Here is a 230,686-nt window from a genome sequence, read left to right as displayed (position 1 = left end):
TTTTGGTTCCTTGCCACCCGGTCAACGTCCATGTTCCACCAGCCCGTAAAACGGTAGGATACATCCGTGGAAAAAACCAGAATATTGGAACTGAAGTTACTGTACCCGGCCTTGCGGCATGCTTCCTCCCCCGCCCTCTGCAATTGTTGCGAGGCCGTGGAAGACAAAACGTTGGGAACGCCTTCTATGTTCACAGGGCTTTCCTGGGTAATGGAGCAGGAGGAAAGAAGCAGCAGGCAGCTTCCCGCCAGAAGAACAGGTTTCATGATTTTGAGAGAGAATATTAAATTAGCCCGGGTTTTCCGGAACGGATAAGCCGTCCGCCTGAAGACGGGGTTCTCCAGGATAGCTTCAAGATTCACGAAGACGCCGGCAACGGCGGCAGGTTTCACAGGGGCGTTTCCTTGTAAAGGAAAAGCGGACGCTTATCAACCAGATAAGCGTCCGCCGGAAGGAATATGTTTTTTATTTTTAAGCCTTGCAGAAGGTGTCTTCATCCGCGCAGGCGGCCTGGACCCACTTGACGGAGGAGTCACTGGAGGCGATGTGCACCAGGCAGTGGTACACGGCTTCCTGGTCCGCATCCAGGCGGGCCGCCAACTGGGCGGCGGTTTCCGGGGTGGAGCCAAGGGCCGCCCTCACCTTGCCCAGCAGGGCCAGGAAGGTGCCCGCGGCCTTCTTGCCTGCTTCCACGCCGGGCTGGTGGTAGGCGTTGATGTTCACCAGGGAGGCATAGAAGGAGACGGCGCGCTCAAACAGGGCGACCAGCATGCCGAGCGTTTTGGCGTTCACTTCCGGGATGGAGATGGTGATGGAGGAACGGCCGGATTCCGCCAGAGCCTGGCGGGTGCCGCGCAGGAAGCCCTGGAGGAAGTCTCCGCAGGTGGCGCCCGCTTCCACTTCCACCGCATCCGCGGAACATTCCCGCACTTCAATGAAGGTGGCGAAGAAGTTGTTCACGCCGTCGCGGAGCTGCTGCACATAGGCGTGCTGGTCCGTGGAGCCCTTGTTGCCGTATACGGAGATTCCCTGGCAGACTTCATTGCCGTCCAGGTCCAGCCTTTTGCCGAGGGATTCCATAATGAGCTGCTGAAGGTATTTGGAGAAGAGCACCAGGGCGTCCTTGTAGGGAAGAACCACCATGTCCTTTTCTCCCTTGCCGTTGGTGGCCTTGTACCAGGCCAGCGCCAGCTTCATGGCGGCGTTGCACTTCACGCAGTCCCGGCGGGTCTTTTCATCCATCAGGCGCGCGCCTTCCAGCAGTTCATCCACGTCCACGCCCTGAAGCACGGCGGGCACCAGGCCCACCACGGACATGACGGAGGTGCGACCGCCTACCCAGTCTTCCATCGGGAAGCGCTTGAGCCAGCCTTCCGCTTCAGCCGTCTTGTCCAGTTTGGAGCCCACGCCCGTGACGGCAACCGCCTGGGGCGCGAATTCCACGCCGTTCTTTTTGAAGAAGTCCTGGGCCACCAGCATGCCGTTGCGGGTTTCCGGCGTGCCGCCGGACTTGGAGATGACCACGACGAGCGTTTCTTCCAGCGGCAGGGTTTCCAGCACCTTGTACATGCCGTCCGGGTCCGTGTTGTCCAGGAAGAACATGTCCAGCCCCGCGGCAGGGATGGCGTCCGCCACCAGTTCAGGACCAAGGGCGGAACCGCCGATGCCGATGACGAGGGCGGCGGAGTACTGTTCCGCGCGGGGCGGCGTGATTTTGCCTTCCAGAATGTCCTGGCCGAAGGCCTTGACATCCGCCAGGGGAGCGTCAATGGCGGCTTTCAGTTCCGGCGTGGGAGCCAGTGCGGAGTTGCGCAGCCAGTAGTGGCCCACCATGCGTTTTTCATCAGGGTTGGCAATGGCGCCGGATTCCAGCGCCTTCATATCGGCGAACGCCCTGTCTATGCGCCCCTGCATGGAGGACAGGAAGGCGTCGTCCAGCGGGAGTTTGGAGAAGTCAAGGGAGATGCCCAGTTCAGGGTAGCGAACGAGTTGTTGTGCGTATAGGCTCATGATAGTAATGGATTGGGAAAAGAGTTACTGGAGTTTTTTCAGGATGCTTTTGGCCTGCACGTCATCCTGGTCCGCCGCCTTCTGGAACCATTCACGGGCCTTGGCAGGGTCCTTGGGCACACCAAACCCGGTGTGGTACATGATGCCCATGTTGTATTGTTCCGAGGCATAACCTTCCGCGGCCGCCCGCTGGCGCATACGGAGCTGTTCCCTGGCTGCGGCGGCGGAGAGGCCCAGGGCCCGCGCGGCATCCGGCCACGTGGCGCCGAATTTGGAGGCGGAGGCTGCATAACCCGCGGCGGCGGCCTTGCGGTTCATTTCATCCGCTTTTTTCTTGTCCCGCTTCACGCCGTATTTGCCCAGCTCAGACAGGAACGCCATGCCCCAGTAGCCGCGGGGGCTTCCCAGTTCCGCCGCCTGCTGGAAGCATTCAAAGGCGTCTTCATATTTTTTGGTGCCCATGGCGCGCACGGCATCGGAGATGTGGAGCTCCGCCTCTTTCAATCCGGGAAATTCCGGGATGGCGGCCCATTCCCTTTTCAGTTCCTCCCGGTCCCTTTTGGAGGCGGGAGGCATGCCGGACGGTCCGGAAAAGCGGAAAAGGGGGAAGTACCCTTCCATGGCTCCCATGTTGCCCAGGCCGGACATCAGGAAGACGCCGGGAGATACCCTCCACATGTGCATGTACTGGATGCGGCCTTCCTGAAGGGATTCCTTGGCCACCCATTCCGGCATGTTGGCCGGCTCTCCGAATTTTTCCGTCAGGCCCACCAGAAGCGCCTTGTAGGCGGATTTCAATTTGGTTTCATACTCGGAACCGCGGCATTTGCTGCGGGAGTAGAAGACAACGGCCCTCAAGCCGCCGGAGGGGTCATAGTCAAAGTTCAGGGAAAAGGTCTGCCCGCCTATGGACTGTTTGGTTTTAAACACGCCGTTAAGGCCGGTACGTGAGAGAAGGGCATCCGTGGGCGGCCCTTCAAGCTGCTTGCTCTGCCTCAGGGCTTTCAGCACCTGGTCCTTGTCCATTCCCACTTCCAGGTTTTCATAGAGGGCGGCAAGCAGAGGAACGCACGTAAGCGCGAAGAGGCCCGCAACATAGGCTAGTTTTTTCATAGAAAAAGTAATTGGGCGGTTTCCTACCAGACCGGGACGGTTTTCAAAAGGATAAAATGCGTCAGCGGAAGTGAGGAAAATTTTTCATAAAATATTTATTTCCAATCTATCCACAATCTTTTCAGATAATCCTCCCCGGTGAAGTCAGGGGGCATGGAATCATGGGTCAGCCGGAAGCCCGGAACGGCCTCCGCCACCATCCTGCGGAAGTCCGCGTGGCTCAGCTTGCGGCAGTTGCTGGTGCACAGCATCCAGCCGCCGGGTTCCAAGCATTCGCGCGCCTGGGCCACCAGTTCCCCGTAGTGGGATTCCACCCGGAATACCTTTCCCCGGTCGTCACGGGAAAACGTGGGCGGGTCCAGAATAATGCCGTGGAAAGTACGGCCCTGCCGGGCAAACCGTTCCAGCCAGCGGCGCACGTCTCCCTTGCAGAAGTACTGGGCGGCGGGGTCAATGCCGTTCAGGCTGAAGTTTTCCCTGGCCCAGTCCAGGCACGGCTGCGCCAGGTCCAGCGTGGTCGTCTGCGCCCCTCCCAGAGCGGCATATATGGAAAAGGCCCCGGTATAGGCAAAGGTGTTCAGCACCCTCATGCCGGGTCTGCTCCGCTCCCTGACCTGGCGGCGGTGGTTGCGCTGGTCCAGAAAGATGCCCTGGGAATAACCGGTGGACATGTCTATCTTGAAACGCACGCCCTGCTCCGTCACCGTGAATTGCAGGGGGAGTTCCGGCCCGGCAATCTGCACGGGAGCCTCCTTCTGATTCTGTTCCAGCCTTTTGTGGAACACGGGAATATTCAGTTCCCGGAGTTCGCGTTCCAAATCCGCAGGGATGGGGCAGTCCCGCGTGGAGACCAGAACGCGGTCTCCCATCTTGTCGGCAAATACGTCCGGGCGCCCGTCCCCCACCCCGTCAATCACGCGGAAAATATCGGTATCGGCAGGAATCAATCCCTTTTTATAATCCAGGCAATGACGGTAGGAGCGGCTCACGGCTGGACGAGACTACGGAATTTGACCGCAAGGGGCAATGCAAAAGCAATAAAAGGAGAGCATCCTTCCGGGACGCAGGGGCATTCCCTTACCGCAGGAACGGAATTCATGAACAGGATGGACAAAGTAAAAATCCGAGTTCACTCCGGCCGCCACCCCAGCCCATCGCCATTCCGGATAAAAGCCCCTGGGAAAAGACGTTTTCCCTTGCAACGTAAATGGTTTCATGAGATGCAGAGAGTCAACCCATCCTATCCTGATATGAAAACATTATTATTTGCAGCAGTATTACTGGCGCCCTTCCCTTTCCATCCTTCCATGGCCGCAGAGGGAGATTTTACCGAACAGGGCTTGACCGTTTCAAAGAACAAGGACACAGCAGCATGGAACGTGTCAGACGGCACCCATTCATTTGAATTCCAGTCCCCGGTCAAGGGAACGGTCTGCACGGCGGTGGATGTTCCGGAATGGAACACCATCTTCATTGGCGTGCAGACAAGCCCTTCCCGCTTTGATATTCTGGCCGTTTCCAAAAAGAACGGAAAAGTTTCCCTGGTAGAATTGGACCGCCATTATTATTCGGACGGCCACGCTTTCCCGCTTGCCCCGGGAGATACCATTACCCTGAAGTCCCTGAAGATGAAAACGACGCCCAACGGCAGGTCCCTTTTTGCCTACCCGGTCATCAGGTATGAAGGGAAGCATGATTCTCAAACCGGACTGAGCATTCATCCGCTGGAAGACGGAACCTTCGAGGGCTGGGTCAACCGGTAAGATGCCATGGCTTCCGGGATGATCCGTCCGGAGCGCCGCAAGCCCCTGCGGCAGCCAGAGACAACGTGAGGGCGGCGGCAAACACGCTTAACATTAAAAGGATGCCCCGGGACAGCTTTGGATTCAACTGCCGCAGATGTCCGGCGCTCCCGGATGAATACGGGAGCCGAGCCTGGGTTCCAGACCAAAGCGGAACTTATCAAAAGGGAGCCGGATCCCATGATCCGGCTCCCTCTGTGGATTGAGGCTGTTTTCCGAACAGCGGGCCTTAGTCGGCGTACTGTTCGTTGAGGGCCTCCATGATTTCCTTGGAGGCTTCCGGGATGTTGGTGCCGGGACCGAAGATGGCCACTGCGCCGTGTTCCCTCAGGAAGTCATAGTCCTGGGCGGGAATAACGCCGCCGCAGAAGACCAGGATGTCCGGGCGCCCCTGCTTGGCAAGTTCTTCCACCAGGGCCGGGAGCAGCACCTTGTGGCCGGCGGCCAGGGAGCTCATGCCGATCATGTGCACGTCGTTTTCAATCGCCATCTTGGCGGTTTCCTCCGGCGTCTGGAAGAGCGGGCCTACGTCCACGTCAAAGCCGAGGTCGGCATAGGCGGAGGAGACCACCTTGGCGCCGCGGTCGTGGCCGTCCTGGCCCATCTTGGCGACGAGGATGCGGGGACGGCGCCCCGTGCGTTCGGCGAAGTCATCCGTCATTTTGCGGACTTCCTCCACCAGCGGATCTTGACCATAGGTTTGAGCGTACACGCCGGTAATGAGTTTGATTGGTGCTTTGTGGCGCCCGAAGTGTTTTTCCAGGGCGGAGGAGATTTCACCCAGGGAGGCGCGGGCCTTGGCCGCCTTGATGGCAAGGTCAAGGAGGTTGCCTTCACCCGTGCGGGCGCATTCGGACAGGGCTTCCAGCGCGGCTTCGCACGCGGCGGAGTCACGTTCCGCGCGCAGCTTCTGCAGGCGGGCGATCTGGGCGTCCCGGACGGTGGTGTTGTCCACTTCCAGAATGTCCATCTTGGCTTCCTGTTCCAGACGGTATTTGTTGACGCCGATGATGGGCTCCTTGCCGGAGTCAATGGCGGCCTGGCGGCGCGCCGCGGCTTCTTCAATGCGCATCTTGGGCAGCCCGGTTTCAATGGCCTTGGCCATGCCGCCGAGTTTTTCCACTTCCTGAAGGTGGGCCCAGCCCTTGCGGATGAGCTCATTGGTCAGGTATTCCACATAGTAGGAGCCGCCCCAGGGGTCGATCACCTTGCAGATGGTGGTTTCATCCTGAAGATGGAGCTGGGTGTTGCGGGCAATGCGGGCGGAGAAGTCCGTCGGCAGGGCGATCGCTTCGTCCAGGGAGTTCGTGTGCAGGGACTGCGTGTGGCCGCAGGCCGCGGCCAGGGCTTCAATGCAGGTGCGGGTCACGTTGTTGAACGGGTCCTGCTCCGTGAGGGACCAGCCGGAAGTCTGGGAGTGCGTGCGCAGGGCCAGGGACTTCGGGTTTTTGGGGTTGAACTGCTTGATAAGCTTGGCCCACAGCACGCGCGCGGCGCGCATTTTGGCCACTTCCATGAAGTAGTTCTTGCCCTGGGCCCAGAAGAAGGAGAGGCGCGGGGCAAAGGCGTCAATGTCAATGCCGGCCTTGATCCCGGTGCGCACGTATTCCAGGCCGTCCGCGAGCGTGTAAGCCATTTCCAGGTCCGCCGTGGCGCCGGCTTCCTGCATGTGGTAGCCGGAGATGGAAATGGAGTTGAACTTGGGCATGTACTTGGAGGTGAACTCAAAGATGTCCGCAATGATTTTCATGGAGGGATCAGGCGGATAGATGTAGGTGTTGCGCACCATGTATTCCTTGAGAATGTCGTTCTGGATCGTGCCGGAGAGCTGGTCCAGCGTGCAGCCCTGTTCCTGGGCGGCCACGATGTAGAAGGCCAGCACGGGCAGCACGGCACCGTTCATGGTCATGGAGACGGACATCTTGTCCAGCGGAATGCCCTTGAAGAGGATTTCCATGTCCAGGATGGAGTCCACGGCCACGCCGGCCTTGCCCACGTCACCCACCACGCGGGGGTGGTCGGAGTCATAGCCGCGGTGCGTCGCCAGGTCAAAGGCGATGGAGAGGCCCTTCTGCCCGGCCGCCAGGTTGCGGCGGTAGAAGGCGTTGGATTCCTCCGCCGTGGAGAAGCCGGCGTATTGGCGCACGGTCCAGGGGCGGGCCACGTACATGGTGGCGTACGGTCCGCGGAGGTTGGGGGCCACACCGGCGGTAAAGTCCAGGTGCAGGCAGTCGTCATACACGCTTTCCGAGTAGGTGGGCGGAACGGGAATCTGTTCATTGGTCATCCACGTTTCCGTTTCGGAAGCCGTGGCCGGGGCACCAGCCTTGATTTCAGGATAGGAGGCGGATGCAAAATCAGGAATATTGCTCATTGAATGAAATAGGTTGGTGGTTTTTAGAGGCCGATCTTGTTCTGGATGGCTTCAACGGTGTCGTAGCAGTTGGCCTTGACATGGATGAAGATATCCACGCCGGCTTCCTTGAACGCTTCCACATGGTCCGCCGGGTACCCGGCGAGGGCCACCATCATGTCCGGCTTGATTTGCTTGAGCGCCTTGCAGAAGGCGGGAACGATTTCCGGATAGGTGTCGTCCGTGGAGCAGATCACGCACACGGCGCAGCCGCTTTCCGCAGCCGCCCTGGCCGCGTCTTCCGGGGTCTGGAAGCCGGACGGGTAAACCACGTCCAGGCCGCCGGCGCGCAGGAAGTCGCGGGAGAAGTCCGCACGGGCCTTGTGCTGGCGCAGCGGCCCCATGTTGGCGAAGAACACCATCGGGCGGGAGCCCTTTTCCTCCACCCAGGCGTCAGCCTTGGCAAGCAGGGATTCAAAGCGTTCCGCCAGGCGGCGCTTCGGCAGGGCTTCCATTTCCAGCGGTTCGCCGCACTTGCAGTCCGCGCCGGCCGCCAGGGCCTTGTTGATGAGGCAGGTGGAGAAGCCTTCGCTGGCTGCCTTGCAGGCGGAGTCCACGCTCATTTCCACGTCCGGAAGCTGCACGTCCGCATTCTTGCAGCAGCCGTGGCCCTTGGGGGCGGAACAGCCGGAGCCTTCCGGCGTTTCCAGTTTTTTCTCAGCCAGGTTGACGTACTGGTTGACGCCCACGATGGACTGGCGGCGCTGGTCGGCCAGCTGGTAGCGCTTGGCGGCGGTGGCGTTTACACTCTTCTGGATGGAACCGGCCTTGAGGGCCTTGATGATGCCGCCTTCCTTTTCAATTCCCTGGAAGACGTCCCAGATTTTCCGGGAGACTTCGTCCGTCAGGTTTTCCAGGTACCAGGAACCGCCGGCGGGGTCCACCACCTTGTCCAGATTGCATTCGCCCAGCAGGATCAGCGGGCAGTTGCGGGCAATGCGGCGGGAGAATTCGTCCGGCATGCGCACGGCGGCGTCAAAGGGGAGCACGTCAATGCTGTCCACGCCGCCCATGATGGCGGAGAAGGCCTGCGCGGAGCCGCGCAGCAGGTTGACCCAGGGGTCCACTTTGGAGAGGGTCCAGAAGGAGGTGCGGGCATGAAGCCTGATCTTGGCGGCTTCTTCACTGCCGCCGCATTCCTTCACGATGATGGCCCAGAGTTCGCGCAGGGCGCGGATCTTGGCGACTTCCAGGAACAGGTTGGCGCCGATGGAAACCGTAAAGCGCATGTGCGCGGCGGCTTCATCCACGGAGATGCCGCGTTCCTCCATGGCGCGCAGGTAGGCCACGGCGGTCGCCAGCATGGCACCCACTTCTTCAAAGGCGGAAGCGCCGGAGTCCGCATAAGGCAGTCCGCTGACGCCGATGGTCTGGAAGGCGGGAGCGTTGGCAACGGCCCATTTGGTCATTACGGCCATCTGGTCATAGTAGGCGCAGATGCCCTTCCCCCCGCAGAGGGAGCCCTTCATCACGGCCTTGCCCACCGGATCGTACAGAACGCCGCCCTTCAGATCCGCCGTATTGAAGCCGGCGGCCTTGTACGTGTTCAGGAACATGGAGAGCGTGCCCAGGCCGCAGGAGCCGGGGGTGATGTAGACGGGCTGCTTGTCAAGCTGGACGCCCTTGAGGGCGGTATCCCAGTCGGCCTGCTTGCGCAGCTTCAGGCCGCACTTGCAGTTAAGCTGGACGTTCACGGCAGTCAGGCCGCGGGCCAGGTCATGGAGCAGCTTGCTGTTGAAATCTTCCGGGGTGGAGGCGGGAATGCTCTGGGCAATCTCGCAGGGCTTTTCCATGTACCCCAGCGCACGCGTGCCGCGGCGGTACGGGAACTGCCCGGCAGGCATCACCGGAGCGTGTTCATCCCACTTGTTATAGATGGGGTGCAGGGTAATTCCCTCCACAAGCTTGGTGAAAAGCTTTTTATCAAAGTCAGCCCCTTTCAAGGCAGCGACGGCTGCCTCACGCCATTCGGCGTATGTGGCTGGTGCGAATTCTCCGAAGTCAACCTCCGGAGCCGTTGTTTCGTTTCCCTGTTGCATGGCGAAGTCAATGGGTAAGGCCTAATATGTTGGTTTTTAGTCATGCGCAAACCAGGCCAGATTTAAAGCGCAGCGTTATTTTAGGAAATCAAACTATAAAGTCCAGCGAGAAAAACACTTCAAGCCCCATGAATGCGAATTTGCTCCATCACGCGCGACGAGCTTGCAAAAACGATGTAATTAGCGTAGATACCGGGATTAAGCATGCCCTCCTCAACTACCGTCAAACTCCCTGACCAGCTGGTCAGGCAGCTTCACTCCTTCCGGCGCCGCCTCAGAACGGTTAAGATGCTGGAAGCCGTATGCCTTGCAGGCATTGCCGTGATTCTCTCCTATATTTTCCTGTACCTCTCCGACAGGTTGTGGGAAACGCCCTCCGCCGTGGGCTGGATTCTTTTTTTCACCGCCGTGGCCGGCCTGGCGGTTTTCATCCCGCTGTGGAGTTTCCGGTGGGTATGGCAGCGGCGCAAGGAGGCCCAGCTGGCGCGCCTGATTTCCCGGACGGATCCGGCCCTGGGGGACCGGCTCCTGGGCGTCATTGAACTGGATTCCGAAAAGTACGGCCGCCAGTACAGTTCTGAAAAGCTGAAGGCGGCCGCCATGGAACAGGTGGCCCGTGAAGTTTCCGCGCGGGACCTGACGGTGAACATCCCCCGGCCCAGCCATAAAAAGCTGTTTATCCTGCTGGCCGTTCTGGCTTTATGCACGGCAGGCGTATGCCTGGTTACTCCGGAAGCGGCGGGGAACGCCCTGGAACGCTGGCTGCGCCCGTTCAATCCTCCGGAACGCTACACGTTCACCCAGCTGGACCCCACGCCGGATTCCCTGGTCATCCCCCTGGGGGAGAGCAGCCTGTATGAACTCCGGCTGGCGGAAACCACCAAATCCCGCCCGCAGACGGGAGAATATTTCTTCCATAACAGGGTGCGCCAGCAAGCCCCCCTGGCGGATGGCGCTTATAAAATCCATATTCCGCCCATGCAGCAGCCGGACAGGCTGGAGTTTTTCGCGGGGGACATCGCCCGCCGCCTGAAAATCATCCCGAAGGCGCGCCCCTCCCTGCTGGGCGCCACGGCCACGGTGGCCTACCCCGCCTATATGGCGCGCCCCGACGGGCACGAGGCCATGCGCGCCGGGGTCATTTCCGCCCCGGCAGGCTCCACGCTGACGCTGGAGGTAACCGCCTCCCAGAATCTGCTGTCCGCGGCCACCGCGCAAGGAAAACCGCTCCGCGTGAAGGGGAGCAGCGTCATCATCCCGGATATCCGCCTGGAGAAGGATCCGCAGGAAATAGAGCTGACCTGGACGGACCGCGACGGCCTGGCGGCGTCACAGCCCGTCCGGATACGCCTGGAACCCATTGAGGACAAGCAGCCGTCCATTTACTTGCGAGGCGGGGAGAATGACCGCTATGTGCTGGAAGACACCAGCATTGAACTGGAAGTGGAAGCGGCGGACGACTTCGGCCTCCGGGAAATGGGGGTAGAATGGCAGGGGGAAAAGTCCTTTTACGATGACGAGGAGGAAAACGGTTCCGCAGCACCGGACCCGGCGAAGGCGGGCAAGCCCGTCCCCGGCCTGCGCGGGGAAAAGGTGCTGGCGGACGGCCATCCCACGCAGACCAGCCTGAAAGGCACGTACCTGTTCCAGGCCCGGGCGCTGAAACTGTCCCCCCAGCGCGTCGTCGTGCGCGGCTTTACGCAGGACTACAAGCCGGGAGGCAACCGCGTTTATTCGGAGCCCATGATCATCTTCGTCCTTTCCAAGTCGGAGCATGCCCAGATGATCCGCAATGAACTGGAGCGCATCACCAGCGAGCTTGAAGGCATGATCCGGCGCATGGACGCCATGACGGACGAGGCCAGGCGCATGAAGGGAATGGAGGGCAGTGAATTGAAGAATTCGGAGACCCAGGAGCGCCTGCACGCCCTGGCTGACGAGGAACAGGCCAACAGGCGCGAATTGGGCGACCTGCTCAACCGCTCGGAAGACCTGTTCAAGGAGGCCTCCCGCAATTCCCAGATAGACCCCTCCGGCATGAAGGAGTTCATGAAGGGCATCTCCATGCTGAAACCCATCCCCAACGGCCCCATGAAGAAGGCGCAGAACCAGTTCCGGTCCTCCGCGTCCGAGAACCGCTCCGCGCAGGACAGCCGGAAGGACCTGGACGACGGGGAGAGCTCCCATTCCGACGCCACCCAGGCCCTGAAAGACGCCATGAACCAGCTTTCCAAGTCCGCTCAGGACATGGAGGCCAGCACCTTTGTGGCACGGCTCAAGCAGGCCGCGGCCAAGGAGGATTCCATCGCGAACGCCCTGGTTGGCCAGATCAACATCATTGTGGGCATGACCATGGATGAGCTGGACCCCTCCACCAAGCGGGAGATGGAAACCATCGCCACCCTTCAAAACGCCTCCACCCAGGACATAAGCTGGATTCTGGAAGACCTCAGTTACTATAAGTCCCGCACGGAGGAACGCATTTACAGTGACCTGTACAACCAGATGAACGCCTTCTCCCTCCGGGAAAAGCTGGACCTGGTGCACGGCAACATCCTGAACGCGATCACGGCGCGCTCCATTGACGAGTCCCGCCTGTACGCCTCCACCCTGCGCCACTGGGCCAAGCTGATAGACGACTATAAGAAGAACCGCGGCGGCGGTGGTGGCGGAGGAGGAGACCAGAATTCCATTTCCGACGCCGAGTTTGAGTTCATGCTGAAGGTCATCCGCATGATTCAGCAGGAACAGGACATCCGCATGCGCACCCGCGCCGCCGAACAGGAACACCGCAAAGCCCCCACCCCTCCCACCGCATGAATACCATCAACCTTCCAGCCATGATTCTGGCGCTTTCCCTGCCCTGCGCCGCCGCGGATTCCACTCCGGAATATTCCGCCAAGCACAAGGAAACGGCCTCCAAGCTGGCCGGACAACAGGATGAGCTCCAGGCGGACACGTCCGACCTTATCATGGGAGAAACCAACGAGGAAGTGGTGGAGCTGCTGAAAAAGTGCCGCCACGCCATGAATGACGCCGTGGATCTGCTGGAGGTTTACCATACTGGGGGCCAGACGCTGGCTGCCCAGTCGGAAGTGATTGAGCTGATTTACCAGGCCGCCAAGGCCAAGATGACCAACGCCGGGGGCGAACCCAAGCCGGGCGGCGAGGCGCTGATGGACATGCTGCGCCAGCTCCTGGGCATGGACAGCGATTCCCAGTCCATGGCACAGCAGGAGGGCGAGGGGGAAGGACAGGGTGAAGGAGAGGGCGGCTCCCAGAAGGGCAAAGGGACCACCCCCGGACATGGCGCGGACGGGAAATCCAACATGCCCTCCGCCCAGGAAAAGGGCGTCTCCAACCCGGACATGGCTGCGGAATCGCGCTCCGTCCCCAAATCCACCGGCATGTCCGCGGAGGATATGCCCGCCGAATTCCGCAAGGCGCTGGACGCCTACAACAAGACCCTTCAAAAATAGCCGCCGTGAACATGGCGCGCCCCTGCCGGGCGCTCCGCCCATGAAAAACCATTAATCCATTTCCCCGATGAAAAAAATCTCCATCCTCCTGATCCCCCTCCTCGCCTGCTGCATGGCGGCTGTCCCGCAGAACGCCGCCGCCCAGTCCCCCGTGAGGATGTCCTCCCCCGTGCCGCCCCAGGTGGAGCTGATGTACGTGAAAGGGCTCCGGTACCTCCAGAACGCCCAGAAAACGGACGGAACCTATGAAGGCACCTACGGCCAGGAACCCGGAATCATCGGCTTCTGCCTCATGTCCGTGCTGGCCCACGGGGATGACCCGAACACAGGCCCGTACGCCACCATGGTGCGCCGCTGCGTGAATTACATCCTGTCCAAGCAGAACAAGGGGTCCGGCTACATCGGGGATTCCATGTACAACCACGGCTTCGCCACCCTGGCGCTGTCCGAAGCTTACGGCATGGTGCGGGACGACCGCATCGGCCCCGCCCTGCGGAAAGCCGTGGCCCTGACGCTGACCGCCCAGAAGAAGAACAAGACGGGCGGCTGGCGTTATTCCCCGGAATCCACGGATGCGGACAGCACGGTGACCGGCTGCCAGATCGTCTCCCTGTTTGCCGCGCGCAACGCGGGCATTCCCGTTCCGGACGAGGCCTTTGAACGCGGCCTCAAGTACATGGCTTCCTGCCGTGACAAGAAGGGAGCCTACGGGTACACCAGCCCGGCGGGCCCCCGCGTCACCCTCACGGCCATCGGCTCCCTGACGCTGTCCCTGGCGCGCCGCAAGGCGGACCCCTCTTTCAAGGATTCCCTGGCCTACCTGAAAAAGAACCTGAATTACCGGGATTCTTCCTACCCGTTCTACTTTGAATATTACATGTCCCAGGCCCTGTTCCATGCGGACCAGGAGGTATGGAAGGAATGGAATTATAAAAACATGCGCTACCTGGGAGCCTCCCAGACCCCTAACGGTTCCTGGCTTTCCGACCATTCCGCGGCCTATTCCACCTCCGCGGCCCTGCTCTCCCTGGCGCTCAATTACAGATTTCTACCCATTTATGAACAATAGCATCCGCCTTTCCCTCCTGCTGGCTCCGGCGTTCCTGCTGACCGCCTGGGGCAATTCCGTCGTGGATGTGGTCACGGAGAGCAACTACCGCCTCCGCGGGGAGATTGTCTCCTACGGCAAACAGGGCATCGTCATCAGGCACCCGGCCATGCGCCAGAACGCGGTCATCCTCCCGTCGGAAATCCGGGCGCTTTATTTCACCGGAACCTCCTCTCCGGACCTCCGTTCCAGAGACAAGATTTTCATGGCTACCGGGCACCGGGACATCATCCCCTGCAATATCATCTCCATCACGCCGGACAAGGTGCAGTACCGGGACATGCTGGGCACGGAACGCTCCATCCCCCGCAGCCAGGTGGCCGGATTCCGGCTGGACACCATCCAGGAAAAAGGCTTCTGGCAGGAACCCCTGATTTTTGACAACAGCTGGGTTTATTCCAGCAGCAGGGGGGATGATGATTACCGCACCCAGGCCGGAAGAAAACTGATGAACGCCCTGAAACCGAAAATCCAGGGTGACAAGTACCAGTACCGGCTGGGCAACAGCGACTACCCCACCTGGACGCCCCTGTACAAGAACATCGGCCTGGACCCCTCTTCCTTCACCTTCCGCACCACCATGACGATGGACGGCAACAATGACCGCGCCGGCATTGTCTTCTGCTTCGGGGGGAATGAGAACATCGCCTTCCGGTCCAATTCCGGCAGCAGCCTGAACAGGCTCATGCTGAGCATCGCCCCCGGCAAATGCACCCTGCTCCGGGAACAGAAATCCGGCATTATTGTCCTGGGGGAAGTGGACATCCCCACGCCCACCCTGACGGAAGGCGTGGACATCAGGCTGACGGCCTCCCGGCAGGGAGACCATGAACAGGTTTACGAGCTGCTGGTGGGAGACCTGCCCCCCAAGCTGATGACGGACCCCAGCCCTCCGGAACAGCCGCTGCAGGGGGGCGCCTTCGGCCTTCAGATGGAGGGGCACGTCTCCCTGACCATCAGCAGGCTGGCCCTTTCCTCCATCACCCTGAGCGCCAAGTCCGTCACCAAGAACGGGAACATGGATACGGACCTTGTCCTGACCAGGGAGGAGGACGCCATTCCCGGCTCCGTCAGCAGCTACAACAGCAGGAACAAGGTACTGACGCTTTCCACGGACAAGGAGTATCCGGACATCCCCCGGGAGCTCTCCATCCCGGCCAGGTATCTGGATACGGTCTTTTTTGCGGAACCCAAAAAGAAGGATGATTCCCGCACTCCCGTGGGCCACAGCATCCTGATGAAGGACGGCTCCCGCCTGCATGGCGACATCCTGAGCATGGACTCCGGAAAAATCATCCTGAGGCATTCCCAGCTCGGCCAGATTTCACTGCCCCTGAAAAATATCACCCGCGTGGAATTCCTGAATTCCGCACAACCCACCCGTTCCACCCCCTGATGCCCTCCACCATATGAAACAAGCAACAACGCTTTTCCTGGGCGCCTGCGCCCTGCTGGCCGCCGCCCACCTGCCCGGCGTACGGGCGGAAGGGGTCATTACGCTTAAATCCGGGGAAAAACTGCCGGGCAGCCTGGACACGCTGGACAGCCCGTACCTGAAAGTCCGGTCCAGCATTCTTTCCAAACCCGTGGACGTAAAGGTGGAGGAACTGGACGAGCTGGTTTCTTCCCGCCCGCTGGACATTCCGGCGCAGTTTTCCGTCATCCGCCTTGCCAACGGGGATGAATTTTACGGCACCCTGAAGGCGCTGGATACGGAAAGCCTTCAACTGCAAACCGCGTGGGGAGGCCTGATTCCCGTCAACAGGAAGTACGTGCAGCACATCGGATTCGATTCCCAGAAAGCCTACATCCGCAACGCCACGGAATCCCTTCAGGGCTGGAAGTCCTCCTCCAACAACATGCTGCCGGAATGCCGCAACGGCTACTGGATCATGCGGGGCTCCAACAATACGGACCTGCAAACCACCTTCCCCACGCCGTCCCGGCTTCATGTGCAGTTTTCCCTTTACCATACCAATACGTTCCGGATCGCTCTCTCCCTCTGGCAGGACACTGATTCCGGAAGCAGCATTGACCTGGCCCTCTCCCTGGAAAAGGCGGAACTTGCCAAGAACAGCTCCGGCCAGTACCGGACGCTCGGCAGGGTCAAGCGGGATACGGCGCGGAACTGGTATGCGGACAAGACCATCAAACGTTCCGACGTTCATTTTTACGCGGATCCGGAAAAGGGAAATTACTACCTGTACATCAACGGCGAGCAGGTGGCCCGGTGGGAAGAGGTCAAGGATATGGACAATATCTTTGAGAATGAAAACGGGGACGAGGAAGAAGAGAAGGAGGCCTCCAAAAAACATGAATTCAAACCGGGCAACACGTTTGTGGTGAGCGGATATGACGGCTTGAACATGGCCATGTTCAACCTGAACGTGTTTGACTGGAACGGCGCCCTCCCCCACCTGGCGGACGAACAGGACATCATTTCCAAATATGACGGGGACGCCCCCGGGGACAAGGCCCTGCTGGTGAACGGGGACGTGCTCAGAGGCGCCATCTCCCTCCAGGAAAACGGCACCATCCGCATTAAGTCGGACCACTATGACGTTACCTTACCCACCGTCAAGGTGCGTGCCCTGGACCAGAAAAACCAGGAGGAGAAGAAGCTGCCGGAAGAGGCATCGGATACCCGCGTTTTCCTGACGGACCAGAGCATCCTTTCCCTGAATCTGGAGACCCTCAAGGACGGCTTTATGGAGGGGCATGCCGCCGCAATCGGAAAGGTCAGAATCCCTCTGCAATCCATCAGAAAGGTCCAGTTCAACCTGCAAAATCCGGAACTCCGGAAGCAGAGGGAAACGCCGTTCCGGAGCAAATAGAGGCAGGTTTTCCCTTCCTTCCCGGGAAAACCGTCCACAGGGGCACGTCAGTGTTCCTCCATCTCCTCCGCCCGCCGCACGGCGCTTTTCACAGCCTGTATCCAGGCATTGCGGAAGCCGCATTCATCCAGCGCGTTCAGGGCGGCGATGGTGGTGCCGCCGGGTGAGGTGACCTCATCCCGCAGCGCCATGGGATGCTTCCCCGTCTGCTCCAGCATGCGGGCGGAACCCAGCATGGTTCCCACGGCCAGTTCCAGGGCGGTTTTCCGGGGCAGCCCCATGGCTACGCCCGCGTCTGAAAGGGCATCCAGCACTGTGAACATGTAGGCGGGGCCACAGCCGGAAATGGCGGAAACGGCGTTCATCCGGGATTCCTGCACCTTGTAAACGGAGCCGCAGCCGGAAAGCAGCCGCCGGGCGGCGTCCTCATCTTCATCCGTCACGCCGGCTCCCGTACTGTAGGCGATGACGCCGGCCAGCACCATGCACGGGGTATTGGGCATGGCGCGTACAATGCGCGTTCCATCGCTGGCGCAGGCTTCCATATCATCCAGGGAAACGGCGGCGGCTATGGAGATCAGGAGCGGCAGCTCTGCGCCGCGCTCGGAGAGGGAGGAGACAAGAGGCAGAATTCCATGCGGTTTCACGGCCAGAATAAGAACTTCCACCGCATCCGCCACGGCTGCCTCCGTGGGCGCTTCATGCACGCCGGGGTATTCTTCCTGAAGGGCCTGCACGTTTTCATGGTGGTGGTCGTACACCCAGACTTCTTCCGGAACCACCGCTCCGGCTTTCAGCATGCCCCTCAGCAGGGCTCCGCCCATTTTTCCCAGCCCAATGATACCTGTTTTCATAATTGAAGATTTTTTGAGGTCAAAAACACAAGAGATTTATAGAAAATAAAAATACTAGTTACGATCGTGAAAATGAAAGGTAATGATGATTAATTCTCTCTGCAGAAACAGCCTTCCATATGGTCATTCACAAAGCCCGCCGCCTGGAAAAAAGCGTAGCACATCGTTGAACCGAAGAATTTGAACCCCCGTTTTTTCATGTCCCTGCTCATGGCATCCGACTCGGGAGATGTGGCGGGGATTTGGCCCAGGGTCTTGAAATTGTTAACAACAGGCTGCCGGCCGGGGAAGAATGACAAGGCATACTCGTAGAAACTGCCGAACTCTTTCTGGATAGCCATAAACAGTTTGGCATTATTAATGGTGCTATTGATTTTCAGCCGGTTTCTGACGATTCCGTCAAATTGCATCAACCGGTCGACGTCTTCTGGCGTCATCTGCGCTACTTTCTCCACATCAAAGCCGTGAAAGGCTTCGCGGTATCCTTCGCGTTTCCGGAGGATGGTAATCCAGGCTAACCCCGCCTGGGCGCTTTCAAGTACCAGAAACTCAAACAGGGTCTTGTCATCCGTAACGGGTTTCCCCCATTCTTCATCATGGTATTTTATATATAGCGGGTCTGTTCCGGCCCAGCCGCAACGTGCATTGATGATATCTTCCATACTAAAATTCCTTTTTCCTGAACAGCCACGCGGCCAGCGTCATGTGAAAGACAAAATACCCCAGCGTCATCAACGCCAGCGTGCCGAACAGGGAAAGGGGGATCATCTGCCCGTTCAAGGCGGAATCCGTTACGGAATAAATCTGGAAGTTCGGGAAAACCAGGGAGAAGAGCCGGCTGCCCGCCAGCTCCCACCAGGAGAAGCCCCCGGTTCCGGAGCCCACCCACAGGGAAAGCGCCTGCGTCTGGAACAGCCCGGCCAGATAAACCATGAACGTCAGCAGCGCGCTGATGATGGTTCCGTTGGTAATGCAGGACATCAGCAAGGTCAGGGAGGAAAGCACCACGAACTCGCACATCATCACCCCCAGCCCCGTCTGCACGTTCCAGGTAGCTCCCTGGAGGCGTATCCGGTCCAGGTACGGCTGCATTTCCTCCACGGTATAACGCCCTTTCAGGGAGGCGATCTGCTCCGCCACCACCGTATCCGTCCGCAGCCACAGCACCAGCGTCATCACGGCGTCCATCAGCAGCACGGCGATCAGGGTGAGGGCCAGCACTCCCAGCACCTTCCCCATCAGGTAGTCGATGCGGGGCACGGGTTTGCACAGGATGGTGTACAGGATGCGGTCCTCCGCATCCTTCGGGATAATCAGGGCCGTGGCCGCCACGCAGAAAAACAGGCCGAACACCCGCATGGCGCCGTAAGCGGAGTTCTTCAGCAGCACCAGTTCATTGATTCCCCCGGTCTCCGGCCCCAGCACCGCGCTCAGGCGGAAGGAACTCAGGGCCAGCAGCGCTACGGCAAAGAGGCCCAGAAAAAGAAACACCTTCATGCGCACCAGCTGCGTGAAGGTGGTACCGGCGATTACGGCCATGCGCCTGGGCGAAGGTATATAACCGGAGGTAATCCATGCCATGCGGACCATCTTGCCGTATTCCGGAACAAATAAAAGAGCTTTTTATTTCATGTGCTGAACTCCTTCCGCCTTGAAGAAGCCCCCCTCGCGTGTTCTCATGTGGCGCGTATGAGTTTAAGATCCCAACTGGAAGAATTGCTCCCGGAACTTTTGCCTTCCGATCCGGCCCAGGCCATCAAGGGGACCGAACTCATCCGCCTGGTGCGCCTGAGGCTGGGGGAGGAATATTCAGACGCCTCCCTGCGCTACCATTTCTCCTTCATGGCGTCCGAGCCGGACTCTGAAATCGCCAAGGTGGAGCGCGGCCAGGGTTATTACAAGCGCGTGCGGGACCGGGAGGGCAAGCCGGCGGCCAGGGGGCTGTTGCCCCTGTTCCTGGGGGAAAACGAACCGGACGGCCTGAACTGCCGCGCCAAGGCGCTGGCCCTGGCGGTACGCCAGTATGACACCACGGGCCGCGGCGTCTTCGTATTCAGCACCAGTGAAACGGGAGCCTCCTGGGTAAAGCCGGACCTGGCCGTGGTGGAATGGCCGGAAGGGGAATGGGAGGGAAACGCGCTGGTGTTTGACCAAAGCGCGCTGCAGCGCCGCCGCATGATCGGCGCGCCCATGATGGGCATCCGCGGCGTCTGCGTGGCCCGCATGCCGGGCGGCGAAGACGGCAGGCGGGAATTTTTCCGGACCCTGGCCACGTCCCGCTGGGCGCAGTGCGGGGAGCTCGTCATCGTGGGGGAACTCCCGGATGATTCCGAATGCGCCGCCCTGCGCGGCCTGGCCGCGGAATTCGGCGTAGGAGTCCTCTGCCTGGAAATTGCGGATGAACGGCTGTGCGAACTGCCGGGAGCGGAGGAGATTTTCAAGGCCGGGGACGAGGAATGCGCCGCCCTGCTGGCGGAGCTCACGCCCGTGCGCCTGGCTTCCGGCCGGGTGAAGGCGCTGGAAGCGGATACCGGGGAAACCCTGGGCGGGGAATTCGGCGCCCTGTTTGACTGGCTGGCCGCCTGCCTGGAACGCGGCAGCGTGGAGGAATACGAATTCCGGGTTTCCTGTTATTGACCGCCAATGGACAGATTCTTGACAGAACCTGCGTATTGAATTAAAGATTTCCCCGGCCCCAACCTGCCCCCAACCCTGACATGGAACAAGAAACCCTGGTTTACCCGCTTGCGAACAATACCGTTCTGCAAGACAAGTATACAATATTAAACGTCCTGAACGCCGGAGGCTTCGGCATCACTTACCTGGCTCTGGACAATCCCAACTCCCGGTACGTCGTCATCAAGGAATGCATGCCTGACGCCTATGCCTACCGGGACATGGAAACCGGGTTCGTCCACCCGCGGGACGAGCAGACCGCCGTCAACTTCGCCCAGAGCATTTCCAACTCCCGGCAGGAGGCATCCGTGCTGGCCCAGCTCAGCCACCCCGGCGTGGTGCAGGTGTTTGACATGTTTGACGCCAACGGCACCTGCTACTACGTCATGGAAAACATCCAGGGGCAGACCCTGTTTGACCTGATGACCACCATGCACGCCACCGGGCAGAGCATGGAGCCGGCCCGGGCCACGGACCTGCTGTTCCGCCTGCTGGACATCCTGCATTACCTTCATGCCATGGGGGTGTACCATTGCGACATCAAGCCGGGCAACATCTTCATCCAGCCGGACGGCACGCCCAAGCTGATCGACTTCGGCGCCGTGCGCACCAAGACCCTCCAGCACCAGGGCCTTGTCCAGATCACTCCCGGCTACACTCCGCCGGAATTCTATCCGGGCCGCCGCAGTGAAATCGGCCCCTGGTGCGACATGTATGAGCTGGGAGCCACGTTCTACGAACTGCTCACCGGCCAAGTTCCCCAGCCCGCGGACCAGCGTTCCGTGGTGGACCGCAACCCGAAGGTGACCAGTTACGCCGCCCTCCGGCAGACGTACCCCATGAACTTCCTTTCCGGGATTGACAAGGCCCTGTCTCCGGATGAACGCAACCGCTTCCATTCCGCCAAAGCCTGGAACGACTACATCAACGCCATGGCGGCTGCGGGCACCCTGCAGGCCGGAGGAGTAGCGCGGAAGGCGCTGCCCAAGGCCAGGAAAAAGTCCTCCGCCGGCACCGCCTTCTTCATCATCCTTCTCATTGCGGCGGCAGCCGCGTGGATATGCTGGAAGCAGGGCCTGATCAACTTCTGATCCCGGCTCCCGCCCATGATTGACCTGACGGAAGAACTGAAGGCCATGGCCGCGCCGGGGATGCAGTTGCCGCCCCTGCGCGTGGACCCGGCGGCCATCCGGACCGTGATGATCAATGAGGTGGTTCCGGAATGCCCGGAGAATGACTTTTACGGGAACGCGCCCGCGCCGCTGTACCTGTCCACCGCCCTGCCCCTGTTCCGCCAGGCCGGGTTTCCGGCCTCTTCCATCCATGACGTGACGGATGCCGGCATTTACATCACCAACGCCGTCAAGACGCCCAAAAGGGAAACCACGGTTCCGCAGGCCATGATAGAAGAGAGCCTCCCGGTGCTGGAACGGGAATTGTCCCTTTTCCCGAATCTCCGCGCCGTCATGCTGATGGGTGACGTAGCCAAAAAGGCATTCAACATGATCGCCCGCGGAAGGACCGGGAAAAACGCCATTCCCTCCGGCTCCACCTATAAGCTCCGCAGGACTCCCTTCCATGCCATGGGACTCCGCATCTTTCCCTCTTATATCATGACGGGCCGCAATATCCTGATTGAAAAGTCAAAGATGACCATGGCCGCGGAGGACATCCGCGCCATGCTTGAGTTCATCCGCGGCCAGGCGCAGCCCGCTGCTTCCTCCGGCAAAGGGCAGTAGTAAAACAGGATGAACCTTTGACATTTCAGCAGGCCCCTGCTCCAATGATTCTTGCCGCAGACGGGAGAGAACATGAACATCATTAAGATTGAAGACAGAACCCCCATACTGGTGGAACAGCTGGTGAAGGTCTGGAAAAGCTCCGTGACAGAAACCCATACGTTCCTGTCAGATGAGGAGATAAGCCATATTCAGGAATATGTTCCACGGGCGTTGACGGATATTGCCCATCTGATCATCGCAGAGAACGGGAACGGCATTCCGCAGGCCTTCATGGGCATTGATGAACAAAAACTTGAAATGCTGTTCATCGCGCCTGAAGAACGCGGACGCGGCCTGGGAAAAAAGTTAATTGAATACGGCATGAAGGAATATTCCATTAACGAATTGGTGGTAAATGAACAGAATCCCCAGGCCAAAGGATTTTACGAGCACATGGGCTTTCAGGTTTACAAAAGAACGGAGACTGATGAACAAGGCAGACCATACCCTGTGCTGTACATGAGATTATCACCATCCGTCCCATCCTAGCCGGGATTAAAAGGAGCGCCTCACCCTTGCGGTTAACGGTCCGCAGAGTCCCGCAAGGCGTCAGCGCAACAAGGGCTGAACCGGAACGGCCCAGCCCTTGAACATGCGGTTGTGCCCGGGAATCCGCGCTTTACAGGCTTTCCCCGAAGTCCTGGCGGTACTTGGCAGCCAGTTTTTCAGGCCAGTCGCTCTTGGCGCGGAGCTTGCCCATGAAGAAGCGCAGGACGGGCGGTTCCTCCACGAATTCCAGGCCGCCGATCAAGTCCCGGTTGTCGTAGAGCCACTTCATGCGGTCCGCCACGTATTTGACCTGGGAGAGCGTGAAGACGCGGCGCGGGAAGGCCAGGCGGAGCAGTTCCACATCCGCCAGAATGTCGTTGCCGTTTTCATCCCGGACGCTGGAGAGCGTGCCGCGTTCCATGCCGCGCACGCCGGAGGCGATGAAGAAGGCCGCCGCCAGAGCCCCGGCGGGATAGTCCTCCTGCGGAATGTGGGGCAGGAAGCGCCCGGCGTCAATGTGGGCGCCCAGGCCGCCGGCGGGCGTCACGCAGGGAATGCCCATGTCCACCATCTGGCCGATGAAGTATTCAATGAAGGAGGGGCTCTGGGAAATGACGGTCAGGTCCGTGGTTTCATACAGGCCCACGGCCATGGCTTCAATTTCGCGCACGGAAATGCCGCCATAGGTCAGGAAGCCTTCAAACAGGGGCACGAGGTGCTCCATCTTCTTGGCGATGGCCCGGTCATTCGTGCAGATGCCGCCGCCGCGGGAGGAGGAGACCTTGCGGGCGGAGAAGTACACCAGGTCCGCCAGGCCGCACATGGTTTTCAGGATGTCCGCACAGGTGGAGTCCTTGAACTCGTCTTCACGCATCTTGATGAAGTACGCGTTTTCGCCGATCAGGGAGGCGTCCAGCACCAGCATGATGCCGAATTCGTCGCAAATGCCGCGGATTTCCCGCATGTTGGCAATGGAGAAGGGCTGTCCGCCGATGAGATTGGTGGAGGCCTCCATGCGGACGAAGGGGATCTTGTCCGCGCCGTGCCGCGCGATGCAGTCCCGCAGTTTGGCCGGGTCCAGGTTTCCCTTGAACGGGTTGGTGCTGACCGGGTTGATGGCTTCATCCGCCACCAGTTCCTCAATCTTGCCGCCATTCAGGTCAATGTGGGCGTGCGTGGTGGTGAAATGGTAGTTCATGGGCACCACGTCCCCGGGCTTCACAAAAGTGCGGGCGATGATGTTTTCACAGGCGCGGCCCTGGTGGGCTGGAAGCAGGTATTCCTTGCCGAAGACGTCCTGCACGGCCTGCTTCAAACGGTCAAAGCTCTGGGAACCGGCATAGGCGTCATCCGCCCGGAACATGGCGGCAATCTGGTTGTCGCTCATGGCGTTGACGCCGGAATCCGTCAGCATGTCCAGATAAACGTCATTCGTGCTCAACTGGAAGGTGTTGAACCCGGCTTCCTGCGCGGCTTCCAGGCGGCGTTCCACGGGAACGAGGTGCAGTTTCTGCACCACGCGGACTTTGTGCAGTTCCAGGGGAATCTGCTCCCCATTGTAAAATTTGACAACGTTGGATGGTTCTGAATTCATAAAATAAAAGATGAGGGAAAGTGTAGCAGAATGAGCCCTTTCCGCAACATAAAAGGAATGCCCGCGTCTTTTTGCGCCCTCCGGAAAGGCAGGTATGCCGCTGAAAGGAAAAATGTGGAACTTCCCGGCGGAAGCCCCTAGCGTGAACCCCTATGAGAGAACACTGGAAACTGATTCAGCAGCATCTGGGGCTGGATGCGGACGGCATCCCCGGCCCCCGGACAGCCCGGGCACTGATGGAAAAACTGGAGATCCGCCAGCCGGAGCATTCCTGGCCCAGCCAGGAGGAAGTGCGTTCCGGGAAATCCATCTTCGGACGGGCGGGGGATGAAAGCAACCTGACCAGCGTCAGGCTGCCCTACATCATGAGACTGGCGTGGGATACGGACACCACCGTTTCCACCATGCGCTGCCACAAGCTGGTGGCGGAACCGCTCACCCGCATTTTCCAGGCCACCCTGGACCATTACGGCATGGAGAAGATCAGGGAACTGGGCCTGGACCTGTACGGAGGCTGCTTCAACAACCGCTCCATCATCGGCGGAAAGGCCACGTCCATGCATGCCTGGGGCATCGCCGTGGATATGGACCCGGACAGGAACGGCCTGAACATCCCGGCACCAAAGGCGGTGCTGTCCGGACCGGAGTATGCGGCCTTCTGGCAGTTCGTGGAGGCGGAGGGGGCCGTGTCCCTGGGACGCGCACGGGATTACGACTGGATGCACTTCCAGTTCGCTACTCTTTAACCGGGGCGGACGCGTCCGTGCGCCAGCCCTCCTCCCACCGGCGGCGGAGGGCTGCCCAGTCCGTCCCGTTCCCGCCATGCCCCAGAAAGGAGCGCTTTTTCAATTCCCGGAAATTTTCTCCGGGCAGATGAAGCAGCTCGCCCCGGTCATAGGCGTCCTGGTCGCACATGCCGTTAAAGAGGGGCGTCCACTGCCAGCGGCGCACGCCCAGATAATCCTTGAAGGTATCCACCAGCTCCGTCGTGCAGTTGGCGGTGACGGTGTTGTAATAGCGCGGGCGTTCGTGGAGGCTGTTGATTTTCTCCGCAAAACCCAGGAAGGCTTTTTTCAGGTTCTCCCTGCCGATGTTGATGCGGTACAGGTACATGTCCTCCTTCCGGTAGGTGGTGCGCAGGCCGAAGAGGTCTTCCTCGTCCGCCAGAATGTAAATCACATTGAATTGCTTGTAGAGGCCCGGAATGGTCCCCTGCTCCACCCTTTCCGGCAGACGCGTTTCCACGGAGAGCGCCAGATGCTTTCCATCCTCAAAGCCGAAGGAAAGCATGGTATGGGCCACAGATTCCATCCCATCCCAGTGGCTTACGGCAAAGTCCAGCGTGGCCAGCTTGTCCAGGTCAAAGCGGCGCGTGACGTAGCGGACGTCAAAGTCATGCTCCGTCCGGTAAACAAAGCTGCGCACGTCCTTCACCACGATTTCATTCCCGTCAATTTCCACGACGGGCAAGCGGCTCCAGGAAGGCTGCCATTCCTTGCCGTTCGTCGCGGGAATGCACAGATAATAAACCAGAAGCAGGGCGAGCACGCCCCAGGAGGCGCGCCAGAATACGGGCCGCTTTCCGCGGAAAACGAAGGCGCAGACCATGGCTGCCGCGTAAAGCCACACCAGCACGGCGCCGCCCCATACATTGTAAAACACCACCCCGGCCGCCCAGAGGGAGAGGCCGAACCATGCCGCAAACATCAGGACCCGGGCGGTTATCAGGCCCGCATGGCGCAGGGAAGGCAGGTGCATGGGAGATTAAAAAGAGGCCGCGCGTTCCGGTTTGGTGAAACGCGCGGCCCGTTGACGGGGAATTATCTGAAGGAAAGGCCCTTTACCTTGTCTGTCAGGGCTTTCAGCACGCGCTGGTGCGCGGCGTCCACCTCCGCGGCCGTGAGGGTCTTGGCCGGGTCCCTGTACAGGAAGGTGTAGGCGATGGATTTGCGGTCCGCCGGGAGCTTTTCACCGGAGGGGTCCGTAAACACGTCAAAGCAGGAGTAGCTGGCGAGCAGTTTTTCCCGGGCGGCTTCAATGGCCTTCACGATGTCCGCATTGGGCGTGGAAAGGGGCAGTTCCATGGCCGCGTCACGGGAGGAGCCGGGGAACTGGGGCAGTTCCGCAGCCTTCACGGGAGCGGTGAGGACTTCCTGCATTTTGCGCAGGTCCAGTTCCACCACATACACGGGCTGGTCCAGGCCCAGCTCCCGGCAGCGCGCCAGGGACAGGCGGGCGAAGTAGCCGCAGGCCTTCCCGTCCAGCTGCACGTCCGCCCCCAGGGCGGCCTGTTCGCGCGGTTTCGCGGGCGTCAGCGTAAAGCGGTGGCCCGGAGCCAGCGCTTCCATCACGGCCAGCAGGTCTTCAAAGGAGGACTGTTCCGGCCTGGGGTCCGCCCAGGAGCGCGCCGTGCGGTCCCCGGAAAGCAGGATGCCCAGCGTATCCGTTTCAATGTCCTTGCCCTTGCCGCCGCCCGTATTGCGGAAGACGCGGCCAAGTTCAAAGAAGCGCAGGCCGGAGACTCCCTGGTTGCTGTTGCGCACGGCGGCGGCAATCAGGCCGGGAGTGTGCGCGGGGCGCAGCACGGAGTGATCCTCGCTGAGCGGCAGGGACACGCGGATGAGGTCGCCTTCCTGAAGGGGGCGCAGGGGCAGCGCGTCCTTCACCTGGGCGATGGCGGCGTCTGCGGACTCGGAGGCGATGAGCTTGATGGTCTGGGTTTCATAGAATCCCAGAGCCGCCAGCTTGCGGCGCAATTCCATCTGGAAGTTATAGGCCACGTCCACCGGGGATTCCGTGACGAATGGGCCGGAAAAGCGGGACGGAATGCCGTCCAGGCCGAAGACGCGGACGATTTCCTCCAGCAGGTCGCAGGGGCGCGTGAGGTCCAGGCGGTGGGGGGGGATCAGCCAGCATTCCGGGGAATCCGGAACCTGCACCAGGCCCAGCGCCGTCAGGATGCGCGCGCCTTCCTCATGGGAAATGGAACCGCCGGACATCTGGTCCAAGGCCTTCCAGGGAAGGTTCACGAAGCCCAGTTCATTGACCACCGTGGCGCCCTTCCCCTGTTTGAGGGAAGCGAACGCGGAAACGGGAGCATCCGGATTTCCGCAGAAAGGCATGGAAACATGCGCCGGATTGGGCACGGGAGCCCCGGCCACATACGTTTTGGAGGCCGTGCCGCCCGCCAGCTGGAGGATCAGCTCCACGGCGCGCACGGAACCGCGCAGAACGTTCCAGGCGGACGTGCCGCGTTCAAAGCGGTAGGAGGAGTCGGAAGACAGGGCCAGCCTGCGGGACGTGGCGCGCACGGAGGAGGGCTTGAACCAGGCGGATTCCAGAATAATGTCCGTAGTGGCGTCCGTTACGCCGCTTTCCTCCCCGCCCATCACGCCGCCGATGGCGAGCGCCTTGCCGGACTGGTCCGCGACGACCAGGTCCGTGCAGTTGAGCGTGTATTCCTGGCCGTCCAGGGCCTTGAAGGCTTCCCCCTCATAGGCGGTGCGGGTGACGATGCCGCCCTGCACCTTTGCCGCGTCAAACGCGTGGAGGGGCGTGCCCAGTTCATGCAGGACAAAGTTGGTGACGTCCACAATGTTGTTAATGGGGCGCAGGCCAATGGCTACCAGGCGTTCCTTCAGCCATTCCGGGCTTTCCTGCACCTTCACGCCGCTGATTTTCACGGCGGTGTAGTACGGGTTCAGGTCCGGCTGGTCCAGGCGCACGAAGTCTCCGGCAGGTTCCAGCTCCACCCCGGCGTCATCAATGGACACAGGCCTGTACTCCCGTCCGGAGATGGCGGCCAGTTCATACGCCATGCCGTTGTGGGAAAGCAGGTCCGGACGGTTGGGCGTCACTTCCACTTCCACCATGGTATCCGCCTTCACGACCTGGGAGATGGGCGTGCCGATTTCCAGTTCCTGCGGAAGAATCCAGAGGCCGTGCTCCTTGTCCGGCAGGCCCAGCTCGGAGGCGGAACAGAGCATGCCGCGGGATTCCACGCCGCGCAGCTTGCCCACCTTGATTTCAAAGTTGCCGGGCAGCACCGCTCCCGGCAGGGCGCAGGGCACCTTGTCCCCCACCTTGTAGTTCTGCGCGCCGCATACGATCTGGTGCAGCGCGCCGTCTCCCACGTCCACCTGGCAGACCTTCAAGCGGTCCGCCTGGGGGTGTTGTTCCGCGGAGGCCACGCGGGCCACTACCACGTACGGGGAGTCCACGCCCTGCTGGCGGATGTCTTCCACTTCAATGCCGGCAAAGGTCAGCATATCCGACATTTCATCCACGCTCAGGCCGGCCAGGTCAATATATTGGGAAAGCCAGTTAAGGGAAATTTTCATATCTGGGTAAAGTAAGAATTATTGGAATTGGGCAAGGAAGCGCACGTCGTTCTCAATCAGGGCGCGGATATCCCGGATGCCCCAGCGGATCATGGCCAGGCGGTCCAGGCCGATGCCGAAGGCAAAGCCGGTCAGCCCCGTGTAGCGGGCCTGCACGCCGGGTTCCAGCCCCAGCTCGCGGTCCACGGCTTCAAAGACATTCGGGTCCACCATGCCGCATCCGGCAATCTCCACCCAGCGCGGTTCCTGGCCGTCCACCTTCAGCTTCACGTCAATTTCAAAGCTGGGCTCCGTGAACGGGAAGAAATGGGGGCGGAAGCGCACCTCCGTATCAGAGCCGAAGAGGGCGCGCAGGAAGTACTCCAGCGTCCCTTTCAGGTCGCCCACGGAAACGTCCGTATCCACATACAGGCCTTCCAGCTGGTTGAAGGCGGAAAGGTGCGTGGCGTCAATCTCGTCCCGGCGGTAGGCGGAACCGGGGGAAATCACGCGGACGGGGGGCGTCTGCTTCTCCATGGAGCGGATCTGCACGGTGGAGGTGTGCGTGCGCAGCAGCTTGCCGGAATCAAAGTAAAACGTATCCTTCTCATTGCGGGCCGGATGGTCCTCCGGCGTATTCAGCGCGTCAAAGCAGTGGAACTCGTCCTCAATCTCCGGGCCGTCCGCCAGGGCAAACCCCATGTGGCGCAGAATGCGGATGGCTTCATCCCGCACGATCGTGAGGGGATGCAGGCCGCCCTGCGGCAGGGAGCGGGCCGGAAGCGTCAGATCAACGCCGGCCACGGCGGCCTTGTCCGCCTGGGCCTGCACTTCCTCCAGCTTGGCGTCCAGGGCCTCCGTGATGGCCTTGCGGGCCTCGTTGAGCAACTGGCCGACGGCAGGCTTTTCCTCCCTGGGAACGTCCTTCATGCCCGTCTGGGCCATGGTCAGTTCCCCTTTTTTGCCGAGGATGGCTACGCGCGCGTCTTCCACGCCGCGCCTGTCAGACACCTGGGCAATGCGCGCCAGAGCGTCCCGTTGAATGCGTACAATCTCTTCCTTCATAAAATTTGACGGGCAAGAGCTTACCCGTCCCCCCCGCCAGCGTCAAGCCCTTCGGGCGATGCGGACTTTCTGTAAAAGCAAATAAAACAGGCGGAAAAGTTTCTGAAACAGAAACCGCCTCCACAATTAACCGCTAACCCTTAATCATTATCACCTTCCCCCCAGGTCACACATATCCCGGCTGAGCGGACATGCGGCCGGAAATCATGCCGAGCACGCAGAAAAAGGTGTATACCAGGCCGAAAGTCAGGAAGGAGCCGCCCGGGTGCAGGAAGGAGGTGAACAGCAGGCTCAGGGCGGCGCCCATGGTAAAGCCAATGCCCTGGGCCATGCCGGAAAGCCTGATGGATTCCGAAGGGGTCCGGGCGCGTTCCACCATCAGCGCCATCCCGCGGCTGAACACGGTTCCCGTCGCCAGGCCGAACAAAATGGCCATCCAGAGGGCCCAGTCCAGCGGAAGGTACAGGATGCCCCAGCAGGAAAGCGCCGCCAGCGCCATGGCCATCACGATGAGCAGGCCCCTGCCCCCCGTGGCTTTTTCCAGGGCATGCGCGGCGAGCGTGGCGGGAAGCTGGGCGAACATGGCTACGGACAGGATGAAGCCGGCGTCCACGTAGCTCATGCCGCGCTGCCTCAGGAAGATGGGAATCCAGGTATAAAAGAAGTAAGCGGCTCCCACGCGGCTTAAATAAAAGATGGTGACCTGCCATGCCTTGCTGCTGTGCAGCAGATTGTTTCCGGAAGCCGACGGATCGCGCTGAAGCACGCCGACGGGATGCTTGAGAAAGTAGGCGCCCCATACCAGCATGCCCAGCAGGATGGGAATAATCCAAATCCCCAGGCCAAAGCGCCAGCCGCCCAGCATGTTGGAGATGGGAACGGAAAGACCGGAAGCCACCGCGCTGCCTACCCCGATCATGGCGCTGTAAACGCCCATCATGGCGGAGGCGTGGTCCGGGAACTGGTGCTTGATCAGTCCGGGAATGGCCGCTCCGGCAATCCCCATGCCCAGCCCCATCAGAACCATGCCGCCGTACAAGCCGGCCACGCCGTCCCAGCTACGCCAGAAAATGCCGGCCACGGCCAGAAGCTGGAACCAGAAAATGATCTTCCACGGCGTCATCCAGCGAGCCACGCGCGGGGAAATGGGAGCCGCCACGCCCAGCACAAACACGGGCAGCAGGGCGAACAGCCCTGAATTTTCCAGGGAAAGGCCCATATCCTTTTCAATCGTCCCCAACAACGGATCCGGAGAATCAAACCCGGTGCGCAGATTGAAACAAACGATTAAAAAGGCCACGAACAGCAGCATCTTTCCCTTCATGCTTCCGGAAATTCCTGCCTTATCCATCCCATGTTATACAGTCCCGCACCCGCGCCCGTTCAAAAGTAAACCACTTTTCCGGGAAACAGCTTGTCACGTTGAAGGGAGAGCGGACATAAAACCGCCAGGCAGGGAACACCCCTGGTTTTCTTACAAGGGCCGGGAAACCGCGTTGCGGCTGGACGGAATGCGGACATGAACCGCGCATGGAGAAGGAGCCCGCAAGCTTCCTTCCAGTCTCCGCAAAGACTTTCCGCATTCCTTCCTGTTCAAGACAAGGATCAGTCATGAAAGTAAAAACGGGAGGCGCCAGTCCATTTTTCTCCCTTCTTTTCCATTTTCCCTCATTCATAGCGAAAAAACACCATCAGTCTAAAAAAGAATATCTTACGCCTTTTTTGCTTTTTATATCCCTATAGGAATAAAAGGAATTAAACTAAATTCCCTTGACGGTGAATCCTTTCAGTATTACAAGCGGATATGTTTACCACATGCTCGTCCCCTGAAAAATGCCTTCAGTATGCCGATAAACTCCAACGCTTCGGCATCAATTTTCTGAGGGTAGCCGTCTTCATCGTCTTCGCCTGGATTGGCGGCCTCAAGGCCTTCCAGTATGAAGCGGACGGCATCGTTCCCTTTGTGGCCAACAGTCCGATGATGAGTTTCTTCTACAACAAGGAGGCTCCAGAATACAAGCAGCACATGAACAAGGAGGGGGCTGTGGTTCCGGCCAACATTGCCTGGCATAAGGAAAACAACACCTACGGTTTCTCCTACGGCCTGGGAACCCTGATCGTCACCATCGGAACGCTTGTACTGCTGGGCATCTTTTTCCCGAAGGTGGGCGTCATCGGCAATTGCCTGCTCATCATCATGACCGCAGGCACCCTGTCCTTCCTGATTACCACGCCGGAGACGTGGGTGCCTGACCTGGGAGGCCCCAACCACGGCTTCCCCTACCTGTCCGGAGCGGGCCGCCTGGTCATCAAGGACATTGCGATGATGGCCGGAGGCGTCATCCTGCTGGGCACGGACTTCAAGCGCATCCTGAAAGCGCGCCTTGGCCGGGCCAGGACCGGGGAATCCTGCTGCAACAAATAACAGTTCTTTCCGCCCATAATCTCGTCCCTCACCGCCCCTGCCGAAAGCAGGGGCGGTTTTTTACGCAGTAAAGATTCCCCCCGGCAATGATAGCCGGGCCGGTTTTTCCGGAAAGAGGCACATGCTGAAAAGATCATCCTTCAAGCCGCCGTGCACAATTTTACGGTGAACCGGAAATACACGGTGTCTTGATTACGTACCATCCCGACGGGAGCGGAAGGTTGATTCGCGCCTCTCTGCGGTTAACCCACCCTGCGGGCTTCATTGCTGAATCCAACCCCGGGGAAGCGGAGGGACTATTCTTTACAAGGGCCGGGAAACCACCCGGGGGAGGACGGAAAGCTCAACTTGAAACCCGGAGGTGAAGAAGCCTGAAAGACGGATGAATCAACCCCTTGTTCCCAAGCAGCGCGGCCATGAAAAATACACCGGAGCGGAACATGCCGCGCGGCCTGCGAAGCCTCCCATGAAAAAGCGCCGCCGTTCCGGAGAACGGCGGCGCCCGAACACGCTAACCTCTTAAGTTGTTATTTGGCGGGACGCTTGCCGTATGCCAGCGTACGCTTGCCATCCCAGGAAACGGCTTCAATCCGCGTGGAGCCCTCCGGATAGGGAACCGTGGTGGAGGAATTATCCTTGGAATCCGTTCCCACCATGGTGATGCGGACCATTTCCTTATCCTTGTAGGTTTCAAAGACGGCGGCGTTTTTCCACACGTCATGGGAGATGATGCGCCGGTCTCCCTTTTCCGTGATGCCCTGGTTGTAAGCGCCCCGGACGGGAAGGCGGTTTTTGTATGCTTCCACGCTGTTGACGGAAATGTAGTAAATGACGGGGCTTTCCGGCTTCTTGTATTTCCTGGCGTAGGCAACCAGGTTCTTGCAGTCGGATTCCGTGATGGTCATGCGGGCGCAGGTATAGTCGTCCAGCTCCTGGTCAATGGGCTTGAGCATGCCGGTTTTCTGGAAGAAGTCCGTCAGGTCCTGCCTGGAGACGTCACAGGCGTTCTTCATGAAAGCGAGCTGAAGCTCTCCATCTTTCTTGCCCTTGGTATCCATCTTGATGGCTTTGTAGAAAATGTCCGGATAAAAGTCCGGGTTGCCCTTTCCGGCTACCTTGAAATACAGCTCAAGCTGCCACAGCGGAGCCAGCTTGACAAAGTGGTCATGCACCATGGGGCGGTTGTCCCCGCCGGAACGCTTGTCCGGGCCGGCCTGGATGAGCCAGTTTTCCCCCTTCAGGACGCCGTTGTTCAGGTAGGCGTTGAAGCGGCCGCCGATCATGTTGCCGTCTCCGCCGTTGATGCGTTCATGCTCCAGGCGCATGCTGCCGGGGTTCAGCATGTAGTTCACGTAGGCGGAGTAAATGTTGTTGGTCACTTCCCCGGTGGATACCCATTTCATGGCGGGGCGCACCTGGTTCACGTGGCCGAATTCATGGGCAATGCCCCAGGCGCTGCCGGGAATCTTGTCCGGGTTGCCCACTTCCCCCATGGTGCCGTTGTGGAAGGCGGCGCCCGTGCCGTCCGCGTGCATGAAGCCGTTCCAGATCACGCGGCCGAACATCCGGTTTTTAGGCAGCATTTTGTACTTGTACAGCCCCATGATCTGCTGCTCCATGCCGATAATCTTGTCGTACAGGGCGATGAGTTCCTCTCCTTTGTCCGGGCAGAATTTTTTGAGTTCCTCCACCGGGTACACCAGATGGACGCGGCTGCCCACGATGTCCACGACTTCCGTGGGGGAATTTTCCAGCATCTTCTTCCAGTCGCTGTTCTTGCTCACGCCGCCCACGAACACGCCGTTCACCTTGCCGGACGGAATGGACAGGTGCACCTTGGGTGCCTTTTTGTAGTTGGGCGTGAAGTACTCAATGTAGCCCAGTCCCTTGTTCTTCGCCTTGATGATATTGATTCCCTCCTTCAGGGGATAGGAGCTGCGCCCCCCGTCGCGCCCGAAGTTATGGATGACCAGGTTCAGCTTTTCGCCCTTGGGGTCTCCCATTATCAGCAGCACGTCCTCCCCTTCCTCAAAAAAGATGCCGGTGGGGTTTTCAAACTTGCTGTACTGGCTGGTGCGCAGACGGTCCGCCAGGTCCTTCACCGGTTCATACGGTTCCGCCGTGATGGCGCGCGCCTTGCGGTCATATTTTTTATCCGCCATCTGCTGCGCGAGCCCGCGCACGAAGGGATCCTTGATTTTGGCAATGCGGTCACGCGTGACATTGGGCTTCAACGCCAGCATGAAGTCATTGGTGAAGACGTTGGAATCCAGCGCCTTCAGGCCCGCTTCCGTAATCGGAACGGGCCCGGTTTCCTGGGCGGAAAGCACGCCGCCGCCCAGCATGCCGCAGAGGGCCAGTAAAAGGGCCCCCTTTTTCAAAAAGGGTGAAAGGATCATGTTTATAAAACTATACTGATTAGTTTCCAGAATTGTTTCAAGGAAAAATCCTCCGGCGTGAACATGGCCGGAAAAAGACCGTTTTTGTGACATGGGGTATTCCTGCCACCGCTTAAAAACTGTCCATCCCCTTGACGAGGTCCCTATAATGGCACCCGCAACACATTTTTCCACATGAATACAGAAACACATCCATTTCAGGCGGAAGTCCGGCAGTTGCTGGACATTGTCATCAACGCCCTTTACAGCGACCGTGAAATCTTCGTCCGGGAACTCGTTTCCAACGCTTCCGACGCCTTGGAGAAGCTGCGCTTGAAACAACTGACGGATTCCAACATCTACCAGCCGGACAAGCCCCTGGAAATCACCATCACCACGGACAAGGAGAACAAGACCATCACCATCGCGGATACCGGGATCGGCATGACGGAGGCGGACCTGGTGGAAAACCTGGGGACCATCGCCCATTCCGGCACCAAGAAATTCATGGAGGCCCTCAAGCAGAAGCAGGAAGGCGGCGCGGACCTGATCGGCCAGTTCGGCGTGGGGTTCTACAGCTCCTTCATGGTGGCGGACCAGGTGGAGGTTTTCACCCATTCCTATGAACCGGAGGCGGCCTCCCTGCGCTGGACCTCCAACGGGAGGGAAGGCTACAGCATTGAAACGCTGGACGAACCGCTGGACCGCGGCACCCGCATCGTCATCCACCTGAAGGATGAATATGAGGAGTTCTCCCAGGAATACCGCGTGAAGGAACTTCTGCGCCGTTATTCCAACTTCGTGGGCTTCCCGATCAATTTCAACGGGGAGCACATCAACACCGTCCAGGCCATCTGGTCCAAGTCCAAGTCCGATGTAAAGCCGGAGGAATATGACGAGTTCTACCAGTTCATCTCCCACACGGATGAAAAGCCCATGTCCTACATGCATTTCAGCGCGGACGCTCCCATTGTGCTGAATGCCCTGCTCTTCATCCCCAGAAGGAACCCGGAGATGTTCGGCTTCGGCCGCGTGGACGCCAACGTGTCCCTGTACTGCAAGCGCGTGCTGATTGACGCCAAGCCGGAAGGCCTGCTGCCGGAATGGCTGCGCTTCCTGAACGGCGTGGTGGACAGCGAGGACCTTCCCCTGAACATTTCCCGTGAAATGCTCCAGGACAATTCCCTGGTGCGCAAGATCAGCGATATCATCACCAAGCGCTTCATCAAGCACCTGGACAAACTTGCCAAAGACGAGAAGGAGACGTACAAGGAATTCTACGGTCAGTTTTCCCGCTACCTGAAGGAAGGGGTGGTCACCTCCTGGCCGAACAAGGAATCCCTGGGCAAGCTGCTCCGGTTTGAGTCCACCGCTACGGATGCGGGGGAAACGACCTCCTTTGAGGAATACATCACCCGCATGAAGGAAGGGCAGACCGCCATTTACGCGCTCACCGGCCCCTCCCGCTCCCACCTGGAGAACAGCCCGTATCTGGAAGCCTTCAAGGCCCGCGGATATGAGGTGGCCTTTTTCACGGACCACGGGGATGAGTTCGTGCTGGATTCCCTGTCCAGCGTGGACGGCAAGCCCGTCACGATGATTGACCGCGCGGACGTGGAACTTCCGGAACTGGAAGAAGAGCGGAAGGACGCCCTTCCACAGGAAGAGGCCACCGCCCTGGAAGAATGGATGAAGGAACTGTATCCGGAAAAATTCTCCAAGGTGACGCTGGGCAAGCGCCTGGTCAGCGGTCCCGCCGTGGCCCTCCAGACCGGCAATGACATGGGCCCGGAAATGAGGGCGTACATGAAAGCCATGGGGCAGGAAATTCCTGAAAGCCATCCCCAGCTGGAACTGAACCCCTCCAACCCGCTGGTGAAAAAACTCTCCGTCCTGAGGACGGAAAATCCGGAACTGGCCCAGATGGTGGCGGACCAGATCGCGAATACCGCCCTGCTCCGCGCCGGCATGCTGGATGATCCCGCCGTGCTGGCCCAGTCCTCCCAGGCCCTGATGGAGCAGCTTCTGCTGAAGTAGGCTCCGGCAGAAAACGGCCTCCTTTTAAAAGCCGCTCCCTGCCGGGGGCGGCTTTTCCTTTTACCTCCCCCATCATGAACGCATTCCACCGCACGCCCCGGCATTTCCTCTTCCTGAAACTGGCCTACCAGTCCGGCATGTGCCTGCTGGCCCTGGTGGCCGTAACGCTGGCCGCCATTGACCTGACTTCCGAGGCCGCCGAATGGGAAGTCACGGCGGACCGGGTGATTTACTGGATTTTCGTTCTGGATTACGCCGTCCGTTTCTCCTTCAGCCCGCATAAATGGACCTTCATGAAGGAGCACGTGTGGGACCTGCTGGCCATCATCCCCTTTGACGTCCTGTTCCGGCTGTTCCGGTTCGCCTCGCTTGGGGAAATCCTGCGGCTCGCCCGGTATCTGGACCTGTTCTCCTACGCCATGAGGTTCACCACGCGCATCAGGCGTTTTTTCAACACGAACGGGTTCAAGTATATCTGCATCGCCGCCCTGGTCATCATCCTGCTGGGCGCCGTGGGCATCCACCTGGCGGAGGGAATGAGCCTGCCCAACGGCATCTGGTGGTCCTTCGTCACGGCCACCACCGTGGGCTACGGGGACACTTACCCGGTCACCACCCCCGGAAAGTTCCTGGCCGTATTCCTGATGCTCACGGGCATCGGCTTCGTGGGGACGCTCACCAGCACCATCACCTCCTTCTTCCTGCATCCCCATGCAGGAGAACCGCTGCCGTACAGGGAGGAGGAGATTGAAGCCATCAAGAAGAAGCTGGACGGCCTGTCCTCCATGACGGACGAGGACATAGACACCATGGCGGCCCTGCTGAAAACCCTGCGGGACGCCCCGCACGCACCTTCCCCTCCAGGGCAGGAGCCTCCCGCTGCCAGTCCCGGCGCCGTAGCGCAAAAACCGGAATGACCCGGATGCCGGACGGAGTCCGCACGCCTCCTGCGGCCATCCCTTCTTTTTGCCGCAAGACTGACAAAAATCCGTCTGGCATTGCACGGGCAAAGGCGGACAATCCCTCCGTACCGGGGCCGCATGCCGTCCCTCTCCTTTTCCAACCTCTCCGCCTTTCTCCACCATGCCAGTTACCAGCCCCCCCCGCGCCTGGGCCGAAATCGACCTCGGGGCCATCCGCCATAACCTGAACGTCGTCAAGCAGGCGGCCAAAGGCGAGTTTTACATGCCCATAGTAAAGGCCGGGGCCTACGGCCACGGGCTGGAACAGGTCTGCCGCGCGCTGGATTCGGAAGGCATCGCCTTCTTCGGAGTGGCCAATGTGGGAGAGGCGCGGCGCATCAGCCAGGCGGGGTGCCGTACCAGGCCCTACATCCTGGGCCCCTCCTTTCCAGAGGAACGGGAGGAAATCGTGCTGAACGGCTGGCGTTCCTTCATCTCTACCATGGAGGAGGCCGTGCATTACAATTCCCTGGCAAGGCTGTACGGAAAGACGCTCCCCATCCATATTTCCGTGGATACGGGCATGGGCCGCGGCGGCTTCCTGCCGGACCAGCTTGAGGAACTGCTCTCCCGCCTGGGGGAACTGGACAGCCTGTACATGGAAGGGCTGGGCGCGCACCTGCCCTGCGCGGACGAGGACCGGGAGCTGACGCTGAAGCAGATCGCCCGCTTTGAACGGATGGCCGCCCGCATCCGGGAAAAACTGCCCCTGAAGTACTGCCACCTGGCCAACAGCGCCGCTTCCCTGGATTATGAGATTCCCTCCAACAACCTGTGCCGTCCCGGCCTGGTGCTGTACGGCTTTTCCCCCATTCCCTCCCCATGGGCCGCGCAGTTGAAGCCGGCCATGGCCCTGTTCTCCCGCCTGACGGTGGCGCGCACGCTGCCGGAAGGGCACGGCATTTCCTACGGAGGCACCTTTATAACGGATCATCCCACCCAGGTGGCTACCGTGGGCATAGGCTATGCGGACGGCTACCTGCGCTCCCTGGCCCACAAGGGCGCCCGCGTGATGGTGGACGGCGTCTCCTGCCCGCTGCTGGGGCGCGTGACGATGGACCAGATCATGGTGGACGTAAGCGGCGTTCCCCATCCGGAACCGGGCATGGCCGTGGAGATCATGGGACCGAACATTCCCGTGACGGAACTGGCGGAAAAAGCCGGCACCATTTCCTGGGAAATCTTCACCGGAATAGGCCCCCGCGTGCCGCGCCATTACAGCTGATGGGGCGCCTGGCGGAGAAGCGGTTCACGCTGTCCGTTTATTCCGCGCGGTGCCTTCATTCCCGATTGACGCGCAGCCTGAAATATCGTTTAGTTAGCACGTATGATGAAGGTTTCCACCAGAGGACGTTACGCACTGCGCCTGATGATCGACCTTGCCCGGCACCGCGACGACGGCTACGTCTCCCTGAAGGAGATTTCCTCCAGGCAGGACATCACCGTGCGGTATCTGGAACAAATTATCGCCATCCTGCTGAAAGCGGGCTTCGTCCAGAGCTTCCGGGGCAAGTCCGGCGGCTACCGCCTGTCCCGGCATCCGCGGGAATACACCACGGAAGAGATTCTGAAACTGACGGAAGGCTCCCTTCTCCCCATCTCCTGCACGGCGACTCCGGAAAGCCCGTGCCCGCGTGCGGCAGGCTGCGCCACACTGCCCTTCTGGCGGGGGCTCCAGCAGGTCATTGAGAATTACCTTCACCGCGTCACGCTGGAAGACCTGATGGAACAGCAGAAGGAGATAGGCTGCGATTACGGCGCAGGCATTTAACCCGCGCCCGGCGGGCCGGAACGCTTTTTCAACTCACCCGGTTTCAGCCGCATGTCCCACTTTCCCCACCCGGCGCTTGACATCTTCCCCTCCTTTAACTATCTATTCCCTACTTTCCCGATAGGAATATAGAAAATATGAATAAGAATTATCGTTTTGAAACGCGCCAGATCCACGTGGGCCAGGAAAATCCGGACCCGGCCACGGATGCACGCGCCGTGCCTATTTACGCCACCGCTTCCTATGTCTTCAAGGATTCCGAACAGGCGGCAGCCCGTTTTGCCCTGGCGGAACCGGGAAACATCTACAACCGCCTGATGAACCCCACGGCAGACGTGCTTGAAAAGCGCATCGCCGCCCTGGAAGGGGGCATAGGCGCGCTGGCCGTAGCCACCGGAGCGGCCGCCGTCACTTACGCCGTCCAGAACATCGCGCGCGCCGGGGACCACATCGTTTCCGCCGCCAACGTGTACGGAGGCACCTATAACCTGTTTGCCCATACGCTTGCCGAATCCGGCATTGAAACCACCTTCGTGGACGGCAGCGACCCGGACAACTTTGCCAGGGCCATCCGGGAAAACACCAAGCTCCTGTATGTGGAGAGCCTGGACAACCCGAATTCCAACGTCGCGGACATTGAGGCTCTGGCGGAAGTGGCGCACGCCCACGGAATCCCGCTCCTTGTGGACAACACCTTCGCCTCCCCCTTCCTGTTCCGCCCGCTGGAACACGGCGCGGACGTGGTGGTGCATTCCGCCACCAAATTCATCGGCGGCCATGGTACGGCCATGGGCGGCGTGATTGTGGACGGCGGCAAGTTCGACTGGACGCAGAACGATAAATTCCCGGGCATCACCCAGCCCAACCCGAACTGCCACGGAGCCGTGCTGGCGGACATCTGCGGCCCTGCGGCCTACATCACGAAAATCCGCATCACCCTGCTGCGGGATACGGGAGCCACCATCAGCCCGTTCAACTCCTTCCTGCTGCTCCAGGGACTGGAAACCCTCTCACTGCGGGTGGAACGCCATGTACAGAACGCCCTGCGCGTGGTGGATTACCTGGCCGCGCATCCCCAGGTGGAGAAGGTGAACCACCCCTCCCTCCCGGACCATCCAAACCACGAACTTTACCGGAAATACTACCCGAACGGCGGCGGCTCCATCTTCACCGTGGAAATCAAGGGCGGCGCGGAAAAAGCTCGCCAGTTCTGCGAAAGCCTGGAATTATTTTCCCTGCTCGCGAACGTGGCGGACGTGAAGTCCCTGGTGATCCACCCGGCCTCCACCACCCACTCCCAGATGACGGAAGAGGAGCTCAGGGGAGCCGGCATCACGCCCTCCACGGTGCGGCTTTCCATCGGCACGGAACATATTGACGACATCCTTGAGGATCTGGAACACGGGTTCCGCTCCATTCTCTAACACTTTAACGGCAACAACGCTCTTATTTTTAAAAGTCATGAAAATTTACGGCAACATTACGGAACTGATCGGCGGCACTCCGCTGCTTGAACTGGCCAATTACGAACGCAAAAACGGCCTGAACGCCACCATCCTGGCCAAGCTGGAATACTTCAATCCCGCCGGCAGCGTGAAAGACCGCATTGCCCGGGCCATGATTGACGCCGCGGAAGCTTCCGGAGCCCTGAAGCCGGATTCCGTCATCATTGAGCCCACCAGCGGGAACACGGGCATCGGCCTGGCGGCGGTGGCCGCCTCCCGCGGGTACCGCATCATCCTGACCATGCCGGAAACGATGAGCGTGGAACGCCGCAACCTGCTGAAGGCCTATGGAGCGGAACTGGTGCTGACGGACGGCGCGCTGGGCATGAAAGGCGCCATCGCCAAGGCGGAGGAACTGGCCGCAGAACTGCCCGGCAGTTTCATCCCCGGCCAGTTCGTCAACCCGGCCAACCCGGAAGTCCATTTCCGCACCACCGGACCGGAAATCTGGAACGACACGGACGGCAAGGTGGACATCTTCGTGGCGGGCATCGGCACCGGAGGTACAATCACGGGCGTGGGCAAGTACCTCAAATCCCGCAATCCGGAAATCCGGATCGTGGCCGTGGAGCCGTCCGCATCCCCCGTGCTGACCCAGGGAACCGCCGGCCCCCACAAAATCCAGGGCATCGGCGCGGGCTTCGTGCCGGACACGCTGGACACCTCCGTGTATGATGAAGTCATCACCGTCACGAATGAAGACGCCTTTGCCACCGGCAAGGAGCTGGCGCGCACGGACGGCGTGCTGACGGGCATTTCCTCCGGAGCGGCGCTCTGGGCCGCCACGAAGCTGGCGGAACGCCCGGAAAACGCGGGCAAGACCATTGTGGTCCTGCTGCCGGACACGGGGGACCGCTACCTCTCCACCCCCCTGTTCACAGACTGACCCCTCCCATTCCGTTACCATGAAAGAATTCAACCTCCATCTCTACCTGGTCACTGATGAAGCGGCCAAATGCCGCCACAGCCTTCTGGAAACCGTCCAAAGGGCGGTGGACGGCGGCGTCACCATCGTGCAATACCGCTCCACCAATCCGGACGCGGGCACCTGCTACCGGGAAGCCCTGCCCATCCGGGACTTCCTGGCGTCCCGCGGCGTTCCCTTCATCGTTAACAACCGCGTTGACCTGGCGCTGGCGCTGGACGCGGACGGCATCCACATCGGCCAGCGGGACCTGCCGGTGCCGTCCGTCCGGGCCATGATCGGGCCGGATAAAATCCTGGGGCTTTCCGTCTCCAACGCGGACCAGCTCCGCGCGGTGGACGCCGCCCTGGTGGACTACCTGGGCATGGGGCCCGTATTCCCCACCATCTCCAAGCTGAACGCCCCGCCCGTGCTGGGCGTGGAGGGCTTCGCCGCGCTGGCGTCACAGTCTCCCCTGCCCGTCGTAGCCATCGGCGGACTGGATGCGGAACGCGCCCGGCAGGTGCGCGCCACGGGAACCGCCGCGGGAATTGCCGTGGTCTCCGCCATTTGCGGAGTGGAAGACCCGGAAGCCGCCGCACGGACGCTGGCCTGATTGGCGCACTTCCGGAAATACGGGGACAACAAGCACTCCTTCCAGCTCCATGCCTTCATCAACCGATCTTGTCAGCGCCGTCTCCTCCGATCTGGAAAAGATCAGGGAAACGGCCCCGCTGGTCCTCTCTCTGACCAACTCCGTGGTACAGCCCCTGACCGCCAACCTGCTGCTGGCCGCGGGAGCCGTTCCCGCCATGCTTAATGACGCGGAGGAAACGGTGGAAATGCTCCGTGGCGGAACTGCCGCCCTGCTGGTCAACCTGGGCACCGTCACGCGCGGACAGGGCGCCGTCATGCAGACGGCGGTGCAGGAAGCCAACCGGCTGAACATCCCCTGGGTCCTGGACCCGGTGGCCGTGGGCGCTCTCTCCCTGCGCACGCGCCTGGCGGAGCAATTGAAAGAACAGACTCCCCGCATCATCCGCGGGAACGCCTCTGAAATCATGGCCCTGGCTGGCTATTCCGCCGTCACGAAAGGGCCGGAAAGCACCAGCTCCAGCGCGGACGCCCTGCAAGCGGCCAGAGAACTGGCCCTGCACACGGGGGCGGCTGTCCTCGTCACGGGCCGCACGGACTATTCCACGGACGGCCGCCAGGTCATTGCCACGGAAAACGGTCATGCCATGATGTCCCGCGTCACGGGCGTGGGCTGTTCCATGGGGGCGCTGGCCGCCGCCTGCGCCGCCGTCTCCCCTTCCCCGCTTCAGGCGGCCGTATCCACCGCCGTATTAATGGGCATAGCGGGGGAAATGGCCTTTGAACAAAGCCCCGTTCCGGGGTCTTTTGCCGTCTCCCTGCTGGACAGCCTGTACACCCTTTCTCCGGAAGAAATTGCCCGGAGAGCGCGCATCCTGTCTCTTTAACCCCTTACGCCTTCTTCCCATAACCGGGAGGAACAGCAGCGCGCCGCACTCCTTCCGGAATGCGGCGCGCTGAATTCACAGGCCCTTTTTATTCATTCCGCGGAGCGGAACAGCGCAGGAACACCATTCCCAGCGCCGCCATCAACAGCATGCAGGAGGAAGGTTCCGGGACGGGAACAGGCGCCGTTGCCGTTAACGCCGCTGTCATTGAAGCTTCCGGCGCCGCATTCGGCGTCCATACCATGCTCATATCCTTGGAATCCTCACTCTTCTGGAGGCTCCACTGCCCGTAAGAGGCGTAATCCCCCGCCGCGGACGTATCCAATGTAAAATTGCCCGTCAGCGTTGCGTCCGCCCCGCCCTCAATGAAGTTCAGGATATGGGAAGTCCCCCAGAAATCAGAGGAATAGTCGATGGACACCCCCGCCAGCTTCAACATGGCCCCTGCGTCAATCTGGAAAACTCCGGACTGGAGCATCAGGCTGTTGCATGCCAGCTCATTCCCGGCGGAACCGCCCATGGAAAACGTCAGTTCAAAGATAGCTCCGGATTCCAGCGTCACATTGCCGGACAGGGTGGCGGAACCGGAGAGGATGCCTCCATCCTTCACCAGAATATTGTTTCCCAGGCTGACTGGAGCGGCATCCGCATCCAGGCCGCCCAGAAGAAGGCAGCCGCCGGAATTGACCGTCGCGCGTCCCGTCCCGAGAGCCTGGCTGGAAGCCGCAACCAGCGTTCCTCCGTCAATATACGTACCTCCCGAATAGGTATTTCTGCCGGAAAGAACCATGATCCCGGCTCCTTCCTTGCGGAAAGAGCCCTTCACGTTGCCGGAGTTGACAATGTTGGAAGAGACATTCAAATCAGACGCCGCCGTTCCACGCTCTACCGTGAACACAGTGGGACTGGCGCTCCGCAACTGGACGTTTACGTTGTTGATTTCAGAGGCTTTGCCGGAGGCATTTACATGAAAGGAGGCATTCGTCCAGATATCCATGCGGCCTCCGGAAACGCCGTCCACCGTGGCCCCTGTCAGATTGAACACCGTATTCTGGAAGGTCTGGTTGACTTTATCCCCAAAATAGAGGGTTCCACCTGTGATATTCACTTCCCAGACGGAAGTATTCCCTCCGGAGTAACCGAAGCTGTCTCCCCCTTTCAGCGTCACCTGTGCTCCCTCCCGGATGGCCAGGGGACCGCGGATGATGCCGTTGGCGCCCCCGGCGCCCAGGAGCAATGTTCCTTCATTAACCGTAGTTCCACCCGTATAGGAAAGGCGCTTCTGGATGGTGAGGGTGCCGGAACCGTTTTTCACGAGAGCTCCGCGGCCGGATACATCAATATTCACGGCAAAGGCATCAGAGCGGTTGAAGACCAGTACGCCGTTGTTGACGACAGCCCCGGTTCCCAGCGAACCGCTGGTGCCGCCGTCGCCCACGGTGAGTGTTCCCGCGGCAATCGTCGTGCCTCCGCTATAGGAATTATTTCCCGCCAGCACCAGATTGCCGCTTCCATTCTGGATCAACGCCCCCGTTCCGGAAATGGCGTTTTCCGCCGTCACACGGTCCGTCCTGTTGAATGCCAGCGTGCCGTCATTGGCAACGGCTCCCGTTCCCAGGGTGCCGGACGTTCCTCCATTGCCAACCGTCAGGGAAACTCCGGACAGGATGCGCGTTTCACCTGAATAAGTATTGTCCGCGGCCAGGATGACGCCGCCGGACGTTCCCATTCCCTGCGTATCCACCGTCAGGGCATGAGCCCCGCCCAGGGAAGAGGCCACGGTCAGCGTTCCGCCACCGCCGAACAGGTATCCCTGCGTTCCGGCCGTTACGGAGCCGGACAGGACAGCCTGCCCGTCGGCGCCGATATAAGCGGAATCCAGCCCCATGCCGCCCAGGTCCAGGTTCCCCGCATGATTTCCCGTCAGCAGCAGCACGCCACTGGAAGCACGGGATACATGCGCCAGCGCCGCGTCCGCTTCCGTTCCCAAAATGAAGGACGTTCCGTATTTGACCAGGAGATTTCCGGTTTCAGTCCCGAAGGAACGTATATCCGTATAAGCAAGGCGAACTCCCCCATTCAGTTCAATGGCTCCGGAGAAGGCGGCTCCCCCTTCCGAATCACTGTTATGCGCGTTGGCGAGCACTACAGTACCCGTATTGGAACCGTTGCCGATGGACAAGGTGCCGGAACCGCTGAGTTTCAAATTCACCGTCAGCGTTCCGCCCCCGCCCCCTAGGGCCCAGCCGCCGTCCGCGGTCCACCCGGATAAAAGTTCCGTGGTTCCGTGCGTTCCCAAATTCACTTCTCCCACCGCGCCGAGGGACAAGTTTCTGAATCCTTCCAGCCCGGAAATTGACGCCCGGTCTTCCAGCAGCGCGAACGTGCCGGAAGACGCCCGGTCCAGCTTTCCGGCAATGGAGGAAAAACCAGATCCGTCCACGGCCACGGCGCCTCCCGCATCCAGCGTCCAGACAGTTTTTCCAAGAGACCCTGCGGAAGAAGCATGCACCAGGCCGCCTTCCACACGGGCAGTTCCGGAAAAATCGTTATTCCCGTTTTTCAGAAGCAGGGCACCGTCCCCGGACTTGATCAGAGAACCGCTGCCGGATATTTTTCCGGATTCTACGGCCGTGCCGCTATCCACCTCCGCCCGCATCATGGAGCCGGGGCCGGACAGCGTAACATCCCCTCTGTGGCTGCCGCCGGAGAGGATGCCGTACGTCCCGCCGTTTGCCACAATGACGGAAGAAGCAACTTCCGCATGCCCTCCGGTGGAGAACCGGGCGCCCTTATTCACATTCACCACCCCGGTGGAAAAGACGGCCGTCTGCCAGTCGTTCTCATCCACATAGCCGCCCGCGTGCAGGGTGTGCACCCCGGCTACTTTCACTTCACCTCCCTGCAATGTCCACGTTCCGGAATTAATAATGGCTCCGGACAGGTTCCAGACGGACCCTTCCCCCGTGCCGGGCGCGTACACCACATGAAGCTGGCCGTTTCGCATGGACCCGCTGTCCATGAAGCCTCCAAGGTAGTCCTGAGCCCCGCTCCCCGTAAAAGTGAATGTCACGGCGGTATTGGAGCGGAAATTGCCAAAGCAGGCTCCGTAATCCAGATGCGTGATGGCGGACAGGGACAGGTTGTGCCCATACAGGTCAACGGTGCCCCCGCGATGGCCGAAGATGAACTCCCCGGACAGCTGGTTTTCCCCCGCCAGGCGCACCATGGCCCCTCCCCCGTTCAGCTTTACGTTACGGGCCGCATAACCGTCCCGGTCCAGGATCAGCAGGCCGCCTCCGCCCACGTTGATGTCCGCCGCGTTGTTCCCGTGGCCGCTGACCACCAGAGTTCCCTCACCTATCTTTCGCCACTCGTCCCCGGAAGCTCCGGTCAGCAGGGTAGTCACGGTTGCATTCTTTGCAACCACAAAACCGGCCGTATTCAGGCGGTAGGAGGCATTGCCCCCGTCGCTCAGCACGTAATCACGATTGAAGGTCAGGGAACCCGCCCCGGTATCCACGGAACCCTGAAGCACGATGGTTCCGCCGGAGCCGTCAAAAATCAGGTTGGAACACGCGCCTATCTGCGCGTCCGTGGCCCGCTTCCCTTGCGTGGAGGTATCCCCGCGCACTCCGGAAGCCAAACCGATGTAATCCGTGCTGATGCCTCCCTGGACGAACGTTCCGTTTCCGTCGGCATCCGTCACGTTCCAGAGCACGTCCCCACTCGCCGCAACGCTGATGGTACGGTTGAAGCTGTCCACATAATCGCTGGCCCACTGGTTGCCGGAACGCATCTGGCTGTACGTGCCGTAACCGCCCCCGCCATGGGACTGCGTGGCGCCCACCCACTCCCACTTGCCGGAATTCTCATTGAATACATAACAGGGACTTCCGCTGTCCCCGGACTGAGAACCGGACGGCAGGGGACTGGATTCCGAAGGCTTACTGAAATTGTACCAGAAACGGTAGGCCGGGTAGGTCTTGGCATTCTCCGGATCCGGCTCTCCCGTTCCGGGAACGCTGGCCTGACCCTCAAAAACCACCGTCCCTCCGGTCAGGTAACTATAGGCCCGTCCTACTATTTCCTGCCTTCCCTCCCCGGTGGCAATAGCCTGCGTTCCGGCCCCCACCCGCACCGCCAGGCGTCCTTTCATGTTGTCCAGGTATTCCGGATCCGTCAGGTAGGGAGCGTATTCCGCCTCCGTCACGATCTTGCTCAGACGCTGCACGCGGTAATCATAAGCGTAATTCTGCGTATCCCCCCACGCATTCTTCGCAAGCACACACCGGTAGGAATCATAAAACGGCGTCCCCTGGGTGGCGCCGAAGCGTTTGGTGAACGTAATGGACTGTTTATCATAATCATGAGACACGGTGGCAATGAAGCCGGGGCCGCCCACCAGCGCTGCTTCTCCATGATGGGCATCCGCCACTCCGTCAAAATTCATCATTTTGGGGATGGTTCCCACATAATCGCCATTCTTGTCATAGATGGCGACGTCCCTGGCATTGACGTCGAAAATGCCGCGGTTTTCCGCGAAATCACGGTAAGTCTGGAGATCAATGGAATCAGCCATGAGGCCGCCATAGGAGGGGGTAAGGAAGCAGGCTGCACCCAGCAGCCCGGAATAATAGTGAACATTCATGATGAATTAAAGTGAAGTATGATTGGATGAGGAAACAGGAAAAGATGCCGCACTTCCCGCCTCCCGGACCGGGACCGTTTTTAAGAATATCCGGAAGGTCCTCAGGAAGTGCGGCAGGCTCTTCATCAGGCGCGCCGTACACGGCGGCGGAAAATACATGTTCCCAGGCCCGCCAGCACCAGCAGTGCGGAGGAGGGTTCCGGAACCGGCGCAGGAGACGGGGCCGCCAGTAGTGCGGCGGTTTCCGTATGAGCCACCGCAGCCTCGGCATTGGGCGTCCAGACCATGTTCACGGTCTTGGAATCCTCATCGCTCTGGAGGGTCCATGAACCATAGGAGCCGTAATTCCCGGCGCCGGACAGGTCCAGCGTGAACGTTCCCGCCAGGCTGGCGTTTGCGCCGCCTTCTATCAGGTTCAGGATATGGGAGGTCCCCCAGAAGTCCGTGGAATAATCCAGGGACACCGCCGCCAGCTTCAGCTTGGCCCCCGCGTCAATCTGGAAGACTCCGGACTGGAGCATCAGGCTGTTGTACGCCAGTTCATTACCCGCGGAACCGCCCATGGACAAGGTGAACTCCAGTATGGACCCGGCATTCAGGGTAGTGTTCCCGGACAGGGTGGCGGAACCGGAAAGAATGCCGCCGCTCTTCACCAGAATATCATTTCCAAGAGAAACGGAAGCCAGGTCCGTTCCCAGGCCCCCAAGCGCCAGGCGCGCGCCGGAGTTGACGGCCGCCGCGCCGGTTCCCAGAGCCTGGTTGGAGGCCGCTACCAGCGTCCCCCAGTTGACCGTGGTCCCTCCGGAATAGGTATTTCTGCCGGAAAGCACCATGATTCCAGCCCCTTTCTTGATGAAGGACCCCTTCACCCCGGAGGAGTTGACAATGTTGGAGGATACGTTCAGGTCCGTTGCCCCGGTGCCGCGTTCCACCATGAACACCGTCGGGTTGGCGTCCCGCAACTGCACGTTGACGTGTCTGATTTCCGAGGCCTTGTTCGCGGCTTTCACGTTAACCACAGCCTTCGTCCAGATATCCATGCGGCCTCCCGTGACGCCATCCACTACAGCGCCCGTCAGGTTGAACACCGTATTCTGGAATGTCTGGTTGCCATTGTCCCCAAAATACAGGGTACCTCCAGTGATGTTCACGTTCTTCACGGAGGCGTTCCCCCCGGAGTAACCGAAGCTGTCGCCGCCTTTCAGCGTCACCTGAGCGCCCTCCCGGATGGCAAGGTCACCGCGGATCATTCCGTTGGCTCCGCCGTAGCCCAGCACAAGCGTGCCTTCATTCACGGTGGTTCCTCCCGTATAGGAAAGCATCTTCTGGATGGTGAGCGTGCCGGAGCCGTTCTTCACCAGGGAACCTGTTCCGGACATGGCCGCATTAAAGGCCACGGCGTCAGAGCGGTTGAAGGCAAGGACGCCGTTGTTGACCACAGCCCCGGTTCCCAGGGAACCGCTGGTGCCGCCGTCCCCAACGGTGAGCGTTCCCGCGGCAATCGTAGTAGTTCCTGTATAGGAATTATTGCCCGTCAGCACCAGTTCCCCGGAGCCTTTCTGAATCAGCGTCCCCGTTCCGGAAATAGCATTCCCCGCCGTCACTTTGTCCGTCCTGTTGAACGCCAGCGCGCCTTCATTGGCAACGGCTCCCGTTCCCAGGGTGCCGGACGTTCCTCCATTGCCAACCGTCAGGGAAACTCCGGACAGGATGCGCGTTTCACCTGAATAAGTATTGTCCGCGGCCAGGATGACGCCGCCGGACGTTCCCATTCCCTGCGTATCCACCGTCAGGGCATGAGCCCCGCCCAGGGAAGAGGCCACGGTCAGCGTTCCGCCACCGCCGAACAGGTATCCCTGCGTTCCGGCCGTTACGGAGCCGGACAGGACAGCCTGCCCGTCGGCGCCGATATAAGCGGAATTCAGCCCCATGCCCGCCATATCCAAATCCGCCGTACGGTCGCCGGACAGCAGCAGCACGCCGCCGGAAGCGCTGGACACGTGCGCCAGGGCTGCATCCTCTTCCACACCAAGGGCAAACGAGGCTCCGTATTTGACAAGCACATTCTTGTTTTCCAGGCCGAGGGAGCGCACGTCCGTATAAATGAGGTTGACTCCCCCATTCAGCTCAATGGCGCCGGAGAAGGCGGCTCCCTCTTCCGAATCACTGTTATGCGCGTTGGCAAGCACTACGGTACCCGCATTGGAACCGTTGCCGACGGACAAGGTGCCGGAACCGCTGAGTTTCAAATTCACCGTCAGCGTTCCGCCCCCGCCCCCCAGGGCCCAGCCGCCGTCCGCGGTCCAGCCGGATAAAAGTTCCGTGGTTCCGTGCGTTCCCAAATTCACCTCTCCCAGCGCGCCGATGGACAAGTTCCTGAACCCGTTCAGCCCGGAAATTGACGCCTGGTCTTCCAGCAGAACGAACGTGCCGGAGGACGCCTGGTCCAGTTTTCCGGCAATAGCGGAAAAACCGGCGCCTTCCACAGAGAGGGCTCCGGCGGCATCCAGCGTCCAGACGGCCTGCCCGAAGGCTCCGGCGGAAGAAGCGCGCACCATCCCGCCTTCTACCCTGGCAGTTCCGGAAAAACTGTTCTTTCCGTTTTTCAAAAGCAGGGTTCCTTCCCCGGTTTTCACGAGGGAACCGGAGCCTGAAATCACGCCGGACTCCGTTGCGGAACCGGAATCCACCTCCGCACGCAGCATGGATGCGGCACCGGACAACACGACGTCTCCGCTGTGGTTCCCCCCGGCCAGCACGCCATACGTGCCCCCGTCATCCACCTGCACGGCGGAAACTACCAGGGAATGTCCGCCGGTGGTAAACCGGGCCCCGCTGTTCACCTTCACTGTTCCGGTGGAGAAGGCGGCCGTCTGCCAGTCGTTCTCATCCACATAACCGCCCGCGTGCAGGGTGTGCACTCCCGCCACCTTCACTTCCCCTCCCTGCACCGTCCAGGTTCCGGAGTTGAGAATGGCTCCGGACAGGTTCCACACGGAACCTTCTCCCGCGCCGGGGACATACACCACATTCAGCAATCCGTTCTTCAGGGAACCTCCATCCAGCAGGGATCCCAGGAACTTCTGTTCTCCGGAACCGGTAAAGGTGAGCGTTACGTTGGAACCGCCAAGGTAATTGGCAAAAAAAGCCCCGGAATCCAGGTGGGTGATGGCGTTCAGCGTCAAGTCATGGCCGTACATATCCACCACGCCGCCCCGGTGGCCGAAGATGAACTCCCCGGACAACTGGTTTTCTCCCGCCAAACGAACTATCACTCCGCCGCCGTTCAATTTAACGTTATGCGCGGCATAGCCGTCACGGTCCAGAACCACCAGGCCACTTCCCCCCACGTTGATGTCCGCCGCGTTGTTTCCGTGGCCGCTTACGATCAAGTCCCCTTCGCCGATCTTCCGCCACTCGTCCCCGGAGGTTCCGGTCAGCAACGTGGTGACCGTAGCTCCCTTGTTGACCACAAAACCCGCCGTGTTCAGACGCCGGGAAGAATCGCCCCCGTCGCTCAGCACGTAATCACGGTTGAAGGTTAAAGAACCCGCTCCCGTATCCACGGAACCCTGGAGCACAATCGTGCCGCCGGAGCCGTCAAAAATCAGGTTGGAACATGCGCCTATCTGCGCGTCCGTGGCCCGCGTTCCCTGCGTGGAGGTATCCCCCCGCACTCCGGATGCCAGCCCGATGTAATCTGTAGTCACGTCTCCCTGCACGAACGTTCCGTTGCCTTCGGCATCCGTCACGTTCCAGAGCATGTCCCCGCTCGCCGCAACACTGATGGTGCGGTTGAAGCTGTCCACGTAATCGCTGGCCCACTGGTTGCCGGAACGCATCTGGCTGAACTCTCCGTAACCGCTCCCACCCTGGGATTGGCCAGCCCCCACCCATTCCCATTTGCCGGAATTTTCATTGAATACATAGCTGGGGCTTCCGCTGTCCCCGGCCAGGACGCCGATAGGCAACGGATTGGATTCCGAAGGCTTCTTGAAATTGTACCAGAAACGGTAGGCCGGGTAAGTCTTGGCATTCTCCGGGTCCGGTTCTCCCGTTCCCGGAACGCTGGCCTGGCCCTCAAAAACCAGGGTACCCCCGGTCAAATAGGAATAGCCTCCGCTGACCGTGTCCTGTTTGCCGTTGCCCGTGGCAATAGCCTGGGTTCCGGAGCCGGCCCGCAGCACCAGGCGCCCCTGCATATTATCCAGGTATTCCGGGTCCGTCAGGTAGGGGGCGTATTCCGCCTCCGTCACGATCTTGCTCAGACGCTGCACGCGGTAATCATACGTGTAATTCGTCTGGTTTCCCCAGGCGTTCTTGATCACTACGCTCCGGTATTCGTCATAAAATGGCGTCCCCTGCGTAGCGCCGAAGCGCTTGGTGAACGTGATGGTCTGGTTATTGTAATCATGTGATACGGTGGCAATGAAACCGGGACCGCCCACCAGGGCGGCTTCCCCGGCATGGGCATCCGCCAACCCGTCAAAATTCATCATTTTGGGGATGGTTCCCACATAATTGCCCTCCTTGTCATAGATGGCTATATCCTTGGCATTAATTCCAAAGATGCCCCGGTTTTCCGCGAAATCGCGGTAGGTCTGAACATCAAAGGAGTCAGACATCAGGCCGCCATAGGCGGGAGTGAGGAGGCAAGCCGCCCCCAACAGGCTGGAATGATATAAATAATGCAGATGCATGGCAGAACGAGCTTGAGGTTTGAATAATTCAAATCACAAAAAACACAGGTATTCAAAATGTATTTTAAAAGCTCCTCCCGGAATTTAAAAAGGAAGCACATTCTTAAAAATTTTAATTATTCTTTATTTTGTTAGAGTTCCAAAACACTCTTTGTTTTCAACAAACAACTTTACATTCCATTTACAAGAAGATTGGGAAAGATTCCTCTTTTTGTATGACACAGAATATTTCTTCTTTTTCCTTGCTTCAAATCAACAAACCTGAAATTCCCGTCTTTTCACCCTTCCGGTTCAGCCCTTTTCCATACCGCGGAACATGAAATCCGTTTAGTATTGTGAAATACCCCCGCCCCTTTATAATTAAAGGCAACCCATTTCAATATGGCAAACCACACTACCACTCAAAAACTCTGCAACTGGTTCATTCAGCAGTCAAATGCAAAAGGGCGCCCGCTCACGCCCGTCAAACTGAACCACCTGGTGATTCTGGCGGACTGGTGGCACCTGCACCGGAACGGCGGCTTCCTGATCAATGAAAGGGCGGAGGCATGGGCATCAGGCCCCGTGCTCCCCTCCATTTATCACGAATACAAGGACCAGCCGCCCTGCTCCGCCATTGAACATCCCAGCCGCCGCCAGCCTCCCCTGGATGAGGAAACGGACGTCATCCCCTTCCTGGAACACATCTGGAACGTGTACGGCAAATACACGGCCCAGCAGCTTGGCCGCATCAACACCGCGCCGGACTCTCCCTGGCATCAGGCGCAGGGCAGGCACGGCGAAGCGGAACACCAGCAGATCACCAGGGAACATGTGGAAGCCTACTTCCAGACCCTGACCGACTGACCCGGCGGAAAAGGCGCACGAATCCTTTTCCTTCCGCATTATTTTTTTCCGGTCAACCACACATTTGAGTGAAAAAAAACTTGCAAAGAATGGCCGCTTCCGCTTTAATTCGCCCGCACCGGAAAGGTGCCCGTTACATAGCCCTATAGTGTAATCGGTAACACAGCGGATTCTGGTTCCGTATTTTGGGGTTCGAGTCCTCATAGGGCTACCATTTTAATAAAAATCCCGTCTCCAAGGAGGCGGGATTTTTTCTTCTCCTGCCCCTGGCGGGAGCTCGGTTGGAGGGCTTGTATCAGACTCCGGCAATAGTCGCAATAAATGCGCAAATGGCATCCTGCCCATCAGTTACGATGAGCCGCAGCAAGGAATCCTCCTCCGTCCCGGAGGGGGCAAGATGCACCTTAGTAGTACCCGGCAACCCGCTGGCGGGAGTAACCGTAAATCCCGGCATGGCACCCGTTAATAGATGCCACTCATGGTCACACTTGACCTCCAGCTCACACTCTCCGCCTTCCGCAGGTACGTTGATCACAGCCGGGTTGATGGAGCCATTGGCCTCCTTCCCGTGCTGATGCCAGGTGACTTTGCCCAGGCTGAAGTACTGTTCCGCTTCCGGCTCACAGGCATAGAGTTCAAAATTAAGCCCAATCCGTTTAATGGAGGGATTGGGCTCCACGTAAAAAACAAGGCGGTCCGGTTTTTCTTCAACGAGAGCGGCATGGGGAGGAATACAGGCGCCTGTGGGATCAGAGCCTTCCCTCACAAGCCTGCGGCCGGATAAGGGAATGTTGGTATCAATGGCAAATTCCACCCTGCCGCCCTCAGCCGGAATTTCCACAGTCTCCGGAGAAATGCGTTTGATCACGACGCCTGCATCATACAGTCTTTTGTCAACGACGGCTTGAACTTTACCTTCCGCCAGCTCCCCGGACGGGCCGCCCCGGCCCGGCATTCCATCGTTCACGTTCCTCCTGTGTAATATGCTCCGTCGCATTCCCGCTGTGCCCGGTCAATTCATTCCGGGATGCCAGAAGAGCTCCATTGATGATATTAATTTTACTCATGGTTTTTAAACCATGCGGCCGCCCGGGAAAAAAATCATTCATTCCGGGACGTTAAAACCGCGTTCTTTTCATCGGTAATTCCCGGAAAACCGGAAATGCGGCCCGGCATGAACGGGAACAGGCGATATTTCTTGACAGATTTTCACCCGTAATGGCGTTATATTAAACCATGACAAGGCTCTTTTCCCTATTGGCCGGAGTACTTCTGGCTCCCTCCCTTGCTGTGGCGGCTGCGGACAAATACAGCATCATCCCGGAACCCGCCGGGACCGACCTCACCCAGGGAACGGCCAAGACGCTCAAGCTCCTTTCCGACAAGGCCACCCCCTCCCTGGGCAGGGATGCCTACCAGCTCACCGTAACCCCGCAGGGCGCGCACCTCTCTTCCGGCGGCAGGGAGGGCCGGATTTACGGACTCGTCACGCTCCAGCAGCTCCGGGACCAGCTTGCCGCACACCCGGAGGGCATCCCCTGCGGCGTCATCAGGGACAAGCCCCGCTACCCGTGGCGCGGCCTGATGGTGGACCCGGCCCGCCACTTCATCCCCATGAAGGACCTGAAGAAATTCGTGGACCTGATGGCCTACTATAAATTCAACAAGCTGCACGTGCACCTGACAGACAACCAGGGCTGGCGGCTGCCCGTGCCCGGCTACCCCAAGTTGCAGAGCATTGCCTCCAAGCGGGCGGAAAGCTTTGGAGACGGCACGCCCCACGAAGGGATGTACACCAAGCAGGAACTGAAAGACCTGGTGGCCTACTGCGCGGCGCGCGGCATTGAAGTCTTTCCTGAAATAGACGTGCCGGGACACAACCAGGCGCTGGCCGCCGCCTACCCTGAATTGTTCTGCTTCCCCCAGAAAGACATGAAAGTGCGGACCATCGCCGGCAACACCAAGGAGCTGGTCTGTCCGCAAAAGCCGGAAGTCTGGAAATTCTATGCCGCCGTCTTCAAGGAGGTCAAGGACATCTTTCCGTCCAACACCGTTCATCTGGGCGGTGACGAAGCCCCCACGGAACTATGGAAAAAATGCCCCCTGTGCCGGGAAGCCCGCGCCAAGGCAGGCCTGAAGGACGAGCAGGAACAAATGAAGGCCTTCTTTGCCAAAATGACCTCCCTTCTCGCCAAAAACGGACAGACGCCGCAATTCTGGTATGAGGGCAACGCCGGCATCTACCACCCCGGGGAAACGGTGTATGCATGGAGGGCGGACCAGGCGCGCAGCGCCGTGGAAAAGACGAAACAGGCCGGGCTGAAGCTGGTCATGGCTTCCAATGAATACTGCTACTTGGACTTCCCGCAGTTGCAGGGCCAGTACAACTGGGGCTGGATGAGGACAACCACGCTGGAAAAAAGCTATGAACTGGACCCCGCCTTCGGCAAAACCGGACGGGAAGCGGACCACATCCAGGGCGTGCACGGGGCGATATGGGGGGAACACCTCCCCAGCCTGAACCACATCCTTTACCGCACTTACCCGCGCGCGATGGCCCTTGCGGAAGCGGGCTGGTCACCCATGGAGGCCCGCTCCTGGGGAAACTTCCAGCGGAAGGTGAAGGACCACGGCGTCTTTGTCCTCAAACGCTTCAACTACGATCTGGAGCGCACGAAGGAAAACGAACCTTCCTTCCCCTGGGAAAACAAAAAGTAATTCCGCTATTTTTCCTTACCACAGGAACCTTGCCATGATAAGCTATTTTTCGAAAAAGACGCCCCCGATGCTTAAACTGCTCAACATTCTGGCCTGCGCGGCGCTCTCCGTACACCTGGCAGCCGCCCGGCAGGCGGCATACAGCGTGATTCCGGAACCCGCCGGGACCGACCTCGCCCAGGGAACGGCCAGGACGCTCAAGCTCCTTTCCGACAAGGCCGCCCCCTCCCTGGGCAGGGACGCCTACCAGCTCACCGTCACCCCGCAGGGCGCGCACCTCTCTTCCGGCGGCAGGGAGGGCCGGATTTACGGACTCGTCACACTCCAGCAGCTCCGGGACCAGCTTGCCGCACACCCGGAGGGCATCCCCTGCGGCGTCATCAGGGACAAGCCCCGCTACCCGTGGCGCGGCCTGATGGTGGACCCGGCCCGCCATTTCATTCCCATAAAGGACCTGAAGAAATTCGTGGACCTGATGGCCTACTACAAATTCAACAAGCTCCAGCTCCACCTGACGGATGACCAGGGCTGGCGGCTGCCCGTGCCCGGCTACCCCAAGCTGAAAAGTATCTCCTCCAAGCGGGCGGAAAGCTTCGGCAACGGCACTCCCCATGAAGGGATGTACACCAAGCAGGAGCTGAAAGACCTGGTGGCCTACTGCGCGGCACGCGGCATTGAAGTGATTCCTGAAATAGACATGCCGGGACACAACCAGGCGCTGGCCGCCGCGTATCCGGAATTCTTCTGCTTCCCGGACCCGGACACCAAGGTCCGCACCACGGGAGGGGTTACCCTGTACCTGGTGTGCCCTCATAAACCGGAAATCTGGAAATTCTACGCCGCCGTCTTTGACGAGCTCAAGGACATCTTCCCCTCCCCCATCGTCCACCTGGGCGGCGATGAAGCCCCTCTGGAAAAAACCTGGGAAAAATGCCCCCTCAGCGTCAAATACCGCCAGCAGAAGGGAATGAAGGACGTCCACGAGGAACTGAAGGAATTTGAAGCGAAAATGGCCTCCATGCTGGCCGCCAGGGGCAAACGCGTGCAGCTATGGTATGAAAAGCCGTGGGCGCAGGCCAACATCTACCGCAAGGGAGACACCGTCTTCACCTGGCGCATGGGCCTGACCCCCTCCACCATTACGGAAACGAAGAAGCAGGGCCTTCCCCTCATCATCGCCGCCGGGGAGCACTGCTACCTGGACTATCCGCAAATTCCCGGTCAGGACAACCGGGGGTGGATGCCCACCACCACGCTGGAACAAAGCTACAAGCTGGACCCCGCCTACGGCAGGCCGGAAAAGGAAGTGGACCACGTCATCGGCGTTCAGGCCACCATGTGGGCGGAGCAGCTCCCCACCCTGAACCACCTGCTTTACCGCACCTACCCGCGCGCCTGCGCCATTGCGGAAGCGGGCTGGTCACCGATGAACGTGCGGTCCTGGGAAAACTTCCAGCGCAAGCTGGAGGACCACCGCCAGTTCATCCTCAAACGCTTCAACTACGACATGGAGCGCACGAAGGAAAACGAACCCCCTTTCAAATAATCCGCATTCTCTATTCATGAGCAGCACTAAATTGATACGTCCGCACCGCCCCTCTGTAGAAGAACTGGCCCAGGGAGTCCTGGCCGGAAACCGCGCCCTGCTGGGGAGGGCCATCACCCTGATAGAAAGCAATGCAGCCCGGGACCAGGAAGCGTCCCGGCAGCTCATCTCCAAACTGCTGCCCCACTCCGGCAAAGCCGTCCGCATCGGCATCACGGGCGTTCCGGGCGCGGGCAAATCCTCCTTCATTGAAGCCTTCGGCACCTACCTGTGCAAAAAAGGCTTCAAGGTGGCCGTGCTGGCCATTGACCCGTCCTCTTCCGTCTCCCGGGGCTCCATTATGGGGGACAAAACCCGCATGGAGGAACTCTCCGGGGAGGAAAACGCCTTCATCCGCCCTTCCCCCTCCGGCGGCTCCCTGGGCGGCGTAGCCCGGAAAACGCGTGAAACCATGATCGCGTGCGAGGCCGCGGGCTTTGACATCATCCTCATTGAAACCGTCGGCGTCGGACAGTCGGAAACCACGGTGCGCTCCATGGTTGACATCTTCATGCTCCTGCTCATCACCGGCGCCGGAGACGACCTGCAGGGCATCAAGCGCGGCATCATGGAGCTGGCGGACATCCTGGTGGTCACCAAGGATGACGGCGACAACCGCCAGCGGGCGGCCGCCCACTGCCAGGAACTGAAAATGGTGCTCCACTACCTGCAAAGCCCCACCCCCGGCTGGACGCCCTCCGTCCTCACCTGCTCCTCCCTGGAAGGGCGCGGACTGGATACCATTGAAGAAACGCTCTTCCGCTTCCGGGACAGCATGAAGGAATCCGGATTCTGGTACAACCGCCGCCGGAACCAGTCCCTCTCATGGGTTCAGGCCCTGGTGCATGAAGCCCTGCTCACCGCCTTTGAACAGCATCCTGCCGTGGCGTCACGCATGCCCGTGCTGGAAAACATGGTGGCGGGAGACAAGATGGACCCCGTCTCCGCCGCGCACGACCTGTTGAGCCACTTCACCTATCCTGTGCCCGGACATTGAAGAAATCCGCCAGCACCCTGGCGTACACCTCCTTCTTGAACTCCGGCAGCCACTCCAGCTTGAACTCGGCGGGAGCTATCCACCTGTAAGCGCAAAACTCGCGGTGGTCCAGGCTGGGCTCCGGAGCGTCCGCATGCAGACGGCACAGGAAATACTCCTGCTCCTGGCCCACAAAAGGCTGCTGCCGCTTCTCGCGGACGTAATCCAGCACCTCCGGCGGATAATCGTAACGATACCCTCCCCGGGACTCTGCAATATCATACTGGGACGGCAGAAACCCCACCTCCTCCCGTACTTCCCTCTTTACGGCCTCCAAGGCAGTTTCCCCCGGATCAATTCCCCCCTGCGGAAACTGCCAGGCCCCTTTCTGCCTGGACCGTTCGCAAACCAGCAGCTTTCCGTCCTTCCGGACCATCAACCCCGCCACATTGGGACGATACAATCTTTCCATGGCTTCTTACCTAGCACAACTTCCCCGGCATTTCCAGCCATGTTCCCCCATCAATTTGCATGCAGGGATGTAAAAAGCCACGAATGCAGACACTTTATTCTCTCCTCCTAATGGCTCCGGGTGTAAATCCCGACCCGTCAGGAGGATAAAACAAAAACTGCCCCACGAATGGTGGCATTTCCTGTTATCCACCCGGAAAACTCTGGTAGTCAAAATAGTAACATACTGCCATTTTCCGAACACTGCTCTTTAGCATCAAGTCTATTGTTCTCACAAAGTGTGAATCAGCGGACTCGCCGCTTTTTTACTTTTCACGTCCCGTTAATAAAATCTGATCATGAAAACAACAATAAATTATTTTCCGTCCATATTGCTGGCAATGCTTGTATGGGGAGGTCCGGGCGCCAATGGCGCAGAGGAGCCCAAAAAGGCGACAAGCCACACTATTGAATATAACAAGAACTTTCTCCGCGCCCATGGCCTGGATGAACATGACCAACAGGACTTTCAGAATGCGGAAAAGGGATTTATAGCAACCCTCAAGGATCCGGAAATTAAAAACAAGGAAGGGAGGACGGTCTTTGACATCTCTTCCTTTGACTTTACCAAGGATAAACCGGCCCCTGACACGGTGAACCCGAGTTTATGGCGCGTCTCCCAGCTCAATGCCAAAAGCGGGCTGTTCAAGGTCATGGACGGCGTATACCAGATTCGCGGGTTCGATCTTTCAAACATGACTATTATTGAAGGGAAGGAAGGCCTCATTATCATTGATCCTCTCATTTCAGAAGAAACCGCAAAAGCGGGACTTGACCTCTACTATCAGGAAGTGGAGCAGCCGAAGGCAGGAAAACGCCCGGTCAAGGCAGTTGTATATTCGCACTCCCATGTGGACCACTTTGGAGGAGTCAAGGGAGTGGCATCCGAGCAGGACGTCAAATCCGGTAAAACGCAGATACTGGCGCCGGAAGGATTCCTGAAAGAAGCCGTTTCCGAAAACGTTTATGCGGGCAACGCCATGGGGAGGCGCTCTACGTACATGTATGCGGCGCCCTTTAATAAAGGGCCGGAAGGTACCGTAGGCTCCGGCCTGGGAACCGCCAGCTCCAGCGGAACCGTTACAGTCATTCCGCCCACTGATACCATCACCAAAACAGGTGAAACACGCACCATAGACGGAGTGGAAATGGAATTCATGATGGCTCCCGGGACGGAAGCTCCCTCTGAAATGCTGATGTACCTCCCTCAATTCAAGGCGCTTTGCAGCGCGGAGGACGCTACCCATACCATGCATAACCTTTACACTCTGAGAGGAGCCAAGGTGCGGGACGCAAGCAACTGGTGGAAGGCGCTTGATGAAGCCATTCAGCGTTACGGAGACAAAACGGAAGTTTTGTTTGCGCAGCACCACTGGCCCAGATGGGGAAAAGAACGCATCAACCAGTTCCTGGCCAAGGAACGCAACGGCTACAAATACATGCACGACCAGACGTTGAATCTGATTAATAAAGGGTACACGCCTGTAGAAATTGCGGAAATGATCAAGCTGCCGCCGGAAATAGACAAGCAATGGTACTTCCGGGGCTATTACGGCACGCTGAACCACAACGCCAAAGCCATCTACCAACGGTACATGGGCTGGTATGACGGCAATCCGGCAAACCTGTATGCCCTGCCGCCCGTGGAAGCGGCCAGGCGCTATGTGGAACTGGCGGGAGGGGCCGACAAGATGATAGACAACGCCCAAAAAGCCTTTGACAAGGGAGACTACCGCTGGACGGCCGAGGTGTTAAAGCACGTGGTTTTTGCCGATCCGCAAAACAGCAAGGCAAGAAATCTGGCGGCGGACGCTCTTGAACAGCTTGGCTATCAGGCTGAATCGGGGCCCTGGCGCAATGAATTTCTCGTAGGTGCCTACGAACTGAGAAACGGACTGCTTAAAAACCCCCTGAACCTGGTATCGACGGACATTCTGTCCAACCTGACGCCGGAAATGCTGTTTGACTACATGGGCATCAGCATGAACAGCGAGAAATCCAAAGGGAAGAAACTGGCATTCAACTGGATAGATCAAAACGGAAAACCATACGGCTTCTGGCTTGAGGATGAAGTATTAATGTACCGCGAAGGAAAACCGGTGGAGCACCCTGACGCAGTGATTACCGGAGACAAGCTCAACTTCACCCTCGTTGCCATGCAGGCCGTGCCCTTGAAGGAAGCCCTGGACAAAGGCATGATCAAGATCGAAGGCAATGCGGACAAATTCCAGGAGCTGATCGGATGCATGGACAAGTTCAATGGGAACTTCAACATCATAGAACCGTAACCTTCCACTATCTTTTTTAATGAAACCGCTTTTCCCGGCATTTGGAAAAAGCGGTTTTCTTATGTCTCAACAATGCTCTTCTAAGTTTTAGTGCCAGCTCCCATGATTGCAGCTTTAGTAAATATACTTCAATCGTTACATCTCTATCCCATGATTATTACCCTTTAAGTACATCAATGGATGAATCATTATTCAAAAAATTCATTAAAGGAATACTATTTTTTCCTTTTCTTTAATCTGGAAATTAAAGAAATTCTCTAACATTCCTATCACATATTTCCTTCTTGAATTTCAGCAGCCAATCCAGTTTAAAATTGCCAGGAAACTATCCACCTATAAGTACAAACTCCGGTGCTCCAGACTGGATTCTAGATGGTCCGTATCGTACTGGGGCAGCCAAAAACCGATTTCCTCCTCATACAGCTCCAAACCCTTTTCTCTGGATTATCCTCCCACTACATTAGAACGATACATATTTTTTATAATTCTCATATCATCTATCTCTGATCTTTGCTTTCAAACCTAGCCATATTTCTATACCATTATAGAAAATATTAGAAATGGTAAAAATTAGATATGGGCAACTTCCACTATCTTTGAATATATAATAGCGACTACATAAATTTTTGAAATATATTAATATTTATTTTCAAATATTTCACCTTCATTTAATCTATTTTAAGTATTGGGGTACCTAAATTAGGTAGAGAATTCCATTTCCTTATTCTTGAACAAATTCTTTCCATCTCGTCAAACCAATCAAAACGACCTGACATATTATCTTGACTCATTAATTCAATAACTTTTTCTGCAAGATCAATTTTATCAAAATCATTTTTTTCAGCAAACCCTTTCACATGCTTTTGCAAATAACCTATAACTCTGTTTCGTGATGTCTTAACTTTTGAAAACGGTTCATTTTTACTTGGGCTCGGAAGACCATCTTTTCTAAAAATTTTAGAGAGAATTGAACCAGGAATATAATTTTCAATTTCTTTCGCCTCTGTAACCCAAACTATACCTCCCATAGATTCCAATTCTTCCTTAGCTTTCAACAATCTATTTTTAATAATTTGGGGACCACCTTTAAATCTATCGCCATCTCCTACCAGAATGGCATTATAATTTATTTTTAACATTTTTACTCTTTCATCATCTTTTATATTAGGATCATTAAAATTACTATGAGATAAAAGAGCTCCTCCATAAAATGCACATTGATAATGTCTCGATTCTTTAAGTTCTCCATCACTCATTAATTCTATCCATTTATTAATATAAATTCTATCAGATGGTCCTTCCAACCATATAATACCATTTGCTTGTAATAAATCTGATGGCTTTGCTCCTAAATTATTAATGACTTCAATATTATCCATATATTTAGAAACCGTTCGTACTGTAGATTGTTTACCGTCATTCCAAACATGGATAATTTGAGCTGAATCGTTTCCATTAAAAATATCTAAAACAATACTAGAATGAGTAGTTAAGAAAAAAGTAGCGTTTTTAGATAAAGCCATCTTCTCTATGTATACCAACAAACTTCTTAATAAAGTAGGATGTAAATTATTTTCCAATTCTTCAAAAGCAAATGTATACGAAGAAAGATCTTTCTCTAAATTTTGTTCTAAACAAGGAATTGCAATTAAATTTAATAAAACCAATAAAATAGTTTTAATTCCACTTCCAGAATCGGATAAAGGAATTAAATTTTTATCTTTTTGGCCAAGGTAAATTTCCCAATAATTGTCTTTGTCGAGCTGAGGATAAATTTCTGTAAACTGCAACCCTGTAGGTCGAAATATTTCATTTACAGCATCTAATAAGTAATCTGTTATTATAAATCTTGGATACTTTTCATCCGAAAGATGCAAAAATCTATGAATTATATCAGTAGCCCCGGTTCCATTACTTAACAACTTGGGAGGAATTATTGAGCCATCTTCACAAATACCCGACCTTTCTCTTTTTATATCTCTCTCAGCATCTATCCTTTTAAAAAAATTATCACTGGGCCATAAATCTCTTCGATTTGGAAAAAAATCGGAAGATTCACTCAATTTTTTTTTCACTTCTAAAACAGCTTTATCTATTTCCTCTTCTTTCCAAGAATATCTTCTGGCCAGAGTATCCTTTATTAATTCTTCTGTTCCATCAAAACTTATTATTCTCCCTTCATGTGAATAAATTGCCTCATAAGTCTGAGGTAAAAGTTGTCTACAATAATCTACCCATCCTCCGGACCAACCAGGAAAAAGATGGTCTATATCATTTTTCCCCCTATAAAATTTCCTATAAATTTTCAAATTTTTTAATTTTTTATCACTGCCATTTTTATGTAGAGATTCAATGAAATCTATAAGTCTAGATTTTCCTGAATTATTCGCTCCAATAATAATATTGATAGATTTTATAATTTCAAATCCTTCTGCATATCCATCATCACCTGAAAAACACTTGTATCCATTAAATTTTAAATACGTATTCATATTAAAGCGTGTTTACATTAATATTAAAAAATCTTCTCTAGAAAGTTTATATTTGTTATTCTGGTAGAGAATAGCCAACTATATTTTGCAGCTTATAAAGCATGAAAAAATTGTCCAGTTTTTTCTTCCCACAGGTTGACGATTAATATTAAATAGAACCATGAAACGTTTTTTACTTTCCGCTTTAGCGCTCTGCGTTTGTGCTACGGCTCCGCTTTCCGCCCAGTCCAAGACGGGGGGCCCTACTCAATCTACGGATGATTACAACCAGAGCCAGTTCTGGATTGGCAATTTTCCAGAAGGGCAATTTGTGGTACATCTCAGCCGGATTGTAGCGGTGGCCCAGCACAAGTATATTCTGGACAACGCTTGCATGGTGTATGAAGTGACGTTGATTACCCTGGGGAATACGCCCACCAAGTTTTATTATCTGGAGACGCTGGGGCAGAATTCAGGCATCAATGCCATCAAGAATGTGACCGACCGGGCGAAGGAGCTCGGTTCCGGCGCCGTCAACAGGGCGACGGGAGGAAGTATCGACCCGGATACCACCGTCGCGAAGGCTTACCCGAATACGAATACCGTCGAGTTCCGCGTGTCTTCCCTGGAACAGCTCAACAAGATGTACGCCTCCCTGCTCAAGGCGTGGCAGGACGGAAAAGGAAGGACGTTCAAGCCCTGAGGGGTTGAATCAGTGATGAGAGAGTAGAGATGAGAGTTTAGTGAAAAAATTCGGACTTGCAGTCCGCGAATTGAAATCTAATCTCTCATCTCTAAACTCTCATCACTGTTAAATGTATTTCCTCTCCATCATGTGGGCCTTCAAGGGGTCCGCAGAGTAGAGGTGGGTTAGGCCGATTGCCAGGGCATCGGCGGCATCGGATTCCGGCGTTTCCCGGAGTTCCAACAGGGCCCGCACCATGAAGGCGACCTGTGCTTTTTGAGCGGCCCCCCGCCCTACGACGGAGAGTTTCACGCTTTTAGGGGAGTATTCCATGATGCGCAGTCCGGCTTCCGCCGCGGCAATGACCACGGCCGCCTTGGCCGCTCCCATGGTGATGGCCGTCTGGTGGGACTGGACGTAGATGATGCGTTCCACCGCCATTTCATCCGGCTCCCATTTGTCAATGAGGTTGCCCAGATGCTGTTTGATGGCGAGCAGGCAACCTGATTGCGACACGCTACGGGGAATGGAGAGCGTGCCGTAGTCCAGCGCGCATGCCCGGCGATGGTCTCCCTCCACCACGGCATAACCCGTGTTGCGGATGGCCGGGTCTATGGCAAGGATGCGCATGGGATGATTGTCATTCCCGCAGAGAGACCTTGTCCGCCCCCTTTAGCGCCTGCGGCGTTTGGGGCTCGCGTGCTTGACTTTGCGGACGGATTTGACGGGCTCGTCTTCCAGCAGGGCGGTGTACGTGTAGTCGAAGCCGTCCAGTTTTTTGCGTTCAATGGGCTTCCCGATGAAGTTTTCCACAGCCGTGGCGAAGTCCACTTCATCCGCCGTCATGATGGTGAAGGCGTCCCCCGTGGCTTCGGCACGGCCGGTACGGCCGATGCGGTGCACGTAGTCTTCCGCATTTTCCGGAACACGGTAGTTGATGACATGGGTCACGCCGCTGATGTCAATGCCGCGCGCGGCCACGTCCGTGGCCACCAGAATGTCATATTTACCGCCCTTGAAGCCTTTGAGGGCTTCCATGCGTTCCTTCTGGGGAATGTCGGAGTGCATGACAGCCACTTCCCCGCGGTAGCCGTTGGTTTTCAGCATGCCGCATACGGAGTCCGCTTCCTTGCGGGTGCGGGTGAAGATCATGACGGAATGGAAGTCCGTTCCCTTGAGGAGGCCCAGCAGCAGTTCGTCCCGCTGGTCCAGGGCCACCGGATAAATGGCGTGGTTGATGGTAGCGGCCACTTCCCGGCGGGCGATGGCCACTTCCGCCGGGTCCGTGAGGCACCATTTGGCAAATCCGGCGATGACCGGAGGCATGGTGGCGGAGAAGAAGAGGGTCTGCCTGCCCTCCCACGGGCAGAGGTTGATGATTTTACGGACAATGGGGAGGAAGCCCATGTCCAGCATGCGGTCCACTTCATCCAGCACCAGGGCCTTGACTTCTCCGAAGCGCATGGTGCCGCGGTAGAAGTGGTCCACCAGGCGCCCGGGGGTAGCCACCACGATGTCCGCCCCGTTTTTCAGGTCTTCCGTCTGCTTGCCGTAGCCCACGCCGCCGTACAGCAGGGCCACTTTCAGGCCGGTGTATTCACCGTATTCGGCAAAGGCTTCCGCCACCTGGTCCGCCAGTTCGCGGGTTGGTTCCAGCACCAGAATCTGGGGCTGGCCCATGGGTTTCAGCTTGGTCAGCAGGGGGAGTGCAAAGGCTGCGGTTTTTCCCGTTCCCGTCTGGGAGGCTCCGATGAGGTCCCGGCCTTCCAGAATGATGGGGATGGCCTGCTCCTGAATGGGGGTGGGATGTTCATAACCGCATTTCTCCACCGCCTTCAAGACGGGTTCCGATAAACCTAATTCTGAAAATAACATTGATCTTGTATGCTTGCTAAAAATAAAGCACGGCCACCGCGCAACGGGCGCAGAAGCCGTGGTCAGGAGATGAACGGATTGGTCAGCAGTTCATTCTTCACGGTGGTGTACGGGCCGTGCCCCGGGAAAATCCTGGTGGTGGCGGGCTGGTTGAGCACTTTTGTTTCAATGCCCTGCTTCAGCAGCCGCAGGTTTCCGCCCGGAAGGTCCGTGCGCCCGATGGAACCGGCAAAGATGACGTCCCCCGCGAACATGATTCCTTCATCCGGGAGGTCGTAAACGATGCTGTCCGGAGAGTGCCCCGGCACCTGGTGCAGATGCCACAGCAGGCCGCCCCAGTCCGCCGTGTGAATGTTCTGCGTAAGCACTTCATCCACCACAAACGGCTGAACGTTGAGGGGAAGACCCCAGGCGTCCCGCGCCATTTTTTCCAGCGTCAGGTCTTCACTGTAAGGCTGTCCGGCATGAATGCGGCAGCCGAAGATCTGGCGCATGCGGCAGGCGTCCTCCACATGGTCAAAGTGCTGGTGGGTGATGAGCAGATCCGTAATGATGATATCGGGTTTCTTGGAGTATATCCAGTCCGCGAAGCCGGACGGAGCATCCACCGCCACGTAAGTGTTATCCTTCGTCTTGAAGAGATAACCATTACAGGAAGCTACTCCACCCGTGTAAACGCGAATCCGATCCATGAGCAGGGATTGTAGCCGGATCGTCCGGAATATCCAGTATAAAGACGGTTTCCTGAAAATGCGTTCTGTCATCTTCCGCCGGAAGAGCCCGTTACATCAGGCTCCAGGGAATGACGTCTCCGGCATCCATCGGCACCACTTTCTGGGCGTGCCCTTCATAGGCGTCTGGCACCAGCATTTCCTTCCGTTGCAGGCGCACCGTTTTGGCGGGCGGCGTCAGTCCGTACACGGCGCAGGCATGGCCGGAAACGAACCCCTGAAGCTTGTCCAGGGCATCATGCTTTTCAAAGAGGGCCGCCAGTTGCGGCAAAGCAATGGGGGCGGTGAACACGCCGGCGGCGCATCCACACGCTTCCTTGGCGTGGATGGGATGGGGGGCGGAGTCGCTGCCGAACATGAGGCGCGGGTGCCCGGAGAGAGCCGCTTTCAGCAGGGCTTCCCGGTCTTCCGGCCTTTTGGCGATGGGCTTGCAGAAGAGATGGGGGCGGAGCATGCCCCCGGCCACATCGTCCAGCGTGATGAGCAGGTGCTGGAGGGTTACCGTGGCCGTCAGGTTTTCAAATTCATCCAGCAGCTGCACGGCGGACGCGGTGGTGATGTGCTCCATGCAGATGGTCAGCCTGGGGAAGCGCGCGGCCAGGTCCCGGTAAACGTCCAGGAATTCGGCTTCCCGGTCCATCACGAATCCGTGGCTTTCACCGTGCACCAGCAGCGGAATGCCCATTTCCTGCATGATGGACATGGTGGCTTCCGCATCCTTCATGGCCTTCACGCCTCCATCACTGTTCGTGGTGGCTCCCGCCGGGTACAGCTTGATGCCGAAGACCAGTTCCCTGAGCCGGGCCAGCTCCCCTTCCGTGTAGGAGCGGAAGAAGGCCGTCATGTACGGCTGGAAGACGTCGCCTCCGCACGCGTCCACCACACGCCGGCGGTAGGCCTGCACCGCATCCGCGTCCGCCACGGGGGGAACCAGGTTGGGCATGATGACCGCCCCGGCAAAGGAGGCGGAACTCAGGGGAGCGACCAGTTTCAGCATATCGCCGTCCCTGAGGTGAAGGTGCATGTCCAGCGGGGAGTGCAGTTCCAAAATCATGCGGGCATCATGCAGGAAGGGAGTTGTGAAATCAAGCATGGTCCCCTGCTCCGCGGGAAGGAGTGATTTTTCCGAAAGGAAAAGAAAGGAGCATTTCACGCGAAGACCGGGAAACCGGGCACGCCCGGTTGGACGGAAAGCAAAGCTTGAAGCCTGCGGGGTGAGTGAATCTGAAAGAGGCGCTAACCAAACCTCCGCTCCCATCTGGATGCCTTTTATGCAAACCGCGGGTATTGTCCCCTCCCCGTGATTCCTGATGGCCGTGCTGCTGGAGCAAGGGCCCCTTGCTCCTTACAAATTCCTGACCGTAATGAAAAAGTGAACATGTCCTCTACATGCCGTGGATTGTTTTTCATGTGAAGATCGGGAAGGCCTTCACTCCCAGCCGGACGCGCTCTGGGAAAAAATGGTGGAACGGACAAATTCCAGTGAACCGGATAGCCCCGGGCACAAAAAAGCCGCCCGGAGGCGGCTATTCTCTTGAACAAGGTGGCGAAGCGGACGGGGCTCGAACCCGCGACCTCCAGCGTGACAGGCTGGCGCTCTAACCGAACTGAGCTACCGCTCCCTGACCTTGGATGCTGTCCGTGCCTTGCGGCGAGGACGGGGATGCTTATACATGCCTTTATCTCCAGTGACAAGAGAAAAAGACTTTTTTTGCAACTTTCGCAACTGCCGGCGGTTTGTATGGTAATGGAATAGGAGCTTTCATTTTCCCGATTATTAAAAAACAGTAACAAATCCTCAACATTATTTGTTTTAGTTTGACAACAGTTAACAAGTTTTGACATAACAGCCACATGCTTCAACCTGCCGTGGATATCACCACTTCCGTTCATAAATTTGAAACCATTCTCTATCAGTTTAAAAGGGATAATTTGAATGAAGTGGACCAGAACCACTACCAGAAGATCATGGGGCTTTCCGTCCGCCAGATGGAAGCCCTAGGAGCCCTGAACCGGCTGATGACGGACCGCCATGAAGGCATTCCCCTGAAAACGCTGGCCCACCATCTCCGCATGAGCGTCCCCTCCACCTCCCTGCTGGTGGACAGCATGGTGAAGAAAGGCCTGTTTGACCGCAAGGAGAATCCGCGGGACAGGCGCTCCCTGTGCATCCGCCTTTCCGAGGAAGGGGAATCCAAGTTCCACCAGCTCCGCAACGGCATGAAGAAACGGCTGGAGTCCCTGTTCAGCATCCTGACGGAGGAGGACAGGGAAAATTTCTGCCGCACGCTGAATACCCTTTACAACCACGTTTACCATCAATAACGCCATATGAAAAAATACACGCATGAACGGAAGGTTCCCCTCCGCCTGCTGGCCGCCTCCGGCCTGCTTTTTTCCCTCCTGACGCCGGGTTACTCCCAGGGCGCCCCGGGAAAAGTTGCCAAGCCGAGCACCGTACTTGTCGAGAAAGCGACCGCCATCGACAGCGCGGTGAACAAAAAGTACATCGGCCAGGTGGAGTCCATTGACCGGGTGACCGTACAGCCCCGCGTTTCCGGCAACATCGTCGCCACCCGTTTCCGGGAAGGCAAGGTGGTGAAGAAGGGAGACCTCCTTTTCGAGATAGAAGACACGCGCTACAAGGCGGCCGTGGAGGAAGCGGTAGCCAAGAAGGCCCAGCTGGAAGCCAAGCTGCTTTACGCCAGGAACAGCTTTGAACGCTATAACAAGTTGCTGGCCTCCAAGTCCGTTTCCATGGATACGGTGGAAAACGCCAAGAGCACCATGCACGCCCTGGAAGCGGAGATACAGTCCGCAGACGCCGCCATCACGGTAGCGAAGGACGACCTTAATTACACCAAGCTCACGGCTCCCATCACAGGCCGCACGGGCCGCGTCACTTTTTCCACGGGCAACTACATCACTCCCACCTCCGGTTCCCTGGTGACCATCACGGGCATTGACGAGGTGTACGTGAAGTTCCCCATCAGCGAACGCGATTTCCTTTCCCTGTTCGGCACCCAGGAGAAGATGAAGAAGGAGGCCCTGGTGTCCGTCAACCTTGCCAACGGCAAGGCGTACGACCAGCCGGGCACCGTTTTCATGACGGACAATACCGTCCAGCCGACTACGGACACCCTGAACGTCTGGGCCAAGTTCCCCAATCCGGAAGACGTGCTGACGCCCGGCGGCGTGGTCACGGTGAATCTTTCCAAGAAGAATGTGGACCGCTTCCCGGCGGCCAACATTTCCTCCGTGATGCATGACGCCTACAAGAGCTACGTTTACGTGGTGAATGACCAGGGCGTGGTGGAACGCCGCGACGTCACGCTGGGCAATACGGTCAATAATGAACAGTGCTTCAGCTCCGGCGTGAAGGAAGGGGAAGTCATCATCATCGACGGCATGCACAAGGTGCGCCCCGGCGCCAAGGTGAATCCGGTGTATTCCGCTCAAAACTGATTCTTCCATGATTGCGGACCTGTTTATCAAACGCCCCAAATTCGCCATCGTCATCGCCATCCTGATGATTCTGGCGGGCGGCATCTGCCTGAAGCAGCTGCCCATTGCGGAGTATCCGGAAATCGCCCCCACCAGCATCAACGTGCAGGCCACCTACACGGGTGCGAGCGCCCAGGTGGTGATGGAGACGCTGGCCTCCCCCATTGAGGAAGAACTCAACGGGCTGGAGAACCTGCTTTATTTCTCCTCCAAGTCTGACAACACCGGCGGTTATTCCCTTTCCCTGACGTTCAAGAGCGGCACGGACTCGGACATCAACATGGTGAACGTCCAGAACGCCTTGAAGCGGGTGGAGTACAAGCTGCCCAAGGAGGTAACGGACCAGGGCATCAAGATACGGAAGCGCTCCTCGGACATCCTGGGGTTCTTCGCCTTCCGGTCCACCAGCATGAGCTCCCTGGAGCTGAACAACTTCGTCAAGTCCAGGGTGAAGGATGAGATTGCCCGCGTGCCGGGCATCTCCGCCGTCAACCTGATGCCGGAAAAGAATTACAGCATGCGCATCTGGCTGGACGCCCTGCGCATGTCCGCCCTGAACATTACGCCGGAGGACGTATCCAACGCCATCAAGGCGCAGAACGTGCAGGCCGCCGCCGGGTCCATCGGCTCGGAAGGGGAAAACAATTTCATCCAGTATAAGGTGAACGTCACCGGACGGCTTCAAACCGTGGAGGAGTTCAGCAAGATCATCGTCCGCACCGGGCAGGACGGCCACGTCACCCGGCTGGACGACATCGCCCGCATTGAGCTGGGAGCGGAAACCTACACGGGCAGCAGCCGCAACAACGGGGAGGATTCCGTGAACATGGCCGTATACCGCCTGGACGACGCCAATGCCCTGGAAGCCATGAACGGCGTGAAGGATACCTTGGTGAAGTTGCAGGAACGCTTCCCGGACGGCGTGAGCTACGTCGTCAGCTACGACCCCACGCAGTATATCTCCGCCACCATGGCGGAAATCGTGGAAACGCTCATCATCGCCCTGATCCTGGTGGTGGGCATCACGTACGTGTTCCTTCAGGACTGGCGCGCCACCCTTATTCCGGCGCTCGCCATTCCCGTCTCCCTGATCGGCACCTTCGCCATCCTGCTGCCTCTGGGCTTTTCCATCAACGTGCTGACCATGTTCGGCCTGATTCTGGTGATCGGCTCCCTGGTGGACGACGGCATCATTGTGGTGGAGAATACCATGCGCATTCTGGAGACGGAGGACCTGTCCCCGGAGGAGGCTACGAAGAAGAGCATGCACCAGATCACGGGGGCCATCATCGCCACCACGCTGGTGACAGTGGCCATTTACGTGCCCATCGCCTTCTTCGGCGGCATGGTGGGGAACATTTACATGCAGTTCTCCGTGACCATGTGCGTGGCCCTGTGCCTTTCCGCCATCAATTCCCTGACGCTCAGCCCCGCCCTGTGCGTGCTGCTGCTGAAGAAGAAAAAGAAGAAGCAGAGCAGGTTCAGCCCCTTCCGCCCCTTCAACGCCACGCTGGAATGGGCGCGCAAGAGCTATATCAAATGCGCCGGCATCATGGTGCGCCGCGCCTGGCTCACGCTGATTCTGCTGGCCGCCGTCCTGGTCGGCAACTGGAAGCTGTTTGAGACCGTTCCCAAGTCCTTCCTCCCCCCGGAAGACAAAGGCACCGTTTTCTGCGACATCCAGCTGGCGCCGGGCGCCACGCTGGGCCGCACGGAACAGGCCATGCGCAGCGCGGAACAGAAGCTCATGAGCATTCCCGGCGTGCGCCAGGTTTCCTCCACTTCCGGGTTCAGCTTCATGGGCGGCAACGGGGAGAACCTGGGCATGTGCATCGCCCAGCTTGACCCCTGGGACAAACGCAAGACTCCGGAGCTTTCCCTGGATTCCATCATGCAGAAGGCCTCCATCCTGTGCGATGAGATTCCGGCGGCCAAGGCCACCGTGTTCAGCCCCCCCGCCATCATGGGGCTGGGCCTGACGGGCGGCGTCTCCTTCATGCTCCAGGCCAGCGGGGAGGAAACGCCCAAGGACCTGGAACGCGTGACGAACGACCTGCTGGACAAGATCAACAAGCTCCCCGGCACCATGTTCGCCCGCAGCGCGTATGAGGCGAACACGCCCCAGCTTTTCCTGAACATTGACCGTGAAAAAGCGCAGAGCATGCACGTGCCCGTGAACCGCATTTTCACGACGCTTCAGAGCAAGCTGGCCTCCATGTACATTAATGATTTCAACCTGATCGGCTACACGTTCAAGGTGAAGATGCAGTCCGCGGCGGAGGACCGCACCAGCATCAACGACATCATGAACACCTACATCCAGAACGACCAGGGCCAGATGGTGCCGATCAGCTCCGTAGCCACCTTGTCCTACATGGTCGGACCGCGGCAGATATCCCGCTTCAACCAGCTCATGTCTGCGGAAGTGACCGCCCAGGCCAGGCCCGGCGTCAGCAGCGGAGAGCTGATGAACCAGATTGAGGCCCTTCCGCTGCCGGAGAATTATTCCATCACCTGGACGGACATGAGCTATCAGGAACGCCAGAATGACGGCAAGATCGTGCTGCTGATGGGCATGGCCCTGCTCTTCGGCTACCTGTTCCTGGTGGCGCAGTATGAGAGCTGGACGGTGCCCATTTCCGTCATCGTCTCCGTCTCCGTGGCCTTGCTGGGCGCCCTGCTCGGCCTGATCATCTGCAACACGCCCCTGAGCATTTACGCCCAGCTTGGGCTGGTGATGCTGGTGGGCCTGGCCGGGAAGAACGCCATCCTGATGGTGGAGTTCTCCAAGATGGAGCGGGAGCGCGGCGTGCCTATCCAGGAGGCGGCCCTGGAAGGGGCCCGGCAGCGTTTCCGCGCCGTGATGATGACGGCCATTTCCTTCATCATCGGGGTGTTCCCCATGGTCATTGCCTCCGGAGCGGGCGCGGCCAGCCGCAAGGCCATCGGCATCTCCACCTTCTACGGCATGATTCTCGCCACGCTGGTGGGCATCCTGTTCATTCCGGCGCTGTACGCCATGTTCCAGCGCTACCGTGAATGGGTGAAGGCCCTGTTCACCCGTAAAGCGGATTGACGGAACCGCAGGAATTTCTCATCCGGGGACGGAGCGGCCAGCCCGCTCCGTCCCTTTTTTTCCGGTAGTTATGCCCGCATGAACTACCGTTTCCATGACACCACGCATAAAATCAGCAGGATTGCCCCGCATCCGGAGAAGGAATGCCGGTCTTATTATCTTGCCTGCCTGTCTTTCAGAATTAATATGTTTAACCATGAAATGGATTCTGTCCAGCCTGATCGCCCTGGTTCCAACAGCCATCCAGGTCTCCGCCGCCCCGGCCCCCATGGAAGTCACGGCCCGGGAACCCGCGAAAATATGGACGCAGGGCTACGGCGTGGGCAACGGCAGGCTGGGAGCCCTCTCCTATGGAGAGTTTCCCTCGGAAATTCTCGTCCTCAATGAAGAAAGCATTTTTGCCAAGCAGCCGGTCAAACCCAGGGAGGGAGCCGCAGAAGCCCTGAAGGAGGCCAGGGAATTATGCGCCCGGGGGGATTATAAAAAGGCGGAAGAAACCTTCCGTAAAAAAATACACATGAACCAGCCCGTCTCCGGCAGTTACCAGCAGGGAGGGCTGCTTGATGTCCATTGGCAGGATCTCCCGCCTTCCACCTCTTTTTCCAGAAAGCTGGATATGAAGCATGGAAAGGCCCGGATGGACGTCCGTTTTTCGGACGGAGCGCTGAAGACGGAACTGATTGCCGCCCCGCGCACGGACTGCATCGCCTACCGCGTGACCTGCTCCCGGCCCGGCGGCTGCACCCTTACCCTCACCTTGCGCCACCCGGATAAAAAATCCGTCATCACCCCCTCCAAAGACGGCTGGACGCTCCGGGGCCAGGGGCATAACGGGGGAACCCGTTTTGAGAATACCGTCCAGGTGCAGGTTCTGGACGGGAAAGGCTCCATGGATAACGGCGTTTTCAAGGCGGACCATTGCAGAGAATTACTCGTTCTCTCCTCCACCAAGACAGATTACAACAGCCGGAAGCCGGATACACCCCTGAAAAACGATCTCGAAGCCCTTAACCGGAACATCCTGGAGGCAGCCTCCAAGGCCGGCTGGAAGAAGCTTGAACAGGAAACGGCCAGCTATTTTTCAGAACGCATGATGCGCTGCCAGGTGGACATCGGGGACACTCCCGCAGGAATTGCAGGGAAAACCACTCCCGAACGCATCGAACTGGTCAAGCAAGGAGGCAAAGACCCGGACCTGGTTGAACAGCTCTTCCAGTTCGGCCGCTACTGCATCCTCGCCAACACACGCCCCGGAGCATTGCCCTGCGGCTTGCAGGGGCTGTGGAATCCAGAGCTCAACGCCGCCTGGAGGGGGTGTTTCTTTCTGAACATCAACTGCCAGATGAACCAGTGGCCTACGGACGTCACCGGACTCGGGGAGTACCACCGCCCTTTCCTTGATTTTGTGCTGAGCCTCCAGCCTTCCGGGGAACAATTCGCCCGCTTTCTGAAACTTGACGGTTTTTGCTTTGCGCACAATGTGGACTGCTGGAAGAACACCTACTTTTCCGGCAGCGCCCCGGAATCCGCTTCCAGCCTGATGAACGGCGCATGGGCCTGCGCCCACCTGATGGACAGCTACCGATTTACGGGAGACAGGGAATTCCTGAGAAAATGCCTTCCCCTTCTGGAGTCCAATGCCCGGTTCATCATGTCCTGGTTCCAGAAGGACAAGAAGGGCCGCTACATTTCCGGCCCCGCCACCTCTCCGGAAAACGTCTTCAGAGTCCAGGACGAAACCGGAAAAAAAGTTTCCCTTTCCATCTCCAACGGATGTTCCCATGACCTTCTGCTGGGCCGGGAATCCCTGCGCCATTACATCCTTGCGTGCCGGGAGCTGGGAGTCAGCACGCCCACGCTGGCCAGAGCACGCCAGTTCCTGCCCCGTATCCCCCAGCCGGCCATCGGAAAAGACGGCCGCATCATGGAATGGCAGGAACCTTTTGAGGAAGCCCAGAAGGGGCACCGCCATATCAGCCATCTTTACGGCCTCTTTCCCGGCAATGAATGGGACGTTCTCAACACCCCCAAATATGCCGCCGCCGTCAGGGCGTCAGCCGACTACCGCCGCCGCTTTGCCGGAAAAAGCGGCATACGCACCGGCTGGAGCACGGCGTGGCTGATCAACATGTACGCCACGCTCGGCTGCGGCAACGACGCGGAGGAACGCATCTACACGCTGCTGAAGCAATACATTAATCCCAACCTGTTCGACATGCATCCGCCCTACCAGATTGACGGAAACTTCGGCATGACATCCGGCCTGGCCCAGTGCCTGGTTCAGAGCCAGATTGAGCAGAACGGCTACCGCGTGATCCTGCTTGCTCCGGCCTTGGCGGACTCATGGGCGGAGGGTTCCGCTACGGGGCTCCGTACCCGCGGGGGCCTTACCGTTGACCTGTCATGGAAAAACGGCCGCATCACGGCCGCAGCAACGGCCTCGCGCCCGGGTAAATTCCGTTTCATGCATCAGGGCAAGAAGAAGGACATGGTCCTGAAAACGGGAGACAAGGTACATATAAGCTTTCAACCGCCTTACCCGAACACGGCAGGGAAATGAACAGTGCAGGCGCGGTTTTCCGCGCAGCTCCATTATTCCTCCGGCAAGGACGGCCCACGGCCGCCCTGTTGGTTAAACGCCGCAAACAGGCTCCTCACTCATAAAGAAACAGGTCAAAGCCTTCAAACCGTTCCTTCAGGGAACCGTGCTTCAGCTTGTCCTCAAACGGGGGGAGAAAGGTGTCCGCCGGATATTCCTCCTTCACTTTGGAAACCCACATGCGGGACATGAACGGCATCATCAGGGAAAAGATTTCCGCCCCGCCGATGACCATCACCTCCGGGTCCATCAGTTCCAGACGTTCCAGTTCCTCCACGGAATGGATCACCTGCACCCCTTCCGCCGTCCAGGCTGGGTCACGGGTCAGCACGATGTTCTGCCTGCCGGGGAGGGGCCTACCGATGCTCTCATAGGTCTTGCGGCCCATCAGCACGGGATGGCCCGTCGTGATGCGCTTGAAGGTCTTGAGATCGTCCGGCAGGTGCCAGGGCAAAGTTCCCCGGTAGCCGATGCCGCGGCCGGGAGCCATGGCGACCACTCCTGTGTAGGTGACGGGCTGGGACATGATGAATGAAAGGATGGAAGGTTAAACGGAAATGGGCGCCTTGATGTGCGGCAGGGGATCGTACCCCACGAGTTCAAAATCTTCATACCGGAACCCGTCAATGGTTTTCACCTCCGGGTTGAGTTTCATGACCGGCAGGGGGCGCGGCGTGCGGGAGAGCTGTTCCCGCGCCTGGTCCAGATGGTTCCGGTACAGGTGCAGGTCCCCGAAGGTATGGATGAATTCCCGCGCCTCATACCCGCATACCTGCGCCACCATGAGCAAAAGCAAAGCGTAGGAGGCTATGTTGAACGGCACCCCCAGGAAGAGGTCCGCGCTGCGCTGGTAAAGCTGGAGGGAAAGCCCGTGCTTCTCTTCCCCCGGCTGGGCGGGAATCACGCAAAACTGGAACAGGGAATGACACGGAGGGAGCGCCATGTCATTCACCAGGGCCACGTTCCACGCGCTGACGATGTGGCGCCGGGACCACGGATTGTTCTTAAGACCGTCAATCAGCCTGGCAATCTGGTCAATGGGCTTGCCGTCGTTCCCCGGCCAGCAGCGCCATTGCGCGCCGTATACGGGCCCCAGTTCCCCGTTCTCGTCAGCCCATTCATCCCAGATGCTGACGCCGTTGTCTTTCAGGAACTTGATGTTGGTCTCCCCTTTCAGGAACCAGAGCAGTTCGTAAATGATGGAGCGCAGGTGGAGCTTCTTGGTGGTCAGGCATGGGAATCCGTCGCGCAGGTCATACCTGCTCTGCCGCCCGAACACGCCGATGGTGCCCGTTCCGGTGCGGTCTTCCCGCCCCATCCCGTTGGTCAGAACATCCTCCAAAAGTGCCAAATACTGCTTCATCCCCTTAAATTACGCTTTTCTAATTACTGGACCCGTGATAATACGAGCATGCGCCACTTTAGTATCATCTCCAGCCTCAAAAGCCAGCCTTTTCACTGTTTCCTCCTTCCCTATTTTTTCCGGTTTCCTTTCCATGATCATCCCTGAAGAGCCATATTTGGGATTTGCCGCCCTCTGCCACATTGCAGGCGCCTTCTGCCTCATTCCGGCCCTGCTCCACACGCGCACGCCGCAGGGAACCATCGCGTGGCTCATCTCCCTGCTGGCCTTTCCGTACATAGCGGTTCCCTTTTACCTGATCCTGGGGCGCCGGAGGTTCAGCGGGTATGTGGAAACGCGGCGGAAACAGACGGACCCCGAATCCACATGGGGGGAACTGACGGACAAAATCACGAACTGCATGGCTCCGTATGCCGTCCATGCTTCCGATACGGCCGGAAAGATCATGCACACGCTTTCCAACATCGTGCGCCTGCCCGTCTGCCGCGGCAATTCCTGCCGCCTGCTTATTGACGCGGACCACGCCTTCCCGCGCATTTACGACGCTATTCTAAAGGCGGAGCATTACATTCTGATTGAATTCTTCATCATCAAGAATGATTCCGTAGGGCAGAACCTGAAAGACCTGCTGATTGAACGCGCCAGGGACGGCATCCGCATTTACGTGCTGTATGATGAAATCGGTTCCCACAAACTCCCCCCCGGCTACATTTCCGCCCTGCGCAGGGCAGGAGTGAATATTGAGCCTTTCAACGGGAAACGCCATTTCCTGAGCAACATCCTGCGGCTGAACTTCCGCAACCACCGCAAGCTGGTGGTGGTGGACGGGACCACCGCCTTCATCGGCGGCATGAACATCGGGCGGGAGTATCTGGGCAAGGGGGCTCTGGGCTACTGGCGGGACACGTTTGTCCAGCTTGAGGGGCCTTCCGTCCAGCAGACGCAGATCAGCTTTCTGGAAGACTGGAACTGGGCCATGCTGAAATGCGGCCCCTCCTCCCTTCCCCGCCTCTGCTGGGAGATCACTCCCCAGCGGGAGGATGAAACCGTGCTCATCCTGCCCTCCGGCCCCGCAGACGTCATTCCCGCCTGGAAAACCGCGATCATCGCCCTGGCGAACAGAGCCCGGGAAAGGCTCTGGATCTCCACCCCCTATTTCGTTCCGGACGAAGGGGTCATGGCCGCCCTCCAGGCCGCCGCCCTGCGGAATGTGGACGTGCGCATCCTGCGCCCGGAGCGGGCGGATCATATCCTGGTGAAGCTCTCCTCCTTCACCTTCCTGCGGGATCTGGATACGTACGGCATCCAGGTCTGGGCCTACCAGAAGGGGTTCCTGCACCAGAAGGTGATCCTGATGGACGACGACATAGCCACCGTGGGCACCGCCAACCTGGACAACCGTTCCCTGGCCCTGAATTTTGAAATCACGGCCGTCCTCCATTCCCCCTCCGCCTGCGCGGAGGTGAAAGCCATGCTGGAGAAGGATTTTTCCTCCTCCAAAAGAGAATCCCTGGAGGATTACAACAACAAATCCCTGGGCTTCAAGATGCTCTGCAACCTGGCGCGGCTCATGGCTCCGGTCCAGTAGTTCTTCCGGTGAATCCGCTGTTGTACGCTTGACCTGAAAGGGAGGCTGTGAGAAAATCAACCTCAAGAAGCCACCTCTTCAATTTTTAACAATAGTTAACTAAATAATGAATCCTGTTACATTCAATTGCACCGTTCTGCGCGACGGGCACCAGTCCCTGGCAGCTACCCGCATGAAGACGGAAGACATGCTGCCCATCGCCCCCATTCTGGACTCCATGGGCTTCAGCGCCCTGGAAACCTGGGGCGGCGCCACTATTGACGCCGGACTGCGCTTCCTGAAGGAGTGGCCCTTTGACCGCCTGGACGCCCTGAAGAAGGCCGCCCCCAAGACGCCGCACATGATGCTCCTGCGCGGCCAGAACATCGTGGGCTACACCAACTACGCGGACGACGTGGTGGAAGCCTTCGTGGCCATGAGCGCCAAGCACGGCATGAACATCTTCCGCATTTTCGACTGCGTGAACGATCCGCGCAACATGGAAACCTCCATCCGCGCCGCCAAGAAGGCCGGAGCCCAGGCCCACGGCACCATCTGCTACACCACCTCCCCCGTGCACACCACGCAGAGCTTCGTGGACATGGGCCGCGAACTGGCGGACATGGGGGCGGACGCCATCGTCATCAAGGACATGGCCGGCCTCATTCCCCCGTATGTCACCCATGAACTGGTGAGCGCCCTGAAGAAGGACCTGAACATCCCCGTCTGGATCCACACGCATGACACCGCGGGCCTCGGCGCCTCCACTTACCTCAGCGCCATTGACGCCGGGGTGGACGCCTGCGACGTTTCCATCTCCCCCTTCGCCAACGGCACGGGCCAGCCGGACTGCCTGCGCATGCTCGCCCTGCTGAACGGCAATCCCCGCAAGCCGGATTACGATACGGACAAGCTGATTGAAGTTTCCGAAATGCTCAAGCCCGTCTATGAAAGCCTGGGCAAGTTCACCTCCCACCGCAACGAGGTGGTGGACTCCGACACGCTCCGCTACCAGGTGCCCGGCGGTATGCTCTCCAACTTCCGCACCCAGCTCAAGGAACAGGGCATGGAAGACAAGTTTGAAGAAGTGTTCGCGGAAATCCCCGTGGTCCGCAAGGCCCTGGGCTGGATTCCGCTGGTCACCCCCACCTCCCAGATTGTGGGCGTGCAGTCCATGCTGAACGTCAAGTTCGGCCGCTGGAAGAACATCACGCCCCAGGCGGCGGACATCGCCCTGGGCTACTACGGCCGCACCCCGGCCCCGGTAGACCCGGAAGTGCAGAAGCTCTGCGCGGAAAAGATGGGCAAGGAACCGATCACCTGCCGCCCGGCGGACCTGATCAAGCCCGGCATGGAAGACCTGCGCAAGAAGCTTGCGGAAAAGGGACTTCCCACGGACGACGAACACTGCGTGATTTACGCCATGTTCCCGCAGCAGGTGGAAGACTTCTACAAGAAGCCGGAACCGAAGGAAGAAGCCCCCGTGCAGGTGAATACCGCTCCCGCCCCGGCACCCGCAACTGCGCCGTCCATGACCGTCATTGATAACGGCATCACCGCCCAGGTAAGCGGCCCCTCCGGCTCCCGTGACCTGACCATCGTCATCAACGGCCAGGCCCACTCCGTAAAGGTGGAACGCGTCGGCTAAAAATCTCCGGAACATCCGGATAAAACCACTTGCGGGCGGTCCCCTACATGAAAGGGACCGCCCGTTTTCCGTTTACGGATTCCTGAAAATCCATCCGCTGCGGCGCTAACCTACTTGGTAAAAACCAGCATCTGTCCAGCCAGCTTCTGGCTGAGGGCGGTTGCCGGAATTTTCTTGACGGAACCGGGCTTGAGCTGATGGGTTGCCCCTAGGGAATCAACGGCCGTCGTGCTCTGTTCCGAGTCACAGGAATAATACTCCAGGGCGGTGCTGTCCTTGTCTTTGCCCCACCAGGATTCCGGCACGTCCTGAATGGCGTTATTGCTGGTTTGCAAAACATCCAGGTCAAATAGGAATTTTGCGCCCCAATGGAAGGTGTCCGCCAATTTCATGGACGCATGGGCCACATTCTTCTGCACAACACACCAATGAGCGTGAATTCCTGAATTATCGGGGTTGCCGGAGGCGTCCACGCAGAAAGGAATCATGCAGAGGCCTCCGCCATTCAGCGTTTCAATGATGGCGGTGACGTCACATGGAACAGACTGGCAATTGATTTTGGCGGCCTCCAGAGTCTTGATATAATCCGCCATGGCCGGAGTAGCTTCATATAATTCTCCAATAACGGTTTTCCCGTCCTTTTTAAATCTGCTTCTCAGGGATTCCCTGGTTTTGTCCCCGTCTGCCGTGGCGGGGATTTTAATATCATAAAGATATTCCAGGACAAAGGAGAGGGCGTAAAGGCCGCAGGTCGGCCCCCGCTGGTCCTTGAATTCAACGTTCCGGCCTTCCGGAGTGGTAACTGTAATAGACATAATTCAATAATGATGGCGTGGGGATTCATTTCCCGCACGCCGTCATTACATCTCCGGAAGGCCCCGGATTCACGCTCCGCCATGCCTCCGGGCATGTTCACTTTCCGGGACGCCGTATCCATCCCGTGGAAAGAAAATGCCCTGAAAGATCAGTTTTCTCCGGGAGCCACCATCTTGATGTTGGGGATGATCAGGCTGAAGATGACGAATGCCGCCAGGTAGGCGCTTCCGCAGACCATGAAGATGATGTCGTACCCATGGGAGGCATTGCCCTGCGCGGCGAACCAGGACAGGGTCAGGCCCACCGCCGTCTGGAACAGCACGCTGCCGATCTGCCCCGCCATGCCGGAAAGGCCGGTGATGGACGCCACGTCCGACTTCGGGAACATATCGGAACCCAGCGTGTACACGCTGGCGGACCACGCCTGGTGCGCGCCTCCCGCCAGCCCCAATACGGCTACGATGGTCCACATGTCAAAGTACTGGACGAAGATCACGGGAACCACGCAGCAGGCAAAGATGAGCATGGAGATTTTCCTGACCTTGTTCAGGCTCCACCCGCGGTTTGCCAGGAATTTGGTCAGGGTGCCCCCCAGAATGCTCAGTACGGTCACCAGGGCGTAAATGACAATCAGCGGGAGGGCGGATTCCTTGATGTTATAGCCAAAGTGCTTGCTGAAGAAATCAGGCAGCCAGAAGAGGAAGAACCACCAGATGGGGTCCGTCAGGAAGCGCACGAGGATGAGGCTCCAGGATTGCCTGTAAGCCAGCAATTTCCTCCACGGGATGGAGGCCCTGGCTTCCTCCTTTTCCGCCTGCGCCAGGGCGGCGGATTCCTCCGCCAGCTTCACGCGCGGATTTTTAGGCATCCGGAGCCAGAACACCACCCAGATAAAGCCGAGCACGCCGGCGGCAATGAAAGCGGACTGCCACCCCCACGCGGCGGCAATGAACGGGATGGTGGCCGGAGCCACCAGCGCCCCCACGTTCGCGCCGGAATTGAACAGGGTGGTGGCGAACACGCGTTCCCCGGAGGAGAACCAGTTGGTCACCGTCTTGATGCTTGCCGGGAAGTTGCCGCCTTCCCCCAGGCCCAGAATAACGCGGCTGAGGCCCATGGATTTGACGCCTACGGCAAAGGCATGGGAAAGCGCGCCCACGCTCCACCAGATGATGGAAATGGCAAAGCCCATCCTCGCGCCGTATTTGTCGATAATCCACCCGAACATGGTCAGGCCCACCGCATAGGAAGCCTGGAAGATGGACATGATCATGCCGTACTGGGCGTCCGTCCAGCCCAGTTCATGATCCAGAATGGGTTTCAGGATGGAGAGAATCTGGCGGTCCAGGTAGTTGATTGTCGTCGCTGCAAAGAGCATGAAGAGAATCATCCACCGGAAGGAGTCCTGCCTGGGTTGTTCCTGGAGCATAGGTAAACGCAGTTGGTGGTTAGATGGAGCTGGTCTGCAAGGCCTTCAGGGCTTCCCGCGTGCGCCTGCCTATTTCCTCCCAGTCCCCGGCCTCAATGAGGGGAGATTCGCAAATCCAGGAACCGCCGCAGGCGGCCACTTCCGGGATTTCCAGCCAGGAGCCGATGTTGCCCGCGTTGATGCCCCCCGTGGGCATGATGCGCACGCCCGTATGGCGGAACGCGGCCAGCAGGGATTTAAGCATCCTGACGCCGCCCGCGGCCTCCGCCGGGAAAAACTTCTGGAACAGGCAGCCCAGGGAAAGGGCCTGGCTCATTTCCGAGGCGGTGGAGACGCCCGGGACAAACAGGAAATCCCTCCCCACGGCAGCCTTCACCACCTGGGGATCAAAGCCGGGAGCCACGCCGAAGGAAGCCCCGGCCCGGCGGGCGGCCTCCGCCTGTTCCGGCGTCAGCAGGGTTCCCGCGCCCACCAGCATTCCGGGAACTTCCCGGGAAATGCGGGCAATGGATTCCGCGGCGGCGGGCGTTCTGAACGTGATTTCCATGCAGCCGCAGCCGTTGTCCAGCAAGGCTTTGGCAAGGGGTACGGCCTTGTCCGCGTCATGGATGACGACGACGGGGACAAGCTTGATGGCGGATAATTTTTCCAGCAGTGTCTTCATGGTTTAAAAGTTGAAATATTGTTTGGCGTTGCGGTAGGAGATGTCCGCCACCATGGAGCCTATCATCTCCATATCGTCCGGAACCAGGCCCCGGGCCATGTCACGCCCAAGGATGCGGCACAGGATGCGGCGGAAGTATTCATGCCGCGTGTAGCTCAACAGGCTGCGGCTGTCCGTCAGCATGCCCACGAAGCGGGAGAGCATCCCGAGCTGGCTGAGGGTTTCCAGATGGAGGGTCATGCCGTCCATCTGGTCCAGGAACCACCAGGCGGCTCCGTACTGCATTTTTCCGGCCGTGACGCCGTCCTGGAAACTGCCGCAGAGCACGGCCAGGGCGGCGTTGTCCCGCGGATTGAGATTGTACAGGATGGTGCGCGGCAGGGTTCCCTTTTGAGCGGAACGGTCCAGCAGGCGCGCGAGCGGGGCGATGTAGGTGAAATCCGCAATGGCGTCAAATCCCGTATCCGGCCCCAGGTCCCGCAGGGCAGCTCCGTTCGGGTTCCTGAGGGCGCCCACATGAAGCTGGCGCACCCAGTTTTTACCGGAATCCAGCTCCGCGAAGAAGTCCATCAGGTAATTGGAGAAACGGGCGGCATCCCCGGAGGCGATGTCACCGCCCTGAAGGGCGGAGGCGAACAGGGCCGCGGCTTCTTCCCCGGACAGGCTTTCCCCGTCAAACGCTTCCAGGGAGTGGTCCGAGAGCTTGCAGCCGTGCTGCGCAAAAAAGTCATGCCTGGAGGCAAGCGCCTTCCGGAAACCGGCTAAATCACGTATTTCCATGCCGGAGGCCTGTTCCAGGCGGCCCACCCATTCCCGCCATGCGCTGCCCTGATGGACGGCGCGCGCCTTGTCCGGGCGGAAGGTGGGAAGCAACTTGACGGAATCCCCGGAAGCGGCATGCCTGCGGTGGGCGGAGAGATCGTCGCAGGGATCGTCCGTGGTGCAGACGGTTTCCACGTTCATCCTTTTCAGGATGTCCAGTGCGCCCATTTTTCCGGACTGAAGCATGGAGGAGGTTTTCTTCCACACCTCGTCCGCCGTCTCCGGACTGAACAGAATGCCGGAAATGCCGAACGGGCGCCGCAGTTCCAGATGCGTCCAGTGGTACAGGGGGTTGCGCAGCAGGCGCGGCACCGTAGCCGCCCAGGCGTCATACTTCTCCCGGTCCGGAGCGTCTCCGGAACAGAGGCGTTCCGGAATCCCGTTCGTCCTCATGGCGCGCCATTTGTAATGGTCCCCGTCCAGCCAGAGCTGGGCGATGTTGGAGAACTGGCGGTTGTCCGCAATGGCGGCGGGGTCCAGGTGGGAATGGTAGTCAATGATCGGCTGCCCCTCCGCGTACTCATGGAAAAGCGTCTTCGCCTGGGGGGTGTCCAGCAGGAAATCGTCGTTGATAAACATGGCGGCAAGCGTTGGCGGTTATACTCCGGAATAGGCCAGAAAGCCCCCGTCCACGGGAATGATGACGCCCGTTACGAAGGAGGCGGAGGGAGAGACCAGGAAGCGGAGCGCGCCGCAGAGATCCTCCGGCTCACCGAAACGGTGCATGGGCGTCTTGGCCAGCACCTTTTTCCCGCGCGCCGTGGGGGTTGCGCCGTCCTTCTCCATCATCAGGAAGCGGTTCTGCTCCGTGATGAAAAAGCCGGGCGCAATCGCGTTCACGCGGACGCCCAGCGGGGCCAGGTGCGTGGCGAGCCACTTGGTGAAGTTGTCCACCGCGGCCTTGGCGGCCCCGTACGCGCCTACCTTGGTCAGAGGCTGGAAGGCGGCCATGGAGGAGATGTTGACGATGCACCCGCCGGAAGCAGCCAGCAGTTCCCCGAAGACCTGGGAAGGCAGAATGGTGCCGATCATGTTGAGGCGGTTCACGTATTCAAAGCCCTCCATGTCCATGCCGAAGAAGCCTTGGTCCGCCGGAGTGTCCGGCGTGCACTGCTCCGCCGGACTGGTTCCGCGCGGATCGTTGCCTCCCGCGCCGTTCACCAGAATATCCAGCCTTCCCCACGCTTCTTTCACACGGGAACAGGCCTGTTCCAGAGCGGCCTTGTCCAGCACGTCCGCGGCCAGCACCAGCGTGCGGCCCAGCCCGTCCCCCGCCAGCGTCCGCTGGAGCTCTTCCAGTTTGGAACGGGTACGGCCCAGAAGCACCACACTGGCCCCGGCCTTCAGCAGGTCCCGGGCCATCACGGAGCAAAGCACGCCTGCGGCTCCCGTCACGACGGCGGTTTTTCCCGCCAAGGGGCGGAAGGATTGAAGCCCCATCGCCAGGCCGCGCAGTTCCGCCAGGCCGATCACGCGGCCACCGTAGGAATACCCGGCGTAGCAATTCTTCTCCAGGTCAATGTCCATCAGCTTGCCGTGGTCCGGGCGCACCGGAATGCGCCATTCCGGCCATCCCGCGGTCTTGCGCCGGGCTTCCTCGTCCAGCAGGCACTGCATGGCATAGGCCATGTCCGTATGGCCGCAAAGGTGGGAACCGGATTCCCGGAAGCTTTCATGGTCCGCGTCAAATACCGTATTGCGGAAATGGGCGAAATACACCCTGTCCGCAAACTCCTCCATCAGCAGGTGCGGCGCGTTGGAGTACAGGCCGCCCAGAGAGCCGGTGCAGAGCGTGAAGCCGGAATGCATGGAGGGAACCTCCCGCACCAGCCGGCGCATGTCCTCCTCATCGCTCATGATGCGGGGAAGGCCGAAGATGGGCCGCGGCGGATCGTCCGGGTGGATGGCCATGCGGATGCCCGTTTCTTCGCACACGGGCATGATTTCATTCAGAAAGAGGTACAGGTTCCGGCGCAATTGAGCATCGTCAATGCCTTCGTAGCGTTGGAGCATTTTCCGGAACTGCTCCGGCGTCAGGTCGTCCACCGTGCCAGGGAGCCCCAGCAGGATGGAATCCGCCAGCGCCTTGCGGGCGTCCCCGTCCATGGACTGGAAAAGTTCGCGGGCGTGCGCCACCGTTTCCGGCGGATAATCGTCCGCGGCCCCTGCCCTTTCCAGAATAAACAGGTCAAAGGCGGCCACGCGGACGGCGTCATACTTCAGCACGCTGCTGCCGTCCTCCAACGGAAAAGCCAGGTCGGAACGCGTCCAGTCCAGCACGGGCATGAAATTGTAGCACACCACCTTCACGCCTTCCGAGGCCAGGTTGCGGAGGCTTTGCTTGTAAACCTCCAGGTAATGCTTCCAGTTCCCGGAACGCGTCTTGATGTCTTCATGGACCGCGATGCTTTCCGCCACCACCCATTTCATCCCGGCCTCTTCAACCATCCGCGCGCGTTCGGCCACCGCCTCCCGCGTCCAGAGTTCACCGCACTTCACTTCATGCAGGGCCGTCACGATGCCCGCGGCTCCGGCCTGGCGAATGCCCCTCAACGTCACCGGGTCGCTTGGACCATACCATCTCCAGCTTTCAATCATGTCAGGAAGAATTGAAGGGTTAACGGTCCACGCGGGCGGTTCCGCCCTTCATCACTTTTTCCACTTCCGCAAGCGTGGCCGTGGAGGTATCCCCCGGAGTGGTCATGGCCAGCGCGCCGTGGGCGCAGCCGCAGTTCACGGCGTATTGCGGGCCCTTGCCGGACATCAGTCCGTAAATCAGGCCGGAGGCAAAGGAATCCCCGCCGCCCACGCGGTCCAGGATTTCCAGATTCGGGAAGGAGATGGAATCATAAAATTCGCCGTCGTAATACAACATGGCCGCCCAGTCGTTCAGCGTAGCCGTACGGGCCACGCGCAGCGTGGTAGCCGCGGCCTTGAAGCCGAACTCCTTCACGGCGCGGCGGATCATCTGCCGGTAGGAGTTCTGGTCAATATGGGAAAAATCCTCCGTGCTCCCTTCAATGGAGAGCCCCAGGGAAGCCTGGAAGTCTTCCTCATTGCCGATCATCACGTCCACAAAGGGCGCGATGGCCCGGTTCACCTCCTGCGCGCGGGCCTGCCCCCCGATGCTCTTCCACAAGGAGGGACGGTAATTCAAGTCGTAGGAAACGACGGTCCCGTGCCTGCGGGCGGCCTGCACGGCTTCCAGCACCACGGCGCTGGTCGTCTCCGAAAGGCCCGCGTAAATTCCGCCGGTATGGAACCAGCGCACGCCGTGCCTGCCGAACAGGGCGTCCCAGTCCACCTCTCCGGGCTTCATCTGGCAGGCGGCGCTCAGGCCTCGGTCGGAACAGCCCACGGCGGCGCGCACGCCATAGCCGCGCTCCGTAAAATTCAAGCCTACGCGGCAGTCGCGGCCAATGCCGTCAAACGGCTTCCAGGCTACGTAATCCAGGTCCAGGCCACCCTGGAGCATGCAGTCTTCCAGCAAACGCCCCACCGGGTTGTCGCAAATGGCGGTGACGATGGTCCCGCGCATCCTGAAGCAGCGCCTCAGCCCGCGGGCCACGTTGTATTCCCCTCCGCCCTCGCACACGCGGAAGGAACGGGTGGTATGGATGCGCCCCTCTCCGGGGTCCAGTCTCAACATTACTTCACCCAGGGAGGCGATGTCCCAGCGGCATTCCTGTTCTGATTTAATAATTAACGACATACAAAAATCTTAAACGGTACGGATTCCGTTCAGTATAAAAGAACTGTTTTTCTCCACAAGGGAAAACGGCAGAAAAAGACCAGATATGGGGCAGAATATTGTTATTGAAACCGTTCCAACCCGCGGAAAATGACTTTGCCGAACATCCCCGGAGAATATTCTTCATCCCGCCCAACGCTGCGCAACCTTTCACGTTCTCCCCGCTTCCCGGCCTTCAACCTTCAAAAAATGGAAATCACACCTTTCCACGGTTCTCCTCCGGCAGTTCCTTCCACGAATGAATCAATGCCTTAACTGACAGGCTGTTTGACGGCTCCTCCTCTTTCTGTATACAATCCTGCCGTGAGCCGCCATCCCCGCCCCATCCATTCCCCGGAAAAAATTCTGTCCAGCAAGCTTCAGCCGGGAGAGGAAATCTTGTGGATGGCACATCCGGAAGAACGCCTCTGGACCTGGACCGTCGTAAAACGGCTGCTGCAAGGCTGCATGCTACTGGCCGTGTTCATTACCGGAATAAGATGGGTATGGTCACACTCAGGCCTGGCGTTCCTGTTTCTGCTCCTGGTATCACTTCCCGTCTCCTATGTCCTCCTGATTTTCTTAATTAACTTTCTGGCGTCCCCGTGGCTGGAACGTCCGCGCAGAAGGAACAGCCTCTATGCCGTGACAAACCGGCGGCTGATCACCATCATCAAGCCCAACACTCTGTTCATCACGGAAACAGTGCGGACCTATCCCATCCATAAATTGAAATACGTGCACCAGAAATTGAACAGGGATGGCACAGGCCATCTCATTCTGGGATACAGCAGGCGCAGGAACTTCATTATTAATGACGTACCGCAACCAGGAGAAGTTGCAGACCTGCTGAAAAACAGAATCAGGAAGGGAATTACCCCTTCCTGATGGAACACTGTTTTCCTTCCCGGGCTATTCCCCTTCCTGCCTCATCAGGGCGAATTCCCGCCGGGTGGTGCGCCTTACGCGCCAGAGCAGGAGCACCGCCGCCACGGACAAGCCGATGATGAATCCCGTCCAGATGCCGCGCGCGCCCATGGCCGGGACAATCCAGTCCGTACGGGCCAGGATGTAACACACCGGGAAGCCGACAATCCAGTAGGAGAAGAAGGTGATAATGGTGATGGAAGCCGTGTCCCGGAATCCCCTGAGCACGCCGACGGAGAGCACTTGCAGGCAGTCCGGAAGCTGGTAGGCGGCCGCCAGAATCAGCAGGACGGAAGCCGTGCTGACAATCAGTTCCGAGTCATTATACAGGTGAACGATCTGCTCCCGGAACAGGGTGATGCCGCCAAACGTGCACAGGCAGATGGTCATCACCAGCACATAAGAGGACAGGACGGCGGATTTGGTGCCCGCCAGGTCCTTCCTGCCGTGGTGGTACGCTACGCGGATGGAGGCCGCCAGCCCTACGGAGAGCGGTAGCATGAAGACCAGGCCGCCCACGTTCCCGGCGATCTGGTGGCTCGCCACCTGCGTTTCTCCCAGGGGGGCCAGCACCAGCGCGGCCGCGCAGAAGAGCATCACCTCGCACAACTGGGAAACGCCGATCGGCACGCCGAGCCGCATCAGGTGGGTGATGACGGAAGGCGTGGGGCGCCGCCAGGAAACGATGTGCCTGCGGTACGGCCTGTGCTTGGGATTAAGGTAAACCAGCAAAAACATCAGCAGGAATTCAATATAGAAAATGACTGCCGTGGCCGCACCGCACCCCGCGCCGCCCATGCGGGGAAACCCGTACAGGCCGAAGACGAAGATGTAGTTCAGCGGAATGTTGAGCAGCAGGCCGCACAACCCCACGTACATGGCGGGCCGGGTCATGTTGGAGCCTTCATTCAGGCTCTTGAGGGCCACAAATCCCAGGTTGGCGGGAAGCCCCCACATGATGGCGAACATGTAGGCGGAAGCCATCTGGCACATGGCGACGTCATCGGAAATCCAGCCGAACACGTTTCTCAACACATAAATGACCGGCATGGAAACCAGGCTGAGCATCAGCGCCAGCCACAGGCCGTGGTTGGTCATGTAGCCCACGCGGCTTTCATGGCTTTTCCCCCGCATGTTGGCAATCACGGGGCCGATGATCATCAGCACGCCGCAGGCGAACAGCGCCACAGGCAGGTACACGGAAGACCCCAGCGCCACGGCGGCCATGTCCGTCACGCCGGCGCGCCCGGCTACAATGGCGTCCACCGCCCCCATGCCCACAATGGAGAGGTTGACCACCAGCACCGGGAGGGCCAGCGGTATCAGTTTCTTCATCTCCTTCAAATTCCACGTCTTATTCATTTCTTTCTTTCCTTCCATGCGTTCCTCCTTCAAGGAGCCGTAATATTCCGGCAAACAAGCCGGACCGGAGCGGCAGGCTCCAACCCGGCTTTAAGGTTAAGGGTGTCAACCGGACCGGGGCCTCCTGCCCCGTCCGGGCATTCAGCGGTCAAGCACCACGCGGGCGCATTGTTCAGCCACCTGGCGGAACGCGGCGGAAACCGGGTTCTTTTCAGGGTCTTCCAGGGCCACGGGACGGCCTTCGTCCCCCCCGGCGCGGGTGGAAATATCCAGCGGAATCTTGCCGAGCAGGGGAACGCCCAGCTTGGCCGCCTCCCGTTCGCCCCCGCCTTCGCCAAAGATGTGGTAAATCTTGCCGTCGGAGGGGCACTGGAAATAACTCATGTTTTCAATCACACCCAGAATGGGGGTCTTCACCCGTTCAAAGAGGCCTATGGCCTTGCGGGCGTCAATCAGCGCGACCTCCTGCGGGGTGGTTACCACCACCACGCCGTCCAGTTCGGCCGTCTGCACAATGGTCAACTGAATGTCCCCCGTACCGGGAGGCAGGTCCAGAATCAGGAAATCAACGCCGCCCCACTCCACATTGCGCAGGAACTGCTGCACGTAGCGGGTAGCCAGAGGGCCGCGCACGGCCACGGGATCAGCCTCATTGATCAGCAGCCCCATGGAGAGCAGTTTTACGCCATGCGCCGTGACGGGCAGGAACTCGTCATTCTCATTGGCTCCGGGCCGTTCCTTGGTGCCGAACATCAGGGACATGGAGGGGCCGTAAATATCCAGGTCCACCAGGCCCACGGAATAGCCCAGCTTGCTCAGGGCCACCGCCAGGTTTGCGGAAACGGTGGATTTGCCCACCCCGCCCTTGCCGGAGGCAACGGCGATCACGTGCCTGGCGCCGGGAACGGAGGATTTCCAGGTGGAGGGGTCGTCATTGACTCCCTTTTTAGTTTCCGGAGCTTTGTGTTCAATATTGACGTCACAATGCTTTACGCCGGGCAGATGCTTCATTACGCCGTGAACGCCTTCAAAAATGTAACGTGGGATATCCGCATTCTTGCTCTCAATCACCAAATCAATCGTGACGTTGTTTTCAGCGTCAATGTCGATCTTCTTCACCAGCCCGAAGGATACGATGTCGCGGCTGAAACCCGGGAATTTAACTGTGGTCAGCGCGGCCCGTATCAGCTCCGGAGTCAATTCCTGTTGTGTCGTCATGTGTCTGAAATACTAGTGGTTGCCATAAACATTCCGCCCCCGTGCCTCCGGAACGCAGCATGCGCCGGAATACAGAGATAGGGGGACGGCAAAACCGGGAAGCAAAAATACTCCCTTTTTTATTTTTGACAACGCCTAATTCAGACAATACGACTTTTTGCCTGCCGGATTCCCAGCCATCCGGATACCGCGAAAAAGCGGGACAACCACAGCCCCGCCAGCGTTAAAAAGAAGAAAAGACAGGGGGGATTATTCCCCCTGCTGCTTCAGCGTTTCCCGGATATCCTGGAGAGCGGCGATGAAATCATCCAGAATTTCCGCGGGAACCATGATCCGGTCCCGGTTGGAACTCACCTTTTCCGTAATACGCACCACTTTGCCGCGCGCATTCTGTTTAAGATCAAGAAAGAACGTCTTGCGTTCCGCAATGATTTTTTCTGTGCAAATAATATCGTCCTCCACGGCTGTAATCTTCCTCCGGTTGAATGAGGCTTTCAGGATAGAGCTTCCCTCCCGGCGGGTCAATGATTTATTGCCATGAAATCCCGGGTTTTCTCTTTCAACAAATTTTTATCTCCCTCTTTCATTCACCATGTTTCCTCATTTATACCTCTTTTCAAATATCCAAATTTCGATCGGAAGTGATTGAAAAAGAGTCAAATTTTCCCCCATAAACTTTAATATTTAGAGATAACGTTCGCGGCGTGTTTACACTGGTAGTTTTTGTTTCATGGTAGGGGCAACCATTGAACAAACACCATTTCATTACCATGAACAACACTTTCGATATCGGTGCCATGGACACCGTCTACCCCTTCATTCCCATGTACCCCAACGGACAGCCCCAGGGAAACTTCCTGGTCAACGGCCTCACCGCTCCCGTTCTCGTTCCCAAACGGACCGCTTCCTCCCCCTCCCGCCACGAATGGTTCGGATACCTTAAGGTCATGGCTCCCTCCACCTGTTTTCTCCACCTTCATGCCCGCTCCTCCATTTCCCTTTCCATCCCCGCCAAGGAGCTGGAACTTGCCACGGAGGCCGGCTCTTCCACCCCTCTCTGCCGCCAGCTTCATTTCGAACAGGGCTATTACTGGTGCCACATCGTCCATCAATACCAGCCTTCCTTGGGGTCGGAAGAAGAGTTCTGCATTGCCTTAATGTGCGACAAGGAAGGAGAGCCCGACCTGGACTATTACCTTTCAGAGGAGACGATGCCTCCCGGCAAGCAGGGAGAAACGGTGCTGACGCTGGTCAACCTGTACCAGGAAGAGGAGGAGGGGAACTCGTCTAGCAGTTCCTCGGCAGGGGGAGGAGATTCCTTTGAGTTTGACCCCAGGTCAAGTAGCAGCTCCAGTTCTTCTTCCAGCAGTTCCAGCTCTTCCTCCTCCAGCAGCTCGTCTTCCAGCTCCCAGCAGAGTTCCTGGGTTCCCGAGCTTCCGGATTCTTCTTCCAGTTCATCTCTATCCAGCAGCTCCAGCTCTTCTTCATCTTCCTCCAGCAGCGCTCCGTCTTCCAGCTCGTCGTCCTCCAGCAGTTCGAGTTCTTCAAACAGCTCCTCCTCGTCAAGCAGTTCTTCCTGGTCCTCGTCCAGTTCATCGAGTTCTTCGAGCTCCAGCTCCTCTTCCAGCAGCAGTTCCAGTTCTCTTTCCTCCTCTTCCAGTGCCCCGGAAGAGGAGGGATGTCCATGCCCCTGTTCCTGTGAATGTGATGAAGAAACTGATCAAACCAGTTGCGACAAGAATGGAGGAGCAAATTCCGCCGGTAGCCATCCCTTCGGCGGCAATCCTGATGAAGCCGATGATTGCCAGGGCATGCTCGAGGTGGACGGGGAAGGTTCGGGAGGCGGCAACACCAACTTTTTTGCCTCCTTCAGCTTCCGCTCCCTATCTAAGGGTTCTATTGGGCTTCGCTACAAGCATCCCCTGGAGTGGACCTGTGACTGGAATTCTCAAACACGCCGGTTAAGCGTCAGGCGTCCCACTGGGAGTTCCATCTCCTTCCAGGCGGTTGAAGGCAGTGCGGAGGCTCCCGTTTCCGGAAATTCCCGCAAGCTTAATTACAGAGTCCGGCTGCTTAACGAAGACAAATCCCCCTGTACCGAGGGGGAACCTACCTATCTGGACATGGTCCAGAGCAACGGACGCATCCTGCGTTTCTCGGCCGCCACCGGAAAGGTCGTCTCTTTAATCTCTTCTTGCGGCGTAGAAACCACGGCGGAGGACTATGCTCAAAAACTTCAGGTCAACCGCCATCCAGCCACCGGAGCCGTGCAAAGCATCTGGTCCCAGTACGAGGGTCTTCTTCAAGCCGTACCGGAAGACGGCAGACTTATCCTTCAATGGTATACTCCAGATCAGGTACAGAAGATATCCGGTAGCTTTATTGGAACTGGAACTCCTTATAAAACGGTCAGGTATCAGACGAGTGTGGAAAATGGAGTCAACGTGATGCACATCGCCGAGCAGAGGGAAGGCATGCCTATCTTCCATACGGAGCGGAGAGTAGAGGGCAGCCATGTAACCATCATTCAAGGCGAGGGTGACGAGCGACTCATACATACGATAGAAAGAAACCTACTGCCTGACGGGAAGTGGGAAATGATTGATAATAAACGCAGGATCAATGAGAAAACTCCTTCTTCCTGTACCCGGACGGTCAAGAAGAATACCGAGGGAGGCTGGCTGACCTTGAGCCGGACGGAAGGCTACAATACCCCCAGCCAACAAACAACGCTTTACACCTACAACGACCAGTTCCGGGTGTCTCTGGAACTCAAGCCCGACGGCGGTTATACGCGCTATGAGTATGACGAGCAGGGGCGGGTGACGCTGGAAGCTACTCCTTGGGCGGGAGGAGGTGAAAAGGGAACTCGCACGACATATGCCGACCTGCGCTTTAACGACTTCAGACCCGCCACGGAAACCGAAGTGGTCATTGCCGAAAACGGGGAAGAAACGGAGCTTCTTAAGCGCACCTACACGTATGAAGATACACCGCAAGTCAACCGCACTACGGTGAGAGAAGCCGCTTTGGGCTCCGACCAGGTCCATACGCGCGTGGAGGAGACTTATGGGGAAGAAGCCGAATACCCCTATGCCCGGGGGAGAAAGAAACTTCTTCAGAGTATCGCTGGCGTGCAGACCGTCTACAGTTATGAAGCCACTACGGACTACCGGGCCATCCACAAATTAACAACTACCATTCAGGCCAATGGAAGCATCATTCCGGGACAAAGTACTAGAAATGTGCAATACATCGCTGAAAACGGTACGGCCACCAGAAACGAACAGTATGTTCATACCGGGAAAGAATGGTCTCTGGTCTCATCGGAAGACTACGAATATGATGCGGAACTCAACTTGATCAAGGCCACCAAAGGCAACGGCAGAAGCAGCACGACGGAATGGATGTGCTGCGGGCCGTTGAGGGAAACCGACGAAGACGGCATCACAACCAGCTACGGCTACAATTCAGCCAAGCAGCTGGTGGAAACCATCCGCTCAGCTACTGAGACCACTCCAGAAACAATTACTTCCTACAGCTATGATGCGGCGGGAAGGACGATTGCCACGCGCCGCGACGTGGGGTCCATGACTACAGTGGAAAGGACAGAGTATGACGATCTTGGAACGGTCGTTTCTTCTATAGACATACTGGGACGTGTGACACGGACCCATTATAGTGAGGATCGGCTCACTACTACTGTGATTACTCCTTCCGGAGCCACTTTGATTACCAGAAAGTACTACGATGGCACTATTCTCTGGCAAGGAGGAACCGGCCAGCGCGAAACGGAGACCCGACTGGAACTAACCGGGGAAGGTATCCTGACCACCACCCTATCCAAAGGGGTAATTCTCTCCCGCTCTTTAACTAATGGTTTCAACCAACCTATACGGAAAGAACAACCAAATAGTCTTGGGAAATTCATCGCTACTAAGAATACTTATAATGACAAAAGACAGCTTACACGTATCCAAATAGATAATATGGCGCCCACCGTTATTACTTACAGTGAGCTTGGAATCCCTTTGAAGCAGGCCACTCTTCTAGACGAGCTTTATCCAGATGATCCTACTAAAAATCAAATCTCGAAAAGTATCACATACTATCGAGCTGGCGAAGACGGTATTTATCAAATAGAGACATCTACTAATCACAATGAACAAGGACTACCCCTTATTCAACACATAGAAAATATGGTTTCGCAGCTAAGTCCCATTTTGGAAGAGAAAACGATCGCGACGGATATCTACGGACAACGGAGCATCCACTGGACGGAATACACTGCTGCTACCCAACGCATACAATTTAGCAGCATACCCACTTCCAGTGTAGTAGCCGAAACTCGCATCATTGACGGATTCACCGTTAGTCAAACCAGCCACGCAGGCATTCATTCTTCACAGAACCGGTCCTACACTTCCGCGGGCATGATTCTAAAACAGACCGACTCCAGAGGCAATATCACGACGATTGAAACCGACCTTGCCGGACGTCCCGTCAAAAGTACGGACGCAGCCGGCAATCTGACGGCCACCAGGTACCAGCCTTGCTGCGATGCCGTGGCCCGCATCACCGATGCCTGGGGAGGTACTGCCTGCTATTCCTACGACGTACGCGGCAGAAAAACTGCCGCGTACGGCACTGCCATCCAGCCGGCCTGTTTCACTTACGACGAAGCCGATCATATGGTAACGTTGACTACCTTCCGAGCAGACGAAGGCGACATTACCACCGATCCTTCCGGCCGTACCGACGGGGATACCACCACCTGGCTCTATGACGAAGCTACGGGGTTGGAATTGAACAAGACCTATGCCGACGGGTCCTGTATCTCCAAAACCTACGACGGCCTCAACCGTCTAGAGACGCTGACCAAGGCGAGAGGGGTCGTTACCACCTACGCCTATGCTCCTCTCACCGGGGAACTCGTCTCCGTCTATCATAATGATGCTACTGCTGGATGGGAGTTTACTTATAACCACCTGGGACAAATAACCTCCATCCGGGACGCCTCTGGATTAAAGGAACTTTCTTATGACAATTATGGCCGCATGACCCAAGAGACTTCCTTTGGGACAGTAGAGAGCTGCCTCCAGGAAGAATACGATGCCATGGGACGTTCGGAAGGCTATCGCCTGATGCTCGGAACCCAAACCATCCAGTACTCCCATCTTGACTATGACTCCAAAGGTGCCATCATCGGGATGAATCTGGAAGGCCTGGAGTCTCCCTTCACGTGGCAGTATGATCCAACCAGCGGCTTTCTTAACCATCTTACTTACCCCAACGGCATGGTCCGCCAAAACACCTATCATCCCGAACTAAATCTCGTGACTGCCATCGGTTACAAGAAGGGAGCGGATGGTGAATTAGCGGCCTTCCATGAGTACAACTATGATGGTCTGATGCGCCCCACCCAACGACAGGACTCTTGGGATAAAGACTTACTGGCAACAATCCGAGATTTTACCTACAATGACCGCAGCGAGCTGGTCAAAGACCGTACCAGCAGAGGAGGAAGCTTTATATACTCCTACGACAACATCGGCAACCGTAAAACTGCCCGTGAACTGCAAAAAGAAATCTCCTACAGAGTCAATCCTCTTAATCAATACACAAACATCATTAACTCCCCTCTCAACTCTTCCTCCTCCACTCCGGAACAACAATTTTTTGACCCCGTCTATGATGCCGACGGCAATCAGATCACGATCAAAACTTCAACGGGAATCTGGAATGTTTCTTACGACGCCCATGATCGCCCTGTCCGGTTTACCAGTAAAGATGGACGTACCATTATTGCCTGCGGTTATGACTATATGGGACGTCGTTTCAGCAAAAAAGTGACTATCAACGGAAGTACCGTCAGCCACCTTTATTACCTATACCGTGACTACCTGCAAATAGCTCAGCTGGATTTAATGCACTCCCAGCCCATGTTGGAAAAGAGCTATCTGTGGGATCCCACCGAACCAACAGCCACGCGCATATTGATGACGCAATGGAAAAATGCAGCAAAACAAGACGAGCATCTCTACTTCATGCATGATGTGCTCAAGAATGTCACTTCTATCTTTGGAGATGATGCAGAGAGAAGAGGCCGCTATGAGTATGCACCCTTTGGAGACACTCTGACAGCACATGGGAAAATAGCTCAAAATAATAAATTCCGTTTCTCCTGTGAGTATATGGACGAAGAAATGGGTCTAATTTATTATAATTACCGCCATCTCAACCCACTCGATGGAAGATGGATCAGCCGTGATCCACTTACAGAAGAAGCAGGTGCAAATTTGTTTGTTTTTGTTAAAAATAATGGAATTAAAAACCAAGATTATCTTGGCCGTGATTTACAGTGGTGGATAGATGGCACCAAACACAATGCCAATTTAGTATGGCAGGGAACTAAGCGTACAGCAACACTGACTGTTGAAAAAATTAAAAAAATAGACAGAGAATACAAGGTTGTCAATAGAGCAACAGGGGTATTACAAGTAGTTGGAGGAGGATTTGAAGCAACTGCAGGAGCAATTGGCATTTTTACCCCCGAACCTGTAACAACAGCTGGAGGAGTAGTTCTGTTTGTCCATGGGAGTGATGTGGCAAGTACAGGTATTCGTGTGATTATTACCGGCGAATTTGATTCGACAATGACTTATAAAGCCATAGTTCAAGGCGCTGAATCTGTAGGAGTTCCAACGGAAGCGGCAAATAGCATTGCTGCTGGTGCAGAAGTAGCTTTAGGAGCTAAGGCTTTTACTACGCCGGCGACAAAATGTTGCCCAAAAGTATTAGTTGAATCTACTGAGATTGAAGTGACAACAGTCTCACGATGGGGATCGGATCTAACCCCAAATTCATGGGTAATGGAAGGCACTCCAACCGTATGGAATTATATGTGGTCCGGAAAATGGCAGCCAGGTTTGAAAAATCTATTTGCACCTGTATGGAACGTAAGAAGCTATGTGGTTCCTAAAAGCTCTCTTTCGTGTCCTACTGGTAAAGGACTTGATGGATTCTTCAAACGACTTCTTCCTGCTAAACAAAGAATTTACACCCCTCCAAAAAACTAATGTTAACTATGATTTACAATATAATATATCAATCATTATTTTGGTTTCTAATTCTCATAGGGACTTTAGTTATCATTTATAATTGGATTATTTTTATCAAAAGATATATCTTAAGAAAGACTAATGCATCATGGATTCCTCTGGTAGGAGGTGTGAGCATCTGCATAGCATTTTCCCTGCCGGCTTATAAAAGTCTTAATGACATCGCGGGCATTCCTTTAATTTTGGACTATGGATGCTCATGGGGGTTTATTCATACATTTATTTTTTATATTTACCTGGCTGTGAAGGGCGTATTTAAAATGTTGATGAAAAAACTACGTTAAAATAGTTTTATGGCGAATAAGAATATATCTAAGCAGATAAAGAACCTTAAAATGAACGACAGGTTAGTAAACCTTATATATGTTTATCCAGTTTCAAGAGCTGTTCAATATGACAGTATTCTTTTGCAAGTATGGAGCAACCACTCCAGAAGGCTTGGTTAGCTTAGAGCGATGTTGTTTGAGGATGTCTTATGCATGGAGGGCAGGTCTTTCCAACTCTTAAGGCCGTTTATGGCATTCATAGAACTGGATGAATGAATCCTCAATTCCCTGCATCCTCGGCTGATGTTGGTGAAGTATTCGGCCGGTTGAGTGCCTAAACGCGCCAGTGCAGGAGGCTGTTCATCGCTTTCATTTGATTCTTTCTATGATATTTATTGGATAAGAAGATGTAACTATATGTTTAGAAATAACATATTATCTTCCATAACGGAAACAATAGAAAACAATGTAATTACTTCTTTCTAATAACCTTTTCACTCTTTTCCATGGGAGAAATTCTTACCTCGTTTCTGGAAAAGAGACAGCCTCCTTAATACGGAAAACCTTTCAAAGAATTTATCCAAGCACCAATATCAAAACGGCTTTCAGCTCCCTGGAGGACGCGCCGTCCATCAGCATTCCGCGCGCCATCTGGCCTGCTCCGTCTTGTAGAGCTTGTACGTGACGGCGTCCGCCAGGGCTTCCAGGCTGGCCTCAATGATGTTGTAGGAGACGCCCACCGTAGTCCAGGTAGCGACGCCGTCCGAGGATTCAATGAGCACGCGGACATTGGAGCCGGTGCCGTTTTCTTCCGCCGCGTCCGGAATGTTCGTCCGGGTGGGGGAGAGCACGCGCACCTTGTAGTCGATCAGGTGCATTTGCTCCAGTTCCGGGTACCAGCGCGTCAGGGCGCGGCGCAAGGCGCGGTCCAGCGCATGCACGGGGCCGAAGCCGCCGGCGGCGGTATGCTCCACGTTGCCGTGGACGTCCAGCTTGAGGGAGGCTTCCACCATCATGTCCGGATCCATTTCATGGCGGGAGGTAAGAACCACGGTGCGCAGGATGTTGAAGTACGGCTTCAGGGCGCTGTCCGGCATGTGCCGCAGGAAGAGCAGTTCCGCGCTGGCCGGAGCGGCCACATAGTCATATCCCAGCGCGGCGTTTTTTTTCACGGCGGCGGAGAGCACGTCCAGCAGGGGGTCTCCCTTTTCCAGTTCAAAGCCTAAGGTGCGGGACAGGGAGAGGATGTTGCTCTTGCCGCCCTGCTCCGTCATCAGCACGCGCTGGGCGTTCCCCACCAGGGAGGGGTCAATGTGCTCGTACAGGGCGGAGTCCTTCATAATGGCGCTCACGTGCACGCCCCCCTTGTGGGCGAAGGCGGCGTTCCCCACAAAGGGCTGCCGGCGGAAGGGAGCCAGGTTGGAGACTTCCGAAACGAAGGCGGCGGTCGATTTGAGCCGCGTCAGAGAGGCGTCGCTGAGGCAGGAAAAGCCTTCCATCTTCACCTGAAGGTTGGGAATGACGGAGCACAGGTTGGCGTTTCCGCAGCGCTCCCCGATACCGTTCACAGTCCCCTGCACCTGAATGGCTCCGTTTCTGACGGCGGCCAGGCTGTTGGCGACGGCCAGTTCACAGTCATTGTGGGCGTGAATGCCCAGGGAGGCCTGCGGCAGGCGTTCACGGACCGTCCGGATGATGGCGCCGATTTCCTCCGGCATGGCGCCTCCGTTGGTATCACACAGGACCAGGCAGTCCGCTCCGTGCTCATGGGCGGCGCGGAGCACGGCCAGAGCGTATTCCGGGTCCCGCTTGAAACCGTCAAAAAAGTGCTCCGCATCAAAAAAGGCTTCTTCCAGATTCTTTTTAAGGTAGGAGATGGAATTGCCGATGATTTCCAGATTCCGCTCCCGGGAGATGCCCAGCGCCACTTCCACATGGCGGGGGCAGGATTTGCCGAAGATGGCGGCCACCCGGGCGCCGCAGGAAACCAGGGCGTTCAGCGTAGGGTCCGTCTCCGGAGTGTGGGCGGGATGGTGCGTGCTGCCGAAGGCGGCAAGCTTCGCTTTCCTGAGTTCCACGTCCTTCATGGCCTTGAAAAATTCCGTCTCCACCGGGTTGGCGCCGGGCCAGCCCCCCTCAATGTAGTCCATACCCAGATAATCCAACTGCCGGGCGATGCGGACCTTGTCCGTCGCGCTCAGATTGACGTCTTCACTCTGTGCGCCGTCGCGCAACGTGGTATCGTAGAGAAAGATTTTGGTGGACATCGCCTTTGTTCATACATGCAAATACGGTTCCATTCAAGACCGGGGCCCCGTTTTTTCCCTGATGCAGACACGAAAAGCATGAAGCTTGAAGGAGTGCGGCGCTTCCGTTAGGATACCCCCATGCGGTCTCTGCGGCATTATTTTCTCCCCCTGATTCTTTTTCTTTTCTGTTCCCTGCCCTTTCCGGCGTCTTCCTCCGGCCATCCTTTTCTGGACAATTCCCGCCCCATCCGCTGGAGCCTTCTGACGCCCGACCGCCTGGAACCGGATATCCGGGAAGCCATGCGCCTCACGCAAGCCGCCGTGGACCGGATCAGCCGCCTCCGGCCGGAAGAGATGACTTATGAGAATACCTTCCAGGCGCTGGAAAATAGCAATGCCCCCCTGCTGGAAGGCATGCGCAAGGCTTACGTCCTGAAAAGCCTGTGCGACAGCGCGGAACTCCGCAAGGCCATGGATTCCGCCGCTCCCCGCGTCTCCGCCTTCCTTTCCTCCATCACCAAGAACCAGGCCCTGTGGAACGTCCTGAAAACCGCGGAATCCCGGCTGCGGACGGCTAACCTGGACCCTGAACAGAAACGGTACATGGAGCTCACCATGCAGAGCTTCCGGGACAACGGGGCGGACCTTCCCCCGGACCGGCGCGCCCGGCTTGAAGCCATTGACCGGGAACTTGCCCTCGCTACCCAGCGTTTCAATAACCTGTACATGGATGCGCGGAAAGCGTGGTCATGGACGGTGCAGGACGCCTCCCTGCTGGAAGGGATAGACCGGACAGCTCTTCAACAGGCGCAGGATGAGTTCAAAAAACGGAATCCCGGCCACTCCGGCCCGGGCTGGACCTTTACCCTGGATTCCGCGGCCGCGGCCCGCGTGATGGAGAAGGCGCGCCGTGAGGAATGCCGGAAGGAGCTGTGGGAGCATTTCCAGACCGTCGCCACTGGGGCCTGTGACACGGAGCCGGTCATCCGCGACATTCTTGCCCTGCGTGCTGAAAAGGCGCATTTGTGCGGGTATGGAACGTATCCGGCTTATGCCCTGCGGGAGAGCATGGCGGGGAACGGAGAGAACGCCATGAAGTTCGTGAATGAGCTGCTGGACAAGGTAAAAGCCCCCTTTTTCCGTGAAATGGAAACCCTGCGCCGCCTGAAGGCCCGTCTTACGGAACAGGAAAACGCCCGCCTGAATCCCTGGGACATGGCGTATTACGCCAGCCTTCAGGCAAAGGAGCAGTTCCGGCTGGACCCGGAAGAACTGCGCCGTTACTTCCCCCTCCCCCGTGTCATGAAAGGCCTGTTTTCCCTGGCGGAACAGTTGTACGGCATCCGGGTGGCGGAGGTTCCCGCCGGGAAGGGCGCCGGAGCCGTGGAGCTCTGGAATCCGGACGTCCGTTTCTTCACCATAGATGATGAAAAGGGCAACCGCCTGGGGTCTTTTTACCTGGACCTTTTTTCCCGCAGCAGCAAAAGGGCCGGAGCATGGATGAACGCCCTGGATACGGGGAGCCCGTCCACGCGAGAGAACCCGGGCAAGCCCCGCCTGGGCATGGTCTGCCTTAATATCCAGCCGCCTGCGGGAGACGCCGCACCGCTTCTTTCCCATCAGGAAGCCAGGATTTTGTTCCATGAATTCGGCCATTTGCTCCACCTGATGTTCACCAGGGTCTCCATCCCCTCCCTGGCCGGCACCAGCGTACCGAGGGATTTTGTGGAAGTCCCCTCCCAGTTCATGGAGAACTGGTGCTGGCATCCGGACGTGCTGAAAAGCTTCGCGCGCCATGAGAAAACGGGGCTCCCCATTCCGGAGGATATGCTGCGCGCCCTGGAAGCTTCCCGCGGCAACACGCCCGCCATCACCCTGGCGGGCCAGCTCCTGTACGCTAAAACGGACCTGGCCGTGCATCTGGAGCCGGAGCGCTTCGCCGCCGGCCCCCTTGACGGCGTGGACGTCGCCGTAGCCGGAGATATGGATTATTTCAAGGATTTCAAACGTACCGGCAAGCTGCGCACGGCCCGTCATTTGTTTTCCTCTCCCGCGGGCTATGCCTCCTTTTACTTTGCGTACCGCTGGGCGGAAGTGCTGGACAAGGACATTTTTGAAGCCTTTGAACGCGCGGGAGGACCGGACAGGGAGACCGCAGGAAAATTCCGGAAAGCCATTCTGGAGAAAGGATATACGGTCCCGCCCATGCAGCAGTTCACTGAGTTCATGGGCAGAAAACCGTCCATGGACGCCATGCTCCGCAAAAGGCGGCTGTCCTCCTGACCGCAGGCGTGCAGACGCCCGGAAAGCGGCTGCCGCGGCAGACACATTCCGCAGTCAACATATTATACATTTGTTCAATTAAATTATCCGTTCAATATGCACATGTTACGGATATTTCACGAATAGCAGAACACATCTTTGCGTTGACTTTATGAGAAAAAGAAGCAAAATTCGCCTGCTCTGCCGCATCTTCCGGCACCAGTTGCAACCAACCGCATTTCATTTATGTACAACAAGCCTTTGACGATTGCCGCCACAACCCTGCTCCTGTGCTCTCCGGTGATGATTTTAACGTCCTGTGAAGGAAAAAAGGACGCCGCAGGCCAGATGCCGTCGCTCGTTCCCGAAGTGCAGGTAACCAAGCTGGTGACCAAGGATGTTCCCATCAGGCAGGAATGGGTGGGTACCCTGCGCGGCACGGAAGATGCTGAAATCCGCTCCCAGGTGACGGGCTACCTTCTTTCCAAGGATTACAAGGACGGCGCCTACGTCAAAAAAGGCCAGGTACTTTTCCAGATTGACCCCCGCCCGTTCCAGGCGACGCTGGACCAGGCCCAGGGGCGCCTGGAACAATATGAAGCCACGCTGAAGAAGTACAAGCTGGATGTGGACCGCTACACGCCGCTGGTGAAGACCGGTTCCGTCAGCCGCAAGCAGCTGGACGACGCCCTGCAGCAGGTCCAGGAGACGGAAGCCGCCATCGCCACGGCCAAGGCCCAGGTGGATGAAGCGAAAATCAATCTTAAATTCACCACCATCACGGCCCCCATTTCCGGCCTGGCGGGCCTCGCCACCCCTTCCATCGGCAACCTGCTGACGCCCTCCAGCCCCAACCCGCTGACCACCATTTCCGCCATTGACCCCATCCGCGTGGACTTCTCCGTGAGTGAACAGGATTTCCTGAACTCCATGGACAGCAACCTGACCAAGCAGAAGCACCTCAAGTTTGACGTGATCCTGGCCAACGGCACGGAATTCCCCATGCAGGGCGAGCCCGTAGCCATTGACAGAAACGTGGACGCCCAGACCGGCACGATCAACATCGTAGGCCACATCCCCAACCCGAACCTGACGCTGCGGCCCGGCATGTTCGTCCGCGTCCGCGCCACGGTGAAGACGCTGGAAAACGCCACGCTGGTGCCCCCGCGCGCCATCCTGGCCGCCCAGAGCGCCAAGTTCATCATTTACCTGGATGACAAGAACATCCCCCACATGCAGGTGGTAAACCTCGGCCCCGTCGTTGACGGCATGCAGGTGGTCAACATCGTTCCCATGCCGCACTCCACCTTCACGAAGGACAGCCCCATCGTGGTGGAAGGTATCATGCAGGCGGCCAAGGTCCAGGGACAGGAGCCCGTGAAGCCCCTGCCCTACAAGCCCGTGGTTTCCCAGCCCGTTCTTCCTTCCGTGGGCGCCCAGTCCTTTGAGAAGGCCAAGACGCCTGAAGGCATGAAGCATGACGAAGCCCAGCCGGCCGCCAAATAACCACCCCTTTCCGGGGAAGTCCCGTACCCCTTCCCCGCCTTTCCCGCGCACTTTCATGATTTAACACCATGTCCAGCTTCTTCATCAAACACCCGACCATCGCCATCGTCATCTCGATCGTGATGATCCTGCTCGGCGGCCTGGCCCTGATGGGGCTCCCCGTGGAGCAGTACCCGAACATCGTTCCGCCCACCATCAAGATGCAGGCGACCTATCCGGGCGCCAATGCGGAGACCGTGGCCAATTCCGTGGCTTCCCCCATTGAACAGTCCATTTCCGGCGTCATCGGGATGGACTACATGACCTCCACCAATGCCAACAACGGCATCTGCTCCCTGAGCATCGTCTTTGAAGTGGGCACGGACCCCAACATGGACCAGACGCTGGCCTACATGCGCTACGGGCAGGCCACCGCGCAGATTCCCGCGGAAGTGTCCCAGATGGGCATCACCATCACCCAGTCCACCGGCAGCCCGCTGGCCGTGATCAACCTGTTTTCTCCGGACGACAGCCTGAACGCCATCTTCCTGAGCAACTACGCGTACGTGAGCCTGGTGGACCCCGTGAAACGCGTTCCCGGCGTGGGTGACGTGCAGGTCTTCGGCGCAGGACGCTACGCCATGCGCATCTGGCTGGACACCACGAAGATGGCCGCGCAGAACATCTCCGTGGGAGAAGTCCAGTCCGCCATCCGGGCGCAGAACACCGTGATTCCCGGCGGCCAGATCGGCGCGGAACCGGCCCCTCCCGGAACGGAATTCACGTACAGCATCCAGACCAAGGGGCGCCTCCAGACGGCGGAAGAGTTCGGAAACATCATCATCCGCGCGGACGGGAACAAGCTCCTTTACCTGAAAGACATCGCCAAGGTGGAGCTGGGTTCCCAGACCTACAACGTATCCAGTAAGTACAACGGCAGGGATTCCGGCGCCATCGCCGTGTACGCCGCCCCCGGCTCCAACGCCATCAATACGGTGGACGCCCTGGTCAAGCTTTTTGAAGACCGCGCCCGCAGCTTCCCCGCCGGGATGGAGTACAACCTGACGCTGGACACCACGCTGGCCGTGCGCGCTTCCATTGAGGAAATCGAGCACACGCTGGTGGAAGCCCTGCTGCTGGTGGTGCTGGTGGTATTCGTCTTCCTCCAGGGCTGGCGCGCCACGCTGATTCCGGCCATTGCCGTGCCGGTCTCCATCATCGCCACCTTTGCGCTGTTCCCGCTTCTGGGCTTCACCCTGAACACCATCTGTCTGATGGGCATGGTGCTGGCCATCGGCTTGGTGGTGGATGACGCCATTGTGGTGGTGGAAGCCGTGGAATCCCACATGGAACGCGGACTGACTCCACGCCAGGCGGCCTTCGCCGCCATGGAGGAAGTGTCCGGTCCCGTCATCGCCATTGCCCTGGTGCTGGCGGCAGTGTTCCTCCCCTCCCTGCTCCTGCCGGGCATTACGGGCACGCTGTTCCAGCAGTTCGCCGTCACCATTGCCATTTCCATGCTGATCTCCGCGTTCAACGCGCTGACGCTTTCCCCGGCCCTCTCCGCCATCCTGCTGAAGCCCAAGGACCCGAACAAGAGAGGCCCGCTGAAATTCTTCTACCGCATTTTCAACCGCGGTTATGACGCCACGGCCAGCGGGTACACCAAGGTGTGCCACTTCCTGACCCGCAAGCTCATCATCTCCATCCCGCTCCTGGCCCTGATCGCGTACGCCATCCTGCCCGTAGCCAAGCAAATCCCCAACGGCTTCCTGCCGGACGAAGACCAGGGCTACCTGTTCGCGGCCCTCATCATGCCGGAAGCCCGCTCCCTGCAGTTGACGACGGCCGCCTCGGACAAGGTCTCCGACCTCATCCGCCAGAATCCGAACGTGAAAGACGTGATCGCCATCTCCGGGTTCAGCCTGCTGACCGGGGTGCAGAGCACGAACAACGCCTTCTTCTTCGTCATGCTCAAGCCATGGGAGGAACGCCCCAATCCGGACCAGAGCGCCAAGGCGGTCACCGCCCAGCTCAACGGGCTGCTGAGCACCAAGGTTTCCGAAGGCATCACCATGTGCTTCCAGCCCCCGGCCATCGCAGGGGTGGGTTCCGCCAACGGCGTCACCTTCATGCTGGAAGACCGCGACGGCAAGGGCACGGAATACCTGGCTGAACAGACGGACATCTTTGTCAAGGAAGCAAGCAAACTCCCGATCTTTAACCCGCAGAAAAACGGCGGCGTGCGCAGCGTGATGTCCTTCGCCGTGGAACAGAAGGACGTGCGGCTGGATGAAGAAAAGTGCGCCACGCTGGGCGTCAGCATCAGTGAAGCCAACAACCTGCTCCAGGCCTACATGGGCTCTCTGTTCATCAACTACATCACCCTGTACGGCCAGCAATGGCAGGTGTACATCCAGGCGCAGGGCAGCGACCGCACCGGAACGGACATGCTCAAGAACTTCTATGTGAAGAACGACTCGGGCAGCTCCGTCCCCCTCTCCACCCTCGTGAAGATCACGGACATCAAGGGGCCGGAATTCCTGCTGCGCCAGAACCTGTACAATTCCTCCAAGCTGATGGTCACCCCGGCCCAGGGCTACTCCAACTCCCAGGCCATGGAGGCGCTGGAACAGACCTTTGAAGCCAGCATGCCCACAGACATGGGCTACAGCTATGCGGACATGAGCTATCAGGAACAGAAGATTCAGAACGGCATCGGCATCGTGCAGATCTTCATGCTCTCCTCCATCTTCGTCTTCCTGATCCTGGCGGCCCTGTATGAACGGTGGTCCCTGCCGCTCAGCATCTTCATGACGGTGCCCATTGCGGCGCTGGGGGCGTTCCTGGGCCTGTACTGGTTCGGTTATGAATTGAACCTGTACGCGCAGATCGGCCTGGTGATGCTCATCGGCCTGGCGGCCAAGAACGCCATTCTGATCGTGGAATTCGCCGTCATTGAAATGGAACGCGGCAAGACGCTGATGGAAGCCACGCTTTCCGCCGCCAGAATCCGCCTGCGTCCCATCCTGATGACCTCCTTCGCCTTCATCCTGGGCTGCGTTCCGCTGGCCCTGGCCTCCGGTTCCGGCGCCTACTCCCGCAATATCATCGGGATTGTGGTGATTGCCGGGATGACGATGGCGACGGTGGTGGGCGTGTTCCTGATTCCCTGCTCCTTCTACTTCATCATGAAGCTCTTCCGCGTCCGCATCGCCCGGAAGACCGTGGAAACGGAGGATCCGGATGAAATCATTGCCCGCAAGCACCTGTTCCATGAGGCCCACGAATCCCTGAAAGGATAAAAACAGCCCTGAAACCATTTAAAAACAGACAAAACGCCATTATGCGACCGAATCAATACATCACGCGCGCCATTCTGCTGGGGACGGCCATCACGGCTTCCTCCTGCATGATGGGTCCCGACTTCAAGCCGGTGGACATGCCCATGCCCACCGCATTCAGAGGGGCCCCCGCATCCACGGAATCCATTGCGGACCTGCCCTGGTGGAAAGTCTTCAAGAACAAGGATCTCCAGGACCTCCTGACGGACACTTACAACAACAACCGCGACCTGAAGGCCACCATGGCCCGTGTGGAAAAGGCCCGCCAGTATATCACCATCACGGAAGCCCCGCTCTTCCCGTGGGCTGATTATTCCGGCACCCTGAGCAAGGGGGCCAACTACACCAACGGCAACATCATCCAGACCGGCGGCAATACCCTGACGCCCGGCACGATTGACGGCGGCATCTCCTGGGAACTGGACATCTGGGGCAGGACGCGCCGGATGACGGAAGCGGCCCGTGCGGATTACCTGGCTTCCGAAGAAGGCCAGCGCGCGCTCATGCTCTCCCTGCTCCGCCAGGTGGCGGATTCCTACCTCCAGCTTCTCCAGCTGGACGAGCAGCTTGCCATCTTGCAGAAATCCGTAGAGTCCTATTCCGAATCCCTCCGGCTGTTTGACGAACAGCTTGAAGGCCAGGTGGGGGACAGGCTCCAGGTGGCCTCCGCCAAGGCGGCGCTCTCCTCCTCCCAGGCCCAGATTCCCGCCATCCAGGCCCAGATCGCCAATCTGGAAAACACCGTTTCCGTCCTGGCCGGGCGTACTCCCGGCCATATCCGCCGTTCCGGCAGCCTTCGGGATATTGCCTATAACATCCAGGTTCCCGCCGGCATTCCCGCCTACATCCTGTCCAGAAGGCCGGACGTGCGCCAGAAGGAATACCAGTTGCGCGCAGCCAATGCGGAAGTGGGCGTAGCCATTGCCAACTACTTCCCGACCATCTCCCTGACGGCGGCGGGCGGCCTCGCCTCCGCCGACCTGAGCCACGTGCAGGGGCGCCGCAGCGGCTGGGGGCTGGGAGCCAACCTGACCGGCCCCCTCTTCCAGGCGGGCAAGCTGACGGCCTCCGAGAAAGCGGCCAAGGCCGAATTCCTGGCAGCCAGCAACGACTATGAGCAGACGGTGCTGAACGCCCTGGCGGAAGTCTCCAGCACGCTGATCCAGCGGGCCAAGCTCCGCGTAATCACGTCCACCCAGTCTGAAGCCGTGGAAGCCTACCATACGGCCGTGACGCTCTCCTTTGAACGCTACCGCACGGGCCTTTCCAACTACATTGAAGTGCTGTACGCCCAGCAGAACCTGTATCCCGCACAGATCCAGCTTTCCCAGTACTACTATCAGCACGCCAGTACGCTGGTTTCCCTGTACACGGCCCTGGGCGGCGGCTGGAACATGAGCCACAAGGCTATCATGGACGGGCCGCCCAAGCGATAAAAAACGCGGCTCCCTTCAAATCGGGAGTTTCCTTGACTGTTTTTTCCATTCCCCGGCAAGTACAACTTGCCGGGGAATTTGCTTTTCGTGCAGCGGACAACGGACGCCCTTCAATCCACTCCCTGCCTGCCCGCTTTCCCTGTCCCGGCGGAAGGGATTCATGAGGCTGGAACGGAAAGCTCAATGGATTATCCTCTTACCTGCGCCGCCTCATGATCCGGAGGACATGGAACCTCCCCCGGCTTCCCTTTTATGCTCCGGGTTTCGGAGAGCGGAAGCAATCTGGGAATAGGTTCAAATCAAATTCGTTCACCATCAACATGCCGGTGGAGAATTCCGCTGTGTTTTTCAGGAATTAATAATCTCTGGTTTTTCTATTCCATCATTACCAACAAGCCGATGCTGCTCCTGCTTTTACGACTGATTCTCAACGTCCTGCCGGATTCCTAATCCGCCAACAATTAAAAATATTAACGTTGAATGCATTGTTTATCATAAAATATTGATTTTCATCAGGATTTCAAGGAACTGGTCTTTTCATCACCATCCCTTTCAGTATGATTCTCTGGACTTTATCCACGCTTGCACGGGGTGGAGGCACAAGCGGATTAGGAATCCGATAAAAAACGGACGTTCTCTTGCGCGAGAATATTTCCCTAACCTTGCTACAGCAATCAATATGAAGACCAAATACCTGTCCCTCCTGCTCGCCGTGCTGGGAGGCAGTCTGTCCTTCGGCGCTTCCATCAATGGCCTGGATCCAGTTTATTCAAAGGATTACACCATCTATGACGGAAGCAATGGAGATACGCTGAATGTTTCCTCTCCCGCCACGGTGCCCGTGCATACCGGCAGCGGAGCCACCCCGTGGACGATGGCGCTGACTGTTTCCAACCTGTCCGTCACTCCGGGAACGGATACAGGCCTGCTGTTTACCTATAACACCACCTCCAATTACAAGAATCTGGAAGGAATAGGCTTTCGGCTCACAGATTCCGGAGACCTCACCCTGTGCGCGGGAGGTTTTAACTACAATGGGGGGACTGCTGCTTCCTCCCCCTGGAAAACGCAGACGCTTTCCGGTTATTCCCCTGACCAGCCCCTTACCCTGTTCTATACTTACAATGACGGAAATGTCACCATTTCCGCCATGCTGGGCAATGATACCTCCACGCTGGCTACCGTAGCCTCCCTCAGCGGTTCCGGCGTCAAATTCGGCAGCGTCTCCATAAACCAGATCAATTTCTCCGCCAAGGACGCTTCCGGAAGCACCTGGAGCGCCCCGAACAGCGTCACGGGGGAATATACTCTGGGCAATTTTGACCTGTACCTGGGGGCGTTGACGGAAGACCAGATGAAGGAATACGCCCTGAACGCCGTTCCGGAACCGGCTGCCGCCTCTTTCGGTATCCTGGGCCTGGGCATGCTGATGATCCGCCGCCGCAGGGCCTAGCCCTTTTCCCCGGCACGGCCATCCCGCTCCATTCAGGGATGGCCGTTTTCATTTACCCTTTTTTCAAACACTTGTTTATTATTCTTTATTTGCCTTCATGAAAACCAGGCTCCCCCTCTCCCTGCTTGCCTTCCTGCTGGCGGCCATCCCCTCCGCCACCGGCGCCCCTGCCGGAACGGACCTGGGAAACGTCATGTACGTGGGGGATTCCATCACCCACGGCATGAACGGCGGCTCCTACCGCTGGGCCCTTCACAAGATATTTGCGGACAACGGCATTTCCTGCAACGCGGAAGGCGTGAAAACCGGAAATTATTCCGGAGGGGTTACGCCCGGAACGTCCTATGGCGGGCAGTCCTTCAATAACGAACATTCTTCCCAGGCAAGCGCAAGGGCCTGGGAAATATCCGGCAGGAAAAACGGGAGCAGGTTTGACGGCTCCAACATCTCCAACTGGCTGGGACTTTCAGATACCAAGGCAAACGGTGCAGCCTACCAGGGGCAGACTTTCACGGGAACGGATACTCCGGATACTTTTTTCGTGATGATCGGCACCAACGATCTTCTGTCTGACGGGAACAACGCCACCCTGGGCGACCGCATTGACACCGTTACCCGGGATCTTCTGGGAGACATGGACGCCATCGTGGACACCATGCACGCCGCCAACAGCGATGCGAATGTCATCGTTCTCACCATTCCCTGCTGGACCCAGCATTCCAACGGCAATTCGGACGCCACCCACCAGGCGGTGGAGACTTACAATGCCTCCCTGAAGTCCTGGGGGCAGTCCAAACCGGGCGTCACGGTCATTGACGTCAACAGGGGCCTCATTGACGTGGCCTCCTCCACGCCGTTCTACGGCGTGCGGTCCATGTTCAACAATCCCGCGGCGGACGGACTCCATCCCAACGCCCAGGGAGACCTGCTCATGGCAGGCAACATCGCCAAAGCCCTGGGCTATGCGGGCCGCTCCGCCGGACAACTGCGCCGTGACGCCGGGGAAATGGCCGTCAATTTCCACCAGGGCGGAGGAATGCCCGCATGGTCCGGAGTGCAGGATCTGGCGAATGCGGGGTTTTCCCTCTCCAACGTTGCCGCGGGCGCGGAAGGCATCAGCCTGGGCCAGGCGGGAACAAGCTCCATTTCCCGGACATGGACGGAGGGGACCAGCCTGAAAAACGGCTTTACCTTTGATTTCAATCTGGTTCTGGGTGACGGTGAGGCAAACGGCTGGAACACCACGGACCAGTTCAGCGTAAGCCTGGGGAACGGCTCCTTTTACGGCACGCTCAACATTAATGAGGCTTATATCAAATGGGGGGATGCCATCCTGTATTCCCTGGACATGTCCGCCAATACGGAAAACCTGCGCCTGGCGTACGTCACGGGCAATGAACTGGAAGGGCTGAAAGGCGGCTATTACGTCTGGCTGGGTGACATGCTGATCGGGGAGGCGCTTTCCGTCACCTCCGGTTCCGGCTGCAACGGCGTCACCATCCGGTATGACGGCAGCGGCAGCGCCATCCTGAAGGACCTGGCCATGGACGGGACGGGGTCTTATGCTCCCTCTTCCTCCGGCCTGGCCAATGAGGAAAACGCCTTCATCTCCGCCGGAGCGGACAACAGCGGCGCCGGAGGCGCTCCGGAAGGCAATATGACCTGGCCGGAAACGGGTTTCACCCACACCGCCTCCAACCAGAACTGTTCCGGCACCTTCAATGCGCGCGCCGCGGCGGATTCCTCCGCCGGTACCGCCGGAAACTCCGTGGGCGTCACGATCGCCTCCGGAAACGCCACGTATATTTATGCTAACAGCGGGAATTATACGGGAGACGTCCGGCTGACTATCGCCAACGAGGGACAGGCTTCCTCCTGGTACGCGGCCCATGGAGCCTCCGGCACGCTTAACGGAAATGCCGGCCTGCGCTTCACGGACGCCGCCACGGGCGGTAGCACCGTCTTCGGCGCCGTGAACAGCGCCGGCGTCACGGGAAATGTCTATCTGGAATTCTCCGCGGAAAACGCCGCGTTCGGCACCTTCACCAGCACGAATTCCTCCTCCGTGGTGGGCTCCTATGCCGCGGACATCAAGGGGAATGTGGATATTGTGGTTAACTCCGGCACCTTCTCCAGCCAGATCATGGGCGGTATTTATGCCAATGCCAAAAACGCCGCCACAACCATTGGCGGAACCGCCAGCGTTTACATGAACGGAGGAACCGTCAACGGAGACGTGATGGGCGGCGGCCTGACAGGCTCCATTTACGGCGGGTCCAACGCCACCGTTACGGGCGGCGTCATCAACGGCTCCGTTTACGGCGCAGGCAAGGGAGGCGCCATCCTGCAGGGAAGCAATGTGCGCGTTACAGGCGGCACGGTCAGGGGGAATATTTACGCCGGGGGCTCCGGCGGGAGCGTGCAGGGGAATACGTCCGTCACCGTGTCCGGGAACTCCGCCACGCTCCGCAACGGGAACGTCTGGGGAAACATCTCCGGAGGCGGCTCCGGCGGCACGGTTACGGGAAACTCCGTCGTGCGCATCCAGGACCTTTCTTCCGGCACCACCGCGTACGGTTTTGACAAGTATGCCGGCACCATCAGCGGCGGCACGAATGTGAGCGGCACCAGAACCCTGGTGCTGGACCACGTGACCGTGGAGCATTTCCGGGCATCCCTGACGGATTTCACGCACGTTTCCGCGGTCAACCATGCCCATACCGCACTGGATTCCCTGGGCGGAGCTCTCACCGTGACCATTGAGGCCGGAAGCGGCCTGGTCCTGAACGGAGTTTCCGGCCTGACCACGCTCATTCTGGGGGAACATGCCTCCTTCACGCTTCAGGGGCTTACCGCGGACATGGTCATCGTGGACATCACGGGCGCCAGCAATTACACCCTTTCCCTGACGGAAATTCCCGCCAGTCTGGACAACATCAAATTCCTGAATAACGGCGTTCTGCATGATGCGGCCATGTCCACGGACCCCCAGGCCAATTCCGCCATGGTTTTCGCCCAGGTTCCGGAACCGGGCAGCGCCTCCCTGGGTTTGGCCGGGCTGGCCGCCCTGCTGTGGCGGCGGCGCAGAAAAATGTTCCATTAACGGCCCTTTGTTTTCTTCAGGCCCTGATGGACGAGGGAAGCCTCCGCGGCACAACGCCTGCGGGGGCTTCCTGTTGACAGCCATGGCCGGCATGGGAGGGGGGGCATTGCCGCCCTCACCGGCTCTCCATGAGGCGGGAACCCTCAGGATTCCCGGTTTTTAAACAATTCCAGCGCAAGCTGGGACCAGGTTTCCAGCTTGTCAAACAGGTTCCCGGATAACTCCTCCGGAGCCACAAAGCGGAGATTGGCCAGAGCGGCTTCATTCGCGCGCACCTGGTCCGTATCCAGCTCAAACAGGTGGACGATTCCCAGATGCACGGCGCCCACGTCATTGGAATCGTCATTGATCACGCCGAGCACCCGCTGGGTGCAGCCGCCGTCAATGACCAGTTCCTCCCGGATTTCACGCTCCACTCCGGCCAGGTAGGTTGAAACGTCGTCATGGCCGGACTGGCGGTCCACCGGGTTGATATGGCCGCCGATGCCGATGGAACCCTTGTCATGCAGGCGGGCCTCCCCGCCGGAGCCGCCGCGCGTGTAATGCAGAATGCGGCCCTGGTGGCAGAAAATGGCGTAGGCGATGATCTGCTTGTGGGAAGGGTCGTTTTCCGCCGCTTCCCGGTCCATGAAGGAGGATACTCCCGGCTTCATGAACGCATTCAGATACTTTTCTCCGCCTTCCCGGTGGCCCTGGAAATACCCCGCCTCCTCAAAGGCGGCGCGGGGCACCACCAGAACCTGTTCTCCATGGTAACGTGACATGGAAATACCCTACCCGTTTTGACCCCGCGCTCAATAAAAAAGGCGCGGAAACGGCAAATTTGCGACTGTTCCGGAACAGCCATGAACGGCTTGCCGCCTCAGGAAATATCCCGCACTTCCACGCCGTGGTTCCGGAACCTGCTCAGGATGCTTGCCAGCTCTTCCTTGCTCATGAGCTGAATCGGCAGCCACAGCACCAGCTTTTTTCCAAACAGGAACAGCAGGGCGTGGCGCGTCCTGCACAGGGTGGTGAAGCGGTCGTAGGGAATGTTCATGGGCTCAACGCCCTTGCTGGAAAAGGTCAGGTAATCCTCATGAAAAACGTAATCCTTCTCCTGGTGGTACATGGGCACCTTCTTGTTGGCGGCCAGAGCGGCCTTCGCCAGGAAGGGAACGTAGAACCAGGACAGGATGATCGCCATCAGCGCCCCGGCAAGGGAGAGCCATGCAAAGATGGGCAGCGGACGCAGGGAAAAGGAGTACAGCGTCATCAGCACAAAGAAGGCGGTAATGGATAAGTCCAGGGGCTTCTTCCACCTGGGGCGCACCGTATTATACCACATCACCAGCACCTGGGTGGCCAGGCGGTCGGACGGAACGGGTTTGACGAGTTTGATGACCTCTGAATCCTGCATCATGGCGGCAGGGTAGCTTCATTCCCGCGGAAGAGAAAGCCTAAAAACAGGCCGTTGCGCCACGCTTGGGGCAAAACGGCCACGCCTGAAAGGGCCTCCCCCATTTTCCCCGCCCCCAATTCTCCGGGAAAGCGCCCTTCCCCGTCCGCAGACCAGAATTTCCTTGATAATCAGGGTTCCCTTCATAGAATTAAAAGTCAAAAGCCTTTAGCAGATCCGGTGGCAGACAATCTTCAAATTCACGTACGCACGTTCCAGCCCTCAACCACTCAGGAACAGGCTCTGGAAACCTTGACGGATTCCATGGCGGAAGTCCTTGACGAACGCCAGCTAAGGCATATCAAGAATGCCGTCCTCCTGCGCGAGGAAACGCAAACCACCTACCTGGACCACGGGCTGGCCGTCCCCCACGGACGCACCAGCGCCCTGGATTCCATGCAGGTTACCGTGGGCCTCAGCCCGGAAGGAATCCTCTGGCCGGACGACGGCCGCCATGCCCATCTCATCGTCATGCTGGGCGTTCCCACCGCCATGGTGACCGGCTACCTGACCACCATGCAGAAGCTGCTGCGGTGGCATAAAAACGCTCCTCTGGGCCCCAACGGGGAATGGACGGGAGATGAAGCCAGCCTGCTGGCGTCCCTTCAACACGCCCTGCAATGACGGACAAGAAGAACGAGCCTGCGGCAAAAACGCACATCTCCTGGTCATGGCTCCGCATGGCGCTGAGCCTGCGTGAAAAAGTCAAGCTGGGGGACAAGCAGGTCATCTTCATCTGGGCCGTCGTCGTAGGCGCGCTAGGCGCGCTGACGGCCCTTGTCTTTGAATGGGGAGTGGAGCTGGTGCAGGACCTCCTGACGGGCCGCACCAGCTACAAGCAGATCCAGGTCTTTCAGGAAATGGCCCGTGAGGACTGGGCGTGGTGCATCTTCGTCCCGGCGGCGGGCGGCCTGCTGGCCGGCCTTACCCTTCTCTTCACGCACCGCTTTGTCCCGGCCAAGGCCACGGAATACATGGAAGCCGTGGCCCTGGGCAATGGCTACGTCCCCCCCAAGCCCAGCCTGCTGCGCTCCCTGTCCGCCGTTTTCTCCGTAGGCTCCGGCGCCTCCATAGGCCGTGAAGGCCCGCTGGTGCAGGCCGCCGCCGTAGTGGGGTCCGCCCTGGGGCGCTTCTTCCACCTCTCCGCGCCGCGCCTGCGCCTGGTTGTAGCCTGCGCCGCGGCCTCCGGCATGTCCTCCGCCTTCCATACGCCCCTGGCCGGCGGCCTGTTCATCAGTGAAATCGTGCTGGGCGCGCTGACCATTGACTTTCTGGCCCCCCTGCTGGTGGCGAGCTGCGCGGGATATTTTACGATGGGCCTGTTCCATGAACCGGCCCCCATCTACCAGCTCCAGCAGGAGGTTTCCCTGACGGGCAACCAGCATGTGCTCTGGTGCGTCCTGCTGGGCGCGCTGGCCTCCCTGGTAGCCAGTTTCTGGCTCCTGATCCTTAAAAAATCCCGCCAGTACCTGAACGGGAAACGCCAGTGGCTGCCCGTGCGCCTGATGGCCGCAGGCATGCTGGTGGGCGTCATCGCCATTTTCTACCCGGAAATTGTGGGCAACGGCAAAAACATCATCACCTCCCTCATTCATTATGAATTTGACGCCACGCGGGCGGGCATCCTGCTGTTCCTGAAAATATTCACCGTCGCCATCGTCTTTGGCGTAGGTACGGTGGGGGGCGCGCTGACGCCCAGCCTCACCATCGGCAGCGTGTGCGGCTTCCTGTTCAGTACGGCGCTCACCCAGCTCGGCGTGCCGGGGGACCATGCCATCGCCTATTCCCTGGTGGGCATGGCCGCCTTCTTCACCACGGCGGCCAACGCCCCCATCACCTCCCTGGTGCTGGTGGTGGAATTCACCATGGCCGGGCACATGATGTTCCCCCTGATCATCGGCGTTCTGGTCTCCTACGGCATGGCGCGGCTGACGAAGGCCCAGTCCATGTACCATGACTCCCTGGCTTTCGGCCCCAGAAGCACCTTTGACAAGCCCCTGGCCCAGGTGCAGCTTCAGGACGTGGCCCGCAAGGACCCGCCCGTGGTCCACCCCCTGGACAAATTCGGCACCATCGCTTCCATGCTCATCAAGAACCCGGCCCAGCCCATCTTTGTCACCTCCCCCGCGGGCAAGTACCTGGGCAGCGTAGTGGCGGAGGACGTGGCGGCCTTCGCCCGCAACAAGGAGCTGGCCCAGGCCGTCCTGGCCATGGACGTGCTGCGCAGCGACATGCCCACCCTGCCCGCGGACATGCACCTTCCGGAAGCCCTGGGCATCTTCTCGCGCCCCCACTGCGCGGAATCCCTGGCGCTGGTCAACCCGAACAACGACCTGCTGCTGGGCGTCGTCAACAAGACGGACCTTTACCTGGTGCTCTCCGAGATCATGCGGCGGGAGAAACTGCAATAGGAACGGCGTTTTTCCAGGCCACGTCCCCGTTCCGGAAAACTTGCGGGGAGCACTGTACGCCTCTCCGGCGGTATCCCGTCCGGCACCCGGCGGAGGCAGGGCTCCCTTCCCGGAAACACGGAGCAGCTTAAAAACGCAATTTTTCCATCCTCTTTTTTCACGATAGGGGTCAGGTTAAAAATAACAACAAACTTGCATTTTTACCCCCATCCGGTACGCTTCCGGCATTATGAGCCGTACGTTGAGAATAGAGTACCCCGGAGCGGTCTATCACGTGCAGAGCGAAGGCAACCGCGGAGACGCCATTTATCTGGATGACGAGGACCGGGAAATCTTTCTGCGCACTTTTCATGAGGCGGCCCGCAGAAGCGGCTGGACCGTGTACGCCTATGCTCTGATGGCCAATCACTACCATATTCTTTTCCAGACGGCCCGCGCCAATCTGGTGGACGGCATGAAATGGCTCCAGACCGCCTACACGCAGCGCTTCAACGCGCGCCACCGCATGCGCGGCCACCTGTTTGCGGGCAGGTACCACGCCATGGTGGTGGAAGCGGAGAACGCCCATTATTTTTCCACCATCATTGACTATATTCACCTGAATCCGGCGCGGTCCGGCCTGGCGCGCCGCCACACGTTCCTTTCCGGCTGCAAGTGGACCAGCCTCCCGGCATGGCTGGCAGCCCCCGCGAAAAGGCCCAAGTGGATTCACCCGGAACGCGGCCTGGTGTGCTTTGGCTGTGACGATACGGATGACGGGCGCCAGAAGTACCTCAACCATCTGATGGGCCGCTTTGAGGCGGAACGCATGGATGAACGCTCCCTGCTCCCCGCGGGGCACGTGGGCCCCGGCACCGTGCAGCGGGGCTGGTGCTACGGCTCCAGCGCCTTCCGCGCCAGACTGGTGGGGGAACTGCCCCGGCTGGCGCGCAGGAAGCCCGTCACTACGGGGGCGCGCGCCTCGGAAATAGGGGAATACCAGGCAGAAATCATCGTGAAAAACGGCCTGAAGGCGTTCGGCCTGTCAGAGGAGGATTTGCTTGTCACGCCCTACAGCCACCCGTCCAAGCTCATTATTGCCCTGGCCGTCCGGCAAAGCACGCTGGTTCCGTACGCCTGGATCAGCAACCGCCTGCACATGGGCATCCCCAAATCCATGGGAACCCTGCTCCACCGGGCCAAGAAGATGGCGGAGGGGGATTTGAAAACGCGGGCATGGATCGAACGCCTGACCGCCTGATTTTTCCCTGCGGGAGCGCCCGAAAGAAGCTTTTCCCCGCCCGTCACGCGGAAAAACCCGGAGAGCGGGGATCATGCCGTCTCCGGGGATGGCCCAGTAACAAGGAAAAGAACGCCGGGGTGAACGGGATTACGCCCTGCGGCGGCGCACCATCATAACGGCCAGTCCAAGCAGTCCCATGGAGGCCGCAGCCGGTTCCGGAACGACTGAAAACGCCATGGCCGCAACCCCGGCCTTCTGTCCTCCGATGCGGAAATCCAGGGTATCCGCCGTGGCCTCTCCCGTCCACTTGACCAGGGTGAGCTTGCCGTTGGCGAAGGAAGGAGTGGATGAAAATCCGCTCCCGTCCGCCGCGGCGTATTCGAAGGAGCCGGTACCCCCGGTCACGGCAGTAGCCCCCGGAGCAGAGGCAGTACTGGAAATGAACATATACAGCGTTACCGTGTCTCCCACGGTCAGCCCTCCCAATTGAATGGAGGATGTGGTGGAACCTCCGGCCCCGGGAGCCATGTAGGAGGCCAGCGCGCTGTAATCAAAAGAACCGAGGGTATTAACTAGGTCCGTCATCGCCGCCTTGTTCTGGTAATAAGCGTAATAGGCAGGGTCATCCTCCCCGGGAGCCATGGTGGCAAGCGTCGTGTTGAAGAAATTTCCGGCGCTTTTAACGATTTTAAGAGTATAGGGAGTCTCGCTGCCGGAGGCGTCCACCAAGGGGAGAACAGCCGCAGCGTTGGAAATGTATTGGTTCATGCCGTCCCTTCCTTCCCCATCCCTGTACACATCCACAAAAACAGAAGCCGCCTGGGCAATGGAAAAAGCCCCTCCGGCAATAAGCAGGAATAATGTTTTCTTCATGGTTTTTGACTATTCTGACAATGAAGGCCAGTTTAAGGATTTTGAATCCGGACGATTACGCAAAGAGCAGAAAAACGCCTGCTTATAAAAAATACCCCGTCCATTCATTGCGGAGCAATTCCGCCTGTGGCGCAGCGGCGTTTCACGATAACTTTTTCTTTTTCATTTATTCTTTATTGACACCGGATTCAAAATCCGCGTCCGGGGAAAAAAGAGTCCGGATGGCCGCGTAAAGCCGCCAGCTTCCGCCGCCCGGAACGCGTTGCGCGGACAAGAGCCAGGCGGCAATAGGGTCAGTTTACAAATTACAACACAGAAAGATATTTTCCATTTTCCTGCTGACCCCTGATGCTTTCCCGGGAAAAAAATGATTGCCAGTCCGCGCCGTGGAATGATAAACGGAAGGCGCGTGCGAACAACCGCGCGTGAAGCGTCAACCCAAATATAAAAACAGAGAAGATGGCACAGACATATTCCCAGCGCGTGCTGGACTTGGTGAAAGCCAAGAACAGCCACGAAAAAGAATTCATCCAGGCCGTTCAGGAAGTGCTCAACACGATTGAGCCGGTTCTGGCCGCGAATTCCAAGTATGAAGACCACGCGATTCTGGAACGGATCGTGGAACCGGAAAGGACCATCCTGTTCCGCGTGCCGTGGATCGACGACCAGGGCAAGGTTCAGGTGAACCGCGGGTACCGTGTGGAATTCAACAGTGCCATCGGGCCGTACAAGGGCGGTCTCCGCTTCCACCCCAGCGTGAACCTCGGCATTCTGAAGTTCCTGGGTTTTGAACAGGTTTTCAAGAACTCCCTCACCACCCTGCCCATGGGCGGCGGCAAGGGCGGCTCCGACTTCGACCCCAAGGGCAAGAGCGACAACGAAGTGATGCGCTTCTGCCAGAGCTTCATGACGGAGCTTCAGCGCCACATTGGCGCCGATACGGACGTCCCCGCCGGGGACATTGGCGTGGGCGGCCGCGAAATCGGCTACCTGTTCGGCCAGTACAAGAGAATCCGCAATGAATTTACCGGCGTTCTCACCGGCAAGAGCCTGAACTGGGGCGGCTCCCTCATCCGCCCGGAAGCTACCGGCTACGGCTGCGTGTACTTTGCCCAGAACATGCTCGCCACCCGCAATGACGACTTGCAGGGCAAGATTTGCCTGGTGTCCGGCTCCGGCAACGTGGCCCAGTACACCGTGGAAAAACTGAATGAACTGGGCGCGAAGCCCGTCACGATGTCCGACTCCAACGGCTACATTTACGATCCGGACGGCATTTCCCCGGAAAAACTGGCCTGGGTCATGGAACTCAAGAACAAGCGCCGCGGCCGCATTGCGGAATACGTTAAGGAGTTCCCGAAGGCGCAGTACTTTGAAGGCCAGCGTCCCTGGAGCGTCCCGTGCGACTGCGCCTTCCCCTCCGCCACGCAGAATGAAATCAACGGAGAAGACGCCCGCACCCTGATCAAGAACGGCTGTACGCTGGTGGCGGAAGGCGCCAACATGCCCACGGACCTGGAAGGCATTGAAACCTACCTGGCCGCCAAGATCCTGTACGGTCCCGCCAAGGCCGCCAATGCCGGCGGCGTGGCTACCTCCGGCCTGGAAATGTCCCAGAACAGCCAGCGCCTCTCCTGGACGCGCGAGGAAGTGGACCACAAGCTGAAGAGCATCATGGCCAACATCCACGCGAACGCCCTGGCCCATGCCAGGGAGTACTCCTCCGACAAGTCTTTCACCAACTACGTCACCGGCGCCAACATTGCCGGCTTCGTGAAGGTGGCGGATTCCATGATCGACCAGGGAGTGGTCTGAGCCTGCCTGCTTTCAACGTAAAACACACCATGAAGCGCCGGGTTCGCCCGGCGCTTTTTCATTCTTCCGGAGGCCTTGATTCTCCGGGAAACACCCCGGCCAAGGCAGAAGCACAGAAACCGCGCCCAATCAAACAGGCACTCCCGGTTCTCCCGGAACCAATATCCGGGGAAAAAGCCTTGCCGCTTATTCCTCCAACAGATGGCACACGGCCTGCGCCGCATGTTCCGCAGCGCCCCCCTGCCCCAGCTTGTCAGAGGCGTCTTTCATTTCCGCCAGCAGGGCGTCCCTGTTTTCCGGAACCAGCAGGCGTTCTATTTCCTGAATCACCTTCTCCGGCGTAAAGTCAAACTGGACCAGCTCCTTTACCACGGGCTTCTGCGCCAGAATGTTCACCATGCCGATAAAGCGTATTTTAATGAGCATGCGGGCCATCCAGTACGTGAGCAGCGGAACCTTGTACACCAGCATGTACGGAAGACGGTGCAAGGCGGCCTCCATCGTGGCGGTGCCGGAAGCCACCACGCCCACGGCGGCGCGGTCCATCAGTTCATGATAGCCGCCCACCGTAATGTGGAAGAGTTCCGGCCGCATGCCGGCGTTTTGCGCCATGCCGCGCATTCTTTCTGCAAGCACCTCCGTGGAGGCGGCGGTTTCAAAGGACAGCTCCGGCCGTTCCCGGGAAAGACGGCGCACTACCTCTATGAACACCGGAAAATGCCTGTCAATCTCCCTGTTCCGGCTGCCGGGAAAGAGCCCGATCAGGGACGGCTGCCGGACGCCCTCCTTACGGATGGAGGCAATTTCATCCACCAGGGGATGCCCCACGAACTCCGTTCTCAGTCCGGCTTCCTGGAACAAGGGGGCCTCAAAGGGGAAAATGCACATCATCAGGTCCAGCATGTGCACCATCTTGGGAATGCGCCCGCGGTGCCAGGCCCACACCTGCGGGGAGATAAAGTAAACGATTTTGGTACGGGGGCAGCACTTGCGGACTTTTTCCGCCAGGCGCAGGTTGAATCCCGGGTAGTCAATCAGGATGAGGCAGTCCGGCTGGTCCTGCCGTATACGCTCGAGAATGGAGAGAAAACGCCTCCTGAACCATCCGTACTTCTTGAGCACCTCCACCACGCCGATGACGGCGGCTTCATCCGCCCAGTCCTCCACGCCGGGGCACAGCGCATGCATGCCGCGGCCGCCCAGCCCCTGAACGTCCATTCCGGGCATCAGGCGCAGCAGATTCTTCAACAGCAGGGCTCCGTGAATATCCCCGCTCTTCTCTCCTGCTATAATATAAAGCTTCATCACTCTCCGCTACGGCGCGCGCCGTATGCCTTTTTACCTTACCAGCCCCGTTTCAGCGGCGCAATAAAAGACTTTCCTTTCAAGGATTTTAATGCAAGATACGCGCCGTATGCATGAATTGGTCTCGCTTTGGATGTCCTGGGTGCAGGACTGGGGTTACGTGGGCGTCATTGTCCTGATGGCCATGGAAAGCTCCATCTTTCCCGTCCCCAGTGAGGTAGTCATTCCGCCCGCGGCCATCCTTTCCGCCCAGGACGGGGCGAGCATGAGCTTCTGGGGGGTGGTGATTGCAGGGACGTTCGGCTCCTGGCTGGGGTCCGCCATTACGTACGCGGTCGCCCGCATCGTGGGGCGTCCGGTTATCATGCGCTGGGGCAAGTTCTTTTTCATGCCCCCCCAAAAGGTGGAAAAGGCGGAAGTCTTCCTTCAGCGTTACGAGGTCTCCGGCGTTTTCTTCGCCCGCCTGCTGCCCGTCATCCGCCACCTGATCTCCATTCCCGCGGGGATTGTCCGCATGGGATTCGGCGTCTTCTCCCTGGTCACGGTGCTCGGCGCATTTGTCTGGTGCACGGTGCTCGCCTGGTACGGCCACCGCATCGGTGAACGGCATCCGGAACTGCTCAAATCCCCGGATGAACTGATCCTCACCGTCAAGAGCGAAAGCCTTCCCCTCATTCTGGCCGTGCTGGTGCTGGCCGTCTGCTACATCATCATGCTGCGGCTGACGGACCGCAAGAAGCCGCAGGATGCCTCCGCACAGGCCACCCGTGAAGAGGAGCAGTAACTCATACTTTTTCCATGAGCGCTTCCAAGGAAGCCCGGGAAGCCCGGGCGCTGGACTATTTTCACCAGGGGTACAACTGTTCCCAGTCCGTCTTTGCCGCCTTTGCGGATGTCTGCGGCCTGACGGAAGAAACGGCCCTGAAGCTTTCCTCCCCGCTTGGAGCTGGCATAGGCCGCATGCGGGAGGTATGCGGAGCTTTTTGCGGACTGAGCATGCTGGCGGGAAGCCTGTACGGAAACAGTTCTCCGGAGACTGGAGAAAAGGAAAAAATCTTTTCCCTGGTGCAATCCCTGGCGGCCTCCTTCAAACAGGAATTCGGCACGCTTTACTGCCGGGAGCTGCTGGGCCTGTCTCCGGAACGGCTGGCCGCGGAAACGGCGCGCCCCGGCGAACGGACCGCGGCCTATTACGCCTCACGCCCCTGCGAACGCTGCATTGCCTTCTGCGCCCGGCAGGCGGCCGCTCTGGAAGCAAAGGCGCAGCATTGAAATGCCCGGTCTCCCCACGCAGGAAAACCGGGCATTTCAAGCAGACGGAAAGTTCCGTCAATGGGAACTGCATGAACCGTCCTTGCAGGACGCTTTCAGCTTGTCAATTTTTTCATTGGTTTCACCCATTCCTTCGTCGTAAAAGCCCTGTTCATCCGGGGCCAGTACCTGAAGGAGACGGAGAAATTCTCCCGCGTGTTCCTTTTCTTCATTGGAAATATCCAAAAGAACTTCCTGAGCCAGTTTGTTGTCGATGGATTCGGCAAGCTGGGTATAGAGCTGGATGGCCTCATACTCCGCTGCGATCATAAACCGGATGGCCCTCACCAATTCGTCATGGGTGAGCATCCGGTCTTCCTTCAGTCCGCTAAATGCATTTGTAAATTCAGGCATGCAGGTATGACTCAAATCACCACTAATGTATTCAAAATGTTTTTGTCATACATTTTTTTGCGACATTCTTTGAACTTTTTCCATAGAAAATGGTCTAATAGCGGCGATGCCGCTTCCCGTCATGTTTTGAGGCGGGGGAAACAACAATTTTCCGCCCCCCTCTCCGGCGTGCCTTCCACTACGGATGTGAAATGAGAGAGACAAAACGGGCGCCCCATACGGCAAGAGAAAACGCCCGACTTCTCCCTGAAGGAAAAAGCGGGCGTTTGACAGCGGCGGCTGGGAAATCCGTCAATGGGCAGAGGAACTGCTGCATTTGCCGTCCGGGCAGGACGCTTTCAGCTTGTCAATTTTTTCATTGGTTTCACCCATTCCTTCGTCGTAAAAGCCCTGTTCGTCCGGGGCCAGAACTTGGAGAAGACGGAGGAATTCTCCCGCGTGTTCCTTCTCTTCATCGGAAATATCCCAAAGAACTTCCTGGGCCAGTTTATGGTCAATGGAGGCGGCAAGCTGGGTATAAAGCTGGATGGATTCATATTCCGCTGCGATCATGAAACGGATGGCCCTCACCAATTCGTCATGGGTGAGCATCCGGTCTTCCTTCAATCCGCTAAATGCATTTGTAAATTCAGGCATACCAGTAGGACCGGATAAACAAATTCTTTATTCAATATGCTTTTGTCATAATTTTCCTACGGATTTTTTCAAGCTTTCATGATGAAAAAGAGTTTCATGAAAATTTCCCTCCTTTCCTCTAAAATACGGCAGGAGCTGAGGCTTTAACACCACAGCTCCTGCCAGAATCCCGGTTGGGAGCAAGCGCCCTACCTGGCCTCCGCCGGCTTGGGAGCGTACTTCTTGAAAAACTCAACGTATTGGACAGGAGACCGGCCGGGAACATAACCCGTGCGGCCCAGCTCCTTCCCTTGGGCGTCTACCACCACCATGGCGGGAACGCCGCGAATGCCGTACTCCTTCGCTTCCTTAGATTTGCTGAAATCTGGACTGCCGAACTCAAACTTGACGCCGATGGCTACGCCATCCATGCCTTGCTTGAACTCCTTCTTGGAAAGAATTTCCTTCTCCAGCTTAATGCAGTAACCGCACCAGGACGTTCCCGTGAAAAGAAGAACAATGGGAAGGCCCGTCTCCTCCGACTGCTTCTGGGCGCTTTTCATGCTCTTGCCCCACTTGAACTTCACCTTGGCGGCCTTGGCCGCTTTTGCGGCGGCTTCCTTGTCAGGCGGAAGACCCTGGGCCATGGAAACTCCGGAAACGCTGAATCCGAGCACGGCGCATAATGCAAAAATTGAATGTCTGTTCATTAGATTTGGGAATGGTTCCCTGCAAATTAACAGGAAATGGCAGCATAGGAAGACAAATCAGCGTCTTTCCCATACGGAGAGGACGGATTTCCTCCCGAAATGGACGCTCTCCTAAAAAAAGTATTGCTCTTTCCACCCCAATCGGGTAATAATCCGCCCGCACTTCCAAACGCGCGGTTAGCTCAGTGGTAGAGCAACACCTTGACATGGTGGAGGTCGTAGGTTCAAATCCTATACCGCGTACCACTTTTTTAAAATCCCGTCCCTTCCCGGACGGGATTTTTTATTCCGGCACCCTGGGGCTTCCAACTTTTCTCCTGCATCTCCGTCGGCACGGCCTGGAAGAAAAAGCCTGTTTGCGGAGGGTGCTCCGCACACCCGGATAGAGAAAAAGAAGCCGGGAAACATGGCATTTGCAGCGTCTGCGGCAGGAAAGGCAAAAATCTTTTCCCATCTTTTTTTGAACACAACCCCACCCTCAGGACGCTAATAGTGTGAAGGCAGATGAAGGCCGCAGCCCTTGACCCTCCTTCCCTGATGAAATAATGACCATTAAGAGCCCGGCGGAGGAAATCCCTCCGCCGGGCTTGCTGTTGGCCAGGGCCGCCAGATAATCCACGGTTTACCGGGACGTCAGGCGGTCATACAATTCATTGGCATATCTGTGGTTGGGATGGTTCACGTTCATATACGCATCATAAAGCGGGTGGGAAGGGTCTGACTCCATGCGCATGGCCTCCTCCGCAGGAGAAGGCGTACCGTTCCCCGAATGATGAAGGGGCGCTTCATCCAGCAGGCGAGAGGCCTGGAACAGCAGCCGGATCACGTCCGGATTGGAACCGAGCTCCGGATGATCAAGCAGGGCGTCCGCATCCACGCCCGTCTCTGACGCAAGCCGCTGGAGAGCGGCGGTAGCACGGCCCATGTTGCGCTCATAATTGGCGCCCCATTCCTGCTGCAGGGACTCTTCCGCCCGGGTTTCCATCTCCAGCCGGGAATCCGCCATCTGTTCCCTGGCTTCCTGATACGCCTGGGACATTGTCTCCTGAAGAGCGTTCATGGCTTCCGGAGGCACGCCGTAACGGTAGGCCGTGCGGGCCATGCGTTCCGCCAGTCCGGCGTTCCACTCGCTTTCCGGCATGGATTCCGGACGCTCCAGGCGGTACTCCTCCTCTGACTCCGGAAGCCCGGCCATCCGCCGGAACCGCTCCATCTGCTCCTCATTCTCCACACCGGGATAATGCCGCATGCGCTCCAGCTCCGCGTAACTCTTCGCCAGGGCCTCCGGCGTCTTAAACTTGGAAAGGGACTTCTCCATCCCCTTCAGCTCATCAAAACGGGCGTACCAGTCCGGAACAAAACCTCCGTCCTCCCCCAGAAGACCGGGAAGAGGTTCGGACGGCGCGGGAGCCCCGGTTAAAATTTCCGCCTCCGGAGAAACTCCCCCGGAAAAATCCGCCTCCCCGGAGGGGGCGGCCGTATGGTTATCAATGGAATCAATCATTTTTTTCTTCTGCTGTGGATTCTTTAATGGCTAGTTGAAGCTGGCGGCGAATGTACAGGAATATCTCCCTGTAGGCATCCCGCCTCATGGCGTCCAGGGGGTCGTAGCTCCCGGGACTGCCTTGAAAAACGGGCAAATCAGTCTGGAAGCGGGCCTCCAGAAAGGTCAGCGCCTCCCGCCCGTCCGGGGTGTCAAACACCCGGAGAAGCTGGCGCCTTCTAAGACGGGCCTCCCTGAGGGAAGCCTCCTGCTGCAATGTCGTATCCTGGTTCATTCCTGAATTGCTGTTAACTGGTCAAGCAAAGGATTGAGGGAAGCGTACGGGTCCTCTTCCGCCGGAGCCTGCGCGGCCTCCTGCTGGCGGTCCGCACGCTCCTTCCGCATGGCCTGGACGTCAGCCCATGGCCTCAGCATGCTCTCCGGGGCGCCGTCCACACGGGTGGACAGGCGGAAACAATGATCCCAGTCCACATGGTCCGCCAGGTCCGGCGCAGCCTGCATCATCATATTCAGGCGCTGAAGGCTGCGGTCCATTCCCTCGCTCTGCAAGCGCCTGAGCACCAGAGCAATCTTTGACTGGTACACCACCCTGGGTTCTCCAACGGCAATGGCCCCGTCCCTCCCCTCCCGCAGAACGGCGCGGGGAGGCCTGGGGAACTTGCCCATGCGGAACAGCAGGGAGAAAATGCGCGTCATGGTGGAATACAAGTCACTCACAAACAGCGTGAAAGACGGGGAAAACATCAGCACGCGTTCGTTCTCCCGGGCCATCACCTCCGTGGCGGTCATGCTGCCGCGGTGGCCGCTCCAGAGCTCCAGCATGGGCAGGTAATAGGCGCGCCGGATAGCGTCCTGCTTCTGCGCCAGGCGGTCCATCCCTACGTCGTACCTGCCCTGCGTGGCCCACTCCCGCGGAAGGTGCAGGGAAGCGGCCTCCGGCGTGATGACGGTTCTGCCGCCGGCCCGCAGGTCCACCTCCCCGATCTGGTTGGCCAGCTCCAGAATGCGGGGGAAGGCGGCAACCTCACCCAGGGTGTCCAGAATACGGTTCAGGAACTGCACCTGCTGGATGGCGGGAAACACCAGCCTGCCGGGCGCAAGGCCGTACGGGCCGCTGCCCCACTTCAAAAACCGGGTCACCAGGTACGGAAACTCCATGTATCCCCCTTCCTCCACGATCACCTGGTCATCCAGGGACAGGTACACGCTCTCAAACGGCATGTGGGAGGCCTGTTCCCTGCGGCGGCTGCGCCGGGCGCGCGGACGAACTACATGCAGGAACCTCAAGGACGTGGCGTATGGATTGCCTCCGCGTTCCAGCGCCTCCCGCGCACGGGGGCCCAGCGCCTTCAGGCCGAACATGGAACGTGCCTGGTGGGCGGTATAGGTAAACTCCCGCACGTAGGTATCCACCCGGCCTTCCGCATTCTCCGCGCAGGCGAACTGCCCGCACGGAATATTCGTGAACAGCAGCCTGCCGTCTGACGAATTCCCGGTAAACAGGCTACCCGTTCCCAAAGCCACCCGGTCCAGAAAACACTCATGGATCTCCGTATAGAAATTGGAAACGGACAGCTCCTTCAAGGCAATCTCCGAACACTGGTTATACCAAGCCTCCGCTTCATCCCCGCCCCGGTCATCCGGAGCGGACCACTTGAACCACACGTCATGGCTGGGCGTGATGTAGGACATATGGCCGCTTGCCAGCTTCTGGCAAGCCTCCACGGCGGTGGTATCCGTCATGCGGTCCATGGCGTCCCTGCTGGGCTGGGAAACATCCCCTTCCCGGTTCAGGCGCCGCGGCAGCACGTAATCCCTCAAACGGTCCCACCACGTCTCCCAGGGAGCGCGCTGGGCGGCCAGGGACTTGTACACGGAATTCAACTCCGCAACTCTCTCTTCCATGGCGGCGGCTATCCCAGGGTTTTCCTAAGCAGGGTGCGGGGATTGGCCTCCTCCTGCCCGGCGGAAGAATGGCGGCGTGCCAGAATGGTGGAAATCATCCCCTGCCTCTGGCGCTCCCGTGCCTGGTAATCCTCTCCTGTTTCCTCACCCACGCTCTCCGCCTTCACTGGAATGGTCTGCTCCGGCGCGGGAGTGGGCGGTGCGGATGGTTTCATGAATCCCATAATCTCTTTTTCTTTCTATGTATGGTTTTATTGATGGCCCGTTCCGTTTGCCGGAATAAATGGCTCCGTGGAGGTCCGGACGCCTGCCGCACGGATAAGCCATGCGGTTCAGGCGCCTTCTCACCGTAAAGGAAAAGGGCACGCTCTTCACCTGCCCGGAAACTCCCGGACCGGTGCATGCGTCTATCAAATAGACCAATTGCCGGAAAATGCACCTGGGGAAAAAACGTCCGCATACATGCCACCGGTGGCATAAAAGAGGGAGTTCCCAAACAAGATGCATTACCCGGCCAAATCCGGCAAACATGTGGCGTTATGACTCATGAATCCTTACTTCAGCCGGATACCCCCTCCGCGCTGGATATTTGCAACGCCGCGCTCTCCAAGATCGGGGAAGCGCCGCTGGATGCGCTGATTGCCAATGAATCCACGGCATCCCGTCTCTGCGTTCTTCACTACCACCCGGCCCGGAGGGAAACCCTCTGCATGGCGCGCTGGACCTTCGCCACCACGCAAACCATGCTGGACTCCGTCTCCGCCCAGGCTCCCAACTCCCTGACCCCCTACCAGTTCACGCTGCCTGCGGACTGCCTGCGCGTCCTGGATGTGGAATGTACGGAATGGAAAATGCAAGGGCGCCGCATCCATGCCTCACGCGCTCCACTGCCCATGAGCTACATTGCGGACATTGAAGACGCAAACCAATTTGATCCCCTCTTCATGGACGCCCTGGCTACGCGCCTGGCGGAGAAACTGGCTATGCCCATGACGGGAAACCAGAGCCTGCGCCAGAACCTTCACCAGGAATTCCATAAAATCATTCTTCCGCAGGCAGCCACCGTCAACGCCGTGCAATCCTTTTCCAACGACTCCCACCCCCTGCTGGACCTGCTGAGGAAAATCAAATCTCCCACCTGCCCGGAGGAATGTGAATAACAGGAGAATAACACGGGAACAACATAACGATAACTTGTGAATACACGCTGATGAAAGCACTGGACTTCATACAGATATTCGCCACCAACGTCCGCAGGATGGACTTCCGCCTCAGCAGCGCTCAGGTCATTCTGGCCATTATTGCCGGATACAGGCGCCACAGCACCATCACGGAAGCCACCCGCCTGCACCCCAATACCGTCACCAACATCCTGCAGGACCTCATTGCACAGGGATACGTCAACCGCTTCGGAGACTGCCGCCCTTACGTGTACCGCCCCACGGAGGAAGGCAAGCAGCTGGCCGGAAACCTGCTGGACAAAAATACCCTCCCCGGCACATGAAGGACTCCCTGCTCAGTACGGAAGAAAAACGCCGCTGGCTCGCCCGGGTCTTCCGGGATAAGGACGGCGAATACTCCCAGGCGGACAAATTCAAGGCCCTGGTGGAAGACACCAAACTGGCCGCCCTCCAGCAGGAAGAAGAGGAATTCAAACGCCGGCAGGAAACGGGAGCCGGAACGCAGGACCCCATTCTGGCCCTGCTCCAGGCTATCCCGCCCGCAGAACTCAATCTGGACAATCATACTCCTTCCTGAAGTTTTAATGATACGTCACTACAAAAAAGCTCTCCAGACCAAACAAGCCTGGAGAGCTTTTTCATTGTCAGGCAGCAGAGTCGCACTCCGTATGGAGTGCGACCTTCCCGTTTCAGGTTGTTCGCCTGGTTGAATCCAGTTTCAATCCACGCACTCCGTGTGGAGTGCGACCGGCCGTAGTGCGAGAATGTGCGGCCGAACTACGGTTTCAATCCACGCACTCCGTGTGGAGTGCGACCGTTTGACCTCGACTCTGGGAGGGTGGAATTTGTTGTTTCAATCCACGCACTCCGTGTGGAGTGCGACGGGCCTCCCCTTCCAGCACATATTCCGGGTGCCGGTTTCAATCCACGCACTCCGTGTGGAGTGCGACTGTTCGAAGGTGAAGTAGACATGACCAACCATCTGTTTCAATCCACGCACTCCGTGTGGAGTGCGACCGCCGAGTTGCGAATCACCGAAAAGGACGTAACGACGTTTCAATCCACGCACTCCGTGTGGAGTGCGACATTATAAGGATGGTGGGGCAAAAATGTATGAGAAGTTTCAATCCACGCACTCCGTGTGGAGTGCGACGGTATTCTTACAAAGGCTTTTGCTACTAGCCTATGTTTCAATCCACGCACTCCGTGTGGAGTGCGACCGCGCTTGTCCAGCACGATCACCGTATCCGGCTTGTTTCAATCCACGCACTCCGTGTGGAGTGCGACTATTGCTCGCTAAGGGCAGTTGGGCGGGCTTGTGGTTTCAATCCACGCACTCCGTGTGGAGTGCGACCGCGTATGATCATATGCACTGTTATTCAACAGTGCATATGATACTTTGCGCCAACCTCCCGGAGAAGACCGTCATTGCACGGCCTCCTCTCGGGGTGATCATCTGTCAATCTTCAATTCCCAATGCATTACATCTATCGCCGACCTCCCGGGGAATTTGTGTGAGCTTGGGGTTGGCGCAAAGGCCGTGTTCAACAGTCTTTAAATAATCAGGGGGCCGGAAATGTCATAGCTTTTTTCCTTTCCCAATTGTTCTATCTTATGATGCCAATTGGAACCCATGTGATAAATCCTCAGGCTGTCGCTTTCGTCATCAATAATTTTAAGCAGCTTGCTCCTGATGTCAACCAATTGGGCCGGAGACAGCTCACATTCAAACACGGAATTCTGCACCCTCTGTCCGATATTTTCACAGGCGCGGGCAACCTGGCGCAAGCGGCGCTGCCCTGCCTTATCCTCCGTGGAGACATCATAAGTAATGAGAATGTACATGGTTACTTACTGATAAAGGGAGGATAACAATCCAAATCACCACGCAGGTGGCGCGCCATTAAAAGAGCTTGAATATGAACCAGCAATCCCAGTGTGGTCTTTTCCTGAAGGAAAGGATGCACCAGAACGGTCTTCTTCCGTTCCTGCCAGGCGTTCAACACTTTCTTACGGGAGTCTTCCTTCAGGAAAAAGGCACCGGACTCTTCCTTGTCAAAATCATCTGCGGTGATCTGCCTGCGGTTAATCAGCGTAAGGGCCAGTCGATCGGCCAGGGGTGCCCGGAATTCTTCCATCAAATCAAGGGCCATACCGGGACGCCCCGGACGGTCACGGTGCAAAAAGCCGGCGGCGGCATCAATGCCGGAGCTTTCAAGAGCGGACCGGGCATCATGGCACAACAAACTGTACAGAAAAGACAGCAGGGCATTAAAACAATCCCTGGGAGGCCGCCTGTTGCGGCCTTCAAACACCAGTTCCGGATCTTCCGTCCTCTGGCAATGGGAGAGGCAGGAAAAATATGTTTCTGCCGCAGAGCCTTCAATCCCCCGCAGGATATCGCCGGATTCACAGCCGCGGGCCATGCGGCAAAAGGCCGCCAGACGGTCTACCGCCTCTGATAAATCCTTCCCGTACGTTCTCTGCGCCCTTAAAAGCAGGCTGCGGCCGTTCGCAATCTTGGCCGCAATCATTTCCCGTGCCACGCCCACCCACCTTGTCTCATCATCAGCCCAGCGGTACTGCTCCCGGCGCAGCAGGATATTTCCCTTCATAAAGCCCTGCACGCCGGCCAGGAACTTTCCATAAGGGTTACAAAAGGAAAGCGTGACGCCGCGTTCAGCGCAGGCTCCCATCAAATGCGGGGAAACTCCTATGTCCCACCCCAGCGTTACGATGCCCTCCAGATTATGAAGGGGTACCCGGAGCAGGCAGGCCCCATCAGAATTCACTTTCACGGTATCGCCGTCCTTGGACAGCCAGCATCCCTCCAGTGTAACAAACAAGGTATTTAAATGCTTCTTCATAAATCATCAGCTTCACTTGCGCCAAGGCTGTCCTCAAACACATCATCCACCCGGGCTTTCAGGGCCTGCCTGTGCTCCCGGCACACGGAAGGCAGGCAATCATTGACCAGGGAACAGGACTTGCAGCCCTTGGAATAATGGGGCAATGGCGTAACAATGCCCGTCAGCACTTCCCTGGCACTACAGATAACCTGGGCTGTCAGGGAACGCAATTCCTGGTCAAATACCACTTCAAGCCTTCTCTGGGTCTTTCCGTAAAATAAAAAACCGGAAGGAATTTCCACCTTGAACATTTCCTCCAGACATAGTGCCTGGGCGCACACCTGCACTTCATCCGCACGATGCGGCTTGGGTTTCCCCACCTTGTATTCCACGGGTGTCATGGACACTGCCTCACCGCCCTTTTCAGCATAAACGGCTTCCACCACATCCGCAATCCCGTGAATACCCCACTGTGCGGAAGAAACATGAAGGGAGCGCAGCACTTTTTTCAATCCGCGGGTTTCCGTCATCCCGGAATCAGCCCGTTCATGAAATACATTTCCCTCTGCCGTGAACTGGTTCTCCTCCCATGCGCATTCCAGATGAATCAAAGCGCACTACCTGGGACAGTACAGATAATGCTGCAATGCCGCCAAGGGTATGGAGAAGAGAGTTGAAGACATCTTGGAAATTCTGTTCAGGATGGAACCCTAAATAAAATGTTAAAAAAATCAATTCATATCTTGTAAACAAATACATGGCATCTATCATGGTTCATCATGTACCAGGCCCGTCCCCATCAACTCCTTTCCACCCATGAACAGGAGTGCACTCGTACTATGTCTACCCTACTTGCCTTCATAGGGTTACCACAGCTGGGGGCCTTGATTGGCGGCATGCATGACTTCGGCAAAATGAGCGCGGAGTTTCAGGAATACATGGATTTCCTCTCGCAAAACCTCACTCCTCCAATCCAAAAAGGAGGTATAGATCACTCCACGGCTGGTGCCCAATTTGTCTGGAACTATTTCCCCGTGGTACCGGAAGCGGAAGAATTTTTTGTTTTCAGGCAAATCATTGCTTTATGCATTGCCTCTCACCATCATCCTTCTCTGATAGACTGCTTCCGGGGAACGATGTCCGGCGATGCCGTATTCGCACAGCGTATGGAAAAATCCAGAGAGAAAACTCATCTTGATGAAATCTTATCAAAACTAACATCTTCGGAAAAAAAACACTATTATTCCCTTCTGGAAAACCCGGAATTGGGGAGGGAACTCAAGAATATCCATACACGCATTCTCTCTCTGTTCGGCCATTCCCAAAAAAAAGTTTCATTCCATTATGGTTTGATCGCACGGTTCTGTCTGAGCAGTCTGATTGAAGCGGATTACACAAGTGCGTCCGGCAGAGGAAGCCACGACAGCATTCCTAAACCGGATTGGGAAGGAATGCAAAACAACCTGAACAAACACCTTGGTTCCTTCAAAACTGAAACACCCATGAACCAAAGTAGGGCTGCCATGTCGCAGGAATGTTTTCAGGCCGCGGGAGGCCGCGTTGGCAAATGGAGCCTTACGCTGCCTACCGGTGCAGGAAAAACCCTTTCAAGTCTCAGATTCGCCTTGGAACATGCGCGGCGGCATCATTTGTCCCGCATCATTTACGTCATTCCCTATACTTCCATTCTTGACCAGACGGCAAATTCAATTAAAGAAGCGCTCGGAGACGAATACAAGGAATGTATTCTGGAACACCATTCCAATCTGGTGCAGGAGACCCTCAATAAAACAGGAGAAGAGGAACCCTGGACGCCGGAAAAAAAAACATGGTACATGGAAGCTACTCAAACATGGAATGTACCCATCATACTCACTACAGCCGTGCAATACCTGAATGCACTATACGCATTCGGCAAGCAGCATATGCGCCGCATGCATTCCCTGGCGAATGCCGTGGTGATTTTTGACGAAGTACAGGCCATCCCCCTCACCTCCCTGCGGCTTTTTGAACATTCTCTGGACTTCCTCTCCGGCATTTGCCACAGCAGCACTATCCGCTGCACCGCAACCCCTCCGGAAGCGCCAACAGAAACAGACGCGCATGATCACCTTGTTGAAACACCTATTATTCCGGACAGTCAAGCCTTCTTCGATCAATTTAACCAATTCCGCCAATGCAAGGTCTACAGTGAAATAAAACCCTCCAATTACTGGACTGTGGAAAGAATGAGAAATTTCATCATGGAGCAGGCTTCCGCAAACGGTCCTACCCTGGTAATCGTCAACACCAAAAGCTTGGCAGCTAAACTGGCCTCCGATTGCCGGAACCTGTATGCCGAGGCTCACATCCTCCACCTCAGCACCAACATGTGCCCCGCCCACAGGAAGGAAATCATTACAAACCAAATTGACAAGGTATCCCTGCAAAAAGCCAGGACCATGGGGAAAACCGTAGTCTGCATCAGCACCGGCCTGATTGAAGCCGGAGTGGATGTGGACTTTGACGTCATCATCCGGAGCGTAGCCGGTCTGGACTCCTGCACGCAGGCGGCAGGCCGCTGCAACAGAGACGCCTCGCGCCCAGGAGGAAAAATCATCCTTATCAATCCTGCAAACAAACTGGAAAAACTGGGATCTTTACCGGAACTTGAAATCGGAAAGGAAATCGCAATGGACCTGATTCGTGATCCTGAAGAGGAGGAAATCTTAGGCAATAAATCCGTTGCCCTTTATTTTAAGGAATTTCACGGCAAGCTCACCCAAACACACAATCATGACCACCTGTCTTACCCGTTCCCATGTTCCGGCCTCTCCACCAACATGGAAGATGCTTTATCCCTGAATTTCAAACTGATGCCAGTTCTACGCCAACAGCCTAAATACGGTTCTCTACGCCTTTTCCAGGCCTTTGCCTCGGCAGCGTATCAATACCATCCCATACAAGAAAACACAATGGCCGTTCTTACCTCATATGGAGAAGGCAAAAAATACCAGAAAATACTTTGGAACATGAATCCCCACACGGAGGAGGAATGGAAACAATGGAATGACTGCCTTCAAAAATCCAGAGCCTATTCCGTCCCCATTTCCAACCAAAATCTGGAAAAATACTTGAATGCGGGAGAGATTATGCGTATACAGGAGAGAATGGATATTTATACTGTTAATGCAGATAAATATGATCCATTCCTGGGCTTTCTCGCACATCCGGGTGACACTTGCGGCGCTCTAACCCTCTCCCAGCCATAGGAATCTTCAACAACTTCACATTCATGCTCAATCAAGTCGAATTTAAGGTTTACGGTAAATATGCTCTTTTCTCCGACCCCCTCACCCGGATAGGCGGAGAAAAATGTTCCTACCAAATCCCCACTTATGAAGCCCTGAAGGGAATTATAAAAGCAATCTACTGGAAACCTACTCTGATCTGGATAATTGATGAAGTGAGGGTAATAGCCCCCATCCGCCTGGTCCCCAAAAACATGAAATTGATTAAATACCATGAGGCAGGCGTGGATTTGTCCGTATATACCTACCTGCAGGATGTGGAATACCAGGTTAAGGCGCACTTTGAATGGAACATGCACCGTCCAGATATGAGCAGGGACCGGATAGATGGCAAACACTATGAAATCGCCCGGCGCATGATTGAACGCGGTGGCCGCCGGGATATCTCCCTGGGCACCCGGGAATGCCAAGCTTACGTGGAGCCATGCCGTTTTGGAGAAGGTAAAAGTTTCTATGACAATTACGGAGAAACCTCCTTTGGCCTGATGTTCCATGGATTCAACTATCCGGACGAGACGGGAAAAGACGAGCTTTCCATACGTTTCTGGCGTCCTGTCATGGAAAATGGAATCGTCCGTTTCATTCGTCCTGAGGAATGCCAAATCGTCAAACATGTGCGTCCCATGGCGGCATGCCCGCCAAAATCCAGCGGACTGGATGATCTGAGCCTGGAAAAATGAAAGGAGAAAAAAAGCGATGAACTGGATGCACGCCTTATATGCTACCTACGAACAAAACCGTGATTACATAGGACGCATTGACAAAGAACCGGCCCAAGGCAACCGAAAGGAGCGCCTTATCACACCTCTTCTGCCGCTGTATCATAGCATGCAGAATGCCCACATCACCATCACCCTGAACAAACAGGGAGAGCTTGTCAATGCCTCTCTCAACAATCCAAACACACAGCCCACCATCATTCCCGTTACGGAAGCTTCCGGAGGCCGCACCAGCGGGGCGTGTCCCCACCCTCTGTGCGACAAGCTCCAATATGTGGCAGGAGACAATACGGACTACTTCCCTCCGGCTGAAACCCCGGCCAAACGGACCAAGCAGCTTAAAATTCTGCTTGAATCTTATGAGCAATATGAACAACAACTGTCGGAATGGGCGGCCTTTGATCCCGACAATATAAAACTGAAAGCCATTCTGGCCTATATCCGTAAAAAATCCCTAATCGCCGACTTGGTTAAAGAGGGAATCCTGCATGTAGGAAATTCCACCAACACCCTGATTCCTACGTGGAAAGGGGACAAACAGGAGATGCCTTCCATCTTTGAAATCCTTGGCGCCTCCACCCAGGAAAATGCGTTCATACGGTGGAAAGTCAACAGCAGGGACGGAAGCCCTGTGGAAGTATACCATGACCCCTCCATGTACGAATCCTGGAGGCGCTATACGGAATCCAAATCTACCAAGCGGGGAATGTGCTACATTCTGGGACAAACCGCACCGCTGGCAGCCAACCATCCGGCACGGATCAGAAACGCCGGAGACAAAGCTAAACTCATTTCCTCCAATGACAGTTCCGGTTACACTTACCGGGGAAAATTCATTGAAGCGGATGAAGCTTGCGGAGTAAGTACGGAAGTCACTCAAAAGGCCCACAGCGCGCTTCGCTGGCTTATCTCCCGCCAGGGCTGGTATGATGGAGATCTTGTCGTTCTTGCATGGTCTCCAGGCTTGCTCAATGTACCCTCCCCCTGCGGCAATGTACAAGAATGGCAACACTACGCGCCTGACCAACCAACTCCGAATGATCAGGTGATCCAACTGGTTAAACAATTCAAAAAAGAACTATCGGGAGGCGGAAAAGAACGTCTGCAAACTTCTCTGAATGAAAATGATATGGACAACCGGGTTCTGGTTCTAAGTTTGAACTCAGCATCTCCGGGACGCATGTCCCTTTCCAGTTTTCAGGAATTCTCTGTCTCTGACTATCTTAACAACCTGCTTGCCTGGCATTCCAGGGCCAGCTGGAAGCAGCATCTCCCCAAAGACAAGGAAGGGAACGACCGCTCCTATATCGGGGCACCATCCATTTCCATGATTGTCAAAGCGGCCTATGGAAGCAAAGTGGATGACAAGCTAAGAAAACATGCCCTTTCTAGGCTGCTTCCCTGCGTTCTTCAAAACCTTCCCATCCCCCCGGACTTGGAAAAACAATGCATCCTCCAGGCCTCCAAACGGCATTCCATGGAATGGTGGGAATGGGAAATGACCCTGGGCGTATCCTGCTCCATCTATCTTTATAATCACCCTCAAACACACACTTCATCCTCAGACATTATGAGCCTTGATTCATCCATCACAGACCGCAGTTACCTCTTCGGCCGTCTTTTAGCCGTTGCGGAAGCTATTGAAGCATTAGCATTAAAGGTCACGGATACCTCCCGCCCTACCAACGCGGAAAAATTCATGCAACGTTTCCAACAGCGTCCAGCTGAAACCTGGCCCATGCTGGAAAAAAGTATTCAGCCTTATAGGAACATTCTGCATAGAAACGGGAAAACTATTCCTTATTTGAAAAAATATGACGAATACCTAGACAATATTATGGATACCTTTCTTCTAGAACAACTTCTGGACAATGCACCGTTAACAGGAGCTTACCTGCTTGGCTACCATTGTCAAAGAGCATTCATTTATAAAACTAAGGAAGAAAAAAACGCTCAATCAGCAGAATAATTCTTACAACCAATTATCAACTCATACCATAGAACAACATCATGAGCCTTAATCATAAAATTGACTTTGCCGTCATCTTCACCGTTACGAATGCCAATCCAAACGGAGATCCGCTTAACGGCAACCGTCCCCGGACGACATTGGAAGGCCTGGGAGAAATCTCCGACGTCTGTCTCAAGAGAAAAATCCGCAACAAGCTGCTGGACATGGGACAGAAAATTTTTGTCCAATCAGATGATAAGCGTGTAGACGATTGTAAAACACTGAAAGAGCGCGCCACCCCCATTCTGAAGCAAAAAGGAACATCTGCCGAACTAGCGCAAAAAGCCTGCCAGGAATGGTATGATGTGCGTGCCTTCGGACAAGTCTTTGCCCTAAAAGATAAAGGGGCAGAAAAAGGAACAGGAGTCTCCATCGGCATCCGTGGCCCGGTGAGCATTCAACCTGCTTTCAGTACGGATACAGTCAACGTCACCAGCACCCAAATCACCAAAAGCGTCAGCAATGATGGAGACGGCAGCAAAAAAACTTCCGACACCATGGGAATGAAATACAGAATAGACAAGGGAACCTATGTCTTCTTTGGAGCAATCAATCCGCAACTGGCCGAGCTGACAGGCTTCTCTGATAAAGACGCATCCCTCCTGAAGCAAGTTCTCCCGCAGATGTTTGAAGGAGACGCCTCCTCTGCCCGCCCGGAAGGCAGCATGTCCGTCCAGAAAGTCATCTGGTGGGAACATAACTGTAAAAGCGGTCAATACTCCTCCGCCAAGGTTCACCACTCCATAGAAATCACCCTGGATGGAACCATTGCAGAAAAATATGATCTTCCCGGTTTGAAGCCTGAAATCATAGAAGGTTTCTAAAACTTTTCCCATCAAGAATGCAAACACCCTTCACTTTTATTAGTGAAGGGTGTTTTTTGTACAAATCTATACCACTGGATGTATCCACAAGCTACAATTCACACACAAATTCAATAACTGATTTTAAATACAAACACACCCTAGGACTCAAAACAAAAAAACCATCATACTATCTTTTTAGAATATCACACAGGGAACACTGTTTCCGGGCCATAGGCTACTTCCCATCATATTTTCCATCTGCCAGAACGACAGAAGTCTCCACCTGTCTTGCCGGAATGGCCCAGTATTTCTTTAACAGTCGTTTTTGTTCTTCTCGCTCCACTACATGGAAACCGTGCTTCTGGTAGAATTCTATGGCCCATACAGCATCTGCCCATGTACCTATTAAAATAGGCTTTTCCTGGTCTTTCTGTAAATACCGCAGGAGTTGGCCTCCCACCCCTTCTCTCCGTGCATCCGTTCTCACATACGCATGGCGTATCAGGTTAACATCTTTCCGGTCCTGAATACCCATGACACCAAGAATATTCAGGTCATCTTCCAAACAATAAAATATGACCCCATCGTTAATCTGTTCCTGCAATTCGTCCATGCTCATATAAGGCTCTTTCCACCTGTCAGCAGGAATCCTGTCCTTATAAGCTATGGAAGAATCATTGATAATTTCATAAATCGTCTCCAATTCTGATTCCAAACACTTCCTGATCATTCTATCAACTCTCTTCAATGTAATTAATACGTAACATTCTAAAATATAATTACTAATTTAGTATATCAAGCGCCTTAATTTTCTGGAAGCTTAATGTTTAACCACATACCAGTCTATTAAAATATCCAATACCATTGTTCAACAAACGCCCTCTTTGGATGGGATTTCAATACCCTTTCTTGATTAACTACTTGTTAATCAGAATTAATTCCATCCTTCCTGATAGTAATAGCTGATCGAATAAAAAACAGAGCACTATACCCTTGTAAGAGCAGCAATTCCTGTCCAACGCTTGTTCCAATTTGGACAAAGTCCATTCACCCATTTTGGGTTCAATCCACGCACCCGTGAGGGTGCGACAGTAACGGGCAATTCTTATACGGATGCCGATGCGGTTTCAATCCACGCACCCGTGAGGGTGCGACAGTACAACGAAGGCGGCGAAGGATTCAAGCCTTTGTTTCAATCCACGCACCCGTGAGGGTGCGACTAGGAGGGAGTTTGTATGGCTCTCACCAGCAAAAGTTTCAATCCACGCACCCGTGAGGGTGCGACGATATTCCGCTTGCACCGACAGGCAGCAGGGTTTTGTTTCAATCCACGCACCCGTGAGGGTGCGACCCCTGAAGATGAAGATAGATTGGCCTCCCTTGCAGTTTCAATCCACGCACCCGTGAGGGTGCGACTCTCTTTCAGTGTTAAATGGGAAGAGAACGGCGTGTTTCAATCCACGCACCCGTGAGGGTGCGACGGCGGAAGGGAATATGCGTTGAAAGTTAGTGGTACAAACGGCTCTTTGCGCCAACCTCTTTCAAGATACATAATCCTTACGCCTTCTATCTTATTGAAGGGAATGTCAATCTGCTGGTTTCAATGACTTACAGGAATCGCCGATCTTCCGGGAAATTCCTGTGAGCTTGAGGTTGGCGCAAGCAGATCATCGGTTCAGCAATTCATGTTGGAATCGCTGATTCACCTCTGGTTAACCAACCTGTTTTTGATGCTAGATGGTCCGTGGCCTATCGTCCAGCAACTTTTTTCCATCACAGTCATTCCGAAAACAAAAGGCCGCTCCATTCAACACGGAGCGACCCTGAAGTGTTTTGCGGCATCAGCGGCCGTCAAAGGCGCCATTAACGCACGCGGGCAATGAGCCAGTGAAGCAGGTCCTTGATGGCAACGCGTTCCTGTTCCATGGAGTCGCGGTGACGGATGGTCACCGTGTCCTTGAGGGAGGCATCGTTTTCTCCGAGGGTTTCAAAGTCCACCGTGATGCAGAAGGGGGTGCCCACTTCATCCTGGCGGCGGTAGCGGCGGCCAACGGCTCCCGTTTCATCATAGAAGACGGGCATCCATGGCTGGAGCGTTTTTTCAATTTCACGGGCGATGCGCACCTGTTCCTCGTTTTTCTTGAGCAGCGGGAAGATGGCGGCCTTGATGGGAGCCATCCGGGGGACAAAGCGAAGCACGGTACGTATGTCTTTCTTGCCCTTGTCATCCACCAGCTCTTCTTCATCAAAGGCTTCACAGATGATGGCCAGAATGGTGCGGTCACACCCGGCGGAGGGTTCCACCACATGGGGAATGAATTTCTCCCGCGTTTCTTCGTCAAAGTATTCCAGCGGACGGCCGGAGCCTTTCTGGTGGCAGCTCAAGTCATAGTCCGTGCGGTAGGCAATGCCTTCCAGTTCCTGGATGCCGAACGGGAATTCATATTCCAGGTCGTAGGTTTTCTTGGAGTAGAAGGCGCGTTCACCATCCGGCACATCCAGCAGATGAATGTGTTCGCGCGGCACGCCCACTTCATCATAGAAGCTGAGGCGGTGTTCCAGCCATTCATCCACCAGGCGCAGGCCGTCTTCCGGACGGCAGAAGTATTCGATTTCCATTTGTTCGAATTCGCGGGAACGGAAGGTGAAGTTGCGCGGGTTGATTTCGTTGCGGAAGGATTTGCCGATCTGGGCAATCCCGAAGGGGAGCTTTACGCGGGAGCTGTCCAGAATGTTCTTGTACTGGCAGAAGATGGACTGGGCCGTTTCCGGACGCAGCCAGCCGGTGGCATTGGGATCGTTTTCATCAGAGGTGGCCCCAATGGTCGTCTTGAACATGAGGTTGAATTCGCGGGCTTCCGTCACCAGGGAACCGTTGGCGGGGTTGTACATGGTGGAGTCCGTGATGGGTTCCATGCGTTCTCCTTGAAGCTCCATTTCCTTGTGGGAGACGTCCTTGCCGGCCAGCTGGGCATAGTACTGGGCTGCCGTCTTGCGGGCCTTGTCCGCCTGTTTTTCAGAGTCCACCAGCACGGAGTATTCCTTTTCCACGCTCCAGGAACCGTCTTTCCTGGCGGCTCCGGTGTAGAAGAAGCCCATGCCGCTCTGTGCCGGGATCTGGTCCGCGCGCAGGCGTTCCTTGGTCAGCAAGCAGTCGCACATCGGGTCGGAAAAGCCGCCCACGTGGCCGGAGGCCACCAGCACGGAGTTATGCGTCAGGATGGAGCCGTCCATGCCCACCATGTCGTCGCGTTCCTGCACGTTTTTGCGCCACCAGTATTCCTTGAGGTTGCGCTTGAGTTCCACACCCATGGGACCGTAGTCCCAGCAACCATTCAGCCCGCCATAGATTTCAGCTGCCTGGAAGATGAAACCCCGCCTTTTGCAGAGGCTCACGATTTTCTCCATTCGGACGGGATCTGTATTGGTTCTGTCTGCCATGATAAGATATATAGATTGGGTTGGCTATGCGGGTTGTATTGATGACCGCAATCAGCGGCCAGTGAAAGCAAAAAGCGTGTCTTCTCAAGAATTCCAGGGGAGAGCCACCCCCTTGAGCAACTGGGAGTCATACCCGGCTTCCACCAGCGTGCGGAAGGCTTCCATCGCCTCCGGAGTTACGGGCTGTTCCGTGGAGAATCCCTGCCGGGGGTATTCCAGTATCCGTTGAAAGTCCCCCACCATGGCGGAGACGACCAGCTCCTGCGGCAGTTCCGGAGTCAAGTATTCCCGGAAGCTTACGGGAGGGGAACTGACCGTTACTCCGGGTTCCGGCCACTGGGCCTGGAGCGTAGCCAGGGTACGCCGTTCCATATACGGTTTTTGCAGGGCTATGAGGCTGACGGGCTCCGGAATGCCGGCCTGTTTCAGGATTTCCCGGGAAAAACGGACGTTTTCCCCGGTGTTGGCGGATTTATTTTCAATGAGTATCCTGTCTTCCGGCACTCCCGCCTTCATGGCCGCCGCCGCAAAGAGTTCCGCCTCCGTCACAGCCCATTCCCCGGTGAACCGCCCGACCCCGCCGGAAAACAGGAGCAGGGGCGCCAGCTTCAGCGCATAAAGTTCCGCCGCATATTCCGCCACCCGCACGTCATTGCTGCCAAGGATGAAGATGAGGTCCGCCGGGTGCAGTTCCTGCTTCACATGGTGGTAGTCCCATAAAATTTCTATCGCTTCTTCCGGAGTCATCAGCCTTATGTACTTAAGAAGCCCCTCCCTGTAAACGCCGGATTCACCACAGGCCGTATTTGCCCCATTCCAGGGCGGCCCATCCTAGCAGCGCATTCGCCACCGCGTGCATGATGATGACGGCGCACAGGTTTTTCTGCCACACGGCAAGGAGGTACGCCAGAGAGCCGTAGATGAAGGCGCCGCAGTAGTCCACCGGCTGGTGCACGGCCATGAAGCACAGGGTGGTTACCCAGTACGCTTTCCAGGTGTTCGTGCCGAAGGGCACTTTCCACGGGTGGTCCAGGTTCACCATCAGGCGCATCAGGTACCCGCGCCAGAAGAGTTCTTCCACCAGAGCCACTACTACCACGGCCCGGAAGAAGCGCAGGGCCAGCGCCGCCAGCCAGCTCCAGGAGCCCGGGGCAAAGACAATGCCGGGATCAAATCCTTCCGGGCGCGCGTCAATTCCCAGCAGGTACCGGTACCATGGCCAGGAGGGGTGGCCGAACCACGCGTCCGGTCCGCCCGGCAGACGGTCCGCCACCATCGCAGGAGCCAGCCAGCACAGGATGCCCAGCACGCCGAAGAGGACGCCCCACACGGCAGGTTTCCATTTCCAGTCCCAGTTAACGGCCTTTCTCCACCAGATGACCAGGGCAAAGCAGACGATGGCCTGCACGGGGTACAGCCATTGCTCCGGCGCCCTTCTCCACCAGGAGGCGGCGGGATGGTCCCATTCCAGGAACGGGCCGCCAAACTGCCACAGCAGGGTAAAGCCCATGAACACCGCAAACGGCGCTACGTACGCCCTTGTTTTCAGGGCCTCCGGGACGGAGTTCATGGACGCGGAGAGGTCAGGAGAGGGTTTTCACGAAACGCTCCAAGCGGTTGCAGGCTTCCTTGATCTGGTCAAAGGCGGTCGCATAGCAGCAGCGCAGGTAGCCTTCCCCGCTTGCACCAAAAGCGGTACCGGGCACGGCGGCCACCTGCTCTTCCATCAGCAGGCGCGTGGCGAATTCCTTGCTGGAAAGGCCGAATTTGGAGATGTCCGGGAAGGCGTAGAATGCGCCGCCGGGCAAATGGCAGTCTATGCCGATTTCATTGAACCGCTTCACCAGGAAGTCCCGGCGCTGGCGGTAGCTTTCCCGCATTTTCAGCATGGCGGAGGTTCCGTTTTCCAGTGCTTCAATGGCCGCCTCCTGGGAGGTGATAGGCGCGCAGAGCATGGAGTACTGGTGAATTTTCATCATGGCGGAGATGAGCGGTTCCGGCCCGCAGGCATAACCCAGGCGGAAGCCCGTCATGGCAAACGCCTTGGAAAAACCGTGCAGCAGCAGCGTGCGTTCCTTCATTCCCGGCAGGGAGGCGATGGAGACATGCGGCTTGCCGTCGTAACGCAGCTCGCTGTAAATTTCATCCGTCAGTACAATCAGGTCGTGCTTGATGCAGATGCGGGCAATTTCCTTGAGCGTTTCCACAGGAGCCACCGCTCCGGTCGGATTGGTGGGGAAGTTGAGCATCAGCACCTTGGTCCGGGGCGTGATGGCGGCTTCCAGCACGGCCGGATTCAGGGCAAACAGGTCCTGCTTGCTCGTAGGCACGGCGGTAGCCACGCCATAGGCCATTTTCACGCTGGGAGCGTAGGAAACGTAGCAAGGTTCATGGTAAAGAACCTCGTCCCCCGGGTTCAGCACGGCGCGCAGAGCCAGGTCAATGGCTTCGCTTACGCCCACCGTCACCAGCACTTCATGCAGGGGGTCGTATTTTACATGGAAGAAGCCTTCCACATATTTGGCGATGGAACGGCGCAGGGATTCCAGCCCGTAGTTGGAGGTGTAGGAGGTATGCCCTTTTTCCAGGGAGTAAATGGCTGCCTCACGGATGTTCCACGGCGTGACGAAGTCCGGTTCCCCCACGCCCAGGGAGATGATGTCCGTCCGGCCTGTGACCAGGTCAAAGAATTCCCGGATGCCGGAACGGGGAATGGAGTCTACCTGCTCCGCTATTTTGTTCTGCCAGTTCATTAATGGTTCCTTTCTGACGGCAGGGGATTACGGAGCGACAACCAGGCGTTCGGCCTGCACGGGGGCCTCAAACACGCAGCCGTTTTTCTTGTAGGTTTTCAGATGGAAGTGCGTGGAAGTAGACAGAACCCCTTCCAGCGTGGACAGTTTTTCCGCCACAAACCGGGCGATGTCCCGCATGCTTTTCCCCTCCACCAGCACCAGCAGGTCAAAGCCGCCGCTCGCCAGATAGCAGGAGGAGACTTCGTCAAAACGGGAGATACGCATCGCCAGGCGGTCAAAGCCGCCGTCACGTTCCGGCGTCATCTTCACCTCAATGAAGGCCGCCACACGGCTGTCGTGTTCGTATTCTTCATTCACCACCGCCTGGTAGCCCAGGATCACGCCTTCCTTTTCCCATTGCTCCCGCTGGGCTCGCACGGCTTCTTCAGTCATGTCAAGACGTTCGGCCAATTCGCCATCGCTCAAGCGGGCTTGAGTCGCCAGTAACTGTAGAAGTGTTGCGGAGGACATAAAATTTCAGGCATAAAAGACCCTTTTATAGCGGACGTGTCAAGAACACATGTTACGCAAGGCTGACATTCATTCTTTCCAGCATGATAAAATATGCTCTTTTTCTTCAAAAAACAACCTCCGGCACGAAAACATAACATGATTAAATTCATAAATTTAAGTATTATTTCAAACATTCGTTGGAATTATTTTCAGAGAATAGTTGCTCTAATCCGCCCTTTGTGCCATAGTAAAGTGCATAGACCTGTAGCGTCCTTTTCTCAAGGAACGCTTGTTTCCAATTTTTATATGACAGTCTGATATTATGAGCATGGCACTTAACCCGGATAGGGCTACCCTGAACTTTCTCAACGCCTTTCCGGAAGAAATCCGTCTGCGCGGCGAGAAGCTCCAAAAGGATGGAGCGGTTACACAGATCTTTGGCAATCATTTGTATATTCAGGGCCGTGTGGAAGACGCCCACGGCGTGCACCGCGTGAATCTGCGCCTCCAGGGCAACAGGTGGTTCGGGGCATGCTCCACGGAGGACGAGGATCTGGCCGGGGCGGCCATGTACGCCGCCATGCTGGAACGCATGTACCGCGGCCAGGACCTGCCGGAATCACCCAATGAACTGAACGACGTCCCCCTGCTGGATATTCTGGAAGAGAAGCTGGGCCGTGAACTGGACGACAAGGAGGCTGATTACGTCAGCAAGCTGGAAAAGCGCTACCGCCGCTTCGCCATTGAGCAGGAAATCCATGACCATGACATGGTGCGCCTGAATCCCCGGTGGGAGATCGTCAGCTATGACCCGCTGGAGCTGTGGCCCGTGCCCCCCACCAACATCCTGGAGTTCTGGAACTACATCGCGTACGCCTTTAACAAGAGGCGCCTGCCCTACCCGGAATTCATGGAGTCCATCACGGACCTGGAAAAAATCCAGCGCAAGATTCATGAATGGGAGCGTTCCCGTGAAGTGGGCACCTGGTATGACCGCATCCAGTCCGTGAATGAACGCCCTCCGCAGCCGCCCCGCGGAGAGCTGTTCATGAGGCTCGTCTCCACCATTAACGAGGGCCACTTTGAATACCGCCATTCCCTGAAGCAGGACTGGATTCCCGTCCGGGAAAAACAGGACCTGGACCATCTGGAAAACCTGCATGAACGCGCCGCCGTGCGCATGGACGCCCAGACGGAAATCCTCCTCGTGGCCCTGTCCGACTACGCCCGTGCGGAAGACGCGCTGACGCTGGACCTGGACCAGGAAGCCGCGTGCGCCCTGATGAACAAGCTTTTCCACCAGCCCGCCCTGAAAGGCTACCTGGTGAACCTGGATGAAAATTACTTCAAGGTGGTGGACGAACCGCTCAAGTGGATTTGCCAGGACGACCCCATTGAGCCGGATTGCTACGCCCTCCAGCTCGCCACGTCCACCGGCATCAACGTCTCCCACTCCGTCCGCCAGCTTCCGGGCCAGCAGGAACTTTACCAGTCTGATGAAACCGTGTTCCCCGGCCCTCCCCGCTGGCTGGAGAGCACGGAAGTGGAACCCCGCTATTCCATTCCCAAACAGGTCATCGACAGCCTTGAAGGGGTGGAATTCCTGCGCAAGATCGGCGCTTCCCTTCCCCCCAGCATGGAAGACCGCGTGGTGGACATCGACCTTCGCGGCACCTTTGACATGAAGATCGTCCGCGGCCTCACCTCCGCGGAAACGGAGCACGTCCTGTGTGAAGTAAGCGCCAGGGACGCTTCCGGCTACCGCACGGAAAAGCTCGGCAAGGACGGCTGGGACGTGGCCCACCAGGAGCCCATGAAGAACAAGGCCCTGCTACGCTTCATCCGTGAACATCTTTATCCCATTCCCGGCCTGCTGGAGGAAATGGGCTTCTCCTATGACCCCCAGGTAGGCGCCTTCAAGGCCCGCGTTACCCGGCAGTTCCCTGAAAAATTTGCGGAATGGGCCAAGCAGCTCCCGGAAGAGCTGACCGTCAACATGGACGAGAAGCTCAAGACATTGCTGGCGGACCCGGTAGCCGCCGCCGTTCGGTTTGAAGTGGTCAACCAGGAAATTGACTGGTTTGACCTCCGCATTGTCATTGACGTGGAAGGCGTGCAGCTTTCCAAGGAACAAATCCGCGCCCTGGTGGCCGCCAGAGGCGGCTACGTCCGCATGGACGACGGAGGCTGGATGCGCCTGGAAATCAAGCTGGACAACGACCAGCGCGACGCCGTCACCCGCCTGGGCCTGGACCCCTTCGACCTCTCCGGGGAAACCCACCGCATGCACGCCATGCAGCTGGCGGACCCGAAGGCCGCAGAAGTGTTCGACCCGAAGGCCTGGAAACGCATCAAGGACCGTACTGCGGAAATCAAAATCGACGTCAAGCCGGACGTCCCCTCCCAGCTTCAGGCCACCCTGCGCCCGTACCAGGTGGACGGCTTCCACTTCCTGGCTTATCTGGCTACGAACGGCTTCGGCGGCATTCTGGCGGACGACATGGGTTTGGGCAAAACCATCCAGTCCATTACGTACGTCCTCTGGCTGCGTGAGGAATTCGCTCGCAAAAACAAATCCAAGAAGAAGGTCGCCGTTCCTCCGGTGCTCATCGTCTGCCCCAAGTCCGTGCTGGATGTCTGGGCCGGGGAAACGGAGAAGTTCGCTCCCGGCGTGCGCGTGCTCGTCATCCGCAGCAAGGACCAGGCCAATCTGGACGACATCCGGAAGAATTACGACATGGTCGTGGTCAACTACGCCCAGCTCCGCGTCTGCGGTGAAACCCTGAACCAGATCAAGTGGCTCACGGTCATCCTGGACGAAGGCCAGCAGATCAAGAACCCGGATTCCAAGGCCGCCAAAGCCGCGCGTGAAATCGTTTCCTACAACCGCCTCGTCCTTTCTGGCACGCCCATTGAAAACCGTCTGCTGGACATGTGGTCCCTCATGGCCTTCTCCATGCCCGGTGTCCTCGGTTCCCGCTCCTACTTCAAGAAACGCTTTGACAAGCGCAAGGACCCGCAGAGCCAGAACCGCCTGGCCGCGCGCCTGAAGCCCTTCCTGCTGCGCCGTACCAAATCCCAGGTGGCCAAGGACCTGCCCCCCAGGACGGAAGAAGAAGTGTACGCCAAGATGGAAGGCATCCAGAGCCAGCTGTACAAGGCGGAACTCCGCCGCATCCAGCAGGCCCTCCTTGGCCTGGACTCTGATGAATCCGTCAAGAAGAACAGCTTCGCCATTCTGCAAGGGCTCATGCGCCTGCGCCAGATCTGCTGCCACCCCGGCTTGGTGGACCCCAAATACGCCAAGGAAGACAGCGCCAAGATGACCGCCCTGTTCTACCTGCTGGACCAGCTCCGGGAAGAAGGGCACAAGGTGCTCGTCTTCTCCCAGTTCGTCTCCATGCTGGAGATCATCAAGAACCGGCTGGAAGCGGAAAACAGGCCGCTTAACTACCTCACCGGGCAGACGAAGGACCGCCGCGGGGAAATTGAAAAATTCCAGACCACCAAGGACCCGTCCGTCTTCCTGCTCTCCCTGAAAGCGGGCGGCGCCGGCCTCAACCTTACCTCCGCCTCCTACGTGGTCCTTTACGACCCGTGGTGGAACCCGGCCGTGGAAAGCCAGGCCATTGACCGTACGCACCGCATCGGCCAGAAGAACAAGGTGATCGCCTACCGCCTGCTGACGAAGGATTCCGTGGAAGAAAAAATCCGCATCCTCCAGCACCAGAAAAACCAGCTCGTCGCCAACGTGCTGGGTGACGAAGGCTTCACCTCCAGCCTGGGCATTGACGACCTCAACTTCATCCTCAACCACGGGGACGACGAAGAAGGCTAGGCCGGCGGCAGTGATTGGAGAGTATCGAGTAGAGAATAGTTATTTCAACTTCCGGACATTGGTCCGCTCATTCTTTCCCTACTCTCTTATCTCTAATCATTAAACACTATAAAAAAGCCCCGCAATCAGTTGCGGGGCTTTTTTATTTCACCATTTAAGGCTGACGGGGTCCGTATGGTAGAGAATCCCGGCCTCGTCCCGTACAAGGAGGGTCAACTGGATGCGCGCCGGCAGGCGCAGCATCTGGAGGCCGTTAAACGCAAAAATCTGTCCCTGGCACAGCAGCGGACGGGAACCGAACAATTCGTCCCCTTCAATCACCTGCGTGCCGTCTTCATGGGAACGGACAGTCCACTTCTTGCCGATGATGCGCACGGCGCCGTCCCCCGTGTTGCGGATGCTCACGTTATAGGGCACGGGAATGCGCCCGTCCTCCCTCACCATCCGCTCCAGCTTTTCATCCCGCGCATACAGGCTGCGCGGCGTAAGACGCACTTCCAGACTGGTCAGGAGGGGAAGAACCATCGGAACACGGATATTATGATTCCACGGGAGCCAGAGCCGCCTTCATCAGCTCCAGCGTTGTCTTGCGGATGGCTTCCACGCCCGCCCGGGTAGGCTTGGCATCCGGGGCCAGCGTCATCTGTTCCTGCAAGGTTGTGAGCAGGTCCATGATTTTCGCAATGTCCCGGCGCTCCTTCATTTCCGGTTCCACTCCGTCCAGAATGTAATGGAAATATTCCGGCACGTCCGGCTGGAAAATGACCTTCGCCTTGTCCTCCGCAAACTTGTTGTCCAGCGCGGCGGTGGCGGCGTCCAGCGCGCGAATCCACCCGCCCAGGCCAATCAGGTTCGCCATGTCGGAATCCCGCAGGGAGGCAAGCTCCTGTTCCACGTCGGACTGGATGAGGGCCAGGTTATTCTTGAAACTGCTCAAATCCCCGTCCTCCGCGTTTTTCAGCAGGCTGGCGGCGTGGCGGTTCACCCGCTCCCCGGCGCCGATCGCCTTCGCGTAGCTGGACAGGTCCAGCGCAATGGGCTTTACTTCGTTCATCTTGCCGCACTGCACAATCACGAAGCCGTCCGCCATCATGCCGCCCAACTGAAGGGCCAGGGAGCAGCGGTCCATGGGCGGCCGTTCCGGGCGGGCGCGCAACGCCACATTTTCCGGAATCTCCGGAAGGCCTTCCAGGTCCTCAAAAATCTTGCGGATGGAAGGCGCGGTAAATTCATTGATGCCCAGTTCCTCGTTCATGTGGGAATCATCCAGCAGGCGTTCCGGAATGGCCGGTTGGCACTCCTTGCCGGACGGCGGCGCCTGAACGTCCAGCACGGCATCCGCCTTCTCCGGGGCTTCCTGCTCCGGAACGGCAAATGCCATTCCTCCCGTGACGGATACGGCTGCGGCCATCAGATACAATCTCTTCATAACAACACTCAAAAAGGTTAAGCAAAACGGAATATGTCTTGACTCTCGCCCTATGGTGTCTTATACGGGCGTCACGTCAAGGAAATCCCCAGCCCCTGACGCAGAAAGATACCAAACACCCTTGTACGCCCCAGCATGTCCTTAAATTACAATTTTATCTGGCTCTTGTGCTATCTTCTGGTCCTTGTCGGTCTGGCCGGATACGGCTTCCACCGCTTAAGCATCGTTTACCTGTACTGGAAGAACCGCAACAACAAGCCCCAGCCCAAGTCCCATTTCCAGGAACTGCCCGTCGTTACGGTCCAGCTTCCCATGTTCAATGAAAAATTCGTCGTGGACCGCCTTCTGGAATCGGTAGCGGCCCTGGATTATCCGCAGGACAAGCTGGAAATCCAGATTCTGGACGATTCCACGGATGACACCACGGAGCAGTGCTACCGCAAGGTGGAGGAACTGAAGGCCCGCGGCTTTGACGCCGTATGCATCCACCGCACGGACCGCACGGGCTTCAAGGCCGGCGCGCTGGAAGCGGCCACCAAGGTGGCCAAAGGGGAGTTCTTGCTGATTCTGGACGCCGACTTCGTTCCGGAACCGGACCTCCTGCAGAAGACCATCCACTTCTTTACGGATGAAGGCGTGGGCCTCGTCCAGACCCGCTGGGGCCACATCAACCGGGAATACAACCTCCTCACCCGCGTCCAGGGCATGTACCTGGACGGCCATTTCGCCATGGAACAGACGGCGCGCAACCGCTCCGGCCGTTTCTTCACCTTCAACGGCACCGCCGGCATGTGGCGCAAATGCGTCATCGGAGACGCAGGCGGCTGGTCCCATGACACCCTGACGGAGGACATGGACCTTTCCTACCGCGTCCAGCTCAAAGGCTGGCGTTTCATCTACCTGAACGACGTCGTTACCCCGGCGGAACTTCCCGTGGACATGGACGGCTTCAAGTCCCAGCAGCACCGCTGGACCAAGGGTTCCATCCAGGTCTGCCAGAAAATCCTGCTGGACATCTGGCGCTCCAAGGCCCCTCTCAAGGCCAAGGTGGAAGCCACCACGCACCTCACCTGCAATTACTCCTACCTCCTTCTCGCCCTGCTCTGCTTCCTGGTATATCCCATCTGCACGCAGCGTATCCCGGAAAATGAAACGGTGTTCATGTGGTTCGTGAACGTGGCTCTGTTCTTCATGACCAGCGTGGCCGTCTGCATCTTCTACATGAGCGCCCAGATCGTGGTGCGTCCCAAATCCTGGTGGAAGGAACTTCCGTACCTGCCGCTCCTTCTGACGCTGAGCGTGGGCATGGCCGTGAACAACGCCAAGGCCGTTCTGGAAGCCATTTTCGGCCATCAATCCGCCTTTGTCCGCACGCCCAAGTACGGCGTGGACCGGAAGGAAGACAGGCAGCACGTCTCCCAGCTCAAGCGCAACGGCTATAAAGCCATCAAGTCCGTCGTCATTCCCGTGCTGGAAATCGCCTGCGGCACCTTCTTCCTGAACCTGATCATCATCATGATCAGCCAGGGCCATTACCTTTCCCCCATCCTGATGATTCCCTTCCTGGGCTTCTACTACACGGGATTCTGTTCCCTGGGCCGCATGATCTCCAACCTGCTGCCCGCCAGACAAACTGCCAAAGCCAAAAACTGACACCTTCCCCATGCCTGCGCCTCTCTCGCAAGCAGCACGCCTGATTCAACTCGCCGGCGCCGCCTTAGCGGTGTTCGGCGCCCTGGTATCCTGCTCACGGCCGGACTACCAGCCCACCGCCATCGTCAAGGATGGCGCGGTCGTTAGCGTCAGGGACCAGAAAATGGCCGTCATGCGTAACGGCCGCGTTGTAAAAACCTACCCCATCAGCACCTCCAAATTCGGTCTGGGAGATAAGAAGGGAAGCTGCCGCACCCCGCTGGGCGCCCACCGCATCGCATCCAAGATCGGCACCGGGCAACCCAAGGGCATGGTGTTTAAAAGCCGCAAGCCCACCGGGGAATGCGTGGCGCCCAATTCCCCGGGGCGCGATCCCATCGTCACCCGCATCATGTGGCTGGCGGGTATGGAAGCCCGGAACCGTAACGCCCACTCCCGCCTGATTTACATCCATGGCACGGCGGAGGAACGCACCATCGGCACGCCCGCCTCCTACGGCTGCGTACGGATGAAGAGTAATGACGTATACGAGGCTTTCAACCTGCTCCGGACCGGGGACCCCGTCGTGATTGAACGCTGCTCCATTGACGCCTCCCTGAAAGCCCTGGCCCAGTCTGAAAAAACGCAGGATTCCTCCCTGCTGGTCATGGCCCCGGCTCCCGTAGAAGAAATCAACACGGCTTCCGTCATTTCCCACCGCCGCCGCGCGTCCCGTCCGCCTGCCGTAGCGCTCTCCCGCAAACACCCGGCCTCCGCCGGGAAAAAGGTTGCCTCCGCCCGGCGGACAACGGTCCGCAAAACGGCGAAGAGTCCCAAAGCCGCGGCCCGTTCCGCCAGGGGGGCCCGTTACACCCTCGGTTGAACCTTCCTTCCCTGCCGTTCTTCCGGCTTTCCCGTTCCGGCGCCTCCTGACATGGCTGTTTGAACGCATGGTTGCCTGCATCCGTCACATTTGTTAACGTACACTTATGGCGATGATGGAACATGAAGATATCAGCAATGAAAACCTGGCGGGCCACCTCCTGGTCTCCGCCCCCTACCTGGAAGGCGGCGGTTTTTACCACTCCGTAATCTTTCTGAGCCGGGTGGAGGAGGAATTCGTCATCGGCCACATCCTGAACCATCCCGCCGGCATGAACGTGGGGGAAGTGGCGCGCCATACGGACATTCCGGAATCCCTTTACACCGTTCCCATTTTCAAGGGGGGGCCCGTGGAACGCAACCAGCTCATTTTCGCCGCCTTTGCCCGTACGGAGGATAAACTGCGCGTCCAGTTCCATCTTCAGGAAGAACAGGCCCTGGAATACGCCGGGGATCCCCATGTGACCCTGCGCGCGTACGTGGGCCACAGCGGATGGACGCCGTCCCAGCTGCGCCGGGAACTGAATGACCGGGCCTGGTACGTATCCCCCATGGTGCCGGACATCTGCCTGGAGCCGGATTCCTCCAAGGTCTGGGCCATGGCCATGCGGCGCCTTTCCCCGCTGCACCACATCATGAGCCACGCCCCCGCACAGCCCTCCCTGAATTGAACCATCCATCATGAGCATCCAACAGAATCTGGAACACATTCTCTCCCGCATCCGCGCCGCGGAACGCCGCGCCGGGCGTCCGGAAGGGTCCGCACGCCTGGTCGCCGTCAGCAAGACATTTCCCGCCGGGGACGTCAGGGCCTGCCATGATGCGGGCCAGCGCGTTTTTGGGGAAAACAGGGTCCAGGAGGCCCTGGGAAAAATCCCCGCCCTTCCCCCGGATACGGAATGGCATCTCATCGGCCCCCTGCAGCGCAACAAGGTGCGCAAGGCCATGGAGCATTTCACGCTGATCCACGCCGTGGATTCCCTGCGCCTGGCGCAGTTCATGGACACCGTGGCACAGGAGACGGGCAAGCGCCCACGCATCCTGCTGGAGGTGAACGTAGGGGATGAAAACAGCAAATTCGGCTTTTCCCCGGAGGCCCTGGAACGGGAATGGCCGGAGCTGGCCGCCCTGGACCATCTTGAAATCGCAGGCCTCATGTGCATCCCTCCCCCGGTGGAAAATCCGGAGGACGCGCGCCCTTATTTCCGCTGCCTGCGGGAACTTAGGGAGACGCTTTCCAGCAAGGGGGGAGCCCCGCTGACGGAGCTTTCCATGGGCATGAGCCATGACTTTGAAACGGCCGTGGAAGAGGGCGCCACTCTCGTCCGCGTGGGCACCGCCATCTTCGGCGGGCGGTCCTATGCTCCGGTCCCGTGATTTAGTTGGACAGAAGGAAAGGCGGCGTGTAGGTTTGTTCCGGAAGAACGGGAGGGCCCGGACGGTTTACTGATCTCATCAACCCATGCTGACAGGAGGAAAAAATGTGATTCCGCATGCGGTGCGGGATGTAGCGGATGCCGCCGCGGCATTTTCCGCCCGCATTGGCCCGGACCGCCATTTTGATTCCCAGGAAGCCGTGGAGGAGGCCCTGGCGGAATGCTGCTCTCCGCAGAACGTCACCGTCATCGGCATGACGGGTTCCGGCAAATCCTCCACGCTGGATGCCCTGGCCGGGGAACGCTTCTGCTCCCGCGTTTCCAGTGAGGCAACGCTGGTGCGCTGGCAGTACAGGCCCCACCCGGCCCCGCACACCCATGAATGGGTGCTGGACCTTTTTTACCCGTCGGACGCCCTGCTGAACCTTGAGTTCTGGGACACCATCGGCCTGGAGCAGGAGGACGCCCCCCGGAAGCTGAAGCACATCGTCCCCAAATCAGACGCCATCCTCGTGGTCATTTCCGCCAGGGTGGGCAGCCAGGACGTCCTGTGGGACTATCTCCGGACGCTGGAGGAACGGCTCCGTTCCCGCATGGTCCTCGTCATCACGCATGCGGAACTGCTCTCCTTTGACCAGCTCCAGTCCCTGAAGGAGGAGCTGCGCGCCACCTCCCGCGAGCGCCTGGGCGTGCAGCTTCCCCTGTACCCCGTCACCACCGCCGGAGACCGGGCGGGGGAAGGCGTGGAAGCGCTGAGAACCTGCGTGCAGGAGGTCCTGAAACGCAGCCCGCTGACGGACAAGCGCGTGGAGCGCCTCCTGCTGGCCACGGACAGCCTTCTGGAAGAACAGGGGAAGGTGCTCAATGAATTGCACCGCCTTTCCAAGATGGATTCCGGCTTCCTGACCGCCATTGACCGGGAGATTGACCGCATCCAGCTCCAGATGGAGGATGAAATGCCTGCCAGGCTCAAGGCATACGCCCAGTACGTGCAGGACTGCGTGCCGCGGCTGGGGAAAAAGTCGGCCCGGCAGATGGGCCGCTTCCTGTCCATCCGGCGCACGATGATCCTGCACAAGCTCCCTCCCGTTATTGACGAATGGTTTTATGAGCTGGTCAAGGGCGGCATTGAGGAACGGCACGCGTATTACAACAAGGAATTCCTCAACATCTGCCAGACGCACTGGAACCATGTGCGCCCCCGCGTGAAGGAGCAGTGGGACTGCGACATAGGCGATTTCCCCGCTGTCAGGCTCCAGGCGGACCTGGAGGTATACAAGGAGCGCCTGGGCCGCTCCATTTACATGCCCCTGAAGGATTTCGGCATCAAGCCTTGCCTCAGCAAGCTGTTTCTGGACCAGGAGGATGTGATGAGAACGGAACTCAAGCTGATGCTCATCATGGTGATTCTGGGGGCCCTGCTGGGCTGCTTCGGCGAGCACGCGGCTGGGTTCGCCTGCCTGGCCGCGGCCCTGGCTGTCTGGGTGGGCGGAAACGTGGGGCTGGCCTGGATGCAGTTCCGCCTGTCACGCCAGATCGTGGCCGCGGCGGCGGAAATGCACGTTGCCGTGGAATGCGGGCTACGCACGCCCCTGTATGAAGCCATGATCAGCGGCCTTTCCGACTACCGCAAGCTGTACGCGGACATCCGCGGGCAGGTGGCCGGCGGCGTGGAACATCTCCAGCCCCTGCTGAACGCCCGCTACGATTTGTTCTACAAGCTGACGGTCCAGAAGCACCGGTTCCGCATTTAATCCTTTTCCTCCTGCGGGAAGGCGGGTTCACAATCATTCCGCATCCGGCGTGATCACCATGTCCACATGCCTGTCATGGGCTTCCATGGGCAGGTCGTCCAGAAGCTGGCACGGGAAGCAAACTCCCGCCAGCGGCACTCCCGCGGCCGGACCGGCCAGCAGGGTATCATAAAATCCTCCGCCGTACCCCAGCCGCTTGCCGTTCCGCGTGAAGGCGGCTCCCGGCAGCACGATTAAATCCATTTCCCCGGGATGCAGTTCCGGACACGCCGGGCCCGGCTCGCGAATGTCCCAGCACCCCGTCACAAACTCCCCGTGGTGGCACACGCGGTGAAAACTCAGCATCCTGCCCTCATGCACCAGCGGGAAATACCATTCCCGGTCCGGCAGCATGTCCAGCAGGGGCAGCAGGTCCACCTCCCCCGGCCTGGCGGCAAAAATGGCGATGCGGTAAAAATCCCTCTCCCGCGCCAGGGACGCTACCCTCCGGCAGATGGAACGGGACATGGCTTCCAGGGAAGCGGCGTCCAGCGCGCCTATTCTGGCGCGCATCATGCGGCGCACTTCCCGCTTGGCTGCCGCGTGGCCGCCTACGGTTCCGGGTTGGGGTGTTTTTCCTTCCATTCCAGCAGGCTCTTTAAAAATACGCTTTCCAAGGAATTGCGCGGGTGTCCGGATTCCAGCCATGCGGCACCGTCCTCCTCCACGGTCTTCTTCAGCCGTTCCAGCAGTTCCGGAGAGGCGTGTTCCAGCAGGATTTCCTGCTTGTCGGAATCGCGCGTCAGCTCGTTCATGGAACCTTCCGCAATAAGCAGCCCCTTGAAGATGACGCCCACCCGGTCGCACACCTCCTGAACCTGTTCCAGCAGATGGGAGCACAGGAAAACGGTCATGCCGCGCCCCTTCAGATTTTCTATGATGTTCCGGATGTCCCGGGAACCCAGGGGGTCCACGCCTGCGGTCGGTTCATCCAGCACCAGCAGGCGGGGGGACTGGACCAGGGCCTGCGCCATGCCGATGCGCTGGAGCATTCCCTTGGAATACCCGCCCAGCCTCCTGTCAGCCGCATCCGCCAGCCCCACCAGGTCCAGCAGTTCCCGGACTTTCTCCTTCAGGGATTTTCCGCTGAGGCCGCAGAGCTTCCCGTAAAAGGAGACGGTTTCCGCCCCGGTCAGGAACTTGTAAAAGTAGGGGTTTTCCGGCAGAAAGCCCACCTCCTCCTTGCTGTCCGGGGACAGGCTGGACTTGCCGAAGATGGTGCAAAACCCCTCCGTAGGCCTCACCAGCCCCAGCAGCGCCTTCATCAGGGTGGACTTGCCGGAGCCGTTCGGGCCAATGAGGCCGTACACCTCGCCCTGCCGGATGCTCATGTCTATCCCCCGCACGGCATGCACCACGGGCTTGCCAAGACCCGTCTTGAAGGTCTTGTGCAGGTTGACTATTTCTGCGGCGGCGGGCTGGTCCATAAGAACTCGGTCAATGCTTGATCTGCCCCAGGCGGCGCAGAAGAATCTGGCTCATGTCTATTCCCTTGGAGAAGAGGTCCACCGGGAAGTTTTCATTGGGTGAGTGGATGCGCGCATCCGGCAGGCACATGCCCAGCATCAGGGCGTCCGCCCCCAGCACGCGTTTCATTTCCTCAATAATCGGGATGCTTCCGCCTTCCCTCACCAGCACGGGCTTGCTGCCGAAGGCCTCTTCCAGCGCCTGCTGGGCGGCCAGGCCGTACTCGGAATTCGGGTCGCACACGTAGGCGTTCCCGCCGTGGCCGCGCTTGAATTCCACCGTGACGCCCTTGGGGGCATGGCTCTTCACATGCTCTTCCAGCAGGGTTTCAATTTTATCCGGATGCTGGCCCGGTACCAGGCGGCAGGAAATCTTGGCGAAGGCGTGGCTGGGGATGATGGTTTTGCTGCCCTCTCCCTGGTAGCCGCCGCCAATGCCGTTCAGTTCCAGCGTAGGACGGGCGAAGATGCACTCCGCTCCGGTGAATCCGGACTCCGTCACCACGGTTTCCACGCCCGTCAGCGCCGCCAGTTCCACATTGCTCATGCCGGGCACCGTGGCCCACATGCTGCGTTCCCAGGTGGCGATGGGTTCCACGCCGTCGTAAAAACCTCTCACGGCCACGCGGCCGTCCTCGTCATGGAAGGAGGCGATGATCTCCGCAAGGGCCGTGATGGGGTTGGCCACCGCGCCGCCGAAGACGCCGGAATGAAGGTCCGCAGAAGGGCCCTTCACGATAATTTCCGCCCCGGCCAGGCCGCGCAGGCCATAGGAAAACGTGGGGGCGTCCGGAGCGGCCATGCCGGTATCGGAAACCACAATCACGTCACAGGCCAGTTCTTCCCTGTGGTCCTTGATGAATTGGGAAAGGCTGCCGCTGCCCACCTCCTCCTCCCCTTCCAGCAGGAAGATCACGTTCACGGGAAGGTGCCCGCCGTTCTGGCGGAGCAGTTCCTCCACACCCAAGATATGGGCGAACAACTGGCCCTTGTTGTCCGTAGCGCCGCGGGCGTAAATCTTCCCGTCCCGCACCTCCGGTTCAAAGGGGTCGGATTCCCACAGCTCAATCGGGTCCACGGGCTGCACGTCATAGTGGCCGTAAATCAGCACGGTCGGCTTGCCTTCCTCCCGCGGGCTGCGCGCCGTCACAATGGGGTGGAGGTGCGTCTTGTGGGCCGCGGCCTCCAGCCCCATGCCGGACAGCTTGTCCACCAGCCAGTCCGCGCAGTCGCTCACGTCCTGGGCGTGTTCCTTCTGGGCGGAAATGCTGGGAAATCTCAACAAGGTGGCCAATTGATCCAGTCTGTTCATGGCACCATCAGACCATGCCTGCGGCCTCAAATCAATCGGTAAAGTGTGGCATTCCGTGCCGGAACGGGCCTTTTTTCAAAAAAATGAGGCTCCGGTACGGATTCGGGAACAATATTTGATTGCTCTCAAGCGGGATTTGTTTCTTTATATAGGATTATGTTCAGCAAATCCAAAGTGAAGAAAGTGGATTTCGTCACCCTGTCCAAATTTTACGGCAAATACAAGGAAGCCCTCCAACTGGAGCTGATCAACAGCCCGGCCGGACTCAGCCGCCACATTTGCGAGCCGGCCCTCAACCGCCCCGGCCTGGCGATTGCCGGCTTCTACTCCTACTTTGCCAACAAGCGCATCCAGGTCTTCGGCTCCGCGGAGCTGGCCTACCTCCAGAAACTGCCGGAAGGCATGCGCAAATCCCGCATCCAGCGCATGTTCCGGTGCGAGGTGCCGGGCATCGTCTTCTCCCGTGACCAGGACCCGCCCCAGGAAATCGTGGAGCTGGCGGACGAGGCCGGGGTCTGCGTCTTCCGCACCAGCCTGGTCACCATGAAGTTCGTCAACTCCGCCACCATCATTCTGGAAAACGAATTCGCGGAAAGCCTTACTCTGCACGGCTGCATGGTGGACGTCCGCGGCGTGGGCGTCCTCATCCGCGGGAAAAGCGGGGTGGGAAAAAGTGAAACGGCCCTGGGCCTGATTGAACGCGGCGCGGCCCTGGTGGCGGACGACATGGTGTACGTGCGCAACGTAGGCGGGGAGCTGGTGGCCAGCGCCCCGGAAATGAGCCGCGGCTTCATGGAGGTGCGCGGCCTGGGCATCGTCAACATCACCACCCTCTTCGGCCTCAAATCCATCCGCCACAACAAGCGGCTGGACCTCATCGTCACCCTCATTCCCGCCAAGGACCAGGAGGCCCTGGACAGGCTGGGGCTGGAGCGGGAGGGCCTGGACGTCCTGGGGGAAAAAGTGCTCCACGTGCAGCTCTCCGTGGCCCCCGGCAGGGACATTGCCCGCCTGGTGGAAGTGGCCGCCATGGACTACCATCTCAAGGACATGGGCATTGACATGGCCGGGGAGTTCAACCGGCGCCTCATGTCAAACTTCCAGCCTCCTGAAAACCAGGACTGACAAAAAACTCTTGGAAAAAAGCTTCAATTAGTGTACTTACGGTTGTAGCAACCGTTATCACCCCTTACTTCAAATTCCATGGTTACCAAGGAACTCACTATCATCAACAAACTCGGCATTCACGCACGTCCGGCTGCTCAATTCGTCAAACTGGCCAGTAAATTTGATGCAGACATTGTCGTGGAGAAGGATGGCGAAGAAGTTGATGGAAAGAGTATTCTGGGACTGATGATGCTGGCGGTGGGCCATGGCTCCAAGGTCACCATCACGGCGGAAGGGAAAGATGAACAGGAAGCGTTGAACGCGCTGGAAGACCTGATTTCCCGCAAGTTTGAAGAAGATTGAACAGCTCCGGCTCACAGCCATATGAGACCGGGCCATTAGCCCGCAGATGATTCAGGAACCCATTTCCACGGAAGAAACCTGGCTTCAGGGCATTCCCGTTTCCCCCGGCATCGCCCTGGGCAAGATCAAAATTCAGATCAGCGGTTCCAAGGAACCCGTGGCTTATGAAATTTCCCCGGAGGAGGTGGATGCCGAGCTGGTGCGCTTCCACCAGGCTCTGCAGGCCACTGCGGAGCAGATCCGGGCCCTGCGCGAGCGCATGATTCAAATCTCGGGGGAAAAGGACGCCTCCATCTTTGACGCCCATATCCTTCTTCTTCAGGACAAGGTCATTCTCCAGCAGGTCCAGACGGAGCTGCTCCGGCGCCACCAGAACGTGGAGCACATCTTTTATGTGGTCATGCAGAACTACATGGAAGTGCTGCGCCGCGTGGACGATCCCTATCTGCGCGCCAAGACCGCGGACATGGAGGACGTCATGCAGCGGGTCATCAACAACCTCCGCAGCACGGAACCCCTGGAAGACGAGGAAGAGGAGGAAGAGGCCCAGGTGCTGGTGGCCTACGACCTGACCCCGTCCGACACGGCGGCGATGGATGCCAGCCTGATCCACGGGTTCGCCACGGAAATAGGCTCCTCCGTCTCCCACACCGCTATTCTCGCCCGCTCCATGGGCATTCCCGCCGTGGTGGGGCTGGACCAGGCCCTTCTGAAGGTGGAAAGCCACGCCCCCGCCATCCTGGACGGGTACAAGGGCGTGCTCATCCTGAAGCCCACGCAGGAGACGGTGGAATACTACAACCGCCTCCAGGTGGAAAAGGAAAAGGCCTACAAGGCGCTGGAAGCCCTGCGGGATCTCCCCACCATCACCAGGGACGGCCGCAACATCCGCCTTTCCGTCAATGTGGAATTCCCGCATGAATACTCCGGCATCAAGGAAGTGGGGGCGGAAGGCGTGGGCCTGTTCCGCACGGAATTCTTCCTGCTGGGAAACCCCGCGGACATGCCGGATGAAGAGGAACAGACGCGCTATTACAAAAAACTGGCGGAAGGCTGCGCCCCCCACGGCGTGATCTTCCGCACGCTGGACGCCGGAGGGGACAAACTGCCGTGCGAGCGGCTCCGCACGCCGGAACCGAATCCTTTCCTGGGCTGGCGCGGCATCCGCGTCTCCCTCAGCCGCCCGGAACTCTTCAAGCAGCAGCTCCGCGCCATCCTCCGCGCCTGCGCGGACACGCCCGGCTGCGGCATCATGTTCCCGATGATCTCCGGTTATACCGAGGTGATCACGGCCAAGCATCTCCTTCAGGAATGCCGGGAGGAACTGGAAGAGCAAAATATCCCCTATGCGCGGGACCTGAAAGTGGGCATCATGATTGAAGTGCCCAGCGCGGCCATCATGACGGACGTGCTAGCCAGGGAAGTGGACTTCTTCTCCGTGGGCACCAATGACCTGACGCAGTACACCATTGCCGTGGACAGGGTGAACAACCGCGTAGCCAACATGTTCCGCCCCACGCACCCCGCCGTGGTGCGCATCATCGGCATGACGATCACCGCCGGGGAAAAAGCCGGCGTCCCCACGGCCATCTGCGGGGAAATGGCGGGGGACATCACCCTGCTGCCCCTGCTGATAGGGCTGGGAGCCACTTCCATCTCCGTGGGCGTCCACCTGGTCCCCATCATCCGGTACGCCATCCGCAATCTGGACTACGGGAAATGCCGGGAAATGGCCCGGCAGGCCCTGAACGCCCCCAACAGCAGAACCATCGTGGACCTGAGCACGGCCCTCGCCAGGAAATCCTATCCGGCCCTGTTTGAATAAGGGCCGCACCTCCGGGGGGGCTCTACAGGAAAAACGTAAGATTCCATCCCGGCAAACTGCCGCCGGAATACGAATCCTTGACAGAATCCGGCATTTGGTGCGTTATATTAACGTTAACCCTTCTGTTATGCATATTCCCAAAACAGCCGTCTTTCTTGCCATGTTCCTCTCGGGAAGCGCCTTCTTCGCTTCCGCAGCTCCCTCACCTGCATCCCGCGCGGCAGCCCAGAAGCGCCCCAACATCATCCTCTTCCTGGTGGACGACATGGGCTGGCAGGATACCTCCCTGCCCTTCTGGCGGGAAGCGGACGGCACCCCGAAGCCCACTTTCCTGAACAAGCGCTACCGCACGCCCAACATGGAGGCCCTGGGCAAGCAGGGCATGGTATTCACTAACGCCTACGCGCAACCTATCTGTTCCCCCAGCCGGTGCAGCCTCATCTCCGGCATGAACTCCGCCCGCCACCGCGTCACCAACTGGACGCTCCTCCGGGACCAGACCACGGACGCCGGCCACAAGGCGCTGAAGGCCCCTGCGGACTGGAGCATCAATGGCGTCCAGCCGGTGGGCACCAAGGCCTCCGGCACCACCAGCCTTCCCCTGACGGAAGAGAAAATCCAGTACAAGATGGAGAAGCCCTTCACTCCGGTGCTGGGCCTGCCCGCACTGCTCAAAAAACAGGGATACACCACCGTCCACTGCGGAAAGGCCCACTTCGGCTCCAAAAACACCCCGGGGGCCAATCCCAAACTCTTTGGCTTTGACTACAACATCGCCGGCACGGAAATAGGCGGTCCGGCGGACTACCGGGGCTCCCAGAAATACGGCACGGGGAATTTCCACGTCCGCGGTCTGGACGAGAACAATTATTATGAAAACGACGTGTTCCTGACAGAGGCCCTGACGCAGGAAGCGCTGAAACGGCTGGACGCCATCCGGAAGGACCCCAAGGAGGCGGACAAGCCCTTCTACCTGTACATGTCCCATTACGCCATCCACGCCCCCTTTGACGCGCGCGGGTATGACAAGCGCTTTGCGGAAGAATACTCCAACCCGAATGACGGTCACAAATGGTCCGATAACGAGAAGAGGTACTCCGCCCTGATCCAGGGGATGGACAAGAGCCTGGGGGACATCCGGGAATATCTGAAAAAGAACAATCTGGATAAAAACACCGTCATCATCTTCATGGCGGACAACGGCGGCCTGGCCATCAGCGGGCGCATGGGGAACAAGGAATCCAACTACCCGCTGAGCTTCGGCAAGGGCTCCAACCGGGAAGGCGGCATCCGGGAGCCGATGATCGTTTACTGGCCCGGCGTCACCAAGCCGGAAACCGTCTGCACCACTCCCGTCATCATTGAAGACTTCTTCCCCACCATTCTGGAAATGGCGGGAGCCAAAAAGATACAGGCCCCCCAGACTATTGACGGAAAAAGCTTCGTCACCCTGCTGAAAGGCGGCAAAATGAACCCCAACCGCCCCCTGCTCTTCCATACGCCCAACGTGTGGGGGGAAGGAAACGGGAACAACTCCCTTTACTCCCCAAGCACGGCCATGCGCCAGGGGGACTGGAAGCTGATCTACTGGCATCCCAACCAGAAGTTTGAACTCTTCAACATCAAGGAAGACATCAGCGAGGAGCACAATCTGGCAGAACAGCACCCGGAACGCGTGAAAGCCATGGCCAAGACCATGACCGCCCTGCTCAAGGACCGCAAGGCCCAGATGCCTACGTACAAGAAGGGCAACCCCGCCGGAGCCCGGGAAGGCTCCCCCGTGCCGTGGCCGGACCAGGCGGCAGCCAAGCTGTAAAGGCATCTCCACCCCTCCCCGGAAAGCCGCATTATTCCCTTTTCTTTTAAGGAAACAGGGAGTATGGTGCGGCTTTCCTGTTTTTATTCCTTTTCTCTATTCTCTTTACAACGCCATGAAGAACCTTCTTTCCATAGAACAGCTTACCGGAGACGAAATCAAGGACCTGCTCGCGCTGGGCCACAAGCTCAAGGCGGAACGCGGCCATCACGAACATCTGCCCCTGAAAGGCCAGACCTGGGCGCTCATTTTCTCCAAATCCTCCACCCGCACCCGCGTCTCCTTTGAAGTGGGCATCAGCGAACTGGGCGGACGCCCCATGTTCCTTTCCGTCCATGACATCCAGCTGGGGCGCGGAGAACCCATCAAGGACACGGCCCGCGTGCTGGGCCGCATGATCCACGGTGCTGCCATCCGGACCTATGGCCAGCAGGAAGTGGAGGAATTCGCCAGCTTCTCCGGCATTCCCACCATCAACGCCCTGACGGATGAGGAACACCCCTGCCAGATTCTGGCGGACCTGCTCACCATTGAGGAAATCTACGGCCCCGGTTCCTGGAAGGATATGAAGATCGCCTTCGTGGGGGACGGGGACAACAACATGTCCCGCTCCTGGATGTGGGCGGCCAAGCGGCTGGGCTTCACGCTCGCCATCGGCGCGCCGACCAACTACCTGCCTCTGGAAGACTTCCGCAGGCATCTGGACTGCGACAACGTCATCTTCACCACGGACCCCGTGGAAGCCGTCAGGGGGGCTTCCGTCATCAACACGGACGTGTGGCTCTCCATGGGCCAGGAAGCGGAAGGCCTGTCCAAGGAAAAGCACTTCTACCCCTACCAGGTGAACAAGGAGCTTCTGGCGCATGCCGCGCCCAACCACTCCGCCTTCCACTGCCTGCCCGCCTACCGCGGCAAGGAAATCACGGAAGACGTGCTGGAGCACTTCGCGCCCGTCATCTTCCGGGAGGCGGAAAACCGCGTCCACGCCCAGAAGGCCGTTCTCGCCACGCTGGCGGAAGCAAACCGGGCATAACCAGCCTTTCCCTCATCCCAAGCCATGAACTACGAAGAACGCCTGCAAGACCTGCTGGATGAACTGGACCTGTTCCAGGACTGGACGGAACGGTATGAATACATCATCAGCCTGGGCAAGAAGCTGCCGAAGATGGATGAATCCCAGAAAACGGACGACTCCCTCATCAAGGGCTGCCAGTCCCGCGTGTGGCTGCATACGCAGCCGGACAAAGGCGTGCTGAAACTCTCCGCGGACAGTGACTCCCTCATCACCAAGGGGCTCATTGCCGTATTCGTCCGGCTCCTCTCCGGACTGCCGCCGGAGGAAATCCTGAAGGCGGACATGTCCAAGCTGGACAAGACCGGACTGAAGGACCACCTGGCGCCCACCAGGGCGAACGCCCTCAACTCCATGGCCGCCCAGATCAAGCAGGCCGCCATGAACATGGTGGAACACCCCTGATCCCCGTCACGATGACCCACGGCCTTCTCCCGCACCTCTTCCTCCTTTCCGCGGCGTGCTGCGCGTGCATCTCATGCACCAGCGCCCCCAGGGACATGACCATCCGCAGCGTCCCTTCCGGGGCCAGCCTGCGCGTGAACGGGGATTATGTGGGGCAGGCCCCCGTCACCCTCTCCCTGAACAGGCACAAGCCCATTCACGTGGCGGCGGACAAGCCCGGCTGCCTTTCCACGGAAAAAACGTTTTATCCGGAGATGACCACGCAGGGAGCCATTCTGTGGGGGAGCAATAACGAAAAGTCCAAGGACTTCAAGACGGATACCCTGACCATCCGCCTGAAAAAAGCGGAATCCGGAGCTCCGCCCCTGCGGGAGCTGCCCGCGCAGTGGTAGCGGCTGTCCCGCCCGCGCATCACGCGCGACCGTGTCCCGCTTTTTTCTTAATGCGCCGGAAATCCTCCGGATCTGGCAGGCTGGTTCGCCGCAACTCCTGTTACCCTTCCTCCTGCCCGGCGTGCCGGGTCATGACGGCGGAGCCCACTCTTTTCAGGACCAGGGCCGTGCGCGGCAGCAGGTACAGGGAAAGATTCCCGTCTTCATCCGTGAAATGCGGAATGGAGCCGTCCTGCCGGCCAAAACCGCCGAAGCGGGCGCTGTCCGTATCCAGCACCACCCTCCATTCCCCCTTCTGGGGCGCGGGCAGCACGTAATCCATGATCGCGCGGTCCCCCGACCAGTTGAACACAAACAACAGGCCTCCGCGGTGGAACGCCATGACCTGGTTCCCCTCATCAATATTCAGCGGGAACGGCGGCGGATTATTCAGCAGGCGGGCATCCAGGGCCATGCGGACCATCGCCTGGTCAAAGGCATTCAGTAACTTGAACCTGAGGGAGGGATTGTCCACCAGGGACCATTGGCGGCGGCAGTGCTCATAGGACCAGCCGTTGCCTTCACGCGGAAAATCAATCCACTCCGGATGGCCGAACTCGTTGCCCATGAAATTCAGCCAGCCTTCCCCGCCCGTCGCCATGGTTACCAGGCGGATCATCTTGTGCAGCGCCATGCCGCGGTCAACGACCACGCTCTGCTGGTCCACGGCCATCTTCCAGTACATTTCCGCGTCCATCAGGCGGAACGCCAGCGTCTTGTCCCCCACCAGGGCCTGGTCATGGCTCTCGCAGTAAGCCACGTGGGGTTCTCCGTAGCGCCTGTTGGTCAGCGTATACCACATGTCCCCCATGCTCCACTCCTCATCCTTCTTCTCCTTGAGGAGCTTGATCCAGTAATCGGGAATGCCCATGGCCAGCCTGTGGGAAAAGCCCAGGCCCCCCTCATCCACCGGGCGGCACAGCCCCGGCATGCCGGACATGTCCTCCGCAATGGCGATCGCCCCCGGCCTCACCCGCTGAATCAGCGTGGAGGCCAGCTGCAAATAAGCCACGGCGTCCAGGTCCACGGACGGCCCGAAGTACGCGCTCAAATCCCCGAACGGTTCATGCCCGCGGTGGAAATACAGCATGGACGTCACGCCGTCAAAGCGGAAGCCGTCAAAGCGGAACTCCTCCAGCCACCAGCGGACGTTGGACAGCAGGAACTCGATCACCTCGTCCCGGCCATAGTCAAAACAGCAGGAATCCCAGTCCGGATGATGTCCGCGCTCTCCCGGCAGGAAATACATGCCGCCGGAGCCGTCAAAATTGTTCAGCCCCTCCGCCTCATTCTTCACGGCGTGGGAATGCACCACGTCCAGCAGCACGGCGATGTTCAGGCCGTGCGCCTGGTCAATCAGGTACTTCAGGTCCTCCGGCGTGCCGAAGCGTGAGGAAGGAGCAAAGAAGGAGGAGACATGGTAACCGAAGGAACCGTAATAGGGATGCTCCTGCACGGCCATGAGCTGCACGGTATTATAACCCAGGCCGGCGATGCGGGGGAGAACCTCGTCCGCAAACTCACGGTACGTATGCACGCGCCCCTCTTCCCCGCCCATGCCCACATGCGCCTCATAAACGAACGGCACCTCTATCCGGGAAGGGTCAAAACCGTTATTCCGCCACTCATAGGGGTGTTCCGGCATCCACACCTCTCCGGCAAAATCATAAGTGGAGGGGTCCTGCACGGCCCTGGTAATCCAGGCGGGAATACGGTCCTTCCCCGTTCCGTCCGCGCCGATCACATGAACCTTCACCTTCTGCCCGTGGGCCAGCGCATCAGGCGGCAGTGTAATCTCCCACACGCCGCGCTCATTCCGCACCAGCGGGTGGCTCTCCCGGTCCCAGCCGTTGAAATCCCCCGTCAGGAACAAGCCGCGGGCGGCAGGGGCCCATTCCCGGTACGTCCACGCGCTCGTCTCCGGATCACGGTTGAGGCCGTAATAACGGTAACCCTGCGCATACCCCTCCAGAGAACCCGCATGCTGGTTGATCCTTTTCATCTTCAGGTCAAACAAGCGCTGGCGGTCGCGTATCTGGCGGGAATAAGGCTGCAACCATCCGTCCGCCATCACCAAACCGGGAATAGGGGGTCTTCTCATTATCCAATGATACTCCGCCGCAATCAGCAGGGTCAAGGAGAAAGACAATCATCCCCAACCGTCCCCAAACAGGAGGAGTTCCTTACCCGATCTCATTCACGTTTTCCCCATCCAGGAACTGCCGGGTGACGTCAGCGATGAACAGGGAATCATCCCGGGACATGAGATTCAGCTCGTGGCGGCAGCCGTGAATCAGGCGCAGAAACGCGGCGAGCTCATAGCGGAGGCCGTCGCCCTCAAACCTGACAAAATATTTCCTGTTCTTCCGTGGGTCTTCAAAACGCACTTCAAACATCTCCGTTTTCCACCACGGAGAGGGAACATAAATGTAGCCGCGCGTTCCCGTAATGCACAAGTCCCCTTCCCTCTTGGCCCCGATGGCGACTGTGGCGGAGGCCGCCGCATTGGGATAAAGGAAATCCGCCCGTGTAAAAAGGTCCACCCCCGTTTCCGGCTTCCTGCAAGTCGTGAAGCGCAGGCTCCGGCTTTCCGTACCCAGCAGTTTCCCGATCACGAAAACGGGGTAGGCCCCCAGCTCCGTCCACGCTCCCCCCGCCTGCGCGGGATCAAACTCCCTGCTGGAATCATCCTCAATCAATTTGGTGAACGCTGCGTCCACCGCCTTGATGGAACCGATGACCCCGCTTTCCGCCACGCCTGTCAACTGCTGAAAAGCCGGGAAAAACGCCGTCTTCAACGCTTCAAGTAAAACGCAGCCCTTTTCCGCGGCCAGCAGGAACAGCTCTTCCACCTCCTCCCGGGAAAGCGCCAGGGGCTTCTCGCACAGCACATGCCTTCCTTTCAGGAGGGCCCTTTTGGCGAGCTCATAATGCAGGTGATGCGGCACGGCGATGTAAACGGCGTCCACCTTGTCCAGGAACCGTTCATACTCCGTATCATATTCCAGCAGTTCATACGACTCCGCAAACCGGCGCACTTTTCCCTCGTCGCGACCGTAAACGGCCGTTACTTCAATGCCGCTGACGTACTTGGACTCCTGAAGAAAACGGCCCGCTATGCGTCCGTGGCCTGCTATCCCCATGTGGACAATGAAATTCCGGGCGGAACGGAGGTCCGTTGAAGAAACGCCCTTGGTGCGCTCCAGGTAAACCACCTCGCAGTGTTCGCGGAGATAGTCGAACTTCCCCGTCCAGTCGGAACCGATCACGAAAATATCCGCCCCATACTTCTGGATGTCATGGAGCTTCTGCCCTTCCAGCTCCTCCGTGATAATGAGGTCCGCCAGTCCGGTCTTCCGGACGTTTTCCACGCGCTCCGCCAGGCTTTCCATCACATTCAACTTGCCCCGGCTCTGGTCATAGCTGGCCGTGGTCACACCGACGATGAGGCGGTCCCCCAGCGCCCTGGCTCTCCTGAGAAGATTGACGTGCCCCGTATGAAGCAGGTCAAACGTACCGTAGGTAATGACCGTTTTCATGGCTGGGACGCGTCAATCTGCTTTCCGTAAACGTCTATGAAACGGTTGACCGCCGCTTCAAAGGGAACGTGTTCCATCATATGCTTCACGGAAGGATGCTTAAACTGGATACGGTCCGGATAGGACAGGTAGTCGCCATAAAAAAACTGCAGGTACTGGCGCGCGTGGTTGGGCACGGAAAACTTCAATCCCTCAAAATCCATGGAGCCCAGGGGGAAGAACGTTTCATAGGAAAGATGGGTGTTTTTCGTAAAAGTGATGGCGGGGGACAGAAAAATTCCGGGGCAGTCCTTCTCCTCTCCCGGTTCCCTTCCCTCCAGAATCTCCCGGCGGATTTTCTGCTGCACCTCCTCATCCGTCAGATTCATCCTGTCCTTGACCAAGACGACGTCCTTCTTGAAGCCGGAAAGCCGCCTGTCCAGGCGGTCGTGCTGCTCAGCGTTTACAAGAGGCTCGGAATAAAAATGATAGGGATACACGTCAATGTTGAGCGGAGTACCCTCATACCCTATCTGTAAAAAGGCATGCCGCTTCCAGGTAAACCCTTCCTCCCGGGGGAACAGGGAGGGAAGCAACTCCAACAGGCGGTCATACTCCGGCCTCATCATGCTTGCGTCCAGATCGTCATCCCACGGAATAAATCCCCGGTGACGCACGGCGCCCAGCAGAGTGCCGTAATCCAGCCAGTACCTTAGGCCGTTTTCCCGGCATTTCCGCGCAAAAAGGGCCAGCAGAACGGTATTGCCATCCTGAAGCAGTCTCAACTTGCCCGTGGCCGGAGGAACCTGGGAAACGGGATGGTTGTAAATAAGAAGGTTGCGGATATCCTCCAACCTTGCGACAAGGGACAGGTCTTTCTCTTCCCTGAACCTTCCCGCGAACCAGTTGATCATTTTCCGCACACGATAAGGCAACTTACAGAGCACCATATATTTTATATGGTCTAATTTTTCCATATTCAATCCGTTCTGAAAGATTCTTCACACCATCTGCAACCGCGGCGGCCTTATTCCCTTGGAGAGAATGCAGTATAATATACCCCCCGAACTATGCAACGTTTATTCCTTTTCCCGCCACAGGAGAAAAGTCCTTCCCTTTCTCAAGGAAAAGCTTGAAAGGGCCTTTCATTCAGGGAATCCATCCCAGCAGAATATTTCATGCGCGTCAGCAAGCCTTACAGCTTGTCCAGGGCGGAGCGCCCGTAAGCCGTATTGGGATACCTGTCCGCGGCCTCCTCCCAGTACTTCCGGGCCTTGTCCGGATTGTTGAGCATGGAATCGTAAATCACCCCTATCTTGTACAGGAACAGCGCCCGGTCCTCCTTTCGCCATCTTCTGGATTCCAGGCCTTCCTGGAGGATTTTTACGGAATCAGCATACCTGCGCATGTCATTCAGCAAGCCGGATTCCATGAGCCAGGACCGCACCAGCCCCGGATTCTCCTTCCGGTAGCGTTCCAGCAACTCCAGGGCTCCCTGCGCGTCTCCGGAATTCAACATGCGCCGGGAGGCCTCCACCAGCACTTCCTCATCCGTGGTGATGTTGGAGGAATACAGCGTCTTGGTCACCAGATCCCCCATGACGGGCAGCACATACTTGACCACCAGCCATACTTCAAAAGCAATCACCGGAATCAGCGTGACCAGGGACTGGAGGGGGGAAAGGTCAAGGGCCTGCGCCAGAACGGCAAAGAGCCCCAGAGGCAGCATCGCCAGCAGCAGCCGTATAAACGTGCGCCGCGCCAGCAGCAGGATCATTTTCAACATGGCGGTTTTTCCAGAAGGGGAGAAAGAGTCCGGACAGCGCCGGAGAAGAGGGAACTCCTCCGCGGCCCTCCCGGGGGAAAGAGCCGCGGAGGCTTCCGCTTAAAAGTGATAGACGGCTTCCACACCCACGCGGATGCGGAAATCCTCAATCGTGCTCATGCCGGTATAGCGCCGTATATCGGAGCGCGTGTTTCCGGCCCAGTCAAGCTGGATGAAGGGAATGATGCGGAAGCCGCGGCTGGCGTCCACCCCGGTCACGCGGACGGGGGCCGCCAGCTTGACGTTGAACTGGTCAAACCCGTCAACGCCCGCGCCCCAGTAGCTGGAAGAATAGCTGGTGCCGGCGCTCAATTCCAAATCCACCTTTTCATGGATCAGGCCGCTCCAGCGCTTGCCCGCGTTCAAGTCAATGCGCCAGCCTATCATGCCGTAAAAACCGTACTGCACGTCCAGGGAGCCGAAATAGCCGTGGCCGGGATCGTCATACGCCAGGCCGGCGGTTACGGACTGGGCCACGGAATGGGGGGCCTTTCCCATGTGCTTGCTCAAATAACCCGGCAGGCCGCCGTAATTGAATTCATAACCGCCCCGGAAAGACAGGTTGGGAAACAGCTCCTTGACGGCTTTCCAGTTGGCGTCAAAGGCCTCCTTGTCGCTCAGCAGGCCGTCGCAGAAGGCCATGTATTCCGCGCCTATTTCCTGCTTCCAGTCCTTGACCAGGTTGAGGTCCAGCTCACCGCCGATGTTGAAAACGCCGCTGCGGTTGAGCAGGGAGGAAGCCACCACGTCCTTATAGGCATACCGGGAATCATAACCGATATGGGCCGCTCCGCTGAGCGTATCATTATAGGAACTTGCGGGCCGGGGATCATAACCGTATCCGTCATAGGCGCCGGCGGAAACTGCGGCCAGGGCTGAGGCCGCCATGAACAGGGCTGTTGCTTTCATAATGAGCTTAACTTAATCATTTCATCCCCGTGAACGCAAGCAGAATCCCGGAGCGGCGGGGAGAAACGGCCCTCCGGGGCATTCCGGAAAAATTCCACTGAAAAAGACAGGGTCTTCTTGAAAAAGATACCTTTTACCCTATCATGGGGAGGTGATGGACTGGAACGCTGAGCTATACGAAAACAAGCATGATTTTGTTGCGGAATACGGCAAGGACCTGCTCTCCAACGTGCCGGAAAACCCTGGCCTGTCCATTCTGGACCTGGGCTGCGGAACCGGGACCCTTACGCATGCTCTGCTGGGAAAATCGCCCTTCGTCACAGGCATGGACGCCTCCCCGGAAATGATCGCCAAGGCCCGGCAGCTTTACCCCGGAATGGACTTCCGCGTGATGGACGCCTGCCGCATGCCCTGGAACGGCTGGTTTGATATTGTCTTTTCCAACGCCGCCTTTCACTGGATACCGGACCAGGGGGCCCTATTGAAAGCCGTCTTCCGCGTCCTGAAGCCGCAGGGCAGGCTGATCTGTGAATTCGGAGCCCACCGCAACATCCTCCGCATCCGGGAGGCGTTCCAGGCCAGCCTCCTGGAGAGGGAGCTTCCCGTCAAAACCCGTTTTTACTTCCCCACTGTGGAGGAATACCGCTGTCTGCTGGAACAGGCGGGGCTGCACCCGGAAACGGTCTTGGACTTTGACCGCCCCACCCCGCTGAAAGACGGCCCGGACGGCTTGCGCAACTGGGCGCGCCAGTTTTTCCAGGCGGATTTGAAGGACCTGCATGAAAAAAGGCGCATCCGGATTTTTGAGGAAATGGAAGCGGCCCTGCGGAATGAGCTGTGGGACGGCGCCCAATGGGTGGCGGACTACCGCCGCATCAGGGTGACTGCCGTCAAATGAAACAGCCGCCTCCCGCACGGGAGCTCCCGTCCGTGCGGGAGGCCGCTTATATAATGCTTGAGCCTCCACCGGGCATTTTGTACAAAAGCCGCCAATGAGTACGTTCACTCCTTTTGAAGAAAAGATGGAGTCCGCCGGCATTCCGGCCGCGGCCATCAAAGCTTTCTCCCGCTGTTACGAAGCCCTCGTCTCCAACCACTCCGGCATGATTCCGGAAACGGATATCCTCCCCGCGGACCAGGTGGCTGACTGGCAGGAAATCACGGCCTCCACCCCCGCGGCGGACAAGGACCTGATCTCCCAGTGCGTCTGCATCAAGCTCAACGGCGGCCTTGGTACGAGCATGGGCCTCCAGAAGGCAAAAAGCCTGTTGAAGGTGAAGGGCAAGGACACGTTCCTGGACTTGATCGTCAGGCAGGTGAAACACCTGCGCTCCGTCTCCGGCACGCCCGTGCGCCTTCTGCTGATGAACTCCTTCTCCACCAGCGCGGACACGCTGGCCTACCTGGAAAAATACGCGGACGACGGCTTTGCGGACCCCTCCCAGGTGGAGCTGATGCAGAACCGCGTGCCCAAAATCCTGGCGGACGGCCTCACCCCCGCCGCGTATCCGGAACAGCCGGAACTGGAATGGTGCCCGCCCGGCCATGGAGACCTGTACCCGGCCCTGCTGGGCTCCGGCTGGCTGGACCGCCTGCTGGCGGACGGCGTCAAATACGCCTTTGTCTCCAACTCCGACAACCTGGGCGCGCAGCTTGACATGAACTTCCTGCGCTGGTTTGCGGAAAGCGGCGCCCCCTTCGTCATGGAAGTCACCCGCCGCACGGAGGCGGACAAGAAAGGCGGCCACCTGGCCGTCAGGAAGAAGGACGGCCAGTTGATCCTGCGGGAAGTGGCCCAGTGCCCGGAAGCGGACATTCCCGAATTCCAGAACATCTCCAAGCACCGCTACTTCAATACCAACACCCTCTGGATACGCCTGGACGCCCTGAAGGAAATCCTGGACGCCAACGGCGGCGTACTCCCGCTGCCCATGATCCGGAACAGCAAGACGCTCAATCCCCGCGACCCGGAATCAGCCCCCGTGTACCAGCTGGAGACGGCCATGGGCGCCGGCATGGAATGCTTCCCGGGCGCACGGGCCGTCAACGTCCCGCGTTCCCGCTTCTTCCCGGTCAAGACCACGTCCGACCTGTTCCTGCTGCGTTCGGACGCCATCGCCGTGGATGAAAGCGGCAAGGTAGCCCTGGCTCCGGAACGGGAAGGAAAAACTCCCATTGTGGACCTGGACTCCAAGCGGTACAAGCTGGTGGACTCCCTGGACGGACTGGGCCTGCCTTCCCTGATCGGCCTGGACAAACTGACCCTGCGCGGCCGCTTCCACTTCCAGGATGGAGCCATTCTCCAAGGCACATTGCTGATGGAAAACGGTTCCGAAGAAACAAAGGAAATTTCCCCGGGCATCTATGCCGGAGCCTGACCTCCATTCCCCCGCCTCCATACCCGGCCCGGTTCTGCCCGGCCTGGGCGTGGAGGATATACGGCACATTCCCGTGCGGGAAAGGGAACTGCGCTTCACCCGCAACCGTGCAGGCGCCATCCTGGTGGCGGCGGGACTCCTGCTGGCCGTCATTGCCGCCTTCCTCCAGCTCACGGGGTATGATACCATCACCCCGTACCTTCCCGCCCCCCTGTGGGCCATGCAGGCCGCAGCCCTCGTCCCCGCCGTTTTTTGCCTGTATCTGGGGAGCCGCTGCCTGAAATACGCTGCCGTCCTCGTTACCCCGCTGGGTGTGGAGGTCCTGCCTTTCCTGCGGCCCCGCCGCACCATGCGGTGGTACCTCTGGCAGCAAATGGATTCCGTGGACCAGAAGGGCAAACGCCTGAATCTGCATTTGACTGACGGCGCCGCCGTCTCCATCAGTCTGCGCTCCATGACCCCCGCCAGCCGTAACCTGCTGGTCCATGCGGTCCGGCAGCGCGTCAACGCCCTGCAATGCTCCGGTCATGGTAAGGCCTGAAAAACTGGCCGCTCTCAAGGAGCGGATGGAAGCCCTGGGCATCCGTGAACAGGACCTGGAGGAAAGCTTTGTCCGCGGCAGCGGGCACGGGGGCCAGAAGGTGAATAAAACCAACAACTGCGTTTATCTCAAGCACCTCCCCACGGGCATCGCCGTCAAATGCCATGTGGACCGCTCCCGGGAACTCAACCGTTTTCTGGCGCGGCGGGAACTGTGCGATGCCGTGGAGCAGGCACAAACGGGCCAGTGCGCCGCCAGGGCGCGCGTCATCCAGCGCATGCGCAGGCAAAAGGACAGAAGAAGGCGCAGGCGGTCCGGCCCTCCCAGCTCTTCTCCGGAATAAATGGAAAACCGTCAGGAAGCGCCGCAAGCCTTTGCGGCAGCCGAACGGAGGAAGAACCATTTCCCACGGCCTTTGACGAAAGCATCCAGCCGGGAGCGGAGGCCTCCGGCCTTCGCAAATGAATTTCCTCCGAAGTGAAACGGAGGAATACTTTTTAAATCACAACCGCCCCTAGGAATGCGGGAAAATCTCCCGGTACTTCTCCTTCAGCATGGAGAAGACATTGTGGGGAACATAACGGCTCACCTGCCCTTCCCAGCCTTCCGGGCCGATCAGCCCCTTGATCATGCTGGAGGACAATTCCGCCGTATCCCGCGGGGGCATCAGGAACACCGTGCACACCTTGGGGGCCATGTCCGCATTGATATGGCGCATCACGCGTTCATATTCATAATCCTGGGTGGAACGGATGCCGCGCAGCATAAACGTGGCCCCGTGCTCGTTGGCAAAGTCCACCAGAAAGCGGTTGTGGAACTCCGCAATGCGCACGTCCGGCATGTCGGAAAGCGCCACCCGGAGCATGGTCATGCGTTCCTCATGGGAAAACGTGTAGTGCTTGTCCGGATTGTCGCCTATGGCCACAATCAGCTCATCAAACATCCTCGCCCCCTGCTTGATCATCCATAAGTGACCATTGGTCAGAGGGTCGAAACTACCGGCATACACGGCGATGCGCTTCATTCGTGCCATGCTATACGCCCTCCTGCAGAAAATACAATCCTTTTCCATGCGGCGCCCCCGCCCTTTCCGTCCACGCCCGCCCTTTTCAAGACATCTCCTCTTGACACTCCTGCAATAACAGCTAAACAGGAACGCACAGCGCCGCACTCCCAACATGCGGACAGCTGTTCCGCAAATATCCAACTTTCCTCTCATGACAGAACCTTCCTCTTCCTTTCCGGAGCGTCCGCCCCTTCCGTCTTCCTTCATCAGCGTCATCCGCAGCGATCCGCGCCCGGTACTTTCCCCTTCCTGGTGGAGGCACGGGCACATTCCCCTGCTTGCCCTGATTGCCAGCGGCTTTGCCGCGGATTTCATGTTTGGTACATTGGAGGGCCTAGGCATCGGTACTGCGCTGGGTCTGCTGCTATACACGGCGGCCTTTCTGGCCCTGAGAACGGACCTCAGCCGGAAGGAGCAGCTATTCCTTGTCTTCATGGCCGTGCTGAACGCTATGGCGGCAGGCGCCAATCTGTCTCCCGATACCGGGTTCAACCTGCTCATCGGCCTGGGACTTCCCGTGGTGATAACGTTCCTGCCGCGGAAAGAGGGCAACAGCTTTGACCCTGCCAAACGGTACGTCACCTGGTGGGGCTATAAATTTTTCCGGCTGACGCAGGCAAAAGAGGTGGCCGGAAAAGTCCTAGGGAAAATTCCGCTTGCAGGCAGCGTCGTCATCGGAGTGATTCTGTTCCTGATCTTCCTGTCCATCTTTGCGGATGGGAACCCCGTAGTCGCCGCCGTCAGAACAGCCATGAACAAATGGTTCTGGAGCTATTGCTCCTGGCTGGTCCCGGATATGGGAACGGTAGCGGACATCCTCCTATGGTGCTTGGGAGCCCTGGCATTCGGCATTACAGCCTTGCCGCGCCCCTGCTCTTCCTTTCCGGAACAACATCCCGTGCATCCGGGGCGCCCGTGGCTCCCGTACCTCCCCGCCGTTTCCCTGCTGTTCATCAACCTGGCCTTTCTGGTCAACAACGGCACGGACGTGGCGTTTTTATGGCGGGGGAGCGTTCCTGACGGAATTTCCCAGACCGCCTATCTGCACGACGGAGCGGACTCCATCATGCTGGCGGCCTTTCTTTCCGCCCTTGTTCTGCTGATTCTGTTCCGTCCGGAAGGCTCCGTGCGGGCGTCAAAAACGGGAATCGTCCTGGGCTTCATCCTAGCGGCGCAGACAGGGCTGCTCGCCGCCAGCGTGGGCATGAGGCTGTATTTCCAGATAAAAGATTTCGGTTTTTCTCCCAACCGCGTTACGGCTGGCATCTATCTGCTGATGGGCGCCTGCTTCCTGTATCTTCTCTTCCGCTACATGGCCGGCCATGGAAACTGGCTGCGCTATGGAAAATACTGCGGAGCCATCACCCTCGTTTTTCTGGCCCTGGCCGGACTCCGCAGCCCGTCCCAGCTGAGCGGGGACCTGAACCTGATGACGATGGACGGGCAGCCGGACTGGTATTTCAGCGATGGAGACCTGCCGCGCTTTGAACTCCGGGACAACATCCCCTTTGCCATGGCCGCCTACCGCCGGCTGGGAGGGGAGACGGAAGCCGGAGCCAACGTTTACGCCATGACCCGGGAAGCGCTCAATGCCGAAAGCCGCATTTGGAACTGGCGTTCCCTCAACCTGCGGAAATGGAGAAGGGACCGGCAGAGGATGCAGTTCCGGCAGCTTCCCGAACCCACGGCACAGGCCACCTACGGCACGGATGCGTGGCGTCCTTCCTCCCGGCCCACCGGAATGAGGCCGAACTGACGAAGAAACCAATCTTTACGGCGCGGGGAAGATTTTCATCCCCCGGCTTGTCAAGGAGCCGTATTTTTTGCATCATTCTTTTCCGTTATGCAGAAACGACGCGTCGTCATCCTGGGTTCCACGGGTTCCATCGGAACCAGCGCCCTGAAAGTCGCCCGGGACATTCCGGACAGAATGGAAATCGTGGGGCTGGCCGCCGGCACCAGCGTGAAAGCCCTGGCGCTCCAGGCACGGGAATTCAATGTCCGCAACGTATGCATTTTTGACCCGTCCGGAGCGGACGAACTGGCCCGCGCCCTTCCCGGCGCACGGGTGGAAACGGGAGAGGAAGGCCTGTGCCGCCTGGCGCAGCTTCCAGAGGCGGACATGGTTCTGATCTCCATCGTGGGCACCGCCGGGCTCAAGCCCGCATTAGCCGCCATTGAGGCAGGCAAGGACCTCGCCATCGCCAGCAAGGAAATCCTGGTCATGGCCGGGCAGATCGTCATGGAAAAGGCGCGCAGGGCCGGCGTGCAAGTACTCCCGGTGGACAGCGAACATAACGCCATCTTCCAGTGCCTGAACGGCAACCACGGCGGCCCGGAAGCCGTCTCCCGCCTGATTTTGACGGCGTCCGGCGGCCCCTTCCGCACCTGGAGGAAGGAGGACCTGGAACACGTCACGCTGGAGCAGGCCCTCAAGCACCCCACGTGGAGCATGGGCAGGAAAATCACCATTGACTCCGCCACCCTGTTCAACAAGGGGCTGGAAATGATTGAAGCCCGCTGGCTCTTTGACGTTCCCATGGAAAAAGTGGACGTGATCGTCCACCCGCAGAGCATCGTGCATTCCATGGTGGAATACCGGGACGGAACCGTGCTGGCCCAGATGAGCAGCTCGGACATGTGCTTCCCCATCCAGTACGCCGTCACGTGGCCGGACCGCGTTCCCAACTCCCTCAGGCAGCTCAATTTTGCGGAAATAGGCCAGCTGGTGTTTGAGGCGCCGCGCCCGGACGCCTTCCCCGCGCTGGACCTGGCCCGCAGGGCCGGAGCCAGCAGCAGCACCATGGCCGCCGTATACAATGCCGCCAATGAAGTGGCGGTGGATGCCTTCATCCGGGGAAAAATCACCTTCCCCGGCATCTGGAAGCTGGTGGAATCCGTCATGGACGACCATTCCCCGGCGGACCCCCGCGGTGAGCTAGCCCCCATCCTGGAAGCGGATCAGTGGGCTAGGCGCCGCGCCGCGGAACTGATTCCGTCCATTCCCCGCCCTTCCTGACCCATGACCGCCCGGACTCCCGCCGGAACGCCCCCGCAGGCGGCGCGCATCACCATTCTGGACATCCTCCGGGCGCTGGCCCTGCTGGGCATCGTCATCGTGCATGCGCACGATCACTTCAACTTGTACCTTCCCATTCCTCCGGCGGAGGGATGGCAGGCCGCGGCCAACAGCGCGGCGGACTGGGTTTATGAATACCTCTTTGTCAGCAAATCCTTCCTTCTCTTCTCCTTCCTGTTCGGCCTCAGCTTCTTCATCCAGCTGGACAGGCAGGAGCAGAAGGGCGTCGACTTCCGGAAACGCTTCATGTGGCGGCTGGCGCTCCTGTTTCTGTTTGGGCTGGCGCACACCCTTTTTTATGACGGGGACATCCTCACCATCTTCGGCGTGCTCGGCTTTGCCCTGGTAGCCCTGTACAAACGCGGCACGCCTCTTCTCGTCATCCTCTGCCTGCTGTGCCTGATGCAGCCCATCTCCTTCATGGACACGCTGTCCCGCACCGGGATGGCGGATATATGGCCCCATTCCTCCGGCTGGTTCCAGCCCGCATCCCCGGCGGCAGGCCCTTCGCGGGAATTCCTGTATGAACACGGGAGCTGGAGTGAAGCCGCCCTCTGGAACCTGACGCAGGGACAGACAGGCAAATGGCAGTTCCTCCTGCTCAGCGGCCGCATCTGGCAAACGCTGGGCCTCTTCATCCTGGGAATGCTGGCGGGGAGATGGCATGTCTTTGTGGACACCGCCAACAAACGCCGCCTGTTCCTGCGGATGCTGGGAATCTCCGGAACGCTGTTTCTGGCGCTTCTGCTCGCGCGGCTGTTCCTCCCCACCCGGCTGGACTACCCGCTGGGAGCGGACCTGCGACACCTTCTCGTCCAATGGGAAAACCTCGCCTACGCCGCGGCCTTTGTCTCCGCCGCCGTCCTGCTCTTCACCCATCCCGGACTACCCCTGCCCTTCAGACTGCTCAGCAGCGCCGGCAAATGCACGCTGACGTGCTACGTCACCCAGACGCTGGTATTCACGTTCCTCTTCTTCGGGTGGGGTCTCGGTCTGGCGCAGGACATGGGGCCGTGGGCCTGCCTCTGCGCGGCGGTAGCCGTCTTCCTGCTTCAAGCCTGGGCCTGCCGCCTGTGGCTAAGCTATTTCCTGTACGGCCCCCTGGAATGGCTCTGGCGCACCGCCACCATGTGTCGGATACAGCCATTCAGGAAGGAAAAGGAAACCGGATAACGCTGTAAAAAAGGACTTAACGATCGAATTGTTCCAATCAGAACAGGATGAAAAGAAGCAGGAGAGAACATGCGGGAAGCGTAAGGTAAATACAAACATATGTCTTTTATACAAAACTTCTTCACATCTCTTATATCCTTCTATTTCTGCTTTTGCTTCTTTCCTCATTCCAACCCACTTTTCCTTTCACTAGAATGCCCACTGATAGCAACATTTCATTGACACAGAAGACACTAAAATATTATTGGTATTAAATAATCTTTCTCTTATCCATTTTTGTAAAAATTCCCACTTCTATGAGCTCCAAGTTTTTCAATAATGAGACTGGTCATACTCTCTTTGACAAATTAACCGGCATTGCTTCCCAAATGGCATCGTTTGACAAATTTTTGGCTGTTTCAGGATTTTTCAGATCATCCGGATACTTCAAATTAAGAGAACAATTGAGCGATGTATCTGAAATCAAAATCCTTGTTGGAATTAACATTGATAACATTTTCCGCAAACATAATAAAGCAAATATGTTTTTGGCAGACGCAGCAAAATCCAAAGACATTTATTGTGATCATTTCAACGAGGATGTTATCAATGCAAAATATGATCCTTTGATTGAACGGGGAATTTTGCAAATGCATGAAGACCTGATGTCAGGTCGGCTGGAAATGAAAATCCATGCGACTAAAAACTTGCATGCCAAATTCTACCTATGCCTGCCCAACAATCACAATGAGCATACCGACGGCTGGGTCATCATGGGATCCTCTAACATATCTGATTCAGGATTAGGAATCACCACTCCCCCCAGATATGAATTAAACGTCGCCATGAAGGACTATGACGACGTAAAATACTGTTTATGCGAGTTCCAAAAACTGTGGGATGCGGCAATTCCCCTTTCTCCTGAGGACATAGCAAAATGCACAAAAGAAACCTATCTCGGCATCCAACCAACACCCTATGAACTATATATCAAAGTCCTGATTGATATGTTCGGCGATCAGGTAGAAGAGGATTTCACGCTGCAACTCCCAAAGGATGTCAAAGAACTGAAATACCAAAAAGATGCCGTTATTCAAGGTTATCAAATGCTGCTTCAGCATCATGGTTTATTTCTTGCCGACGTTGTTGGTCTTGGTAAGACCATGATTGCCACCATGATTGCCAAACGTTTTGTTGAAGCCAACGGCAAACGAACCAACATTTTAGTAATCTATCCCCCCGCGTTGGAAGAAAACTGGAAAGAAACCTTCCGTCTGTTCAATATTCAAAAAAACGCCCAATTCATTACAAATGGGAGCCTTTCCAAAATATTGAACGGCAAAAATCAGTATAAGGATAAAGAAGAATTTGATCTTATCATTGTTGATGAAGCTCATGGATTCCGCAACGACGGCTCAGGTAAATACGACGCTCTGCAAAAAATATGCAAATCTTCCTGCTTAAATGAAGGTCTGCTGAATAGCCTGCAAAAGAAGGTCATGCTGTTATCAGCTACACCCCTTAATAACAGCCCGGAAGATTTACTCAATCTGCTTCTTCTCTTCCAAAATAGTCGTAACTGTACTATTGACGGCATTCCCAATCTGGAAGCATTTTTCATCCCATTTATTAAAGAGTACAAGAAATTAATCAAAAATAACAAAGAAAAAGAAACTGACGTAACTAAAAGAGTTGAAAAAATTTATGAAAAGATAAGAGAAAAAGTTATTGATAAAGTCACCGTCCGCCGTACCAGAAACAATATTCTAAATGACTCGTCTTATAAAGAAGATATCGAATCACAAGGAATTATTTTCCCCAAAATTCTTCCTCCTGAAGCGCTCAGCTACCGAATGAATGAAGATACTTGTAATCGCTTCTATTCTACTCTGAGTGCGCTATCTGATGAAAACGTGCCTACACATCTCAATTATGCCCGTTACAGAGCCATAGAATTCCTGAAACCGGAACACCAGTCTCCCAATTACAAGTTAGCAATTCGATCCGGTCCGATTCTCGCGGGAATTTATCGTGTCCATATGGTTAAACGTCTTGAAAGCAGTTTCCACGCTTTCAAAAAATCCCTGACTACTCTGCTCAAAATAACCACGGACATGATTCACATGTTTGAGGCCGACAAGGTGATTATTGCCCCAGAAATAAACATCACGGACCTTCTGGCAAAAGGATGGGGTCTGGACAATATTATAGATTATCTGAACAAAAAAAAGGATTCAAAAAAAGGGAATGTCTTCCCGGCAAATGCTTTTAATTCGTGTTTTTTGGAAAAGCTATGGGAAGACAAACTGCTCCTGGAAGGATTGAAAGCTGACTGGGAGAAGGAAACTGAAGACCCTAAATTTGATCTATTCAAAGATAAGCTTGAAAACGACTTGCTCTCTCAACAGACTAATACTTCCGGTAAACTCGTTTTATTCTCAGAAAGCGTCGATACCCTAACCTACTTGCAGGACCGCTTGACAAATGAACTTGGCCGCAAAGATGTGCTCCTGGTAACGGCAAAAAACAGAAATACTTTAAGAGAAACTATTAAAAAGAATTTCGATGCTAACAGTTCGATTCAGGAAAATCAATACAATATTATCATTACTTCTGATGTATTGGCAGAGGGTGTCAATCTTCATCGTTCTCATGTGATTGTCAACTACGATTCGCCTTGGAATGCTACCAAGCTGATGCAGCGTATCGGACGAGTCAATAGAATAGGCTCTGTTGCCGACTTCATATATAATTACATGTTCTATCCTTCTCAGCCAGGCAACCAAGCAATCAACCTGTACCACAATGCTCTGGTCAAGCTCCAAGGTTTTCACTCAGCCTTCGGCGAAGATGCCCAAATCTATTCACTGGAAGAAATTGTTAAACAGTTCAAACTTTTTGACAGCACCATCAAGGATAGTGTTGACAAAAAAATAGCCCTTCTGCGGGAAATAAGAGATCTCTACAATAACGATAGAGAGCTTTATCACAAAATAAAAAAACTGCCCATGAAAAGCCGAGTGATGCGTGATACAGGCCATCATCGCAGTAAATCTATTGTATTTGTTTCTTCTAACGTAAAAACTGAATTTTATTTGGCAGATAACTCACATGTTGAAGTCATCGGATTCCTTGATGCCGTAGATTACCTTAGAGCCAAACCGGAAGAAAAACCGGCGTCTTTCTCTAACGCAGATAATCATTATCAACACGTCACTCAAGCTCTGGCTAAATATCAGTCTGAATACATTCAGGCGGCAGATACTTCCCCTATAAAGGACATCAAGAGTACACTCAACAAACCGTCACAGGAGGCTCGGAAATTCCTCACTACAATAAAACAAATTCATAAGGATAATCTTCTTCTGATAAAAGAATGCGATACTCTGATCAAGTATATTGACGAAGGTATTTACTCCAAACTTTCACGCCGTATCAGGGACTTGTCCCGTGAATACAAAAACGACCGGGGAAGAATAGCCACAAACGAATACAAGATTCAAAATAGGATCTCGAAACTATTGGACGAATACCGCACGATGAGTAAAGAAGACCGCCATCAGGCTATCAACATTTCCGATCCCCAAATTATTATTTCTGAAACCTTTATCTAAAAATTACCGCTATGTCCTATACCGTTGAACAACTGAGAACCATCTTTCAGACCCCTTTCAATTCCGATTCGTGGACTCACATTCTCCAAAATTTCTTCCATGCCCAAACGCTGAAAAATATTCCTGAAAGAATTGATAACGGCAATACCGCTGATGAAGGCTGGTATCTTGGTCAACTCGAAACGACTGACCATTTTAATATTGGCTTGTTTCATTATCAAATCAACTCCGGCTCTGTTGCCAATAAAAAAGTCGGACTTAGAAACCTTGTGCGGTCTTTTACAAAATGGGCATTTGACGCAGCTCTTGTGGTATTTGACAGCGGTGACCACTGGCGACTTTCTTTCATCAGTGATATCAAAGAGCTGAAGACTGCCCCCAAACGATATACCTATGTATTCGGTGATGGTAATAATTACTATAATACGCCCGTAAGCCGTTTTTTAATTTTGCAACAAAAAGGCATTACTTTTGAATCTCTGATGGAAGCCTTCTCCGTGGAAGCGCTTACCAAACAATTTTATAGAGAATTGTTTGAATGGTACCAGTGGGCGGTAAGCAACGAAGCAGGCATTACTTTCCCAAACAAAACTTCTACTCCTGACGATGATCGGGAAAATATTGATGTCAAAATTATCCGTATGATTACCCGCATCATGTTCGTGTGGTTTATCAAACAGAAGGACTTAGTTCCTAATGCTCTTTTTGATGAAAACAGGCTTAGCTCCATATTAAAAGACTTCGCTCCCAATTCAAAAACCCAGGGGAACTATTACAATGCAATCCTTCAAAATCTCTTTTTTGCCACACTTAATAGAGCTGTCATTGATGAAGAAGGGAAAAAACGTGGTTTTGCAAAAATTGATGGGGATAAAGACTTAAAAACACTCTATCGATATTCGGAATTTTTTTCCATTTCAGAAGAACAAATCATAGACCTGTTCTCTGAAGTTCCTTTCCTCAACGGAGGATTGTTTGAATGCCTTGATAAAATCAAGAGATTCGACGGTGTTGACAATCCTTATTATGATGATGGATTTAGCCGTAACGATAAAAAATCTCCAAATGGCAGCTTCAAATATAGAGCATTCATTCCCAATGAATTATTCTTTAAAAAGGATAAAGGCCTATTCTCCATTCTAAACCGATATAACTTCACTATTGAAGAAAACACTCCCAATGAACAACAGGTCGCCCTTGATCCGGAGCTACTTGGCAAAGTTTTTGAAAACCTTTTAGGTGCTTATAACCCGGAAACCAAAGAAACAGCACGCAACCAGAGCGGCTCTTTCTATACGCCCAGAGAAATTGTCAATTACATGGTGGATGAAAGCCTAAAGGCTTATCTGGGTGATTCGGAACTCGTCCAATCCCTGTTCGCTGATGATTTTGAGAAAGAGCCTTCCCTAGAAGAAAAATATAAAAACATCGCTGACAAGCTGAAACAAATCAAAGTCATTGATCCCGCTTGCGGTTCAGGCGCCTTCCCTATGGGGCTTTTAATCCGCATGGTAGATATTCTTCAAAAAATCCATCCGGAAGAAAGTGTTTATAATCTCAAAATTTCTGTCATTGAAAATTGTCTCTACGGCAGCGACATTCAGAGTATAGCCGCTCAAATTACCAAACTTCGTTTCTTTATCTCTCTTATTTGCGACTGTGAAAAAAATCCTGCTAAAGACAATTTCGGAATACCTACCCTTCCCAACCTGGAAACAAAATTTGTCTCTACCGACTCTCTCCTTTCTCTAAATAGAGAAGACGAAAGTCAACTTAATCTGGATGATAAAAATCTTACGGAATTAAGGGAACAACTCCGGGAGATCAGGCATCGGCACTTCCACTCAAAAACGGCTTCTGAAAAAAAACGTCTCAGAAAGGCAGATGAAAAGAAACGCCTACAAATCATCTCCCGTTTAACTCACTTGAGTATCACTCCCGATGACGGTAAAATTCAGGCAAACGAACGACGTATTGCCGAATTACAAGCAGAACGGCACAAATACGTTCACGAAAACTGGGTCGATTCTACTTCTCAGGAGCTTCAAATGGATTTGCTTGGCTTCGAATCATCTCAAGCAAACAACTCGCTGTTCAAGGTAGATATTAATAAAAAGGAACGCGAACGCATTGATACTCAAATTGCTCAATGCCGTAAAGCCATCAGCCGAGAAAGAGTAAAGAATTCTCCTCAAGGAGATTTGGTAGAGAAGCTTAAAAAACTAATTGACTGGAATCCTTACGACCAGAATGCTGTTTCCTCCTTCTTTGACCCGGAGTGGATGTTTGGGGTAAACGACGGCTTCGATATCGTCATTGGCAATCCGCCTTATATTCAATTGCAAAATAATGGCGGTGAACTCTCTAAACGCTATGAACATTGCGGATTCCAAACCTTCAAAAAAACAGGGGACATCTATTGTTTATTCTACGAACGGGGATGGCAACTTCTAAAAGAAAATGGACACCTCTGCTACATCACCTCCAATAAATGGATGCGTGCTGGATATGGAGATTGCACCAGAGGCTTTTTGTCCAAAAACACTAACCCTATTCTTCTTATCGACTTTGCTGGTGTCAAAATCTTTGAAAGTGCAACAGTTGATACGAACATTCTGCTTTTCTCAAAATCGGGAAATAAACATCAGACAAGATGTGTTGTCACTAGCAGACAAAACAAAGATAGTGTCAAAAAATTGAGCGATTTTGTTCAGCAGAATCATACTATTTGCTCCTTTGAGAGCGATGAAAGCTGGGTCATCCTTTCTCCCATTGAGCAGAGCATCAAACGCAAGATTGAAGCCGTCGGAACGCCACTCAAGGATTGGGATATTCAAATTTACCGTGGTGTATTAACAGGCTGTAATGAAGCTTTCATTATTTCAACCGAGAAAAGGGATGAAATCCTTGCCAATTGCCAAACAGCGAGTGAGAGAAGTAGAACAGCTGAACTAATACGACCGATTTTGCGAGGTCGCGATATCAAACGATACGGGTACGATTGGGCAGGGTTGTGGTTAATTTATATTCCATGGCATTTTCCGTATCAGTTTGATACTAGTATAACCGGAGCATCTGACAAAGCTGAAGAGGCATTTCGAGAACAATATTCCGCTGTTTATGCCCATATGTTGCAATACAAAGAAGCTCTATCTAAACGTAATAAAACTGAAACAGGAATACGATATGAATGGTATGCAATGCAGCGTTGGGGTGCTAAATATTGGGAGGATTTTAGTAAGCCAAAAATTGTATGGGGAAATCTTAACCTTCGTGCAAGTTATACAATGGTAGAAAATGATAGTTTTATCAACGCTCCATCAAATATGTTAGTTCCTGCAAGTAAATTTCTACTTGGTGTTCTCAATTCAAGATTAGCTGATTACTACATAAGGAAGTTGGGAGTCACAAGAAATGGCGGATATTTTGAATATAAACCAATGTTTGTAAATCAGTTACCAGTTCCCAAAAACGTGCCGAATTTTGTCCTAAGTAAATTAAATAGCGTGATTGATATAAATAACGACATCATAATTGATAAAATAATTTACAATATTTATGGATTATCAGAAGATGAAATAGATTATATTGAATCTTTATAACTAATAAGTATTAAGATATTTTAGTAAATCAAAAATTATATGATAAAATTAATGAGAATTAGTAAATCTGAAATATCTTCTTTTTCGTTTTTATCTAATATTAGATGATTCAATGATGCAATGATTCAATGATTGTTTACAAGTCTGTGCTTTTATACTAGGAAGAATTTATCTCTTTTATGTGGTATGCAGTATATTAGTTAAAAAATCCTGCTATTCTTGATAGAGGATGAACGCAATATATCTACAATTTATTAAAGAAATTCGAAATTATATACTTCAGGTCAATCTTCCTGGTTTATTCATTTCACACCATTGATAAACAGTCACAGCCTTTTATAGTTGTCATTTGAACACTGTTGGTAGCGAAGAAAAACAATGTCCCAGATTATTCTATCTAATTTCGAAGAAATTTATATTCCTGAAAATTTAAATATCATTGAATATTTGAATTCATTCGATACGAAAGTTTTGGGTTTAATGAATGATAAATGTATCAATAGAATATACATAAATCAAAGAAAATTAGATCATTTTTTTTGTTCTATAAAATCGATCTCTTCATTTGAAAGATTATATGTTTCATAAATATTTCCAATTATAATTTTAGGTATAGGTATATTTAATACATATATAGAAAACATTCGAATAGCATTTTTACCCAACTGCACAGATAGTGTCCTGTAATACCAATTTATAAGTTTAGAATTTAATGTTGTTATTAAGTGTTCAGGTAGATTCTGACTATTAGATGTAATGAAGTAGGTAGTATTATTACAGAACATAACCTCATTACATTTGCAAAAATTTAAATCTTGGGTAATATCAGCGTAAAATATTTTCGGCTTATAGAAATCCTCCCAATAGCTAATGCTATCTTGCGTTTCAAACCATTCATGACAGGTTTTTTTTCGAGCTTTGATTTTTTCACCATTAACAATATGAGTTTTTCCTGTTTGCTCTAATCGTTCTATGCCGATAGAAAGTAGGTAATTTTTTACAGCAAGATAGTCCTCTATGTTATAATGACATGCGGGGAATGTGGCTATTAACCACAACCCTGCCCAATCGTACCCGTATCGTTTGATATCGCGACCTCGCAAAATCGGTCGTATTAGTTCAGCTGTTCTACTTCTCTCACTCGCTGTTTGGCAATTGGCAAGGATTTCATCCCTTTTCTCGGTTGAAATAATGAAAGCTTCATTACAGCCTGTTAATACACCACGGTAAATTTGAATATCCCAATCCTTGAGTGGCGTTCCGACGGCTTCAATCTTGCGTTTGATGCTCTGCTCAATGGGAGAAAGGATGACCCAGCTTTCATCGCTCTCAAAGGAGCAAATAGTATGATTCTGCTGAACAAAATCGCTCAATTTTTTGATGCTTAAATTTTGAGGAATCAGAAGGCTAGTTAAGCTTCAAGCATTTCTCTACAGGAATATTCTCTTAAATATCTGGCTAAGGTGTTACGATCCACCTTACATATTTTTGCTATTTGACGTTTTGAAACACCTTCTGCCAAAAGTCCTTGTATCAAAGACAGCTTGCCGGACAACTTATATTTGGATGGATCCGATTTTCTGCCTTTAGGCCTTCCAAGGATAACCCCTTCTGCCTTTTTACGCGCCAAGGCCTCCTTGGTACGCTGGCTGATAAGATTACGCTCAATCTCAGCAGATAAGCCGAAAGCGAAAGCAAGAACCTTGCTTTGAATATCATCCCCCAGGCGATAATTATCTTTGATCGTCCAGACTCTGCATTCTCTCCCCATGCAAATGTTGAGAATCTCCATAATCATAAACAGATTTCTACCAAGGCGGGAAAGTTCCGCACAGATGATGAGATCACCTTTCTGAACTCTTTTCAGAAGATTACCCAGTTGCCGTTTATTATAGGCTTTCGTTCCGCTGATCGTTTCTTCTATCCACCCATCAATGCGGATATTTTCGCGCATGCAGAAGTTATTGATTTCAAAGCGCTGATTTTCAACAGTTTGTTTATCACTGCTAACTCTGATATAACCGTAGTTCATGGTCGTTCAATGGGGTTAGGCTTCCAGAAAAATTCCATCATCAATGAAAAACAACGCCAAAATTTCATAAATATTTTTTTAGAAATATGTTTTTCAAACTCATTGTTCTCCTACGTATCACCTTACGAAAGAAGAATTCTCTCATCTTTTTTGACAGCAAAAAAGCCTTCCGCCCCATTTTGCGGAGGCGGAAGGCTTGTAAAACGTATTAATGCACGGAATGCGCCTTATTCGTCATCTTCCGCGTCAAAGGCGGAATCTTCCGAATCAAAGTCTGCATCCAGGTGGGCGGTGAATTTCTTCACGCGCTGCTGGGCGGGGAGCGGGGAAAGCACCATGTGCATGGTGTTGCCGGCCAGGCGCGGAGGCTGGTCCACCTGCGCCATGGTTTTCATGTCCGCAATGACCTTGTTGAACACGTCATAGCCAAGCTCCTGGTGGGCGTTTTCACGACCGCGGAAGCGGAGCTGGAACCGGACTTTATGCCCGTGGTCCAGGAAGCTTTCCGTACGGGCCAGCTTCACGTTGTAATCGTTCGTGTCCGTCCCGATGCGGAGCTTGATTTCCTTGAGCCTGATCGTGCGGCTCTTGTTGTTTTTCTGGAGCTTGGACTGCTGGTACTTGTACCGTCCATAGTCCACCACGCGGCACACGGGCGGATCGGCATTGCCTGCTACTTCCACCAGGTCCAGGCCAACGGCTTTGGCCTTTTCCAGCGCGTCGCGCGTATTCATTACCCCGAGCTGGTCGCCATTGGCGGTCACCACGCGCACGCGTGGAGCGCGAATGCGTTCATTCACACGGGTTTGATCTCCGCGCTCACGGCGGCGATTGTCATTATTCTTCGTTGGCTTGATTGGCACGTCCGGATACTACTAAACTAAATAAAATAACTTGGCAACTCAAATCATGGGGGAAATATGACGTTCCGCAATTTCCCTGACCACAATGTCAGCAAACTGTTCAAAGGGCATCGGCCCCAGGTCTTCCTTGTCCCTGTGGCGGACGGAAACGGTGCCTTCCTCCGCCTCCCGCTGGCCGAGAACCAGCATGTACGGAACACGGTCCAGGCGGGCGTTGCGGATCTTGGCGCCGATCTTGTCCGGCGTTTCATCCACCGTCACGCGCACGCCTCTGGCGGCCAGCGCTTCCCGGTGCGCGCGGGCAACCTCCATCACCTTGTCGGAGATGGGAAGCACGCGCACCTGTTCCGGGGAAAGCCAGGTGGGGAATTTCCCTTCAAAGTGTTCAATCAGCAGGCCCGTGAACCGCTCCATGGAGCCGAAGGGCGCACGGTGCACCATGACGGGGCGGTGCGGCTTGTTGTCCGCTCCGGTGTAATGGAGGTCAAAGCGTTCCGGCAGGTTGTAGTCCACCTGCACGGTGCCAAGCTGCCATTCTCGGCCAATGGCGTCACGCACGATGAAGTCGATCTTGGGGCCGTAGAACGCGGCTTCCCCGGCTTCCTCGCTATAATCCGCGCCCAGCCATTCCGCGGCTTCCCGCAGAGCCTGTTCCGCTTTGTCCCAGTTCTCCGGGGAACCTACGTACTTGTCGCTCTCCGGGTCGCGCATGGAAAGGCGCACGCGGTAGTCCGTCATACCCAGGGTGCCGAAGATGGTTTTCACGATGCCCAGGCACTGGCGGATTTCCCCGGCCAGCTGGTCCGGCGTGCAGAAAATGTGGGCGTCGTCCTGCGTGAAGCCGCGCACGCGCGTCATGCCGCCCAGTTCCCCGCTCTGCTCCCAGCGGTACACGGTGCCGAATTCCGCCAGCCTCACGGGAAGGTCCCGGTAGGAATGGGCGTCATTCGCGTAAATCTTGATGTGGTGCGGGCAGTTCATCGGCTTGAGCATGTAGCCCTCAATGGTGCCGGTTGCCAGTCCGTTAAACAGTTCCGCGCAGGAAGCGCCTTCCTGGCTGAGCTTTTCCATGGCGTCACGCTCCGGAATGGGGGCGTACTGGCTTTCCTGGTAATACGGGAAGTGGCCGGAAGTGCGGTACAGGTCCAGCTTGCCGATGTTGGGCGTGTACACCTGGGAATAACCCAGCTTGTCCAGCTCCTGCGTGATGAAATCCTGAAGGGAGCGGCGGATGAGGGCGCCCTTGGGCTTCCAGAGAATCAGGCCCTGGCCCACGGCCTCGTCAATGCAGAACAGGCCCAGTTCACGGCCCAGCTTGCGGTGGTCCCGGCGGCGCGCTTCCTCCAGCCGTTCCAGATGTTCGTCAAGCTGGGTGCGGTTCGGGAAGCAGGTGCCGTAAATGCGCTGGAGCATGGGGCGGTTCTTGTCCCCCTTGTAGAAGGCGCTCGCCACGCTCATGACCTTGAACGCCTTGCAGTTCCCCGTGCGGCCCACGTGGGGTCCGGCGCACAGGTCCGTAAAATCACCGTTGCGGAACAGGGAAATCTCCTCGTCTTCCGGAATGTCGTTCAGCAGGTCAATCTTGAAGCGGGAAGGCTCGCTGCGGGGCCCCAGGGCGCCCAGTTCCCCGGATTCAGCCATCTTCATGGCCTCCGCACGGGAGATGATTTCCTTCTGGAAAGGCTGGTTTTCCTTCACCACCTTCTTCATTTCCGCCTCAATGCGCTCAAAATCTTCTGTGCTGATGCGGTGGTCCAGTTCCACATCGTAATAAAAACCGTTATCCACGGCAGGACCGCCGGCAAGCTGGGCGTCCGGCCAGATGCGGCAAATGGCCGTAGCCAGAACGTGCGCGCAGGAGTGGCGCAGCCGTTCCAGATCAGACATCTGATGGCGTTCTTCAAGAGTCTTTCTTTCCTTGTGTTCGGACATACGCGCATTAGTTAACCTCCCTTAGGCACTGTTGGCAAATGCAAAAACCCCCTCTCTCCAAAAAATCAAGGCATGGGGCGGCGGAAAATGCAGGAAAAAGGCCGCTGCCGCATTCCGTTGCCCGGCCCCGGCGGCGCCTTTCCTGCGGGGGCATCATTACGTATCCCTCTCACTGTCCTTTCAGAGGGTGGCAAATTTCCACTGCAAGGACGCGGCGGGACTCCCAACGAATGATTTACACCCGCGCCCCTTTATGCCATAGTGGCGCCCAGCGGTTATGAACATCCTTCCCCTCTCCCTTCTCTGCCTCTGCCTGCCCTGCGGCCTCTCCCGGGGCGACCAGCCGCCGCCCGGCTCTCCCCCTGTCCGCTTCCCGGTCAGCATGGACCGGCCCGCGGAAAACAAGGCTCCGGACGCAGGCCCCCTTCCGGACCAGAGCACGCCGTTCAATGCGGCCAAACTGCTGCTCCGCGCCCTTCAGGAAAAAACGGACTGGAAAAATGAACCGTACAAATCCCTCCCCGCCACCTCCCCCTTTGTGGGGCCGCTCAAGCTGAAGAGCATCCTTTCCCGCATGGCGGCGGTCCAGGCTTATGTAACCGCAGCCGCTCCGGAACGCCCCCCCTTTGTGGACGAAGCCTCCATCATCACCCAGGGAGACCTGGCCATGGCCTACATCATGCTGCCGGACAGGACCAACCCGTATGTCTATGCCGCCACCGCCGTGGCCCTGGTGAAAAAGGGCGGCCAGTGGAAGGCCTCCCTGACTCCCGGAAGTTTTGACAATACGTTCCTCCCCTTTGACGAAGGTATCCGGCAGGAAGCGAAAAAAATATCCGCGGAAGCCAAGAAAAAGATATTCGGACTGGCCCATCAATACTCCGTGGCCGCCGTCAAGGGAGCCCTGGAGCACATCAAGCGCTTCCGCGTGGAAGCCGTGAAGGGAAAATCCGATGATGAGATCAAGAACCTGCTTATCCGGACGGTGAAGGGGGATGACCCGGCCCGCATCGCGGCCCTGCTGGTTTCCCCGTACTACATGGAATCCGCCATCACCCAGAGCGCACGGCTCACCCCGGTGGTCAAGGCCATGCGCCTCCAGGACAGAAATGAGGAGAACCGCTATATCCAGCCCACCAACCTCAGTTTCATGGCTTTCCCGAACACCATCCTGGTTCCTCTCCGGCCCCATCCGGACGACCAGACAGACCCGAACAAAACGGATGAGGATGAACAGGAAGCCGCCAATAAGAATAACGCGAAGAAGAACGGCAAGGACATCCACAGCATTGCGGCCATGACCATTCTGCCGCCGCGCATGAGCATGCCGGACATGGACAAGCCCGCTCTCATCTACCGCTACGCCCTGGAAAAAATCAAGGACCCCACGGACGGCTTCCCCGTCTTCAAGATGTACCTGACGGACGCGTTCACCTCATGGAACCTTAAAGCGGATGAATCCACCACTGCCCGCATCATCGCGGACTTCCACCAGACTTATCCTTCCCTGGCTTTCCCCACGCCGGAAGAAGCCGTAACCGCCGCCGGACGCGCCCTGGCCAACCGGGACAGCCTGACCATGGTACGCATGCTGGCCCCGGCCAAATTCGCCTCCGTGAAGGAATTTGAAGATGCGCTCTCCCAGTTGAAAACGGTCATGAACCGGATTCCCGCCCCACGCACCGAGGTGAACGAAAAAAGCGTCCCCGTCATCAAGGCGGCATACGTTCCCGTCACCAGGGACGGCAGCCCCGCCGTCAAGGCCACCATCGGCGTCAGGCCTGCCCCCAAAAACGGATTCTCCGTCAACAACCTGTATTTTACCAAAACGGACAGCGGATGGATGATCACCGGAGCGGACACGGAGCAGCCGCTGGAACTGGACGAACCAAAGCAATCCTAGGAACAGGCTCCGGAATATTCCGCATGCAAACAATCCTTTTTCTTACCATACCATGATGAATCTACCGATACGGCCGCGCCGCAACAGAAAATCCGCCAACATCCGGGGCCTCATCCGGGAAACCTCCCTCTCCCCGGAGCACCTCATTTACCCGGTCTTTGTCCATGAAGGGTCCGCCAACCAGCCCATCACCTCCCTGCCCGGCTGCACGCGCTGGAGCGTCAAGGGACTGGTGGAGGAAGCCAAGCGCCTGATGGACCTGGGCATCCGCACGCTGGACCTTTTCCCGGCCATTCCGGACGGGAAGAAAACCCCGGACGCCTGCGAGGCCTGCAACCCGGACGGACTCATTCCGCGCACCATTTACGCGCTCAAGAGTGAAGTGCCCGGCATCACCGTCATGACGGATGTGGCGCTGGACCCTTACAATTCAGACGGCCATGACGGCCTGGTGGAATTCCGCTCCGACGGCACCATGGAAATCCTTAATGACGACTCCGTGGAGGTTCTCTGCCGCCAGGCCTTGTGCCATGCGGACGCCGGGGCGGACATCGTCTCCCCCAGCGACATGATGGACGGCCGCGTGGCCGCCATCCGCGCCACGCTGGACTCTGAAGCACTGGATGACGTCTCCATCATGGCTTATACCGCCAAATACGCCAGCGCCCTGTACGGGCCGTTCCGCGGCGCTCTGGAAAGCGAACCGAAGGAGGGGGACAAGAAAACGTACCAGATGGACCCCGGCAACATCCGGGAGGCCCTGCGGGAAGCGCAGCTGGATGAAGCGGAAGGCGCCGACATTCTGATGGTGAAGCCCGCCACGCTGTACCTGGACGTCATGGCCGCCATGCGGAAACATGTCACGCTCCCCGTAGCCGCCTACCACGTTAGCGGAGAATATCTGATGATTAAGTCCGCCGTGGCCTCCGGCTGGCTGGATGAACGGGAAACCGTTCTGGAGACTCTAACTTCCATCCGGCGCGCCGGGGCGGACATGATCCTTACGTATTATGCCCCCCAGGCGGCCGAATGGCTTAAACAACAACGCTGACGCCGCACGGCTTCCGCACAGGAGGCGGACGTGCGGTTCAGGACAAAAACTCTCCGCATGTCCACCTCCACGAAAATCATTGTCGGCATCGTAATCGTCGTCGTCATGGGGCTCACCTCCTTCTGGGGCGTTTACGCCCCCACCTTCTCGGAAGCCTATGTACTGCCCGTGCAGATGACCACCGCGGACGGAACCCCGCTGGGAAGCTTCCAGTGCCGCCCGGTAGCCGCTGAAAACGGGAAAACCCTTCTCGTTTTCCGGAACACGGACTTCCTGCGCCAGACCACGGGAGGCATGGTTCATGAAAAAATCATCCTCACCTACAAGGGCACGCCATTCTTTGAAGGCATCGTCCCCGGCCCCATGGAAGCCATAGAAATTCCCTCCGGCAGCCTTCCGGCTCCGTTCCAGCCGATGCAGCAGAACTGAAACGGCCCGCACCGGAAAAACCTCCGGCCCGGAACGGCCCTGTTATGGCATTGTTACTGAAAGGGCGCAGGTTTCCCTATACAAAAGGGGAATCATTGTGGTTTTATAGAATCAAACAATGAGTGATTCAGCATATACCATTCTGATTGCGGAGGATGACGACAGCATCCGGCATGCCCTGACGGACGTGCTGTCCGCTTCCGGCTATGAAGTGCTGGCGGTGGAGGAAGGCCTGGCCGCCATCCGCGCCGTGCGGGAACGCAACTTTGACCTGGCCCTGCTGGACGTAGCCATGCCGGGAGCGGACGGCTTCCAGGTGCTCCAGGTCATGTCTGCGGAGCGCCCCGGCACGCCCGCCATCATGCTGACGGCCCGCGGAGAAGAGGAAGACCGCGTGCAGGGTCTCAAGCTGGGAGCGGACGACTACATCGTCAAGCCATTCAGCATCCGGGAACTGCTGGCCCGCATTGAAGCCGTGCTGCGCAGGTCTCCGGAACGGCCCCGCCAGCTTCGGGAAATCCGCATTCCAGGAGCTTCCCTGGACAGCGCCAACCGGGTGCTTACCTTTGAAGATGGAAAGGAAACCTCCCTGACTGCCCGTGAATTCGAATTCCTCACCTACATGGCCACCCACCCCAACCGCGTCATCACGCGGGACGAACTGCTCCGGCGCGTCTGGGACGTGGACCCGCGGCTGACGGACACGCGCTCCGTGGAAATGACCGTCATGCGCCTGCGGGACAAGCTGGGAGCCACAGGCGCCGCACCGCTGGAAACGCTCAGAAGCCAGGGCTACCGCTGGAATTCATCCTTCGTCTCCTGACCCGTGAACCGGCGCATACGCATCATTCTGCTGGCAATCAGCCTGCTGCTGGTCATCGGCACGCTGGGATGGCTCACCCGCGTCCTGCTGGTGCAGGCGGATGAAACGGGCCATTCCGAACAGAACATCAAGGTGGAGGCCCTGGCCCATGAAGCCAAGCTGGAAATGGACCGCCTGCTGACCTCTTTCATCACCTTTGAACAGGCACGCGGCTACTTTGAATACCAGCCCTTCTACGCCTACAAGCGCCCCTATGACCAGCGCATGGGCATGCCGGAAGCCGGGGAAGCCGCCCGGGGGTCCAACCTCACCTCCTATCTGCCGGACTACGTCACGGCCTACCTCCAGATTTCCCCCTCCGGCCATGTAAGCGGCCCCGCGCTGGCCCCGCAGCTTGCCGAACGGCTGAACAGGCAGAAAGACCTTTACGAACGCCTGAACGCCAAGGTATCCGCCCTCACCTCCGTGCCGTCCAGCGGCAACCTGTGGTCTGACATCCGGAATGAAATCCTGCATGAATCCCCGGAACCGGAGCCAGCGGAAGCAGGAACGCCCGCCCAGGTGGAAACCGTCACCTCCTTCGTTCCCGTGGAAGATGAGGGAAACTTTTACATCCTGCGCCAGGTGCATACCAGCCGCGGCGTATACCTGCAGGGAGCCCTGATGAACATGGACAGCCTGAACAGGCGGCTGCCCTCCCAGGTCACGGAGCTGCTGCCCCATAGCCGGCTGTCCACCTTTGACCCCGCCGCCCCGGCTCCGGAAGAAGCGCGGCAGCCGGGCACGCTCCGCTTTGCCAATGCCCCCCTGGTCTTCCAGCCCGGGGACACCGGAGCCGTCCCCTTGCAGGACCACAAGAAAATGCTGACCTGGACGCTCACGCTCATCTGGAGCATGGTGCTGCTGGGCGCGGCAGGGGTCATCTGGCTCATGCTGGGCACCTTCCGCCTGGAACAGCGCCGCGGGGACTTCGTCTCCGCCGTTACCCATGAACTCAGAACGCCCCTCACCTCCTTTTCCCTGTACACGGAAATGCTGGAAGACGGCATGGTCCCGGAACAGAAAAAACCGGAATACTATGCCAACATGCAGCGGGAATGCCGACGCCTGGAACACCTGATTGACAACGTGCTAGCGTACTCCAAGCTCCAGCGCAACGCCATCCGCCGCACGCGGGACACCCTCACCTGCCAGGAGCTTTTTGAACCCATTGCGGAGAAGATAGAACGCCGCCTCCGGGAGGCTGGCATCAGCTTCTCCTTCGCCCTGGCCCAGCCCATCCGCATCCTCCCCATCCATACGGACGCCGTTTCCGTGGAACAGATCATGGACAACCTGACCTCCAACGCCATTAAATATGCCAAGGGGGAAAACGCGAAAGTCCAGCTCACCGTCCATGCCGACCGTCACAACATCGTCATCCGCTTCCGGGATAATGGCCCGGGCATCTCTCCGAAAAACCGCAAGCTCGTCTTCAAGCCCTTCCGGAGAACGAGGGACGCCACCAACAGCCGGAAACCCGGCGTAGGCCTGGGGCTGGCGCTGGCCAAGGACACCGCCCGCTCCCTGGGTGGAGACCTGAAACTGGAATTCGGCACCCTAGGCGGCGCCAGCTTCCTGCTGACCATTCCCAAATCATGATTTTTTAAAGAGTAACCCTACTTTTTCCCGCAAGGGAGAATCCCCGGAAGAGCTTTGCCGGAAACAGGCTGTTCCATCATACTTGAAGCAGAAGGACTCTTCTTACAAGGGCCGGGAGCCCCTTGCTCCCCGCAGCGCGGCCATCAAAGGACACGGTGGAAAGACATTTCCCGCGGCATGAACGGAAAACGGCCGGATGGGAGCGGAGGCCTCCTGGCCTTCGTACTGAATTCTATCCGGAGTGGAGCGGAGGCGTTTTTATAAGAAGAGGGAATTCGCCTGGCGATTGGATGGAATGCGGCAAAGGCTTTTCTCCCTTCACGGCTGGATTCTTTCTCCCTTTGCCATTCCATCCCGGAAAATCCTCTGCACCCCGCTATGCGCTTGCCTTCATATGACCGATATGTGACATTAAACTACAGCGCACGGCGGGACAAAACTCCCGTTCCTGACAGGAATATCCGCCTCCATCCCGGCACGGCGGAGCGTAAAAAACGCATGGACATGCTATCATGAGTAAAAGGATTTTAATCACCGGAGGCGCCGGCTTCATCGGCTCCCACCTCAGCGAACGGCTGCTGAAAGAAGGCCATGAAGTCATCTGCATGGACAACTTCTTCACGGGCAGCAAGCAAAACGTGCTGCACCTGATGGATCACCCCGGATTTGAATTAATCCGCCATGACGTCACCGTTCCCTGCATGATGGAAGTGGATGAAATCTACAATCTGGCATGCCCCGCTTCCCCCCCCCACTACCAGTTTGACCCCGTCCACACCGTCAAAACCTCCGTGCTGGGCGCCCTGAACATGCTGGGCCTCGCCAAACGCTGCAAGGCCAGAATCCTCCAGGCGTCCACCAGCGAGGTGTACGGAGACCCCGCCGTTCATCCCCAGCCGGAAACGTACTGGGGCAACGTAAATCCCATCGGCGTGCGCTCCTGTTATGACGAAGGCAAAAGATGCGCGGAAACCCTGTTCATGAACTACCACCGGACGCATGGGGTGGACGTCCGCATCATCCGCATTTTCAACACCTATGGCCCGCGCATGAACCCTGGCGACGGCCGCGTGGTCTCCAACTTCATCGTTCAGGCTCTGAAGGGTGAGGACATCACCATTTACGGAACGGGCAGGCAGACCCGCAGTTTCCAGTACGTGGACGACCTGGTGGAAGGCATGGTCCGCATGATGAATACGGAAGGCTTCCCAGGCCCCGTCAACCTGGGCAATCCGGGCGAATTCACCATGCTTGAACTGGCGGAAAAAGTCATTGAAATGACAAGATCCACGTCCAAAACAGTTTTCTGTCCCCTGCCGCAGGACGACCCGGCCCAGCGTAAGCCGGATATCCGGCTGGCAGGTGAAAAGCTTGGCTGGAAGCCGGGCATTCCCCTGGAAAAAGGCCTTGAAAAAACCATCGCCTACTTCCGGAGCATTCTATAGCGCTCCAGAAAAACCATCCGGAAATTCCAGGCTCTGTTCTTATGCAAGCCTGTAACTCCGGCATGCCCGGTGTCCCATTACCCGTTTTTGGCTGGTTACGGAAAACGGTTCAGTTAAAATAAGACGTTATGGAACACGCCGCCGCCCAGGGAATTTATTCCACTCAAGCCGCCGTCCGCAGTTATGAATGCGGGGCGGACGGCCTGATGAAGTCGGAAACGGTTCTGCACTGGTTCCAGGAAATAGCGGAAGCCCACGCCTCCGCCCTTGGCTTCGGTTATGACTTCGTGATGTCCCGAGGGCTGGCGTGGGTGGAAGTGCGCCTGGATGCGGCCATCAGCCGCCGTCCCGGATGGAAGGAAACGGTGGAGCTCCGCACCTGGACCGCACAGGAAACGCCCCTGCTGGCCCGCCGCAATCTGGAAATAAGGGACGCCCAGGGAAACAGCCTCATCACGGCGAGCTGCCTGTGGGCGGTCATTGACGTGCGCCGCAGACGCCCGGTGCCATTGAACAGGCACATTAATGCCTTCCCTGATACGCCGTGCAAAAAAACCGTCGCCCCGGTTTCCGTAGATACGTCCGGTCTTCATCCGGAAATACGGGAATGGACGGCTGAACGCCGTGACACGGACTTCAACCGCCACATCAACAATGCGGCCTACCTGGTCTGGGCTCTGGAAGACCTCCCAAGCTCCTGGCAGGAAGAACACGAATTAACGGGCATGCACCTCCATTTCAAGAAGGAAACCCATGCGGGAGAATCCATGAAATCCCTGCTGTTCCGCCAGGAATCTACCACCTGCCACCACCTCATGCAGGGAGACGAACTGCGCGCGGAAGTAGTGCTGGAATGGAGAGCCGCAAACAGCAGCGCCCATATTTGAGCAAGAGCCTCTAGTGAGGAGAGTGGAGGTTTTAGAGTGGAGAGTGGAGAGGCCCCTTCACCAACGCAACAGGGCCGTTCCGGCTCTTGTCCGAAACGGCCCCATGAGGAAATGGAGAGCGGTACGTCTCCGCTCCACTCTCCACTCTCAAACCTCCACTCTCCTTAGAAATCGTAGCGGTAGCCTACGCTTCCGTTCACCGAGTTGGCTCCGTCCCGGAAGTCCGCGTTGCCGTTGACAAACACCGTTCCCTGCGTTCCCACAGGCACGCTCAGGCCCGCTCCGATTTGAAGCGCGGTCGTTCCTACCTTCGCTCCCCTCACCGTTTGCGTGTAGCCGGGGTTGGCCAGGAAGCCCACGCCCGTCTCGCCGCGGCGGTCTCCCATGTCCTGGGCCACGTTGGCTCGCAATTCCACCAGCGCCTCACGTCCGAAGAGGTTGCTGCCCGCCAGCCCCATCCAGCGGCCGCCAAGCGCCACCGTCCCCGTCGTCCATTCCTGCTTGCCTACATTCAGCCCCGCGTTTCCGGCTCCCGTTTCCGTGTAACCGTCCATGCTTGTCCTGACCACAGAGGCGTTGAGCAACGGCTGGAAGATGCTGCTCTTGTCTTCATTCAGGTAGACGTCGTAGGTGAGTTCGTACATCGCTCCAAAGCCCCAACCGTTGGTGTCGCCCTGCGTGCCGTAGCTGCCTTCTCCGTAGTTGACCGTCCGGTTGAGCTTGGCGTCGTTCCACCCGCTCGTCAGGATCAGCGTGTGGGCCCATCTCTTGCTCTGGTAGCGCCCGAAGAGGTTGGCGTAGTAGCTATCCAGGTGGCCGTCGGCCGTGTCCGCCGCGCTGGCCGTCAGGTCCCCGTAGTTGGCCGTGAAGGCCGCTCCCATCGTGAAGTGGTCGCTGAGGTCCACGTCCATGCCGACGGTTCCGCCCCAGGTGGTGAGCTGGTAGCCGCTTTCATCCCCCTTGGTGTCCAGCTTGCTGTAGGAGCCCGTTCCTTCCATCCACATGTGGAAGTAGGGGAGGTCTTCGTTGATGTAAGCGGGGTTGACGCCCATGAGCGTGGTGCGGTTCCTGATCCATCCCATCTGGTCGCGCAGGGCGTCTTTCTGTGCCGTTCCCAGCGCGTTGACCGTGCTGCCTGCTACGGCGGCCAGCGCCCTGGACGCACCGGATAGATCCGGATTATCCCCCGTAATCATGGTGCTGATGGCATTCATCACCTGCCCCAGCTGGGAAGTGGCGTCCAAATTGCTCCTGGCCTCCCACAATAGCTGGGAGCCGGCCGCAGAGTTATGGGAACCCGCCGCGGGAGTAAAAATATTATCCTGCTGCACCGTGGCATTTAACACAATGTTATTGCCTTCCCGGGCCATGGTCGCATCCTTGTAATATACGGCAAAAAGCCCAGAAGTGCCCACGGACATGGATTCTCCGTCCGCCAGGCCGTCAATGGCGCCCGCCGTCATCAGCACTACGCCGTCCAGGTTTTCATATGTTCCCAGGCCCGTGTTGCCGGTCATGTTGGCAAGCGTGAATTTGGCCCCATCCCCGATGGTGATGGAATCCGCCGTCAGCATGGCGGAGCCGAAGGGGTCCGCCTGGCTCAGGTTGTAAACGAACTCCGTCATGGAGCCGCTCCGGAAATCAACGCTCCCCGCATTCAAGGCAGTATTGGAATCCCCGGCTCCGTTGCCGGCGGCCTCAATGCGCAGGGTTCCGGAGGAACCCACCGTAACATTCCGGTAATCCAGCGTGGGGGAAGCCGCCGTGCCTTTCAGCACCAGCGTGGCGCCTCCGCTCACACCCAGGTCATACGTGGCGCTTCCGGCCTGCATTACCTGGGTCACCTTGCCGGAAACGTCAATGCTCCCTTCTCCATCCAGTGTGCCGGAGAACGAGCCGTTCACGGCGGATGCGGAGGTGATGGACAGAGTGTTGCCGTTCAGCGCCAGCGTTCCGGCGCCGGAGAGGGCCAGAATGGACTTCTCCCCGGTCCCGGACAGGTTCAGCATTCCGTTCAGCGTCACGGAGGTTCCGGACAGGCCGGCTTCCCCCGCCATGGCAAGGCTGGAACCTTCCTGAATATTCAGGCGTCCCGTTCCGGAAATGGTGGTCGCCTGGTCCAGGGTGGAATCCCCGGCCGTCTTGAGCGTTCCGCCCGCAGCGATTTGCAGGGACCCGCCCTCCGCTTCATCCGCCAGGGTGGCCGTCGTTGTCCCGCCGATCACGACGCGGGCGGCTTCATCCGCAGAGGCGGAGCCCAGCGTCAGCGTGCCGATATTGTTAGCGCTCCCGTTCAGGGCCAGCGTGCCTTCCCGGGCAACCACCGCATTGGAGGTATTGACATTTCCATTAAGCACCAGCGTCTTTTCTCCTGTCTTGATCAGGTCCACGCCGTCTCCGTTGACGGTCAGGCTGCCGTTGAAGACGGAATTGTCCAGATCGTTCGCCAGTTCAATATCCAGGGAACCGTCCCCGGTGGCATTGACCACCAGGTTGCCCGTGGTATTGGTGCCGGAGGAAAGATGGCGGATGACGGTCTTGTCCGTATTAGCCGCAGGCACGTCAAAGTTCAGGGTCAGGTTCGTGTCCACGATTACCTGGGCATAGGAATTCAGGGCAGGAATCTCCGTGACGGTGGAGCCGTCCACGGACGCAATGTAAATCTGGTCCGTCCTGCCGGAAATGATGATGCTGCCGCCCTCCACGCCCTTGATGCCGAATCCCAGGCTTTCCAGCGTGGCATTGAACGTAAGGTGCTGGTTGAGCCACGCAATCAGGTCGCTGGAAGGCAAGCCGGAAATCGTTCCGTCGGTCAGCAGAATGCCTACGGATTCCATCTCGCGCATGGCGATCAGGATATCCGTATCAATGTCCAGGTGCAGCGTAAGGTCTGAAGCGTCCCCGCCGAAGGAAACGGTGCCTGTGGCCGTGTCATTGAACTGGAGCAGGCTCTTCTGGTCCCCGTCGGCGGCATACGTGGTATTGTTCGCCGCCACATGCAGGGAATTATTCCCCGTCAGCGTCAAGTTCCCTGACAGCCCGGTAATGGCCGTTCCCGCCGTGGTGGTATTAATGCCGCCCACCTTGTCACCGGACAGGCCGCCCAGGTCAATATCCCCGGAATTGGCCTCCGCGTTCACGGTTACTCCGCCGGCAGTGGCGTACGCTCCGGCATTCTGCAAACCACCCTTGGTAATGGTGACATTGTTGGCAATCGCCTGGTTGTTCATGTCCAGAACGGAACCTCCGTTCACGGAAACATTCCCGGTCCCCAGGGAGCCGGCGCCCAGCGCCTTCACCGTGCCGCCGTTCAGGGTGGTTCCCCCCTGGTAATCGTTGGCGGCATTCAGTTCCAGGACCGGAGAGCCGCCGGCCCTGTTCACCACCAGAGCCCCTGCCCCGGTGATCTGCCCGGCCCATGAGCCTGTGGCCTCTCCATTGCCCAACTGAACCGTGCCGCTGGTAATGGCAAGCGTCCCCGTAGCGGTATTGTCCTGCGTCAGCACCAGCGTTCCGGTTCCCGCCTGTTCCACTCCGGCGTTCAGGGCGGCTTCCGCACCCACGGTGGCGTTCATCAGAATGAGGTCATTGGTGTAGGAGAACTTATACTGGGCCGTGCCGCTGGAACCTTTCAGCATCACGCCTTCTCCAAAAAGTTTCCCGTCATTCAGGGTGGCAGCAGTTCCGTTGCCGAATACCCAGGTGTAGACGCTACTGGTATTGCTGTGATTAAAGCTTCCTGTAAATCCGGTCATATCTCCCAGGAGATAGCCAAACGCGCTGGCTCCGCCCATGGCCGTGGTAATCTCCCCGCTTCCGGTGAACGCTCCGCCAAAATAATAGGAATTGCCGCTCCCTCCATTCAGGTAGGTTCCTTTCTCCAGCACATTGATCGTTGCCATGGCGGCGGTATCCGCCGTGTTGGCAGCCTCCAGCCAGAAACCGCGTCCATTCAGGGTTACCGTACCCCTCCCCATGCTGGCAGCGGTGGCAAACTGGATGTCGCGGGCATCATTCGTATTGCCCGGATCATTGTTCAATCCGGAGGCAACCAGTTCCCCGGTAAAGGAGGAATTGTCTCCGGAAATGTAAAAACGGGATTTGGCCGCCTGGTTGTCCAGCTCAATCCGGCCCGCTCCGCTCATGCCGTTGATGACGATGTTGGCGCTGTTCCCGGCTGACATTCCATTGATAGTGCTGGAAATGGCGAGGGTCGCATCCGCACTTACCGAGACTCCCGCGGAAAACCTCGTTTGAACATTTTCAGAGGTAATGGATACGGAGCCTCCGTCTACCGTCAGCGCACCCGCATATACGGCGGCGCCCAGCGTCAACGTGCCGTCTCCGGATTTTTCCATGGCCAGCGCCTTGTAATTATCCACGGAAGCCCACGTTACGGCATTTCCGTTGGTGTCCACCTTGATGGAGCTCTTGCTCGCGGCGGAAATCTGTCCGGAAATATCCGCAGTTACGCCTGTCCCATACTGGAGGGTACCTCCGTCAAACGCCAGGCTGCCGGCTCCGAGAGCGGCGTCATCGCCTATCTCAAGCGTTCCGGCGCCAAGGATCACTTTTCCGGTATAGTTGGTATTGGCCGTATTGATGGTCAGTTTGGCGTTGCCGGTCTTTTCCAGATTACTGTTGCCTTCCAGGGCCCCGCCGCCTTCCGCGGCATTCCATACGTAATCCGTCGTATTCGCCTGCACCATAATAATCGTGGGAGAGACGGCGCCGTCAATGGTCACCGTCTGCAGGGCGTTGCCGTCAATGTCTCCCATGACGACTCCGGAATTATTATTGTACACGCTGTCGTTCTTCCACGGGGAAGAGGCCGGAGCAGTAGCGGACCAGATTCCATCACCGCCCTTCCACTCAAGCAAAGCCACCTGCTCCACCACCAGGGTAAGCTTGCCGTTCTCCGTGCTCCATGAACCCAGAAGATTATCGCCCAGAACAAAGGAACTGGCCGGAACTCCGGTAATGGAGCCCGCATTGATCAGGTCATGGGAACCCTCTGTCCAGGCCACGCCCTCTATCGTTCCCTGCCCCAGAAGCAATTCACTGTTCACCGTCAGCGTTCCGGTTACATTCAGCAGGTACGCGCCGGAAGCCGGGAGGGCGGAGAAATTCAGAAGAGACAAGTTTCCCAGCGTCAGATTGCCCGTAATGGTTCCCGAGGTCCCCAGGGACAGACTTCCTCCACCCGCAATTGCAAGTGTTCCGGAATTCATGTTCAGGGCAGCGGCATTGGAAAGGCTTACATTGGAAAACTGCGTGGCTGCATTCACGGTCATGCCGGATGAACCGCTCACGGTCAGCACATTATTGTAGGTAGCATCGTGCTGGGCCGTCAAATTGCCCCCATTCAGGCTTACCGCGCCGGAACCCAAAGCCGTGGCATTATTCAACTGAACGGTCGCACCATTGGAAATAACCCAATCCGCCGTCATGGAGGCCTGGGCCGCCGTATTCAGGATGAGGGTGCCCGCCAGTCCGTCCGCACCCACGGTCATCGTCTTGGCATCTGCTCCGGCCGTCCCCAAACCGCCGTAAATGTTCATGGTCTTGCCGGTAGCAATTTTGAACAGGGCGCTGGAGTTTAAAACTATTCCATTCCATGCCTGGGCGGCAACTCCCAGGGAAAAATCCCCGCCTATGTCAAACAGGGTATATCCCTCTCCTCCATCACGCAAATTAACGGTGCGGTTGGAACCGTTGCTTTTGGAAACGCTGAATCCATCGGAACCATCCGTAACGGTTATTCCACCAAGTGAAAGCGTATTGAAGGAAGCCTGAAGCGCCTTATTCGTTCCCGTCATGCTGGCCGTATCAAAACGCATGGTGTTTACCGCCGCATTGGCCCATGTTGCCGACCAGTTATTGCCGCCGCCGTAATCCGGAGTCCAGTTGGTATTCAAATGAACGTCCACCGTTCCTCCCAGCCATGTATAGGTTTCCGCAACAGCATGCGGGGAGGAAACGGCAGCCATGCATGAAAGAACGGCGGAAAGCAAGCCAAGGGGAAGATGCAGCTTCATAATAGTGATGTATGTTGAAAACAAAAAACCCTGCTAATCCTAGACAGAGGCCTTTTTATCACTACTATCGAATTAAAAATCCGCCGTCAACATTAAACGTTGAACACGTATGTGTTGCGCATTCCAGGAGGAGACAGTTTTTGCTAAAATCTGGTCTGTATTTTCCTGCCGGAATCGTGTTATACGGTACAGTATGAACATCCAGGCATCACTGTTCTGGTATATTGACGGTTTCCGGCATCAATCGCGGATTTTTAATCCGCCGGAAACGGGAAGTCGTCCTTTCAAGAGAGGAATGGTTTATTTAGAGAGGAATGTTGAGGGTTCAGAGTTGAGAATAGAGCGGAGAGGCCCCTTCACAACGCAACAGGGCCGTCCCGGATAACCCCGGAACGGCCCTGAAGGGATGCAGAGCGGTGCGTCTCCGCTCCACTCTCAACTCTCAAACTTCAACTCTCCTTAAAAGTCATAGCGGTAGCCCACGCTTCCGTTCACCGAGTTGGCTCCGTCCCGGAAGTCCGCGTTGCCGTTGACAAACACCGTCCCCTGCGTTCCCACAGGCACGCTCAGGCCCGCTCCGATTTGAAGCGCGGTCGTTCCTACCTTCGCTCCCCTCACCGTTTGCGTGTAGCCGGGGTTGGCCAGGAAACCTACCCCGGTCTCGCCGCGGCGGTCTCCCATGTCCTGCGCTACGTTGGCTCGGAATTCCACCAGCGCCTCACGCCCGAAGAGGTTGCTGCCCGCCAGCCCCATCCACCGGCCGCCAAGCGCCACCGTCCCCGTCGTCCATTCCTGCTTGCCTACATTCAGGCCCGCATTTCCGGCTCCCGTTTCCGTGTAACCGTCCATACGGGTGGTTACCACCGAGACGTTGGCCAAAGGTTGCAGGATGCTGCTCTTGTCTTCATTCAGGTAGACGTCGTAGGTGAGTTCGTACATCGCTCCAAAGCCCCACCCGTTGGTGTTGCCCTGCGTGCTGTAGCTGCCTTCTCCGTAGTTGACCGTCCGGTTGAGCTTGGCGTCGTTCCACCCGCCCGTCAGGATGAGCGTGTGGGCCCATCTCTTGCTCTGGTAGCGACCGAAGAGGTTGGCGTAGTAGCTGTCCAGGTGGCCGTCGGCCGTGTCCGCCGCGCTGGCCGTCAGGTCCCCGTAGTTGGCCGTGAAGGCCGCTCCCATCGTGAAGTGGTCGCTGAGGTCCACGTCCATGCCGACGGTTCCGCCCCAGGTGGTGAGCTGGTAGCCGCTTTCATCCCCCTTGGTGTCCAGCTTGCTGTAGGAGCCCGTTCCTTCCATCCACATGTGGAAGTAGGGGAGGTCTTCGTTGATGTAGGCAGGGTTGACGCCCATCAGGGTGGTGCGGTTGCGTATCCAGCCCATCTGGTCGCGAAGGGCGTCTTTCTGCGCCGTTCCCAGTGCGTTGACCGTACTTCCCGCGGCGGCGGCCATGGAGCGGGCCGCCCGGGAGCCGTTGCCGGATTGAATGTCGTTTCTGACGGCTTCACGCAGGTCTCCCAGCTGTGTACCCTTGGGGGCGTCTCCGCGGCTATTCCAGAGGAGGTTGGCTCCGGCTTGCGAGTTGGCCGTGTTGGCCGCATCCAGGAAGGCGTTGTCCGTTTTGACCATGCCCGTGACGACGATTTTGCCGCCTTCCGCCCGGATGCCGAATTCCTGGTAGTAGAAGTCGAAGTAGCCCGAGGGGTCGATGGTGGCTCCGTCCGCGGTGACCGTTCCGGCTCCCGTCGCGTCCACGAGCGTGAAGTTGAGGTTGGCCGTCGGGTCCGCCGGGTCGTCATAGTCTCCCAGGCTTCCCAGGGAAACGGTGGTGCCATTCAGGTTGACGTCTCCTGCCTGCACCGTGATGACGGGGCTGGAGAAGAGGTCGTCCCGGTTGGTATTGATAACCAGTTCCAGATGGGAGTTTTGCAGGTTGAGTCCGTTGGCAACGGTGAGCGTCGTGTTGACTGCGCCGGCTCCTTCCCCTACCGGGCTGAGGCGCACATGGGCGCCGCTTCCCGCCGTGAGGCTCTTGTAGGTGACCGAGCCGTTGCCGCCTTCCGCTCCCATCAATTCCAGCGTCCCCTTGGTGACGTTGAGGGCCTGGCCGATCGCACCGTTCCCCTTCAGGGTCTGCGTGCCCGTGCCGTTCATGGTGATGCTGCCTTCTCCGCTGAGCGCGCCTTCATACAGGGCATTCCCGGCGGTGGTGATTTCCAGCGCGGAGCCGTTGTTCAGCGCGCCGCTTCCCGTCAGGCCGGAGATGGTGTTGGCCGCGTTGGCGAGTTCCAGCGTTCCGTTGCCGTCCAGGTCCACCTGCACGCCGTCGAGTTTGGAGGTACCGTTGAGCGACAGGGAGGCATTGTCCGCCACCTGAAGCACCCCGGCTCCGGAGACCGTGCTGTTGGAGAGTTCGGAACCTGCTCCTGTGAGTGTGAGCGTTCCGTTCTTCCCGACGGTGAGGTTGCCTCCGTTTCCTTCATCCGTGAGCGTTCCCGCTTGTGTCTTTCCGGTGATGTCCAGGGAAGAGAGGTCACCGGCGTTGGTGGAGTTGAGCTTGATGGAGCCTACGTCCGCCGTTCCGGAGAGCGTAAGGCCGCCGTCCTGCATTTCCAGCGTCCCGCTGGTGTTCAGGGCTCCGGCAAGTTCCAGGGAGCCTTCTCCCGTCTTGGTGATGTTGGCCGTGCCGCCATTGATGGTTCCGGAGTATTTCGTATCGGGGCCGGACGTATTGGGATCAGTTCCCAGCAGTTCGTTGTTCAGAATGACGGAGGCCGTCTTGTCGTTCGTGCTGGTGATGTTGATGACGCCGGAGGCCGCTCCGGAGAGGTTGTTGATGGTGAGGCCGTCAGCCGTATCGTCCACGCCCGGGAGGTTGAGGGCCAGGTTGCCGTCCACAATGACCGCGCGGTACGGGTCCAGTTCCGAGTTGCTGGAGACGGTTTTGTCTTCGCTGCCCACGGCGTAGATTTGCGTGGCGTCGCCCGTGATGCCGATGGAGCCTCCGTTGATGCCCGTGACGGCAAAGCCGAGGGTTTCCAGCAGCGGGTTGAAGGTGGCCGTGCCGTAGCCCAGCGCTCCGTTGGTGAGGTTGAGCCACGCGGTGCGGTCTCCCGCTCCCCAGCCCTGCATGGCGTTGATGAGGTCGGCGGAGAGGGTGAGGGTGAGCGTTTCAATTTCCAGCTGCGTTCCGTCCGCGTCAAACTGAATCATGGAAGCGCTTCCGGCCAGGTCCTGGGTCTTGGAGACATTGCCTACGCCTACGACGAGGCCGGCGCTATCCAGGCTGGCCGCGCCGCTGATGCCGCTGATGACCGTTCCGGCTTCCGTGACGCTGATGGTTTTAAGCGAGGAGCCGGAGAGGCCGCCCAGCGAGATGGAGGTAACGCCGGAAGCCGCGTTGACGGTGACGTTTTTGGCTCCCTTGTGGTTGTTTCCTCCCGTGAGGGCGCCTCCGGTGATGTTAAGCGCTCCCTTGTAGCCGTCCGCCGTGAGGGCAAGCGTGCCGGAGTTGAGCGTGACAGTGCCCGTATAACCCGCGCTGGCGTTGCCGAGCGTGAGTGTGCCCGTACCGGTCTTCAGAAGACTGCCGGAACCGGTGATAGCTCCGTTGAGGGTGATGTCCCCGCCCGTGGTGTCCACAGTGGCGGTCTTGCCGGAAGCGGCGTTAAGCGCTACTCCGGCAGAGGTTGACCAGGCTGCGGAGGAGTTGAGCGTTCCTTCACCCAGCGTAAGGGTTCCGGAAGCCCCGGTAATGTCCCCGCCCAGCGTGAGCGTTCCATTGCCGGTCAGCGTAATGCCGGAGTTGGAGTCGTTTTCCAGGCTGATGCCGCCCAGCAGGGCTGTTCCGCCGTTGATGTTAAGGTTGCCGGCGAGCGCTCCCTGGCCGTTGGCCCCGCCCAGCTTGACGCTGGCGCTGGTAAGCGTGACGCCCGTGTTGACGTTGACCGCGGAGGCTTGCGTGTTGCTGCCCATCGTGCCGCCGCCGATCTGAAGCGTAGCGATATCAAGGTCTTTCTTCAGGTCCAGCGTAACGCCGTAGGTGACGTCGATCAGGTCGGCATTCAGCGTGCCGTTGACCGTGATGGTTCGGTTGGCCGTGGGCGCTCCGTAGCCGGAGAGAACGATGCTGCCTCCGGCATTGCTGAGGGTGCCGTTGAGAGCGTCATTGCCGTTGGCCGCCTTGACGAGCAGGGAGCCTCCGTCCGTTTTGGCGAGCGTGCCGCCGATGTTTTTGAGCACGCCGGAGAGGGCAGTTTCAGATCCTCCGGAGAGGTTGAGGGTGGAGCCGCCGGCCACCGTGATGGTTCCGGAGAGAACCTTGGTATTGGCGATGTTCTCCAGTGCCACGGAGCCGTTGCCGGAGATATTCCAGTTGAGGCCCAGGTAGCTGTCCTGCCCGGCCGTGTCCACCGTCAGCGTGGTGCCGGCGCCCGTGGCCGCCAGTTTGACGGAATCCCCGGCGTTTTTCTGCACCATGGTTTGCGTCAGCGTCACGTCCCCGGAGGCCTGCAGCGTGCCGCCGCCGAAGATGATGGAGCCCGTTCCCAGCGCTCCATCCGCGTTGATGTCCACGATGCCCCCTTCCAGGGACGTGGAGCCCCCGTAGGTGTTCGTATTGCGGATTTGCAGGGTGCCGTCCCCCCTCTTGGTCAGGATGGTGGTAGCGCCCGTAATGTGCCCGTCTCCCTGGAAGGTATAGGTGTTGTCCGCGCCGCTGTTGGTGACGACGATGGAGGACGGGGCTACGTCACCCGTGATGGTGACGGTTTTGTTGGCCGCCGTATTGTCAAAGAGCAGAGGCTGGCCGTCCGTGGTCGTCGGCGCGGAACCGCTTCCCCCGTAGGTCCAGTTGCTTACGTCGCCCGCGCTCCACGTTCCGGCTCCAGCCGTTCCATTCCAGGTGAGCATGTCTGCGGCGGATTCGATCTTGAGCTGCAGTGTTCTGCCGTCCGCAGAGAGGCCCAGCGTGTAGGTCAGTTCCGGATGGGCGTCATTGATGAGGTCCCCGATGTTGAAGGAGCCCAGCGTGAGGGTTCCGCTTCCCACCGTGAGCAGGGAGTAGTCTCCCGCATCGGTGAGCGTGTCGTAGTTGTTCAGGGTGACGTTGTGCGTTCCTGTGAGTGTCAGTCCCCCGGTGAGCGTCACCAGGGCGTTTCCTCCCGCCGTCAGTCCCGTCATGTCAAAGGTGAAGGCAGAGCCTGCGGCCATAGCCATGTCTCCGGTGACGTTGAGGCGCGAGTAGCTTCCAAGCGTGAGGCTGCCGATGGAACCGCCGTTGCTGGTGATGGCTCCCGTGGAGAGCGCGTCCGCCGTACCGGCTTTTACATTGACTGCGTTGTTGACCGCGTAGTTGCCAATGTCCAGCGTGGCTCCGGAGGAGATGGAAACCGTGCTGGTGCCAAAGGCCGTGGCGCTTCCCGCCGTAAGCGTTCCGGCTTCCACGTTCGTCGCTCCCGTGTAGGTGTTGGCACCGTTGAGCGTGACGTTGCCCGCTCCCTTTTGCGTGATGGTTCCGTTGCCGCTGATAGCGTTGGCCACCGTCCGGTCCCCGGTCACCGCATAGGTGAGGTAGGCGTCCCCATTGCCGCCGAGCGTAACCGCTCCCGTTCCAAGCGTTCCCGCTCCCGTTAACAGGATGGTCCCTTCCTTGATCAGGGTTTGGTTGGTATAGCTGCTGGCCTTGTTCAGCTGCAGCACGCCGTTCCCCTGTTTGACCAGGTTGGCGCCGCTGTCTTCCTTGGCTACGACCACATCCAGCTTCAAATCCGCCGTGTTGGTATCATCCAGCGCAAAATTCCCGCGGGCTATGTCAAAGATGGCCGTACCGCCGCGGAGGGTCAGGGCATTCGCCTGCCCGGTGGAGGGAGCCCCCTCACCTACGGAAAAGACGCTCATTCCGGTAGCGGACTGCTGCGTCACAATGGTATTGGTGCCGCTGAACAAATCAAAGCCGTTTAATCCTCCGCCGGGAATGTTCAGGATAACCCGGCTGTTGTTGAACACCATCCTGGTATTGGCCATGGTCGTGTTGCTGCCGCCAACATTCCAGGTGCCATTGTTCAGAGTCAGCGTGCCGAAGTTCCCGTTGTTGCTGTAGCCGAACGGATCGCCCGCGGTGGTATTCAGCGTGCCCCCGTTCACTATCAGATTTCCGTAAAGGATGGATTCTCCTCCGCCCCCGTTCTTGCCGAGGTTCAGAACAGCTCCTTCACCTACCGTGGTCAGCGCGGTTTTCGTCTGGGCGGTGGAAACCGTCAGGGCCGTTCCGGCTCCCGCCACTTCCAGATTAATGCCGGAGCCGTTGGCCAGATTGGTCCCCAGCGTGTTGGCCCCGCCGGAGACAAAGGCGATCGTGCCTCCGTTAATCGTGGGCATGGTAGCTCCCAGAATATCCGCAATTCCGCCCGTTACGCCTATTTCCAGGCGTCCCGTCCTGTCCACGGTTACCGTTCCGGTACCCAGGGCCATATTCGCCTTCACGGCAACGGTTCCTTCCTTGATGTTCACCGCGCCGGAATAATCGTTATTGGGGCTGTTGAAGGTCACCTTGCCTTCCCCCAGCTTGGTCATGGTGCCGTTCCCGGAAAGCTTGCCTCCGTTGTTGGTCAGCTCCAGATCCTGCCCCACTCCGTTGTTGAAATAGATGGCCTTGGCATTCACGTCCCCCGTCAGGGAAGCCACTCCCGTGTGCGTTCCGTCAAACAGGTAGGTCGTCGTATTGTCCACGGCGCCAATCGGATTGCCGTCCCAGACCACCACGCCGTCCGCCATGCTGACGGAGACGGTCACCGTCTTGTCCCCGGTGTTCACGTTAAAGGTCCCCTGGTACAGGCTGGCCAGCGTTCCGGTCAGGGTCATCGTCCCTGCATCCGCAAAGTTTCCGGCCGTCAGGTTGCCCCAGGAAACCAGCGTATAAGTCCCCGCGGTGATATTCCCGTTGATGTCCAGGCTGACGCCCGCATCCGCGCCCAGGGCCAGATTGCTCACCGTAAGCGCTGCTCCGTCAGCGCTCAGGGCGTTCCCGTCAACCGCCAGCGAGGCGGCGTTCAGCGTCCCGGTCACGTTCTGCTTCCGCAGCGCCGTCACCTTGGCGGTGGAAGCGTTCAGCGTTCCGGCAAGCGCCGTATCCGCATTCAGGTAAAGGTTTGCTCCGGCAAGGTTCAGCGTTCCGGAAAATCCGGATACGTCCCCGCCCAGCGTCAGGGCTCCGGCATTGTTGCGGGTAGTGACTGCCAGCGTTCCCGTTCCGCCCAGGCCGCCGAGCATCTGGAGGCTGTCCCCGCTCAAGATGGTCGCCGTTCCAGTGCCGGACGTTTCCACGGACACCTTGCCGTTGAGGTTTACGTTTACGGTGGCTCCGTTAAAGATGCTCAGCTTCGTAGCCGCATTCGTCCCTTTCAGGGTGATATCCCCGGCCAGGGAGACGCCGCCCGTCACCGTATTGGAATTCAGGTTGCTGAACGTCACGGTGACGTCTTTTCCATTGCCGCCCAGCGTTACGTTGCCCTGCCCCCACGGGGTCAGGGTCTGACCGGAAACGACGGAAGCGTCCCCTATATTGTACGTCAGCTTAATCAGGTTGCCGGTTCCGGCTATTTCCGTGTCGCCGTCATAGGAATTCTTCACCCAGCCCGTTTTAAAACTCCAGCCATTTGCCCCGGCATCGGAAATGATCTTGAGGCCGCCCGTTCCGGTAAGCGTGGATGAAACAGTAGTATTGTCTCCATAAATAGCGCCCCCGATAGAGACAAATCCGCCCGCGGCATCCAGGACGATTTTCATGTCGAAATTCGCGCCGTTTGCATTTCCGTTCCTTACATGCAGGGTGGAGCCGTTCCCCATGGTAAGGGTTCCTGTGCCCGTCACCTTGGCTCTGGCGCCCACTACGTCCATCACGGTATTTTCCCCCAGCGTAATGTTCAGGTTGGAGCTCCATGTTCCGATTTCGTCCGCAAGCATCACGGTACCCTGTTCCACAACCAGCGTTCCTCCTCCCGAAGCATTGAAGGAATTAAGACTTAACGTCAAGGTTCCGGTCCCCGTCTTGGTGACGGTGCCGTTAATTCCTCCGTTCAAGGAGGAATTCCCCGCTCCAATGACCAGGGAACCGGATCCGCTGTTGGTCAATTTGCCACCGTAAGTGCCGGCCGCCAGCAGCAGGCTGCCGTTCCCCGTGCGGGTGATGGTACCCGCCCATCCGGGCAGGGAGGCCCATGTTACGGCATTCCCGTTCGTGTCCACCAGAATGGAGTTGGAAGCCAGGGCATCCGTCTTGATCTGGCCGGAAATGTCCGCCGTCATGCCCGCGCCGTACTTGAGCGCGCCTCCATTAAAGATGATGTTACCGGTGCCTAGGGCTCCGGCATGCTGCATTTCCACCGTGCCGCCGCCCAGCAGAACTTCTCCGGAAAAACCGGCGTTGTCCGTGGCGATGGACAAGGTTCCGGCGCCGGTCTTCTGGAGCTTGGAACTTCCCGCAAGGGAGCCGGTCCCCGTCCACGTGTAGTTGGTCGTCTCCGCATTGACGACGATCAGGCCCGGATCAACCTGTCCGGAGATGTTCACGGTCTGCGGCGCATTGCCGGCCACGTCTCCAAAGACGACTCCGTTGCCGTTGGCAAAGGGCAACCCCGCATTCCAGGGGGAATTCCCCGTTCCTCCCACCGTCCACGTATTGTCTCCGCCGCCTGTCCAGGTCAGGGACGTAACCTGCTCCACGACAAATTTCAGGATATTGTCCGTCGTGCTCCAGTTGCCGATGTATTCGGTCCCCAGCAGAATGGTATTGGCCAAATCCCCGGTGATGCCGCCCGTGGCATTGATCAGATTGTACGTGCCTGCGCTCCAGCTTACGCCGTCACTGTTCCCCAGCAGCAGGCTGCCGTTCACCGTCAGGGCGCCGTTCAGGGCCAGGAGGGGATTGCCGTTCACCGTCATGTGGGTGGCGTCAATCTGCACGGCTGCACCCAGGTTCAGGTTGCCGGTCATCGTATTCTGCCCCGCCAGGGACAAGACGCCGGAATTCATGGTCAGCCCGGCATTATTGTCTACGGCGGAGACGTCCAGGCTCACGCCGGAGGCAAGGGAAAGCCCCTGGTAGCCCGCGGAAATACCGCCGATGGACGCATTCCCCGTCACGGACAGGTTCTTGTTGGTCCCCATTCCGGAGGCATTGCTGACAATGAGGGTGCCCCCCTTCAGCTCCACGCCGCCCGTGAAGGAGGAGGTGTTGGCCAGGGTCAGTGTTCCGGAACCGTCCTTGACCAGACGACCGGTTCCGCGGAACACATTGTCATTGCCCGTGGTCATGTTCCCTGCCCCGGTAATGGTCAGGGTGCCATTCAGCTGAATATAATGAGTGTCGTCAGCAGTGATTGACATAGTGCTACCGGCATTCACCACCTCCACGGCGCCGCCGCCTGCCGCTACCGTCAAGCCGTTCCCGAAGGTTCCGTCGGTTGCCTTGGTAATCTCCAGGCGCCCGTTGTTCAAGGTCCAGTAATCCGTATTGACGGCCATGGAGCCCAGCCCCGCGCCGTCATACGTATATTCCCCCACGCGCAGCACGCCGCCATTGGTGACGGTTACCTTGTAGCGTGTATAATTATCCCCCTTCATGCTGAGGCTGGCTCCCGGAGAGCTTAAATCCAGCGTGGCGTTGTCGATCGTCAGGGTTTTGGATACGGTGCCGCTCCCTACTTTCACGGTAGCCGCCGTTTCAATCTTGAACACGCCGCCGCCCGTAAGGGTCAGGCTGTTGTTTCCGATGTTGAATGCCCCTTCCGCCTGGGTGACGGTCTTTCCGGCCTCAATGGTCAGTGTCAGGTTATCCGCCCCAATCGTCGTGGTCTCATTCCAGGTAACGTCCGTATCAAAAGTCTGGTTGGTCGTAATGGTGAGGGGCTCCGCATGAACGGATGCCGACAAAACGGCGCAACAGGCAAGAAGAGCGGACAACAACTTGAGGGGCAAATGCAGCTTCATAAAGAAAACAATTAATTATAAATATATTGAGAAAGACGTGGTCTTTTAGCAGAAATGAGACATGCTATTAGATGAATGAAATATCGGATTTGAAATCCGGTGTCAATCTGGAAGTGGGGTTTTCAAAGCTTTACCTTGTTTTCCTTTCTTCCAATTATTTTGGTTTGTCCCTCCAATCAATCCATGCAATTCGGTAATAAATCCCATTTAACGCATTGGAAAGTATATTCCCGTGAATGCCTTATCCTCCTTTCCGGCTGCCGGCCGCACAGCATTCCCGCCCCGTCCGGATTTCAAATCCGCCTTGGTTCATGGATGTTTTTTTCCGGCATCAGGTTCCTTTTCCTTTCCGTCATTCCGGCTTTCCAGAGGTGGCTGGGGGCGCCAACTGACTGGTCCGGGCGGGTTCTGCGGCAGGAGCCGCTTCCGTGGTTTCCGGGGAGCCCTCCGGCCCGTTCCATGAAAAACAATATCCTTCCCATAAAAAACATGCTTCCGCTGCGGCTGTATTTTTCCGCTATTCATGGATGCCGGGAACCGGAATGAGGGCGCCTTTCCTACTTGCCCTCCGCACCTCGAATTGCTATCATGAATGGAGCGAGTTTCCCCACCTATTTTTCTCATGGCCATCTTCGGTTCCTCCAATCTATCCGACTCCGGCGACCTGCTGATTTTCAACAAGGCATCCCACAAAACCCTGCTTATGCTCGAAAAGGAACTGGGCAGGGAGCGCATCACCTACCTGGTGGAAGAAGGCCTGCCCCCGGACACATCCATCGCCGCCCATCTGGAATCCACCAGGGCGGACGGCATCCTGTTCCAGGCGGGCTCCAGCGATCCCATCGCCCTGCGCGCCGCTATCATGGAGCGCATTAACGCAGGAAGGCGCGTGGTGTTCCTTCCCGGCCCGGTGGCGCACATCAAGGGCTCCATCAGCCAGATTCCCCCGCGGGTCATCAAGGCCCTGGAAGCGCTCCACATTTCCCCCGTACCGGTTTACGTGGGCTTTTACACCAGCTCCGTGCTGGATGCGGAGGCGGATACGGACGTCCAGGCGGATATCCAGATCCATATTCTCCCCAAGCTGGCCCCCGGCGCTGAAATGGCGCCGCGCCTGACCTCCGCCTGGCTGGAATGCTCCGCCCAGGCTTACGCCACGCTGCCCCAGCTTCACGGCTCCCTGTCCGCCCTGCTGTTCCGCAGCCTCAAGCAGCATTCGGATTGCCGGGTCATTGACGGCATTGACGACACTACGCTGACCTACGGCCAATTGCTGGCCATTTCCGTGGCCTTTGCCAAGCGGCTGAAAAAGATCACCTCCAACCGCCGGGTGGGCATCATCCTGCCGCCCGGCAAGGGCGCGGCCATTGCCAACCTGGGCTGCCTGTTCGCCGGGAAAACGCCGGTGAATTTCAATTATTCAGCCTCGGAAGGTGCTTTTGCCAGTTCCGTAAAACAATCCGGCGTGGACTGGTTCATCACGGCGGACACGTTCATGCGCAAGCTTCAGAATTTCCCATGGCCCCCCCAGCGGGACCTGATCTTCATGGAAAGGGAAATTCCCCTGCTCAAGAGTTCCGCCAAACGCTGGGGCCTGGCCATGAAGTTCCTGACCGCCGGGTTCATGATCAGGAAGCTGGGGCTGGACGCGCCCACGGGCGCGGACGAGGCCGTGCTGATGTTCACCTCCGGTTCCTCCGGAGAACCCAAGGGCGTGCCGCTGACCCACCACAACCTGCTTTCCAACATCTCCCAGTGCTCCTCCCGCATCACGCTCGCGCCGCAGAGCAGGTTCCTGGGGAGCCTGCCCGTGTTCCACTGCTTCGGCATCACCATCGGGCTGTGGTACCCCATGATCGGCGGATATGACATGGTTACCTACCCCTCCCCGCTGGAAGCCAAGCGCCTGGGCGCGCTGATCAAGCAGTACGGCATCAGCCTGGTGGTCACCACGCCCACCTTCCTGCGCGGCTTCATGAAACGGTGTGAGCCGGATACCTTTAAAACCGTGCGCTACCTGATTGTGGGCGCGGAGAAGCTGCCGGACGATCTTTCCGCCGCTTTCCGGGAGAAATTCGGCACCATTCCGTGTGAAGGCTACGGCCTGACGGAGGCCTCCCCCGTCTGCTCCGTCAATTTCATTGACCCGGCTCCCTCCAACCCCGCCGGAGACTTCATTCCCGGCATGAAGAAAGGTTCCGTGGGAGCCCTGCTGCCGGGCATAGCCATACGCATCACCAGCCCTCATACGGGCCGCGTGGTGCCCTCCACCACGTCCGGCATGATCTGGCTGAAAGGGCCGAATATTTTCCCCGGCTACCTGGGAGGGCCTGAAGCGGACCGGGACATTTTCGTGGACGGATGGCTGAAAACCGGGGACATAGGCTCCGCGGACGAATTCGGCTTCCTGAAGATTGAAGGCCGCATTTCCCGCTTTTCCAAGATAGGCGGGGAGATGGTTCCCCATGAAGCGCTGGAGGCCGCCATCATGAACATCTGGAACCTGGACCCGGCGGACGAGGAACGGCGCATAGCCGTCGTCACCATTCCGGACCCCGTGAAGGGGGAGGCCGTGGCCCTGCTCACCACGCTGGTGACGGATTACGTGCACCAGGCGCGCACCCTGATCAGGCACGGCCTGATTGACCAGGGGCTTCCGGCCCTGTGGTGCCCCAAGGAGATTATTCCCGTGGAGCGCATTCCGGTGCTGCCGTCCGGCAAGCTGGACATCAAGCAATGCAGGATGCTGGCTTATGAAGCGCTGAACATCCCCTTTGAACCATAATTTATGGAATTCCCGGAGGAAACGCCCGCAGCCCCCAGGCCCATCACGGTTAAACAGCTTGTCTACCGCCTGAGGGATACGGTGAGCATTGCCGTGGGCACCCAATGGGTGGTGGGGGAACTCAGCAACGTAAAGCACCACACCAGCGGCCACGTTTACTTCACCCTGAAGGAACAGGGGGCGGAAATCTTCTGCGCCTTCTTCAAGGCGGCGGCCTCCAAATGCCCCGTACGGCTCCAGGAAGGGATGAAGGTCCATGTGCTGGGAAGCGCCACCGTGTATCCGGACCGGGGGCAGCTTCAACTGGTCATCAGGCAGGTGAAAGCCGCCGGACAGGGGGACTTGCAGGCCCGTTTCCTGGAATTGAAGGAAAAACTCCAGCGGGAGGGATTGTTTGATGCGGAGCGTAAAAAAGGCATCCCCGCCTTCCCGCGCGCCATCGGCATCATCACCTCCCCCACCGGCGCCGTCATCCAGGACATACGCCATGTGCTGGAACGCCGCGCACCATGGGTGAAGGCCTATCTGCTGCCCGTGCGCGTGCAGGGGGCCGGAGCGGAGCATGAGATAGCCGCGGCGGTCCGCGCCTGGTCCCACGCGGCCCTCAACGGCCTGCCCCCCGTGGACGTGCTTATTGTGGGCCGCGGCGGCGGCTCCATTGAGGACTTGTGGAATTTCAATGAGGAAACGGTAGCGCGCGCGATTTACGAATGCACCGTTCCCGTGATTTCCGCCGTGGGGCATGATACGGATTTCACCATTGCGGATTTTGTGGCGGACCTGCGCGCGCCCACTCCCACCGCCGCGGCGGAACTGGCTACGCCGGACGGCCCCGAATGGCTCCGGAAACTGTCCAGGATGGAGCAGTCCCTGCACGCCTCCGCCCGGCATTCCCTGTTGCGTTCCAAGCTGAAACTGGATGTTTACCTGCGTGGAAAACTGCTGGATGCGGATTCCCTGCTTTCCCCCTATGCCCAGCGCCTGGACGACATGGAGGAGACCCTGCTGAATGCCTCCGCCACGCGCATTTTCCAGAACACACTTCATATCAACCAACTGGAACACCAGCTCCAAATGCGCCACCCGGCGCACCGCAACCGGGAACGCATGCAGCTCCTGGATTCCCTCCGGGCAGGATTGGCCCATGCCGCCGCCGCGCGCATGGCTGAGTTTGCTTCACAACTGGCTCTTCTTCAAGCCCGGGTGGATGCCCACAGCCCGGAGCAAACGTTGCGCCGGGGGTACGCCCTGGTAGAAAACGGGCAAAAACAGCTGATTCGCCAAACGAGCCAGGTCCAGCCCGGGGAAAAATTAAAAGTCCGTGTCTCCGACGGTTGTTTTTTTGTCAAGGATGACACATCACAATAAACTGTCCACAAACACCTAGAATCGCATTTCTTGCACTCAATCTAACAAATTGTGTTTTTTCTGGATTTTACAGGAAGTGAGACCTATCCTAATAGAAGCCTGTCACTGCTCCTATTACCCGGTCCCATAACTTCTGTACATATGCCTTGTAAAAACATCACCCGTTACACTTACGAAACAACAGCCTTCCAGGGCTACCGGTTGGCTATCTGTAAGAACAAGCGTTTGTTCACTCGTTATTTCTCCGATTCTCAATACGGGGGCGCTGACGCGGCGCTTCAGGAAGCGATGAGAGTGAGAGATAACATTTTCAACCTTTTTGAGCAGGGCAACCTTACGGTTAGCCAAATTTTCGCAAAATATACAGTGCGCTCACGCCGGCAGTCCGCTGCGGACCGCCGTGAAAAAATGATCCACGGAAAGAGGACTCTTCAAAAAGCCAAAGTCCGCGGCTAGGGAAACTCATTGAAGCTGTTTCCCGGCTTCAATGCCTTTGCTGAATTATACCGGAAACATTACATTCGGTAAAATGCGGCTCATGCTTCCATTCCGGCAATAATACCGCCCCTGCTCCCGGTGAGCGGCCCCTATGGGCATCCGCCGCAAGGAAAAGACGGAAGCATCAACCTAGGGACTTTCTCCCCCCTCTGCGGTGGAGTATCCGGGAATGCCTGTTGCCGGAACGTCTTACAGGTATGGGGCAGCTTCCGCGCCATATGCCGGAATTTCCATCTTTGCCTCTGGACATTCCTCTCCGGTGAGGGTAACGGAAATTCTGTTATCTGCGGCGCCGGCGGGAGGCGGGCTTTTCCAGTTCTTCAGCCGGAGCTTCCCCTATTTTGGCCAGTACCCTGCGCGCTTCCGTGGTCCTGTTCTGCTTAAGGCACACATTCGCCCAGTTCCGGTGGATTTTCTTGTAAAGCTCCTGTGACTGGATGGAGGCCAGATTGCTCTGGAGCTTGGCCTGGTCTTCCGCGCTCAACGCGTCCCACTCTTCCACCAGCTTTCCATACTGCGCTTCCGAGAGGGCCCACTGTTCCCTGCCGGCGCTTATCTCCGCCTGAAGGTTCAGGATGACGGGCTGGAGGGCCTGGACAAACGCCGTGTTTTCACGGGCCACCTTCATGGCCTGGTCCAGATATTTCATGGCCTGGTCATAATCCTGCGCCTTCAGGAAAGCCGCGGCAACGTTTACATCCTCATAAGCGCGTTTCACCAGGGCCTCCGCCTGTCCGTATTTTTCAAGCTGGGTACGCAGGGCGGCAATGTCCTGGCTCAGGCTGGAGCCGCTGAGAATGCGCGGCGCATCCACGCCCAGCGTCATGGCGGTTCCTTCCGCACGGGAAAGCAGGAGGCCGGCCTCCTTTAAATCCCCCATCTGCATTCTGACCTTCGCCAGGGCCAGCATGGTCTCCGGCGTGCAGTCCATCTCCGTCTCCGCGGCGCGGAAGCAAATCAAGGCGGCTTCCAGCTGGTCAGCCATGGCCTTCAGCTTCGCCTGGGAATACTTCCGGCGCGCATTGAGCGGCATATTCAGCTCATTCAGGATGATGCGTCCCATGTCCGGGCTGGCGGTAAGCCGGAATTTGGTGAGCAGTTCCCGGGCAATGACGCTGCCCGTGGTGCCGGGCTGGCCCGTGGCCTTGTCCGGCAGGGTATCCTGGAGCAGAAGTATTTTCACCATGCTCTTCACGTCCTCCGGCTTCTTCAGCCTGCTCCTCATCACGGGAGAAACGGCCTGCTGGCACAAGGAGGAAAAACGCTCAAATTTGGCTTGGTCATACGCGTAATGGGCCAGCGGTTCCAGGCATGCCAGACGGATGGAAACCTGGTCCTCCGGCGTATTCTTCAGAATCACCTCATAAAGCTTTTCCGCCGTGGCGTCATGCTTGCGGGCGGCAAACTCCCGCGCCCAGTTCAGGCTCACGCCCAGAAGGCGCCCCCTGTCCTCCGCCGTCATGGAGGCGGAATCGGCCAGCTTCTTTTCCAGCAGGGACGCCAGCATGGGTTCGGACTCCTTCAGCATGCCGCGCCTGTCCATTTCCACCGCCAGGAGCCACGTAAAGGAATCCCGCGCTTCCGGGGAGTTCATCCATTCCACCTGCTTGTCCACGGAGGCGGCCAGTTGCGCCAGCTCCGCATCAGAGCCGTTCCAGGAGGCCAGCATGCCCTGCAAGTGCCCCATGGCCTGGGTCTGGCTGTGCACCTCATGAATGGTCGGTTTGAACCATCCTTCAATCGTGGGCCAGTACTGGATGTATCCGAACCAGAGGCCCCCCAGCACCACCAGAAAGAGAACGGGCTTCCAGTAAGACTTTTTTTTACGTGAGGGACGGTAGGGTTTGTTGGAAAAATGGCGCTCGGAACTCATGCAGGCATTGAGCCAAAAAGACGGCACAAATCAAGCAAAATAAACACCTCCCAACGTCTTACGGGAATCAGTGAAAGCTAACGCCGGGAAGACCTGGAGCTTCCGGACGGCCTCCGTCCCGGAGACTCCATGCGCACGCGGGGAAAGCCGGATTCCTTCCAGCAGGCATCCCCTTTCTCTTTCATGCCCAACTCATCATAGCAACGGCCCAGCTGCTTGTAATTTTCCGACCGCTGTTCCCCTTCCAGCATGGGGAGCACCGCTTCAAAGGCTTCCACGGCCTCTTTCCACTGCTCCCCGTCGCACAGGGCGTATGCCTTGCATAAGTAGGACTGGACCAGCAGGCTCTTGCGCTCCGGCCCTTCTCCGCATTTCAGCAGGGAATCCACCGCTCCGGCGTAAGCGTGCAGGGCGCTTTCCCGGTCCCCGGACATATCGCTGGCAAGGCCCAGCGAATAATAAACGCGGCCCAGGGACAGAGTGTCAGAGGCAAAATGGGATTCCCGGAGCTCAAGGGCCTTTTTCAGGTTTTCCCTGGCCTTGTCTCCCTCACCGGCATCCAGCCACGCCTTGCCCAGCCCTTCCCGGGACTGGGCGGAAATGACGGGGGAAGAGGCGCTGTTATTGATAGCTTTCTGAAAATCAGAGCGGGCCTCCGGAGCGGCCTTGCGCATGATGTTGACCCACCCCCTCTGGTCGTACAGCCCGGCCCAGAATGCATGGTCCGCCGGCAGCACGCCGCGGGCGGCGCCTTCCGCCTGGTAAAGATAAGCCAGCGCTTCCTCATAATTCCCCTGTTCCGTGGAAATGCGCGCCAGGCCGCGCAGGGCGTTGAGGCAATCATTCAGCAGGTAGGGGGCGTTTTCCGAACCGGAAAGGCCCTTTAAAAACAATTCCCGCGCCTCTTCCTTCCTGCCGGCTTCCAGCATGGCCTCCCCCATGCTGATGCTCGCCAGGGCCAGGTCACCGGTCGTCTTGTCCGGCTGGGGGCACAGGGCCAGGGCCTTCTTGAAATACGCGCGGGATTCCGGAATGCGCCCCGTGGTGCGGGCCAGCCTGCCCTGGGCGGCCATCAGCCTGGACCTGACCGGAAGGGCGTCCGGCCCCAAATGGGCGGCGGCATCCACGGCGCGCTGAAGGAGGGTATTCGCCTCATCATTCCTGTTCAGCATCTGGTCAATGGAGCTCATGGTCTGGAGGGCCTTCACCAGTTCCGCGGCCATTCCCTCCTTTTCATACCCCTCCACAGCCGTTTTCAAATAATCATAAGCCGGAGAATACCGGTGCACTGACAGAAGGGCCTGCGCCACGGCATCCGCACGGGGCGCCCATGTGCCGTAACGCCCCGCGGCGTAGCCAGCGTCAATCAGTTCCCTGGCCGTGGGCAGCGCGCGGTCCACGCCGTCCCGGCTGATCAGTTCACGGGTAAGGCCCCAGGCCGTCTCCGTGCGCAATTCCGGATCCCTGATCCATGCCAGGCGTTCATCCCGGTTGTCCAGAATGCCGGCCAGGCTTTCACGGGAAGCAAACACGTCCGCCATGAAGCGGGATAAATTCTGCATGGCCTTTTCATCACTCTTCTGCACCACTACCGCAGGGGTAGCCAGCATCCCTTCATCATGGCCTATGCGGTACGCCATGTGGTACGTCAGGAACTCCAGCAGCATCACGAGCACGCACAAGCACAGGGCAATCAGCCACTTGGTGCGCGGGGACAGGGGTTTCAAAGGAGAAGAGGCCTGCATAACAAGTGCATAACGTTACCGGGAGCGCTCTGAATTTCAAGCTTTTTGCATGGAAGGAGCTCCTGCGCCCTTCATGAAGGCAGCAGGAAAACCTCCGTCAACCGTTTCCCTGTCAGCCATCGTGAGCAGGAGAAGCTGCCGCTCTCCGGCTTCCTCTTCCGGAAAAGGCAACGGCGATTCCCGTCAGCCGTTCCTGCGCCTCCGTTCGGATGCCCGGTACAACTGCCAGGCATTCCATAAATTATGCCACAGCACGTAAAACGTGGGTCCCAGCGCGGCAATGGGGCTGGCATACGTCAGCGCCAGATAAATGGACAGCGTGGTATTCTTCTGCCCCAGGGCCTGGCTGCCCTCCGCGGCGCGCGTGCGCCCCCCCAGCAAATGTCCCAGCCCGAAGTTGATCCCGCAGATCAGCAGGGAAACCGCGCCGATCTGCTCCAGCACGCGTTCCGAAATGCCGTCACGGGAGGAAATATCATAAGAAGCGTTCGCCGCGATCAGCACCAGAATCACCACCCAGATGCCAAAAGTGACGTCCTTCAGCTTCCGCGGCCACGCAATGGCCCGCGGATAAAAACGCCGCGCCGCCAGGGCCAGGACCAGCGGCAGCAGCATCACCAGGGAAATATTCTCGGCCACGTTCAGGTAAATCTCAAAGCCCCCCTGCCCCACGACCGCCGGAAGGATGAAGGGAAGCAGGGCGCAAATGACGCCATTGGCCAGCAGGAGGGCGGTCAGCATGAACTCCACGCTGCCTCCCAGCAGCCCCATTACTACCGGAGCCGCCGTAGCCGTGGGCATGATGCCCACGAAGAAGGCGGCCTCCGCCAGATACCCGTCCCCAAAAACGAGGCGGCATACGCCCCAGGCCGCCAGGGCCACGAGCAGGTTGGCCCCCACCAGAAGCCAGTGCGTCCGCTCCGGCTTCATTCGCTTGAAGCGGATGCCCAGGAACGTCACAAACAGCATGACGATCAGCATCCACTTGAATGTCCAGCCATACACGTGCAGGCCGGGCATCATGTACCCCGCAATAAAAGCCGCCACAATGGCAAACGTGCGGATGAGGGACTTGAACATGTGGAATGCGGACGACAGTGAAACGGTTACGCGGGTTTTCCGCACAAATGGATCAGGCCGTCCACCTGGCGGACAATCAGTTCAAACAAATCCTGCACGCTGCCCTTGGGAACCCGGTTGTTCTCCATCAGCTCCATAATCATCCGCAAACGGGTCAGCAGGCCGATCATGATGCTTTCAATAGCCAGCACCGTCCAGAAAATCTGGTACGTGGAAGCGTCCGGAAACATGGTGCGGATGCAGTCATGCAGCCGGCGGCGGATGGGGGAATACACCTCCTTGATATACTCCACCGCTATCTCCGGAGTCTGCACATGGCAGATGCCCAGCAGGCGCAGGTAATGGGGGAAATTGCCCAGGTCTTCCAGCTTCACATGCAGGAGGCCGTGGAAGGAAGGGTAAACATAGGCATGGGCCAGCGCCCGCACCGTGCCTTTTTCCATGGCGTCATCCATCATGGAAATCCGGAAATCCCGCGCCTGCGGCGCATACTTCATCATGACCGCCTTCCAAAGCCCCTCCTTGCCGCCGAAATAATAATTGGCTGAGGCGATGTTGACGGAGGCCTGCTGGGAAATCATGCGCATGGAAGTGCCCGTATAGCCGTGCTCGGCAAACAGGCACTCCGCCGCATCCAGCAATCGTTCCTTGGTTCCTTGCTGTTGTTTCATGGGGGGAGTAGGTGGGGAAAGTCTGGATTACCGGTCAACGCGCGCGGCGCGGACCTGGAGGGAGTGGTTGTGGGCGTCCAGCCCCTCCACCCTGGCGAACTCCGCCACATACGGGGCTGATTTAAGCACGGAATCCCGGTTCATCCGCACCACGCTGGTGCGCCGCTGAAACTGGTCCGCCCGCAGTCCGGAAAAGGACTTGCCGGCCCCTCCGGTGGGCAGCGTATGGCTGGGCCCCGCCAGAAAATCCCCGCAGGCTACTGTGGAAAGAGCGCCGGCGTAAATGGCGCCCGCCGTGCGGATGCCGTCCAGCACGGCGTCTTCATCCCGCGTGACGAGCACCAGGTGCTCCGGGGCAAAGGCGTTCACCAGGTCCACGCCTTCCCGGATGGAAGAGACCAGAAAACCGTAAGCGTGCTTGTCCAGCACCTCCCGGATAATTGCTCCGCGGCTCAGCAGGGCGGCCTGGCGCTCCACCTCCGCCTCTACCTGCTCCAGCAGCGTTTCCGACGTGGTGACAAACACCACCACGCTGTCCGGGCCGTGTTCCCCCTGCGCCAGCAGGTCCGCAGCCAGAAACTCCGCATCCGCGGTCTCATCCGCCAGCACCATCACTTCACTGGGGCCGGGCAGCAAGTCAATGGCGACGGCTCCCACCAGCTGACGCTTGGCCTCCACGACAAAACGGTTGCCGGGGCCGAAAATCTTTTCCACCGGCTTCACGCTCTCCGTCCCCAGCGCCAGGGCAGCGATCGCCTGGGCTCCGCCTGCTTTAATAATCTCCGTAGCGCCGGAAGCCTTCAATGCGTATAAAAGAGCGGGATTCACCCGTCCGTCCGGCCCGCAGGGCGTAGCGGCCACAATCTCCCGCACGCCGGCGGCCTGGGCAAAACCGCCCGTCATGATGGACGTGGACACCAGGGGAGCCTTTCCGCCGGGAATATAAATGCCCACGCGGTCATACGGCAGGAAGCGCTCCGCCACCTCCACTCCCTGCGCGTTTACGCCGGACCAGTCCTGCCTGCGGCTGCGGTCTGAAAAATAATGGATATTGGCCAGGGAGGCGGCAATGGCCTCCTTCACGGAATCCTCCACCGCGGCTTCCGCCTCCGCCAGCTCTTCTTCCGTCACAAACAGGGAGGAAGGGTCCAGCTCCACCTTGTCAAACCTGGCGGCGTAATCAAAAAGGGCCTCGTCCCCGCGCGCGGAAACGTCCCGGATAATAGCATTCACGGTATCCCTTACGGAATCCTCCGGGAGGGCGCGGCGGTTCATCCGGCTTTTCATCTCGTCAAAACAGGTGTCGGAAGGACGGTAAATTTTCATAAAAGATATAATACGGAAAAATGAGAGGAAAGTTTCACAATCTTTAAGCATGCAGTCAAGCCTTCTGTCTTCTTTGATTTCCAAAGGCGCTCCATGAATCCCCCGGACAAAAAATCAAAAGACCAAACCATTCTCCCTTGACCGGCACAAAAAACAGGCATAGCCTTTCTTTCGCAAACATTTGGCCGAACGGCCCACTGTCATGAACATTCACGAATATCAAGCAAAACAACTCTTTGAGCGCTTTGGCGTGGCTACCCCCAAGGGCATCGCCGCCGCTACCGCCCAGGAAGCAGCACAAATAGCCCGGGACATGGGCGTCTCCCAATACGTAGTTAAGGCACAGGTACACGCTGG

At 57.6% G+C, this 230,686-nt stretch carries 165 protein-coding genes, 3 tRNA genes, 1 pseudogene and 2 CRISPR repeat arrays (2 of these 171 running past the window's edge); of the genes and pseudogenes, 88 read left to right on the top strand and 81 right to left on the bottom strand.

Features of this window, described 5'->3' with window-relative positions:
* The 4 genes from ABGM91_RS10280 to ABGM91_RS10265 all read right to left on the bottom strand — a co-directional run.
* A protein-coding gene (locus ABGM91_RS10280; RefSeq protein ID WP_354832088.1) for a hypothetical protein crosses the window boundary here: on the bottom strand, positions 1–266 show its 5' portion. The gene continues 193 nt to the left of window position 1, outside the view; the window shows 266 of its 459 coding nt (coding positions 1–266); the start codon lies at positions 264–266; its stop codon lies off the left edge, out of view.
* A gap of 205 nt (positions 267–471) precedes the next feature.
* Entirely contained in the window at positions 472–2,010 is a 1,539-nt protein-coding gene (locus ABGM91_RS10275; protein WP_354832086.1) for a glucose-6-phosphate isomerase, read from the bottom strand.
* 24 nt (positions 2,011–2,034) lie between these two features.
* Positions 2,035–3,123, bottom strand: a complete 1,089-nt coding sequence (locus tag ABGM91_RS10270; protein WP_215427731.1) for a tetratricopeptide repeat protein — start codon at positions 3,121–3,123, stop codon at positions 2,035–2,037.
* Between the two features lie 95 nt (positions 3,124–3,218).
* The gene (locus ABGM91_RS10265) at positions 3,219–4,112 is read right to left on the bottom strand and encodes a class I SAM-dependent methyltransferase (protein ID WP_354832084.1); all 894 of its coding nucleotides are present in this window, start codon (positions 4,110–4,112) and stop codon (positions 3,219–3,221) included.
* Between the two features lie 318 nt (positions 4,113–4,430).
* Between ABGM91_RS10265 and ABGM91_RS10260 the strand changes: the two genes are divergently transcribed.
* Positions 4,431–4,886: a hypothetical protein gene (locus ABGM91_RS10260; protein ID WP_354832082.1), complete on the top strand. Its 456-nt coding sequence runs from the start codon at positions 4,431–4,433 to the stop codon at positions 4,884–4,886.
* Between the two features lie 268 nt (positions 4,887–5,154).
* On the opposite strand, the gene scpA is transcribed toward ABGM91_RS10260, so the two are convergent.
* Positions 5,155–7,299 (bottom strand): methylmalonyl-CoA mutase, encoded by a 2,145-nt coding sequence (scpA, locus tag ABGM91_RS10255; RefSeq protein WP_215427736.1) that lies wholly within the window; start codon positions 7,297–7,299, stop codon positions 5,155–5,157.
* Positions 7,300–7,322: 23 nt separating this feature from the next.
* Entirely contained in the window at positions 7,323–9,377 is a 2,055-nt protein-coding gene (locus tag ABGM91_RS10250; protein WP_354832079.1) for a methylmalonyl-CoA mutase family protein, read from the bottom strand.
* Positions 9,378–9,581: 204 nt separating this feature from the next.
* Here ABGM91_RS10250 and ABGM91_RS10245 point away from each other — a divergent pair, with 204 nt between their 5' ends.
* The 5 genes from ABGM91_RS10245 (at position 9,582) to ABGM91_RS10225 (ending at position 16,798) form a co-directional block, all read left to right on the top strand.
* Positions 9,582–12,197 carry a hypothetical protein gene (locus tag ABGM91_RS10245; protein ID WP_354832077.1) on the top strand — a complete coding sequence of 872 codons (2,616 nt, stop codon included), beginning with the start codon at positions 9,582–9,584 and terminating at the stop codon, positions 12,195–12,197.
* Entirely contained in the window at positions 12,194–12,856 is a 663-nt protein-coding gene (locus ABGM91_RS10240; RefSeq protein WP_354832075.1) for a hypothetical protein, read from the top strand. Before ABGM91_RS10245 ends, ABGM91_RS10240 begins: the two co-directional genes overlap by 4 nt.
* 67 nt (positions 12,857–12,923) lie before the next feature.
* Entirely contained in the window at positions 12,924–13,925 is a 1,002-nt protein-coding gene (locus ABGM91_RS10235) for a prenyltransferase/squalene oxidase repeat-containing protein (protein WP_290565144.1), read from the top strand.
* Positions 13,915–15,360 (top strand): hypothetical protein, encoded by a 1,446-nt coding sequence (locus ABGM91_RS10230; RefSeq protein WP_354832073.1) that lies wholly within the window; start codon positions 13,915–13,917, stop codon positions 15,358–15,360. Before ABGM91_RS10235 ends, ABGM91_RS10230 begins: the two co-directional genes overlap by 11 nt.
* A 13-nt stretch (positions 15,361–15,373) precedes the next feature.
* Entirely contained in the window at positions 15,374–16,798 is a 1,425-nt protein-coding gene (locus ABGM91_RS10225) for a hypothetical protein (protein WP_290565142.1), read from the top strand.
* 47 nt (positions 16,799–16,845) lie between these two features.
* Here the strand turns inward: ABGM91_RS10225 and proC are convergent, their stop codons facing one another.
* The 3 genes from proC to ABGM91_RS10210 form a co-directional block, all read right to left on the bottom strand.
* Positions 16,846–17,652: a pyrroline-5-carboxylate reductase gene (gene proC / locus ABGM91_RS10220; protein ID WP_354832070.1), complete on the bottom strand. Its 807-nt coding sequence runs from the start codon at positions 17,650–17,652 to the stop codon at positions 16,846–16,848.
* A gap of 89 nt (positions 17,653–17,741) precedes the next feature.
* Positions 17,742–18,314 (bottom strand): DNA-3-methyladenine glycosylase I, encoded by a 573-nt coding sequence (locus ABGM91_RS10215; RefSeq protein ID WP_354832067.1) that lies wholly within the window; start codon positions 18,312–18,314, stop codon positions 17,742–17,744.
* Position 18,315: 1 nt separating this feature from the next.
* Entirely contained in the window at positions 18,316–19,191 is an 876-nt protein-coding gene (locus tag ABGM91_RS10210) for a hypothetical protein (RefSeq protein WP_215427759.1), read from the bottom strand.
* 150 nt (positions 19,192–19,341) lie between these two features.
* On the opposite strand from ABGM91_RS10210, the gene ABGM91_RS10205 reads away from it, so the two are divergent.
* The 4 genes from ABGM91_RS10205 to ABGM91_RS10190 all read left to right on the top strand — a co-directional run bounded on the left by ABGM91_RS10205 (position 19,342) and on the right by ABGM91_RS10190 (position 22,598).
* The gene (locus ABGM91_RS10205; protein WP_354832065.1) at positions 19,342–20,289 is read left to right on the top strand and encodes a hypothetical protein; all 948 of its coding nucleotides are present in this window, start codon (positions 19,342–19,344) and stop codon (positions 20,287–20,289) included.
* Between the two features lie 80 nt (positions 20,290–20,369).
* Positions 20,370–21,419: a serine/threonine-protein kinase gene (locus ABGM91_RS10200; RefSeq protein ID WP_354832062.1), complete on the top strand. Its 1,050-nt coding sequence runs from the start codon at positions 20,370–20,372 to the stop codon at positions 21,417–21,419.
* Positions 21,420–21,434: 15 nt separating this feature from the next.
* Positions 21,435–22,067, top strand: coding sequence for a uracil-DNA glycosylase family protein (locus ABGM91_RS10195; RefSeq protein ID WP_354832059.1), 633 nt, complete (start codon positions 21,435–21,437; stop codon positions 22,065–22,067).
* 72 nt (positions 22,068–22,139) lie between these two features.
* Positions 22,140–22,598: a GNAT family N-acetyltransferase gene (locus ABGM91_RS10190; RefSeq protein WP_354832057.1), complete on the top strand. Its 459-nt coding sequence runs from the start codon at positions 22,140–22,142 to the stop codon at positions 22,596–22,598.
* Between the two features lie 130 nt (positions 22,599–22,728).
* Here the strand turns inward: ABGM91_RS10190 and ABGM91_RS10185 are convergent, their stop codons facing one another.
* On the bottom strand, positions 22,729–24,192 hold the full coding sequence (locus tag ABGM91_RS10185) for a tryptophanase (protein WP_215427770.1): 1,464 nt from the start codon (positions 24,190–24,192) through the stop codon (positions 22,729–22,731).
* Between the two features lie 152 nt (positions 24,193–24,344).
* Here ABGM91_RS10185 and ABGM91_RS10180 point away from each other — a divergent pair, with 152 nt between their 5' ends.
* A complete protein-coding gene (locus ABGM91_RS10180) occupies positions 24,345–24,938 on the top strand; it encodes a M15 family metallopeptidase (protein WP_354832053.1) in 594 nt (197 codons plus the stop codon).
* Here ABGM91_RS10180 and ABGM91_RS10175 read toward each other — a convergent pair.
* From ABGM91_RS10175 to ABGM91_RS10160, 4 genes are all read right to left on the bottom strand, one after another.
* Entirely contained in the window at positions 24,928–25,950 is a 1,023-nt protein-coding gene (locus ABGM91_RS10175) for a DUF4105 domain-containing protein (protein WP_354832050.1), read from the bottom strand. The genes ABGM91_RS10180 and ABGM91_RS10175 overlap by 11 nt on opposite strands.
* 62 nt (positions 25,951–26,012) lie before the next feature.
* Positions 26,013–28,532, bottom strand: coding sequence for a phenylalanine--tRNA ligase subunit beta (pheT, locus tag ABGM91_RS10170; RefSeq protein WP_354832047.1), 2,520 nt, complete (start codon positions 28,530–28,532; stop codon positions 26,013–26,015).
* An 18-nt stretch (positions 28,533–28,550) separates the two neighbouring features.
* Positions 28,551–29,576 (bottom strand): phenylalanine--tRNA ligase subunit alpha, encoded by a 1,026-nt coding sequence (locus tag ABGM91_RS10165; protein WP_022396059.1) that lies wholly within the window; start codon positions 29,574–29,576, stop codon positions 28,551–28,553.
* A 166-nt stretch (positions 29,577–29,742) separates the two neighbouring features.
* Entirely contained in the window at positions 29,743–30,927 is a 1,185-nt protein-coding gene (locus ABGM91_RS10160) for an MFS transporter (protein ID WP_354832045.1), read from the bottom strand.
* 453 nt (positions 30,928–31,380) lie between these two features.
* Here ABGM91_RS10160 and ABGM91_RS10155 point away from each other — a divergent pair, with 453 nt between their 5' ends.
* On the top strand, positions 31,381–32,001 hold the full coding sequence (locus tag ABGM91_RS10155) for a DUF417 family protein (protein ID WP_354832043.1): 621 nt from the start codon (positions 31,381–31,383) through the stop codon (positions 31,999–32,001).
* A gap of 527 nt (positions 32,002–32,528) precedes the next feature.
* Here the strand turns inward: ABGM91_RS10155 and ABGM91_RS10150 are convergent.
* Positions 32,529–34,400: a M60 family metallopeptidase gene (locus tag ABGM91_RS10150; protein ID WP_354832041.1), complete on the bottom strand. Its 1,872-nt coding sequence runs from the start codon at positions 34,398–34,400 to the stop codon at positions 32,529–32,531.
* Between the two features lie 174 nt (positions 34,401–34,574).
* Between ABGM91_RS10150 and htpG the strand changes: the two genes are divergently transcribed.
* The 8 genes from htpG (at position 34,575) to thiM (ending at position 43,039) form a co-directional block, all read left to right on the top strand.
* Positions 34,575–36,416, top strand: a complete 1,842-nt coding sequence (gene htpG / locus ABGM91_RS10145) for a molecular chaperone HtpG (protein ID WP_354832038.1) — start codon at positions 34,575–34,577, stop codon at positions 36,414–36,416.
* Positions 36,417–36,490: 74 nt separating this feature from the next.
* Positions 36,491–37,333 (top strand): potassium channel family protein, encoded by an 843-nt coding sequence (locus ABGM91_RS10140; protein WP_354832036.1) that lies wholly within the window; start codon positions 36,491–36,493, stop codon positions 37,331–37,333.
* A gap of 166 nt (positions 37,334–37,499) precedes the next feature.
* Positions 37,500–38,603 carry an alanine racemase gene (alr, locus tag ABGM91_RS10135; protein WP_354832033.1) on the top strand — a complete coding sequence of 368 codons (1,104 nt, stop codon included), beginning with the start codon at positions 37,500–37,502 and terminating at the stop codon, positions 38,601–38,603.
* 105 nt (positions 38,604–38,708) lie between these two features.
* Positions 38,709–39,149 (top strand): Rrf2 family transcriptional regulator, encoded by a 441-nt coding sequence (locus tag ABGM91_RS10130; protein ID WP_354834862.1) that lies wholly within the window; start codon positions 38,709–38,711, stop codon positions 39,147–39,149.
* A 137-nt stretch (positions 39,150–39,286) separates the two neighbouring features.
* A complete protein-coding gene (locus ABGM91_RS10125; protein WP_215427794.1) occupies positions 39,287–40,573 on the top strand; it encodes an O-acetylhomoserine aminocarboxypropyltransferase/cysteine synthase family protein in 1,287 nt (428 codons plus the stop codon).
* 37 nt (positions 40,574–40,610) lie between these two features.
* Positions 40,611–41,540, top strand: a complete 930-nt coding sequence (gene cysK, locus ABGM91_RS10120; protein ID WP_290565123.1) for a cysteine synthase A — start codon at positions 40,611–40,613, stop codon at positions 41,538–41,540.
* 19 nt (positions 41,541–41,559) lie between these two features.
* Positions 41,560–42,174 carry a thiamine phosphate synthase gene (gene thiE, locus ABGM91_RS10115; RefSeq protein WP_354832030.1) on the top strand — a complete coding sequence of 205 codons (615 nt, stop codon included), beginning with the start codon at positions 41,560–41,562 and terminating at the stop codon, positions 42,172–42,174.
* Between the two features lie 49 nt (positions 42,175–42,223).
* Entirely contained in the window at positions 42,224–43,039 is an 816-nt protein-coding gene (gene thiM / locus ABGM91_RS10110; protein ID WP_215427800.1) for a hydroxyethylthiazole kinase, read from the top strand.
* Between the two features lie 88 nt (positions 43,040–43,127).
* Here thiM and ABGM91_RS10105 read toward each other — a convergent pair whose 3' ends face one another.
* Complete coding sequence (locus ABGM91_RS10105; RefSeq protein ID WP_354832026.1) at positions 43,128–47,690, bottom strand: S6 family peptidase; 4,563 nt, start codon at positions 47,688–47,690, stop codon at positions 43,128–43,130.
* A gap of 125 nt (positions 47,691–47,815) precedes the next feature.
* Complete coding sequence (locus ABGM91_RS10100) at positions 47,816–52,390, bottom strand: S6 family peptidase (protein ID WP_354832023.1); 4,575 nt, start codon at positions 52,388–52,390, stop codon at positions 47,816–47,818.
* A 381-nt stretch (positions 52,391–52,771) separates the two neighbouring features.
* On the opposite strand from ABGM91_RS10100, the gene ABGM91_RS10095 reads away from it, so the two are divergent.
* Positions 52,772–53,236 carry a type II toxin-antitoxin system antitoxin SocA domain-containing protein gene (locus ABGM91_RS10095; protein ID WP_354832020.1) on the top strand — a complete coding sequence of 155 codons (465 nt, stop codon included), beginning with the start codon at positions 52,772–52,774 and terminating at the stop codon, positions 53,234–53,236.
* A 139-nt stretch (positions 53,237–53,375) separates the two neighbouring features.
* Positions 53,376–53,450 (top strand) — tRNA-Gln (locus ABGM91_RS10090).
* Positions 53,451–53,531: 81 nt separating this feature from the next.
* On the opposite strand, the gene ABGM91_RS10085 is transcribed toward ABGM91_RS10090, so the two are convergent.
* Positions 53,532–54,203 (bottom strand): hypothetical protein, encoded by a 672-nt coding sequence (locus ABGM91_RS10085; protein WP_354832018.1) that lies wholly within the window; start codon positions 54,201–54,203, stop codon positions 53,532–53,534.
* A 269-nt stretch (positions 54,204–54,472) separates the two neighbouring features.
* Here ABGM91_RS10085 and ABGM91_RS10080 point away from each other — a divergent pair, with 269 nt between their 5' ends.
* The 3 genes from ABGM91_RS10080 to meaB are packed head-to-tail and all read left to right on the top strand — an operon-like array spanning position 54,473 to position 58,536.
* Positions 54,473–55,954, top strand: a complete 1,482-nt coding sequence (locus ABGM91_RS10080) for a beta-N-acetylhexosaminidase (RefSeq protein WP_354832016.1) — start codon at positions 54,473–54,475, stop codon at positions 55,952–55,954.
* Positions 55,955–55,988: 34 nt separating this feature from the next.
* Positions 55,989–57,500 (top strand): beta-N-acetylhexosaminidase, encoded by a 1,512-nt coding sequence (locus tag ABGM91_RS10075; protein ID WP_354832013.1) that lies wholly within the window; start codon positions 55,989–55,991, stop codon positions 57,498–57,500.
* 16 nt (positions 57,501–57,516) lie between these two features.
* Positions 57,517–58,536: a methylmalonyl Co-A mutase-associated GTPase MeaB gene (meaB, locus tag ABGM91_RS10070; protein ID WP_290566826.1), complete on the top strand. Its 1,020-nt coding sequence runs from the start codon at positions 57,517–57,519 to the stop codon at positions 58,534–58,536.
* On the opposite strand, the gene ABGM91_RS10065 is transcribed toward meaB, so the two are convergent.
* Positions 58,511–58,987, bottom strand: coding sequence for an NUDIX domain-containing protein (locus tag ABGM91_RS10065; RefSeq protein WP_354832010.1), 477 nt, complete (start codon positions 58,985–58,987; stop codon positions 58,511–58,513). The two genes, meaB and ABGM91_RS10065, sit on opposite strands and share 26 nt — an antisense overlap.
* A gap of 337 nt (positions 58,988–59,324) precedes the next feature.
* Here ABGM91_RS10065 and ABGM91_RS10060 point away from each other — a divergent pair, with 337 nt between their 5' ends.
* Positions 59,325–61,313, top strand: a complete 1,989-nt coding sequence (locus ABGM91_RS10060) for an alkyl sulfatase dimerization domain-containing protein (protein WP_354832008.1) — start codon at positions 59,325–59,327, stop codon at positions 61,311–61,313.
* Positions 61,314–61,981: 668 nt separating this feature from the next.
* On the opposite strand, the gene ABGM91_RS10055 is transcribed toward ABGM91_RS10060, so the two are convergent.
* The gene (locus ABGM91_RS10055; RefSeq protein ID WP_354832005.1) at positions 61,982–63,805 is read right to left on the bottom strand and encodes an AAA family ATPase; all 1,824 of its coding nucleotides are present in this window, start codon (positions 63,803–63,805) and stop codon (positions 61,982–61,984) included.
* 160 nt (positions 63,806–63,965) lie between these two features.
* Between ABGM91_RS10055 and ABGM91_RS10050 the strand changes: the two genes are divergently transcribed.
* Positions 63,966–64,487: a hypothetical protein gene (locus tag ABGM91_RS10050; protein WP_354832003.1), complete on the top strand. Its 522-nt coding sequence runs from the start codon at positions 63,966–63,968 to the stop codon at positions 64,485–64,487.
* A gap of 108 nt (positions 64,488–64,595) precedes the next feature.
* Here ABGM91_RS10050 and ruvC read toward each other — a convergent pair whose 3' ends face one another.
* The 5 genes from ruvC to ABGM91_RS10025 form a co-directional block, all read right to left on the bottom strand.
* The gene (ruvC, locus tag ABGM91_RS10045; protein ID WP_290566550.1) at positions 64,596–65,099 is read right to left on the bottom strand and encodes a crossover junction endodeoxyribonuclease RuvC; all 504 of its coding nucleotides are present in this window, start codon (positions 65,097–65,099) and stop codon (positions 64,596–64,598) included.
* A 42-nt stretch (positions 65,100–65,141) separates the two neighbouring features.
* Positions 65,142–66,344 (bottom strand): DEAD/DEAH box helicase, encoded by a 1,203-nt coding sequence (locus ABGM91_RS10040; RefSeq protein ID WP_215427826.1) that lies wholly within the window; start codon positions 66,342–66,344, stop codon positions 65,142–65,144.
* 62 nt (positions 66,345–66,406) lie between these two features.
* Positions 66,407–67,036 (bottom strand): MBL fold metallo-hydrolase, encoded by a 630-nt coding sequence (locus ABGM91_RS10035; protein WP_180972535.1) that lies wholly within the window; start codon positions 67,034–67,036, stop codon positions 66,407–66,409.
* Between the two features lie 91 nt (positions 67,037–67,127).
* Positions 67,128–68,129, bottom strand: coding sequence for a dihydroorotase (gene pyrC / locus ABGM91_RS10030; RefSeq protein WP_354834859.1), 1,002 nt, complete (start codon positions 68,127–68,129; stop codon positions 67,128–67,130).
* A 490-nt stretch (positions 68,130–68,619) separates the two neighbouring features.
* Positions 68,620–68,697: transfer RNA gene (locus tag ABGM91_RS10025), tRNA-Asp, on the bottom strand.
* 232 nt (positions 68,698–68,929) lie between these two features.
* On the opposite strand from ABGM91_RS10025, the gene ABGM91_RS10020 reads away from it, so the two are divergent.
* From ABGM91_RS10020 to ABGM91_RS10005, 4 genes are all read left to right on the top strand, one after another.
* On the top strand, positions 68,930–69,400 hold the full coding sequence (locus ABGM91_RS10020) for a MarR family transcriptional regulator (protein ID WP_215427828.1): 471 nt from the start codon (positions 68,930–68,932) through the stop codon (positions 69,398–69,400).
* Between the two features lie 6 nt (positions 69,401–69,406).
* A complete protein-coding gene (locus ABGM91_RS10015) occupies positions 69,407–70,540 on the top strand; it encodes an efflux RND transporter periplasmic adaptor subunit (protein WP_215427830.1) in 1,134 nt (377 codons plus the stop codon).
* Between the two features lie 7 nt (positions 70,541–70,547).
* Positions 70,548–73,655 carry an efflux RND transporter permease subunit gene (locus tag ABGM91_RS10010; protein ID WP_354831999.1) on the top strand — a complete coding sequence of 1,036 codons (3,108 nt, stop codon included), beginning with the start codon at positions 70,548–70,550 and terminating at the stop codon, positions 73,653–73,655.
* A 196-nt stretch (positions 73,656–73,851) separates the two neighbouring features.
* Positions 73,852–76,215 carry a glycoside hydrolase N-terminal domain-containing protein gene (locus ABGM91_RS10005; protein ID WP_354831996.1) on the top strand — a complete coding sequence of 788 codons (2,364 nt, stop codon included), beginning with the start codon at positions 73,852–73,854 and terminating at the stop codon, positions 76,213–76,215.
* A gap of 94 nt (positions 76,216–76,309) precedes the next feature.
* Here the strand turns inward: ABGM91_RS10005 and ABGM91_RS10000 are convergent, their stop codons facing one another.
* Both ABGM91_RS10000 and ABGM91_RS09995 read right to left on the bottom strand, forming a co-directional pair.
* Positions 76,310–76,780: a dihydrofolate reductase gene (locus ABGM91_RS10000; protein WP_354831993.1), complete on the bottom strand. Its 471-nt coding sequence runs from the start codon at positions 76,778–76,780 to the stop codon at positions 76,310–76,312.
* Between the two features lie 21 nt (positions 76,781–76,801).
* The gene (locus ABGM91_RS09995; protein ID WP_354831990.1) at positions 76,802–77,617 is read right to left on the bottom strand and encodes a thymidylate synthase; all 816 of its coding nucleotides are present in this window, start codon (positions 77,615–77,617) and stop codon (positions 76,802–76,804) included.
* 133 nt (positions 77,618–77,750) lie between these two features.
* Here ABGM91_RS09995 and cls point away from each other — a divergent pair, with 133 nt between their 5' ends.
* Positions 77,751–79,205: a cardiolipin synthase gene (gene cls / locus ABGM91_RS09990; protein ID WP_354831987.1), complete on the top strand. Its 1,455-nt coding sequence runs from the start codon at positions 77,751–77,753 to the stop codon at positions 79,203–79,205.
* A 106-nt stretch (positions 79,206–79,311) separates the two neighbouring features.
* Positions 79,312–80,832 carry a pyruvate carboxylase subunit B gene (locus tag ABGM91_RS09985; protein ID WP_290566557.1) on the top strand — a complete coding sequence of 507 codons (1,521 nt, stop codon included), beginning with the start codon at positions 79,312–79,314 and terminating at the stop codon, positions 80,830–80,832.
* 110 nt (positions 80,833–80,942) lie between these two features.
* Here the strand turns inward: ABGM91_RS09985 and ABGM91_RS09980 are convergent, their stop codons facing one another.
* The 7 genes and pseudogenes from ABGM91_RS09980 to ABGM91_RS09950 all read right to left on the bottom strand — a co-directional run bounded on the left by ABGM91_RS09980 (position 80,943) and on the right by ABGM91_RS09950 (position 88,275).
* Positions 80,943–81,647: a hypothetical protein gene (locus ABGM91_RS09980; protein ID WP_354831985.1), complete on the bottom strand. Its 705-nt coding sequence runs from the start codon at positions 81,645–81,647 to the stop codon at positions 80,943–80,945.
* Positions 81,648–81,796: 149 nt separating this feature from the next.
* Positions 81,797–83,077, bottom strand: coding sequence for an MFS transporter (locus tag ABGM91_RS09975; protein ID WP_354831982.1), 1,281 nt, complete (start codon positions 83,075–83,077; stop codon positions 81,797–81,799).
* Positions 83,078–83,096: 19 nt separating this feature from the next.
* Entirely contained in the window at positions 83,097–83,741 is a 645-nt protein-coding gene (gene eda, locus ABGM91_RS09970; protein WP_354831980.1) for a bifunctional 4-hydroxy-2-oxoglutarate aldolase/2-dehydro-3-deoxy-phosphogluconate aldolase, read from the bottom strand.
* A gap of 3 nt (positions 83,742–83,744) precedes the next feature.
* Positions 83,745–85,142, bottom strand: coding sequence for a glucuronate isomerase (gene uxaC, locus ABGM91_RS09965; protein WP_354831977.1), 1,398 nt, complete (start codon positions 85,140–85,142; stop codon positions 83,745–83,747).
* A gap of 18 nt (positions 85,143–85,160) precedes the next feature.
* Positions 85,161–86,003: an SDR family oxidoreductase gene (locus ABGM91_RS09960; protein ID WP_354834856.1), complete on the bottom strand. Its 843-nt coding sequence runs from the start codon at positions 86,001–86,003 to the stop codon at positions 85,161–85,163.
* Positions 85,992–87,161 (bottom strand): annotated as a pseudogene (gene uxuA, locus ABGM91_RS09955) (mannonate dehydratase); the annotation flags it as partial. The pseudogene uxuA and the gene ABGM91_RS09960, both read right to left, overlap by 12 nt.
* A 19-nt stretch (positions 87,162–87,180) precedes the next feature.
* The gene (locus ABGM91_RS09950; RefSeq protein WP_354831974.1) at positions 87,181–88,275 is read right to left on the bottom strand and encodes a sugar kinase; all 1,095 of its coding nucleotides are present in this window, start codon (positions 88,273–88,275) and stop codon (positions 87,181–87,183) included.
* Positions 88,276–88,617: 342 nt separating this feature from the next.
* Between ABGM91_RS09950 and ABGM91_RS09945 the strand changes: the two genes are divergently transcribed.
* A complete protein-coding gene (locus ABGM91_RS09945) occupies positions 88,618–89,181 on the top strand; it encodes a hypothetical protein (RefSeq protein WP_354831972.1) in 564 nt (187 codons plus the stop codon).
* A 24-nt stretch (positions 89,182–89,205) separates the two neighbouring features.
* Here ABGM91_RS09945 and ABGM91_RS09940 read toward each other — a convergent pair whose 3' ends face one another.
* The 3 genes from ABGM91_RS09940 to ABGM91_RS09930 all read right to left on the bottom strand — a co-directional run bounded on the left by ABGM91_RS09940 (position 89,206) and on the right by ABGM91_RS09930 (position 92,262).
* Positions 89,206–90,555, bottom strand: coding sequence for an MATE family efflux transporter (locus ABGM91_RS09940; protein WP_290566496.1), 1,350 nt, complete (start codon positions 90,553–90,555; stop codon positions 89,206–89,208).
* 168 nt (positions 90,556–90,723) lie between these two features.
* The gene (locus ABGM91_RS09935) at positions 90,724–91,800 is read right to left on the bottom strand and encodes a P-loop NTPase (RefSeq protein ID WP_354831970.1); all 1,077 of its coding nucleotides are present in this window, start codon (positions 91,798–91,800) and stop codon (positions 90,724–90,726) included.
* 249 nt (positions 91,801–92,049) lie between these two features.
* Positions 92,050–92,262, bottom strand: a complete 213-nt coding sequence (locus ABGM91_RS09930) for a DNA/RNA-binding protein (RefSeq protein ID WP_012421062.1) — start codon at positions 92,260–92,262, stop codon at positions 92,050–92,052.
* Between the two features lie 308 nt (positions 92,263–92,570).
* Here ABGM91_RS09930 and ABGM91_RS09925 point away from each other — a divergent pair, with 308 nt between their 5' ends.
* Positions 92,571–98,879, top strand: coding sequence for an RHS repeat-associated core domain-containing protein (locus ABGM91_RS09925; RefSeq protein WP_354831966.1), 6,309 nt, complete (start codon positions 92,571–92,573; stop codon positions 98,877–98,879).
* Between the two features lie 940 nt (positions 98,880–99,819).
* Here the strand turns inward: ABGM91_RS09925 and cimA are convergent.
* Positions 99,820–101,454: a citramalate synthase gene (gene cimA, locus ABGM91_RS09920; RefSeq protein WP_354831964.1), complete on the bottom strand. Its 1,635-nt coding sequence runs from the start codon at positions 101,452–101,454 to the stop codon at positions 99,820–99,822.
* A gap of 120 nt (positions 101,455–101,574) precedes the next feature.
* Between cimA and ABGM91_RS09915 the strand changes: the two genes are divergently transcribed.
* The 6 genes from ABGM91_RS09915 to ABGM91_RS09890 all read left to right on the top strand — a co-directional run bounded on the left by ABGM91_RS09915 (position 101,575) and on the right by ABGM91_RS09890 (position 114,519).
* Positions 101,575–103,719 carry a M3 family metallopeptidase gene (locus tag ABGM91_RS09915; protein WP_354831961.1) on the top strand — a complete coding sequence of 715 codons (2,145 nt, stop codon included), beginning with the start codon at positions 101,575–101,577 and terminating at the stop codon, positions 103,717–103,719.
* A gap of 225 nt (positions 103,720–103,944) precedes the next feature.
* The gene (locus tag ABGM91_RS09910; RefSeq protein ID WP_215427866.1) at positions 103,945–105,204 is read left to right on the top strand and encodes an efflux RND transporter periplasmic adaptor subunit; all 1,260 of its coding nucleotides are present in this window, start codon (positions 103,945–103,947) and stop codon (positions 105,202–105,204) included.
* Between the two features lie 68 nt (positions 105,205–105,272).
* Positions 105,273–108,488, top strand: coding sequence for an efflux RND transporter permease subunit (locus ABGM91_RS09905; RefSeq protein WP_354831957.1), 3,216 nt, complete (start codon positions 105,273–105,275; stop codon positions 108,486–108,488).
* Between the two features lie 41 nt (positions 108,489–108,529).
* Complete coding sequence (locus tag ABGM91_RS09900; protein ID WP_354831954.1) at positions 108,530–109,963, top strand: efflux transporter outer membrane subunit; 1,434 nt, start codon at positions 108,530–108,532, stop codon at positions 109,961–109,963.
* 679 nt (positions 109,964–110,642) lie between these two features.
* The gene (locus tag ABGM91_RS09895) at positions 110,643–111,416 is read left to right on the top strand and encodes a hypothetical protein (RefSeq protein WP_354831951.1); all 774 of its coding nucleotides are present in this window, start codon (positions 110,643–110,645) and stop codon (positions 111,414–111,416) included.
* Between the two features lie 97 nt (positions 111,417–111,513).
* A complete protein-coding gene (locus ABGM91_RS09890; protein WP_354831949.1) occupies positions 111,514–114,519 on the top strand; it encodes a GDSL-type esterase/lipase family protein in 3,006 nt (1,001 codons plus the stop codon).
* 143 nt (positions 114,520–114,662) lie between these two features.
* Here ABGM91_RS09890 and ABGM91_RS09885 read toward each other — a convergent pair whose 3' ends face one another.
* A complete protein-coding gene (locus ABGM91_RS09885; protein ID WP_215427874.1) occupies positions 114,663–115,283 on the bottom strand; it encodes a hypothetical protein in 621 nt (206 codons plus the stop codon).
* 98 nt (positions 115,284–115,381) lie between these two features.
* Positions 115,382–115,921 carry a hypothetical protein gene (locus ABGM91_RS09880; protein ID WP_215427876.1) on the bottom strand — a complete coding sequence of 180 codons (540 nt, stop codon included), beginning with the start codon at positions 115,919–115,921 and terminating at the stop codon, positions 115,382–115,384.
* A gap of 216 nt (positions 115,922–116,137) precedes the next feature.
* Between ABGM91_RS09880 and ABGM91_RS09875 the strand changes: the two genes are divergently transcribed.
* The 3 genes from ABGM91_RS09875 to ABGM91_RS09865 all read left to right on the top strand — a co-directional run bounded on the left by ABGM91_RS09875 (position 116,138) and on the right by ABGM91_RS09865 (position 119,608).
* Complete coding sequence (locus ABGM91_RS09875; RefSeq protein ID WP_290566509.1) at positions 116,138–116,581, top strand: PTS sugar transporter subunit IIA; 444 nt, start codon at positions 116,138–116,140, stop codon at positions 116,579–116,581.
* On the top strand, positions 116,578–118,368 hold the full coding sequence (locus ABGM91_RS09870; RefSeq protein ID WP_215427880.1) for a chloride channel protein: 1,791 nt from the start codon (positions 116,578–116,580) through the stop codon (positions 118,366–118,368). Before ABGM91_RS09875 ends, ABGM91_RS09870 begins: the two co-directional genes overlap by 4 nt.
* Positions 118,369–118,597: 229 nt before the next feature.
* Positions 118,598–119,608 (top strand): transposase, encoded by a 1,011-nt coding sequence (locus tag ABGM91_RS09865; RefSeq protein ID WP_290566510.1) that lies wholly within the window; start codon positions 118,598–118,600, stop codon positions 119,606–119,608.
* A 129-nt stretch (positions 119,609–119,737) separates the two neighbouring features.
* Here the strand turns inward: ABGM91_RS09865 and ABGM91_RS09860 are convergent, their stop codons facing one another.
* Positions 119,738–120,463 (bottom strand): hypothetical protein, encoded by a 726-nt coding sequence (locus tag ABGM91_RS09860; RefSeq protein ID WP_354831943.1) that lies wholly within the window; start codon positions 120,461–120,463, stop codon positions 119,738–119,740.
* A 459-nt stretch (positions 120,464–120,922) separates the two neighbouring features.
* On the opposite strand from ABGM91_RS09860, the gene gdhA reads away from it, so the two are divergent.
* Positions 120,923–122,278, top strand: coding sequence for an NADP-specific glutamate dehydrogenase (gdhA, locus tag ABGM91_RS09855; protein ID WP_354831940.1), 1,356 nt, complete (start codon positions 120,923–120,925; stop codon positions 122,276–122,278).
* Between the two features lie 186 nt (positions 122,279–122,464).
* Here the strand turns inward: gdhA and lpxB are convergent, their stop codons facing one another.
* Positions 122,465–123,583: a lipid-A-disaccharide synthase gene (lpxB, locus tag ABGM91_RS09850; RefSeq protein WP_354831938.1), complete on the bottom strand. Its 1,119-nt coding sequence runs from the start codon at positions 123,581–123,583 to the stop codon at positions 122,465–122,467.
* Positions 123,584–123,692: 109 nt separating this feature from the next.
* Here lpxB and ABGM91_RS09845 point away from each other — a divergent pair, with 109 nt between their 5' ends.
* Both ABGM91_RS09845 and ABGM91_RS09840 read left to right on the top strand, forming a co-directional pair.
* On the top strand, positions 123,693–124,367 hold the full coding sequence (locus ABGM91_RS09845) for a DedA family protein (protein WP_354831935.1): 675 nt from the start codon (positions 123,693–123,695) through the stop codon (positions 124,365–124,367).
* A 14-nt stretch (positions 124,368–124,381) separates the two neighbouring features.
* The gene (locus tag ABGM91_RS09840; RefSeq protein ID WP_354831932.1) at positions 124,382–124,855 is read left to right on the top strand and encodes a C-GCAxxG-C-C family protein; all 474 of its coding nucleotides are present in this window, start codon (positions 124,382–124,384) and stop codon (positions 124,853–124,855) included.
* Between the two features lie 57 nt (positions 124,856–124,912).
* On the opposite strand, the gene ABGM91_RS09835 is transcribed toward ABGM91_RS09840, so the two are convergent.
* The 3 genes from ABGM91_RS09835 to ABGM91_RS09825 all read right to left on the bottom strand — a co-directional run bounded on the left by ABGM91_RS09835 (position 124,913) and on the right by ABGM91_RS09825 (position 126,573).
* Positions 124,913–125,248: a ferritin family protein gene (locus ABGM91_RS09835; RefSeq protein WP_215427896.1), complete on the bottom strand. Its 336-nt coding sequence runs from the start codon at positions 125,246–125,248 to the stop codon at positions 124,913–124,915.
* Between the two features lie 291 nt (positions 125,249–125,539).
* Positions 125,540–125,884: a ferritin family protein gene (locus tag ABGM91_RS09830; protein WP_354831928.1), complete on the bottom strand. Its 345-nt coding sequence runs from the start codon at positions 125,882–125,884 to the stop codon at positions 125,540–125,542.
* A gap of 188 nt (positions 125,885–126,072) precedes the next feature.
* Positions 126,073–126,573 carry a thioredoxin family protein gene (locus ABGM91_RS09825; protein ID WP_354831925.1) on the bottom strand — a complete coding sequence of 167 codons (501 nt, stop codon included), beginning with the start codon at positions 126,571–126,573 and terminating at the stop codon, positions 126,073–126,075.
* Between the two features lie 171 nt (positions 126,574–126,744).
* Between ABGM91_RS09825 and ABGM91_RS09820 the strand changes: the two genes are divergently transcribed.
* Positions 126,745–126,819: transfer RNA gene (locus ABGM91_RS09820), tRNA-Val, on the top strand.
* Positions 126,820–127,195: 376 nt separating this feature from the next.
* Here ABGM91_RS09820 and ABGM91_RS09815 read toward each other — a convergent pair.
* From ABGM91_RS09815 to ABGM91_RS09800, 4 genes are read right to left on the bottom strand one after another with little or no spacing between them, the layout of a single operon-like run.
* Complete coding sequence (locus ABGM91_RS09815) at positions 127,196–128,077, bottom strand: hypothetical protein (RefSeq protein ID WP_354831923.1); 882 nt, start codon at positions 128,075–128,077, stop codon at positions 127,196–127,198.
* Positions 128,070–128,351 (bottom strand): hypothetical protein, encoded by a 282-nt coding sequence (locus ABGM91_RS09810; RefSeq protein ID WP_215427904.1) that lies wholly within the window; start codon positions 128,349–128,351, stop codon positions 128,070–128,072. Before ABGM91_RS09810 ends, ABGM91_RS09815 begins: the two co-directional genes overlap by 8 nt.
* Positions 128,348–129,982, bottom strand: a complete 1,635-nt coding sequence (locus tag ABGM91_RS09805; protein WP_354831920.1) for a portal protein — start codon at positions 129,980–129,982, stop codon at positions 128,348–128,350. Before ABGM91_RS09805 ends, ABGM91_RS09810 begins: the two co-directional genes overlap by 4 nt.
* Positions 129,983–129,990: 8 nt before the next feature.
* Positions 129,991–130,197, bottom strand: a complete 207-nt coding sequence (locus ABGM91_RS09800) for a hypothetical protein (RefSeq protein WP_354831917.1) — start codon at positions 130,195–130,197, stop codon at positions 129,991–129,993.
* A gap of 324 nt (positions 130,198–130,521) precedes the next feature.
* On the opposite strand from ABGM91_RS09800, the gene ABGM91_RS09795 reads away from it, so the two are divergent.
* From ABGM91_RS09795 to ABGM91_RS09785, 3 genes are read left to right on the top strand one after another with little or no spacing between them, the layout of a single operon-like run.
* The gene (locus ABGM91_RS09795) at positions 130,522–131,142 is read left to right on the top strand and encodes a hypothetical protein (RefSeq protein ID WP_215427910.1); all 621 of its coding nucleotides are present in this window, start codon (positions 130,522–130,524) and stop codon (positions 131,140–131,142) included.
* Positions 131,143–131,192: 50 nt separating this feature from the next.
* Positions 131,193–131,486, top strand: coding sequence for a MarR family winged helix-turn-helix transcriptional regulator (locus ABGM91_RS09790; protein ID WP_215427912.1), 294 nt, complete (start codon positions 131,193–131,195; stop codon positions 131,484–131,486).
* A complete protein-coding gene (locus ABGM91_RS09785; RefSeq protein ID WP_290566695.1) occupies positions 131,483–131,740 on the top strand; it encodes a hypothetical protein in 258 nt (85 codons plus the stop codon). The genes ABGM91_RS09790 and ABGM91_RS09785 overlap by 4 nt, the downstream gene beginning before the upstream one ends.
* A 70-nt stretch (positions 131,741–131,810) precedes the next feature.
* A CRISPR array of direct repeats spans positions 131,811–132,517; the repeat unit is 33 nt; unit sequence GTTTCAATCCACGCACTCCGTGTGGAGTGCGAC.
* 200 nt (positions 132,518–132,717) lie between these two features.
* Here the strand turns inward: ABGM91_RS09785 and cas2 are convergent.
* Genes cas2 through ABGM91_RS09765 form a run of 4 tightly spaced genes read right to left on the bottom strand, consistent with a single transcriptional unit; the run spans position 132,718 to position 134,783 of the window.
* Positions 132,718–133,008: a CRISPR-associated endonuclease Cas2 gene (gene cas2, locus ABGM91_RS09780; RefSeq protein WP_354831913.1), complete on the bottom strand. Its 291-nt coding sequence runs from the start codon at positions 133,006–133,008 to the stop codon at positions 132,718–132,720.
* 2 nt (positions 133,009–133,010) lie between these two features.
* Entirely contained in the window at positions 133,011–134,030 is a 1,020-nt protein-coding gene (cas1c, locus tag ABGM91_RS09775) for a type I-C CRISPR-associated endonuclease Cas1c (protein ID WP_354831910.1), read from the bottom strand.
* On the bottom strand, positions 134,027–134,623 hold the full coding sequence (gene cas4, locus ABGM91_RS09770) for a CRISPR-associated protein Cas4 (protein ID WP_354831907.1): 597 nt from the start codon (positions 134,621–134,623) through the stop codon (positions 134,027–134,029). Before cas4 ends, cas1c begins: the two co-directional genes overlap by 4 nt.
* Complete coding sequence (locus ABGM91_RS09765; protein WP_354834879.1) at positions 134,559–134,783, bottom strand: hypothetical protein; 225 nt, start codon at positions 134,781–134,783, stop codon at positions 134,559–134,561. The genes cas4 and ABGM91_RS09765 overlap by 65 nt, the downstream gene beginning before the upstream one ends.
* Positions 134,784–134,851: 68 nt before the next feature.
* Between ABGM91_RS09765 and cas3 the strand changes: the two genes are divergently transcribed.
* The 4 genes from cas3 to cas7c are packed head-to-tail and all read left to right on the top strand — an operon-like array spanning position 134,852 to position 140,856.
* Positions 134,852–137,263, top strand: a complete 2,412-nt coding sequence (gene cas3, locus ABGM91_RS09760; RefSeq protein WP_354831905.1) for a CRISPR-associated helicase Cas3' — start codon at positions 134,852–134,854, stop codon at positions 137,261–137,263.
* 23 nt (positions 137,264–137,286) lie between these two features.
* Positions 137,287–137,982 carry a type I-C CRISPR-associated protein Cas5c gene (gene cas5c / locus ABGM91_RS09755; protein WP_354831902.1) on the top strand — a complete coding sequence of 232 codons (696 nt, stop codon included), beginning with the start codon at positions 137,287–137,289 and terminating at the stop codon, positions 137,980–137,982.
* Between the two features lie 16 nt (positions 137,983–137,998).
* On the top strand, positions 137,999–139,990 hold the full coding sequence (gene cas8c / locus ABGM91_RS09750; RefSeq protein WP_354831899.1) for a type I-C CRISPR-associated protein Cas8c/Csd1: 1,992 nt from the start codon (positions 137,999–138,001) through the stop codon (positions 139,988–139,990).
* A 41-nt stretch (positions 139,991–140,031) separates the two neighbouring features.
* A complete protein-coding gene (cas7c, locus tag ABGM91_RS09745) occupies positions 140,032–140,856 on the top strand; it encodes a type I-C CRISPR-associated protein Cas7/Csd2 (protein ID WP_354831897.1) in 825 nt (274 codons plus the stop codon).
* A gap of 217 nt (positions 140,857–141,073) precedes the next feature.
* Here cas7c and ABGM91_RS09740 read toward each other — a convergent pair whose 3' ends face one another.
* From ABGM91_RS09740 to ABGM91_RS09715, 6 genes are all read right to left on the bottom strand, one after another.
* Positions 141,074–141,568 (bottom strand): GNAT family N-acetyltransferase, encoded by a 495-nt coding sequence (locus ABGM91_RS09740; protein WP_354834853.1) that lies wholly within the window; start codon positions 141,566–141,568, stop codon positions 141,074–141,076.
* A 329-nt stretch (positions 141,569–141,897) separates the two neighbouring features.
* Positions 141,898–142,319: direct repeats of the CRISPR family, unit length 31 nt; unit sequence GTTTCAATCCACGCACCCGTGAGGGTGCGAC.
* A gap of 382 nt (positions 142,320–142,701) precedes the next feature.
* On the bottom strand, positions 142,702–144,279 hold the full coding sequence (locus ABGM91_RS09735) for a glycine--tRNA ligase (protein ID WP_290565781.1): 1,578 nt from the start codon (positions 144,277–144,279) through the stop codon (positions 142,702–142,704).
* Positions 144,280–144,363: 84 nt separating this feature from the next.
* A complete protein-coding gene (locus ABGM91_RS09730) occupies positions 144,364–145,026 on the bottom strand; it encodes a YdcF family protein (protein ID WP_354831894.1) in 663 nt (220 codons plus the stop codon).
* A 43-nt stretch (positions 145,027–145,069) separates the two neighbouring features.
* Entirely contained in the window at positions 145,070–145,849 is a 780-nt protein-coding gene (locus ABGM91_RS09725; protein WP_354831892.1) for a CPBP family glutamic-type intramembrane protease, read from the bottom strand.
* Positions 145,850–145,862: 13 nt separating this feature from the next.
* Positions 145,863–147,032, bottom strand: a complete 1,170-nt coding sequence (locus ABGM91_RS09720) for an aminotransferase class I/II-fold pyridoxal phosphate-dependent enzyme (RefSeq protein WP_354831889.1) — start codon at positions 147,030–147,032, stop codon at positions 145,863–145,865.
* A 27-nt stretch (positions 147,033–147,059) separates the two neighbouring features.
* Positions 147,060–147,545 (bottom strand): Lrp/AsnC family transcriptional regulator, encoded by a 486-nt coding sequence (locus ABGM91_RS09715; protein WP_102715641.1) that lies wholly within the window; start codon positions 147,543–147,545, stop codon positions 147,060–147,062.
* Positions 147,546–147,849: 304 nt separating this feature from the next.
* Here ABGM91_RS09715 and ABGM91_RS09710 point away from each other — a divergent pair, with 304 nt between their 5' ends.
* Positions 147,850–151,365, top strand: a complete 3,516-nt coding sequence (locus ABGM91_RS09710; protein WP_215427939.1) for a DEAD/DEAH box helicase — start codon at positions 147,850–147,852, stop codon at positions 151,363–151,365.
* A 147-nt stretch (positions 151,366–151,512) separates the two neighbouring features.
* Here the strand turns inward: ABGM91_RS09710 and ABGM91_RS09705 are convergent, their stop codons facing one another.
* Together ABGM91_RS09705 and ABGM91_RS09700 are read right to left on the bottom strand one after the other, a co-directional pair.
* Complete coding sequence (locus ABGM91_RS09705) at positions 151,513–151,890, bottom strand: ApaG domain (RefSeq protein ID WP_215427941.1); 378 nt, start codon at positions 151,888–151,890, stop codon at positions 151,513–151,515.
* Positions 151,891–151,903: 13 nt separating this feature from the next.
* Positions 151,904–152,794, bottom strand: coding sequence for a hypothetical protein (locus ABGM91_RS09700; protein WP_354831886.1), 891 nt, complete (start codon positions 152,792–152,794; stop codon positions 151,904–151,906).
* 135 nt (positions 152,795–152,929) lie between these two features.
* On the opposite strand from ABGM91_RS09700, the gene ABGM91_RS09695 reads away from it, so the two are divergent.
* The 5 genes from ABGM91_RS09695 to ABGM91_RS09675 all read left to right on the top strand — a co-directional run bounded on the left by ABGM91_RS09695 (position 152,930) and on the right by ABGM91_RS09675 (position 158,438).
* On the top strand, positions 152,930–154,447 hold the full coding sequence (locus ABGM91_RS09695) for a cellulose synthase family protein (RefSeq protein ID WP_215427945.1): 1,518 nt from the start codon (positions 152,930–152,932) through the stop codon (positions 154,445–154,447).
* Between the two features lie 10 nt (positions 154,448–154,457).
* Positions 154,458–155,309, top strand: a complete 852-nt coding sequence (locus ABGM91_RS09690; RefSeq protein WP_354831883.1) for a L,D-transpeptidase — start codon at positions 154,458–154,460, stop codon at positions 155,307–155,309.
* A 106-nt stretch (positions 155,310–155,415) separates the two neighbouring features.
* Complete coding sequence (locus ABGM91_RS09685) at positions 155,416–155,979, top strand: YqgE/AlgH family protein (RefSeq protein WP_215427949.1); 564 nt, start codon at positions 155,416–155,418, stop codon at positions 155,977–155,979.
* 10 nt (positions 155,980–155,989) lie between these two features.
* Complete coding sequence (locus ABGM91_RS09680; protein ID WP_354831881.1) at positions 155,990–156,685, top strand: YggS family pyridoxal phosphate-dependent enzyme; 696 nt, start codon at positions 155,990–155,992, stop codon at positions 156,683–156,685.
* An 85-nt stretch (positions 156,686–156,770) separates the two neighbouring features.
* Entirely contained in the window at positions 156,771–158,438 is a 1,668-nt protein-coding gene (locus ABGM91_RS09675; RefSeq protein ID WP_354831878.1) for a GTPase domain-containing protein, read from the top strand.
* 33 nt (positions 158,439–158,471) lie between these two features.
* Here the strand turns inward: ABGM91_RS09675 and ABGM91_RS09670 are convergent, their stop codons facing one another.
* The 3 genes from ABGM91_RS09670 to ABGM91_RS09660 are packed head-to-tail and all read right to left on the bottom strand — an operon-like array spanning position 158,472 to position 161,255.
* On the bottom strand, positions 158,472–159,062 hold the full coding sequence (locus ABGM91_RS09670) for a 5-formyltetrahydrofolate cyclo-ligase (RefSeq protein WP_354831875.1): 591 nt from the start codon (positions 159,060–159,062) through the stop codon (positions 158,472–158,474).
* Positions 159,029–159,904 (bottom strand): ABC transporter ATP-binding protein, encoded by an 876-nt coding sequence (locus ABGM91_RS09665; protein ID WP_290565792.1) that lies wholly within the window; start codon positions 159,902–159,904, stop codon positions 159,029–159,031. Before ABGM91_RS09665 ends, ABGM91_RS09670 begins: the two co-directional genes overlap by 34 nt.
* A gap of 10 nt (positions 159,905–159,914) precedes the next feature.
* The gene (locus ABGM91_RS09660) at positions 159,915–161,255 is read right to left on the bottom strand and encodes a dipeptidase (protein WP_290565793.1); all 1,341 of its coding nucleotides are present in this window, start codon (positions 161,253–161,255) and stop codon (positions 159,915–159,917) included.
* Positions 161,256–161,411: 156 nt separating this feature from the next.
* On the opposite strand from ABGM91_RS09660, the gene hprK reads away from it, so the two are divergent.
* The 7 genes from hprK (at position 161,412) to ABGM91_RS09625 (ending at position 168,235) form a co-directional block, all read left to right on the top strand.
* A complete protein-coding gene (hprK, locus tag ABGM91_RS09655; protein ID WP_022398068.1) occupies positions 161,412–162,380 on the top strand; it encodes an HPr(Ser) kinase/phosphatase in 969 nt (322 codons plus the stop codon).
* A gap of 78 nt (positions 162,381–162,458) precedes the next feature.
* On the top strand, positions 162,459–162,725 hold the full coding sequence (locus ABGM91_RS09650; RefSeq protein WP_102715619.1) for an HPr family phosphocarrier protein: 267 nt from the start codon (positions 162,459–162,461) through the stop codon (positions 162,723–162,725).
* Positions 162,726–162,771: 46 nt separating this feature from the next.
* Complete coding sequence (ptsP, locus tag ABGM91_RS09645) at positions 162,772–164,550, top strand: phosphoenolpyruvate--protein phosphotransferase (protein WP_354831870.1); 1,779 nt, start codon at positions 162,772–162,774, stop codon at positions 164,548–164,550.
* A gap of 127 nt (positions 164,551–164,677) precedes the next feature.
* Positions 164,678–166,366, top strand: coding sequence for a sulfatase (locus tag ABGM91_RS09640; RefSeq protein WP_354831868.1), 1,689 nt, complete (start codon positions 164,678–164,680; stop codon positions 166,364–166,366).
* A 115-nt stretch (positions 166,367–166,481) separates the two neighbouring features.
* The gene (gene argF / locus ABGM91_RS09635) at positions 166,482–167,399 is read left to right on the top strand and encodes an ornithine carbamoyltransferase (RefSeq protein ID WP_354831865.1); all 918 of its coding nucleotides are present in this window, start codon (positions 166,482–166,484) and stop codon (positions 167,397–167,399) included.
* Between the two features lie 24 nt (positions 167,400–167,423).
* Entirely contained in the window at positions 167,424–167,843 is a 420-nt protein-coding gene (locus ABGM91_RS09630; RefSeq protein ID WP_215427969.1) for a SufE family protein, read from the top strand.
* An 11-nt stretch (positions 167,844–167,854) separates the two neighbouring features.
* Entirely contained in the window at positions 167,855–168,235 is a 381-nt protein-coding gene (locus ABGM91_RS09625; RefSeq protein ID WP_215427971.1) for a PEGA domain-containing protein, read from the top strand.
* A 100-nt stretch (positions 168,236–168,335) separates the two neighbouring features.
* On the opposite strand, the gene ABGM91_RS09620 is transcribed toward ABGM91_RS09625, so the two are convergent.
* The 5 genes from ABGM91_RS09620 to ABGM91_RS09600 all read right to left on the bottom strand — a co-directional run bounded on the left by ABGM91_RS09620 (position 168,336) and on the right by ABGM91_RS09600 (position 174,526).
* The gene (locus ABGM91_RS09620; RefSeq protein WP_354831861.1) at positions 168,336–170,375 is read right to left on the bottom strand and encodes an alpha amylase C-terminal domain-containing protein; all 2,040 of its coding nucleotides are present in this window, start codon (positions 170,373–170,375) and stop codon (positions 168,336–168,338) included.
* An 82-nt stretch (positions 170,376–170,457) separates the two neighbouring features.
* Positions 170,458–171,813 carry a Gfo/Idh/MocA family oxidoreductase gene (locus tag ABGM91_RS09615; RefSeq protein WP_354831858.1) on the bottom strand — a complete coding sequence of 452 codons (1,356 nt, stop codon included), beginning with the start codon at positions 171,811–171,813 and terminating at the stop codon, positions 170,458–170,460.
* Complete coding sequence (locus tag ABGM91_RS09610; protein ID WP_354831856.1) at positions 171,810–172,706, bottom strand: LicD family protein; 897 nt, start codon at positions 172,704–172,706, stop codon at positions 171,810–171,812. Before ABGM91_RS09610 ends, ABGM91_RS09615 begins: the two co-directional genes overlap by 4 nt.
* A 281-nt stretch (positions 172,707–172,987) precedes the next feature.
* Positions 172,988–173,578, bottom strand: coding sequence for a tetratricopeptide repeat protein (locus ABGM91_RS09605; RefSeq protein WP_215427978.1), 591 nt, complete (start codon positions 173,576–173,578; stop codon positions 172,988–172,990).
* A 99-nt stretch (positions 173,579–173,677) separates the two neighbouring features.
* Complete coding sequence (locus tag ABGM91_RS09600; RefSeq protein ID WP_290565801.1) at positions 173,678–174,526, bottom strand: hypothetical protein; 849 nt, start codon at positions 174,524–174,526, stop codon at positions 173,678–173,680.
* 154 nt (positions 174,527–174,680) lie between these two features.
* On the opposite strand from ABGM91_RS09600, the gene ABGM91_RS09595 reads away from it, so the two are divergent.
* From ABGM91_RS09595 to ABGM91_RS09580, 4 genes are all read left to right on the top strand, one after another.
* Entirely contained in the window at positions 174,681–175,424 is a 744-nt protein-coding gene (locus ABGM91_RS09595; protein ID WP_354831853.1) for a methyltransferase domain-containing protein, read from the top strand.
* A 94-nt stretch (positions 175,425–175,518) separates the two neighbouring features.
* Positions 175,519–176,904, top strand: coding sequence for a UTP--glucose-1-phosphate uridylyltransferase (locus tag ABGM91_RS09590; protein ID WP_354831852.1), 1,386 nt, complete (start codon positions 175,519–175,521; stop codon positions 176,902–176,904).
* Entirely contained in the window at positions 176,891–177,445 is a 555-nt protein-coding gene (locus ABGM91_RS09585) for a hypothetical protein (protein ID WP_354831850.1), read from the top strand. Before ABGM91_RS09590 ends, ABGM91_RS09585 begins: the two co-directional genes overlap by 14 nt.
* Complete coding sequence (locus ABGM91_RS09580; protein WP_215427983.1) at positions 177,432–177,788, top strand: peptide chain release factor-like protein; 357 nt, start codon at positions 177,432–177,434, stop codon at positions 177,786–177,788. Before ABGM91_RS09585 ends, ABGM91_RS09580 begins: the two co-directional genes overlap by 14 nt.
* A gap of 171 nt (positions 177,789–177,959) precedes the next feature.
* On the opposite strand, the gene coaD is transcribed toward ABGM91_RS09580, so the two are convergent.
* Complete coding sequence (coaD, locus tag ABGM91_RS09575) at positions 177,960–178,469, bottom strand: pantetheine-phosphate adenylyltransferase (protein ID WP_215428016.1); 510 nt, start codon at positions 178,467–178,469, stop codon at positions 177,960–177,962.
* Positions 178,470–178,662: 193 nt separating this feature from the next.
* Between coaD and ABGM91_RS09570 the strand changes: the two genes are divergently transcribed.
* The 5 genes from ABGM91_RS09570 to ABGM91_RS09550 all read left to right on the top strand — a co-directional run bounded on the left by ABGM91_RS09570 (position 178,663) and on the right by ABGM91_RS09550 (position 189,958).
* Entirely contained in the window at positions 178,663–180,267 is a 1,605-nt protein-coding gene (locus ABGM91_RS09570; protein WP_354831846.1) for a DUF4153 domain-containing protein, read from the top strand.
* An 87-nt stretch (positions 180,268–180,354) separates the two neighbouring features.
* Positions 180,355–181,530 (top strand): 1-deoxy-D-xylulose-5-phosphate reductoisomerase, encoded by a 1,176-nt coding sequence (locus ABGM91_RS09565; protein ID WP_354831844.1) that lies wholly within the window; start codon positions 180,355–180,357, stop codon positions 181,528–181,530.
* A gap of 3 nt (positions 181,531–181,533) precedes the next feature.
* Positions 181,534–182,763, top strand: a complete 1,230-nt coding sequence (locus ABGM91_RS09560; RefSeq protein ID WP_354831842.1) for a DUF418 domain-containing protein — start codon at positions 181,534–181,536, stop codon at positions 182,761–182,763.
* A gap of 296 nt (positions 182,764–183,059) precedes the next feature.
* The gene (locus tag ABGM91_RS09555; protein ID WP_354831839.1) at positions 183,060–186,356 is read left to right on the top strand and encodes a helicase-related protein; all 3,297 of its coding nucleotides are present in this window, start codon (positions 183,060–183,062) and stop codon (positions 186,354–186,356) included.
* Between the two features lie 11 nt (positions 186,357–186,367).
* Positions 186,368–189,958: an N-6 DNA methylase gene (locus ABGM91_RS09550; protein ID WP_354831836.1), complete on the top strand. Its 3,591-nt coding sequence runs from the start codon at positions 186,368–186,370 to the stop codon at positions 189,956–189,958.
* Between the two features lie 530 nt (positions 189,959–190,488).
* Here the strand turns inward: ABGM91_RS09550 and ABGM91_RS09545 are convergent.
* The 4 genes from ABGM91_RS09545 to thrS form a co-directional block, all read right to left on the bottom strand.
* Entirely contained in the window at positions 190,489–191,331 is an 843-nt protein-coding gene (locus ABGM91_RS09545) for a TaqI-like C-terminal specificity domain-containing protein (RefSeq protein WP_354831834.1), read from the bottom strand.
* 38 nt (positions 191,332–191,369) lie between these two features.
* Complete coding sequence (locus ABGM91_RS09540) at positions 191,370–191,990, bottom strand: master DNA invertase Mpi family serine-type recombinase (protein ID WP_354831832.1); 621 nt, start codon at positions 191,988–191,990, stop codon at positions 191,370–191,372.
* A 227-nt stretch (positions 191,991–192,217) separates the two neighbouring features.
* The gene (infC, locus tag ABGM91_RS09535; protein ID WP_343206598.1) at positions 192,218–192,790 is read right to left on the bottom strand and encodes a translation initiation factor IF-3; all 573 of its coding nucleotides are present in this window, start codon (positions 192,788–192,790) and stop codon (positions 192,218–192,220) included.
* A gap of 102 nt (positions 192,791–192,892) precedes the next feature.
* Positions 192,893–194,785: a threonine--tRNA ligase gene (gene thrS / locus ABGM91_RS09530; protein WP_290565812.1), complete on the bottom strand. Its 1,893-nt coding sequence runs from the start codon at positions 194,783–194,785 to the stop codon at positions 192,893–192,895.
* Between the two features lie 277 nt (positions 194,786–195,062).
* Between thrS and ABGM91_RS09525 the strand changes: the two genes are divergently transcribed.
* From ABGM91_RS09525 to ABGM91_RS09495, 7 genes are all read left to right on the top strand, one after another.
* Positions 195,063–196,688, top strand: coding sequence for a hypothetical protein (locus tag ABGM91_RS09525; RefSeq protein WP_354831827.1), 1,626 nt, complete (start codon positions 195,063–195,065; stop codon positions 196,686–196,688).
* 55 nt (positions 196,689–196,743) lie between these two features.
* Positions 196,744–197,739 (top strand): porphobilinogen synthase, encoded by a 996-nt coding sequence (gene hemB / locus ABGM91_RS09520; RefSeq protein ID WP_343212564.1) that lies wholly within the window; start codon positions 196,744–196,746, stop codon positions 197,737–197,739.
* A gap of 57 nt (positions 197,740–197,796) precedes the next feature.
* Positions 197,797–198,168, top strand: a complete 372-nt coding sequence (locus ABGM91_RS09515) for a hypothetical protein (protein ID WP_290565815.1) — start codon at positions 197,797–197,799, stop codon at positions 198,166–198,168.
* Positions 198,169–198,286: 118 nt separating this feature from the next.
* Complete coding sequence (locus ABGM91_RS09510) at positions 198,287–198,991, top strand: response regulator transcription factor (RefSeq protein ID WP_354831824.1); 705 nt, start codon at positions 198,287–198,289, stop codon at positions 198,989–198,991.
* Positions 198,992–198,994: 3 nt separating this feature from the next.
* Positions 198,995–200,632 (top strand): HAMP domain-containing sensor histidine kinase, encoded by a 1,638-nt coding sequence (locus ABGM91_RS09505; protein WP_290565817.1) that lies wholly within the window; start codon positions 198,995–198,997, stop codon positions 200,630–200,632.
* Positions 200,633–201,144: 512 nt separating this feature from the next.
* Entirely contained in the window at positions 201,145–202,077 is a 933-nt protein-coding gene (locus ABGM91_RS09500) for a UDP-glucuronic acid decarboxylase family protein (RefSeq protein WP_354831822.1), read from the top strand.
* Between the two features lie 128 nt (positions 202,078–202,205).
* Positions 202,206–202,964 (top strand): acyl-ACP thioesterase domain-containing protein, encoded by a 759-nt coding sequence (locus ABGM91_RS09495; RefSeq protein ID WP_354831819.1) that lies wholly within the window; start codon positions 202,206–202,208, stop codon positions 202,962–202,964.
* Between the two features lie 164 nt (positions 202,965–203,128).
* Here ABGM91_RS09495 and ABGM91_RS09490 read toward each other — a convergent pair whose 3' ends face one another.
* Positions 203,129–209,002 carry an autotransporter domain-containing protein gene (locus ABGM91_RS09490; protein WP_354831818.1) on the bottom strand — a complete coding sequence of 1,958 codons (5,874 nt, stop codon included), beginning with the start codon at positions 209,000–209,002 and terminating at the stop codon, positions 203,129–203,131.
* Between the two features lie 459 nt (positions 209,003–209,461).
* On the bottom strand, positions 209,462–218,983 hold the full coding sequence (locus tag ABGM91_RS09485) for an autotransporter-associated beta strand repeat-containing protein (protein WP_354831816.1): 9,522 nt from the start codon (positions 218,981–218,983) through the stop codon (positions 209,462–209,464).
* Positions 218,984–219,605: 622 nt separating this feature from the next.
* Between ABGM91_RS09485 and ABGM91_RS09480 the strand changes: the two genes are divergently transcribed.
* From ABGM91_RS09480 to ABGM91_RS09470, 3 genes are all read left to right on the top strand, one after another.
* Positions 219,606–221,768, top strand: a complete 2,163-nt coding sequence (locus ABGM91_RS09480; RefSeq protein WP_354831813.1) for an AMP-binding protein — start codon at positions 219,606–219,608, stop codon at positions 221,766–221,768.
* Positions 221,769–221,771: 3 nt separating this feature from the next.
* Complete coding sequence (gene xseA, locus ABGM91_RS09475) at positions 221,772–223,136, top strand: exodeoxyribonuclease VII large subunit (RefSeq protein ID WP_354831810.1); 1,365 nt, start codon at positions 221,772–221,774, stop codon at positions 223,134–223,136.
* A gap of 141 nt (positions 223,137–223,277) precedes the next feature.
* Positions 223,278–223,592 (top strand): hypothetical protein, encoded by a 315-nt coding sequence (locus ABGM91_RS09470; RefSeq protein WP_102713961.1) that lies wholly within the window; start codon positions 223,278–223,280, stop codon positions 223,590–223,592.
* Positions 223,593–223,914: 322 nt separating this feature from the next.
* Here ABGM91_RS09470 and ABGM91_RS09465 read toward each other — a convergent pair whose 3' ends face one another.
* The 5 genes from ABGM91_RS09465 to hisD all read right to left on the bottom strand — a co-directional run bounded on the left by ABGM91_RS09465 (position 223,915) and on the right by hisD (position 230,329).
* Entirely contained in the window at positions 223,915–225,507 is a 1,593-nt protein-coding gene (locus tag ABGM91_RS09465) for a hypothetical protein (RefSeq protein WP_354831807.1), read from the bottom strand.
* 77 nt (positions 225,508–225,584) lie between these two features.
* Positions 225,585–227,234, bottom strand: coding sequence for a tetratricopeptide repeat protein (locus tag ABGM91_RS09460; protein ID WP_354831804.1), 1,650 nt, complete (start codon positions 227,232–227,234; stop codon positions 225,585–225,587).
* A gap of 201 nt (positions 227,235–227,435) precedes the next feature.
* Entirely contained in the window at positions 227,436–228,332 is an 897-nt protein-coding gene (locus ABGM91_RS09455) for a hypothetical protein (RefSeq protein WP_354831802.1), read from the bottom strand.
* A 26-nt stretch (positions 228,333–228,358) separates the two neighbouring features.
* Positions 228,359–229,003, bottom strand: coding sequence for a TetR/AcrR family transcriptional regulator (locus ABGM91_RS09450; RefSeq protein ID WP_215428683.1), 645 nt, complete (start codon positions 229,001–229,003; stop codon positions 228,359–228,361).
* 27 nt (positions 229,004–229,030) lie between these two features.
* The gene (gene hisD, locus ABGM91_RS09445) at positions 229,031–230,329 is read right to left on the bottom strand and encodes a histidinol dehydrogenase (protein ID WP_354831799.1); all 1,299 of its coding nucleotides are present in this window, start codon (positions 230,327–230,329) and stop codon (positions 229,031–229,033) included.
* Positions 230,330–230,531: 202 nt separating this feature from the next.
* Between hisD and sucC the strand changes: the two genes are divergently transcribed.
* On the top strand, positions 230,532–230,686 hold the beginning of the coding sequence (gene sucC / locus ABGM91_RS09440) for an ADP-forming succinate--CoA ligase subunit beta (protein ID WP_215428685.1). 1,027 nt of this gene lie beyond the right edge of the window; 155 of the gene's 1,182 nt are visible here — the first part of the coding sequence; the start codon lies at positions 230,532–230,534; its stop codon lies off the right edge, out of view.

It is taken from the genome of Akkermansia muciniphila (assembly GCF_040616545.1).
In the GTDB taxonomy this organism is placed as follows: domain Bacteria; phylum Verrucomicrobiota; class Verrucomicrobiia; order Verrucomicrobiales; family Akkermansiaceae; genus Akkermansia; species Akkermansia muciniphila_E.
The sequence above is the reverse complement of the archived record's forward strand: the minus strand, read 5'-3'. Positions and strand labels throughout refer to the sequence as shown.

What these genes read in the sequence shown, in the direction of transcription:
- ABGM91_RS09895 (WP_354831951.1), top strand. Translation starts at nt 110,643, where the DNA reads ATGAAGACCAAATACCTGTCCCTCCTGCTCGCCGTGCTGGGAGGCAGT.
- ABGM91_RS09510 (WP_354831824.1), top strand. Translation starts at nt 198,287, where the DNA reads ATGAGTGATTCAGCATATACCATTCTGATTGCGGAGGATGACGACAGC.
- ABGM91_RS09700 (WP_354831886.1), bottom strand. Translation starts at nt 152,794, where the DNA reads ATGAAGAGATTGTATCTGATGGCCGCAGCCGTATCCGTCACGGGAGGA.
- ABGM91_RS09565 (WP_354831844.1), top strand. Translation starts at nt 180,355, where the DNA reads ATGCAGAAACGACGCGTCGTCATCCTGGGTTCCACGGGTTCCATCGGA.
- ABGM91_RS09720 (WP_354831889.1), bottom strand. Translation starts at nt 147,032, where the DNA reads ATGAACTGGCAGAACAAAATAGCGGAGCAGGTAGACTCCATTCCCCGT.
- cas1c (WP_354831910.1), bottom strand. Translation starts at nt 134,030, where the DNA reads ATGAAGAAGCATTTAAATACCTTGTTTGTTACACTGGAGGGATGCTGG.
- ABGM91_RS09950 (WP_354831974.1), bottom strand. Translation starts at nt 88,275, where the DNA reads ATGTCGTTAATTATTAAATCAGAACAGGAATGCCGCTGGGACATCGCC.
- ABGM91_RS09470 (WP_102713961.1), top strand. Translation starts at nt 223,278, where the DNA reads ATGCCTTGTAAAAACATCACCCGTTACACTTACGAAACAACAGCCTTC.
- ABGM91_RS10140 (WP_354832036.1), top strand. Translation starts at nt 36,491, where the DNA reads ATGAACGCATTCCACCGCACGCCCCGGCATTTCCTCTTCCTGAAACTG.
- ABGM91_RS09685 (WP_215427949.1), top strand. Translation starts at nt 155,416, where the DNA reads ATGGCGATGATGGAACATGAAGATATCAGCAATGAAAACCTGGCGGGC.
- ABGM91_RS09910 (WP_215427866.1), top strand. Translation starts at nt 103,945, where the DNA reads ATGTACAACAAGCCTTTGACGATTGCCGCCACAACCCTGCTCCTGTGC.
- ABGM91_RS09695 (WP_215427945.1), top strand. Translation starts at nt 152,930, where the DNA reads ATGTCCTTAAATTACAATTTTATCTGGCTCTTGTGCTATCTTCTGGTC.
- ptsP (WP_354831870.1), top strand. Translation starts at nt 162,772, where the DNA reads ATGATTCAGGAACCCATTTCCACGGAAGAAACCTGGCTTCAGGGCATT.
- ABGM91_RS10260 (WP_354832082.1), top strand. Translation starts at nt 4,431, where the DNA reads ATGGCCGCAGAGGGAGATTTTACCGAACAGGGCTTGACCGTTTCAAAG.
- ABGM91_RS09670 (WP_354831875.1), bottom strand. Translation starts at nt 159,062, where the DNA reads ATGGAAGGAAAAACACCCCAACCCGGAACCGTAGGCGGCCACGCGGCA.
- ABGM91_RS09675 (WP_354831878.1), top strand. Translation starts at nt 156,771, where the DNA reads ATGCTGACAGGAGGAAAAAATGTGATTCCGCATGCGGTGCGGGATGTA.
- ABGM91_RS09900 (WP_354831954.1), top strand. Translation starts at nt 108,530, where the DNA reads ATGCGACCGAATCAATACATCACGCGCGCCATTCTGCTGGGGACGGCC.
- ABGM91_RS10270 (WP_215427731.1), bottom strand. Translation starts at nt 3,123, where the DNA reads ATGAAAAAACTAGCCTATGTTGCGGGCCTCTTCGCGCTTACGTGCGTT.
- ABGM91_RS09725 (WP_354831892.1), bottom strand. Translation starts at nt 145,849, where the DNA reads ATGAACTCCGTCCCGGAGGCCCTGAAAACAAGGGCGTACGTAGCGCCG.
- pheT (WP_354832047.1), bottom strand. Translation starts at nt 28,532, where the DNA reads ATGAAAATTTCCCTTAACTGGCTTTCCCAATATATTGACCTGGCCGGC.
- ABGM91_RS10080 (WP_354832016.1), top strand. Translation starts at nt 54,473, where the DNA reads ATGACAAGGCTCTTTTCCCTATTGGCCGGAGTACTTCTGGCTCCCTCC.
- ABGM91_RS09885 (WP_215427874.1), bottom strand. Translation starts at nt 115,283, where the DNA reads ATGTCACGTTACCATGGAGAACAGGTTCTGGTGGTGCCCCGCGCCGCC.
- ABGM91_RS09585 (WP_354831850.1), top strand. Translation starts at nt 176,891, where the DNA reads ATGCCGGAGCCTGACCTCCATTCCCCCGCCTCCATACCCGGCCCGGTT.
- ABGM91_RS09620 (WP_354831861.1), bottom strand. Translation starts at nt 170,375, where the DNA reads ATGAGAAGACCCCCTATTCCCGGTTTGGTGATGGCGGACGGATGGTTG.
- scpA (WP_215427736.1), bottom strand. Translation starts at nt 7,299, where the DNA reads ATGAGCAATATTCCTGATTTTGCATCCGCCTCCTATCCTGAAATCAAG.
- ABGM91_RS09940 (WP_290566496.1), bottom strand. Translation starts at nt 90,555, where the DNA reads ATGAAGAAACTGATACCGCTGGCCCTCCCGGTGCTGGTGGTCAACCTC.
- cimA (WP_354831964.1), bottom strand. Translation starts at nt 101,454, where the DNA reads ATGTCCACCAAAATCTTTCTCTACGATACCACGTTGCGCGACGGCGCA.
- ABGM91_RS09560 (WP_354831842.1), top strand. Translation starts at nt 181,534, where the DNA reads ATGACCGCCCGGACTCCCGCCGGAACGCCCCCGCAGGCGGCGCGCATC.
- ABGM91_RS10225 (WP_290565142.1), top strand. Translation starts at nt 15,374, where the DNA reads ATGAAACAAGCAACAACGCTTTTCCTGGGCGCCTGCGCCCTGCTGGCC.
- cls (WP_354831987.1), top strand. Translation starts at nt 77,751, where the DNA reads ATGATCATCCCTGAAGAGCCATATTTGGGATTTGCCGCCCTCTGCCAC.
- ABGM91_RS09810 (WP_215427904.1), bottom strand. Translation starts at nt 128,351, where the DNA reads ATGAACCAGGATACGACATTGCAGCAGGAGGCTTCCCTCAGGGAGGCC.
- htpG (WP_354832038.1), top strand. Translation starts at nt 34,575, where the DNA reads ATGAATACAGAAACACATCCATTTCAGGCGGAAGTCCGGCAGTTGCTG.
- ABGM91_RS09550 (WP_354831836.1), top strand. Translation starts at nt 186,368, where the DNA reads ATGTCCTATACCGTTGAACAACTGAGAACCATCTTTCAGACCCCTTTC.
- cas8c (WP_354831899.1), top strand. Translation starts at nt 137,999, where the DNA reads ATGAACTGGATGCACGCCTTATATGCTACCTACGAACAAAACCGTGAT.
- ruvC (WP_290566550.1), bottom strand. Translation starts at nt 65,099, where the DNA reads ATGCGCATCCTTGCCATAGACCCGGCCATCCGCAACACGGGTTATGCC.
- cas7c (WP_354831897.1), top strand. Translation starts at nt 140,032, where the DNA reads ATGAGCCTTAATCATAAAATTGACTTTGCCGTCATCTTCACCGTTACG.
- ABGM91_RS10230 (WP_354832073.1), top strand. Translation starts at nt 13,915, where the DNA reads ATGAACAATAGCATCCGCCTTTCCCTCCTGCTGGCTCCGGCGTTCCTG.
- ABGM91_RS10105 (WP_354832026.1), bottom strand. Translation starts at nt 47,690, where the DNA reads ATGAATGTTCACTATTATTCCGGGCTGCTGGGTGCAGCCTGCTTCCTT.
- ABGM91_RS09540 (WP_354831832.1), bottom strand. Translation starts at nt 191,990, where the DNA reads ATGAACTACGGTTATATCAGAGTTAGCAGTGATAAACAAACTGTTGAA.
- ABGM91_RS09710 (WP_215427939.1), top strand. Translation starts at nt 147,850, where the DNA reads ATGAGCATGGCACTTAACCCGGATAGGGCTACCCTGAACTTTCTCAAC.
- meaB (WP_290566826.1), top strand. Translation starts at nt 57,517, where the DNA reads ATGAGCAGCACTAAATTGATACGTCCGCACCGCCCCTCTGTAGAAGAA.
- ABGM91_RS09715 (WP_102715641.1), bottom strand. Translation starts at nt 147,545, where the DNA reads ATGTCCTCCGCAACACTTCTACAGTTACTGGCGACTCAAGCCCGCTTG.
- ABGM91_RS09485 (WP_354831816.1), bottom strand. Translation starts at nt 218,983, where the DNA reads ATGAAGCTGCATTTGCCCCTCAAGTTGTTGTCCGCTCTTCTTGCCTGT.
- hemB (WP_343212564.1), top strand. Translation starts at nt 196,744, where the DNA reads ATGAATCTACCGATACGGCCGCGCCGCAACAGAAAATCCGCCAACATC.
- ABGM91_RS09500 (WP_354831822.1), top strand. Translation starts at nt 201,145, where the DNA reads ATGAGTAAAAGGATTTTAATCACCGGAGGCGCCGGCTTCATCGGCTCC.
- ABGM91_RS09840 (WP_354831932.1), top strand. Translation starts at nt 124,382, where the DNA reads ATGAGCGCTTCCAAGGAAGCCCGGGAAGCCCGGGCGCTGGACTATTTT.
- ABGM91_RS09975 (WP_354831982.1), bottom strand. Translation starts at nt 83,077, where the DNA reads ATGCTCCAGGAACAACCCAGGCAGGACTCCTTCCGGTGGATGATTCTC.
- ABGM91_RS10015 (WP_215427830.1), top strand. Translation starts at nt 69,407, where the DNA reads ATGAAAAAATACACGCATGAACGGAAGGTTCCCCTCCGCCTGCTGGCC.
- ABGM91_RS09600 (WP_290565801.1), bottom strand. Translation starts at nt 174,526, where the DNA reads ATGAAAGCAACAGCCCTGTTCATGGCGGCCTCAGCCCTGGCCGCAGTT.
- ABGM91_RS10210 (WP_215427759.1), bottom strand. Translation starts at nt 19,191, where the DNA reads ATGGCCGTAATCGCCGGTACCACCTTCACGCAGCTGGTGCGCATGAAG.
- ABGM91_RS10165 (WP_022396059.1), bottom strand. Translation starts at nt 29,576, where the DNA reads ATGAAGGAAGAGATTGTACGCATTCAACGGGACGCTCTGGCGCGCATT.
- ABGM91_RS09455 (WP_354831802.1), bottom strand. Translation starts at nt 228,332, where the DNA reads ATGTTCAAGTCCCTCATCCGCACGTTTGCCATTGTGGCGGCTTTTATT.
- thiE (WP_354832030.1), top strand. Translation starts at nt 41,560, where the DNA reads ATGAAAGAATTCAACCTCCATCTCTACCTGGTCACTGATGAAGCGGCC.
- ABGM91_RS09690 (WP_354831883.1), top strand. Translation starts at nt 154,458, where the DNA reads ATGCCTGCGCCTCTCTCGCAAGCAGCACGCCTGATTCAACTCGCCGGC.
- ABGM91_RS10180 (WP_354832053.1), top strand. Translation starts at nt 24,345, where the DNA reads ATGAGAGAACACTGGAAACTGATTCAGCAGCATCTGGGGCTGGATGCG.
- coaD (WP_215428016.1), bottom strand. Translation starts at nt 178,469, where the DNA reads ATGAAGCGCATCGCCGTGTATGCCGGTAGTTTCGACCCTCTGACCAAT.
- xseA (WP_354831810.1), top strand. Translation starts at nt 221,772, where the DNA reads ATGGAATTCCCGGAGGAAACGCCCGCAGCCCCCAGGCCCATCACGGTT.
- ABGM91_RS09800 (WP_354831917.1), bottom strand. Translation starts at nt 130,197, where the DNA reads ATGAAACCATCCGCACCGCCCACTCCCGCGCCGGAGCAGACCATTCCA.
- cas2 (WP_354831913.1), bottom strand. Translation starts at nt 133,008, where the DNA reads ATGTACATTCTCATTACTTATGATGTCTCCACGGAGGATAAGGCAGGG.
- ABGM91_RS09570 (WP_354831846.1), top strand. Translation starts at nt 178,663, where the DNA reads ATGACAGAACCTTCCTCTTCCTTTCCGGAGCGTCCGCCCCTTCCGTCT.
- ABGM91_RS10050 (WP_354832003.1), top strand. Translation starts at nt 63,966, where the DNA reads ATGAAACGTTTTTTACTTTCCGCTTTAGCGCTCTGCGTTTGTGCTACG.
- ABGM91_RS09555 (WP_354831839.1), top strand. Translation starts at nt 183,060, where the DNA reads ATGAGCTCCAAGTTTTTCAATAATGAGACTGGTCATACTCTCTTTGAC.
- ABGM91_RS09785 (WP_290566695.1), top strand. Translation starts at nt 131,483, where the DNA reads ATGAAGGACTCCCTGCTCAGTACGGAAGAAAAACGCCGCTGGCTCGCC.
- thrS (WP_290565812.1), bottom strand. Translation starts at nt 194,785, where the DNA reads ATGTCCGAACACAAGGAAAGAAAGACTCTTGAAGAACGCCATCAGATG.
- ABGM91_RS10185 (WP_215427770.1), bottom strand. Translation starts at nt 24,192, where the DNA reads ATGAATTCAGAACCATCCAACGTTGTCAAATTTTACAATGGGGAGCAG.
- ABGM91_RS09490 (WP_354831818.1), bottom strand. Translation starts at nt 209,002, where the DNA reads ATGAAGCTGCATCTTCCCCTTGGCTTGCTTTCCGCCGTTCTTTCATGC.
- ABGM91_RS10035 (WP_180972535.1), bottom strand. Translation starts at nt 67,036, where the DNA reads ATGGATCGGATTCGCGTTTACACGGGTGGAGTAGCTTCCTGTAATGGT.
- ABGM91_RS09640 (WP_354831868.1), top strand. Translation starts at nt 164,678, where the DNA reads ATGCATATTCCCAAAACAGCCGTCTTTCTTGCCATGTTCCTCTCGGGA.
- ABGM91_RS09525 (WP_354831827.1), top strand. Translation starts at nt 195,063, where the DNA reads ATGAACATCCTTCCCCTCTCCCTTCTCTGCCTCTGCCTGCCCTGCGGC.
- eda (WP_354831980.1), bottom strand. Translation starts at nt 83,741, where the DNA reads ATGAAGACACTGCTGGAAAAATTATCCGCCATCAAGCTTGTCCCCGTC.
- ABGM91_RS09730 (WP_354831894.1), bottom strand. Translation starts at nt 145,026, where the DNA reads ATGACTCCGGAAGAAGCGATAGAAATTTTATGGGACTACCACCATGTG.
- ABGM91_RS09815 (WP_354831923.1), bottom strand. Translation starts at nt 128,077, where the DNA reads ATGATTGATTCCATTGATAACCATACGGCCGCCCCCTCCGGGGAGGCG.
- ABGM91_RS09625 (WP_215427971.1), top strand. Translation starts at nt 167,855, where the DNA reads ATGACCCACGGCCTTCTCCCGCACCTCTTCCTCCTTTCCGCGGCGTGC.
- ABGM91_RS10150 (WP_354832041.1), bottom strand. Translation starts at nt 34,400, where the DNA reads ATGATCCTTTCACCCTTTTTGAAAAAGGGGGCCCTTTTACTGGCCCTC.
- ABGM91_RS09495 (WP_354831819.1), top strand. Translation starts at nt 202,206, where the DNA reads ATGGAACACGCCGCCGCCCAGGGAATTTATTCCACTCAAGCCGCCGTC.
- ABGM91_RS09450 (WP_215428683.1), bottom strand. Translation starts at nt 229,003, where the DNA reads ATGAAACAACAGCAAGGAACCAAGGAACGATTGCTGGATGCGGCGGAG.
- ABGM91_RS09980 (WP_354831985.1), bottom strand. Translation starts at nt 81,647, where the DNA reads ATGTCTATTACAGTTACCACTCCGGAAGGCCGGAACGTTGAATTCAAG.
- lpxB (WP_354831938.1), bottom strand. Translation starts at nt 123,583, where the DNA reads ATGAAGCTTTATATTATAGCAGGAGAGAAGAGCGGGGATATTCACGGA.
- thiM (WP_215427800.1), top strand. Translation starts at nt 42,224, where the DNA reads ATGCCTTCATCAACCGATCTTGTCAGCGCCGTCTCCTCCGATCTGGAA.
- uxaC (WP_354831977.1), bottom strand. Translation starts at nt 85,142, where the DNA reads ATGTTTATCAACGACGATTTCCTGCTGGACACCCCCCAGGCGAAGACG.
- ABGM91_RS09665 (WP_290565792.1), bottom strand. Translation starts at nt 159,904, where the DNA reads ATGGACCAGCCCGCCGCCGCAGAAATAGTCAACCTGCACAAGACCTTC.
- ABGM91_RS10195 (WP_354832059.1), top strand. Translation starts at nt 21,435, where the DNA reads ATGATTGACCTGACGGAAGAACTGAAGGCCATGGCCGCGCCGGGGATG.
- hisD (WP_354831799.1), bottom strand. Translation starts at nt 230,329, where the DNA reads ATGAAAATTTACCGTCCTTCCGACACCTGTTTTGACGAGATGAAAAGC.
- ABGM91_RS10240 (WP_354832075.1), top strand. Translation starts at nt 12,194, where the DNA reads ATGAATACCATCAACCTTCCAGCCATGATTCTGGCGCTTTCCCTGCCC.
- gdhA (WP_354831940.1), top strand. Translation starts at nt 120,923, where the DNA reads ATGGCACAGACATATTCCCAGCGCGTGCTGGACTTGGTGAAAGCCAAG.
- ABGM91_RS10215 (WP_354832067.1), bottom strand. Translation starts at nt 18,314, where the DNA reads ATGGAAGATATCATCAATGCACGTTGCGGCTGGGCCGGAACAGACCCG.
- ABGM91_RS10200 (WP_354832062.1), top strand. Translation starts at nt 20,370, where the DNA reads ATGGAACAAGAAACCCTGGTTTACCCGCTTGCGAACAATACCGTTCTG.
- proC (WP_354832070.1), bottom strand. Translation starts at nt 17,652, where the DNA reads ATGAAAACAGGTATCATTGGGCTGGGAAAAATGGGCGGAGCCCTGCTG.
- cysK (WP_290565123.1), top strand. Translation starts at nt 40,611, where the DNA reads ATGAAAATTTACGGCAACATTACGGAACTGATCGGCGGCACTCCGCTG.
- ABGM91_RS09880 (WP_215427876.1), bottom strand. Translation starts at nt 115,921, where the DNA reads ATGATGCAGGATTCAGAGGTCATCAAACTCGTCAAACCCGTTCCGTCC.
- alr (WP_354832033.1), top strand. Translation starts at nt 37,500, where the DNA reads ATGCCAGTTACCAGCCCCCCCCGCGCCTGGGCCGAAATCGACCTCGGG.
- ABGM91_RS09660 (WP_290565793.1), bottom strand. Translation starts at nt 161,255, where the DNA reads ATGAACAGACTGGATCAATTGGCCACCTTGTTGAGATTTCCCAGCATT.
- ABGM91_RS09835 (WP_215427896.1), bottom strand. Translation starts at nt 125,248, where the DNA reads ATGCCTGAATTTACAAATGCATTTAGCGGACTGAAGGAAGACCGGATG.
- ABGM91_RS09480 (WP_354831813.1), top strand. Translation starts at nt 219,606, where the DNA reads ATGGCCATCTTCGGTTCCTCCAATCTATCCGACTCCGGCGACCTGCTG.
- ABGM91_RS09610 (WP_354831856.1), bottom strand. Translation starts at nt 172,706, where the DNA reads ATGATCAACTGGTTCGCGGGAAGGTTCAGGGAAGAGAAAGACCTGTCC.
- ABGM91_RS09765 (WP_354834879.1), bottom strand. Translation starts at nt 134,783, where the DNA reads ATGATAGATGCCATGTATTTGTTTACAAGATATGAATTGATTTTTTTA.
- ABGM91_RS10065 (WP_354832010.1), bottom strand. Translation starts at nt 58,987, where the DNA reads ATGGAAAGATTGTATCGTCCCAATGTGGCGGGGTTGATGGTCCGGAAG.
- ABGM91_RS10250 (WP_354832079.1), bottom strand. Translation starts at nt 9,377, where the DNA reads ATGCAACAGGGAAACGAAACAACGGCTCCGGAGGTTGACTTCGGAGAA.
- ABGM91_RS09845 (WP_354831935.1), top strand. Translation starts at nt 123,693, where the DNA reads ATGCATGAATTGGTCTCGCTTTGGATGTCCTGGGTGCAGGACTGGGGT.
- ABGM91_RS09865 (WP_290566510.1), top strand. Translation starts at nt 118,598, where the DNA reads ATGAGCCGTACGTTGAGAATAGAGTACCCCGGAGCGGTCTATCACGTG.
- ABGM91_RS10245 (WP_354832077.1), top strand. Translation starts at nt 9,582, where the DNA reads ATGCCCTCCTCAACTACCGTCAAACTCCCTGACCAGCTGGTCAGGCAG.
- hprK (WP_022398068.1), top strand. Translation starts at nt 161,412, where the DNA reads ATGTTCAGCAAATCCAAAGTGAAGAAAGTGGATTTCGTCACCCTGTCC.
- ABGM91_RS09890 (WP_354831949.1), top strand. Translation starts at nt 111,514, where the DNA reads ATGAAAACCAGGCTCCCCCTCTCCCTGCTTGCCTTCCTGCTGGCGGCC.
- ABGM91_RS10005 (WP_354831996.1), top strand. Translation starts at nt 73,852, where the DNA reads ATGAAATGGATTCTGTCCAGCCTGATCGCCCTGGTTCCAACAGCCATC.
- pyrC (WP_354834859.1), bottom strand. Translation starts at nt 68,129, where the DNA reads ATGATTTTGGAACTGCACTCCCCGCTGGACATGCACCTTCACCTCAGG.
- ABGM91_RS09650 (WP_102715619.1), top strand. Translation starts at nt 162,459, where the DNA reads ATGGTTACCAAGGAACTCACTATCATCAACAAACTCGGCATTCACGCA.
- ABGM91_RS10130 (WP_354834862.1), top strand. Translation starts at nt 38,709, where the DNA reads ATGAAGGTTTCCACCAGAGGACGTTACGCACTGCGCCTGATGATCGAC.
- ABGM91_RS09935 (WP_354831970.1), bottom strand. Translation starts at nt 91,800, where the DNA reads ATGACGACACAACAGGAATTGACTCCGGAGCTGATACGGGCCGCGCTG.
- ABGM91_RS10160 (WP_354832045.1), bottom strand. Translation starts at nt 30,927, where the DNA reads ATGGATAAGGCAGGAATTTCCGGAAGCATGAAGGGAAAGATGCTGCTG.
- ABGM91_RS10235 (WP_290565144.1), top strand. Translation starts at nt 12,924, where the DNA reads ATGAAAAAAATCTCCATCCTCCTGATCCCCCTCCTCGCCTGCTGCATG.
- ABGM91_RS09590 (WP_354831852.1), top strand. Translation starts at nt 175,519, where the DNA reads ATGAGTACGTTCACTCCTTTTGAAGAAAAGATGGAGTCCGCCGGCATT.
- ABGM91_RS10125 (WP_215427794.1), top strand. Translation starts at nt 39,287, where the DNA reads ATGAATAAGAATTATCGTTTTGAAACGCGCCAGATCCACGTGGGCCAG.
- ABGM91_RS09960 (WP_354834856.1), bottom strand. Translation starts at nt 86,003, where the DNA reads ATGGGGCTTCAATCCTTCCGCCCCTTGGCGGGAAAAACCGCCGTCGTG.
- ABGM91_RS09805 (WP_354831920.1), bottom strand. Translation starts at nt 129,982, where the DNA reads ATGGAAGAGAGAGTTGCGGAGTTGAATTCCGTGTACAAGTCCCTGGCC.
- ABGM91_RS09915 (WP_354831961.1), top strand. Translation starts at nt 101,575, where the DNA reads ATGCGGTCTCTGCGGCATTATTTTCTCCCCCTGATTCTTTTTCTTTTC.
- ABGM91_RS10040 (WP_215427826.1), bottom strand. Translation starts at nt 66,344, where the DNA reads ATGTTATTTTCAGAATTAGGTTTATCGGAACCCGTCTTGAAGGCGGTG.
- argF (WP_354831865.1), top strand. Translation starts at nt 166,482, where the DNA reads ATGAAGAACCTTCTTTCCATAGAACAGCTTACCGGAGACGAAATCAAG.
- ABGM91_RS09605 (WP_215427978.1), bottom strand. Translation starts at nt 173,578, where the DNA reads ATGTTGAAAATGATCCTGCTGCTGGCGCGGCGCACGTTTATACGGCTG.
- ABGM91_RS10175 (WP_354832050.1), bottom strand. Translation starts at nt 25,950, where the DNA reads ATGCACCTGCCTTCCCTGCGCCATGCGGGCCTGATAACCGCCCGGGTC.
- cas3 (WP_354831905.1), top strand. Translation starts at nt 134,852, where the DNA reads ATGTCTACCCTACTTGCCTTCATAGGGTTACCACAGCTGGGGGCCTTG.
- ABGM91_RS10075 (WP_354832013.1), top strand. Translation starts at nt 55,989, where the DNA reads ATGATAAGCTATTTTTCGAAAAAGACGCCCCCGATGCTTAAACTGCTC.
- ABGM91_RS09705 (WP_215427941.1), bottom strand. Translation starts at nt 151,890, where the DNA reads ATGGTTCTTCCCCTCCTGACCAGTCTGGAAGTGCGTCTTACGCCGCGC.
- ABGM91_RS10205 (WP_354832065.1), top strand. Translation starts at nt 19,342, where the DNA reads ATGAGTTTAAGATCCCAACTGGAAGAATTGCTCCCGGAACTTTTGCCT.
- ABGM91_RS09465 (WP_354831807.1), bottom strand. Translation starts at nt 225,507, where the DNA reads ATGAGTTCCGAGCGCCATTTTTCCAACAAACCCTACCGTCCCTCACGT.
- ABGM91_RS10060 (WP_354832008.1), top strand. Translation starts at nt 59,325, where the DNA reads ATGAAAACAACAATAAATTATTTTCCGTCCATATTGCTGGCAATGCTT.
- ABGM91_RS09630 (WP_215427969.1), top strand. Translation starts at nt 167,424, where the DNA reads ATGAACTACGAAGAACGCCTGCAAGACCTGCTGGATGAACTGGACCTG.
- ABGM91_RS09925 (WP_354831966.1), top strand. Translation starts at nt 92,571, where the DNA reads ATGAACAACACTTTCGATATCGGTGCCATGGACACCGTCTACCCCTTC.
- cas5c (WP_354831902.1), top strand. Translation starts at nt 137,287, where the DNA reads ATGCTCAATCAAGTCGAATTTAAGGTTTACGGTAAATATGCTCTTTTC.
- ABGM91_RS09680 (WP_354831881.1), top strand. Translation starts at nt 155,990, where the DNA reads ATGAGCATCCAACAGAATCTGGAACACATTCTCTCCCGCATCCGCGCC.
- ABGM91_RS09580 (WP_215427983.1), top strand. Translation starts at nt 177,432, where the DNA reads ATGGTAAGGCCTGAAAAACTGGCCGCTCTCAAGGAGCGGATGGAAGCC.
- ABGM91_RS09735 (WP_290565781.1), bottom strand. Translation starts at nt 144,279, where the DNA reads ATGGCAGACAGAACCAATACAGATCCCGTCCGAATGGAGAAAATCGTG.
- ABGM91_RS09860 (WP_354831943.1), bottom strand. Translation starts at nt 120,463, where the DNA reads ATGAAGAAAACATTATTCCTGCTTATTGCCGGAGGGGCTTTTTCCATT.
- ABGM91_RS10190 (WP_354832057.1), top strand. Translation starts at nt 22,140, where the DNA reads ATGAACATCATTAAGATTGAAGACAGAACCCCCATACTGGTGGAACAG.
- ABGM91_RS09795 (WP_215427910.1), top strand. Translation starts at nt 130,522, where the DNA reads ATGACTCATGAATCCTTACTTCAGCCGGATACCCCCTCCGCGCTGGAT.
- ABGM91_RS09825 (WP_354831925.1), bottom strand. Translation starts at nt 126,573, where the DNA reads ATGAACAGACATTCAATTTTTGCATTATGCGCCGTGCTCGGATTCAGC.
- ABGM91_RS10095 (WP_354832020.1), top strand. Translation starts at nt 52,772, where the DNA reads ATGGCAAACCACACTACCACTCAAAAACTCTGCAACTGGTTCATTCAG.
- ABGM91_RS09595 (WP_354831853.1), top strand. Translation starts at nt 174,681, where the DNA reads ATGGACTGGAACGCTGAGCTATACGAAAACAAGCATGATTTTGTTGCG.
- ABGM91_RS09985 (WP_290566557.1), top strand. Translation starts at nt 79,312, where the DNA reads ATGAATCCTGTTACATTCAATTGCACCGTTCTGCGCGACGGGCACCAG.
- ABGM91_RS09515 (WP_290565815.1), top strand. Translation starts at nt 197,797, where the DNA reads ATGTCCACCTCCACGAAAATCATTGTCGGCATCGTAATCGTCGTCGTC.
- ABGM91_RS09740 (WP_354834853.1), bottom strand. Translation starts at nt 141,568, where the DNA reads ATGATCAGGAAGTGTTTGGAATCAGAATTGGAGACGATTTATGAAATT.
- ABGM91_RS09905 (WP_354831957.1), top strand. Translation starts at nt 105,273, where the DNA reads ATGTCCAGCTTCTTCATCAAACACCCGACCATCGCCATCGTCATCTCG.
- ABGM91_RS10100 (WP_354832023.1), bottom strand. Translation starts at nt 52,390, where the DNA reads ATGCATCTGCATTATTTATATCATTCCAGCCTGTTGGGGGCGGCTTGC.
- ABGM91_RS10055 (WP_354832005.1), bottom strand. Translation starts at nt 63,805, where the DNA reads ATGAATACGTATTTAAAATTTAATGGATACAAGTGTTTTTCAGGTGAT.
- ABGM91_RS10010 (WP_354831999.1), top strand. Translation starts at nt 70,548, where the DNA reads ATGATTGCGGACCTGTTTATCAAACGCCCCAAATTCGCCATCGTCATC.
- ABGM91_RS10020 (WP_215427828.1), top strand. Translation starts at nt 68,930, where the DNA reads ATGCTTCAACCTGCCGTGGATATCACCACTTCCGTTCATAAATTTGAA.
- ABGM91_RS09870 (WP_215427880.1), top strand. Translation starts at nt 116,578, where the DNA reads ATGACGGACAAGAAGAACGAGCCTGCGGCAAAAACGCACATCTCCTGG.
- ABGM91_RS09790 (WP_215427912.1), top strand. Translation starts at nt 131,193, where the DNA reads ATGAAAGCACTGGACTTCATACAGATATTCGCCACCAACGTCCGCAGG.
- ABGM91_RS10000 (WP_354831993.1), bottom strand. Translation starts at nt 76,780, where the DNA reads ATGTCCCAGCCCGTCACCTACACAGGAGTGGTCGCCATGGCTCCCGGC.
- ABGM91_RS10275 (WP_354832086.1), bottom strand. Translation starts at nt 2,010, where the DNA reads ATGAGCCTATACGCACAACAACTCGTTCGCTACCCTGAACTGGGCATC.
- ABGM91_RS09830 (WP_354831928.1), bottom strand. Translation starts at nt 125,884, where the DNA reads ATGCCTGAATTTACAAATGCATTTAGCGGATTGAAGGAAGACCGGATG.
- ABGM91_RS09995 (WP_354831990.1), bottom strand. Translation starts at nt 77,617, where the DNA reads ATGAAGCAGTATTTGGCACTTTTGGAGGATGTTCTGACCAACGGGATG.
- ABGM91_RS10155 (WP_354832043.1), top strand. Translation starts at nt 31,381, where the DNA reads ATGTTTACCACATGCTCGTCCCCTGAAAAATGCCTTCAGTATGCCGAT.
- ABGM91_RS09615 (WP_354831858.1), bottom strand. Translation starts at nt 171,813, where the DNA reads ATGAAAACGGTCATTACCTACGGTACGTTTGACCTGCTTCATACGGGG.